The 222,501-nt window shown below is 64.8% G+C and carries 216 protein-coding genes, 1 tRNA gene and 2 pseudogenes (2 of these 219 cut by a window edge); 107 read left to right on the top strand and 112 right to left on the bottom strand.

What is annotated here, in order from left to right:
• Together FIV02_RS13215 and FIV02_RS13210 are read right to left on the bottom strand one after the other, a co-directional pair.
• Positions 1-275, bottom strand: partial view of a universal stress protein gene (locus FIV02_RS13215; RefSeq protein ID WP_152488868.1) — the 5' portion only. It extends 634 nt beyond the left edge of the window; the window shows 275 of its 909 coding nt (coding positions 1-275); its start codon is at positions 273-275; its stop codon lies beyond the left edge, outside the window.
• 67 nt (positions 276-342) lie between these two features.
• A complete protein-coding gene (locus FIV02_RS13210) occupies positions 343-1,149 on the bottom strand; it encodes a tetratricopeptide repeat protein (RefSeq protein WP_152488867.1) in 807 nt (268 codons plus the stop codon).
• Positions 1,150-1,300: 151 nt separating this feature from the next.
• Between FIV02_RS13210 and FIV02_RS13205 the strand changes: the two genes are divergently transcribed.
• From FIV02_RS13205 to FIV02_RS13195, 3 genes are all read left to right on the top strand, one after another.
• Positions 1,301-1,675 carry a tol-pal system YbgF family protein gene (locus FIV02_RS13205; RefSeq protein WP_152488866.1) on the top strand — a complete coding sequence of 125 codons (375 nt, stop codon included), beginning with the start codon at positions 1,301-1,303 and terminating at the stop codon, positions 1,673-1,675.
• Positions 1,676-1,748: 73 nt separating this feature from the next.
• Complete coding sequence (locus FIV02_RS13200; RefSeq protein WP_152488865.1) at positions 1,749-2,171, top strand: DUF4124 domain-containing protein; 423 nt, start codon at positions 1,749-1,751, stop codon at positions 2,169-2,171.
• A 59-nt stretch (positions 2,172-2,230) separates the two neighbouring features.
• Positions 2,231-2,587 (top strand): PilZ domain-containing protein, encoded by a 357-nt coding sequence (locus tag FIV02_RS13195; RefSeq protein WP_037048051.1) that lies wholly within the window; start codon positions 2,231-2,233, stop codon positions 2,585-2,587.
• Positions 2,588-2,599: 12 nt separating this feature from the next.
• On the opposite strand, the gene FIV02_RS13190 is transcribed toward FIV02_RS13195, so the two are convergent.
• Entirely contained in the window at positions 2,600-3,403 is an 804-nt protein-coding gene (locus FIV02_RS13190) for a SirB1 family protein (RefSeq protein WP_152488864.1), read from the bottom strand.
• A 100-nt stretch (positions 3,404-3,503) separates the two neighbouring features.
• On the opposite strand from FIV02_RS13190, the gene FIV02_RS13185 reads away from it, so the two are divergent.
• Positions 3,504-4,526, top strand: coding sequence for a Glu/Leu/Phe/Val dehydrogenase dimerization domain-containing protein (locus FIV02_RS13185; RefSeq protein ID WP_152488863.1), 1,023 nt, complete (start codon positions 3,504-3,506; stop codon positions 4,524-4,526).
• On the opposite strand, the gene FIV02_RS13180 is transcribed toward FIV02_RS13185, so the two are convergent.
• Together FIV02_RS13180 and FIV02_RS13175 are read right to left on the bottom strand one after the other, a co-directional pair.
• Complete coding sequence (locus FIV02_RS13180) at positions 4,523-5,404, bottom strand: DMT family transporter (RefSeq protein WP_152488862.1); 882 nt, start codon at positions 5,402-5,404, stop codon at positions 4,523-4,525. The genes FIV02_RS13185 and FIV02_RS13180 overlap by 4 nt on opposite strands.
• 279 nt (positions 5,405-5,683) lie before the next feature.
• The gene (locus FIV02_RS13175) at positions 5,684-6,088 is read right to left on the bottom strand and encodes a DUF488 domain-containing protein (RefSeq protein WP_152488861.1); all 405 of its coding nucleotides are present in this window, start codon (positions 6,086-6,088) and stop codon (positions 5,684-5,686) included.
• A gap of 80 nt (positions 6,089-6,168) precedes the next feature.
• Between FIV02_RS13175 and FIV02_RS13170 the strand changes: the two genes are divergently transcribed.
• Positions 6,169-6,411 (top strand): hypothetical protein, encoded by a 243-nt coding sequence (locus FIV02_RS13170; RefSeq protein ID WP_037048040.1) that lies wholly within the window; start codon positions 6,169-6,171, stop codon positions 6,409-6,411.
• Between the two features lie 45 nt (positions 6,412-6,456).
• Here the strand turns inward: FIV02_RS13170 and FIV02_RS13165 are convergent, their stop codons facing one another.
• Positions 6,457-6,720 carry a YebG family protein gene (locus FIV02_RS13165; RefSeq protein WP_037048038.1) on the bottom strand — a complete coding sequence of 88 codons (264 nt, stop codon included), beginning with the start codon at positions 6,718-6,720 and terminating at the stop codon, positions 6,457-6,459.
• 108 nt (positions 6,721-6,828) lie between these two features.
• Positions 6,829-7,803: an MBL fold metallo-hydrolase gene (locus FIV02_RS13160; protein ID WP_152488860.1), complete on the bottom strand. Its 975-nt coding sequence runs from the start codon at positions 7,801-7,803 to the stop codon at positions 6,829-6,831.
• 222 nt (positions 7,804-8,025) lie between these two features.
• Here FIV02_RS13160 and FIV02_RS13155 point away from each other — a divergent pair, with 222 nt between their 5' ends.
• A complete protein-coding gene (locus tag FIV02_RS13155) occupies positions 8,026-8,520 on the top strand; it encodes a phosphate-starvation-inducible protein PsiE (RefSeq protein ID WP_037048030.1) in 495 nt (164 codons plus the stop codon).
• A 10-nt stretch (positions 8,521-8,530) separates the two neighbouring features.
• Here the strand turns inward: FIV02_RS13155 and FIV02_RS13150 are convergent, their stop codons facing one another.
• The 3 genes from FIV02_RS13150 to FIV02_RS13140 form a co-directional block, all read right to left on the bottom strand.
• A complete protein-coding gene (locus FIV02_RS13150; protein ID WP_152488859.1) occupies positions 8,531-11,158 on the bottom strand; it encodes a DEAD/DEAH box helicase in 2,628 nt (875 codons plus the stop codon).
• 116 nt (positions 11,159-11,274) lie between these two features.
• Positions 11,275-12,270 carry a GlxA family transcriptional regulator gene (locus tag FIV02_RS13145; RefSeq protein ID WP_172979218.1) on the bottom strand — a complete coding sequence of 332 codons (996 nt, stop codon included), beginning with the start codon at positions 12,268-12,270 and terminating at the stop codon, positions 11,275-11,277.
• Between the two features lie 112 nt (positions 12,271-12,382).
• The gene (locus tag FIV02_RS13140) at positions 12,383-13,261 is read right to left on the bottom strand and encodes a helix-turn-helix domain-containing protein (protein WP_152488858.1); all 879 of its coding nucleotides are present in this window, start codon (positions 13,259-13,261) and stop codon (positions 12,383-12,385) included.
• A gap of 233 nt (positions 13,262-13,494) precedes the next feature.
• Here FIV02_RS13140 and bglX point away from each other — a divergent pair, with 233 nt between their 5' ends.
• The 4 genes from bglX (at position 13,495) to FIV02_RS13120 (ending at position 20,909) form a co-directional block, all read left to right on the top strand.
• The gene (gene bglX, locus FIV02_RS13135; RefSeq protein WP_371923157.1) at positions 13,495-15,789 is read left to right on the top strand and encodes a beta-glucosidase BglX; all 2,295 of its coding nucleotides are present in this window, start codon (positions 13,495-13,497) and stop codon (positions 15,787-15,789) included.
• A 260-nt stretch (positions 15,790-16,049) separates the two neighbouring features.
• Positions 16,050-17,585: a glucan biosynthesis protein G gene (locus tag FIV02_RS13130; RefSeq protein ID WP_152490124.1), complete on the top strand. Its 1,536-nt coding sequence runs from the start codon at positions 16,050-16,052 to the stop codon at positions 17,583-17,585.
• Complete coding sequence (gene mdoH, locus FIV02_RS13125; RefSeq protein WP_152488856.1) at positions 17,578-20,124, top strand: glucans biosynthesis glucosyltransferase MdoH; 2,547 nt, start codon at positions 17,578-17,580, stop codon at positions 20,122-20,124. Before FIV02_RS13130 ends, mdoH begins: the two co-directional genes overlap by 8 nt.
• 254 nt (positions 20,125-20,378) lie before the next feature.
• A complete protein-coding gene (locus FIV02_RS13120; RefSeq protein ID WP_152488855.1) occupies positions 20,379-20,909 on the top strand; it encodes a cytochrome b in 531 nt (176 codons plus the stop codon).
• Positions 20,910-21,146: 237 nt separating this feature from the next.
• Here FIV02_RS13120 and FIV02_RS13115 read toward each other — a convergent pair whose 3' ends face one another.
• From FIV02_RS13115 to FIV02_RS13105, 3 genes are all read right to left on the bottom strand, one after another.
• Positions 21,147-22,334 (bottom strand): MFS transporter, encoded by a 1,188-nt coding sequence (locus FIV02_RS13115; protein WP_152488854.1) that lies wholly within the window; start codon positions 22,332-22,334, stop codon positions 21,147-21,149.
• A 107-nt stretch (positions 22,335-22,441) separates the two neighbouring features.
• Positions 22,442-23,341 carry a LysR family transcriptional regulator gene (locus FIV02_RS13110; protein ID WP_152488853.1) on the bottom strand — a complete coding sequence of 300 codons (900 nt, stop codon included), beginning with the start codon at positions 23,339-23,341 and terminating at the stop codon, positions 22,442-22,444.
• 52 nt (positions 23,342-23,393) lie between these two features.
• Positions 23,394-25,280, bottom strand: coding sequence for a DEAD/DEAH box helicase (locus FIV02_RS13105; protein WP_152488852.1), 1,887 nt, complete (start codon positions 25,278-25,280; stop codon positions 23,394-23,396).
• Positions 25,281-25,429: 149 nt separating this feature from the next.
• Between FIV02_RS13105 and FIV02_RS13100 the strand changes: the two genes are divergently transcribed.
• Positions 25,430-26,323: a DMT family transporter gene (locus FIV02_RS13100; protein ID WP_037048004.1), complete on the top strand. Its 894-nt coding sequence runs from the start codon at positions 25,430-25,432 to the stop codon at positions 26,321-26,323.
• Here FIV02_RS13100 and mnmC read toward each other — a convergent pair.
• Positions 26,320-28,281, bottom strand: coding sequence for a bifunctional tRNA (5-methylaminomethyl-2-thiouridine)(34)-methyltransferase MnmD/FAD-dependent 5-carboxymethylaminomethyl-2-thiouridine(34) oxidoreductase MnmC (gene mnmC, locus FIV02_RS13095; protein WP_152488851.1), 1,962 nt, complete (start codon positions 28,279-28,281; stop codon positions 26,320-26,322). The genes FIV02_RS13100 and mnmC overlap by 4 nt on opposite strands.
• A 145-nt stretch (positions 28,282-28,426) precedes the next feature.
• Here mnmC and pap point away from each other — a divergent pair, with 145 nt between their 5' ends.
• The 7 genes from pap (at position 28,427) to FIV02_RS13060 (ending at position 37,410) form a co-directional block, all read left to right on the top strand.
• Entirely contained in the window at positions 28,427-29,914 is a 1,488-nt protein-coding gene (gene pap, locus FIV02_RS13090) for a polyphosphate:AMP phosphotransferase (protein WP_047592526.1), read from the top strand.
• A gap of 799 nt (positions 29,915-30,713) precedes the next feature.
• Positions 30,714-31,901, top strand: a complete 1,188-nt coding sequence (locus FIV02_RS13085) for a thiolase family protein (protein ID WP_152488850.1) — start codon at positions 30,714-30,716, stop codon at positions 31,899-31,901.
• Between the two features lie 147 nt (positions 31,902-32,048).
• Positions 32,049-32,669, top strand: a complete 621-nt coding sequence (locus FIV02_RS13080; protein WP_037047994.1) for a LysE family translocator — start codon at positions 32,049-32,051, stop codon at positions 32,667-32,669.
• 63 nt (positions 32,670-32,732) lie between these two features.
• Positions 32,733-33,656, top strand: a complete 924-nt coding sequence (locus FIV02_RS13075) for a LysR family transcriptional regulator (protein ID WP_152488849.1) — start codon at positions 32,733-32,735, stop codon at positions 33,654-33,656.
• The gene (locus tag FIV02_RS13070) at positions 33,653-34,543 is read left to right on the top strand and encodes a LysR family transcriptional regulator (RefSeq protein ID WP_152488848.1); all 891 of its coding nucleotides are present in this window, start codon (positions 33,653-33,655) and stop codon (positions 34,541-34,543) included. Before FIV02_RS13075 ends, FIV02_RS13070 begins: the two co-directional genes overlap by 4 nt.
• 144 nt (positions 34,544-34,687) lie before the next feature.
• On the top strand, positions 34,688-35,314 hold the full coding sequence (locus tag FIV02_RS13065; RefSeq protein WP_152488847.1) for a glutathione S-transferase family protein: 627 nt from the start codon (positions 34,688-34,690) through the stop codon (positions 35,312-35,314).
• 50 nt (positions 35,315-35,364) lie between these two features.
• Positions 35,365-37,410 carry a pyridoxamine 5'-phosphate oxidase family protein gene (locus FIV02_RS13060; RefSeq protein ID WP_152488846.1) on the top strand — a complete coding sequence of 682 codons (2,046 nt, stop codon included), beginning with the start codon at positions 35,365-35,367 and terminating at the stop codon, positions 37,408-37,410.
• Positions 37,411-37,428: 18 nt separating this feature from the next.
• On the opposite strand, the gene FIV02_RS13055 is transcribed toward FIV02_RS13060, so the two are convergent.
• From FIV02_RS13055 to FIV02_RS13040, 6 genes are all read right to left on the bottom strand, one after another.
• Positions 37,429-38,385 carry a diguanylate cyclase domain-containing protein gene (locus FIV02_RS13055; protein WP_256662955.1) on the bottom strand — a complete coding sequence of 319 codons (957 nt, stop codon included), beginning with the start codon at positions 38,383-38,385 and terminating at the stop codon, positions 37,429-37,431.
• Position 38,386: 1 nt separating this feature from the next.
• Positions 38,387-42,787 (bottom strand): CHASE domain-containing protein, encoded by a 4,401-nt coding sequence (locus tag FIV02_RS13050; protein ID WP_152490123.1) that lies wholly within the window; start codon positions 42,785-42,787, stop codon positions 38,387-38,389.
• A gap of 63 nt (positions 42,788-42,850) precedes the next feature.
• The gene (locus FIV02_RS13045) at positions 42,851-44,551 is read right to left on the bottom strand and encodes a bifunctional diguanylate cyclase/phosphodiesterase (protein WP_152488845.1); all 1,701 of its coding nucleotides are present in this window, start codon (positions 44,549-44,551) and stop codon (positions 42,851-42,853) included.
• A gap of 379 nt (positions 44,552-44,930) precedes the next feature.
• On the bottom strand, positions 44,931-45,104 hold the full coding sequence (locus FIV02_RS24825; protein ID WP_167494343.1) for a hypothetical protein: 174 nt from the start codon (positions 45,102-45,104) through the stop codon (positions 44,931-44,933).
• Positions 45,105-45,280: 176 nt separating this feature from the next.
• Positions 45,281-45,343: a hypothetical protein gene (locus tag FIV02_RS25110; protein WP_306085267.1), complete on the bottom strand. Its 63-nt coding sequence runs from the start codon at positions 45,341-45,343 to the stop codon at positions 45,281-45,283.
• 30 nt (positions 45,344-45,373) lie between these two features.
• Complete coding sequence (locus tag FIV02_RS13040) at positions 45,374-46,639, bottom strand: NADH:flavin oxidoreductase/NADH oxidase family protein (protein ID WP_152488844.1); 1,266 nt, start codon at positions 46,637-46,639, stop codon at positions 45,374-45,376.
• A gap of 220 nt (positions 46,640-46,859) precedes the next feature.
• On the opposite strand from FIV02_RS13040, the gene FIV02_RS13035 reads away from it, so the two are divergent.
• Positions 46,860-47,885, top strand: coding sequence for an acetoacetate decarboxylase (ADC) (locus FIV02_RS13035; protein ID WP_152488843.1), 1,026 nt, complete (start codon positions 46,860-46,862; stop codon positions 47,883-47,885).
• A gap of 88 nt (positions 47,886-47,973) precedes the next feature.
• Here FIV02_RS13035 and FIV02_RS13030 read toward each other — a convergent pair whose 3' ends face one another.
• Complete coding sequence (locus FIV02_RS13030; protein ID WP_152488842.1) at positions 47,974-48,411, bottom strand: MerR family transcriptional regulator; 438 nt, start codon at positions 48,409-48,411, stop codon at positions 47,974-47,976.
• A 194-nt stretch (positions 48,412-48,605) separates the two neighbouring features.
• Here FIV02_RS13030 and FIV02_RS13025 point away from each other — a divergent pair, with 194 nt between their 5' ends.
• Entirely contained in the window at positions 48,606-49,355 is a 750-nt protein-coding gene (locus FIV02_RS13025; RefSeq protein WP_172979151.1) for an ABC transporter substrate-binding protein, read from the top strand.
• A gap of 51 nt (positions 49,356-49,406) precedes the next feature.
• Here the strand turns inward: FIV02_RS13025 and FIV02_RS13020 are convergent, their stop codons facing one another.
• The 3 genes from FIV02_RS13020 to FIV02_RS13010 form a co-directional block, all read right to left on the bottom strand.
• Positions 49,407-49,793, bottom strand: a complete 387-nt coding sequence (locus FIV02_RS13020) for a cupin domain-containing protein (protein ID WP_037047959.1) — start codon at positions 49,791-49,793, stop codon at positions 49,407-49,409.
• Between the two features lie 65 nt (positions 49,794-49,858).
• Entirely contained in the window at positions 49,859-50,668 is an 810-nt protein-coding gene (locus FIV02_RS13015; RefSeq protein WP_371923155.1) for an AraC family transcriptional regulator, read from the bottom strand.
• 121 nt (positions 50,669-50,789) lie between these two features.
• Entirely contained in the window at positions 50,790-51,692 is a 903-nt protein-coding gene (locus tag FIV02_RS13010) for a LysR family transcriptional regulator (protein ID WP_037047954.1), read from the bottom strand.
• 101 nt (positions 51,693-51,793) lie between these two features.
• Here FIV02_RS13010 and FIV02_RS13005 point away from each other — a divergent pair, with 101 nt between their 5' ends.
• From FIV02_RS13005 to FIV02_RS12990, 4 genes are all read left to right on the top strand, one after another.
• Positions 51,794-52,237, top strand: a complete 444-nt coding sequence (locus tag FIV02_RS13005; protein WP_134676735.1) for a cupin domain-containing protein — start codon at positions 51,794-51,796, stop codon at positions 52,235-52,237.
• 38 nt (positions 52,238-52,275) lie between these two features.
• A complete protein-coding gene (locus tag FIV02_RS13000; protein ID WP_037047950.1) occupies positions 52,276-53,220 on the top strand; it encodes an alpha/beta hydrolase in 945 nt (314 codons plus the stop codon).
• A gap of 76 nt (positions 53,221-53,296) precedes the next feature.
• Entirely contained in the window at positions 53,297-53,791 is a 495-nt protein-coding gene (locus tag FIV02_RS12995; protein ID WP_152488840.1) for a cupin domain-containing protein, read from the top strand.
• Positions 53,760-54,524: a carboxymuconolactone decarboxylase family protein gene (locus tag FIV02_RS12990; RefSeq protein ID WP_152488839.1), complete on the top strand. Its 765-nt coding sequence runs from the start codon at positions 53,760-53,762 to the stop codon at positions 54,522-54,524. The genes FIV02_RS12995 and FIV02_RS12990 overlap by 32 nt, the downstream gene beginning before the upstream one ends.
• A 31-nt stretch (positions 54,525-54,555) precedes the next feature.
• On the opposite strand, the gene FIV02_RS12985 is transcribed toward FIV02_RS12990, so the two are convergent.
• Positions 54,556-55,236, bottom strand: coding sequence for a phytanoyl-CoA dioxygenase family protein (locus FIV02_RS12985; protein ID WP_152490122.1), 681 nt, complete (start codon positions 55,234-55,236; stop codon positions 54,556-54,558).
• A 155-nt stretch (positions 55,237-55,391) separates the two neighbouring features.
• On the opposite strand from FIV02_RS12985, the gene FIV02_RS12980 reads away from it, so the two are divergent.
• Positions 55,392-55,871: a hypothetical protein gene (locus FIV02_RS12980; RefSeq protein ID WP_037047946.1), complete on the top strand. Its 480-nt coding sequence runs from the start codon at positions 55,392-55,394 to the stop codon at positions 55,869-55,871.
• 12 nt (positions 55,872-55,883) lie between these two features.
• On the opposite strand, the gene FIV02_RS12975 is transcribed toward FIV02_RS12980, so the two are convergent.
• The gene (locus FIV02_RS12975) at positions 55,884-56,363 is read right to left on the bottom strand and encodes a VOC family protein (RefSeq protein ID WP_037047943.1); all 480 of its coding nucleotides are present in this window, start codon (positions 56,361-56,363) and stop codon (positions 55,884-55,886) included.
• Between the two features lie 100 nt (positions 56,364-56,463).
• Positions 56,464-56,916: an Lrp/AsnC family transcriptional regulator gene (locus FIV02_RS12970; RefSeq protein WP_047592563.1), complete on the bottom strand. Its 453-nt coding sequence runs from the start codon at positions 56,914-56,916 to the stop codon at positions 56,464-56,466.
• A gap of 103 nt (positions 56,917-57,019) precedes the next feature.
• On the opposite strand from FIV02_RS12970, the gene FIV02_RS12965 reads away from it, so the two are divergent.
• From FIV02_RS12965 to FIV02_RS12940, 6 genes are all read left to right on the top strand, one after another.
• Entirely contained in the window at positions 57,020-57,628 is a 609-nt protein-coding gene (locus FIV02_RS12965) for a LysE family translocator (protein ID WP_152488838.1), read from the top strand.
• Positions 57,629-57,746: 118 nt separating this feature from the next.
• Positions 57,747-58,049 carry a helix-turn-helix transcriptional regulator gene (locus FIV02_RS12960; protein WP_037047921.1) on the top strand — a complete coding sequence of 101 codons (303 nt, stop codon included), beginning with the start codon at positions 57,747-57,749 and terminating at the stop codon, positions 58,047-58,049.
• Between the two features lie 151 nt (positions 58,050-58,200).
• The gene (locus FIV02_RS12955; RefSeq protein WP_152488837.1) at positions 58,201-59,217 is read left to right on the top strand and encodes a zinc-dependent alcohol dehydrogenase family protein; all 1,017 of its coding nucleotides are present in this window, start codon (positions 58,201-58,203) and stop codon (positions 59,215-59,217) included.
• Entirely contained in the window at positions 59,214-59,546 is a 333-nt protein-coding gene (locus FIV02_RS12950; protein ID WP_037047918.1) for an antibiotic biosynthesis monooxygenase, read from the top strand. The genes FIV02_RS12955 and FIV02_RS12950 overlap by 4 nt, the downstream gene beginning before the upstream one ends.
• A 196-nt stretch (positions 59,547-59,742) precedes the next feature.
• A complete protein-coding gene (pdxY, locus tag FIV02_RS12945) occupies positions 59,743-60,615 on the top strand; it encodes a pyridoxal kinase PdxY (RefSeq protein ID WP_047592586.1) in 873 nt (290 codons plus the stop codon).
• Positions 60,616-60,764: 149 nt separating this feature from the next.
• Positions 60,765-61,070, top strand: coding sequence for a hypothetical protein (locus FIV02_RS12940; protein WP_047592565.1), 306 nt, complete (start codon positions 60,765-60,767; stop codon positions 61,068-61,070).
• Between the two features lie 4 nt (positions 61,071-61,074).
• On the opposite strand, the gene FIV02_RS12935 is transcribed toward FIV02_RS12940, so the two are convergent.
• From FIV02_RS12935 to FIV02_RS12890, 10 genes are all read right to left on the bottom strand, one after another.
• Complete coding sequence (locus tag FIV02_RS12935) at positions 61,075-62,037, bottom strand: spore coat protein U domain-containing protein (RefSeq protein ID WP_152488836.1); 963 nt, start codon at positions 62,035-62,037, stop codon at positions 61,075-61,077.
• Positions 62,034-64,346 carry a fimbria/pilus outer membrane usher protein gene (locus FIV02_RS12930; protein ID WP_256662953.1) on the bottom strand — a complete coding sequence of 771 codons (2,313 nt, stop codon included), beginning with the start codon at positions 64,344-64,346 and terminating at the stop codon, positions 62,034-62,036. The genes FIV02_RS12935 and FIV02_RS12930 overlap by 4 nt, the downstream gene beginning before the upstream one ends.
• A 13-nt stretch (positions 64,347-64,359) precedes the next feature.
• Positions 64,360-65,115, bottom strand: a complete 756-nt coding sequence (locus FIV02_RS12925) for a molecular chaperone (protein WP_152488835.1) — start codon at positions 65,113-65,115, stop codon at positions 64,360-64,362.
• Positions 65,116-65,118: 3 nt separating this feature from the next.
• Complete coding sequence (locus tag FIV02_RS12920) at positions 65,119-65,700, bottom strand: spore coat U domain-containing protein (protein WP_152488834.1); 582 nt, start codon at positions 65,698-65,700, stop codon at positions 65,119-65,121.
• A complete protein-coding gene (locus FIV02_RS12915) occupies positions 65,700-66,200 on the bottom strand; it encodes a spore coat U domain-containing protein (protein ID WP_134676721.1) in 501 nt (166 codons plus the stop codon). Before FIV02_RS12915 ends, FIV02_RS12920 begins: the two co-directional genes overlap by 1 nt.
• 51 nt (positions 66,201-66,251) lie before the next feature.
• Complete coding sequence (locus tag FIV02_RS12910; RefSeq protein WP_134676720.1) at positions 66,252-66,773, bottom strand: spore coat U domain-containing protein; 522 nt, start codon at positions 66,771-66,773, stop codon at positions 66,252-66,254.
• 239 nt (positions 66,774-67,012) lie between these two features.
• Entirely contained in the window at positions 67,013-67,834 is an 822-nt protein-coding gene (locus FIV02_RS12905) for an ABC transporter ATP-binding protein (RefSeq protein ID WP_047592577.1), read from the bottom strand.
• On the bottom strand, positions 67,831-68,895 hold the full coding sequence (locus FIV02_RS12900; protein WP_134676719.1) for an iron chelate uptake ABC transporter family permease subunit: 1,065 nt from the start codon (positions 68,893-68,895) through the stop codon (positions 67,831-67,833). The genes FIV02_RS12905 and FIV02_RS12900 overlap by 4 nt, the downstream gene beginning before the upstream one ends.
• Position 68,896: 1 nt before the next feature.
• Positions 68,897-69,898, bottom strand: coding sequence for an iron ABC transporter permease (locus FIV02_RS12895; protein ID WP_152488833.1), 1,002 nt, complete (start codon positions 69,896-69,898; stop codon positions 68,897-68,899).
• Positions 69,898-70,812, bottom strand: a complete 915-nt coding sequence (locus FIV02_RS12890; protein ID WP_152488832.1) for an ABC transporter substrate-binding protein — start codon at positions 70,810-70,812, stop codon at positions 69,898-69,900. Before FIV02_RS12890 ends, FIV02_RS12895 begins: the two co-directional genes overlap by 1 nt.
• Before the next feature lie 271 nt (positions 70,813-71,083).
• Between FIV02_RS12890 and nfsB the strand changes: the two genes are divergently transcribed.
• On the top strand, positions 71,084-71,734 hold the full coding sequence (gene nfsB / locus FIV02_RS12885) for an oxygen-insensitive NAD(P)H nitroreductase (RefSeq protein WP_152488831.1): 651 nt from the start codon (positions 71,084-71,086) through the stop codon (positions 71,732-71,734).
• Positions 71,735-71,767: 33 nt separating this feature from the next.
• On the opposite strand, the gene FIV02_RS12880 is transcribed toward nfsB, so the two are convergent.
• Positions 71,768-72,163 (bottom strand): RidA family protein, encoded by a 396-nt coding sequence (locus FIV02_RS12880; protein ID WP_037047879.1) that lies wholly within the window; start codon positions 72,161-72,163, stop codon positions 71,768-71,770.
• A 141-nt stretch (positions 72,164-72,304) separates the two neighbouring features.
• Here FIV02_RS12880 and FIV02_RS12875 point away from each other — a divergent pair, with 141 nt between their 5' ends.
• The 4 genes from FIV02_RS12875 to FIV02_RS12860 all read left to right on the top strand — a co-directional run bounded on the left by FIV02_RS12875 (position 72,305) and on the right by FIV02_RS12860 (position 75,397).
• A complete protein-coding gene (locus FIV02_RS12875) occupies positions 72,305-73,225 on the top strand; it encodes a LysR family transcriptional regulator (RefSeq protein ID WP_152488830.1) in 921 nt (306 codons plus the stop codon).
• Between the two features lie 114 nt (positions 73,226-73,339).
• Positions 73,340-73,906 (top strand): TetR/AcrR family transcriptional regulator, encoded by a 567-nt coding sequence (locus FIV02_RS12870; RefSeq protein WP_037047867.1) that lies wholly within the window; start codon positions 73,340-73,342, stop codon positions 73,904-73,906.
• Positions 73,907-73,940: 34 nt separating this feature from the next.
• Positions 73,941-74,420 carry a nuclear transport factor 2 family protein gene (locus FIV02_RS12865; protein WP_047591574.1) on the top strand — a complete coding sequence of 160 codons (480 nt, stop codon included), beginning with the start codon at positions 73,941-73,943 and terminating at the stop codon, positions 74,418-74,420.
• A 65-nt stretch (positions 74,421-74,485) separates the two neighbouring features.
• Positions 74,486-75,397 carry a LysR family transcriptional regulator gene (locus FIV02_RS12860; RefSeq protein ID WP_152488829.1) on the top strand — a complete coding sequence of 304 codons (912 nt, stop codon included), beginning with the start codon at positions 74,486-74,488 and terminating at the stop codon, positions 75,395-75,397.
• A gap of 7 nt (positions 75,398-75,404) precedes the next feature.
• On the opposite strand, the gene FIV02_RS12855 is transcribed toward FIV02_RS12860, so the two are convergent.
• Positions 75,405-75,683, bottom strand: coding sequence for a peptidylprolyl isomerase (locus FIV02_RS12855; protein WP_013715799.1), 279 nt, complete (start codon positions 75,681-75,683; stop codon positions 75,405-75,407).
• Positions 75,684-75,831: 148 nt separating this feature from the next.
• On the opposite strand from FIV02_RS12855, the gene FIV02_RS12850 reads away from it, so the two are divergent.
• Entirely contained in the window at positions 75,832-77,052 is a 1,221-nt protein-coding gene (locus tag FIV02_RS12850; protein WP_172979150.1) for a PilT/PilU family type 4a pilus ATPase, read from the top strand.
• Here the strand turns inward: FIV02_RS12850 and FIV02_RS12845 are convergent.
• The 8 genes from FIV02_RS12845 to FIV02_RS12810 form a co-directional block, all read right to left on the bottom strand.
• The gene (locus FIV02_RS12845) at positions 77,049-77,807 is read right to left on the bottom strand and encodes an ABC transporter substrate-binding protein (protein WP_152488828.1); all 759 of its coding nucleotides are present in this window, start codon (positions 77,805-77,807) and stop codon (positions 77,049-77,051) included. The genes FIV02_RS12850 and FIV02_RS12845 overlap by 4 nt on opposite strands.
• Before the next feature lie 268 nt (positions 77,808-78,075).
• Positions 78,076-80,031, bottom strand: coding sequence for an acetoacetate--CoA ligase (locus FIV02_RS12840; protein WP_152488827.1), 1,956 nt, complete (start codon positions 80,029-80,031; stop codon positions 78,076-78,078).
• Between the two features lie 71 nt (positions 80,032-80,102).
• Positions 80,103-81,002 (bottom strand): hydroxymethylglutaryl-CoA lyase, encoded by a 900-nt coding sequence (locus FIV02_RS12835; protein ID WP_152488826.1) that lies wholly within the window; start codon positions 81,000-81,002, stop codon positions 80,103-80,105.
• A 420-nt stretch (positions 81,003-81,422) separates the two neighbouring features.
• Positions 81,423-83,363, bottom strand: coding sequence for an acetyl/propionyl/methylcrotonyl-CoA carboxylase subunit alpha (locus tag FIV02_RS12830; protein WP_152488825.1), 1,941 nt, complete (start codon positions 83,361-83,363; stop codon positions 81,423-81,425).
• Positions 83,360-84,160, bottom strand: coding sequence for a gamma-carboxygeranoyl-CoA hydratase (locus FIV02_RS12825; protein WP_152488824.1), 801 nt, complete (start codon positions 84,158-84,160; stop codon positions 83,360-83,362). Before FIV02_RS12825 ends, FIV02_RS12830 begins: the two co-directional genes overlap by 4 nt.
• 86 nt (positions 84,161-84,246) lie before the next feature.
• The gene (locus FIV02_RS12820; RefSeq protein WP_037047834.1) at positions 84,247-85,854 is read right to left on the bottom strand and encodes a carboxyl transferase domain-containing protein; all 1,608 of its coding nucleotides are present in this window, start codon (positions 85,852-85,854) and stop codon (positions 84,247-84,249) included.
• A 144-nt stretch (positions 85,855-85,998) separates the two neighbouring features.
• Positions 85,999-87,162 carry an isovaleryl-CoA dehydrogenase gene (locus tag FIV02_RS12815; RefSeq protein WP_037047830.1) on the bottom strand — a complete coding sequence of 388 codons (1,164 nt, stop codon included), beginning with the start codon at positions 87,160-87,162 and terminating at the stop codon, positions 85,999-86,001.
• A 35-nt stretch (positions 87,163-87,197) separates the two neighbouring features.
• Positions 87,198-87,578, bottom strand: a complete 381-nt coding sequence (locus FIV02_RS12810; protein ID WP_037047828.1) for a MerR family DNA-binding transcriptional regulator — start codon at positions 87,576-87,578, stop codon at positions 87,198-87,200.
• A gap of 176 nt (positions 87,579-87,754) precedes the next feature.
• On the opposite strand from FIV02_RS12810, the gene FIV02_RS12805 reads away from it, so the two are divergent.
• From FIV02_RS12805 to FIV02_RS12790, 4 genes are read left to right on the top strand one after another with little or no spacing between them, the layout of a single operon-like run.
• Positions 87,755-89,641, top strand: coding sequence for a sigma-54-dependent Fis family transcriptional regulator (locus FIV02_RS12805; RefSeq protein WP_152488823.1), 1,887 nt, complete (start codon positions 87,755-87,757; stop codon positions 89,639-89,641).
• Between the two features lie 40 nt (positions 89,642-89,681).
• A complete protein-coding gene (locus tag FIV02_RS12800; protein ID WP_152488822.1) occupies positions 89,682-91,397 on the top strand; it encodes an ABC transporter ATP-binding protein in 1,716 nt (571 codons plus the stop codon).
• A gap of 2 nt (positions 91,398-91,399) precedes the next feature.
• Positions 91,400-92,068: a S8 family serine peptidase gene (locus FIV02_RS12795; protein WP_152490119.1), complete on the top strand. Its 669-nt coding sequence runs from the start codon at positions 91,400-91,402 to the stop codon at positions 92,066-92,068.
• Positions 92,065-93,366: an NAD(P)/FAD-dependent oxidoreductase gene (locus FIV02_RS12790; protein ID WP_152488821.1), complete on the top strand. Its 1,302-nt coding sequence runs from the start codon at positions 92,065-92,067 to the stop codon at positions 93,364-93,366. Before FIV02_RS12795 ends, FIV02_RS12790 begins: the two co-directional genes overlap by 4 nt.
• A gap of 15 nt (positions 93,367-93,381) precedes the next feature.
• Here the strand turns inward: FIV02_RS12790 and FIV02_RS12785 are convergent, their stop codons facing one another.
• Positions 93,382-94,875, bottom strand: coding sequence for an aldehyde dehydrogenase (locus FIV02_RS12785; protein WP_152488820.1), 1,494 nt, complete (start codon positions 94,873-94,875; stop codon positions 93,382-93,384).
• A gap of 401 nt (positions 94,876-95,276) precedes the next feature.
• Here FIV02_RS12785 and peaA point away from each other — a divergent pair, with 401 nt between their 5' ends.
• The 10 genes from peaA (at position 95,277) to FIV02_RS12735 (ending at position 107,591) form a co-directional block, all read left to right on the top strand.
• A complete protein-coding gene (gene peaA, locus FIV02_RS12780; RefSeq protein ID WP_152488819.1) occupies positions 95,277-96,842 on the top strand; it encodes a quinohemoprotein amine dehydrogenase subunit alpha in 1,566 nt (521 codons plus the stop codon).
• Positions 96,843-96,917: 75 nt separating this feature from the next.
• On the top strand, positions 96,918-98,348 hold the full coding sequence (peaB, locus tag FIV02_RS12775) for a quinohemoprotein amine dehydrogenase maturation protein (protein ID WP_152488818.1): 1,431 nt from the start codon (positions 96,918-96,920) through the stop codon (positions 98,346-98,348).
• 1 nt (position 98,349) lies between these two features.
• On the top strand, positions 98,350-98,673 hold the full coding sequence (qhpC, locus tag FIV02_RS12770) for a quinohemoprotein amine dehydrogenase subunit gamma (protein ID WP_037047810.1): 324 nt from the start codon (positions 98,350-98,352) through the stop codon (positions 98,671-98,673).
• Between the two features lie 29 nt (positions 98,674-98,702).
• Complete coding sequence (peaD, locus tag FIV02_RS12765; RefSeq protein ID WP_152488817.1) at positions 98,703-99,827, top strand: quinohemoprotein amine dehydrogenase subunit beta; 1,125 nt, start codon at positions 98,703-98,705, stop codon at positions 99,825-99,827.
• Between the two features lie 135 nt (positions 99,828-99,962).
• Entirely contained in the window at positions 99,963-101,645 is a 1,683-nt protein-coding gene (locus FIV02_RS12760; protein ID WP_152488816.1) for an AMP-binding protein, read from the top strand.
• Positions 101,646-101,717: 72 nt separating this feature from the next.
• On the top strand, positions 101,718-102,740 hold the full coding sequence (locus FIV02_RS12755) for an AraC family transcriptional regulator (protein ID WP_152490118.1): 1,023 nt from the start codon (positions 101,718-101,720) through the stop codon (positions 102,738-102,740).
• A gap of 112 nt (positions 102,741-102,852) precedes the next feature.
• A complete protein-coding gene (locus FIV02_RS12750) occupies positions 102,853-104,472 on the top strand; it encodes an AMP-binding protein (protein WP_152488815.1) in 1,620 nt (539 codons plus the stop codon).
• 18 nt (positions 104,473-104,490) lie between these two features.
• The gene (locus FIV02_RS12745; RefSeq protein ID WP_152488814.1) at positions 104,491-105,258 is read left to right on the top strand and encodes a 3-hydroxyacyl-CoA dehydrogenase; all 768 of its coding nucleotides are present in this window, start codon (positions 104,491-104,493) and stop codon (positions 105,256-105,258) included.
• Positions 105,259-105,268: 10 nt separating this feature from the next.
• On the top strand, positions 105,269-106,453 hold the full coding sequence (locus FIV02_RS12740; protein ID WP_152488813.1) for an acetyl-CoA C-acyltransferase: 1,185 nt from the start codon (positions 105,269-105,271) through the stop codon (positions 106,451-106,453).
• 10 nt (positions 106,454-106,463) lie between these two features.
• Positions 106,464-107,591, top strand: coding sequence for an acyl-CoA dehydrogenase family protein (locus FIV02_RS12735; protein ID WP_037047784.1), 1,128 nt, complete (start codon positions 106,464-106,466; stop codon positions 107,589-107,591).
• An 89-nt stretch (positions 107,592-107,680) separates the two neighbouring features.
• On the opposite strand, the gene FIV02_RS12730 is transcribed toward FIV02_RS12735, so the two are convergent.
• Positions 107,681-109,765, bottom strand: coding sequence for a TonB-dependent receptor (locus tag FIV02_RS12730; RefSeq protein ID WP_152488812.1), 2,085 nt, complete (start codon positions 109,763-109,765; stop codon positions 107,681-107,683).
• 192 nt (positions 109,766-109,957) lie between these two features.
• Here FIV02_RS12730 and FIV02_RS12725 point away from each other — a divergent pair, with 192 nt between their 5' ends.
• The 4 genes from FIV02_RS12725 (at position 109,958) to FIV02_RS12710 (ending at position 114,656) form a co-directional block, all read left to right on the top strand.
• Positions 109,958-111,079 carry a gluconokinase, GntK/IdnK-type gene (locus FIV02_RS12725; RefSeq protein WP_152488811.1) on the top strand — a complete coding sequence of 374 codons (1,122 nt, stop codon included), beginning with the start codon at positions 109,958-109,960 and terminating at the stop codon, positions 111,077-111,079.
• 49 nt (positions 111,080-111,128) lie between these two features.
• Positions 111,129-112,406 (top strand): TRAP transporter large permease, encoded by a 1,278-nt coding sequence (locus FIV02_RS12720; protein WP_152488810.1) that lies wholly within the window; start codon positions 111,129-111,131, stop codon positions 112,404-112,406.
• 57 nt (positions 112,407-112,463) lie between these two features.
• Positions 112,464-113,477, top strand: coding sequence for a TRAP transporter substrate-binding protein (locus FIV02_RS12715; protein WP_037047775.1), 1,014 nt, complete (start codon positions 112,464-112,466; stop codon positions 113,475-113,477).
• A 159-nt stretch (positions 113,478-113,636) separates the two neighbouring features.
• On the top strand, positions 113,637-114,656 hold the full coding sequence (locus FIV02_RS12710; RefSeq protein WP_037047772.1) for a LacI family DNA-binding transcriptional regulator: 1,020 nt from the start codon (positions 113,637-113,639) through the stop codon (positions 114,654-114,656).
• Positions 114,657-114,661: 5 nt separating this feature from the next.
• Here the strand turns inward: FIV02_RS12710 and FIV02_RS12705 are convergent, their stop codons facing one another.
• Together FIV02_RS12705 and FIV02_RS12700 are read right to left on the bottom strand one after the other, a co-directional pair.
• A complete protein-coding gene (locus tag FIV02_RS12705; RefSeq protein WP_152488809.1) occupies positions 114,662-115,693 on the bottom strand; it encodes a lipase secretion chaperone in 1,032 nt (343 codons plus the stop codon).
• 84 nt (positions 115,694-115,777) lie between these two features.
• Positions 115,778-116,731: a triacylglycerol lipase gene (locus tag FIV02_RS12700; RefSeq protein ID WP_134676691.1), complete on the bottom strand. Its 954-nt coding sequence runs from the start codon at positions 116,729-116,731 to the stop codon at positions 115,778-115,780.
• Between the two features lie 497 nt (positions 116,732-117,228).
• On the opposite strand from FIV02_RS12700, the gene FIV02_RS12695 reads away from it, so the two are divergent.
• Complete coding sequence (locus tag FIV02_RS12695) at positions 117,229-117,537, top strand: class I SAM-dependent methyltransferase (protein WP_152488808.1); 309 nt, start codon at positions 117,229-117,231, stop codon at positions 117,535-117,537.
• A gap of 69 nt (positions 117,538-117,606) precedes the next feature.
• Here FIV02_RS12695 and greB read toward each other — a convergent pair whose 3' ends face one another.
• From greB to FIV02_RS12680, 3 genes are read right to left on the bottom strand one after another with little or no spacing between them, the layout of a single operon-like run.
• Entirely contained in the window at positions 117,607-118,104 is a 498-nt protein-coding gene (greB, locus tag FIV02_RS12690) for a transcription elongation factor GreB (protein ID WP_152488807.1), read from the bottom strand.
• Between the two features lie 54 nt (positions 118,105-118,158).
• A complete protein-coding gene (locus FIV02_RS12685; protein WP_152488806.1) occupies positions 118,159-120,663 on the bottom strand; it encodes an ABC transporter permease in 2,505 nt (834 codons plus the stop codon).
• Positions 120,663-121,346, bottom strand: coding sequence for an ABC transporter ATP-binding protein (locus FIV02_RS12680; protein WP_152488805.1), 684 nt, complete (start codon positions 121,344-121,346; stop codon positions 120,663-120,665). The genes FIV02_RS12685 and FIV02_RS12680 overlap by 1 nt, the downstream gene beginning before the upstream one ends.
• Before the next feature lie 11 nt (positions 121,347-121,357).
• Here FIV02_RS12680 and FIV02_RS12675 point away from each other — a divergent pair, with 11 nt between their 5' ends.
• The 3 genes from FIV02_RS12675 (at position 121,358) to FIV02_RS12665 (ending at position 123,361) form a co-directional block, all read left to right on the top strand.
• Positions 121,358-121,963: an arylesterase gene (locus FIV02_RS12675; RefSeq protein ID WP_037047754.1), complete on the top strand. Its 606-nt coding sequence runs from the start codon at positions 121,358-121,360 to the stop codon at positions 121,961-121,963.
• An 89-nt stretch (positions 121,964-122,052) separates the two neighbouring features.
• Positions 122,053-122,334 (top strand): hypothetical protein, encoded by a 282-nt coding sequence (locus FIV02_RS12670; RefSeq protein ID WP_037047753.1) that lies wholly within the window; start codon positions 122,053-122,055, stop codon positions 122,332-122,334.
• A gap of 70 nt (positions 122,335-122,404) precedes the next feature.
• Positions 122,405-123,361: a L,D-transpeptidase family protein gene (locus FIV02_RS12665; protein ID WP_152488804.1), complete on the top strand. Its 957-nt coding sequence runs from the start codon at positions 122,405-122,407 to the stop codon at positions 123,359-123,361.
• 127 nt (positions 123,362-123,488) lie between these two features.
• Here the strand turns inward: FIV02_RS12665 and oprI are convergent, their stop codons facing one another.
• A complete protein-coding gene (gene oprI, locus FIV02_RS12660; RefSeq protein ID WP_037003984.1) occupies positions 123,489-123,740 on the bottom strand; it encodes an outer membrane lipoprotei OprI in 252 nt (83 codons plus the stop codon).
• 270 nt (positions 123,741-124,010) lie between these two features.
• On the opposite strand from oprI, the gene FIV02_RS12655 reads away from it, so the two are divergent.
• Together FIV02_RS12655 and FIV02_RS12650 are read left to right on the top strand one after the other, a co-directional pair.
• A complete protein-coding gene (locus tag FIV02_RS12655; protein WP_152488803.1) occupies positions 124,011-125,384 on the top strand; it encodes a GntP family permease in 1,374 nt (457 codons plus the stop codon).
• A gap of 131 nt (positions 125,385-125,515) precedes the next feature.
• On the top strand, positions 125,516-125,794 hold the full coding sequence (locus tag FIV02_RS12650; protein ID WP_037047751.1) for a GNAT family N-acetyltransferase: 279 nt from the start codon (positions 125,516-125,518) through the stop codon (positions 125,792-125,794).
• Positions 125,795-125,856: 62 nt separating this feature from the next.
• Here the strand turns inward: FIV02_RS12650 and FIV02_RS12645 are convergent, their stop codons facing one another.
• Positions 125,857-126,933 (bottom strand): 3-deoxy-7-phosphoheptulonate synthase, encoded by a 1,077-nt coding sequence (locus FIV02_RS12645; protein WP_037047749.1) that lies wholly within the window; start codon positions 126,931-126,933, stop codon positions 125,857-125,859.
• A gap of 214 nt (positions 126,934-127,147) precedes the next feature.
• Positions 127,148-127,561, bottom strand: a complete 414-nt coding sequence (locus FIV02_RS12640) for a PilZ domain-containing protein (protein ID WP_037047747.1) — start codon at positions 127,559-127,561, stop codon at positions 127,148-127,150.
• Between FIV02_RS12640 and FIV02_RS12635 the strand changes: the two genes are divergently transcribed.
• From FIV02_RS12635 to cysB, 5 genes are all read left to right on the top strand, one after another.
• Positions 127,560-127,946, top strand: coding sequence for a thioredoxin (locus tag FIV02_RS12635; RefSeq protein WP_037047746.1), 387 nt, complete (start codon positions 127,560-127,562; stop codon positions 127,944-127,946). The two genes, FIV02_RS12640 and FIV02_RS12635, sit on opposite strands and share 2 nt — an antisense overlap.
• The gene (locus tag FIV02_RS12630) at positions 127,946-128,902 is read left to right on the top strand and encodes a putative 2-dehydropantoate 2-reductase (RefSeq protein ID WP_150609803.1); all 957 of its coding nucleotides are present in this window, start codon (positions 127,946-127,948) and stop codon (positions 128,900-128,902) included. The genes FIV02_RS12635 and FIV02_RS12630 overlap by 1 nt, the downstream gene beginning before the upstream one ends.
• A 4-nt stretch (positions 128,903-128,906) precedes the next feature.
• Positions 128,907-129,812, top strand: a complete 906-nt coding sequence (locus FIV02_RS12625) for a 5'-nucleotidase (protein WP_134677883.1) — start codon at positions 128,907-128,909, stop codon at positions 129,810-129,812.
• A gap of 121 nt (positions 129,813-129,933) precedes the next feature.
• Positions 129,934-130,434 (top strand): universal stress protein, encoded by a 501-nt coding sequence (locus tag FIV02_RS12620; RefSeq protein WP_037047740.1) that lies wholly within the window; start codon positions 129,934-129,936, stop codon positions 130,432-130,434.
• A gap of 107 nt (positions 130,435-130,541) precedes the next feature.
• On the top strand, positions 130,542-131,516 hold the full coding sequence (cysB, locus tag FIV02_RS12615) for an HTH-type transcriptional regulator CysB (RefSeq protein WP_037047738.1): 975 nt from the start codon (positions 130,542-130,544) through the stop codon (positions 131,514-131,516).
• A gap of 63 nt (positions 131,517-131,579) precedes the next feature.
• Here cysB and FIV02_RS12610 read toward each other — a convergent pair whose 3' ends face one another.
• Positions 131,580-132,200: a phosphoadenosine phosphosulfate reductase family protein gene (locus tag FIV02_RS12610; RefSeq protein WP_037047737.1), complete on the bottom strand. Its 621-nt coding sequence runs from the start codon at positions 132,198-132,200 to the stop codon at positions 131,580-131,582.
• Positions 132,201-132,376: 176 nt separating this feature from the next.
• Here FIV02_RS12610 and thrH point away from each other — a divergent pair, with 176 nt between their 5' ends.
• Positions 132,377-132,994 (top strand): bifunctional phosphoserine phosphatase/homoserine phosphotransferase ThrH, encoded by a 618-nt coding sequence (gene thrH / locus FIV02_RS12605; RefSeq protein WP_037047735.1) that lies wholly within the window; start codon positions 132,377-132,379, stop codon positions 132,992-132,994.
• Positions 132,995-133,069: 75 nt separating this feature from the next.
• Here thrH and pabB read toward each other — a convergent pair whose 3' ends face one another.
• Positions 133,070-134,413 carry an aminodeoxychorismate synthase component I gene (gene pabB, locus FIV02_RS12600; protein WP_152488802.1) on the bottom strand — a complete coding sequence of 448 codons (1,344 nt, stop codon included), beginning with the start codon at positions 134,411-134,413 and terminating at the stop codon, positions 133,070-133,072.
• A gap of 165 nt (positions 134,414-134,578) precedes the next feature.
• On the opposite strand from pabB, the gene FIV02_RS12595 reads away from it, so the two are divergent.
• The 7 genes from FIV02_RS12595 (at position 134,579) to FIV02_RS12565 (ending at position 145,323) form a co-directional block, all read left to right on the top strand.
• Positions 134,579-137,293, top strand: a complete 2,715-nt coding sequence (locus tag FIV02_RS12595) for a LuxR C-terminal-related transcriptional regulator (protein WP_152488801.1) — start codon at positions 134,579-134,581, stop codon at positions 137,291-137,293.
• Entirely contained in the window at positions 137,290-140,013 is a 2,724-nt protein-coding gene (locus FIV02_RS12590; RefSeq protein ID WP_037047729.1) for a LuxR C-terminal-related transcriptional regulator, read from the top strand. The genes FIV02_RS12595 and FIV02_RS12590 overlap by 4 nt, the downstream gene beginning before the upstream one ends.
• Before the next feature lie 234 nt (positions 140,014-140,247).
• Positions 140,248-140,670: a DUF6160 family protein gene (locus tag FIV02_RS12585; RefSeq protein ID WP_152488800.1), complete on the top strand. Its 423-nt coding sequence runs from the start codon at positions 140,248-140,250 to the stop codon at positions 140,668-140,670.
• An 84-nt stretch (positions 140,671-140,754) separates the two neighbouring features.
• Positions 140,755-141,516 (top strand): C39 family peptidase, encoded by a 762-nt coding sequence (locus tag FIV02_RS12580; RefSeq protein ID WP_037047722.1) that lies wholly within the window; start codon positions 140,755-140,757, stop codon positions 141,514-141,516.
• Between the two features lie 38 nt (positions 141,517-141,554).
• Positions 141,555-142,559 carry a transporter gene (locus FIV02_RS12575; RefSeq protein WP_152488799.1) on the top strand — a complete coding sequence of 335 codons (1,005 nt, stop codon included), beginning with the start codon at positions 141,555-141,557 and terminating at the stop codon, positions 142,557-142,559.
• An 18-nt stretch (positions 142,560-142,577) separates the two neighbouring features.
• Positions 142,578-144,167, top strand: a complete 1,590-nt coding sequence (locus FIV02_RS12570) for an outer membrane protein transport protein (RefSeq protein ID WP_152488798.1) — start codon at positions 142,578-142,580, stop codon at positions 144,165-144,167.
• Positions 144,168-144,171: 4 nt separating this feature from the next.
• Complete coding sequence (locus tag FIV02_RS12565; protein ID WP_152488797.1) at positions 144,172-145,323, top strand: MalM family protein; 1,152 nt, start codon at positions 144,172-144,174, stop codon at positions 145,321-145,323.
• A gap of 75 nt (positions 145,324-145,398) precedes the next feature.
• On the opposite strand, the gene FIV02_RS12560 is transcribed toward FIV02_RS12565, so the two are convergent.
• From FIV02_RS12560 to FIV02_RS12550, 3 genes are read right to left on the bottom strand one after another with little or no spacing between them, the layout of a single operon-like run.
• Positions 145,399-146,385 carry an alpha-L-glutamate ligase-like protein gene (locus FIV02_RS12560; protein ID WP_037047711.1) on the bottom strand — a complete coding sequence of 329 codons (987 nt, stop codon included), beginning with the start codon at positions 146,383-146,385 and terminating at the stop codon, positions 145,399-145,401.
• Positions 146,386-146,389: 4 nt separating this feature from the next.
• Positions 146,390-147,916, bottom strand: a complete 1,527-nt coding sequence (locus FIV02_RS12555) for an inactive transglutaminase family protein (RefSeq protein ID WP_037047708.1) — start codon at positions 147,914-147,916, stop codon at positions 146,390-146,392.
• A 5-nt stretch (positions 147,917-147,921) separates the two neighbouring features.
• Positions 147,922-148,458 carry an ATP-dependent zinc protease gene (locus FIV02_RS12550; protein WP_037047706.1) on the bottom strand — a complete coding sequence of 179 codons (537 nt, stop codon included), beginning with the start codon at positions 148,456-148,458 and terminating at the stop codon, positions 147,922-147,924.
• A 304-nt stretch (positions 148,459-148,762) separates the two neighbouring features.
• Here FIV02_RS12550 and FIV02_RS12545 point away from each other — a divergent pair, with 304 nt between their 5' ends.
• The 5 genes from FIV02_RS12545 (at position 148,763) to prpF (ending at position 155,548) form a co-directional block, all read left to right on the top strand.
• The gene (locus tag FIV02_RS12545) at positions 148,763-149,500 is read left to right on the top strand and encodes a GntR family transcriptional regulator (RefSeq protein WP_152488796.1); all 738 of its coding nucleotides are present in this window, start codon (positions 148,763-148,765) and stop codon (positions 149,498-149,500) included.
• Positions 149,497-150,384, top strand: coding sequence for a methylisocitrate lyase (gene prpB, locus FIV02_RS12540; protein WP_037047702.1), 888 nt, complete (start codon positions 149,497-149,499; stop codon positions 150,382-150,384). Before FIV02_RS12545 ends, prpB begins: the two co-directional genes overlap by 4 nt.
• 30 nt (positions 150,385-150,414) lie before the next feature.
• Entirely contained in the window at positions 150,415-151,572 is a 1,158-nt protein-coding gene (gene prpC / locus FIV02_RS12535) for a 2-methylcitrate synthase (protein ID WP_037047700.1), read from the top strand.
• 14 nt (positions 151,573-151,586) lie between these two features.
• A complete protein-coding gene (gene acnD, locus FIV02_RS12530) occupies positions 151,587-154,196 on the top strand; it encodes a Fe/S-dependent 2-methylisocitrate dehydratase AcnD (RefSeq protein WP_172979217.1) in 2,610 nt (869 codons plus the stop codon).
• A gap of 164 nt (positions 154,197-154,360) precedes the next feature.
• Positions 154,361-155,548 carry a 2-methylaconitate cis-trans isomerase PrpF gene (gene prpF, locus FIV02_RS12525; protein WP_152488794.1) on the top strand — a complete coding sequence of 396 codons (1,188 nt, stop codon included), beginning with the start codon at positions 154,361-154,363 and terminating at the stop codon, positions 155,546-155,548.
• Positions 155,549-155,553: 5 nt separating this feature from the next.
• Here the strand turns inward: prpF and FIV02_RS12520 are convergent, their stop codons facing one another.
• From FIV02_RS12520 to FIV02_RS25290, 3 genes are all read right to left on the bottom strand, one after another.
• On the bottom strand, positions 155,554-156,183 hold the full coding sequence (locus FIV02_RS12520) for a LysE family translocator (protein WP_152488793.1): 630 nt from the start codon (positions 156,181-156,183) through the stop codon (positions 155,554-155,556).
• Positions 156,184-156,200: 17 nt separating this feature from the next.
• Positions 156,201-157,019: a pyruvate, water dikinase regulatory protein gene (locus FIV02_RS12515; RefSeq protein WP_037047682.1), complete on the bottom strand. Its 819-nt coding sequence runs from the start codon at positions 157,017-157,019 to the stop codon at positions 156,201-156,203.
• A gap of 86 nt (positions 157,020-157,105) precedes the next feature.
• Complete coding sequence (locus tag FIV02_RS25290; RefSeq protein WP_371923154.1) at positions 157,106-157,321, bottom strand: hypothetical protein; 216 nt, start codon at positions 157,319-157,321, stop codon at positions 157,106-157,108.
• On the opposite strand from FIV02_RS25290, the gene ppsA reads away from it, so the two are divergent.
• From ppsA to FIV02_RS12475, 8 genes are all read left to right on the top strand, one after another.
• Positions 157,268-159,640: a phosphoenolpyruvate synthase gene (ppsA, locus tag FIV02_RS12510; protein ID WP_037047680.1), complete on the top strand. Its 2,373-nt coding sequence runs from the start codon at positions 157,268-157,270 to the stop codon at positions 159,638-159,640. The two genes, FIV02_RS25290 and ppsA, sit on opposite strands and share 54 nt — an antisense overlap.
• A 206-nt stretch (positions 159,641-159,846) precedes the next feature.
• Complete coding sequence (locus FIV02_RS12505; RefSeq protein WP_152488792.1) at positions 159,847-160,836, top strand: alpha/beta fold hydrolase; 990 nt, start codon at positions 159,847-159,849, stop codon at positions 160,834-160,836.
• A 204-nt stretch (positions 160,837-161,040) separates the two neighbouring features.
• Positions 161,041-161,529 carry a ribonuclease E activity regulator RraA gene (rraA, locus tag FIV02_RS12500; RefSeq protein WP_152488791.1) on the top strand — a complete coding sequence of 163 codons (489 nt, stop codon included), beginning with the start codon at positions 161,041-161,043 and terminating at the stop codon, positions 161,527-161,529.
• Positions 161,530-161,534: 5 nt separating this feature from the next.
• Positions 161,535-162,521 (top strand): zinc transporter ZntB, encoded by a 987-nt coding sequence (locus tag FIV02_RS12495; protein WP_152488790.1) that lies wholly within the window; start codon positions 161,535-161,537, stop codon positions 162,519-162,521.
• A 49-nt stretch (positions 162,522-162,570) separates the two neighbouring features.
• Positions 162,571-162,822, top strand: coding sequence for a CrfX protein (locus FIV02_RS12490; protein ID WP_371923282.1), 252 nt, complete (start codon positions 162,571-162,573; stop codon positions 162,820-162,822).
• Position 162,823: 1 nt separating this feature from the next.
• Entirely contained in the window at positions 162,824-163,648 is an 825-nt protein-coding gene (locus FIV02_RS12485) for a mechanosensitive ion channel domain-containing protein (RefSeq protein WP_037047666.1), read from the top strand.
• Between the two features lie 83 nt (positions 163,649-163,731).
• A complete protein-coding gene (sigX, locus tag FIV02_RS12480; protein ID WP_152488789.1) occupies positions 163,732-164,322 on the top strand; it encodes an RNA polymerase sigma factor SigX in 591 nt (196 codons plus the stop codon).
• Positions 164,323-164,430: 108 nt separating this feature from the next.
• On the top strand, positions 164,431-165,408 hold the full coding sequence (locus FIV02_RS12475) for an OmpA family protein (protein ID WP_152488788.1): 978 nt from the start codon (positions 164,431-164,433) through the stop codon (positions 165,406-165,408).
• A gap of 57 nt (positions 165,409-165,465) precedes the next feature.
• Here the strand turns inward: FIV02_RS12475 and cobA are convergent, their stop codons facing one another.
• The 9 genes and pseudogenes from cobA to FIV02_RS12430 all read right to left on the bottom strand — a co-directional run bounded on the left by cobA (position 165,466) and on the right by FIV02_RS12430 (position 176,032).
• Positions 165,466-166,209: a uroporphyrinogen-III C-methyltransferase gene (gene cobA, locus FIV02_RS12470; RefSeq protein ID WP_152488787.1), complete on the bottom strand. Its 744-nt coding sequence runs from the start codon at positions 166,207-166,209 to the stop codon at positions 165,466-165,468.
• 10 nt (positions 166,210-166,219) lie between these two features.
• Entirely contained in the window at positions 166,220-168,931 is a 2,712-nt protein-coding gene (locus FIV02_RS12465) for a nitrate reductase (protein WP_152488786.1), read from the bottom strand.
• A gap of 91 nt (positions 168,932-169,022) precedes the next feature.
• Positions 169,023-170,228: pseudogene (locus FIV02_RS12460) on the bottom strand (NAD(P)/FAD-dependent oxidoreductase); the annotation flags it as partial.
• Positions 170,229-170,904: 676 nt separating this feature from the next.
• Positions 170,905-171,351: a thioesterase family protein gene (locus FIV02_RS12455; protein WP_037047655.1), complete on the bottom strand. Its 447-nt coding sequence runs from the start codon at positions 171,349-171,351 to the stop codon at positions 170,905-170,907.
• A 48-nt stretch (positions 171,352-171,399) separates the two neighbouring features.
• Positions 171,400-172,089, bottom strand: coding sequence for a polysaccharide lyase family 7 protein (locus tag FIV02_RS12450; RefSeq protein ID WP_047585695.1), 690 nt, complete (start codon positions 172,087-172,089; stop codon positions 171,400-171,402).
• Positions 172,090-172,186: 97 nt separating this feature from the next.
• A complete protein-coding gene (locus tag FIV02_RS12445) occupies positions 172,187-172,981 on the bottom strand; it encodes an ABC transporter ATP-binding protein (protein ID WP_037047650.1) in 795 nt (264 codons plus the stop codon).
• A 15-nt stretch (positions 172,982-172,996) separates the two neighbouring features.
• Complete coding sequence (locus tag FIV02_RS12440; RefSeq protein ID WP_152488784.1) at positions 172,997-173,989, bottom strand: ABC transporter permease; 993 nt, start codon at positions 173,987-173,989, stop codon at positions 172,997-172,999.
• Between the two features lie 52 nt (positions 173,990-174,041).
• The gene (locus FIV02_RS12435; RefSeq protein ID WP_047585689.1) at positions 174,042-175,403 is read right to left on the bottom strand and encodes a CmpA/NrtA family ABC transporter substrate-binding protein; all 1,362 of its coding nucleotides are present in this window, start codon (positions 175,401-175,403) and stop codon (positions 174,042-174,044) included.
• Between the two features lie 314 nt (positions 175,404-175,717).
• The gene (locus FIV02_RS12430; protein ID WP_037047631.1) at positions 175,718-176,032 is read right to left on the bottom strand and encodes a hypothetical protein; all 315 of its coding nucleotides are present in this window, start codon (positions 176,030-176,032) and stop codon (positions 175,718-175,720) included.
• Positions 176,033-176,184: 152 nt separating this feature from the next.
• Here FIV02_RS12430 and FIV02_RS12425 point away from each other — a divergent pair, with 152 nt between their 5' ends.
• On the top strand, positions 176,185-176,577 hold the full coding sequence (locus FIV02_RS12425) for a hypothetical protein (RefSeq protein ID WP_037047628.1): 393 nt from the start codon (positions 176,185-176,187) through the stop codon (positions 176,575-176,577).
• Positions 176,578-176,664: 87 nt separating this feature from the next.
• On the opposite strand, the gene FIV02_RS12420 is transcribed toward FIV02_RS12425, so the two are convergent.
• Positions 176,665-177,354, bottom strand: a complete 690-nt coding sequence (locus FIV02_RS12420; RefSeq protein ID WP_037047625.1) for a crotonase/enoyl-CoA hydratase family protein — start codon at positions 177,352-177,354, stop codon at positions 176,665-176,667.
• Positions 177,355-177,539: 185 nt separating this feature from the next.
• Between FIV02_RS12420 and FIV02_RS12415 the strand changes: the two genes are divergently transcribed.
• The 3 genes from FIV02_RS12415 (at position 177,540) to FIV02_RS12405 (ending at position 178,815) form a co-directional block, all read left to right on the top strand.
• Positions 177,540-177,758 (top strand): hypothetical protein, encoded by a 219-nt coding sequence (locus FIV02_RS12415; protein ID WP_037047623.1) that lies wholly within the window; start codon positions 177,540-177,542, stop codon positions 177,756-177,758.
• A 92-nt stretch (positions 177,759-177,850) separates the two neighbouring features.
• Positions 177,851-177,940 (top strand) — tRNA-Ser (locus tag FIV02_RS12410).
• Positions 177,941-178,104: 164 nt separating this feature from the next.
• Positions 178,105-178,815 carry a PIN domain-containing protein gene (locus tag FIV02_RS12405; RefSeq protein ID WP_256662950.1) on the top strand — a complete coding sequence of 237 codons (711 nt, stop codon included), beginning with the start codon at positions 178,105-178,107 and terminating at the stop codon, positions 178,813-178,815.
• Here the strand turns inward: FIV02_RS12405 and FIV02_RS12400 are convergent.
• From FIV02_RS12400 to FIV02_RS12340, 15 genes and pseudogenes are all read right to left on the bottom strand, one after another.
• Positions 178,798-179,787, bottom strand: a complete 990-nt coding sequence (locus tag FIV02_RS12400) for a tyrosine-type recombinase/integrase (protein ID WP_152488783.1) — start codon at positions 179,785-179,787, stop codon at positions 178,798-178,800. The two genes, FIV02_RS12405 and FIV02_RS12400, sit on opposite strands and share 18 nt — an antisense overlap.
• Positions 179,787-181,064 (bottom strand): hypothetical protein, encoded by a 1,278-nt coding sequence (locus FIV02_RS12395; protein ID WP_152488782.1) that lies wholly within the window; start codon positions 181,062-181,064, stop codon positions 179,787-179,789. Before FIV02_RS12395 ends, FIV02_RS12400 begins: the two co-directional genes overlap by 1 nt.
• Positions 181,065-181,193: 129 nt before the next feature.
• Positions 181,194-182,492, bottom strand: a complete 1,299-nt coding sequence (locus FIV02_RS12390) for a zonular occludens toxin domain-containing protein (protein WP_152488781.1) — start codon at positions 182,490-182,492, stop codon at positions 181,194-181,196.
• 2 nt (positions 182,493-182,494) lie between these two features.
• Positions 182,495-182,851, bottom strand: a complete 357-nt coding sequence (locus FIV02_RS12385; protein WP_152488780.1) for a DUF2523 family protein — start codon at positions 182,849-182,851, stop codon at positions 182,495-182,497.
• Between the two features lie 2 nt (positions 182,852-182,853).
• Positions 182,854-184,416, bottom strand: coding sequence for a hypothetical protein (locus FIV02_RS12380; RefSeq protein ID WP_152488779.1), 1,563 nt, complete (start codon positions 184,414-184,416; stop codon positions 182,854-182,856).
• A gap of 149 nt (positions 184,417-184,565) precedes the next feature.
• Entirely contained in the window at positions 184,566-184,823 is a 258-nt protein-coding gene (locus tag FIV02_RS12375; RefSeq protein ID WP_152488778.1) for a major coat protein, read from the bottom strand.
• Between the two features lie 5 nt (positions 184,824-184,828).
• On the bottom strand, positions 184,829-185,077 hold the full coding sequence (locus FIV02_RS12370; protein ID WP_152488777.1) for a hypothetical protein: 249 nt from the start codon (positions 185,075-185,077) through the stop codon (positions 184,829-184,831).
• A gap of 13 nt (positions 185,078-185,090) precedes the next feature.
• On the bottom strand, positions 185,091-185,270 hold the full coding sequence (locus FIV02_RS12365) for a hypothetical protein (protein ID WP_047589682.1): 180 nt from the start codon (positions 185,268-185,270) through the stop codon (positions 185,091-185,093).
• A 15-nt stretch (positions 185,271-185,285) separates the two neighbouring features.
• Complete coding sequence (locus FIV02_RS12360) at positions 185,286-185,654, bottom strand: hypothetical protein (protein ID WP_152488776.1); 369 nt, start codon at positions 185,652-185,654, stop codon at positions 185,286-185,288.
• Positions 185,655-186,017: 363 nt separating this feature from the next.
• On the bottom strand, positions 186,018-186,335 hold the full coding sequence (locus tag FIV02_RS12355; protein ID WP_256662949.1) for a hypothetical protein: 318 nt from the start codon (positions 186,333-186,335) through the stop codon (positions 186,018-186,020).
• Positions 186,335-186,976, bottom strand: a complete 642-nt coding sequence (locus tag FIV02_RS12350) for a DNA cytosine methyltransferase (protein WP_152488775.1) — start codon at positions 186,974-186,976, stop codon at positions 186,335-186,337. Before FIV02_RS12350 ends, FIV02_RS12355 begins: the two co-directional genes overlap by 1 nt.
• 4 nt (positions 186,977-186,980) lie before the next feature.
• Positions 186,981-187,280: a DUF5447 family protein gene (locus FIV02_RS24980; RefSeq protein WP_256662948.1), complete on the bottom strand. Its 300-nt coding sequence runs from the start codon at positions 187,278-187,280 to the stop codon at positions 186,981-186,983.
• Positions 187,281-187,359: 79 nt separating this feature from the next.
• Positions 187,360-187,404: pseudogene (locus tag FIV02_RS24975) on the bottom strand (hypothetical protein); the annotation flags it as partial.
• 29 nt (positions 187,405-187,433) lie between these two features.
• Complete coding sequence (locus FIV02_RS24820) at positions 187,434-187,583, bottom strand: hypothetical protein (RefSeq protein WP_172979149.1); 150 nt, start codon at positions 187,581-187,583, stop codon at positions 187,434-187,436.
• Positions 187,580-187,795, bottom strand: coding sequence for a DNA-binding protein (locus tag FIV02_RS12340; RefSeq protein WP_152488773.1), 216 nt, complete (start codon positions 187,793-187,795; stop codon positions 187,580-187,582). Before FIV02_RS12340 ends, FIV02_RS24820 begins: the two co-directional genes overlap by 4 nt.
• Before the next feature lie 127 nt (positions 187,796-187,922).
• Between FIV02_RS12340 and FIV02_RS12335 the strand changes: the two genes are divergently transcribed.
• From FIV02_RS12335 to FIV02_RS12320, 4 genes are all read left to right on the top strand, one after another.
• A complete protein-coding gene (locus FIV02_RS12335; RefSeq protein WP_152488772.1) occupies positions 187,923-188,198 on the top strand; it encodes a helix-turn-helix transcriptional regulator in 276 nt (91 codons plus the stop codon).
• A gap of 84 nt (positions 188,199-188,282) precedes the next feature.
• The gene (locus tag FIV02_RS12330; protein ID WP_152488771.1) at positions 188,283-189,575 is read left to right on the top strand and encodes a hypothetical protein; all 1,293 of its coding nucleotides are present in this window, start codon (positions 188,283-188,285) and stop codon (positions 189,573-189,575) included.
• Positions 189,576-189,605: 30 nt separating this feature from the next.
• Entirely contained in the window at positions 189,606-190,361 is a 756-nt protein-coding gene (locus tag FIV02_RS12325; RefSeq protein WP_152488770.1) for a hypothetical protein, read from the top strand.
• 54 nt (positions 190,362-190,415) lie between these two features.
• Positions 190,416-191,354, top strand: coding sequence for a hypothetical protein (locus FIV02_RS12320; protein WP_152488769.1), 939 nt, complete (start codon positions 190,416-190,418; stop codon positions 191,352-191,354).
• A gap of 113 nt (positions 191,355-191,467) precedes the next feature.
• On the opposite strand, the gene FIV02_RS12315 is transcribed toward FIV02_RS12320, so the two are convergent.
• The 3 genes from FIV02_RS12315 to FIV02_RS12305 all read right to left on the bottom strand — a co-directional run bounded on the left by FIV02_RS12315 (position 191,468) and on the right by FIV02_RS12305 (position 192,580).
• Entirely contained in the window at positions 191,468-191,944 is a 477-nt protein-coding gene (locus tag FIV02_RS12315) for a hypothetical protein (protein WP_152488768.1), read from the bottom strand.
• Between the two features lie 64 nt (positions 191,945-192,008).
• Positions 192,009-192,347 (bottom strand): type II toxin-antitoxin system RelE/ParE family toxin, encoded by a 339-nt coding sequence (locus FIV02_RS12310; RefSeq protein WP_152488767.1) that lies wholly within the window; start codon positions 192,345-192,347, stop codon positions 192,009-192,011.
• On the bottom strand, positions 192,344-192,580 hold the full coding sequence (locus FIV02_RS12305; RefSeq protein WP_152488766.1) for a type II toxin-antitoxin system ParD family antitoxin: 237 nt from the start codon (positions 192,578-192,580) through the stop codon (positions 192,344-192,346). The genes FIV02_RS12310 and FIV02_RS12305 overlap by 4 nt, the downstream gene beginning before the upstream one ends.
• A 439-nt stretch (positions 192,581-193,019) precedes the next feature.
• On the opposite strand from FIV02_RS12305, the gene FIV02_RS12300 reads away from it, so the two are divergent.
• The 3 genes from FIV02_RS12300 (at position 193,020) to efp (ending at position 195,083) form a co-directional block, all read left to right on the top strand.
• On the top strand, positions 193,020-193,226 hold the full coding sequence (locus FIV02_RS12300) for a hypothetical protein (RefSeq protein WP_037047610.1): 207 nt from the start codon (positions 193,020-193,022) through the stop codon (positions 193,224-193,226).
• Between the two features lie 104 nt (positions 193,227-193,330).
• Complete coding sequence (gene earP / locus FIV02_RS12295) at positions 193,331-194,473, top strand: elongation factor P maturation arginine rhamnosyltransferase EarP (RefSeq protein ID WP_152488765.1); 1,143 nt, start codon at positions 193,331-193,333, stop codon at positions 194,471-194,473.
• Between the two features lie 34 nt (positions 194,474-194,507).
• On the top strand, positions 194,508-195,083 hold the full coding sequence (gene efp, locus FIV02_RS12290; protein ID WP_037047597.1) for an elongation factor P: 576 nt from the start codon (positions 194,508-194,510) through the stop codon (positions 195,081-195,083).
• Between the two features lie 72 nt (positions 195,084-195,155).
• Here efp and FIV02_RS12285 read toward each other — a convergent pair whose 3' ends face one another.
• Positions 195,156-196,118, bottom strand: coding sequence for a LysR family transcriptional regulator (locus FIV02_RS12285; protein ID WP_152488764.1), 963 nt, complete (start codon positions 196,116-196,118; stop codon positions 195,156-195,158).
• A 101-nt stretch (positions 196,119-196,219) separates the two neighbouring features.
• Between FIV02_RS12285 and FIV02_RS12280 the strand changes: the two genes are divergently transcribed.
• Positions 196,220-196,984 carry a sulfite exporter TauE/SafE family protein gene (locus tag FIV02_RS12280; protein ID WP_152488763.1) on the top strand — a complete coding sequence of 255 codons (765 nt, stop codon included), beginning with the start codon at positions 196,220-196,222 and terminating at the stop codon, positions 196,982-196,984.
• Here FIV02_RS12280 and FIV02_RS12275 read toward each other — a convergent pair.
• Complete coding sequence (locus tag FIV02_RS12275; protein ID WP_152488762.1) at positions 196,979-197,833, bottom strand: LysR family transcriptional regulator; 855 nt, start codon at positions 197,831-197,833, stop codon at positions 196,979-196,981. The genes FIV02_RS12280 and FIV02_RS12275 overlap by 6 nt on opposite strands.
• A 97-nt stretch (positions 197,834-197,930) precedes the next feature.
• On the opposite strand from FIV02_RS12275, the gene FIV02_RS12270 reads away from it, so the two are divergent.
• From FIV02_RS12270 to FIV02_RS12255, 4 genes are read left to right on the top strand one after another with little or no spacing between them, the layout of a single operon-like run.
• Entirely contained in the window at positions 197,931-198,155 is a 225-nt protein-coding gene (locus tag FIV02_RS12270) for a DUF1127 domain-containing protein (protein WP_037047589.1), read from the top strand.
• Positions 198,156-198,178: 23 nt separating this feature from the next.
• Positions 198,179-199,111, top strand: coding sequence for a DMT family transporter (locus FIV02_RS12265; RefSeq protein WP_152488761.1), 933 nt, complete (start codon positions 198,179-198,181; stop codon positions 199,109-199,111).
• Between the two features lie 17 nt (positions 199,112-199,128).
• Entirely contained in the window at positions 199,129-199,575 is a 447-nt protein-coding gene (locus FIV02_RS12260; protein ID WP_152488760.1) for a DUF3291 domain-containing protein, read from the top strand.
• Positions 199,576-199,589: 14 nt separating this feature from the next.
• On the top strand, positions 199,590-200,783 hold the full coding sequence (locus tag FIV02_RS12255) for a winged helix-turn-helix domain-containing protein (protein WP_152488759.1): 1,194 nt from the start codon (positions 199,590-199,592) through the stop codon (positions 200,781-200,783).
• Here FIV02_RS12255 and FIV02_RS12250 read toward each other — a convergent pair.
• The 8 genes from FIV02_RS12250 to FIV02_RS12215 form a co-directional block, all read right to left on the bottom strand.
• A complete protein-coding gene (locus FIV02_RS12250) occupies positions 200,780-201,160 on the bottom strand; it encodes a lysozyme inhibitor LprI family protein (RefSeq protein ID WP_150609727.1) in 381 nt (126 codons plus the stop codon). The two genes, FIV02_RS12255 and FIV02_RS12250, sit on opposite strands and share 4 nt — an antisense overlap.
• Positions 201,161-201,214: 54 nt before the next feature.
• A complete protein-coding gene (locus FIV02_RS12245; protein WP_037047580.1) occupies positions 201,215-201,970 on the bottom strand; it encodes a M48 family metallopeptidase in 756 nt (251 codons plus the stop codon).
• Positions 201,971-202,141: 171 nt separating this feature from the next.
• Positions 202,142-203,488 (bottom strand): class II 3-deoxy-7-phosphoheptulonate synthase, encoded by a 1,347-nt coding sequence (locus FIV02_RS12240; protein WP_037047578.1) that lies wholly within the window; start codon positions 203,486-203,488, stop codon positions 202,142-202,144.
• 84 nt (positions 203,489-203,572) lie between these two features.
• Positions 203,573-205,366: an amidohydrolase family protein gene (locus FIV02_RS12235; RefSeq protein ID WP_152488758.1), complete on the bottom strand. Its 1,794-nt coding sequence runs from the start codon at positions 205,364-205,366 to the stop codon at positions 203,573-203,575.
• Complete coding sequence (locus FIV02_RS12230) at positions 205,363-206,103, bottom strand: sulfite exporter TauE/SafE family protein (RefSeq protein WP_047585701.1); 741 nt, start codon at positions 206,101-206,103, stop codon at positions 205,363-205,365. Before FIV02_RS12230 ends, FIV02_RS12235 begins: the two co-directional genes overlap by 4 nt.
• Positions 206,103-206,885 (bottom strand): SDR family NAD(P)-dependent oxidoreductase, encoded by a 783-nt coding sequence (locus FIV02_RS12225; protein ID WP_152488757.1) that lies wholly within the window; start codon positions 206,883-206,885, stop codon positions 206,103-206,105. The genes FIV02_RS12230 and FIV02_RS12225 overlap by 1 nt, the downstream gene beginning before the upstream one ends.
• A complete protein-coding gene (locus FIV02_RS12220) occupies positions 206,885-207,823 on the bottom strand; it encodes a bile acid:sodium symporter family protein (RefSeq protein WP_152488756.1) in 939 nt (312 codons plus the stop codon). Before FIV02_RS12220 ends, FIV02_RS12225 begins: the two co-directional genes overlap by 1 nt.
• Complete coding sequence (locus FIV02_RS12215; RefSeq protein ID WP_152488755.1) at positions 207,820-209,148, bottom strand: NAD(P)/FAD-dependent oxidoreductase; 1,329 nt, start codon at positions 209,146-209,148, stop codon at positions 207,820-207,822. The genes FIV02_RS12220 and FIV02_RS12215 overlap by 4 nt, the downstream gene beginning before the upstream one ends.
• 136 nt (positions 209,149-209,284) lie before the next feature.
• Here FIV02_RS12215 and FIV02_RS12210 point away from each other — a divergent pair, with 136 nt between their 5' ends.
• Entirely contained in the window at positions 209,285-210,064 is a 780-nt protein-coding gene (locus FIV02_RS12210; RefSeq protein WP_047585649.1) for a spermidine synthase, read from the top strand.
• 289 nt (positions 210,065-210,353) lie between these two features.
• On the top strand, positions 210,354-212,033 hold the full coding sequence (locus FIV02_RS12205; RefSeq protein ID WP_152488754.1) for a DEAD/DEAH box helicase: 1,680 nt from the start codon (positions 210,354-210,356) through the stop codon (positions 212,031-212,033).
• A gap of 93 nt (positions 212,034-212,126) precedes the next feature.
• On the opposite strand, the gene FIV02_RS12200 is transcribed toward FIV02_RS12205, so the two are convergent.
• The 3 genes from FIV02_RS12200 to FIV02_RS12190 all read right to left on the bottom strand — a co-directional run bounded on the left by FIV02_RS12200 (position 212,127) and on the right by FIV02_RS12190 (position 214,801).
• A complete protein-coding gene (locus FIV02_RS12200; protein ID WP_152488753.1) occupies positions 212,127-212,528 on the bottom strand; it encodes a transcriptional regulator in 402 nt (133 codons plus the stop codon).
• Positions 212,529-212,661: 133 nt separating this feature from the next.
• Complete coding sequence (locus tag FIV02_RS12195; RefSeq protein ID WP_152488752.1) at positions 212,662-213,159, bottom strand: DUF934 domain-containing protein; 498 nt, start codon at positions 213,157-213,159, stop codon at positions 212,662-212,664.
• A complete protein-coding gene (locus FIV02_RS12190) occupies positions 213,143-214,801 on the bottom strand; it encodes a nitrite/sulfite reductase (protein ID WP_152488751.1) in 1,659 nt (552 codons plus the stop codon). Before FIV02_RS12190 ends, FIV02_RS12195 begins: the two co-directional genes overlap by 17 nt.
• 448 nt (positions 214,802-215,249) lie before the next feature.
• Here FIV02_RS12190 and FIV02_RS12185 point away from each other — a divergent pair, with 448 nt between their 5' ends.
• The gene (locus tag FIV02_RS12185; protein ID WP_256663127.1) at positions 215,250-216,296 is read left to right on the top strand and encodes an ABC transporter substrate-binding protein; all 1,047 of its coding nucleotides are present in this window, start codon (positions 215,250-215,252) and stop codon (positions 216,294-216,296) included.
• Here the strand turns inward: FIV02_RS12185 and FIV02_RS12180 are convergent, their stop codons facing one another.
• Complete coding sequence (locus FIV02_RS12180) at positions 216,297-216,524, bottom strand: DUF2970 domain-containing protein (protein WP_134677922.1); 228 nt, start codon at positions 216,522-216,524, stop codon at positions 216,297-216,299.
• A 118-nt stretch (positions 216,525-216,642) separates the two neighbouring features.
• Between FIV02_RS12180 and FIV02_RS12175 the strand changes: the two genes are divergently transcribed.
• Positions 216,643-217,470 carry a nuclear transport factor 2 family protein gene (locus FIV02_RS12175; RefSeq protein WP_134677923.1) on the top strand — a complete coding sequence of 276 codons (828 nt, stop codon included), beginning with the start codon at positions 216,643-216,645 and terminating at the stop codon, positions 217,468-217,470.
• A 130-nt stretch (positions 217,471-217,600) separates the two neighbouring features.
• On the opposite strand, the gene FIV02_RS12170 is transcribed toward FIV02_RS12175, so the two are convergent.
• From FIV02_RS12170 to FIV02_RS12150, 5 genes are all read right to left on the bottom strand, one after another.
• Positions 217,601-218,563 (bottom strand): hypothetical protein, encoded by a 963-nt coding sequence (locus FIV02_RS12170; RefSeq protein WP_256663120.1) that lies wholly within the window; start codon positions 218,561-218,563, stop codon positions 217,601-217,603.
• 190 nt (positions 218,564-218,753) lie between these two features.
• Entirely contained in the window at positions 218,754-219,701 is a 948-nt protein-coding gene (locus FIV02_RS12165; RefSeq protein ID WP_152488750.1) for a DUF6708 domain-containing protein, read from the bottom strand.
• Positions 219,701-219,937 (bottom strand): hypothetical protein, encoded by a 237-nt coding sequence (locus FIV02_RS12160; protein ID WP_152488749.1) that lies wholly within the window; start codon positions 219,935-219,937, stop codon positions 219,701-219,703. Before FIV02_RS12160 ends, FIV02_RS12165 begins: the two co-directional genes overlap by 1 nt.
• Positions 219,938-219,949: 12 nt before the next feature.
• On the bottom strand, positions 219,950-220,930 hold the full coding sequence (locus FIV02_RS12155) for a hypothetical protein (protein ID WP_152488748.1): 981 nt from the start codon (positions 220,928-220,930) through the stop codon (positions 219,950-219,952).
• Positions 220,930-222,501, bottom strand: partial view of a toxin VasX gene (locus FIV02_RS12150; RefSeq protein ID WP_152488747.1) — the final stretch only. 1,683 nt of this gene lie beyond the right edge of the window; only the last 1,572 of its 3,255 coding nucleotides appear in the window; its start codon lies beyond the right edge, outside the window; it ends in the stop codon at positions 220,930-220,932. The genes FIV02_RS12155 and FIV02_RS12150 overlap by 1 nt, the downstream gene beginning before the upstream one ends.

Below are 222,501 nucleotides of genomic sequence, written 5' to 3'. Positions count from 1 at the left end.
TTGCTCCAGCGCACGTCCACCTCGATCTTGAGGCCTTCCTGGCTCAGGTGGGCGACGCTGGCCAGCAGGTCGGCATGGCGCTGCTGCACGAGGGTGTCGCGGATGCGCTGGAACAGGTGGCCGTCGAGCAGGCCGCCGTCGAGTTTCGGGTGGTAGTCGACCTGCAGCAGGTGCAACTCGGCCCCGGTCTGCCGGGCCAGCTCGGCGGCGCGCAGCAGGGCGGGCTGTTCTGCGTGTTCGGTGTCGATGACGACCAGCAGTCTTTGCAGTTTCATGGCAGCGTCCTCGGCCTGGGTGTCCTGACATTACAGACCCTGGCGCGGCGAACGGCATTGATGTGGGTCAGCGCGCGCCCGGATTCAGGGCCAGGTCGAGGTGGCGGGCGGCCTTGGCGTTCAGCTCGCCTTCGGGGAACTGCACCAGCAGGCGACGCAGGTAGGCGATGGCCTTGTCCCGGTTGGCGGCCGGGTTGTCCGGCGCCATGTGCATCAGGGCCAGCTGGTACAGCGCCTTTTCCTTGATGTCGGCGGGGACGTGCGGGTCCGCCAGGCCCAGCATGTAGAGTTGCTCGGCCTCGTCGACCCGGCCCTTGAGCACGGCGCGGCGCGACAACAGGGTCATGTCCGGATCGAGGCTGGGCTTGTACAGGTCGAGGTTCTGGCTGGGCTGCCAGTGCGCCAGCAGCTCGCGCGATGTCTGGTGGATAGGCGCGTCCTCGCGCTGGCGGATCGTCTCGATACGCTGCTCGGCGCGATTGGCCGCCTGGCTGGCGGGAAATTCGTTGAGCACCCGGTAGAAGTAATTGAGGGCCTTGGCGTCGTCGCGCTGCTCGTTGAAGCGGTTCATGTAGATCAGACCGATCTGGTACAGGGCGATGGCGCGTACCTCGTCACTCAGCTGGCGGTCACGGTAGCCCTCCAGATAGAGTGCCTCGGCCTTGTCGCTATGGGCGTCGCGAATGGCCAGGGCGCTGTAGGTCAGCAGGTCGCCTTCGTCCTCGATGGCCGCCGTCATGCGCTTGGTCTTCAGGGCCTTGTACTCGACCACCTCGTTGGTGGTGACCTGGGCGATGAACAGCGGGGTGGTCGGTGCGCAGGCACTCAGCAGGCAGGCGCCGACGGCGAGGGAAATCAGGCGAACGAACAGCATGCAGGCTCCTTGGCCGGAACGGGCCGATGTCGCGCAGTCTAGTCAGGGCGCTGGGTAGCGCCAAGGCGATGGCGGTAAAACCCATCGGAGGTTTGTCGCTGTTCAGTTTTTCCGGCGCCTGTCGATACACTGCACATCGGAGGAATTACCCATGCGAACCCTGATCATCCTGGCCGTGGCGCTGCTGGCCGCCGGCTGCACCCGTGTATCGCTCGACCACCACCTGAACAACGCCTACCGCGCGTACCACGAGGGTGACTGCTCGCGCGTCGAACTCGAACTGTCACAGGCCGAGCGCAAGAGTCGTTCGCGCACCTACCTGCAGCCGGAAATCTCCCTGCTGCGCGGGCAGTGCCTGGAGCGCGAGAGCCTGTTCGTCGACGCGGCACAGACCTACCAGTTCATCATCGGCCGCTACCCGGCCAGCGAGTATGCCTACCGTGCCCGTGCACGCCTGCAGACGCTCGAGCAGCTTGGCCACTACCATCCGGCCGCGACCGCCAAGGCCAGCCCGGCTGCGCTGTGAGCCATCGGTCGCGGGTCATTTCGTCGAGCTGCCGCGCGGTATAAGCTGGCGCATGTACCTCTGGAGGATGGCCATGCGCCGCTTGTTGTTGATCGCTGCTCTGCTACCGGCCCTGGCCACGGCGGAGATCTATCGCTGGACCGATGAGCAGGGCCAGGTGCACTTCGGCCAGCGCCCCGTCGCGGGCGCCGAGAGGGTCGAGGTGAAGCCGCAGGTCGTTGAGCGCGACGCGCAGACGCGCGAGCGTGAGGCGCGCAGCCAGCGCTTCTACGACGCCCGGCGCGACGAGCAGCAGCAGGCTGCCGCCGCAGCGGCCAACCAGCGCCAGGAACGGGCCAGTGAATGCCGTGATTTACAGCGCCGCCTGGCACAGATCCCGGAAGGTTTCTCGTACTACCGCACCGATGCCAACGGCGAGCGCATTTACTACAGTGATGAAGAGACGGATACCGCTCGTCGCAAGCTACGTGATCGCATCGCCGAACGTTGCGGCTAGGACTGGCCTAGTGGCCGGGGGCGGGCCATACTCAAGACCCTTTGTAGCGATTCGCCACCATGCGCAGCCAGCGTCGAATCGAACGCCATCAGTTGCCCTATTACCTGAAGGTGTTCAATCGCATCACCGACAAGCCGATGGGCTCCATCGGCAATGTCTCCCTGGACGGCCTGATGCTGATCAGCCAGCTGCCGCTGCTGGTGGGTGCGCGCTTCGACATGCGCCTGAAGATTCCCGGTCAGCAAGGTGTGCGCTTCATCGACGTCTCTGCCACCTGCCAGTGGTGCCGCGAGGATGTCACGCCGGGCTGCTATGACTCCGGCTTCGCGCTGGTCGCGCCCCCCGCCGAATATGTCGAGATGATCGAGGCGCTACGCTACTACTTCAGCTTCCATGGTCTGCCGGCATCGGCCTGAACATCACTCGTTTCAGTGCACCGCAGGTGCTCTCTGCAGATTGCGCAGGCGCTGACTCAGCTGCAGGCGCAGGCCTTCCTCCTCACAGAACAGCAGGGCACGCTCCAGGTCGTAGCGCTCGCCCTGCGGGCAATCGAGCTGCTGGTAGACGTCCGCACGGGCCAGGTGGTCGGCGAGGTTCGGCGGGCCGAGCTGGAGCACGCGCTCGGCATCCTTCAGCGCGGCCATGGGCTCGTCATGCTGCAGGTGCAGCTGCCGCAGGTTGCGTGACAGGCGCTGCAGCATGGCCGCTGCATCGGCGGTCTGCAGGTGCACGGCGCTGAGCTCCACCCCCGCGCCCTGTTGACGATACAGCTGCTCGCGACAGTCACGGGTGTACAGGCGGCGGCCGCCACAGGGGTCGAGCAGGTGGTCGGCGCCTGGCACGCGCAGCATGAAATGGCCGGGAAAATTCACCCCTTGCAGCGGAATGTCCAGGCGTCGTGCCAGCTCCAGGGCGATCAGCGCCAGCGACAGTGGCTGGCCACGGCGGCGGCGCAGCACCTCGTGGAGCAGGGCATGGCGTGGGCGTGTCACGCTTTCGTCGTCTTCCTGGTAGTCGAGTTCGGCGAGTCGGCGCAGCAGCGGCTGGGCCAGCTCGCGCGCGGGCAGGGCCGGCAGTCCGGCGCTGACCTGCAGCTGCAGTGCGTGCAGGTCGGCGAGCAGGTTCACCGGCTGCAACTGTTCGTCATGTTCGGCGGCGATCCACAGCGCTGCCTCGAACAGGGCAGGCGGGTCGCGTTGCAGGCACTGCAGACAGGCTTGGCGTGGGCTCATCGCATTCTCCGGTGGCTTCTGCTCTTGTAGCCCCTGGTCGAACGCTCGTCCAGTTGCCCTCACCTATACTGTGGCCTGAAGTCAGACCGGGAGCTCGCCCATGTTCAGCATGATGGAAGCCGCCCGCCTCGAGGCCCTGCATCTGGCTGACGATCCCGTCAGTGGCCTCAAGGCCGTTATCGCCATTCACAGTACCCGACTCGGGCCGGCGCTCGGTGGCTGCCGCTACCTGGCCTATCCCGACGAGCAGAGCGCCATCCGCGACGCCATCCGCCTGGCTCAGGGCATGAGCTACAAGGCGGCGCTGGCCGGCATCGACCACGGTGGCGGCAAGGCGGTGCTCATCCGCCCGGCGCACCTGGACAGCCGGGCCGCGCTGTTCGAAGCCTTCGGGCGCTTCATCGAAACGCTGAACGGACGTTACATCACCGCCGTCGACAGTGGCACCTCCAGCGCCGACATGGATTGCATCGCCCTGCATACCCGGCATGCAACCAGCACTTCCAGTGCGGGCGACCCGTCGCCGCATACGGCACTGGGCGTGTTCGCCGGTATCCGCGCCACTGCCCAGGCACGGTTGGGCGGGGATGATCTGGAAGGGTTGCGCATCGCCGTGCAGGGGCTGGGTAATGTCGGTTTCGCCCTGGCCGAGGCGTTGCATGCGGCGGGGGCCGAGCTGCTGGTCAGCGACCTCGACGCCGGGCGTGTGCAGCTGGCTGTCGAGCAGCTCGGTGCCCAGCCGATCGCCAGCGAAGCCTTGCTGACCACGCCCTGCGACATCCTCGCGCCCTGTGGCCTTGGCGGTGTGCTGAGCCGGCAGAGCGTCGCTCACCTGCGCTGCGCTGCGGTCGCCGGGGCGGCCAACAATCAGCTGGCCAGCCCGGAGATCGCCGACGAGCTGGAGGCTCGCGGCATCCTCTATGCGCCGGATTACGTGCTCAATGCCGGTGGCCTGATCTACGTGGCGTTACGTCACCGCGGCGAGGGGTTGCCGGCCATCACCGCCCACCTGGCGCGGATCAGCCAGCGCCTGACCGACATCTACGCCCACGCTCAGGCGGAGAAGCGCTCGCCCGCCAGAGTCGCCGACCGGTTGGCCGAGCACCTGCTGTACGAACGCTAGCATTCGCTCGCCTGGCCGCGCTGCGGGGCCAGGCGGAAGACCAGCGTCAGGCCCAGCAGGATCGCGGCCATGCCGACCAGGGCATGTGCCGAGAGCCGGTTGCCCAGCAGCAGATAGTCGAGCACGCCGGTGGTGACCGGCACCAGATAGAACAGGCTGGTGACGTTGACCAGGTTGCCGGCCTGGATCAGGCGGTACAGCAGCAACTGCGCGCCCACCGAGATCACCAGCCCCATCCACAGCAGTGGCAGCAACAGCCCGACATCGTACTCCACGCGCCAGTCCTGGCTCGGCAACAGCAGCAGGCTGGCCAGCAGGCACAGGCCGTACTGCAGCGGCAGTGCGTGCATGGGGCTCTGCCGCAGGTTCTTCTGGGCGATGCTGCCCAGGGTGATGCAGAGCAGGGCGCCGAGGGCGAACAGCATGCCGCTGACCGGCAGTGCGCTGTACAGCAGGCTGTCGCTGACGACGATCGCCAGGCCGCCGAGGGCCGTCAGCAGACCCAGCACGCGCAGCGGGGAGGCGTGCCGTTCCAGCAGCATCAGGGTCAGGATGGGTTGCACGCCCAGTACCGTGGCCAGTACGCCAGGCGTGATGCCCTCGGCCAGGGCCAGCATGTAGCAGATGCTGTAGCCGCCGATCATCAGCAGCCCGGCCCTGGCGGTCGAGCAGCGCAGGCCGCGTTGCGGCAACCAGATGCCGGAATGGCTGGCGAGCAACGCCAGGGCCGCGCAGGCCAGGGCGAAGCGCAGGACGAGAAAGGCGAACGGGGACGCATGGTCCAGGCCGAGGCGGGCAAATATGGCGCCGGCAGACCAGAGCAGCACGAACAAGGCTGTCGCGCCGTAGCTGGACAGAAGGGTCGAAGGGAAACGCATGATGGAACACCTGTCGATAAATCCGCGTGAGCTCCGTGCGCACGGGCGCAGCTCGGCAAGGCCGATAGGGCGGAGCGGGAAGGTGCGGGGTGAGCCCGCTTAGACGGCTGCCGGCGGAGGGGGAGTGCCGGCGTGACAGGCAGGTGGCGGCGCACAGCCATCGGCAGCGGCGCGGTAGGCGGCGCTGGCGAGATCGTTCGGGCGATGCGCGAGCAGGGTCATGGAAATGGGGCGACTCGGTTGTTGAGGTCCTGAGGCTAGCCTGAGCGGTCGGCGTGGTCAACCCGCATCGAACTCGCCCTGGTAGCACACTGCCGAACTCGGCGTGTCGCGTCGCAGCAGCTCCTCCTCGAGGAACTCCGCCAGCACGCGTGCGTTGTTGTGCACCTCATCGCGTGCGGCGTAGAGCAGCGTCAGGGTGCCGCCTGCCGCCCAGTGCAGCAGGCGCTGCCAATGCTCGGGGTGGCAGGCCAGTTCGTGGCGGTAGGCTGCGCGAAAGTCGGCGAAGGCATGGGCGCGATGGCCAAAGCCCTTGCGCAGGGCGGTCGATGGCGCGACATCGGGCAGCCAGGCGTCGCACGCCAGGACGTCCTTCGCCAGGCCTCTCGGCCACAGGCGGTCGACCAGCACACGCTGCCCGTCGCAGGTTTCGGCTTCCAGGTACACCCGTTTGCAGCGGATCATCGAACCGGCTCCTTGCCTGCGGCAACGCTGCACTTGGCGTCGTGCGCGTGCTCGTTTAGCGTGGGGGAGGAGGAATCACCATGGACTATTTCATCATCGTCGTCACTACTGCGGCCGGCCTGTACTTTCACTGGTGGCTGTTTCGCCGCATTCGTCAGTGGAGTGACCGCGACCTGGCACTTTCCTTCGCCGAGGGAGACGAGCCCAAGCGTCAGTACATGCTGGAGCAACTGGCCCGTGCCCGGCACGAGGGCATCAGCCGCCGTGAACTGCCTGCCTGGCTGGAGCAGGCTGCGACGCAGTATCGGCCAGGCAGCGCATGACCCCGAGGCCTCGGCCGTCGAGTACGGCGAGGCCTGCCGGGCTGGTCATTCGCTGGCGGCTTCGGCCTCGAGTTCGTCGAGCGCATCCGGCTGGTTCTTGAAGGCCTTGGCGAACACGTCGCGGTTCTTGGCCATGAAAATGCCGATTTCCTCGCCTTGCTCCTCGTTCAGCGACGGCACTGCCTTGTGCAGCACCTCGGTCAGGCGCTCGGCCAGTTCGAGCATCTTGTCGTAACGATCGGCTTCGGCCTTATCCATGAACAAGCGCTCCGGGTCGCGACTGCTGCGGTACACCACTTCGACGGCCATTCATCACCTCATCTGCCTTCATGCGTGTCTATCGGTAACTGTTTATTTGTACAGTGATCGAAGCATAAAGAACTCGCTGCCGTTTTGCCAGCAGCGAGTGCCAGGAATTCAGCGGTCGCTACGGATCGGGCTGAATTCGGCGGGTACCCAGGCATAGCCCTGGGTGTCCTTGCGTACGTGGCCGAGGCCGGGGAAGGGCAGGTGCGCGCCGGCCACCCAGAGCTTGTCCCTGGCTGCTTCGGCGAGGAGGCGCTGGCGGGATTCCAGGGCCTTGGCGCTGTCGACGTCGAACTCGATGACCACCTCCGGCCTGGCGAACTGCACGGCATGGTTGTGCACGATGTCGCCCCATACCAGCAGGCTCTGCCCGCCCGACTGGAACAGGTAGGACGTGTGTCCTGGGGTATGGCCGGGGCTGGCCACCAGGCTGACGCCGGGCAGCAGCTCGCCCTGCGCCTCGTAGGGCTTGAGCTTGTTCAGCCTGGCGTAGGGCGCAACGGCCTGCTGCGCCAGCTTGAACATGCCCTGCATGCCTTCGGGGGCCTTGGCCATGGTCGCCTCGTCGAGCCAGAAGTCGGCTTCCGCCTGGGGTACTTCCACGGTCGCGTTGGGGTAGGCCGGGCTGCCGTCGGCGTTGACCAGGCCGCAGGCATGGTCCGGATGCAGGTGGGTGAGCAGCACGGTATCGACCTGTTCCGGCTGGTAGCCGGACGCCTTGAGGTTGTTCTGCACCACGCCCAGCGTAGGGCCGAAGCACTGGGCGGCGCCGGTGTCGACCAGCACCAGATTGTCACCGGTATTGATCAGGTAGGCGTTGACCGCGGTCTGCACGCCTTTCTCGGATGCGACGAACATGCGCGCCAGCAACGACTGCAGGTCCTTGTCGTCGATGCCCTTGAGCAGGCTGGCCGGCAGGTCGGTGTAGCCGTCGTACAGGGCCGTGACCTCGAAGTCCCCGAGCGCCATGCGGTAGTAGCCCGGCACCTGGGTCTTCTGTGGTGCCGGTGCGGCTGCCTGCAACGGCAGGCTGACCAGGGCGATCATGGCGGATGACAAGGCGGTGCTCAGCGAGAAAAGACGCATGGGGAGATCCTTCGTTGAGTGGGGATGCCGCAGTGTGCGATGCCGGAGGCCGTCTTGGCGAGCCTGTCCTGTGCTTTCAGCGTCGAGGCGCCTGCTCCGGCTAGGCCTTGCGTCACATCGCCGCATCATCCTCGCGTGGGTCTTTTTCCTGCATGATGGTGGCCTGTGAATGCCCACGGTGGGTGTTCGGGACGTCGTGCCGGTTTGCTGGGGAGTTGAAGGATGAATTGGGCTGAGCGCTTGCGCGAACACATGCACGGTCTGGCGGAGTCGCTGGGCAACCTGCTGATGGAGGCGTTCCATTATCTGGCGCTGTTCGCCATCGGGGCGATCACCGCCTGGGCCGGGGTGATGGCCTTCATCGGCATGCTGGAGAAGGGCCACATCACGGTCGATGACATCCTGCTGCTGTTCATCTACCTGGAGCTGGCGGCCATGGTGGGGATCTACTTCAAGACCAACCACATGCCGATCCGCTTCATGATCTACGTGGCGATCACCGCGCTGACGCGCCTGATGATCTCCGACATCTCCCACACCCACAAACCAAGCTGGGGCGTGGTGATGGTGTCCGGGGCGATCCTCCTGCTGGCACTGGCGATTCTGGTGGTGCGCTATGCCTCGTCGCGCTTCCCTGCGGCTGCTGGCCCGGTGCCGCGTGGCAAGGTGCGCAACCGCGAGGATGCCGAAGCGGAGCGCGACGATGCGGCCGACTGAGGCGCATCCGCTATTGCAGCGGGGCGAACAGGGCGGCCAGGTCCGCCTCGTCCAGCTGCCACTGTCCCTGGCCACCGCTGCCTAGCACGCCCTCGGCCAGGCTGGCCTTGGCTTGCTGCAGGTGCTGGATCTTCTCCTCGACGCTGCCACGGGCGATCAGCTTGTAGACGAACACCGGCTTGTCCTGGCCGATGCGGTAGGCGCGGTCGCTGGCCTGGGCTTCGGCGGCAGGGTTCCACCAGGGATCGAAATGGATCACGGTGTCCGCTGCGGTGAGGTTCAGGCCGCTGCCGCCGGCCTTGAGGCTGATCAGGAACACCGGGAATTCGCCGGCCTGGAAGCGTTGCACTGGTGTGCGTCGGTCCTGGGTGCTGCCGGTCAGCTTGGCGTAGGCGATCTTGCGTGCCTGCAGCTCCTGCTCGATCAGCGCCAGCATCGAGGTGAACTGCGAGAACAGCAGCACACGGCGGCCTTCTTCGACCAGCTCCACGAGCATGTCCAGCAGGGCGCTGAGCTTGCCCGAGTCGGCGGCGCTCAGGTCGCTCGCGTCGTCGCCGAGCAGGCGCAGGTCACAGCAGCTCTGGCGCAGGCGCAACAGGGCTTCGAGGATGACGATATGGCTGCGTGCCAGGCCCTGGCGGGCAATCTCGTCGCGCACCTTCTGGTCCATGGCCAGGCGCAGGGTTTCGTAGCGGTCGCGCTGCAGCTGGGTCATCTCGACCCACTGGATGATCTCGGTCTTCGGCGGCAGCTCGCTGGCCACCTGCTCCTTGGTGCGGCGCAGGAGGAAGGGGCGGATGCGCCCGCCCAGGTGTGCCAGGCGCTGGGCATCGCCACGCTTCTCGATGGGCGTGCGGTAGTCGCGGGTGAAGGCCTTGGCGTCGCCCAGCCAGCCGGGCATGAGGAAGTGGAACAGCGACCACAGCTCACCCAGGTGATTCTCCAGCGGCGTGCCGGTCAGGCACAGGCGCAGGTCGGCCTGTACCTGCGCAGCGGCAGTGGCGGCCTTGCTGCGGGGGTTCTTGATGTTCTGCGCCTCGTCGAGAATCAGCAGGCGATAAGACTGCTGGTTCAGCGCCTTGAGGTCGCGCGGCAGCAGGGCGTAGGTGGTGAGGATCAGGTCGTGCGCGGCGATCTCCTCGAACAGCGCCTTGCGCTTGTTGCCGTGCAGGGCGAGCACGCGCAACTGCGGGGTGAAGCGGGCCGCCTCGTCCTGCCAGTTGGGGATCAGGCTGGTGGGCATGACGATCAGCGCGGGCTTGTCGAGGCGTCCGGCCTGCTTTTCGCAGAGCACATGGGCCAGTGTCTGCAGGGTCTTGCCCAGGCCCATGTCATCGGCCAGCACACCGCCCACGCGCAGTTCGGCGAGGGTCTGCATCCAGTTCAGTCCCTCTAGCTGATAGGCGCGCAGTTCGGCCTGCAGGCCCGCAGGCGCGGCCACTTCTCTGACCTGCAGTCGTTGCAGGCGCTGGGCGAAGCCGCGCAGCTCGTCACCGCCTTGCCAGTTCAGCGTCGGACCCTGCGCCAGCTCCGCCAGGCGTGCGGCATCGGCACGGCCCAGGCGCAGCGGCAGGTGATCCTCGCCCGGATCGCGGAAATACAGCTCACCCAGCGTCGCCAGCAGCGGCTTGAGGCGGGCGAATGGCAGGGCGATGCGCTTGCCGCCCTGGGGCAGGTTGACCAGCAGGCGATCCTCGTCGGAACGCTGGGCCAGCGCTTCGGGCGTCAGCAGCCAGGGCGTGCGGCGAATCGCCTGCAGGAGGATCGGCAGCAGGCTCAGGCGCTGACCTTCCACCTCGATGCCGAGCTCCAGGTCGAACCAGTTCTGCTGCGGGTCTTCCTCGACTTCGGCGTACCAGTCCTCGACTTCCGCCAGGTTGTACTGGAAGTCCGGGCGCATGTGGATCTGCCAGCCTTCGGCGCGCAGTTGCGGCAACTGGTTCTGCACGAAGCCGAGCCAGTCGCGCTCGCCCTCCAGCTCGAACGGCTCGCCGGCATCGGCTGGCAGGGCGTCGCTCTGCCGCAGGGCGACCTGCAGGCCAAGCTGTTCCAGACGCTTGCGCAGCCGCGCCTCGGCGTTCGCATCGCGGATGACGCGCAGGTTCAGGTCGGCCTGGAGGCGCTTGACCAGGTCCTTGGCCGGTTTGCCGAAAGTCAGATGCCCGGCGTAGTCGAAGGCCAGTGCGGCGCGGTGCTGGGTCTGTTCCAGCATGCGCCCCTTGCGTGCATCGAAGTGCACGCGCACATGGCTGCCCAGGGTCAGCACCGGGACGGGGCTGATGCCCTCCAGGCGCTGTTCGGCGACTTCCTTGCTCGGCACGATCAGCTCGGACAGGTCTGCGCCGCTCTTCTGCACGGCTTCCAGGGTGAGCAGGGCGGCGACCACGTGCTTGCAGTTGAAGCCGACCGGGCAGCTGCAGTGCCCGGTCACGCTCCACTTGCGCCCGTAGGGGTGCAGGGTGATGCGCTGCTGGTAGGTCTGGCCGGAGCCCCGGCAGTTCGCCAGGAGGCTGTGATCCCTGAGGCTGAGCAGCTTGCTGCGCTTTTCCTCGGCGTAGGCGATGCCCCGGCGCAGGTCGCCGGCGCCGAACTCGGAACGCCAGTCTTCCTGGCGCAGATGATGGATGTCGAGGGGCATCAGAACAGCCCCACAGTGGCGAAGGTTTGACGCATGAGCCAGCCGCGTGAATGCAAAGGGACCGATTTTCGCACAGGCGCGGGTGCTTGCGCAGGCACCCATGGTCGGTTCGCGCGTTACTTCCTGGCCTTGACGCAGCCGTGGCGCTGCTCCTTCGACGGCGGATAGCCGAAGAATGAGGCGTAGCACTTGCTGAAGTGGCTGGGTGAGACGAAGCCGCAGGCGAGACCGACATCCACGATCGGCAGCTCGGAGTGCTGCAGCAGGCGGCGGCTCTCGGTGATGCGCAGTTCCATGTAGTAGCGCAGGGGCGTGGTGCCGAGCTGCTCCTGGAACAGCCGTTCGATCTGGCGCGGCGAGCGGCCGGCGTACTGGGCGAGCTGGGCCACCGTCAGCGGCTCCTCGATGTTGCTCGCCATCAGGTTGATCACTTCACGCAGGGGTTCGCTCATCTTCTCGTGCAGCGCCGGCCGCGCGCGGCGGTAGCGGGATTCCTCGAACGCGAGGATATCCACCACGGCGTCGGCCAGGTGACGGCCGTACAGCTGGTTGATCCACTCCAGCACCATGTTGAAGGCGCCGGTCGGGCTGGCGGCGGTGAGCCGGTCACGGTCGACGATGTAGCTTTCGCTGGTGACCTGGCTGTCCTTGGCGATTTCCGCCAGGGCGGCGCGGTGTTCCGGGTGAATGGTGCAGCGGTAGCCGTCGAGCTGGCCGGCGCGGGCCAGGAACCAGGCGCCGTTCCACAGCCCGGACAGGGCGATGCCCTTGTGTTGCGCCTGTTTCAGCAGTTGCCCCAGTTCCGGCATGTCGCGCAGCGCGGTGCGCAGGCCGCCGCATACCACCAGCAGGTCCAGCTCCGCCAGGCCTTCGCCGCTGGCACGTGCATCGGGGCAGATGACCAGGCCCAGATCGCTGGTCACCGAACCGCCGTCGAGGCTGAAGGTCCGCGTGGCGAAGGCCTGGCTCTGGATCAGGTTGGCGGTGATCAGGGTATCGAGCGCCTGGGTGAAGGCGGGCAGGGAGAAGTGCTCGAGCAGGATGAAGCCGACGCAGGAGGTCTGGATCGTTTCGCGCTTGTCGCCCACGAAACGCACGTTCTGGCCCTGCATCGCCTCGCTGAACTGTCGTCTGGTTACCAATCGCGACCTCGTCGTGCACCCGCGCAGGCACCACCGGCGTGCCTGTCTGTCCGGTGCCGCACTATAACCTGCGTTGGCCGGATCAGGTTGGCTCGAACGCCTGGCGATAGCGGCTGGGGGTGTCCCCCAGCGCCTGGCGGAAACGATTGCTGAAATGGCTGGCGCTGGCAAAGCCGCAGGTCATGGCCACCTGCGCCAGGCTCTGGCGGGTGTGGCGCAGCAGATGGCAGGCCAGCGCCATGCGCCTGGCCAGCACGTAGCGGTGCGGCGGCAGGCCGAAGCTGCTCTGGAACATGCGGGCGAAATGGTATTCGGAGAGGCTGCAGAGGCTGGCCAGGATATCCAGCGACAGCGGCTCGGCCAGGTGCTGCTCGATGTAGTCGCGCACGCGCCGGCGCACTGCCGGTGCCAGGCCGCCCTTCAGGCGCAGGCCCTGGCGCAGGCCGACCTGGTTGAGCAGGGCATGGTCGAGCAGCTCATGCGCCAGGCTGCTGGCCAGCAGGCGCTCGCCGGGCTCCTGCCAGTCGAGTCGGCAGAGCTGGCGAAAGCGCCCGGCCTGCTCGGCGTCCTCGAGGAAGGTCGCCTCTTCCAGCTGCAGGCTGCGCGGCTCACGGTCGAGCAGGGCGACAGCGCCGAGGGCAAACTGCTCCTGCTCGATATAGAGGTGGGCGAGCTGGATTTCGCCGTTGATGATCCAGGCCGACTGGTGCTCGGCGGGCAGGATGCACAGGCGGTCCGGCGCGCCGCAGTTGCCTGGTTGCTCGCGGCGGAAGGTGCCGGTGCCACCGGCCAGGTAGCAGGACAGCGTGTGATGGCTGGGGGCGAGGTAGTCGCGTGCATCGTGGGCGTTGCTCCAGTGCGCCACCGCCAGGCCGTCACCCAGCTCGGCAATGGCATGCAGCTGCGCATGCGGCGAGCGGCTCATGCTCTGGAATACCTGCAGGTTGTCGAATGTCGCCATCAGCTTCTCCCGGATGCCGCCATGCTACACCGGCCATCCGATAACGCCAGTCGCGGCGAGAAAAATGCGCAAGTTCGTGCAAGTGGCGGCGGTGCATCCCGGATTGCGACTGTCTGGCTGCTCGCGTGAAGTACGGGCCGAGGTTTTTTGCGCGTGGCTGCGGCGGCGCAGGGCGAGTCGGAGTATCGTGGCGAGCACTCGAACAATGATTCGCATCCCGGATGCCCTTCTCGATGACTGACCTGCGCTCGTTCGCCCTCGCTTCCCTGTTGATCACCCCCGGCCTGCTGGCCGCCGCCCCCTCCATCGATGACAAACCCGCCTTCATCGCCGACCTGGTCAGCCGCATGACCCTGGAAGAGAAGGTCGGTCAACTGCGCCTGATCAGCATCGGCGGCGACATGCCGCGCGAGCGCATCCGCGAGGAGATGGCGGCCGGGCGCATCGGCGCTACCTTCAACTCGGTGGTGCGCCCGGAGAACCGGCCCATGCAGGAGGCGGCGCTGCGCAGCCGCCTGGGAATTCCGGTGTTCTTCGCCTACGACATCATCCACGGCCATCGCACCACCTTTCCCATCGGCCTGGGCCTGGCGTCGAGCTGGGACATCCCGGCCATCGAGAACAGCGCCCGGGTCGCGGCGTTCGAGGCCAGTGCCGACGGCCTCGACATGACCTTCGCGCCGACCGTCGATATCTCCCGTGATCCCCGCTGGGGGCGTACCTCGGAGGGCTTCGGCGAGGACCCCTATCTGGTCTCGCGCATTGCCGCCGCCATGGTGCGTGGCTATCAGGGCAGCGACCCCAGCGATCCGCAGCGCATCATGGCCAGCGTCAAGCACTTCGCCCTGTATGGCGCGGTGGAGGGCGGGCGCGACTACAACGTGGTCGACATGAGCCCGATGCGCATGTATCAGGATTACCTGCCGCCGTACCGGGCGGCCATCGATGCCGGTGCCGGCGGGGTGATGGTCGCGCTCAACGCCATCAACGGCGTTCCCGCTTCGGCCAACAGCTGGTTGCTGCGCGACCTGCTGCGCCGCGACTGGGGGTTCAAGGGCGTGGCGTTGAGCGACCACGGGGCGATCACCGAGCTGCTGCGCCATGGCGTGGCCAGCGATGGCCGCGAGGCGGCGCGTCTGGCGATCAGCGCCGGTGTGGGCATGAGCATGGCCGACACTCTCTACGACCAGGAATTGCCGGGCCTGGTGCGCAGCGGCGCGGTGCCGCAGCGCGTGCTGGACGAGGCGGTCAGCCATGTCCTGGCCACCAAGTACGACCTTGGCCTGTTCCACGACCCGTTCCGCCGTATCGGTCGCGCCGGGGATGACCCGGCCGACGTCAATGCCGAGAGCCGCCTGCACCGTGCCGATGCGCGGGCGATGGCGCGCGATGCCCTGGTGCTGCTGGAAAACCATGGCGACACCCTGCCGCTGAAGAAGACGCAGACCGTGGCCCTGATCGGCCCGCTGGCCGACTCGCCGGTGGACATGCTCGGCAGCTGGTCGGCGGTGGGCGTCGCCGAGCAGGCGGTGACCCTGCGCAAGGGCATGCAGGCGGCGCTGCAGGGCCGGGGCAAGCTGCTGTTCGCCCAGGGCGCCAACGTCACTGACGATGCCCATGTGATCGACTACCTCAACCAGCTCAACTGGGACCGCCCGGAAGTCGTGCAGGACAAGCGCACGCCGCAGGCGATGCTGGAGGAGGCGGTCAGGGTCGCGCGCCAGGCGGACGTGATTGTCGCCGCGGTCGGCGAGGCGCGTGGTATGTCCCACGAGTCGTCGAGCCGCACTCGCCTGGACCTGCCCGACAGCCAGCAGGCCTTGCTGCGCGCCCTCAAGGCCACCGGCAAGCCGCTGGTGCTGGTGCTGATGAACGGCCGCCCCCTGGCACTGACCTGGGAGAAGGACAATGCCGACGCCATGCTGGAAACCTGGTACAGCGGCATCGAGGGCGGCCATGCCATCGCCGATGTGCTGTTCGGCGAGCACAACCCGGCGGGCAAGCTGCCGATCACCTTCCCGCGTTCGGTCGGGCAGATCCCCAGCTACTACAACCATCTGCGCCTGGGTCGTCCGTACACCCCCGGCACGCCTGGCAACTACACCTCGCAGTACTTCGAGGAGCCCAATGGCCCGCTCTATCCATTCGGCTACGGCCTGAGCTACAGCGACTTCCAGCTCTCGGCGCCGAAACTCTCGGCACCGCGCATGACGCCGGATGAGCGGATTCGCGTCAGCGTGACCCTGAAGAACGCCGGACCGCGTGCCGGCGCGACCGTCGTGCAGCTGTATCTGCATGACGAGGCCGCCTCGGTGATCCGCCCGGTGAAGGAACTCAAGGATTTTCGCAGGGTCAAGCTTGAGGCAGGCGAGACTCGCGAGCTGAGTTTCGAGATCGACGAAAGCATGCTGCGTTTCTTCGATGCCAGCCTGCGTCATGTCAGCGAGCCGGGTGCCTTCCGTGTCCAGCTGGGGCTGGATTCGCAAAGCGTGCAGGAGGCGCGTTTCGAACTGTTGCCACGCCAGTGAGGGGGTGGCCCTAGGAGGCAGAAAATATACTCGCGCGACCACCTGTGCCGGACTTCACGATCTGGTAATAATGCGCAGAAAGAATCCGCGCATGCGCAGGCACCACCGTCCGGTCGGTCGTCCGCATCGCGCTCGCGCTGTCGCTGTCCCATTCGCCTGTTTTCAACTCTCCGTAGCGGTCGCCCCCGGGCTGGCCGCTGCCTGTCAGTACGTGTTGCCCTGGAGGCTGTGTGTCGATGAGTCGTTGTTCTGGAGCCCGTATGGGCAAGGCCGGCAAGCTGGCCCTCTGTGTGCTCCCTCTGTTGTTCGCAGCCCAGAGCTGGGCATTCGAGTTGGACGATGTGGCGGTCAAGGCCAAGGCCCTGGCGGCCGAGAAGTACAGCGCGCCGCAGAGCAATCTGCCGGCATCCCTGCGCGACCTGCCGTTCGCCGGCTATCAGAAGGTGCGCTTCCGTGAAGACAAGGCCTACTGGCGCGACGGCAAGACGCCGTTCCAGCTGTACTTCTTCCACCAGGGCATGCATTTCGACCTGCCGGTGAAGATCAACGAAGTGACCGCCGAGGGCACGCGCGAAATCAAGTACGACCCGGCGATGTTCGACTTCGGCGACCTCGACCTGAAAGCGGAGGACCTCAAGGATCTCGGTTTCGCCGGTTTCAAGGTGATCCACGAGCTGAACGAGGCGGGCCGTCAGGATGAAGTGATGAGCGTGCTGGGCGCCAGCTACTTCCGCATCGTCGGCAAGGGCCAGGTGTTCGGCCTGTCCGCACGCGGGCTGGCCATCGACACCGCGCTGCCGTCGGGCGAGGAGTTCCCGCGGTTCACCGAGTTCTGGATCGAGAAGCCGCAGTCCGACCGCGGCACCTTGCTGTTCTATGCGCTGCTCGACTCGCCGCGTGCCACCGGTGCCTACCGCATGGAGATCGACCCGGGCCGCGACAGCGTGCTCGACGTGCAGGCCAAGGTCTACCTGCGCGAACCGGTGGAGAAACTCGGCATCGCGCCGCTGACCAGCATGTACCTGTTCGGCGCCAATCAGCCTTCGCCCCGTCACAACTATCGCCCCGAACTGCATGATTCCGACGGCCTGGCCATCCACGCCGGCAATGACGAGTGGCTCTGGCGCCCGCTGAACAACCCGCAGCGCCTCAACGTCAGCAGCTACCGCATCGACAACCCGCGTGGTTTCGGCCTGATGCAGCGCAACCGCGATTTCGGCCAGTACCAGGACCTCGACGACCGCTACGAGCTGCGCCCGAGTGGCTGGGTGGAAACCGTCGGTGACTGGGGCACCGGCCATGTCGAGCTGGTGGAAATTCCCACGCCGGACGAGACCAACGACAACATCGTCGCCCTCTGGCGCCCCGACAACCAGCCCGCCGTAGGCGAGGCGCTGGACGTCCACTACCGCCTGCACTTCAGCCGGAACGACGCCAAGCTGCATGACCCGCAGCTGGCCATGGTCACCCAGACCCGCCTGTCCGAGGGTGACGTGAAGCAGGCCAACCTGATTCGTCAGCCCGATGGCAGCACCGCCCTGGTGGTGGACTTCGCCGGCCCGGTGCTGGCCGAGCTCGCGGCGGACGCGGCCATCGAGCCGCAGGTCAGTGTCGATGGCAATGCCGAAATCGTGGAGAAGAACCTGCGGTACAACCCGGTGAGCAAAGGCTGGCGCCTGACCCTGCGCATCCTGGTCAAGGACCCGGCACAACCGGTGGAAATGCGTGCTGCCCTGGTCCAGGACGGCAAACCCCTGTCGGAAACCTGGAGCTACCAGCTGCCTGCCCATGAATAACTCCCTCGACGATACGCTGATCCAGGATTACCTGGAGGAACTGCCGCTCGACCCGCAGCGGCAGGAGGAACTGGCTCACCGCCTGGAGGAGGGCGGTGACCTGGCCACCCTGCACCATGCGCTGCAGATGCCGGAGGCGGCCAGCAGCGAGCCCCAGGAGGAAACGCGCGAGCTGCTCGAGTCGGTCCCGGCGCGCCTGGAGATGGGCTGGCCGGACGCACTCGAACGCGGTTGCCGCCTCGTCGAGGATCACCAGGGGCGGCCGACCATCGAGTCGACCCCGCCGATCAGGCGCACGCGCATCGTGCCGGAGCCCTGGCAGACCAACATCCTCGACCGTGGCTGGCGACGCCTGAAGGGCGAGAAGCCGACGCCACGCCCGCGTACCCGCGAGACCGAGGATTTCGCCGAGGCGCGCTGGCGGCAGGTCGCGTCGATGCGCCGTGCTGCCCTGTTGCTGCTGATGGTGGCGCAGACGGTGGTCGCCACCTGGTACATGAAATCGGTGCTGCCGTACCAGGGCTGGTCGCTGGTCGACCTGGGCCTGGTCTTCGAGCAGCCGCTGCGCGAGTCGGCGCGACAGATCCTGCCGTACGTAGTGCAGACCAGCATCCTGGCGCTGTTCGCACTGCTGTTCTGCTGGGTCTCGATGGGCTTCTGGACGGCCCTGATGGGCTTCTTCCAGCTGCTGCGCGGGCGTGATCGCTACAGCATCTCGGCCACTGCCTGCGGCAACGAGCCGATCTCGCCGAAGGCGCGCACCGCGCTGGTCATGCCGATCGCCAACGAGCACGTGCCACGGGTGTTCGCCGGCCTGCGTGCGACCTTCGAGTCGCTGAAGGCCACCGGGCAGCTGGAGCATTTCGATTTCTTCGTGCTCAGCGACAGCAACGACCCGGATATCTGCGTCGCCGAACAGCAGGCCTGGATGGAGCTGTGCCGCGAAGTGGAAGGCTTCGGGCGCATCTTCTATCGCCGACGGCGGCGCCGGGTGAAGCGCAAGAGCGGCAATATCGACGACTTCTGCCGGCGCTGGGGCAGCAACTACCGCTACATGGTGGTGCTCGACGCCGACAGCGTGATGAGCGGCGACTGCCTGACCAGCCTGGTCCGCCTGATGGAGGCCAACCCCGGCGCCGGGATCATCCAGACCGCGCCCAAGGCGTCCGGCATGGACACCCTCTACGCGCGCCTGCAACAGTTCGCCACCAGCGTGTACGGGCCGCTGTTCACCGCCGGGCTCAACTTCTGGCAGCTGGGTGAGTCGCACTACTGGGGCCACAACGCGATCATCCGCGTCAAACCCTTCATCGAGCACTGCGCCCTGGCGCCCTTGCCGGGCACCGGTGCATTCGCCGGGGCGATTCTCTCCCACGACTTCGTCGAGGCGGCGCTGATGCGCCGTGCCGGCTGGGGCGTGTGGATCGCCTACGACCTGCCGGGCAGCTACGAGGAGTTGCCGCCGAACCTGCTCGACGAGCTCAAGCGCGACCGGCGCTGGTGCCACGGTAACCTGATGAACTTCCGTCTGTTCCTGGTACGCGGGATGCACGCGGTGCATCGCGTGGTGTTTCTCACCGGGGTCATGTCCTATCTGTCGGCACCGCTGTGGCTGCTGTTCCTGGCGTTGTCCACCTGCCTGCTGGCGATCCACACGCTGATGGTGCCGGAGTACTTCCTGCAGCCCAACCAGCTGTATCCGCTGTGGCCAAGGTGGCAGCCGGAGGAGGCGGTGGCGCTGTTCTCTGCGACCATGACGCTGTTGTTCCTGCCCAAGCTGCTCAGCGTGCTGCTGATCTGGATCCAGGGCGCCGAAGCCTACGGCGGGCGCCTGCGCGTGCTGCTGTCGATGCTGCTGGAGGCTGGCTGTTCGGTGCTGCTGGCACCGGTGCGCATGCTGTTCCACAGCCTGTTCGTCACCGCAGCCTTCCTCGGCTGGTCAGTGCAGTGGAACTCGCCGCAGCGCGTGGACGATTCCACGCCCTGGAGCGAGGCCTTGCGCCGTCATGGCTCGCAGGTGCTGCTGGGGATCGCCTGGACAGGGCTGGTCGGCTGGCTCAATCCGGACTTCCTCTGGTGGCTGGCGCCGATCGTGGTGTCGCTGATCCTCTCGCCGCTGGTGTCGGTGCTGACCAGCCGCACCGCGCCCGGTCTGGCTACGCGGCGCAGCAAGCTGTTCCTCATCCCGGAGGAGCACGAAGTGCCGCGCGAACTGAGCAACACCGCCGAGTACGAGCGCCTGAACAGCGCGCGTGCGCTGCGCCAGGGCTTCCTGCGGGCGGTGGTCGACCCGCTCTACAACGCCCTGGTCTGCGCCATGGCGCGTGCGCGCCATGCCAAGGTGGTGCCTGCCGCCGAAGCCTTGCGTGACGAGCGGATCGAGGAAATCCTCGCGGCCGGCCCGCAAGGGCATGTCGAGGCCACGCGCTGGCGCCTGCTCAACGACCCCGACGGCATGGCGCGCCTGCATGCGCGAATCTGGCAGGAGCCGCAGCAGCACAGCTGGCGTGAGGCCCGCGACCGCTTGCGCGACGCCTGAGCAATCGACCCTGTGTCGCAGGTTCGCCTGCGACACACTTGCTTACAGCCAGGTTTTCCCATTGCTACCTGCCTCAGTGCACCATGGCGTCCTGCGATGACATGGGCCCTGAGACAGAGCCTTGGCCACCTATCTGGTGAAAACAAGATGGCATGTTGCTGCTCCTCCATCGCAATTGCCGGGCTGTTTCGCTGCGTGCACAGGAGGAGCCGTGCGTGGCGACGCCATTCACCTGACCTGATAGGAACCTGAATATGTCGAGCCTCAATGATTCTGCGCAGCGTTACGGCGTTGTGTCTCGTGTTTTGCACTGGGCCATGGCGGCGCTGCTGCTGTGGCAATTTCTCACTGTATTGGCGCCGGAAGACAGTGCTCTGGAGACGCTGACCGGCGGCACGCACAAGTCCGTCGGCCTGCTGCTGATGGTGCTGGTGGTCATCCGCCTGGCCTGGGCACTGTACAACCGGGGGCGTCGTCCTGCCGCGTTGAGCCGAGCGGCCAGCCTGGGTCATCGGGTCCTCTATGCACTGATGCTGGTGATTCCGTTGTTGGCGCTGATGCGCCAGTACGGTTCCGGGCGGGCCTTCGAGGCATTCGGCATGACCATCATGTCCGGCTTCGAGGGTGGCAAGATCGAGTGGATGATCGCCCCGGCCAGCCTGTTGCACGGCAACCTCGGCCAGCTGTTGCTGGTGCTGATCATCGGGCATGTGGTCATGGCATTCGTCCACCGTCGCCAGGGCGATGTGGATGTGCTCGGGCGCATGCTGGGGCGTTCGTCCTGAGCGCTATGGCGAATGTCTTACACGCCGAAGCGGTAACCGCTGCTGTTGTCGCTTCGGTCAGATCCTTAATCTACACACATCCCCTGCAGCGACGGATCGCTGAGGATCACGGATGATGACCAGGCCACGATGGCTACCGACAGGATGTCGGATGGTTGGGAAGAAACCCGCTTCGGCGGGTTTTTTGTTGCCTGCGCAAAAGCCAGGCCGCTCGCTGGCGCGGGCGGCATCTGGCGTTCAGGGCTCGCGGCTGACGAACAGCAGCAGCCCGAGCAGTGGCAACCCTGCCCCCAGCAGCGCCGCACCCTGCCAGCCGAACTGCTCGTAGATCGGGCTGGCCAGCGCCGAGCCGATGGCCCCGCCGATGAAGATACTGGTCATGTACAGGGCGTTGAGGCGGGCGCGGCTCTGCGGCTCGAGGGCGTAGATGCTGCGCTGGCCGAGCACCATGCTCATCTGCACGGCGAAGTCGAGGACGATGGCGGTCGCCACCAGGCCGACCCAGCCCAGGCCGTCGCTCAGCAGATCGGGGACGAAGGCCAGCGGCGCCAGCAGCAGTGCGACCAGGCTGGCGCGGTAGGTATGCCCGGCATCGGCCAGGTGCCCGGCGATCGGCGCTGCCACCGCGCCGATGGCGCCGGCCAGGGCGAACAGGGCGATGTCCTGCTGGCTCAGCCCCAGGTGACGGGCCAGCTCCAGCGGTGCCGCCGTCCAGAACAGGCTGAAGCTGGCGAACATCAGGCCCTGGTACAGCGCCCGGCGACGCAGGATCGGGTAGCGGCGCAACAGTTGCACGAGCGAGGCCAGCAACTGGCCGTAGCTGGCGCGGTGAGCGGGCGCATGGCGCGGAATGGTGGTGGCGATCACCAGGCTGATCAGCAGCATCAGGCTGGCGGCCATCAGGTACACCGCGCGCCAGCCGAACTCGCCGGCCACCAGGCTGGCCAGCGGCCTGGCCAGCAGGATGCCCAGCAGCAGGCCGCTCATGATGTTGCCGACCACGCGGCCGCGGCTGGCCTCCGGCGCCAGGTTGGCCGCCAGCGGGATCAGCATCTGCACCGACACCGAGCTCAGGCCGATCAGCAGCGCCAGGCCGAGGAACAGGCCGGGCTGGCTGGCGAACGCGGCCGCCAGCAGGCAGAGCAGGGCGGCGGCGGTGGTGATCAGCATCAGCCGGCGGCTTTCCAGCAGGTCGGCCAGCGGCACCAGGAACAGCAGGCCGAGGGCATAGCCGATCTGCGTCAGCGAGACGATCAGGCTGGCCCGCTCGGCGTCGAGGCCGACATCCGGGGCGATCAGCTCGATGATCGGTTGTGCGTAGTAGAGGTTGGCGACGATGGCGCCGCAGCACAGGGCGAACAACAGCACCAGTGTCTGCGGCAGGGATGGTGACTCGCGTGTGAGCGAGGAGGTCTGGCTGGTCATGCGCTGTTCTCGGTGGCAATGGGCGGCAGGCGCAAGAGTAGGGGGCCGGCTGGCTACGGAGAATCCACCGTCCGAGCAACAGTGCGTTGCGTGTCGTGCAACGCCGCTCAGCCCTGCAGCAGGCCTTGCAGGAATGCACTGAAGGCGGCGATCCGCCTGGAGCCCCGATGGTTCGGCAGGTACAGCAGGTGGATGGTGCCTTCGTGAGGCCCGGGTGCCACTTCGTAGTCCGGTAGCAGGCGCTGCAGCTGCCCCTGGGCCACGTCGTCGCGCACCAGCCAGTCCGACAGCAGCGCCACGCCCTGACCCGTCAGGGCCGCCTGGCGCAGGATATCGGCGTTGTTGCTGCGCAGGCGCCCCGTGACCGGCACCTGCAAGGTCGCGCCGTCCTGCTCGAAGCGCCAGTAGTGCGCCGGGCTGCCGTAGTCGTATTGCAGGCAGGCGTGCGCCTGGAGCGCGCTCGGATGCGCGATCGGCGGGGTGCGCGCCAGGTACTCCGGGCTCGCCACCAGCCAGCGGCGGAAGCGCCCAACCTGCTGGCTGATCACGTCATCGCTGACGATGGATGATCCCAGGCGCAGGGCCAGGTCGATGCGTTCGCTGAGCAGATCGACCACCTCGTCGGTCACGCGCAGGGTCAGCTCCAGTCGCGGGTGGCGCTCGAGCAGCTCGCCCAGGTGCGGCGCGATCAGGCGGCGGGCGAATTCCACCGGCACGCTCACCGCCAGGCGACCGCGTACCTCGTCGTCCTTGTCGGCCACCGCGGCGTCGGCCTCGTCGAGGGCGTCGAGTATGGCCAGGGCGCGTTCGAAGTAGTCCCGCCCGGCTTCACTGACGCTGACCTGGCGTGTGTTGCGGTTGAGCAGCACGCAGCCCAGCTCCTGCTCCAGCGCGTTGACCGCGCGGGTCACCGACGAGGTGGCCAGCCCCAGCTGCCGTGCAGCAGCGGAAAAACCGCCGCAGCGAACGGTGGTGACGAAGGTGCGCAGCGCCAGCAGCTTGTCCATCGAGTGCCCCGGTTGAGAATGTCCGCTGCGCAGCTTGCGCGATTGCCAGGCACTAAGCCAGGCATTGTGTGGCGCCCTGCGCCTTGCGCGTGTACCACAGCACCCGGCTGACGCCACGGGTGATGGCCACGTAGGCCAGGCGCCGGGCCTCGTCCTGCATGGCCTGGTCGTAACTGCCGGTGAAGAAGCCGCACTGGGCGTAGAGGGCATTGCGCAGCGGGTGTTTCTCCACGGGCAGGCAGTCGTCGAGGATGATCGCCACCTCGGCCTGCAGGCCCTTGGCGCGGTGGATGGTCAGCGCTCTCACCGGCAAGGCCTTGTCGAGCTGCGCCCGGACCTGCTGCAGCGGCTCGTTGCGGCGGCTGAGCAGCAGCACGGCGGTGCGGTCGGCGCCGGGGCGGCTGGCGACATGCGCGCACTGCGCACGGATTTCGTCGAGCAGGCGCGGCAGGCCGTTGCTCAGCTCGAAGCGCTGGATCAGCTTCACACCGTGGTCGCCCGGCTGCATGGCCTTGGCCGCGACGCAGGTCTTGGCCTGCTTGCTGCGGACCTCGGCGAGCACTTTCTCGGCGTCGCGCAGCACCGGCTCGATGCTGCGGTAGTTGGTGCCCATCAGCAGGGTGGTGCTCTTGCCACGGCCACGGCTGGGGAAGTGCCGGTCGAAATCGATGAACAGCTCCGGCGAGCTGCCGCGCCAGCCGTAGATCGACTGCCAGTCATCGCCGATGGCCATCAGGCTGATGCGCTCGCCGGCGCTGTGCAGGCGGCGATGCACGGCCTGCAGCCACAGCACGATCTGCGGCGAGATGTCCTGGAATTCGTCGATCAGCAGGTGGCCCAGGGCGAGCAGGGCCGGCCCCGGCTTGCCGGCATCGGCACGTTGCAGGCGCTCGCTGAGTTGCGCGAAGGCGCCGTTGAAGCTGATCAGCCCCTGGCTGTGCAACAGGGCGGTGAAATGCTCCTGGAAGCGCTGCATGGCCTCGATGAAGTCACGTTCGCGCGCCGCGCATTGCAGTGTCTTCACGTCCAGGTGGTCGAGGCGGATACCCAGGCTCGCGGCGAAGTCGATCTGCCCGTACAGCAGTTCGAACAGGGGCAGGGCGGCGAATTCGCCGGGCAGCTTGCAGGCGTCCAGTGGCGCCTTGGCGGTTCTGCCCTGCGTCTCCTGTGGCGCGGGTAGCTTGAGCAGGCGATGACTGAGGAGGCGAAAGCGCGCGTCCTCGGCATAGGTACTCTGGTAGGCCTGCTTGAGCAGGCGCTGCTGGGCCGGGTGCAAGCGTGCGCCAGTCAGCGGGTTGTCCGGCTCCGCGGCGGGTTCGTCGAGCTGCTCGAACCAGCGGGGGCTGCCCAGTTGCTCCTTGGCCAGCGCCGCCATGGCAGCATGAAAGGTACGCACGCACTGGCGGGCATCCTGTCCGTACTGCCAGAAGTCGAGCAGGCGCTGCAGGCGCTCGCGCAGTTCGCTGCACGAGGCGTTGGTGAAGGAGATCACCGTCAGCCGCTGCGGGTCGATCTGCAGGTGGCAGAGCATGAACACCACGCGCAGCACCAGGGTGCTCGACTTGCCCGAGCCGGCGCCGGCGAAGATGCGCGTCAGCGGGGCGCGGCACAGAATCATCGCCCACTGTTCGTCCGACGGTGCGCCGATCAGCCCGGCGCCGACGGCCTGGGCCACCCGCTCGCGCATGGCCTGCACCTGCGCCTCTTCGATCTTCAGGCGGGTGGCAGGGTAGATGCCGGCCGGGCCAGGCTTGCTCCTGGCCGCCTTGCCGCTGCTGCTCTTCTTGCCTCCGCTGGCTTTCTTGCGCGCTTGCTTGCGTGCCGGCTTGCGCGGTTGTGCGGCCTCACGCTCGGCGCGCAGGTAGGCGGTGGTGCGGGGGAAGTAGCGGGCGAGGGCGCTGGACAGCAACTGTTTGTAGCGGGCGACGGCAGAGAACATGCAGTGAGAACGACTTGTCTGGCAAAAGCCGCATGATAAAGCCTTGGGCGCGATAGCAGGCAGTGATGGCGCAGCGATAAATGCGCAACTTTGTGCAAGCACGAGGCCAGCGCTGCTTCCAGACTGTACGCAGTCTTGGGAGAAACTCGATGAACCTGTCGCTCTACCTGCTTACCGTACTGATCTGGGGCACCACCTGGATCGCCATCAAACTCCAGGTCGGCGAGGTGGCGCTTGCCGCCTCCATCGCCTACCGCTTCGCCCTGGCCTCGCTGGTGCTGTTCGTCATGCTCTGGCTCAGCGGGCGCCTGCAGCCGCTGGATCGCCGCGCCCAGGGGATCTGCGTGGTGCAGGGGCTGTGCCTGTTCTGCCTCAACTTCCTGTGCTTCTACACCGCCAGTCAGTGGATTCCCAGTGGCCTGATCGCGGTGATCTTCTCCACCGCGACCCTGTGGAATGCGATCAATGCGCGGCTGTTCTTCAAGCAGCGCATCGCCAGCAACGTGTTGCTGGGTGGCGCCCTTGGCCTGGGCGGGCTGGGGCTGCTGTTCTGGCCCGAACTGGCCGGCCACCAGGCGACCCGGGAAAGCCTGCTGGGCATCGGCCTGGCGCTGTGCGGCACGCTGTTCTTCTCGGCCGGCAACATGCTCTCCAGCCTGCAGCAGAAGGCCGGTCTCAAGCCGCTGACCACCAACGCCTGGGGCATGCTCTACGGCGCCTTGATGCTGGTGCTGATCTGCCTGGTCAGCGGCACGCCGTTCGCGTTCGACTGGAGTCTGCGTTACGTCGGTTCGCTGCTGTACCTGGCGATTCCCGGATCGGTGATCGGTTTCACCGCCTACCTGACCCTGGTCGGGCGCATGGGGCCGGAGCGTGCGGCCTACTGCACCGTGCTGTTTCCGGTGGTGGCGCTGAACATCTCGGTGTTCGCCGAAGGCTACCAGTGGACGGCCCCGGCGCTGCTCGGCCTGGGCCTGGTGATGCTGGGCAACGTGCTGGTGTTTCGCAAACCCCGGCCGGTGCTGGCGCAGGCCCGCGCCTAGGTGCCGCGAATCAGCTTGCGCAGCATGAAGCGATTGGGGTGGCTGGCCTCGGCCACTTCGCGCGGCACCGGCAAGGGCTCGCCGTTCAGCCAGGCGGCGATCAGCTCGCCTGACAGCGGCGCCGTGATCAGCCCGCGCGAGCCATGGCCGCTGTTGATGTACAGGCCGGGCAGCCAGGGGCAGGGTGCGTCCGGTACCTGGCGGGCGTCCCTGGCCAGCACGGCATAGGCCTCGGCGAAGGCCGACTGCTCGGCCAGTGGCCCGACCAGCGGCAGGTAGTCCGGGCTGGTGCAGCGGAAGGCGGCGCGGCCATGCAGCGTGGCGGGATCGAGCGCCGGCGCACCCAGGCGCTGGCTGAGGTCCGTGGAGATCTCCTCCAGCAGCGCCAGGTTGCCGGCGTGTTCGGCAACGCTGGGCGTGAGGTCGTCACTGTGAAAGTCGAAGCTGGCGCCGAGGGTGTGTTCCCCCTCTCGCGGCGGGGCGACATAGCCTTCGGCGCAGACCACCGTGCGCAGCGCGCGGCTGGCGTCGCTGGCCGGCAGGCGGCTGATCTGCCCGCGAATGCGCTTGAGCGGCAGGTTCGCGGCAGGCAGCAGGCGGCCGATCTCGGCAGCGCAGGCCAGCACTACGACAGGCGCCTCGGCCAGCACGCCGCTGGCCCCGCTGACCTGCCAGCGGTCAGCCTGGCGCTGCAGGCCCAGCGCCTCGCGGTAGGTCTGCAGGCTGATCAGCGGGTGCTGCACCAGGTGCCGGCACAGCGCCGGCGGGTGCACCCAGCCAGCATCGGGGTAGAACAGACCACCGGCGGGCAGGGCGACAGCGGCGCGCTGCTCGGCTTCGGCCTGGCTCAACGGCTGCAGCAGGTCGGCGGGGAAGGCGGCGGCCAGTTTGCCTTGGCGTTCGCTTTCCTTGGCGTCGAAGGCCAGCTGCAGCACGCCGCAGGCATCCCAGTCCTGGCCGCGCTGCAGGCGTTCGAGCAGGCGCCGGGTGTAGCCGAAACCGGCGACGATCAGGCGCGACAGCGATGTACCATGGGCCGAGAGCTTGAGGTAGAGCACGCCCTGCGGATTGCCCGAGGCCTCGCGGGCGACGTCGTCCTGGCGTTCCAGCAGGGTTACCCGCCAGCCGCGCGCAGCCAGGCTGGATGCCGTGGCGCAGCCGGCCAGGCCGGCGCCGATGACCACAGCATGGCGTTCGGCGCTGGGCGGCTCGGGGCGGGCGAACCAGGGTGCGACGGCCTGGCGGTGGGTGTGCTGGAAAGGCCCGGCGAGCATCTCGCGCTTGTGGCCGAAACCCTTGACGCGAACCATGGCGAAGCCGGCTTCGATCAGCCCGCGGCGGACGAAACCCGCACTGGTGAAGGTGGCCAGGGTGGCGCCGGGGGCGGACAGCCGGGCCAGTTCGGCGAACAGCTCCGGCGTCCACATCTCCGGGTTCTTCGCCGGGGCGAAGCCATCGAGGAACCAGGCGTCGACCTGTGCGTCGAGCTGCGGCAGGCAGTCGAGCACGTCACCGATCATCAGCGTCAGCACCACGCGGCCGCCGTCGAGCAGCAGGCGCTGGAAACCCGGATGAATCGCCCGGTACTGCGCCAGCAGCGGCGTGGCGAAGGGCGCCAGTTCCGGCCACAGGGCCAGGGCGCGCTGCAGGTCGGTGGCGCTCAGCGGGAATTTCTCGACGCTGACGAAATGCAGGCGGGCATCGGCCGGCGCGTGTTCGGCGAAGGCCTGCCAGGCGCAGAGAAAGTTCAGCCCGGTGCCGAAGCCGGTCTCGCCGATCACCAGGCTGCCGCCGGCCGGCAGGGCCTGGCAGCGCTCGCTGATACGGTTGTGGGCGAGGAACACGTGACGGGTTTCCTCCAGGCCATTGGCGCGGGAGAAGTACACGTCGCCATAGCTGCGTGACAGTGGCTGGCCGTGTTCGTCCCAGTCGAGCTGGGCGTTGTGCAGATCGGGCATGACGGGGTTCCGGGCAGAGCAGGCGGCGATTCTACCCGTTGTGCAGGGTGTTTTCCCGGCCCAGGTCAAGTCGCGGTACTTCGGCGTCAGGCAAAGTCGCGGCCTATCCGTTAGGCTGTCATGACCATTCCAGGGAGGTCACTGCATGTTCGAATCCGCCGAAATCGGCCGCACCATCGACAAGGCCACGTTCGAGGCCGAAGAGCCGGCGTTGCGCGAGGCGTTGCTGGAAGCGCAGTACGAGCTGAAGCAGCAGGCGCGCTTTCCGGTGATCGTGCTGATCAACGGTGTCGAAGGGGCCGGCAAGGGCGAGACGGTCAAGCTGCTCAACGAGTGGATGGATCCACGGCTGATCCAGGTCAGCACCTTCGATCTGCAGACCGACGAGGAGCTGGCGCGTCCGCCGGCCTGGCGCTACTGGCGTCAGCTTCCGCCCAAGGGGCGCATGGGCGTGTTCTTCGGCAACTGGTACAGCCAGATGCTGCAGGGGCGGGTGCACGGGCGTTTCAAGGATGCCGTGCTGGATCAGGCCATCGACGGTGCCGAGCGCCTGGAGCGCATGCTCTGCGACGAGGGTGCGCTGATCTTCAAGTTCTGGTTTCACCTGTCCAAGAAACAGATGAAATCGCGCCTCGAAGCGCTCAGGGACGATCCGCTGCACAGCTGGCGCATCAGCCCGCTGGACTGGCAGCAGTCGAAGACCTACGACAAGTTCGTGCGCTACGGCGAGCGCATCCTGCGTCGCACCAGCCGCGACTACGCGCCCTGGTACGTGGTCGAGGGCGTCGACCACTACTACCGCAGCCTGACCGTCGGACGCATCCTCCTCGAAGGCCTGCAGGCGGCATTGGCCAGCCCGCAGGGGACGAAGTTGCAGCCGCACGCCGCGCCGCTGATCTCCAGCCTGGACAATCGCGGCCTGCTGGCCAGCCTGGACATGACCCAGGCGCTCGGCAAGGACGACTACAAGGAACAGCTGGCCACCGAGCAGGCGCGTCTGTCCGGCCTGATGCGCGACAAGCGCATGCGCAAGCACGCCTTGCTCGCGGTGTTCGAAGGCAACGACGCGGCGGGTAAGGGGGGCGCGATTCGCCGGGTCACCGGCGCCCTGGACCCGCGCCAGTACCGCATCGTGCCGGTGGCCGCACCGACCGAGGAGGAGCGTGCGCAACCCTATCTGTGGCGGTTCTGGCGGCACATCCCGGCGCGCGGGCACTTCACCATCTTCGACCGCAGCTGGTACGGCCGCGTGCTGGTGGAGCGGGTCGAGGGCTTCTGCAGCGAAGGCGACTGGCTGCGCGCCTACGGCGAGATCAACGACTTCGAGGAAGAGCTGACCAGCGCCGGGGTGATCCTGGTGAAGTTCTGGCTGGCCATCGACCAGCAGACGCAGTTGCAGCGCTTCAAGGAGCGCGAGCAGATCCCCTTCAAGCGCTTCAAGATCACTGAGGAAGACTGGCGCAACCGCGACAAATGGGATGACTACGCCGATGCGGTGGGCGACATGGTCGACCGCACCAGCACCGAGATCGCCCCCTGGACGCTGATCGAGGCCAACGACAAGCGCTTCGCCCGGGTCAAGGTCCTGCGCACGCTCAATGAGGCCATCGAGGCGGCTTTCGCCAGGGACTGATGCCTGTCGCGGCTAAAGCCCCTCCCACGGTTTCCGTGCGCATCGGCAGGCGCGCTGCGCATGGGCCGGAATGGTGGGGCGTCTGTAGGTGCGCATCGGCGGGAACGGCGGAGTGTCTGTAGGAGCGGCTTCAGCCGCGACGCTCTTGATCGTCACGGGCGGCAGCTGTGCTGCGGCCTGGTGAGGGTATTGGGCGGCCTTCGCTGCAGGCTCAGGCTCTATCGCGGCTAAAGCCGCTCCTACGGGATCGTGCGCATCGTCCGGAACGGTGGGGCGTCTGTAGGTACGCATCGGCAGGAACGGCGGAGTGTCTGTGGGAGCGGCTTCAGCCGCGATGCTCTTGATCGTCACGGACGGCAGCTGTGACGCGTCCTGGTGAGGGCTTTGGGCGGCCTTCGCTGCCGGCTCAGGCTCTATCGCGGCTAAAGCCGCTCCTACGGGTTGGTGTGTATCGGCCGGGACGGTGGAGCTTCTGTAGGTGCACATCGGCAGGAACGGCGGAGTGTCTGTGGGAGCGGCTTCAGCCGCGATGCTCTTGATCGTCATGGACGCCATCTGGGCGACGGGGCCTGGCGATGCTTTGATCGACCCGAATAGCGCTCGAGCTAGGAAACCTGGCGATGCGCTTGAACAGCGCAACCACCATCCGGGCTGGCCAGTCCCGGGCCATGCTTTCGGTCGAGCGGGCCTCGCCCCTGGTCCCATCGACCCGTATACGCCAGATCAATGATGGTCGCTTCCCGGCAGTAGCTGGATTTATCTTCAGTGCATTCGCCATCCAATAACAACGAGGTGCGTCATGCGTGAAGTGGTGATCGTCGACAGCGTACGGACTGGCCTGGCCAAGTCCTTCCGCGGCAAGTTCAATATGACCCGGCCGGACGACATGGCCGCCCATTGCGTCGATGCCCTGCTGGTGCGCAACGGCATCGACCCGAAACTGGTCGATGACTGCATCGTCGGGGCGGGCTCCAACGAGGGTGCGCAGGGCATGAACATCGGTCGCAACGTCGCGGCACTCTCGCACCTGGGCAACCCGGTGGCGGGCATGACGCTCAACCGCTTCTGCTCCTCCGGCCTGCAGGCCATCGCCATCGCCGCCAACCAGGTGGCGTCCGGCTGCAGCGAGATCATCGTCGCCGGTGGCGTCGAGTCCATCACCATGACCCTGAAAAGCATGAATATGGACAACCTGTTCAATCCGCTGCTGCAGCAGGACAACCCCGGCATCTACTACCCCATGGGCAAGACCGCCGAGATCGTGGCCAGCCGTTATGGCGTGACCCGCGAGGCGCAGGACGCCTATGCCCTGCAGAGCCAGCAGCGCACCGCGCGTGCCCAGGCTGCGGGCCTGTACGCCGACGAGATCGTGCCGATGGCGGTGAAGTACCAGGTCGAAGACAAGGCCACGGGCGAGAAGCGGATCGTCGACGGCGTGGTCGAGGCGGATGACTGCAACCGCCCGGACACCACCCTGGAATCCCTGGCCAAGCTGCAACCGGCGTTCGATCCGGCCGGCAGCGTGACGGCCGGCAACGCTTCGCAGCTCTCCGATGGCGCCTCCATGACCCTGGTGATGAGCCTGGACAAGGCCCTGGAGCTGGGCCTCACGCCCAAGGCGTACTTCCGTGGCTTCACCGTTGCCGGTTGCGAGCCGGACGAGATGGGCATCGGCCCGGTGTATTCGGTACCCAAGCTGCTCGCGGCCAAGGGCCTGAGCGTGGCCGACATCGACCTGTGGGAGCTGAACGAGGCCTTCGCTTCGCAGTGCCTGTACTGCCGCGACACCCTGGGCATCGACAACGACAAGTACAACGTCAATGGCGGCTCCATCTCCATCGGCCATCCCTTTGGCATGACCGGCTCGCGCCAGGTCGGCCACCTGGTGCGTGAACTGCAACGGCGTGAGCTGCGCTACGGCATCGTCACCATGTGCGTCGGCGGTGGCATGGGTGCCAGCGGGCTGTTCGAGGCGTATCGCGGCTGACGAGGCGCTGTTCGGCGCCCGTGTCGCCACGGGCGTCGGAACCGCTGGACAAGGCGTGCCCTCGGCGCCTGCCGCGTCGGCTTATTTTTTCCTGCCTGCGCTGCCTATAATCGGCCTCCGTCAGCCCCAGCCTGCGAGTCGCCGTCGATGCCCTTTGCCGAGAACCTGATCGCCTTCACCCTGGCAGCCAGCCTGCTGACTCTCACGCCGGGCATCGACACGGCGCTGGTGCTGCGCACGGCTGCCGTCGAGGGGCGACAGCAGGCCTTGCGCGCCGCCCTCGGTATCAATGCCGGCTGCCTGCTCTGGGGCGCGGCGGTGGCCTTCGGGCTGGGCGCGCTGCTGGCCGTCTCCGAGTTCGCGTACAACCTCCTCAAGTACTGCGGCGCAGCTTATCTGGCCTGGCTCGGGCTGAACATGCTGGTGCGCCCGCGCACCTCGCTGGCAGCAGCGCAGGCCACCGGCACCCCCGGCGCCAACTGGTTCCTGCGCGGTCTGCTGGGTAATGTGCTCAACCCCAAGGTGGGCATCTTCTACGTGTCCTTCCTGCCGCAGTTCATTCCGCACGGGCAGCCGCTGATTGCCTGGACCTTCGCCCTGGTGGGCATCCACGTGGCGCTCAGCCTGGTCTGGGCGCTGCTGCTGATCGGCGCGACCCGGCCGCTCGGCCACTGGCTGCGCCGTGAGCAGGTGATCAAGTGGATGGATCGCGGCACCGGCCTGGTGTTCGTGCTGTTCGCTGCACGTCTGGCCCTGAGCCGGCGCTGAGTCCTGCCTCGGCGGCGGCATGCTTTACTCTGTGCCGGCACAACAGACGACCAGGCGGTGACGATGGATCGGTTTCAGGAAATGAGGGTGCTGCTGGCGGTGACCGAAGCCGAGAGCTTCGCCGGTGGCGCCAAGCTGCTGGGCATCTCGCCGCCCAGCGTGACCCGTGCCGTGGCGGCACTGGAGGCACGCCTGGGCACGCTGTTGCTGGCCCGCAGCACGCGCAGCCTGCGCCTGACCGAGGCCGGCCAGCGGTATGTCGAGGACTGCCGGCGCATCCTGCTCGAACTGGAGGAGGCCGAAGAGCTGGCAGCCGGTGGCAGCGTGCGGCCGCGTGGCCGGCTGACGGTGACGGCACCGGTGATGTTCGGCGAGCTGTTCCTGATTCCACGCATCGCCCAGTACCTCGATCTGTACCCGGAGGTGGAGATCAACGCGCTGCTGGTCGACCGCGTGGTGAACATGATGGAGGAGGGCATCGACATCGCCGTGCGCATCGGCTCGTTGCCCGAGGGCGATCACCCGGCACTGCAGGTCGGGCAGGTGCGCCAGGTGCTGTGCGCGTCTCCGGCGTTCCTCGATCGTGTCGGGCGGCCACGCCATCCGGATGAGCTGCGCAGCGCGCCCATCGTCATGCCCAGTGGCAGCGGGCTGCTCAGTCACTGGCAGTTCAGCGCTGCGGACGGCGCCTTCGGTTTCACCCCCACACCGCGTTTCACCGTCAACTCCAACCAGGCGGCGATCAGTGCGGCGCGCCTGGGCTGGGGCTACACCCGTGTGCTGTCCTACCAGGTTGCGGCGGCGGTGGCCCGTGGCGAGGTCGAACTGGTGCTGGAAGCCTTCGAGCCGCCTGCGCTGCCGGTGCACATCATTCATCAGGGCGGTCGCCAGGTCTCGGCCAAGGTGCGAGCCTTCGTCGACCACTGCGCGGCGAGCTTCCGTGCCGACCCGGCCTTGCGGGCGGCCGGCCAGCCACCCGCGGCATGAACCCGTACCGTGAGATGCAGGTGTTTCTCGCCGTCGTTCAGGCGGGAAGCCTGGCCGCTGCCGCGCGGCAGTTGCAGCTGTCGCCGGCCAGCGTGATGCGCAGCATCGCCGCGCTGGAGCGGCGCCTGGACAGCAGGCTGCTGCTGCGTGGGCCGCGTGGCGTCAGCCCGAGCGCGGCCGGTGAGGGTTTCGCCGAGCGTTGCGAGGGCATTCTCCAGCGCGTGGCAGAGGCCGAGCGCTCCGTCTCGGGGCTGCACGCGAACCCGGCCGGGCATCTGCAGGTGGCGCTGCCGTTGCTGATGATCCATCAGGTGCTGACGCCCATCGCTCTGGGTTATCTGGCCGCGTTTCCTGACGTCAGCCTGACCACCCTGGCGCGTGAAGAGCTGCCACGGCTGGTGGAAGAGGGCGTCGACCTGGCGCTGGTGGTCGGCCACCTGCCCAGCTCGTCCGGCTTCGCCGTGCCGCTGGGCCAGGTGCGGCCGCTGGTCTGCGCGGCGCCGGACTACCTGCAGCGCCGGGGCCGGCCGGACACTCCGCAGGCCTTGCACGCGCATCGCATCATCGCCACGTCCTCGACGGGGCATGTCGCCGACTGGCGCTTCGCCAACCAGCAGACGAAGCTTGTGCCGCGCCTGGTCTGCAATACCGCGCAGGGGGCAATTCGGGCGGCGGTTGCCGGTTTCGGCCTGACGCGCTGCCTCAGCTACGAGGTCGATCAGGAGTTGCGCAGTGGTCAGCTGCAGACGGTGCTGGACGACTTCGCCGCCGCGCCCCTGCCGGTGCAGCTGTACTACCGCGAAGGGCGGCGGGCTGCCGCGCGGGTGCGCAGTTTTCTCGATTTCGTGGTGCCGCGCCTGCGTGCCCACCCGGCATTCCGGGGCTGATCGACTGCTTGATTGCAGAAAGTGAAATAGTGGATTGCCTTGGATGGGGATTCTTTTAATCGATGGTTGAGGTGAACATGGCCCCATCGTCGCGAAGGCAAGTCGTCTCGCGGTGACCTTAGCCAACCCCAAGGAGTCATCGCCATGTCCCGTCCCGCTATCAAACTGTACAACTTTCCCCGTTCCGGCCATGCCCACCGCGCCGAGCTGATGCTCTCGCTGCTGCAACTGCCGACCGAGCTGATCTTCGTCGATCTGGCCAAGGGCGAGCACAAGACGCCAGAGTTCCTCGCGCTCAACCCCTTTGGCCAGGTGCCGGTGATCGATGACGGCGGCACCATCATCAGCGATTCCAACGCCATTCTCCTGTACCTGGCCACGCGTTATGGCAATGACGACTGGCTGCCCAAGGAGCCTGCCGCCGCCGCCCGCGTGCAGCGCTGGTTGTCGGTGGCAGCCGGCCAGGTGGCCTTCGGCCCGGCTGCCGCGCGCCTGGTGACGGTGTTCGGTTACGCCTTCAACAGCGAAGAGGTGATCAATCGCGCCCATGCCCTGTTCAAGATCATGGAAGGCGAGTTGAGCGACACCCCGTTCCTCACCGGTGACAAGCCGAGCATCGCCGACGTCGCCAACTACTCCTACATCGCTCACGCGCCGGAAGGCAACGTGTCGCTGGAGCCCTACCCGAACATCCGTGCCTGGCTGGCGCGCATCGAGGCGCTGCCGGGTTTCGTGCCCATGCCGCGTACCGCCGCCGGTCTGCAGGCCTGATTCACGCCCGCTGCCGGGTCACCGGCAGCACCTCTGAAGGAGGGCGCAACATGCAACAGTTCCCCAGTCACCGGCACTCGCCCTGGCATGCAGGTGAAAGGCAACTGCAGGAGAAGGTGGGCGTCGCCGAGCGCATGGAAGTGCTCGGGCAGAAGGTGATTCGCGACTACATGCCGGATCAGCATCGCGAGTTCTATCACCAGTTGCCCTTCATGATCGCCGCCGCCGTCGATGGCTCGGGCCAGCCCTGGGCGACCCTGATCGAGGGCGAGGAGGGCTTTGTCACCTCGCCCGATCCACGCAGCCTGTCGTTCGATCTCGACGCCATGGCGCTCGATCCACTCGACCCGGCCACCGCCGGCCTCGCTGCCGGCGAGGCCATCGGCCTGCTCGGCATCGAGCTGCACACGCGGCGGCGCAACCGTATCAACGGGCATATCCAGCGTGCCTCGGCGCAGCGCCTGGAGATCGGCGTGGAGCATTCCTTCGGCAACTGCCCGCAGTACATCCAGCTGCGCCACTATCAGCGGGTGCCCGAGGGGCGGGCCGGCGAGCGCCTGGATGCGCACGAGCTGGATGCGCGCAGCGCCGCGATGATCGCCAGCGCCGATACCTTCTTCGTGGCCAGTTACGTCGAACACGACGATGGCCGGCGCTCGGTGGACGTTTCGCACCGTGGCGGGCGCGCCGGTTTCGTGCGCGTGCAGGGCAATCGCCTGACCATCCCGGACTACGCCGGCAACCTGCACTTCAACACCCTGGGCAACCTCAGCGTCAACCCGCGGGCCGGTCTGCTGTTCGTCGACTTCAGCAGCGGTGACGTGCTGCAGCTGGCCGGGCGTGCCGAGATCATTCTCGACAGCCCGCTGATCAGGCTGTTCGAGGGTGCCGAACGGCTGTGGACCTTCGATGTCGAGCAGGTGGTCCTGCGTCCTGCGGCGGCGTCGCTGCGCTGGGCGTTCGAAGCCTACGCACCGACCAGCCTGATGACCGGCACCTGGGCACAGGCCGACGCACGGCTGCGCGAGCGCGAGCGGCGCAACGCCTGGCAGCGCTGGCGCGTAAGCAGCGTGCAGCAGGAGAGCGCCGATATCCGCTCACTGGTGCTGAAACCTGAACTGGGCGATGCGCCACGTTTTGCCGCGGGCCAGCATCTGCCGATCCGGATCACCCGCGCCGATGGGCAGCAGCTGCTGCGCACCTACAGCCTGTCCAGCGCGCCATCGGATGCTCACCTGCGTATCAGCGTCAAGGCGCAGGGCCAGGTTTCCAGGCACCTGCACGAGCAGGTCCGGGTCGGCAACCTGCTCGAGGTACGGCCACCGCTGGGCAGTTTCACCCTCGATAGCGACAGCCCCCGTCCCGTGGTACTGATCGGTGCCGGTGTCGGCATCACGCCACTGCTGTCGATGCTGCGCGAGCAGGTGGCGCTGGGGCAGGGCAAGCGCATCCATCTCTTCCAGGGCGCACGTTGCCTGCGCGACCTGCCGTTCCAGGCCGAACTGCGTGAACTGCAGCAACGTGCCAAGGGGCTGTTGCACGTTCACCGCGCATTGAGTGCGCCTGAGGCCGGTGCCGAGCTGGGACGTGACTACGAACAGCAGGGGCGGATCGATCTGCAGCAGATCAAGCACGCGCTGTCGTTCGATGACTACGACTTCTACCTGTGCGGGCCGGCGGCGTTCACTCAGACGATCTACGACGGCTTGCGCGACCTCAACGTGGCCGATGAGCGCATCTATGCCGAGGCGTTCGGCCCCTCGACGCTGACACGCCGCCAGGCCGGGGCGGCCAGTGAAGCGGCCCAGCCGCCTGCGGCGAGCGAGCCGGTGCCGGTGTACTTCACCGCCTCGGCCAAGGAGGCCCGCTGGACACCGGGCAGCGGCAGCCTGCTGGAACTGGCGGAGAGCCGCGGGTTGACGCCTGAGTTCAGTTGCCGTGGCGGTTCCTGCGGTACCTGCAAGACGCGGCTGGTCAGCGGTGCGGTGCACTACCCGAATCCGCCGGCACAGTTGCCGGAGGGCGATAGTGTGTTGATCTGCTGCGCGGTGCCGGCTGCCAGCGAAGAGCGCCAGAGCCTGGTGCTGGACCTCTGAGCGAGGCCCGGGCGCCTGTCAGGCCTCGCTGCTCATTCTCACGGGCGAAGTGTAGGTCTGGCCGCAGATGCGATCGCGTCCCTCGGCCTTGGCCCTGTACAGCTGCTCGTCGGCCCAGTTCAGGTGCTGCTCCACGCTGGCGCCAGCGTTCGGCGGCAGGGTCGCGCTGCCGATGGACAGGGTCAGGACCGTGGCCACGTCCGAACTGCGGTGTTCGATGGCCAGGCGCTTGATGGCTTCCTGCAGGCGTTCGGCTACCTGGCGCGCGCCGGCTTCGTCGGTATCCGGCAGCAGGGCGGCGAATTCCTCGCCGCCGAAGCGCGCGACGAGGTCATAGGGACGGTTCAGGGTGTTGGCCAGCGCCTGGGCGACGTCACGCAGGCACTGGTCGCCGCGCAGGTGCCCGTACTGGTCGTTGTAGCGCTTGAAGTAGTCGACATCGATCATCAGCAGCGACAGCGGCTTCTGCTCGCGCTGGGCCTGCGCTCTGGCCGCGTCGAAGCGCTCGTCGAAGCCACGGCGGTTGAGAATGCTGGTCAGGCCGTCGATCAGGGCCATCTGACGCAGGTAGTCGCTCTGCAGTTTCAGGCGCAGGTGGTTGATCACGCGAGCGCGGACCACCAGCGCGTTGAAGGGCTTGCGGATGTAATCCACCGCGCCGAGCTCGAAGCCCGTGGCTTCATCGTCCTCATGGCTCTTGCCGGTGACGAAGATGATCGGGATCTCGCTGGTTTCGGGGTTGGCCTTGAGGCGCCGACAGACTTCGTAGCCGTCCATGCCGGGCATGACCACGTCGAGCAGGATCAGGTCAGGGCGCAGTTCACGGCTGATGGTCAGTGCCTGTTCGCCATGGGTGGCCATGAAGACATCGCACTCGGGACGAAACAGCTCGTGCAGAACCCGGATGTTGATTGGCTGGTCATCGACCACCAGCAGTTTTGGGCGTCCATGGAAAAATGGTTTCAGGCGCTCCAAATCAATCCCCTATGGCAGAGTGCTGTAAATCTTGAAGCAATCGCTTGGCTCGCTCGAAGTCAAGGGAGGTCACGGCCTGACGCAGCGCATCGAACAGGCTGTCGAGATGTTGCGGTGCATGGGCAGCGAGTGCCTGCACGGTCTCCAGCGCTGCAAGGTTGCCCGTATCAAGTTGTACCTTAAGCGCTTCCACCTCCTGCGTCCACAATCCAGTGGTCGCAGGCGGTGCAGGGCTGGCCGGCTCTGTGGGGATGGCGAACATCGCCTGCAGACGGGCGTGACTCTCCTGCAGCGACTGCTTGAGCTCGCTCAGCCAGTCATCGTCGCCATAGGCGCTGTCCGGGGTCTGGGCGAAACGCCGTTCCAGCTCGGCGAATCGGGCGGACAGCTCCATGGCGCCCATGGTGCCGGAAGTGCCCTTGAGGGTATGCAAGTCCTTGAGCATGGCCGGCAGATCACGTGCCTGCCGGTGCGCCTCCAGTTGCGTCAGCTGCTTGTTCAGTTCGTCCGGGAGCAGGACCAGCATCGAGCGCAGCAGGTTCAGGTTGCCGCCGAAGCGCTTGAGGATGGCTTCGGCACCTTCCACTTTGCCCGGCGGCTGCGGGTCGCTCGCGGCAGCGTCGTCGAGGCCGCACCAGGTGCGGATCACGGCGACCAGCTTTTCGATGTCGATGGGCTTGCCCACATGGTCGTTCATCCCGGCCGCGAGGCAGGAGTCGCGGTCGCTGTTCGACGCGTTGGCGGTCATGGCGATGATGGGTTGCGTCGGCTGACCCGACTGCTGGCGGATGCGCCGTGTCGCTTCCAGCCCGTCGATATCGGGCATCTGGATGTCCATGAGAATGGCGTCGAATGGCGGTTCGCTGCCCAGCGCCAGTTCGACGCCCTGCAGACCACCTTCCGCCAGGCTGACCTCGGCACCTTCGCCGATCAGCAGTTCGCGCGCCACCTGACGGTTGAGGGCGTTGTCCTCGACCACCAGCAGGCGCAGGCCCTGCAGGCGCTGGCCCAGCTTGTAGCCCGGAACGGGCAGGGCGCGACTGTCGCCGTGACGTGCGCTGAGGATGCTGGCGATCAGCTGGCGTGGGGTCACCGGTTTGGTGAGGAAGCCGGCGAACGGGGCGTCGGCCTCGCTGTAGCGATCGGCCAGGACCTCGCGGCCATGGGCGGTGATCATGATCACCGTGGGCGGTGTGCGCTCGTTCTGCCCCTGTGCCCGCAGGCGTTGGGCCGCTTCCAGGCCGTCCATCCCCGGCATGCGCCAGTCCATCAGCACGATGTCGTAGGGCGGCTCGGCCCGCTGCACCTGGTCCAGCGCCTCCTGGCCGCCGACCGCAGTGTCGGCCAGCCAGCCCAGGCTGTGCGCCGTCTGCTGCAACAATTGCCGGGCCAGCGCGTTGTCATCGACGATCAGCAGGCGCAGGCTCTCCGACCGGTCTGCCGGCTCGGCCAGCAGATTCGCCTGCGCGCCGATGCCAAGCTCGATCTCGAACCAGAAGCGGCTGCCTTCACCCTGGCGGCTCTCCACCTGCAGCTCGCCGCCCATCAATTCCACCAGGCGCTTGCAGATCACCAGGCCCAGCCCTGTGCCGCCGTAGCGCCGGGTGGTCGATGCCTCGGCCTGGGTGAAGCCGTCGAAGATACGCTGCAGCTGCGCCTCGCTGATGCCGATGCCGGTGTCGCTGACGGCGATCCGCAGGCGCACCTGGTGCGGCGAACACGCCACCTGATGCAGGCTGACGACCACCTGGCCGGATTCGGTGAACTTCAGCGCATTGCCGGACAGGTTGATCAGCACCTGCTGCAGGCGCAGGCTGTCGCCGCAGAGCACGTCCGGCAGCGAGGTGTCGACATCGAACATCACCTCGATGTCCTTGTCGCCCTGATTGCCGGCCAGTACCACCGCCAGGTCGCTGAGCATGGGCTCCAGCTCGAAGTCGTGGAGGTCCAGCTGCAGCTTGCCGGCCTCGATCTTCGAGTAATCGAGAATGTCGTTGAGCAGGCCCAGCAGCGAGTGAGCCGCTCCCTGGGCCTTGAGGATGTAGTCGAGCTGGCGCGGGTTGAGCTCGGTCGCCTGAACCAGCTGCAGCATACCCAGTACGGCATTCATGGGCGTGCGAATCTCGTGGCTCATGTTGGCCAGGAAGGCGCTTTTCGCCGCGCTCGCCGCATCGGCCTGCTCCTTGGCGCGGCGCAGGTGTGATTCGAGCTGCAGCTGGGCGGTGATGTCGCGGTTGATACCCGTCACCTTCGCCGGCCGGCCCATGGCGTCGTACTCGACGTTGGCGCCGGCCTGGATATGCAACACCTGGCCATCGGGCCTGACGATGCGGAACACCACGTCGAAGGTCGAAACCCGGGCGAGGGCCTCCTGCAGGCTGGCCTCCACGGCGGCGCGATCCTCCGGGTGGATGCGTGCCTGCCAGTGCCCGTAGCTGAGGCCTTGCTCGCGCTGCGACAGTGGGTAGTCGTAGAGCTCGAACATCCGCTCGTTCCACTGCAGCTGGCCATCGCCCGGGGTCCAGGACCAGATGCCCAGCTCGGCCACCTCGGCCGCCATGGCCATCTGGTCTCGCGCGGCGAGCGCTTCGCGGCGCAGCCGCTGTTCTTCGGACAGGTCGAGCGCGATGCCCAGGTAGCCGGTCAGCTGTCCGCTGGTGTCGCGCATGGCGGTCACCATCAGCGTCACGGCAAGCCTGGAACCGTCCTTGCGGATATAGGACCACTCGCGGCTCTCCGCGCCCTCCAGCTCCGACTTGTGCACGAAGACGCGAAAACCGCTGATCGGCTGGCCGTATTCCTCGCTCAGCTCGCGGCTGCGCGCCTCCACCTCTTCGGGCAGGTGGAACACCGCCGGCTTCTGCTTGCCGATCATCTCCTCGGCGCTGTAGCCCAGCAGGCGTTCCGCGCCGCGATTGAACACGCGGATGGTGCCTTCCAGGTCGGTGGCGATGATCGACACCTCGGAGGCCGACTCCAGTACGTTGTTCAGCAGCAGGTTGAGTTCGCGCAGCTCCTGGGTGCGCTTGCCCACCTGTTCTTCGAGGCTGGCGTTGAGTTCGAGAATGCGTGCCTCGGCGGCTTTCTGCGCCGAGATGTCGCGCACGGTCTTCGACAGGCCGGTCAATACGCCACTGGCATCGATCAGCGGGGAGATCGAAGCGGAAACGTCTACCAGGCTGCCGTCCTTGCGATGCCGCTGCGTATCGAAGTTGCCGATCGGCTTGCTGGCCGCAACGTTGGCGAGGATGCTTCGTTCTTCCTGAAAAAGGGCTTCGGGCACGATCAGTTCGATCAGCGTATGGCCGATGGCCTCCTGCGCGGTGTAGCCGAAGATCCGTTCTGCGCCGTGGTTCCAGCTGATCACCGTGCCATCGAGTGACTGACCGATGATGCCGTCGCTGGAGCTTTCCACGATGGCGGCGGAGCGTGCCTGTTCGGCAAGGATCTGCCGATGGCGCTGGCGATTGACCAGCAGCACGCCGGCGAGGGTCGCCAGCAGCAGGCTGACCAGGCTGCCGACCAGCATCACCAGGCGCGGCGAGGCCTGGTGCAACCTGGCGACGAAACCGGGGTGGGCCAGCAGTTCAACCTGCCAGTCGCGCCCGTAGATATGCCGTGATACCGCATGCCGAGCAATGACGGGGGCATCGTCGCTGGCTTCGCTGGCGTAGAAATCGACGACATGCGCGGCGTCGGTGACGTCGCTCAGTTGCAACTGCAAGCCGTCGTTGCTCAGTTTCAGGCCTTGCAGGACCTCTTCGGTCAGCAGCGGGGCGTAGCTCCAGCCGATGCCCTTGGCCATGCGCTCCTCGACGCTGTCCGGGGTGACGGCACCGCGATAGATCGGCAGCAGGATAAGGAAGGATTGCAGGGGATTGCCGGTCGCCTGCACCAGGGTGATGGGCCCGGTGATACGCACCTCGCCGCTGGTCAGTGCGGCGAGCGCTGCGCTGCGGCGGTTGTTTTCCGAGGCGATGTCCAGGCCGACGGCGGGGAGATTCTGCTCGACCGGCTCGATGTACTGGATGATGAAGCGCTCGCCATCGTGTGGCGTCAGCTGGCGAATCTCGAAACCGGGCCTGTCGTCGGCACGGGCCTGGGCGATGAAGCGCTCCTGTTCCGCTGCCGGCACCCGCCGGATGAAGCCGAAACCACGGGCGCCGGGAAACTCGCGGTCGACGTCGCGCGTCTTGCTGTAGCTGAGGAAGCGCTTGCGGGTGATGCCGCCGTCACCGCTGGCCAGCACGGCTCCGCGCGCCCCGCGCAGGCCGTACTGATAGAGCTCGATGCGCTTGGTAACGACATCTGCGGCGCGCTCCGTGGCTTTGGCGAGTTCATCCCGGGCCTGTTTTTCGTTGGCCTGATGCACCCAACCGGCCACCAGCGCGGTAGCGGCCATGCCCGTTGCGAAAGTCAGCAGGACGATCAGTCTCAATGTGGTTTCTTCTTTTCTGCGAGGTGATCAGTTGCGTTCGAGTGCCGGCAGCAGATCCAGGCTCTTGCGCAGTTGCTCGAAGGGCATGGGGCGGCAGTAGAAATAGCCCTGCATCAACTTGCAGCCCAGTGCGAGCAGTTGCTGCGACTGTTCGCTGCACTCCACGCCCTCGGCGACCAGCTCCAGGTCCAGTGCCTGGCCCATGCGTACGATGGCCTCGATGATCGCAGCATCGCTACGATCCGTCAGCATGTCGCGCACGAAACTCTGATCGATTTTCAGCACATCGATCGGCAGGCGCTTGAGGTAGGACAGGCTCGAATAGCCGGTGCCGAAGTCGTCGATGGCGATGCGCACGCCCATGTGCTTGAGCTCGTCGAGCAGGGCTCGGGTCTGGTCCATATCGCGCGCCAGCACCCCTTCGGTGATCTCCAGTTCCAGCAGTTCCGCTGGCAGGCCGGTGTCGTTGAGCACCTCCTTGATCATGTCGAGGAAGGACTCCTCGCGGAACTGCACCACCGAGATGTTGACCCCGACGCACAGGCGCTTGCCCTGGTCGAGCAGCAGCTTGGCGTCGTGGCAGGCCTGGTGGAGGACCTGCTTGCCCATCGGTACGATCAGGCCGGTTTCTTCCGCCAGCGGGATGAACTCGGCAGGGGAGACCAGTTCGCCGTCGGCTCGGCGCCAGCGGATCAGCGCCTCCATGCCGCAACTCTGCTGACGGCTGACATCGAAGCGAAGCTGGTAGAAGACTTCGAAGACCCCCGACTCCAGCGCGCTGCGCATGTGGCTTTCGAGCAGGTGGCGGGCTCTGGCATCGCTCTCGATGCTCTGGGAGAAGAAGCGATAGCGGTTGCGACCCTCCTGCTTGGCCTGATACATCGCGGCATCGGCCTGGCGATAGAGGGATTCGAGGTCGTCGCCGTCATCCGGGAACACGCTCACGCCGATGCAGGCGGACAGGTCGAAGCGACTGCCGGCGATGTTCATCGGCATCGCGATGACTTCCAGCAAACGCTCCACGTAGTCGCTGATCACCTCCGAGCGCTGGATATCGGTCACCAGGATGACGAACTCATCACCGCCCTGGCGGCTGACGGTGTCGAGGTTGCGTGATACCTCGGTCAGGCGTGCGCTGACCTCCTTGAGAATCAGGTCGCCCGTCGAGTGGCCCAGGGTGTCGTTGATGCCCTTGAAGTTGTCCAGATCCAGCAACAGCAGTGCAAGACGGCTGCCGCTGCGCCGCGCTTTCTGCAGCATCTGCTCGGCGCGGTCACGCAGCAGCATGCGATTGGGCAGGTTGGTCAGCGCATCGAAGTAGGCCAGCCGCTTGGCTTCCGTCCGCAGGTTGAGGTGCGCACGGACATGGGCGCGCACCACGGGAATGCTCAGCGGTTTCTGGATGAAGTCGATGGCGCCTTGCTCCAGCGCCGCCACTTCATTCTCCGTCTGGGTGTGTGCGGTGACGAACAGGATGGCGGCATCGCAGAGCTTGGCGTCGGCCTTGATCAGGCGGCACAGCTCGAAACCGCTCATGCCGGGCATCTCGATATCCAGCAGGATCACGTCTGGCCGACAGAACCGTGCGATCTCCAGCGCCATGCGCCCATCATGGGCGATATGCACCTGTGCCAACTCGTTGACCGCCGCTTGCAGGATCTGCAGGTCGCTGGACTGGTCATCGACGATGAGAATGACGGGAGATGGGTCGAACCTGTTTTCAGACATGCCATAGCTCCGGAACTCCGCTTTCCTGAGGGTGAGACTAGACCAGTTCATGACATGTGCAGGCCGTTTGCGCCGTGGTTCATGGCAGATAGTCAGCCGGTGCAGGGAGGGCCCGACGCTGGCGGTGCCGCGGCGGATTGGCTGCTGCGTGGCAACTGCGAGATTCAGGGCGTTTGGCGTCGGATTGGCCAGGTTTTGGCGAGGGGCGACGCGCCCGGACAAGAGGGCTGCGCTGGGGGCGGAAATCGGATGGGCGGTCGTGCCGTGGGTGGCTGTTACCTGGCGCGGTAGGGCCCGAGGTGTCGGTTCAGGGCCGACAAGGGCGCTGCGAAGCGGGAAGGCTGCCGCCGTTTTTCACGAAAACGGCAGCAGTCTCGGATCATCCTTGTGGCTGTGCCTCTTCCAGCGATCTGCGGTAGGCATCGGCTTCGTCCTGCGAGGGGAAGATACCGACCAGCTCTCCATTCTGGATCACATCCCAGACCACGGCTCCCATGGCGCGGGCTTCACGGGAAAGATGTTCGCTGTCACGCTCGTGCACGATCACGTTCATGCTTGTCTCCTCGAAATACGGATGCGGCGAAATGTCGCATTCCGTTTATACGCTTCGTTAGCAAGCTAATTAAACCGTCGATCTGGCAAAGGACTGTTGCACCCATGCAACGAGCGAAATGGACTTTTCGTTGTCGTGGGGCACTCGGCGCCGGCGCGTGGCCGTGGCATGCGGGGTCAGGCACGCCCGTATTGCTGGCGATATTGCGCGGGCGTCAAGCCGGTCAGCGCCTTGAACAGGCGCCGCAGATTGGTCGCGCTGCTGATACCTCAGAATGGCGAAGTGCTGACGTTCTGATCCCGGCCTGCTGCGCGCTGCGTCATCCAGCGCCGGTACTGGCGAGTCCGGAAGATGTCCTTCACCTGCTGCGTCAGCAGCGCCCACAGCGGCGACACGCCGGGCTGGCTGTCCCGGCCCTGGCTGAGCTTGTGCAGCTGGTATTTCACCACTGCCATGTTCGCCAGCGAGGCCAGCACCTTGTTCTTCCAGGTGATCGGCGGCAGTTGCGGGGCGCTGCTCAGGCCGCGTTGCCAGTCGCGCGGCAGGTTCGGCTCGATGGCCAGCGCGGTGCCGATGCCGACCATCTCGATGCCACTGGCCAGCACGTCCTGGGCGATCGGTGCGCGACGGATGCCGCCGGTGACCATGATCGGCATGCGCGCCACCGCGCGAATCTCGCGGGCGAATTCGAGGAAGTAGGCCTCACGCGCCAGGGTGCGCCCATCGCGCGCCTGGCCCTGCATGGCCGGGGCCTCGTAGCTGCCGCCGGACAGTTCGACCAGGTCCACATCCAGCTCGTTGAGCAGGCGCACCACTTGCTGTGCGTCGTCGGCACTGAAGCCGCCGCGCTGGAAGTCCGCCGAGTTGAGCTTGACCGCCACGGCGAAGCCGGGTGAGACCACGCCGCGCACTGCCTTGACGATCTCCAGCAGCAGGCGTGCGCGGTTTTCCAGCGAGCCGCCCCACTGGTCGCTGCGCTGGTTGGTCAGGGGCGACAGGAACTGGTTGAGCAGGTAGCCATGGGCGGCGTGAACTTCCACCCCGGTGAAACCCGCCTGTTCAGCCAGGCGCGCGGTGCGGGCGAAGCGCTCGATCACGTCCTCGATCATCGCCTCGGTCATCGCCTGTGGCGTGGCGAAGCGCTTCGACAGGTTGCCCAGTTCCAGCGGCACCGCCGACGGCGCCCAGGTCGCTTGGCCCAGGTTGGCCTGCATCTGCCGGCCAGGGTGATTGATCTGCAGCCAGAACTGCGCCCCCTTGGCGCGGCCAATGCGGGCCCAGCGCTGGAAACGGGCCAACTGCTGCTCATCCTCCAGCACCACGCCGCCCGGCCCGGTCATGGCGCGCCTGTCGACCATCACGTTGCCGCTGATCAGCAGGCCGCTGCCGCCCTCTGCCCAGGCCTCATACAGGCGCAGCAGCGGTTCGGACGGCGCGTGGTCGGCGTCCGCCATGTTTTCTTCCATCGCCGCCTTGGCGATGCGGTTGGGAAGGGTCGAGCCATTGGGCAGGGTGAGACTGTCGAACAGATTCATGGGGGGCATCCTCGGCTGAGCGTGAGGTGACCTTAACTTTAAAGTTCACTTTAATGTCAATGGCCCATTTCATCCCGGAACAGTATTTTTGCAACCCTGAAAAAACAGCCTTCGAGCCGCTTGACCTTAAAGTTCTGTTTAACCTTAGGGTTGCCGCGTCTGCCCCGGAGACCGCTCCGATGGCAGGGGACTTATCGATTCCTCAACGCGGATAACGACGATGAAGCAGTTTGCCGAGCTTACACAACGCCTGAAACGCCAGCGCATTGCGCTGCTGACGGGGATGGTTCTCCATGCCGTCGCCATGCCCCTGTGGGCGCAGGATGCCAGCGTGCCCAGCGCTACGGTCGACATCGCCGGGCACACCGTGCCGGTGGTGGCGGGCGGGCTCTACGATCGCTTTCACTCCAACCCGCCGCTGTCGGTCATCGCGGCCGAGGCGCCAGATGTCGACCTCAGCTGGTTTCGCGGGCTGGAGAAAACCCGGGTGGACATCGGCTTCGAGTCCTACTCGCCCAATTTCTACTACCGCAACAGCCGCGTGACGGCGGTGTTCACCGCCGATCTGCAGCGCTTGCGCGAGCTGATGCCGGCCGAGGTGCTGGCACAGGTGCAGCCGTTGCAGGTCTGGCCGGGCAGGGGGCTGGTGGCGTTCACCGCCTACGCCTATCACTACTGCGATAACGACAGCTACAACGAGGTTGCGCTGTCCATCGTCACCAGCAAGCCCGGGCATTCCAGCCTGGGGCCCATCAGCCTGGCCGGCCAGGCGATGTCCAGGGACTTCTGGGGCTATGTGCTCAAGCTGCCGGTCAACACCGAACTGGCGCGGGTACGCGGGGTGGTCGGCTACAACCTGCCGAAGTGGCTGACGCCCATCGACTATCGCGAGACCGACAAGAGCCTGATCTTCGAAATTGCCGACAGTGCGACCGGCCAGCCGGACGTGGTCTTCGAAGCGCAGAAGCTCGACGCGCCCTCCAGCGAGCCGGAGCTGGTGACCAACAGCTTCACCAATATCGGTCACGACGGCGAGCTGGCTTACGGCTATGCGGTTTCCCGGCAGCTGAGCCATGCCTCCAGCTCGGATGCGGCGGCAGTGAAACTGACGCTCAGCCAGGGCAGCCTGTCGGCCTACATTCAGTCGTTGCAGCTGGGCAGGATGCTGAAGTACGAGTACGTGCCGGACTTCCAGAGCGCGCTCTATGCACCTGAGCCGCTGGCGCGAATGCTCGCCCAGGAGTGATCAGGCGCCGTCGGTAGCGGCCGTTCTGCCGGGTGTAGGGGGTGGCCGGCTCGTCAGCACAGGCCGCGCTGGCGAGTCGGCTGCCTACCTACCTCTTCACACGTTTGCCCGGCGCGTTCATCTCCCCCAGATTCATCTTCGACAGCACCCGCTTGGCGTTGGCTGCGCAGTCCAGGTCACCGGGTTTGCTCTCGATCTCATGGATCAGCGCGAGCAGGTGCGTCTTGCTCTGAGCGAGCCGCTGCTCCAGCGCTTCGATGTCGCGGACCTTGCCCTGCAGGGTGTCGAGCAGCTTGCCATGCTCCCATTGCGACAGGTCCTGCGGCAGCAGGCTGCGCAGCTCGTCGAGGCTGAAGCCGGCCTGCTGGGCGGTGGTGATCAGGTTGAGCACCAGCACGGCTTCTTCCGGGTAGCTGCGATAGCCGTTCGCCTGACGCTCCACCAGCTTGAGCAGGCCGATGCTCTCGTAGAAGCGGATACGCGAGGCTGCAAGCCCCGTGCGCGTCGCCAGTTCACCAATCTTCATCTCTGTCCCGCCACTCTGAAAGGTCGTCGATTAAGCCTAACTTTAACCTTCAGGTTTGGCCATGAGCGACCTCGGGCGCATGCAGGTTTGGCGAAATGTGCCCGGCAGGGTGCAATGCTTCGCGTCTATGCTTGTCTGACTTTTCAATCCGGCAAGTCTCCGGCTCGCGACAACTTTTTCACCAGGCAGACCATTTGAAGCGTTCGATACTCACCGCAGCCCTGTTGTGTCTGCTCCTGAGCCCGCTGGCCCGTGCGGATGCGTATCGAGTGATCACCGAAGAGTGGGCACCCTACAACTATCGGGAAAATGGCCGGCTCACGGGCATGGCCACGGAGATCGTGCGGGCGATCATGGCGTTGACCGGTGATGACTTCGAGATCGCCCTGCTGCCCAGTATGCGCACCACGCGCACGCTGCAGAGCCAACCGCACACGATCATGTATTCGCTGTTTCGCACCCGCGAGCGCGAGCCGCTGTACAAGTGGGTGGGGCCTATCCTCGAAGAGTCCATCCATCCCTATCAACGGGCCGATACGGCACAGCCGATAGACACCCTGGAGCAACTGCTGCAGGCGCCACGTGTCACCACCCGGCATGCCGGCCTGGTTCCCGATGTGTTGCAGTCGCTGGGGTTCACCAACCTGGACAAGAGTGCGGCCGAGAGCTATCAGCTCTACCGCATGCTGCTGGCGGGCCGCACCGAGGTGATAGCGGGGGACACCGATGCCGGCGTGGCGTACTACTGCCGGCAACTGAACATCGCCACCGATGCGCTGCGGCAGATACCCGTCGAGCTGTATCGCTCGTCGTTGTACATCGCGTTCAGCCGGGACAGCGACGATGCCCTGGTCAGCGCCTGGGCCAACGCCCTGGAGCAGCTGCGCCTGTCGGGAGAACTCGCACGCATCCAGAGGCGCTACGAGCAGATGCCGGGGCGCTAGAGCCAGGGCGCAGAGCCAGCCAGGGGCTCTGCGCGGGGTGGTGGGCTCGCTTCAGATCCAGCGATCGTTCTGCGCCGTGCGCTCGCCACCTTCTTCGCCGGTGTTGAGCACGCCACGGGGTTCGATGAGCATCATCTTCACCTCCTGCGCGGCGTAGGGCTTGTGCTCGACGCCGCGGGGCACCACGTAGAGTTCGCCGGCTTGCAGCAGCACGTGGCCATCGCGAAAGTCGATGCGCAGCTGGCCTTCGAGGACGAAGAAGGCTTCGTCGGTGTCGGCATGCGAGTGCCAGATGAAGTCACCTTCGATGCGGACCACCTTGAACTGGTAGTCGTTCATCTCGGCGACCACTCTGGGCGACCAGTGCTCGTCGATCAGCGCCAGCTTCTGCTGCAGGTTGATCGCTTGGGTGGCCGGGGTAGGGGATTGCTGGGTCATGCGGGGGCTCCTCGTTCTGGTTGTCACCAGCCTAGCGAGGCGCCGCGGAGGCTTCTTGTACGATCCTACAGCTTGAGCATGCCGAGCCAGCGTGCCGGTGACAGGCCGAAGGCGCGGATGAAGTGGCGTGTCATGTGGCTCTGGTCGAAGAAGCCGGCGATCAGTGCGGCATCGGCCAGTGCCACGCCGGCATGCATCAGCGCGCGGCAATGGTCGAGGCGGCGCAGGGTGACGTAGCGGTAGGGGCTGGTACCGAACAGGGCGCGGAAGTCCCGTGACAGGCTCCAGCGATCCCGGCCGCTGGCGTGTTCCAGGTCGTCCAGGGCGATGTTCGTGTCGAGGTGGGCATGGATGTAGGCACGGGCGCGCTCCGCTGCGACGTAGTCGAAGGCGCGGCGGCCGCGACGCTGGCCGGCCACGGCTTGCAGCGCGTGGGCCAGGTCATAGATGGCGTCGTCTTCCTCCAGCGTTTCGAACGCATGGTCCATGGTCTGCAGGAAGGACTCGCTGGCGTGGCGCAGGCGGATGTCGTCGGAGAGGCCGCCGGCGATGAAGGGCAGAGGCCGACCACCGAGCACCTGCTGGATCAGCACCGGGTCGATGTAGAGCATGCGGTAGCGAAAGCCTTCGTCGGTGCCGGCCATGCCGTCGTGCACCTCGTCGGGGTGCAGCACCAGCGTGCCGCCAGGCAGGCTGTGGCGCATGGCGCGGCGATAGCGAAAGCTCTGCACGCCGGACAGCGTGCGGCCGATGGCGTAGGTGTCGTGGCGGTGCGGATCGTAGCCGTGGCCGCTGAAATACGCCTCGATGCGCTCGATCCTTCCCGGCATCTGGCTATGCCGTACCCAGTCACGTTCAGCACTGCGTCGACTCACGGAAGAGACTCCTGGCCATCGATGCGATGGCGGTTGACCCGCCACATGTTAAGGCAATGGCGTGCGAGAAGGCGATCCGTCGCCACGCTCGGCCTGCCTGCCGAGCATGCGGAACGTCTCGTCAACCTGGCGCCTGCCAGTCGCGCAGTGCATCCAGCACCACGCGGAAGGCGGCTGTCTGCTGGCGCCGGCTCGGGTAGTACAGGTGATAGCCAGGGAAGCTGTCGGACCATGCCCCGAGTACTTCGGTCAGCGCTCCGCTGTCCAGATAGGGCCGTACCTGGGTATCCGGTAGCTGCGCCAGGCCGACGCCGGCCAGGCAAGCATCGAGGATCTGCAGCACGCTGTTCATGATCAGCGGGCCGCCGACACGTACGCGGAATTCGTTCTCGCCGCTGCCGAACTCCCAGGAGTAGAGGCCGCCGTGCGTGGGCAGGCGCAGGTTGATGCAGCGATGCGCGGTCAGCTCCTCCGGCCGTCGCGGGGTACCGTACCGCGCCAGATAGCCCGGGGTGGCCACGGTGACCATGCGCATCTCGGGACCGATGGGAACGGCGATCATGTCCGCGTCGATGATCCCGCCCAGGCGTATGCCGGCATCGAAGCGTTCGGCAACGATGTCGGTGAGCCCGTAGTCGGTGATCAACTCCACCACCACGTCCGGGTAGGTCTCCAGCAGCGTCGCCAGCTTGGGCCAGACGACGTGGCGGGCAGCGAACTCGTCGGCGGTGATGCGCACCGTACCGGAAGGGTGCTGGCGCAGGTCGGAGATGGCGCTCAGGTGCGCGTCGATGCGCTCGAGCAGCGGCGCGATCTCGAGCAGCAGCTTCTCTCCCGCTTCGGTGCGCGTGACGCTGCGGGTCGTGCGCGTCAGCAGGCGCACCCCAAGGCGCTCCTCCAGGCCGCGTATGGTCTGGCTGACTGCCGAAGGCGAGACGCCGAGGCGCGCGGCGGCGCGGGTGAAGTTGCGCTCCCGTGCCACCGCGATGAAAACCACCAGATCATCCATGCCGCTCGTGAACATTGTTAAGTGCTGCTTCATGCCGAGTTAATTATTTTGCGTATACACGAATCAATCTGCCGTCGCTACCTTTGTCTCCTCGAGCAACGAATGAGGTGACCGACATGAGTGACAGCGATCTGGCCAGTGCCGACATGCAGGTTCACCGCGCAGGGTCGAGCCAGGCCATCGTCGGCCCGGCCGAGTGGTTCACCGGGCGTGTGCGCATCGACCGCATCTTCAACGCGCCGGCTCCTGCGCGGGTTGGCGTCGCGGTGGTCAATTTCGAACCGGGTGCGCGGACCAACTGGCATACCCATCCGCTGGGTCAGGTGCTGCTGGTGACCGATGGCGTGGGCTGGACGCAGTGCGAGGGTGGGCCGAAGACCGAGATTCGCCCCGGCGACCTGATCTGGTGCAACTGCGGCCGCCGCCACTGGCACGGTGCAACCGACAGCAGCGCCATGCAGCACATCGCGATCAACGAGTCGCTCGATGGCAAGCCGGTCGACTGGCTGGCGCCGGTGACGGACGCCGAGTTCCTCGCCGGCCCGGTGAAAAAGGACTGAGCCGCCGTCATTCCCTTCCCCTCAAACAGGAGCCTCTCATGGGCAACTACATTTTCGCGTTGAGCGAGCAGGTGCGTCGCCAGCCGGTCAGCTATCGCAATCGCTTCGGCATCGAGCTGGCCGGCGACCTCTACCTGCCCGCTGACTTCCACAGTCGTGACGACTGGCCGGCGCTGATCATCGGCGCGCCTTATGGCGGGGTGAAGGAGCAGGGGCCGGGCGTGTACGCCAACGAGCTGGCCCAGCGCGGTTTCGTGGCACTGACCTTCGATGCCTCGCACAATGGTGAATCCGGCGGTTCGCCGCGGCGTCTGTCGTCGCCTGAGCTGTTCGTCGAGGATTTCCACGCGGGTGTCGACTTTCTCGGCAACCAGGCTGGCATCGCACGTGATGCCATCGGCGTGATCGGCATCTGTGGCTCCGGTGGCTTCGGCCTCAGCGCCGCGCAGGTCGACCCGCGCATCAAGGCCGTGGCCACCGTAAGTCTGTACGACATCTCGCGCCTGCATGCCGAGGGCTTTGCCGGCAGTCTGGACGAAGCCGCACGCAGGGCGACGCTGCAGGCCCTGGCCGAGCAGCGCTGGAGCGAGTTCGCCAGCGGGCGGGCGACGCTGGGCGAGCGCGGAGCACCGTTGCAGATCGATGCCGATACACACCCGATAGGCCGCGAGTTCGGCGAATTCTATTCACGGCCACGCGGCTATCACGCCAATTCCAGCACCCAGTTCACCCAGACCTCGGCACAGGGCTTCATGAACTTCCCGCTGCTGGACAAGCTGCAGTGGATCTCGCCACGGCCGCTGCTGCTGATCGTCGGCGAGCATGCCCATTCGCGCTTCTACAGCGAGGACATCTACGCCGCTGCCAGCGAGCCGAAGACGCTGCAGGTGGTGCCCGGCAGCAATCACGTCGACCTGTACGACCGTACCGATGTGATTCCTTTCGACCAGCTGCAGGCGTTCTTCCACGACGCCCTGCAATGACCAGCAGCCGGCTGACGGGGAGCCCGCCGGCGGACAGGGGTTGCACCGCCCGTCAACTCAAGGAGATGTGATCAGCATGAACAAGCGGATTTTCACCGCGGCGCTTTGCGTCGCGGTCCTGCAGACCGGCCCAGCCCGCGCTACAGATACGGGCGGGGGCGAGCAGCAGATCGTGCGTGCCGGCACTCAGGCCTCGATCGCCGGCCCGGAGCGGTTCTTTACCGGCCGTGCGCGGATCGACCCGATCTGGCCGGCCGATGAGCACATCAACACCTCCGGTGCGCTGGTTACCTTCGAGCCTGGCGCACGTTCGGCCTGGCATACCCATCCCGCCGGTCAGCGTCTGCTGGTTACTTCCGGCGTCGGCCTGACCCAGGAATGGGGCAAGCCGGTCCGGGTAATCCGCCCCGGCGACGTGGTCTGGTGTCCGCCGGGCGTCAAGCACTGGCACGGCGCGGCTCCGGACGCGGCGATGACCCATATGGCGATCACCGCGACCCTGGACGGCAAGAACGTCAACTGGCTGGAGAAAGTGAGCGATGAGCAGTATGGCCAAACGCATCAGGACTAGGTCGGGCCTCGCCATCGCTGCACTCGGCGTCGTTCTGGGCCTCGGCGAACCGGCGCGCAGCGCCATCGCCGAGGAGAACCCGGAGCAACCTGCCAGCAGCCATGCAACCCTCGACGCACGTCAGCAGGCCATCGTGCCGATCGCTGCGTTCGCTGCCGCCGGTGATATCGCGAGGCTCAACGGCGCCCTCGAACAGGGGCTCGACCTCGGCATGAGCATCAGCGACGCCCGCGAGGTGCTGGTACAACTCTACGCCTATGCGGGTTTTCCGCGCAGTCTCAATGCGCTGTCCGAGCTGATGAGGGTCGTCGAGGCACGCAAAGCCAGGGGCATCGAAGATGCGCCCGGGCGCGAGCCCAGTCAGCCCGTGCCCAAGGGCGATGCGCTGCTGGCTGCCGGCACGGCCAACCAGACCAGGCTGGCCGGAGCCGTGGTCGAGGGGCCGTTGTTCGACTTCGCCCCGGTAGCCAACGAGTACCTGCGCGCTCACCTGTTCGGTGCCATCTTCGAACGCGACAACCTCGACTGGCAGAGCCGTGAACTGGCAACCCTGAGCATGCTCGCGGCACTGCCCGGCGCCGAGGCGCAACTGCAGGCGCACATGCGCATGAGCATGAACATCGGTGTCAGTGCCGCACAGTTACGGCAGCTGAGCGAGGTGCTGGGGGAGCGCGTCACCGCCGAAGCTGCCGAGCGCGCCCAGCAGGCGCTGCAGCGCCAGCTGAGCCCGTAACAGGTTTCGGCCCGGCTGGCCTTCGCACAGGCTAGCCGGCGCTCGGCAGGTGATCCGCAGGATCGAAGCGCTCGCCGGTGTCCAGGCGAATTCCGCGCAGGTGCCGGGTGTGCAGGTACGAGGCATGCAGGGCCTCGGCGAAGTAGCTGATCAGGAGCGAGCGGCGACGTGCGCCGCTCGGGTTCAGGCTGCCCGCGTGAACCAGGTCGACATCGAACAGCAGGATGTCACCGGCCGACCCGCAGAGCTGCACGGCGAGGGATTCGTCATTGCTGTCGAATGGCGGCGCTCCCGGGTGCGTCCGATGGCTGCCGGGCACGATGCGGGTGGCGCCGTTGTCCTGGCCGTAGTCGTCGAGGTACACCAGGGCATTGGCGATGTCGCCCGGGCGTTGCTGTGACAGATCGCGATGCAGTTGCTGATGGCCGCCGCCTGCCAGGGGTTCGCGGCCTTCCACCTGGGCGATGAAGAAACGCTCGCCAATCAACGCACTCACCCCCGCCAGAAGCAGCGGCAGGCGGCAGATGGCCAGGACCTGCGCATCATCGTCGAGCTGCGCGTGGCGCCAGTCCGCACCTCGCGGCACGGGCCACTGATCCGAAGGTCTGACACGGGCATCGAACAGGCCGCGCAGCGCGTCCAGCCCATCCGCCGGCACGGCCTGGCGCAGCAGCACGTAGCCGTCCCGATGCAGGCGTTCATGGTCGATCATGGCGTTGTCCTTCTCCTCGATGGCGGTCACGGGCCGCTCCCGCCGCGATCCTGCAACGGCAAATTCACCCACAGCCCGTGAGCAAGACTGCATACAATGCGCGCCTGATCATTTCGAGCCATGCACATGGCTGCCCCGAACGAGGAATACGCCCCATGGCCTCCCCAGACAAGCAGAAGAAACGCGCCCAGCGGGCCAAGGCCAAGGCCAAGCAGAACCGCATGGGCAAGCCGAAGAGTCACCCCATCCATCCGTTGCTGGCCAACGCGCAGATCGATGAGCCGTTCGATGATGTGGAGATCGACCTGAGCACCTTCGACTTCGCCGACATCAAGGAAAACGGTTTCGACCCGGCGCATTTCGACGACCTGTTCCAGGCGATGGCAGCGGCCGAGGGCATCAGCCTGCTCGCACTGTGCCTGGTGTTCCTGCAATACCCGGTGCTGGAACTGGTGGTTGCCGAAGAGGCGCAGGATGATGCGACCGATTTCATGATGGGCCTGCTGATCGCCTATCGTGCAGCTTTCCACGACGAAGACGAAGAGGCCGCCGTGACCTGGATCGGCAGCGACGCCTTCCAGGCTGCCTACAACGACGCCTCGACTATCCTGCAGCGGAAGAACGCGCGCGGCTGATGTAGCCATCGTTCAGCCTTGCAACGCGGCCTCTATCCTGGCGATGTCGATCTTGCTCATGGTCATCATCGCCTCGAAGGCACGCCGGGCCGCCGCACGGTCCGGGCTGCCGATGGCGGCCGTGAGGATGCGCGGGGTGATCTGCCAGGATATCCCCCACCTGTCCTTGCACCAGCCGCACTCGCTGGCCTGGCCGCCGTTGTCGATGATCGCCTGCCACAGGCGATCGGTTTCGGCCTGATCGTCGGTCGCCACCTGGAACGAGAAGGCCTCGTTGTGGCGGAACAGCGGGCCGCCGTTGAGTCCCAGGCAGGGTATACCCATGACGTCGAACCTCACCGTCAGCACATCGCCCTGCTGGCCGGAGGGGTAGTCGCCGGGGGCGTGGTGCACGGCCAGCACGGCGCTGTCGGGAAAGGTCTCGGCATAGAAGGTGGCTGCCTCCAGCGCGTCGCGGTCGTACCAGAGGCAGATGGTGTTCTTGCTGTTCATCCTGAATGTCCACGGTTGCAGCATGGACTCCAGAGTCTAGACGCGCGGCTGCCGGCGGCCCTGTAGATGGCGCATGATCCAGCGCGTTGCGCAAGCCGCGTCAGGAGCGGGTGCTCTTGCTGCTGTCCATCACGATATGGCTGGTGATGGACGAGACATGGGGCAGGGTGCCCAGCACGTTGGTGTGGAAGTCCTTGTAGGCGCCGATGTCGGCCACCTCGACGCGTAGCAGGTATTCAACCGCGCCGGTGATGGTGTGGCACTCCACGACCTCGGGCGCCTCGGCAATGGCCCGTTCGAACGCTTCGAGGCTGGCCTTGGTGTGCTTGGACAGCCCCACCGTGAGATAGACCACGCAGCCGATGCCGAGTCGCGACCTGTCGATCACCGCCTTGTAGCCGGTGATCACGCCGCTGCGCTCCAGTTCCTGCACGCGTCTCAGGCAGGCGGAGGGCGACAGCCCCACCTGCTCGGCCAGCTTCACGTTGGTCTGGCGGGCGTCTCTGGAAAGCTCGTGCAATATACGTTGGTCTATTCGATCGATAGTGGTCATATCTTGTGTTTCGTTCGCTATGGCATCAATGAATTGCAATCGAGTTGCGCGCTAAAGGCAATAAAATTGTGCAATCGAAACCCAGGTGGACATGACCCAGCCAATGACCGATACCAGCGTGCTTCTCTCGTTTCTGCTCTTCTGCGTGGTGATGACCGGCACGCCAGGCCCGAACAATGCGATGGTCCTGCTGGCCGGTGCGCGTGTCGGGGTATGGCGTGCGATGCCGCTGGTGGCGGGCATTTCCGTCGGCGTCGGCCTGCTCCTGGCCGCATTGGGGCTGGGCCTCGGCACGCTGCTGTCGGCCATACCCGGCTTCGATGTGGCGCTGCGTGTCGTCGGCGCAGCCTACATCCTCTGGCTTGCCTGGAAGATCGCCAGCAGTGGCCCGTTGCAGGTTCGTGATGACGACACCGCACCCATGGGGTTCTTCGGCGGAGTGGCATTCCAGTGGGTCAATCCCAAGGCCTGGGCCGTGACCATCAGCGGCGTGGCGACTTACGTGCCAGCTGAGCATCACGCTCAGAACGTCCTCCTCGCGGCCGTGATCCTGCTGTTGGTCTCCGTGCCGTGCGTCGGCATCTGGGCCGTTGGCGGCGCGACGTTTCGCCGTCTGCTGATGCACCCCCGCTATGCGTTGCTGTTCAACCTGAGCATGGCGTTGGTGCTGCTCGTGGCCACGCTGCCGGCGCTCGTGCAGAGCATTCGTTGAAGCACCAGACCACTGCAGGCGTTCGGAAGGGGCATGCAGGCAGAGACCTCAGGGCATGTGCCCGACGGGCGGCTGAATGCTGAATTGACATATCGGTAAATCTCGATATTATCGCGGCATGGACCTGATCAGCATATTCAAAGCCCTGTCGAACCCTACGCGCCTCGAGATCCTCAGAAGGTTGAAGGATCCCGAGAAGGGCTTTCCTCCGCAGGATGAAGGGGACGTGCACACGGTGGGTGTCTGCGTCAGCAGCATCCAGGAAGGTGTCGGTCTGTCGCAGTCGACGGTGTCCGATTACCTGGCGACGCTGCAGCGAGCGGGGCTGGTGGAGGTCCGTCGTGTCGGGCAGTGGACCTACTACAAACGCAACGAAGCGAACATCAGTGCGCTTGCCGAGTTCCTTGGCAAGGAGCTGTAATCTTTTGATCTGTTATATCGATATTTCTCGATATCCCTTTTTCGCGAAGTGAGGGTTGAAGATGGCCTGAGAGCAGGAAATTCCGCGAATTTTTTTGTGTTTATATATCGAAAAATCCCGATATCCCTTTTTATCGAAGCGAGGAAATACCATGAAAGCGTTGGTTCTCAACTCATTTGGCGGCCCGCAAGCCTTCGAGCTGCGCGACGTACCCAAGCCAGTGGCGCAGGCAGGGCAGGTCCTGGTGCGGGTGTATGCAACGTCCATCAATCCGCTGGATTTCCAGGTCCGGCGCGGTGATTACGCCGATCTGGTGCCATTGCCGGGCATTACCGGGCATGACGTCTCCGGTGTAGTCGAGGCGGTCGGGCCGGGCGTGACGAGCTTCGCGCCGGGCGACGAGGTCTGGTACACGCCACAGATCTTCGACGGTCCGGGAAGCTATGCCGAGTACCACGTCGCCGCCGAAGGCATTGTCGGCAAGAAACCGGCGGCACTGAGTCACCTCGAGGCCGCCAGCCTCACCCTGGTCGGCGGCACGGCCTGGGAAGCGCTGGTGGTGCGTGCGGCGCTGAGGGTGGACGAGCGCATCCTCGTGCATGGCGGTGCCGGTGGCGTCGGCCATGTGGCGATCCAGCTGGCAAAGGCCATGGGCGCCAGGGTGTTCACCACCGTGCGCGAGGCGAACGTCGAGTTCGCCAGAGGGATGGGGGCCGACGTGGTCATCGACTACGAGAAAGAGGACTACGTTGACGCCATCCTGCGGGAAACCAATGGCCAGGGCGTCGATGTGATCCTCGACACCATCGGCGGCGACACGCTGTCGCGCAGCCCCGATGCGCTCGCGCAACTGGGGCGCGTGGTCTCGATCGTGGACATTGCTCAGCCGCAGAACGTCATCCAGGCCTGGGGCAAGAACGCCAGCTATCACTTCGTCTTCACCCGGCAGAACCGCGGCAAGCTCGATGAGCTCCGTGCCCTGGTGGAGCGTGGCCAGTTGCGGCCACATGTTGGCGCCGTCTATTCGCTTGCGGACGTTCCACGTGCCCATGCGCTGCTGCAGAGCCCCAACAATGGCCTGCGCGGCAAGATCGCTATTGCCATCGAGCCCTCGCTGCTCTCGTCAGCGCACTCGACCGCTCAAGCCACCCCGGAGGCAACCCCATGATTCACGAGATTGCGCTGCTGCCCATTCACCGCGAGCGTATCGAGCCGTTCAAGCGCGCCTTCGCCGATGTCGAGTACCTGCTCCGGCGTGCCGAGGGTTATGCCGGCCACATGCTGGCGCAAGGCATCGAGACGCCGGAGGTGTTCAACCTCATCGTGCGCTGGCGTTCACTCGAGGATCACGCGCCGGGCTTCGAGGCGAGTGAGGATCACCGCCTCTTCATGGCGGGGCTGGAGGCGTACTTTGCGCAAGAGCCGCAGGTCTATCACGTCGAGGCGGTCATGCCCGGTGAGTCTCCGGCGCCAGGGGCATTCACGTTCGCTGAGTGAGTCGTCGTGGCGCATGCTGGCCTCGCGCCTCGATCCGGCAGTCGGTTGCCTCCTGCTTCACGGCTGCCGGATCGCTGGGCATGGCCAGGCGCAGCGAACCGAAGAAGAGCGCGAGGGCGTCAGTGGTGGTGCGGGCGCGTGACTTGGCGAATAATCGCGGCCACTCCATCGTCGTCGAGCCATTGTCGGAATGTCCATGAGCACCACCTTGCCGCCCCTCGTTCTGTCGATCCAGTCGCATGTGGCCTGGGGCCATGTCGGTAACGCCGCTGCGGTCTTCCCCTTGCAGCGACTGGGCTTCGAAGTGCTGCCGATCCATACCGTGCAGTTCTCCAACCACACCGGTTATGGCCAGTTTCGCGGCCAGGTATTCGGTGCCGAACATATCCGCGACGTGCTGCTGGGATTGCGTGAACGTGGCGTGCTGCCGCGTCTGGCGGCCGTGCTTTCCGGTTATCTGGGGGATGCCGATAGCGGGCGGGTGATTCTCGAGGCGGTGGGGGAGATTCGCCAGCACAACCCGGCGCTGCGTTACCTGTGCGACCCGGTGATGGGCGATGTCGGGCGCGGTGTGTTCGTCAATCCGGCGATTCCCGACTTTCTGCGGGATCAGGCCATTCCCTGCGCCACTATCATCACCCCCAACCAGTTCGAGTTCGAGCTGCTGACCGGCAGCCAGCCGGCCAGCCTGCAGGAGGCCGTCAAGGTCGCCAGACAGTTGCGCGGACGCGGGCCGGATGTGGTGATCGTCACCAGTCTGGCGACCGCGGACATCCCCGAGGACGAGCTTGGCACCCTGGCGGTGAACGGCGAGGGCGCCTGGCTGGTGACGACACCGCGACTGGCGCTGCACCCCTTGCCCAACGGCATGGGCGATGTGTTCTCCGCCACCTTGCTGGGTCGCCTGCTGGCGGGTCAGGCCCTGCCGCAGGCGCTGGAGCTGGCGACCGCGACGCTCTACGCGCTGGTCGAGCGAACGGCGCAGGGGGCGCGCGACCTGCCGCTGGTCGCGGCGCAGGAGCAGATCGTCGAGCCGGCCCGTGCTTTCCTGGCCAGGCGCTTGCCCTGAACGGGCGTTCGTCGGAATCGGCGTGATCTCAAAGTGATATCGCGGTAATCTGGCCCTGTTTTCGGTCGCGCCTCGAAGCCGTGACCGTTTCTACGGATGGATTTTGACCTTCAACTCCAGCAGGCCACCATCACAGTAGAAGCGTTGTCATGCCGTACCGCCGACTTGTTGCCTCCCTCCTGGCCGTGGCTCTGTGCCTCGTCGCCAATCAGTCTCTCGCTGAGCAGATCAGCGGGCAGCTGCACATCAGTCTCACCATTCTCAAACGCTGCGAAGTATCCGCCGAGCGTGACCAGCAGGCCGTTCGCGTGCTCGGCAACGGTTGCGAGCAGGCCGCGTACCAGCTGCAGGACGGACGCGGGCGAGCGCTGCCGCTGAAGCCCGATGCAGGGGCGGCGTCGGTCTCCACGCAGTCCGTCGCGGATGCCGGCTCGACGCTCGTGGTCTACTGGTAACGCCTCAGTAGTTGATGATCAGCAGCACGTTGTCGGTGTACACGCCGACCGGCGCGTTGGCCTGTGACGGGTCGAGAATCGCCTGGTAGGTGAACGTCTGCGAATCGCCCGTGCCACTGGCGCTCAGTGGCGAGCTGCTGTTCCAGATCAGGCTGCTGCCGTTGTGATAGAGGTTGTAGCGCAGGTAGTCGCTGCCGTTTCTCAGCCGTCGCCAGGGGGCCAGGTAGTTCTGCCCGTCATCGAAGGTCAGCGTGTAGCCCTCGGTGCTGGTGCAGGTCACCGCGAAGGTACGTTGCTGGGCGGAAAACTGGCTGATCAGCGCATTGGCGCCGAAGTCCACGGCAGGCAGCGTATCGATGCGACAGGCCTTGGTCACGACCAGGGTGATGGTCAGCGTCGCCAGGGAGCCGCTGCCCCAGTTGGTGGGGGCGCCGCAGATGGGCAGGCAGCTCTGGGTCAGTCCGGGGCTGCGGCTCCAGGAGCAGAGGTTGAGCGCACCGACGGTGCAGATGGCCCAGTCCCAGCGCAGGGTGATCGTGGCGGTGTAGGTGCCAGCCGGCACATTGGGCCCGGGGTTGGTGCGAAAGTACAGGCCGATGGCGCTGGAGCTGCCGCCCAGTGCGACCAGGTTGATGGCGTCGAGCTGCTGGGGCTGGCCGGCTACCAGCGTCTGGCTGTAGCCGGAGTCGCGGTAGATCGAGAAGGGTATCTGGTTGCCCTGGCCGTCCTGCAGGGCCAGGGTCCCGGCATTCTGCAGCGTGACCCTGACATAGGCGGCGGCCAGTACCTGGAGCACGCCGGGGCAGGAGAGACCCGCACCGGCCGCGGCCTGCTGCTGGGTGGTGCGCAGGCTCAGTGAGTTGCTGCTGCCGAGGCTCACCGACGCCGCATAGATGCCACAGGCATGGGCCGGGGCGCCGAGCAGGAGGCTGCAGAGCGTCAGCGCGAGGGCCAGCCAGCGGGTCATGGCCGGGCACCGTCGTACTGGCAGGGGAGCGGGCCGACCAGGGTAATTTCCACGGCGTCGTCATCCAGGGTGAAGCGGCTGCTGCAAGTCCTGCCATCGGCCAGGCGTACGTCGAGGCGGTTGTCCTTGGCCAGACCTTCGAAGTACAGCAGCCCGTCCCAGCCGATGTAGCTGCGCTGGCCGCTGGGCTGATGCGTCACCTGGCTGCCTCGCGGCAGCGGGCGACCCTGGCCGTCGACCAGCTGGATGCTGGCGGAGAGGGTCATCACCATGGCGAAGTTGAGCAGGGCGCCGCTGCCCTGGTGAACCGCGATGCGCTTCTGGGTTTCGCTCAGGTGCAGGTTGCTGGGCATGTCCAGCAGGTCGACTTCGTACTGTCCGGGGTAGTAGGACGGCACCCAGGGCACCAGCAGATAACCCGCTCTGTCGGTGCGGCCGAGCAACTGATGCTCGTAGTGCACCGGCACGCCTGACTGGCCTTCGGTGCTGACCAGGACGAAGGCGTCGTCGATGCGGTTGCTGGCGAACAGCTGTCCCTGCATCGCCACCAGGGAGCCGCTGACGCCGCCCCATTGCGTGGTCTGGCCGTCGTTGCTGTAGACCCCCGCCTGCACTTGCGCATGGCGCGAGCGCCAGGTCAGATCGGCCTGGCGGAAGTCGCTGTCACCCTCGGCCACGCCCAGGTTCCAGCCCAGGCCACCGTCGCTGGGCGCGTTACGACTGTAGTTGGCGCGCACGCTCTGCTTGCCGTTACTGTCCCGCTCCACGCCCGTGGTCAGGCTGGAGTAGAGGTCGAAGGGCACGACCAGCTGGGCCTGGATGGCGTGCGTCGCATCGTCCAGCTGGCGGTTGAAGGAGAGGTAGAGGCTGCTGTTGCCCCACAGGCTGCGCGACCACGACAGGTTGATCAGGCGGGTCCGCTGGCCACTCTGTTCTTCGCTGGCGAAGTAGCCGATACCGAACGAGCCGAACCCTTCCGGGCTGAAGCTGAAGGTCAGCTGATCCTGCAGCTTGCTCAGCGGGCCGCCCGCGAGGTCGCTGTCCAGCGCCTGGGCGACGCTGAGGTCGGCATAGTCGGCGGTGCGCTGAATGCGCTGGGCGGTGACGCCGAAGCGGCGCCCGTAGTAGCTGTAGCCGAGGCTGTACTGCTGGCCGTTGCCGATGCCAGCGCTGTGGCTGATGGAACTGGTCAGGGTACCGAGCAGGCCGAGCCCGACGGTGGCGCCGATGCCGGCCTGCCTGAGCCCGGCGCCATTCTCGCCGTGCGCCTCCAGGGTGAGGCTGTCGCTCAGGCCGTAGCGCAGGCTGCCGCTGCCGACGAGACGGCCGTAGGCGAAATCCTCCACGCCATAGTTGCGGCGCAGCTTGCCCAGCGACAGGGAGAAGTCGGAGAGGCCCTCGCGCAGCAGGCTGTCGGTCACGTAGAAGGGGACGGTCGTCGATACCTGGCGGCCCAGCACATCGGTGGTGACCAGGGTCGCGGTGCCGGCGCCGCTGATATAGGGCACGGTGTTGAGGGTGAAGGGGCCAGGGCGCAGGTCCTGCTGGCTGACGCGGGCGTCGTCGATGAACAGGTCCACCGTGCTGGGCACCGTGGCATCGCCGTCGAAGCGGGGCAGGGGGTAGGTGATCAGGTCCGGACGCAGGGCAAACTCGCGCGACAGCTGCACGCCACCGAGGCGGACCGCGCTGTTCCAGGTCAGCGCACCGGTGATCAGGTCGCCGCCGCTCAGGCTGAGCATGCGTTGCTGGTCGTTGAAGCGCCAGGTGGTGTCGTAGCGGGTGTAGCCGTCGCGGTAGCCTGGGCCGGAGAAACTGTGGCGGTACACGCCGGTGTTGGAAATCATGCCGAAGCCATCGAAGACGCGTTGCTCCAGCCAGGTATTGGCATAGTGGCCGGCGTTCTCGGTGTGGCTGTAGTAGAGGTCGTAGTTGAACAGCGCGCCGAAGGCACTTTGCGCCGGCATCGGTTCGCTCAGGCTGCTGGGACCGAAGCGCTGGTGTGGCAGCCATTCGCTGGGCAGGGTCAGCAGCAGGCGCTGGCTTTCCTGCTGATAGTCGCTGTGCAGCGCGTCGATCCGGTCCAGGGCGACCCAGGGCGGCGGCTCGGGGGGCAGGCGGACGCCGGCGGCGAGCAGATCCTCGCGCTGGACGAACAGCCGGCCCTGATGTTCTCTCACTTCCGTTACCTTGCCGCTGGGCAGTTCATTGACGATCAGTTCCAGATACAGCACCTGAGCCTGGGCCAGTTGCTCGGCGTCATCGGCATGGGCCGTGCATATGCAGAGCACGGCTGCCAGTAACAGCAACAGGGGCAGTGAGCTACTCAGTGGCCAGTACCTGCGCTTGGCGACTCTCGTTGATGCGCGCCTGTATGCGCCCGCTGCGAACCCCGCGCGGCATCGGCCAGCGCATCCTGGCGCCGGGCAGGACGTAGCCGAGCAGTCCTTCGGCGACGGGCTGGGGGCCGTTGGCGCGCAGCAGTTCCACCTGCGACAGCCTGGCTGGTGCGGGGCCGACGTTGTGCAGGTGGAGGAAGGTTCCGGCGCGTTCCTCGACGAAGCGGTAGCGCAGGTCCGGCGCCAGTGGCTGACCCTGGTCGGGTGCTTCGCGCAAGCCGTCATCCAGATAGGCTCCGGGGCCGACCACGACCAGCGGCACGGAGTAGCGCATCTGGAACTGCACGCCCAGCTGCGACGGATTCGCCCTGGGCGGCAGCACCTCGTCGACCAGTACCCGGTAGGTGCGCAGGGTGCCGGGCGGCGGCGGTTGCAGGTTGACCAGCCTGACCAGCTGGCGCTTGCCCGGTTGCACGGTGGCCATCGGCGGGCTGCCGACCACCTGCTTCTGTTGGCTCAGGCGGTCTGCGAAGGCTTCCTGCTCCCAGGTCATCACCCTGACCTGCAGGTCCACCGGCTCCAGGCCACGGTTCTCCAGCCACAGTGCGGCTGACTTCTGACGATCCGCCTCGATCATCGGGTTGATGGGCCAGATGAGTATGGAGGTGGCCGCCTGCACGGCGACGCTGAGCATCGCTGTCGCCAGCAGGCAGCCGAGCAGCAGGGCGCGCGTGCACATGGCTCAGTAGCTCACGGTAACGGTGACGGTATCGGTGTAGAGGCCGGCCGAGGGCATCGGGCTGACGCTGAACAGGCGGGCGTACACCGGATAGGTCTGGCTGCCGCCGCCACTGGGGAAGTTGATGCTCATGCGCGTGCCTCCGTTGCTGTCGTCGCCCCAGATGATGCTGCGGGCGGCATCCTGATAGAGCTGGTAGCGCAGGCGCTCGCTGCCCAGGGCGAGGTAGCGGCCCAGGCCGACGCTGCTGGCGTTGAGCCCGGCATTGAGCGAGACGCTGACCGAGGTGCCGGGAGAGCACTGCAGGACGATGGAGCCGTTGCCCGGCGTGCTGGCGATGTCCAGGTTGCCTGGCAGGCTGCTGACCTGGCCGAACGACAGGTTGCCGAACGAGGTGGCGTCGCTGGCGTCGCTGGCGCCGCTGCCAAGCAGGCAGCCCGCCACGATTTCCGCGCGCAGCTGGAAGCTCTGGCTGACGATCTGATCGTTGACCCCGGTATCGCCGAGGACCGGCACCACGGGTGCAGCCAGCAGGGTCAGGCAGGCGAGGCCGGCTGTCGTGGGCGCAAGGGCTCGGCACGGCATCACCAGCTCACCGTGATGGTCAGGGTGTCGCTGTAGTTGCCCGGCAGCGGCGCGCCCTGGGCCGGTACCCGGGCATAGACCGGCAGCCACTGGTCCTGGCCGTTGCCCATGGCGCTGACGCCAGTCGTATCGTCCCAGACCGTGGCGTGGTCGGCGCTGGTGTAGAGGTTGTAGCTCACCACGTCGGCGCCAGGCCCCGCCATCTGCCGGTTGCTGGTGGTGCCGCTGTGGCCGGCGTTGATCAGCACGCGGTAGGGAATGTTCTGCTGGCAGTTGATGCGCAGGGCACCTGCTCCAGGCTGGCCCACGCGCTCGATGAGGTTGTCGAGCCTGAGGTGGGTACCGAAATCCAGGGTGCCGAAGCTGACCCCGGAACCGCTGTCGCCGCCTGCCTGGCAGGCCGGCAGTACCTCCACGCTGAGGCCGACCGTGGCGGTCTTGTCGACCGCAGGCAGAACGCCCGGGGTCAGCAGGAGTAGCAGGGCGATCAGGCGGTGCATGGCGATTCTTCCTTGGTAGGCGTGACGTCCTCTTGCACGGGCCGTGAGGGATTACCAGGCGATGGTCACCTGCACGGTGTCGGTGTAGGTGCCGGCGACGGGCGTGGTCTGCGCGGGTACGCGGCCGTAGACGACCACTTCTTCGTCATTGCCGGTACCGGTGCCGGAAAGCACGTTGCCGGTGGCGCCGCCATCGCCCCAGGACTGCGTGCGACCGGCATCCTGATAGAGGTTGTAGTCGATGAGGACGCCGCCGCTGTTCATGCGTCGCTGTCCGCCGCTGGCGTTCTGCCCGGCGTTCAGCGCAATGGTGTAGGGCGTGTTCTGCGTGCACTGCAGGCCGAACGAGCTGCCGCCGGAGTTGCCGAGGGAGCGTCCGTCGATCAGGTTGTTGAGGTCGTTGTAGTCACCGAATGACAGCGAGCCGAAGGTGTTGCCGCTGCCACTGGCACTGCCGTTGGTGACCGTACAGCCACTGCCGATGGTGATCTGGATGTTCAGTTGACCTTGCAACTCGCCGGCCGAGAATGCCGGTGCGGAGAAGAAGAAGAGGGTCAGTACGGCGCTTCTCATGACGCACTTCATCGCTCGAGTCCCTTCCAAACGGAGTTGCTTGGACCATAGTTCAAGCTCGTCTGAGGCTCAAAGACGGCCCGCCCCGTCCGGTTGGCGCAGGCAACGAATATTGCGAATAAATGACTGATTGGTCAGGAGAATTTGTCCGTGTAAGTAATAACCGGAATGACGAATCGGTGATTGCTTACAGGGTTTTCAGAGTGCAGCGTCCGGACCGGATTGCCCGGCCTGGCGCTTTACAACCGGCTCACCCCGGCAATCACCGGGGTACCGCTCAGCGGGTCGCTCAGCAGTGTGCAACGCACGCCGTACAGGCGTTCCACCAGCTGCGGCGTGACGATGTCGTTCGGGCTGCCGCTGGCAACGATCCGCCCCTGGTGCATGGCGATCAGGTGATCGGCGTAGCGGCAGGCGCTGGAGAGGTCATGCACCACCATGACGATGGTCTTGCCGGCGGCGGCCAACTCGCGGATCAGCTCGAACACCTCGATCTGATGGCCCAGGTCGAGCGCCGAGGTGGGCTCGTCGAGCAGCAGCAGCGGCGTAGTCTGCGCGATGGCCATGGCCAGCCAGGCACGCTGGCGCTGGCCCCCGGACATGGACTCCAGGGGGCGATCGGCCAGTTCGACCAGGTCCGCCGCCGCCAGCGCGGCGTCGACGATCGCCTGATCCTCCTCGCTCCACTGGCGCAGCAGGCTCTGGTGCGGCTGACGGCCGAAGCGGATCAGCTCGCTGACGGTCAAGCCATCCGGCGCGCTGGCATCCTGGGGCAGCAGGGCCAGCCGCCGTGCGACCTCGCGCGAGGGCAGGCTGCCGATGGCCTTGCCGTCGAGCAGCACGCTGCCGGCGCTGGGCTTGTGCAGGCGGGCCAGGCCGGCAAGCAGGGTGGACTTGCCGCAGCCGTTGGGGCCGACGATGGCGCTGACCTGGCCGCTGGGGATCGTCAGGTTGAGCGTGTCGATGATCAGGCTCTGGGCATAGCCCATGCTCAGTTCACGGGCTTCCAGGCTCACGTCCGTCGGTCTGGCGTCGGCGAGCAGGGAGGAAAGGTGGGTCATGTCGAACTCCGTGAGGGCTGACGCAGCAGAATCCACAGCAGGTAGGGGCCGCCGACCACGGCGGCGATGATGCCCACCGGAATCTCGATGGGGGCCAGCAGGGTGCGGCCGACCCAGTCGGCGAGGATCATCATCAGTGCGCCGCACAGCGCGGCATTGAGCACCGGCACGCCATGCCGGCGGCCCAGGTGACGCGCCATCTCCGGCGCCGCCAGGGCGATCAGGCCGACCGGGCCGACGACGGCAACGGCCAGGGCCGTGAGCCAGACGCAGAGGATCAGGGTGAGCAGGCGCATCAGCTGCAGGCGCACGCCGAGGCCGATGGCGACGCTGTCGGAAAAGCGCATCAGGCTCAGCGCGTTGATCAGCAGCTTGGCCAGGGGCAGGCCGAGCGCCAGACCGATGCCGAGCAGCAGCACCGAGTCGGCCGGGCGCGCATTGAGGCTGCCGACGGTCCAGGGGTAGGCCGCGTTGGCCGCGTCCATGTCGCTGCGCGCCAGCATGAGGTTGGTCAGTGCGCCGAACAGCGCGCCGATGGCGATACCGACGACGATGAAGCGGTAGCCACGTGCGCCGCCGCCTGCGGCCAGGGCGAAGGTCAGCACGGCGGCGGTGGCGGCCCCGCTCAGGGCCAGCGCCGAGGGGGCAAGGCTGGTCGGCACCGCCACGATGGAGGCGACCGCGAAGGCGGTGGCGCCGTTGTCGATGCCGATCACCCCCGGCGTGGCGAGGCGGTTGCGCGCCAGGGTCTGCAGCAGGCAGCCGGCGGCCCCGAGGGCGGCACCACTGAGCAGGCCGGCGACGAGGCGCGGCAGGCGCAGCTCCTGGATCAGGAACACCTGCAACGGCTCACCCTGGCCAAAGGCGGCCTGCAGTGCCTTCCAGGGTGTGAGGGCGTCGTCGCCACTGGCCAGGAGCCAGGTACTGACGGCGACCAGCAGGGCCCCCAGAATCAGGCCGACCGCCAGGCTGCGTCGATGCAGCAGCAGGCTGCATTCGCCCAGGCGTAGCAGGGAGTGGCCGCTGGGGGCGAGGCGGGGGCGTGCGGATAGATGCTTCATGTCACAAGGTCGGCAGGCGATGGTTGCGCACCACGGCGATCAGGATCGGTGCACCGACGAAGGCGCTCACCACCCCCACCGGCAGTTCGTAAGGCTGCACCAGCAGGCGCGAGATGACGTCGGCCAGGAGCAGGACGCAAGGCCCCAGCAACATGCTCAGCGCCAGCGTGCGACGGATGTCGGAGCCGACCAGGCGCCGCGCGATGTAGGGCACGATCAGGCCGATGAAAGCGATGGGGCCGGCTGCTGCCGTTGCCGTACCCACCAGGATCGCCACGGCCAGCAGCGTGCCCAGGCGGGTCAGTTGCGGGTGGTGGCCAAGGCCGCTGGCGATGCGTTCACCGAGGGCCAGTGCCGCCAGTGGACGGACGACGATCAGTGCCAGCAACACGCCGGCGAGCAGCCCGGGCATGCTCCACTCGAGCGTGTCGAGGGGGCGTCCGGCGAGGGCGCCGATGACCCAGAAGCGCATCTCGTCGGCGGTGCGCTGATCCCACAACAGCAACAGGCTGCTGAGTGCGCCGAGCATGCCGGAGAAGGCGGCGCCGGCCAGCACCAGGCGCACCGGGTCATCGCCCACACCGCGCAGACGGGTGACCAGCAGCACCAGCAGGCAACCCAGCAACGCGCCGAGCATGGCGACGCCCAGATGCAGGCTGGCGGCGGAGGCGCCAAGGTTGATGGCCAGCACCACGGCGAAGGAGGCGCCGGCACTGACGCCCAGCAGGCCCGGTTCGGCCAGTGGATTGCGGGTCACGGCCTGGAGCAGCACCCCGGCCGCGCCGAGGGCGACGCCCACCAGCAGAGCCAGCTCCGTGCGCACCCAGCGCAGCTCGAAGACGATGAAGCGGGCGTCGTCATCCTGGCCGCCCAGCAGCGCATGGAAACTGGGCAGGATGCCGATGTCACCGGCCCCGAGCAGCAGGCTGGCGCCACATAAAAGCAAAAGGCACAGGGCAGCGAAGCCCAGTGCCTTGGCAACGGTCAGGCGTGAGGCGGGCATCAGTCGAGCAGTGCCTTCTCCACGTCATCGAGCACCTGCTGGGCCGCCAGGTAGCCGGAGCTGCTGCTCCAGATCTGCCCATCCACGGTCATCACCTGATCCTCGGCGACGGCTTTCAGGCGCGTGAAGGCCGGCTGCTTGCGGGCATCGTCCAGGGCCTTGCGGCCGTCGGGGTTGAGCGTGGCGAGGAAGATCCAGTCGGCATTGATGCGCGACAGGTTTTCCAGGCTGAGCACGTCGCTGTGTGGCTTCTTCTCCTGGGCGGCCGCCAGCGCGTTGGGGCGCAGGCCGAGGTCGGCGAGCAGCTGACCGACGAACAGGTGGCTGGACATGATCACCGGCCCCTGCGGGTTCCAGCGCACCACGCTGATCGCCTGGCCCTGCGGCAGGCGCTGGCGCAGGGCAGCGCTGCGCGCGTCGATTTCGGCGATGCGTTGCTGGCCTTGCTGCGCCTTGTCGAGCGCCTGGGCGTAGGTCGCGTAGGTGATGCGCCAGTCCTCGAAGCTGTTGCCCTTGGGCACCACGGTCGGGGCCATCAGGCTCAGCTTGGCGTACAGCTCGGGCGACAGTTCGCTCGAGGCCAGGACCAGGTCGGGCTGCAGGCGCAGGATCGCCTCCAGGTTGGGTTCGCGCACGCTGCCCACCAGGGTGATCGCGCCGGCCTTGGCCTTCAGATAGTCCGGCACGTCGTTGCCACCCCGGCTGGCCAGCGTGCCGACGGGTTGCACGCCCAGCGACAAGGCGGCATCCAGCGCGCTATCGCCCAGTGCGACCACGCGCTGCGGCGTGCCGCTGAGTGTCAGCGGGCCATTGGCGCTGTCCAGCGTGCGTTCGCTGGCTTGCAGGGGAAGGTTGAACAGCAGCGTGGCGGCGAACGCCAGCGCAGTGCGTTGCACGAAAGAGGGGATGGACATGCAGGACTCCAGGCCGAAAGGGCTGCGATGACGCCGCCCCATACAGGATCGAAAGCAAGCTATCTTTTACCCTCAAGCGTAATGAAAATCCATTGCGTTTACGAAGTTTTTACAAGGGCATTGCTCAAGCTCCGCCTGTGACAGGTGTCTGCAGGGTGGTCATTTTCATTTCTGCTTTGAAACTCCTAGCGCGTTCATCGGCTTCTTTCATGCATTCGAATGCTGCAGACTAACGCGCATTTCCTTCCCTCCATCGATCAGGAGAGTGTTCATGAGCCCCGTTTCCTTCGCCCGCCAGCGCTACACCACCAAGGCTTACGATGCCAGTCGCCAGGTGGATCAGGCGATCATCGACGAGCTGCTCGAACTGCTGCGCCTGGCCCCGTCGTCGGTCAATTCGCAGCCGTGGCACTTCGTCGTGGCCAGTACCGCCGAGGGCAAGGCGCGCCTGGCCAAGGGCGCCCAGGATGGCTTCGCCTACAACCAGCCGAAGATCCTCAACGCTTCGCACGTGATCCTGGTCTGCGCGCGTCGCGACATCGACGAAGCCTACCTGGCCGACGTGCTGCAACAGGAAGCCGACGATGGCCGCTTCCGTGACGATGCGGCGCGCACCGGCCAGCACAACACGCGCAGCAGCTACGTCGAACTGCATCGCGGCCTTGGCGACATGCCGCACTGGACGGAGAAGCAGGCCTACCTGGCACTGGGCACCCTGCTGCTGGGCGCGGCTGCCAAGGGGGTGGATGCCACGCCGATGGAGGGCATCGACCGGGCGGCGCTGGACGAGGAACTGGGCCTGGCTGCCCAGGGGCTGAGCAGTGTCGTCGCCGTGGCCCTGGGATACCACAGCGACGGCGACTTCAATGCGGCGCTGCCGAAGTCGCGCCTGCCGGCCGAGCGCGTCTTCACTCACCTCTGAGCACACGGCCCCTGCACAGGGGCCGCGTCGCCATCATTCCGGCAGCTTGGCGATCACCTTGATCTCGAAGTCGAAGCCGGCCAGCCAGGTCACGCCGATGGCCGTCGCGGTCGAGTAGGGGGCTTCGCCCCAGTATTCGGCCGCGACCTCCCAGATGGTCTCGAAGCGCGAATGCGGGTCGACCATGAAGATGGTGGTGTCCACCACATCGTCGAAGCTGCTGCCCGCCGCAGCAAGAATCGCATTGAGGTTGCTGAAGGCCAGGCGCACCTGCTCTTCGAGAACCGGTTCCGGCGAGCCGTCCTTGCGACTGCCGACCTGGCCGGAGACGAACAGGAATCCATTGGAGCGCACCGCCGGCGAGTAGCGGTGAAGTTCATAGAGCGCATGGCGATCGGCCGGGAAGACCACGTCACGTTTGGGGTTCATTGCACACCTCCATCTGGGCTGCACTGCAGCCGTTGTTAACGATGGAGCCACTGTAAGAAGACGCCTGGCCTGGATAAACGCGCAACTCTGGTCATGACTGTTTGTAGAATCCAAACAATCAACAGTCGAGAGAGACGCGAGATGGACCGTTTCGATGCGATGCAGGCGTTCGCGCGCGTGGTCGAGACCGGCAGCTTCACCAAGGCTGCCAGCACCCTGCACATGAGCAAGACCAGCGTGACCCAGCTCGTCCAGCAACTCGAGGCGCGCCTGCGCGTGCGTCTGCTCAACCGCACCACGCGCAAGGTCAATGTCACCGCCGACGGCGCGGCCTATTACGAACGCGTGGTGCGCCTGCTGGCCGATGTCGACGACGCCGAGACCAGTCTGTCCAGCGCGGCGATGGCGCCCCGTGGACGCCTGCGGGTCGACGTGCCCAGCCCCTTTGCGCGGATGCTGCTGATTCCGGCCCTGCCGGCGTTCTACGCGCGCTATCCGGAGATTCAGCTGACCCTGGGGGTGAGCGACCGCATCGTCGACATCATTGGCGAGAACGTCGATTGCGTGGTGCGTGGCGGCGAGATCACCGACCAGTCACTGATCGCCCGCCACGTGGGCGACCTGCAGCTGGGCATCTACGCCACGCCAGGCTATCTGCAGCGCAGCGGAACGCCGGGCCACCCGCGCGAGCTGGAAGAGGCGGGGCACAGTACCGTGGGTTTTCTCTGGTCGCGGACCGGCAGGGCCTTGCCCTACGCCATGCAGCGGGGCGATGAGCGCATCGAGGCGCAAGGTCGGCCGCTGCTGACCGTCGATGATGGCAATGCCTATCTCGCGGCCGGCCTGGCTGGGCTGGGCATGCTCTGGCTGCCGCATTACATGGCCGCGCCGCACCTGGCCAGCGGCGAGCTGGTGCGCCTGTTCGAGGACTGGCAAATGGCGCCGATGCCGATGTACCTGGCATTCGCGCCGAACCGCCACGTCAGCGCCAAGCTGCGGGTGTTCATCGACTGGGTGGTGGCGCTGATGGCCGAGCATACCCCGCTGTCGGTGCATCGCTGAGCCGAGGGGGCGTCGTTCCCGAGGCTGACGAGCGGGCAGCAAAGAATTGTCTTGACCGCAGAGAATGATCGTTCTACCTTGCTGAGAACGATCATTCTCTGCGGTGCCTGAACCATGCTCGAAGATGCTTCCATCCAGCAGCGCCTGCTGCAGACCACCGAAAGCCTGATCTACGCCGGAGGCATCAACGCCACCGGCATGGATGCCATCGTCAAGGCCTCGGGGGTGGCGCGCAAAAGCATCTATCGCCTGTATCCGACCAAGGAAGCCCTGGTGGCGGCGGCGCTGCGTGCCCGTGACGAGCGCTGGATGCGCTGGTTCATCGATGGCACGTCCAGCGGCGAGCCGCGTGCGCGGCTGCTGGCGATCTTCCCGCTGCTGCGCAGTTGGTTCGAGTCAGCGGATTTTCGCGGCTGCGCGTTCATCAATGCGGCTGGCGAGACCGGCGATCCGAGCAGCGAGATTCGCGCCGTGGCGCGGCTGCACAAGCAGCGCCTGCTCGGCTACCTGAACGAAATCACCGCCGCCTGTGGCCTGGCCGACGCTGCCGGCGTGGCCAGGCAACTGCTGTTGTTGATCGACGGCGCTACCGCCGTTGCCATGGTCACCGGCCAGGCCGATGCCGCCGACTGTGCCGGCCAGACCGCGTCGATGCTGTTGCAGACCCCGAATGCCCAGTGATGGGCGCCATTCCCTGAAAGCAAGAGGTGCCGTTATGTCGTCCAATGATGAAATCCGTCCGCCGCTACCGCCGTTCACCCGCGAGAGCGCCATCGAGAAGGTCCGTCTCGCCGAGGATGGCTGGAACAGCCGGGATGCGGCCAAGGTCGCCAAGGCCTACAGCCTGGATACGCGCTGGCGCAACCGCGCCGAGTTCGTCGACGGGCGCGGCCAGGCGCAGGCCTTCCTCGAACGCAAATGGGCCAAGGAGCTGGAGTACCGTCTGATCAAGGAGCTCTGGGCGTTCACCGACAACCGCATCGCCGTGCGCTATGCCTACGAGTGGCGTGACGACTCGGGCAACTGGTTCCGCTCCTACGGCAACGAGAACTGGGAGTTCGGCGCTGACGGCCTGATGGTCAATCGCTACGCCTGCATCAATGACCTGCCGATCACCGAGGCCGAGCGCAAGTTCCGCTGGCCACAGGGGCGCCGTCCGGATGATCATCCGGGTCTGTCCGAACTGGGGCTCTGAACGGCTCGCAGGCACGGGACTTGCTGCTTGAATGCGTCGATGACCCCGAACTCCAAGGATGCCGAATGAATCGCAACGATCTGCGCCGTGTCGACCTGAACCTGCTGGTGATCTTCGAGACCCTGATGTTCGAGAAGAACCTGACGCGGGCTGCGGAGAAGCTGTTCCTCGGCCAGCCGGCAGTCAGTGCGGCGCTGGCGCGCCTGCGCGACCTGTTCGACGACCCGCTGCTGGTGCGCAACGGCCGGGGTTTCGAGCCGACGGCGCGGGCCCTGGCGATTCTCCGGGAGTTGCAGCCGGCGATGGACACCATCTCGGGCGCGGTGAGCCGTGCCCGGGAGTTCAACCCGGCGACCAATCGCGACACCTTCCGCATCGGTCTGTCGGACGATGCCGAGTTCGGACTGTTTCCGGCGCTGCTCAATCAGCTCCGCGAGGAGGCGCCTGAGGTGGTGATCGTGGTGCGGCGGGTCAACTTCCTGCTGATGTCGTCGATGTTGGCGTCGGGGGAGATCTCCGTCGGCGTCAGCTACACCACCGAGCTGCCGGCCAATGCCAAGCGCCGCAAGCTGCGCGAGATGCGCGTCAAGGTGCTGCGCGGCGATGAGCGGCCAGGGCCGCTGACGCTGGACGAGTACTGCGCCCGGCCGCATGCGCTGGTGTCGTTCTCGGGCGACCTGTGCGGCAACATCGACAACGATCTGGCGCGCCTCGACCGTTCGCGGCGCGTGGTGCTGGCGGTGCCGCAGTTCAGTGGCTTGCGCTCGATCATCGCAGGAACGGAAATGCTCGCCACGGTGCCGGATTTCGCGGCGGCAGCCCTGATCGAAGGCACCAGCCTGCGCGCGGATGACCCGCCATTCGAGCTGGTCAACTCGGACCTGTCCATGGTCTGGAGCGGGGTGACCGACAACGATCCGGCCGAGCGCTGGATCAGGAGCAAGATCGTCGAGTACATGGGCGAGCCGGGCGCCTGAGCGGGGCTCAGTCGCGGTAGAACACCTGGATCAGGTGATAGCCGAACTGGGTCTTCACCGGGCCGTGCACCTCGCGCAGGGGCTTCTTGAAAATCACCTGGTCCACCGCGCGGACCATCTGTCCGGGACGGACTTCGCCCAGGTCGCCACCTTTCTTGCCGGACGGGCAGGTGGAGTGCTTGCGCGCCAGCACATCGAAGGCTTCGCCGGCGGCGATGCGCTTCTTCAGGGCCGCCGCTTCCGCTTCGGTCTTGACCAGGATGTGGCGGGCCATTGCCTTTGCCATTGATGGGCTCCTCAATTCTGTCAGCGCGCTATTGTGCCAGCATTCGCTGCGCCAGCAGAATGACGTCAATTTTATGGGTCGTGCGTTGTCCGCACTGCAGGTAATCATGGCCTATGGTATTTCAATCGCTGCTGACGGAAGCGCCGCCATGGATCTCCCTGCAATGCTGAAAGTCCTGTCCACGCAGGACGGTTCCGACCTCTATCTCTCCACCGGCGCGCCGCCCTGTGCCAAGTTCAATGGCGTGCTCAAGGCGCTCAGCCAGGAGCCGCTGAAGGCGGGGGACGTGGCCGCCATCGCGGATTCGGTCATGGATAGCGCGCAGCGCGAGGAGTTCGAGCGCGAACTGGAAATGAACCTGGCGATCTCGCTGGCCGGGGTCGGTCGTTTCCGCATCAACATCTTCAAGCAGCGCAACGAGGTGTCCATCGTCGCGCGCAACATCAAGATGGAGATTCCACGCTTCGAAGACCTCAAGCTGCCCGAGGTCCTGCTCAGCACGGTGATGGAGAAGCGCGGCCTGGTGTTGTTCGTTGGCGGCACCGGTTCGGGCAAGTCGACCTCGCTGGCGGCGCTGATCGATTACCGCAACCGCAACAGCGGTGGCCATATCATCACCATCGAAGACCCGGTGGAGTACGTGCATCGGCACAAGAAATCGATCATCAACCAGCGCGAGGTGGGCGTGGATACACGCAGCTTCCATGCAGCGCTGAAGAACACCCTGCGCCAGGCGCCGGACGTGATCCTGATCGGCGAGATCCGCGACCGCGAGACCATGGAGCACGCACTGGCCTTCGCCGACACCGGGCACCTGGCGATTTCCACCCTGCATGCCAACAACGCCAACCAGGCGCTGGACCGCATCATCAACTTCTTCCCTGAGGAGCGTCGCCCGCAGTTGCTCAATGACCTGGGCAACAACCTCAAGGCTTTTGTTTCCCAGCGCCTGGTCAAGACCATTGACGGCAAGCGCCGCGCGGCGGTGGAGGTGATGCTGGGGACGCCGACGGTGCGTGACCTGATCAAGCGCAACGAATTCTCCGAGCTCAAGGAGATCATGGAGAAGTCGAAGAACCTCGGCATGCAGACCTTCGACCAGGCGTTGATCGACCTGGTGCACGACGGCGCCATCGACGAGGAGGAGGCGGTGAAGAACGCCGACTCGGCGAACAACGTGCGCCTGAAGCTCAAGCTCTACCGCGACAACCCGGCCAATGCCAAGCCCGCGCCCGTCGCAGCGGCTCCGGTGGCGGCACCGGCTGCAGCGCCGAAGGTTGCCGAGGCGGGCGACTGGGGGCTGGAACTGAAGCTGGAGGACATCGAGGAAGAGCAGCCGCCGGAGGATCCGGGGCGCCAGGGTATCTAGGGCTTGGGCCAGAGCATTGGGCGGTAGGCCTGGCGTAACCGCTGGCTGACGCCGTCGTGGTCGAGCTGGGCGATGGCGTCGCGCAGCTGCGTCACCAGCTGGCGGTCGCAGTCGAGCGAGCAGGCCAGGTAGAGGTCGGTGCTTACCAGGGGTGGGCTCATGCGCAGCTCGTGCCGGCGCGCCGCCGATTTGTGCCAGATGTACAGCGCCTCGTCGATGCCGGTGAACCAGGCATCGATGCGCCGCAGTTCGAGCAGGCGGGCCGGGTTCTCGCCAAGCCGGATCTGCACAATCTGCTGCTCCGCGAAGCCCTCGCGGCGCAGCGTCTCCACCTGTGCAGTGCCCAGCCCGACACCGATGCGCTGGTAGCGCCGGCGCGCCTCGGCGAAGCTGGCCACTGGCTCGTCGAGGCTGAAGAAGGCGCGCTCGAGCAGCATGATCGGGGCTATCCAGGTGTAGCGCGCCTCACGCTGCGGGGTTCGTGACAGCGGGATGATCAGCAGGTCCTTGCCCTTGCTCACGGTGGCCTGCGCCCGCAACCAGGGCTCGGCGATGATTTCGGTCAGGCGACCGCTGCGGGCGGCGGCGGCCAGCACCACATCACCGACCATGCCGTTGCCGCCTTCATAGTCGTGAAAGGTCAGCGGCGGGGCGTCGGGCAGGTACAGCTTCACCGGCCCTGCTGCCGCTGCACAGACGGCAACGCTCAACGTCAGGACAAACAGCAGGTGTTTGAAATGAGGCACGGTGAACATCCTGTTGTTCAGTGGAGAAACAATAGACGCAAGCGGCTATTACCCTGGGGTCCGTGAGTCTCCGTGACTGGCAGGTGGTGCGGCCGGGCAGGTGCTCGTCGGGAAAATGGCGTCATTATAATGAACAAATATGCCTGAAGGCTAATTGCCATTACTCGGTGCGCTTGCCTGTGTTGCGCGAAGGCTCTGGCACGGGGATTTGCCGGCATTTTCCCGGTTCGGCTGGCGTGTTCGCGCCGTGCTGCTCGTTGCAGACTGATGCGGGATTTCAGTTCTGCAGCTGCGCCAGATCGCGATACAGCTCCAGTGCCTGGGGGTTGGCCAGCGCATCGGTGTTCTTCACCGGCCGCCCATGAACGACATTGCGCACGGCCAGTTCGACGATCTTGCCGCTGATGGTGCGGGGAATGTCAGCGACCTGAACGATTCGCGCCGGTACGTGGCGTGGTGTGGTGTTGGCGCGGATCACCTGGCGAATCTCGTCGCGCAGGGCGTCGTCCAGGGTCGCGCCATCGCGCAGGCGCACGAACAGCACGACGCGCACATCGCCATCCCACTCCTGGCCGATGGCGATGGACTCCAGCACGCTCGGTACCTTTTCCACCTGGCGGTAGATTTCCGCGGTGCCGATGCGCACCCCGCCGGGGTTGAGCACGGCATCGGAGCGACCGTGGATGATCAGGCCGCCGTGCGCGGTCTCCTCGGCGTAGTCGCCGTGCGCCCAGACGCCGGGGAAGGTGGTGAAGTAGGCCGAGCGGAATCTTTCACCATCGGCATCGTTCCAGAAACCGAGCGGCATCGATGGAAAGTGCCGGGCGCAGACCAGCTCGCCCTTGGCGCCATGCAGCGGTCGGGCGTCCTCGTCCCATACCTGCACGTCCATGCCCAGGCCCTTGCACTGCAGTTCGCCGCGCCATACCGGCAGGGTCGGGTTGCCCAGGGCGAAGCAGGAGACGATGTCGGTGCCACCGGAGATCGAGGACAGGCAGACATCGCGCTTCACATCGCGATAGACGTAGTCGAAGCTCTCGTGCGCCAGCGGCGAGCCGGTGGACAGCAGGGTCCTGAGTGTCGTCAGGCGATGGCTTTCCCGTGGTTTGACGCCGGCCTTCTCCAGCGCGGCGATGAACTTGGCGCTGCTGCCGAACACGGAGATGCCCTCGGCGTCGATCAGGTCGATCAGGCGGGTGGGCTCGGGGTGCAGCGGCGATCCGTCGTAGAGCACCAGGGTGGCGCCCAGTGCCAGGCCGGATACCAGCCAGTTCCACATCATCCAGCCGCAGGTGGTGTAGTAGAACAGGGTGTCGTCGGCGCCCAGGTCGGTATGCAGGCCCAGTTCCTTGAGGTGTTGCAGCAGCGTGCCACCGACGCCATGGACGATGCACTTGGGCACACCGGTGGTACCGCTGGAGTAGAGGATGTACAGCGGCTGGGAGAAGGCGAGCGGGACGAACTGCGGCGCGCCGCCGGGCTGGTAGAAGTCCTGCCACAGGCTGATCTGCGCGGATGACCTGTAATCCTCGGGGCTGGCCTGCAGGCGCGTGTACGGCACGATCAGCAGCTGCTCCAGGCTGGGCAGTCGCTCCAGGATCTCGCCCAGCTTGGTGGTCAGGTCCAGATCCTTGCCGGCATAACGGTAGCCGGCAGCGGCGATCAGCACCTTGGGTTCGATCTGGCCGAAGCGGTCGATCACGCCCTGGGTGCCGAAGTCGGGTGAGCAGCTTGACCAAATGGCGCCCAGGCTGGCACTGGCCAGCATGCCCACCACCGTTTGCCAGGTATTGGGCATGAACGCCGCCACCCGGTCGCCGACACCGACGCCTGCATCGCGCAGGCTGCGTTGCAGGCCGGCGACATGCGCGGCCAGTTGCGCGTAGCTGAGCTGCTCGCGACGACCGTCCTCAGCCACGGCCACCAGCGCCGGGTGGCCGTCGCGACGGCGCAGCAGGTGTTCGGCGAAGTTCAGGGTGGCGCCGGGAAACCACTGCGCATCCGGCATTGCCGGGCCTTCGTGCAACACGCACTCGGCGCGGGCGTGCCAGCGCACGTCGAAGACATCGGCGATGGCCTGCCAGAACGCCTCGCGCTGCGCGACGCTCCAGGCGTGCAGGGCGGGGTAGTCGGCCAGCTGCAGGGCATGGCGGTGGTTGACGAAGTGGCGCAGGGCTTCCATGCGGCTGGCCGCGACACGTTCGGCGCAGGGTCTCCACAGAGGTTGCGGCATGATGAGTCCTCGTGGTCGTCGTGCTCAGCCTTCAGCTTAGCTCGACCACCGGGCCTCATCGTCTCCCGGCGCTAGTGACTCAGGCGCGCGCGTGCCACGCGTGAACCGTTGGCCTTGCCCAGTACCTGGCAGATGCGCTGGCCAGCGGCGATCAACCTGTCCATGTCCACGCCGGTGTCGATGCCCAGGCCCTGCAGCAGGTAGAGCACATCCTCGCTGGCGACGTTGCCGGTGGCGCCCTTGGCGTAGGGGCAGCCGCCGAGCCCGGCGACCGAGCTGTCGAACACGCTGATGCCTTCGAGCAGGCTGGCGTAGATGTTGGCCAGGGCCTGACCGTAGGTGTCATGGAAGTGCCCGGCCAGCCGCTCACGCGGAACGTCGCGGCTGACCACGTCGAGCAGCGCGCGGGTCTTGCCGGCGGTGCCGGTGCCGATGGTATCGCCCAGCGAAACCTCGTAGCAGCCCATGGCATGAAGCTCGCGTGCCACTGCGGCAACCTGTTGCGGGGCGACGTCGCCGTCGTAGGGGCAGCCCAGCACGCAGGAGACGTAGCCACGCACGCGCACCTTGGCGGCCTTGGCCGCCTCCAGCAGCGGCACGAAGCGCTGCAGGCTGTCGGCGATGGAGCAGTTGATGTTCTTCTGCGAGAAGGCTTCGCTGGCTGCGGCGAACACCGCCACTTCCTCCACCTTCGCCTCCAGCGCGGCCTCGAAGCCCTTGAGGTTGGGGGTGAGCGCCGCGTAGGTGATGCGTGGCCGGCGCTGGATGCCGCTGAACACCTCGGCGGAGCCGGCCATCTGCGGCACCCATTTGGGCGAGACGAAGCTGCCGACTTCGATGTAGCGCAGGCCGGCGGCGCTCAGGTCATCGACCAGGCGCACCTTGTCGGCGACGCTGATCGGCTGTTTCTCGTTCTGCAGGCCGTCGCGCGGGCCGACTTCGACCAGGCGCACGGAGTGGGGCAGGTTCATCGGGTTTCCTCGTCGGTATCCGGTTGTGACGCATGGGGTGGACATCGCCTTTCATGTCCGCCTCGATGCGGGTGGGTGCCCTGATGGTGGATCGATACAGCGTGATCCACCCTGCGGTTCGCGTTCAATCCGCGCGTAGGGTGGACATCGCTCTTCATGTCCACCTCGATGCGGGTGAGTGCCCTGATGGGGGATCGATACAGCGTGATCCACCCTGCGGTTCGCGTTCAATCCGCGCGTAGGGTGGACATCGCTCTTCATGTCCACCTCGATGCGGGTGAGTGCCTTTATGGTGGATCGATACAGCGTGATCCACCCTACGGTTCGCGTTCAATCCGTGCGTAGGGTGGACATCGCTTTTCATGTCCACCTCGATGCGGGTTGATGCCCTGATGGGGGATCGATACAGCGTGATCCACCCTACGACTCAAGTTCCACCAGCACTGTGCCTTCGCTGACCATTTCCCCTTCGCAGCAATACAGCGCCTTGACCGTGCCAGCCTCGGGCGCGCGGATGCTGTGTTCCATCTTCATCGCCTCCAGCACCACCAGGGCGGTGCCGGCCTCGACCGCCTGACCGGCCTCGACCAGTACACGGACGATGCTGCCGTTCATGGGCGCGCCCAGGCCGCCGTGCTGGGCATGGCTGGCCTCGGCCGCTGCGATGGGGTCGAAGCGGGTGATGGCGTGCAACTCGCCGTGCCATTGCAGGTAGAGGGTATCGCCACGGCGCATGCAGCGCAGGCGCTGGCGCGTGCCCTCGATATCCGCCTGCAGCGTATCGTCACCGAAATGTGCCTGGTTGCCGGCGCGCACCTTGCGGTTTGTGCCCTGGCAGCTCAGGTGCAGGTCGACTTCTGCCGCACCGGCGCTGCGCCAGCCACTGCGCGTGGCCCAGGGTGAGTGGCTGTCGTCGGCACGCTGCAGGGCCGCCTCGGTCTGCACCCAGGCGTCGGCGGCGAGCTGCCAGAAGCGCTCCGGCAGTTCGCCGGGGCTGGGCAGCAGCTGCTGCTGGTGGCGGGGGATGAAGCCGGTATCCAGTTCGCAGGCGGCGAACGCCGGATGGGAGAGGATGCGGCGCAGGAATGCGAGGTTGGTCCTGACGCCACCGACCAGGGTTTCGTCGAGCATGGCCAGCAGGCGCAGGCGTGCCTGTTCGCGGTCCTCGCCCCAGGCGATCAGCTTGCCCAGCATGGGATCGTAGAAGGGCGAAACGCTGTCGCCCTCGGCCACGCCGCTGTCGAAGCGGCGACCATCGCCGGCCGCGCCTTCGCGGTAGAGCGCCAGGGTGCCGGTGGCCGGCAGGAAGTCATGCTCCGGGTCTTCGGCATACAAGCGCACCTCGATGGCGTGGCCGTTCAGCGGCACCTGTTGCTGGCTGATCGGCAGTGGCTCACCACGGGCGACACGAATCTGCCAGGCCACCAGGTCGAGGCCGGTGATGGCCTCGGTGACCGGGTGCTCGACCTGCAGACGCGTGTTCATTTCCATGAAGAAGAAGTCGCCGCGCTCGTCGAGCAGGAATTCCACCGTACCCGCACCGACATAGCCGATGGCCTGTGCGGCCTTGACCGCTGCCTCGCCCATGGCACGGCGCAATTCGGTGCTCAGGCCGGGGGCGGGGGCTTCCTCGACCACCTTCTGATGGCGCCGCTGGATCGAGCAGTCGCGTTCGTTGAGATACAGGCAGTTGCCATGTCGGTCGGCGAAGACCTGGATCTCCACATGGCGGGGTTTGAGCACGTACTTCTCCACCAGCATGCGCGAATCGCCGAAGGCCGACTGCGCCTCGCGCTGGGCAGATGCCAGGGTTTCGCCCAGTTGCGCCTCCGCCTCGGCGACCTTCATGCCCTTGCCGCCGCCGCCGGCAGCCGCCTTGAGCAGCACCGGGTAGCCGATGCGTGCGGCGGCCTCGCGGAAGGTCTCGAGGTCCTGCTTGTCGCCATGGTAGCCGGGCACCAGCGGCACGCCGGCCGCTTCCATCAGCGACTTGGCGGCCGACTTGCTGCCCATCGCCTCGATGGCCGAGGCGGGCGGGCCGAGAAAGACCAACCCGGCCTGCTCGATGGCCTGGGCAAAACCGGCGTTCTCCGAGAGGAAGCCATAGCCGGGGTGGATGGCCTGGGCACCGCTGGCCTTGGCGGCGGCGATGATCCGGTCGATCAGCAGGTAGCTGTCGGCGGGCTTGGCGCCGCCGAGATCGACCGCCATGTCGGCTTCCCGGACATGCCGTGCCTCGGCGTCGATGGCGCTGTGCACGGCCACGGTGCGGATGCCCATGGCCTTGGCCGTGCGCATCACCCGACAGGCGATCTCGCCCCGGTTGGCGACCAGCAGGGTATCGATGTGGGTGGGCTTCATGCTTGCGGCTCCTGCCAGGCGGGCGTGCGTTTTTCCAGGAAGGCTCGGAGTCCTTCCTGGCCCTCGGGGCTGATGCGGATCCGGGCGATGGCATTCTCGGTGTAGCGACGCAGGGCCGGAGTCAGCTCACCGCTGGCCACTTCGCGCAGCAGGTCCTTGCTGGCGCGCATGGCCTGCGGGCTGTTCAGCAGCAGGTTGGCGACCCAGGCGTCGACCTGCGACTCCAGTTCATCAGCGGGGTAGCACTCGGCGAGCAGGCCCAGTTCGCGGGCGCGCTTGCCGTCGAAGCGCTCGGCAGTCAGGGCATAGCGCCTGGCCGCGCGTTCGCCGATGGCCTGCACCACGAACGGGCTGATCACCGCCGGGGCCAGGCCGATGCGCACTTCTGAGAGGGAGAACAGCGCGTCCTCGCTGCCGATGGCCAGGTCGCAGCAACTGGTCAGGCCCACCGCGCCGCCGAACGCCGCCCCCTGCACCACGGCGAGGGTGGGAATCTTCAGTGCGGCGAGGTTGTACATCAGCTCTGCCAGCTCGCGGGCGTCATTCAGGTTGGCGTTGTAGTCGAGCTCGGCCGCTTGCTGCATCCAGGCCAGGTCGGCGCCGGCCGAGAAGTGCTTGCCGCGGCCACGCAGGAGGAGGAAGCGCAGGCTCTTGTCTTCGCCCACGGCATCGAGGGCGAGGATCAGCTCGCGAATCATCTCGGCGTTGAAGGCGTTGTTCTTTTCCGCCCGGTTCAGCCACAGGGTGGCAAAGCCGCGTGTATCGGTTTCAAGCTGTACGGTGGTGAAGTCGGTCATATCTCGTCGCTCTCAGATCTGCGGTGTAGGAGCCGGCTTGCCGGCGATGCTGCTGATCGCCCGCAAGCGGGCTCCTACCGGCTGCTTTACATGCGGAACACGCCGAAACGGGTCGGCTCGATCGGCGCATTGAGGCTGGCAGACAGCGCCAGGGCGAGCACGTCGCGGGTCTGTGCCGGGTCGATCACGCCGTCATCCCACAGCCGGGCACTGGAGTAGAAGGCGTGCGCCTGGTGCTCGTACTGCTCGACGATGGGCTGCTTCAGGCGCTGTTCCTCGTCATCGCCGAAAGGCTGCCCGGCGCGTTGCGCCTGTTCGCGCTTGACCTGCACCAGCACGCCTGCGGCCTGTTGCGCGCCCATCACGCCGATGCGTGCGTTGGGCCACATCCACAGGAAGCGTGGGTCGTAGGCGCGGCCGCACATGCCGTAGTTGCCGGCGCCGAAGCTGCCGCCGATGATCACGGTGAACTTCGGCACCTGGGCACAGGCCACGGCGGTGACCAGCTTGGCGCCATGCTTGGCGATGCCGCCTTCCTCGTACTTCTTGCCCACCATGAAGCCGGTGATGTTCTGCAGGAACAGCAGCGGGATACCGCGCTGGCAGGCCAGCTCGACGAAGTGCGCGCCTTTCTGCGCCGATTCGGCGAAGAGAATGCCGTTGTTCGCCAGGATCGCCACCGGGTAGCCGTTGATGCGGGCGAAGCCGCACACCAGCGTGGTGCCGAACAGCGCCTTGAACTCATCCAGCTGCGAGTCGTCGACGATACGGGCGATGACTTCGCGCACGTCGAACGGCTGCTTGGCATCGGCTGGAATCACCCCGTACAGCTCCTCGGCCGCATGGCGAGGGGCGATGGGCGCACGGCTGTCCAACTGGCCGAGCTTGCGCCAGTTCAGGTTGGCGATGCTGCGCCGGGCCAGGGCCAGGGCATGTTCGTCGTCCTCGGCATAGTGGTCGGCCACGCCGCTGGTCTTGCAATGCACGTCGGCGCCGCCCAGTTCCTCGGCGCTGACCACCTCACCGGTGGCGGCCTTCACCAGTGGCGGGCCGGCGAGGAAGATGGTGGCCTGCTCGCGAACCATGATGGTCTCGTCGCTCATCGCCGGCACATAGGCGCCGCCAGCGGTGCAGGAGCCCATCACGACCGCGATTTGAGGAATCCCCATTGCGCTCATGTTGGCCTGGTTGAAGAAGATGCGGCCGAAGTGCTCGCGATCCGGGAATACCTCGTCCTGGCGCGGCAGGTTGGCGCCGCCGGAGTCCACCAGGTAGATGCACGGCAGGCGGTTCTCGCGGGCGATGGCCTGGGCGCGCAGGTGCTTCTTCACCGTCAGCGGGTAGTAGGAGCCGCCTTTCACCGTGGCGTCGTTGGCCACGATCATGCATTCCACGCCCTCTACACGGCCGATGCCGGCGATCACCCCGGCTGCCGGCACGTCCTCGCCGTAGACGTCATGGGCGGCGAGCTGGCCGATCTCGAGGAAGGGCGAGCCTGCATCGAGCAGGCGGTTGATGCGTTCGCGCGGCAGCAGCTTGCCGCGCGCGGTATGGCGCTCCTGCGCCTTGGTTCCGCCGCCCTGCTGAACGCGGGCGAGCAGGGCGCGCAGGTCGTCCACCTGGGCGAGCATGGCGGCCTGGTTGGCGGCGAACTCCGGCGAACGGGTGTTGATCTGGGTGTGCAGGATGGCCATTGGCGCACTCCGAATTGCAGGCTTTAGCTCCCCTCTCCCGTTCACGGGAGAGGGGCTGGGGGAGAGGGTGGTGCTAGCACCTCCGGCCCTCTCCCTAACCCTCTCCCACAAGTGGGAGAGGGGACTGTCCGCGCTGTTTGAGGGTTATTTTGTTTCGTTGAACAGCTCGCGGCCGATCAGCATGCGGCGGATTTCGCTGGTGCCGGCGCCGATCTCGTAGAGCTTGGCGTCACGCAGCAGGCGGCCGGCCGGGTACTCGTTGGTGTAGCCGTTGCCGCCGAGCAGCTGGATGGTGTCCAGCGCCATCCTGGTGGCCATCTCGGCGGTGTAGAGGATCACCGCGGCGGCGTCCTTGCGTGATTCCTCGCCACGGTCACAGGCGCGGGCGACGTTGTACAGGTACGACTTGGAGGCGTTCATGCCGGCGTACATGTCGGCCAGCTTGCCCTGCACCAGCTGGAATTCGCCGATCGACTGCTTGAACTGCTGGCGCTCGTGCACGTAGGGCAGCACCACGTCCATGCAGGCGCTCATGATCCCGGTCGGCCCGCCGGAGAGCACGGTACGTTCGTAGTCCAGGCCGCTCATCAGCACGCGCACGCCACCGCCCTCGGCGCCGAGCACGTTCTCCTCCGGCACTTCGCAGTCCTCGAACAGCAGCTCGCAGGTGTTGGAACCGCGCATGCCCAGCTTGTCCAGTTTCTGGTGACGGGAGAAGCCCTTGAAGTCGCGCTCGACGATGAACGCGGTCATGCCGCGCGAGCCGGCGTTGACGTCGGTCTTGGCGTAGATCACGTAAGTGTGGGCATCCGGACCGTTGGTGATCCACATCTTGTTGCCGTTGAGCACGTAGCGGTCGCCGCGCTTCTCGGCGCGCAGCTTCATCGACACCACGTCGGAGCCGGCATTGGGCTCGCTCATGGCCAGGGCGCCGACATGTTCGCCGGAGCACAGGCCGGGCAAGTACTTGAGCTTCTGCTCGTGGCTGCCGTTCTTGTGGATCTGGTTGACGCACAGGTTGGAGTGCGCGCCGTAGGACAGGCCGACGGAGGCCGATGCACGGCTGATCTCTTCCATCGCCACGACGTGGGCCAGGTAACCCATGTTGGTGCCGCCGTACTGCTCGTCGACGGTCATGCCGAGCAGGCCCATGTCGCCGAACTTGCGCCACATGTCCATGGGGAACTCGTTGTCGCGGTCGATCTGTGCGGCGCGCGGGGCCAGCTCCACCTGGGCGAAGTGGTGCACGGCATCGCGCAGCATGTCGATGGTCTCGCCGAGGCCGAAATTCAGGGTTGGGTAGCTCATGGTTCCACCTGTGTCTTGTACTTGTTGAAAGGGGATCAGCTGTTCGTCTCGGCGAGTGCCGCCAGACAGCGTTCCTCCGCGGTATCCAGTTCGAGCTGCATCTGCTGGATGTCGAGCAGCTGCTGCTCGAGCTGGGCGCGGCGGGCGGCGATCTTGTTCATGAAGGTTTCCAGCTGCTTGCGGTTGCCGCCGCTGGGGTCGTAGAGATCGATCAGTTCCTTGCACTCGGCCAGCGAGAAACCGATGCGCTTGCCCCGCAGGATCAGCTTCAGGGCGACCAGGTCCTTGGGCGAGTAGATGCGCTCCTGGCCACGCCGCTCGGGACTGAGCATGCCTTGCTCTTCATAAAAGCGGATGGCGCGGGTGGTGACGTCCAGCTCGCGGGCCAGATCGGAGATCGAAAAAGTCGTGGGCATGGGGTTGTCTCGTTTACCTTTACGTTAACGTAAGCTTGTGCGAATCTTCCTGTCAACACCCCCGAGGGGCCCGAGAGTGGCATCACTTGTGCTTGCCAGGGCAGGCACCCTTTACGGGCTCGAGTCCTGGGTGTAGACCTTTACCGGTGCACGAGGCTGCCGAGTTGGAGCGAGATATGGCGCAGAGCTTCCAGACAGACCCACTCAAGGATTCACGACAGGCTCGCCTGCGCCTGGTCGCCGACGGCCAGCTTCCGCCAGGCGTACTGCGCGAAGAGATCGACGCGTCGTGGCGGCGCAGCCTGGGCCATGGGCTCGATTGCCTGGAGGGCGAGCGCAGCGATTTCTTCCACGACCTGCGCTTGCTGCTCGACGACAATCGCATGCTCATCGATGCCGCGACTCCGGAGATGGAGTACCTGGTGACGCAGCAGGGGCGCGGTGGCCTGGTGATACTGGGTGATGCCCAGGCCAATGTCCTGGCCATCGAAGGCCCTGACGACTACCTCAAGCAACCGGGGCTGCGTGACCTGCGTCCCGGCAGTTGCTGGAGCGAAACCCTGTGTGGCACCAACGCCATCGGCACGGCCGTCGTCGAGGGCCGGCCGACGCTGATCAACTGCGGCGAGCATTACCTCGATCGCCTGAGCCCTTTCTCCTGCACCTCGGTGCCGTTGCGTGACCCCCAGGGACGGATCGTCGGCGTTCTTGACGTGACCCGCGAAGGCATCATGGCGCAACCCCAGGACAGCCTGACCATGCTGATGCTGGCGGCTGGCAACATCGAAAGCCGGCTGTTCGGCCTGTGCTATCCGGACCATCTGGTACTGGCCTTCCACAGCCGCCCGCAATACCTCGGCAGCGCCTGGCATGGACTGTTGGCACTGAGCCTGGATGGCGAGGTCCTCGCTGCCAACGAGCGGGCGTGCGAGTTGCTCCAGCTGTCGCGTGAGACGCTCACCGGGCGTCGCGCCAGCGAGCTGATCGGCGAGCGCTCGCCGCAGTTCATCGCGCGCCTGCTCCAGGGTGGCATCAGCAGCGTGCAGACCGCCAAGGGCGAGTTCTTCTTTCGCACGTTGCAGGTTCCCCGACCTGCCAGCCCGGGTACGGGAGTACCGCCGCGTACCCGCCCGGGTGCCGTTGCCCGAGCGCTGGAAGACCTGGCCGGGCAGGACACCCGTTACGCACGAGCCTTGCGCATGGCGCGCCAGGGCCTGGCCAGCGACTTGCCCGTGCTGTTGCTGGGCGAGACCGGTACCGGCAAGGAGGTGGTGGCCCGTGCCCTGCACCAGTCGGGGCGGCGGGCGGACAAACCCTTCGTCGCGGTGAACTGCGCCGCGATCCCCGAGGGGCTGATCGAATCCGAACTGTTCGGTTACCGCGAGGGCGCCTTCACCGGCTCGCGCCGTGGCGGCATGGTCGGGCGCCTGATGCAGGCCCAGGGCGGCACGCTGTTTCTCGATGAGATCGGTGACATGCCGCTGGCCTTGCAGGCGCGTCTGCTGCGCGTCCTGCAGGAACGCAAGGTCGCGCCGCTGGGCGCAGCCGAAGAACAGGACATCGACGTGGCGCTGATCTGCGCGACCCACCATGACCTCAAACGCCTGGTGCTGGAAAAACACTTCCGCGAAGACCTCTACTACCGTATCAACGGTGTCAGCCTGCGCCTGCCGGCCCTGCGCGAGCGAAGCGACCTGGAACAGATGGTGGCGAGCGTGCTGCACAGGCATGGAGCCGCTCATGTGACCCTGGACAGGCCGCTGGCCGAGCTGCTCGGCAGCTACGACTGGCCGGGCAACATCCGCCAGCTGGAAATGGTCCTGCGCGCGGCGCTGGCGATGCGCGAGGAGGGCGAAACGGTCATCGGCCTGGATCACCTCACGGACAGCCTGCTTGATGAACTGACCGGCAGTTGCCGGCAGAGTGGCAGCATCCGCGAGAACGAGATGGAGCTGATCCGCACCAGCCTGGAGCGCCACCAGGGCAATGTCTCCGCCGCGGCCGATGCCCTGGGCATCAGCCGGGCGACCCTGTATCGCAAGCTCAAGCAGATGGGCAAATGATGGCTCACCCCCTTGCTGCGGGTGCTGTAGCGGGGCGGCCATGTCCAGATTGCTGACCCGGCTGGTCGATACCCATGACCCCGAACTGTTGCGCCGATCGCTGGCCTGGCTGTTCGGCTTCGTCAGGCCGCACCGGCGTGCCATCGCGGCCTTGCTCGGGCTGTCGCTGTGCGCCTCGCTGCTGGTGCTGGCGCAGCCGTGGCTGACCAAGAGCCTGATCGACGACGGCTTGCTGGCCAGGGATTTCCCGCGCCTGCTGCAGGTGGCGCTGGCCATGGTAGCGGTCGGCATCCTCGGTACCCTGTTGTCCGGTATCAATCGTTACCTGCATACAGGTTTGTCCGGGCGCATCCTGTTCGCTCTGCGCGATGACCTGTATCGCCACCTGCAGCAGCTGTCGCCGGCCTTCTACGGGCGCAAGCGGCTGGGCGACATCCTTTCGCGGCTCGATGGCGACGTGGCGGAAATCCAGCGTTTTGCCGTGGACTCGCTGTTCTCCGCCGTCTCCAGCGTCATCGGCCTGCTCGGCGCGGTGGCGTTGATGCTGGTCCTGTCCTGGCAGCTGTCGTTGCTGCTGGCGCTGCTGATCCCCCTCGAGGTTCTCTGGTTGCGCTGGATGCGGCGCAAGGTCGAGCGCGAGGTGCGCAGCCTGCGCGAGCGCTCGGCGGATGTCTCGTCGTTCCTGGTCGAGACCCTGCCGGCGATGAAGTTCATCCAGGCCAGCGCTGCCGAGCAGCGTGAGTCCGCGCGCCTGGAGGGGCTGGGCCAGGGCTACATGCGCCAGTTGCTCAAGGTGCAGGTGACGGAGTTCTTCACCCACGCGTTGCCCGGCACCCTGACCTCGTTGTCACGCGCCTGCGCCTTTCTGATCGGTGGCTACTGGGTCATCCAGGGCACCTGGCAGGTGGGAGCGCTGATTGCGTTCTCCACCTACCTGGGGATGGCCGTCGGGCCGGTGCAGAGCCTGCTGGGCCTGTATGTGGCCTTGCAGCGCATGACCGTCAGCCTCGGCCGGGTCATGGAACTGCAGCAGGAGCCGGTCAGCGTGCGCCAGCCCGCGGCGCCGTCACCCCTTGCCGAGGTGGGCGGGGAACTGCGCCTGGAGGACGTGCACTTCAGCCATGAGCAGCGCAGCGGTGCAGTGTTGAGGGGCGTCGACCTGGTGATCCCGGCGGGGCTCAAGGTGGCGATCAGCGGCGCGTCCGGGGTGGGCAAGTCGACCCTGATCGATCTGCTGCAGCGTTTCTATGATCCTGACCAGGGCCGGGTGCTGCTCGATGGTATCGACCTGCGCGAGTTGGACCTGTTCGCCCTGCGCCGCAGTATCGCGGTGGTCAGCCAGGATATCGTGCTGTTTCGCGGCACCCTGGCAGAAAACCTTTCCTACAGCGCACCGAGCGCCAGCCGCGAAGCGCTGCAACGGGTCGCCCGGCTGGCGCGCCTGGACGAGCTGATCGCCAGCCTGCCACAGGGCCTGGACAGTCCGCTGGGCGAGCGTGGCCAGCAGCTCTCCGGCGGCCAGCGGCAGCGCATCGCCATTGCCCGTGCGCTGCTGCAGGAGCCGCGCATCCTGGTGCTCGACGAGGCCACCTCGGCGGTGGACGAGGCCACCGAGCGCGAGGTGATCGCCGCCATCGATCAGCTCTTCGCCGGGCGCACGCGCATCCTGATCAGCCACCGGCCATCGACACTGCGCGAGGCCGACCTCAGCCTGTGTCTGCAGCAGGGCCGGCTGCAGCGCCTGGAACCGGCATGAGCATGGACAGCACGCTGCGCATCGGCTTCGTCGACAGTGGATTCGCCCCGCATCAGGCCACCCGCGTCAGCCATGCCCGGCGCTTCTGGCTGCAGCACGAGGTGCTGGAGCAGGGCGAGCCCCTGCCCGATGCCCTGGGGCATGGCACTGCGGTGCTCGATGCGCTGTCCTCACCGGCAGAGCGGGCTTGCATCTATAGCGCTCAGGTGTTCGCCGGGCACTGGCAGACCAGTCCGCTGCAGATCGCGGCGGCCCTGTACTGGCTGCTGGAGCAGGACGTGCGCCTGATCAACCTGAGCCTGGGCCTGCGCAGTGACCGCCCGGTGCTGCGCGAGACCTGTGCCGAACTGCAGGCCGCCGGCGTGATCCTCTGCGCCGCCAGCCCGGCTCAGGGCGAGCCGGTCTACCCGGCCAGCTATCCCGGGGTCATCCGTATCAGTGGCGACGCTCGTTGTCAGGCCGGACAGTGGTCCTGGCTGAACAGCGCCCAGGCCGATTTCGGCGCCCAGGTCCGCGGTTCTTCGGGACTGGCCGGGGCCAGCCTGGCTTGCGCGGCGCTCAGCGGGCAGATCGCCGGCTACCTGGCGCAGCATCGCCGCGCCGATCGGCAGGCGGTGCACGACTGGCTGCGCCATGAGGCGGCGCATGTCGGCCCGGAGCGGCGCCGGTGAACGCGCCACGGATCGCGGTGCTCGGCGCAGGGCCCGCCGGTTGCGCGGTGGCGCTGGGCTTGCAGCGCCTGGGCTACCGGGTCTGGGTGATCAGCGAGTGGCGTCGTTTCGCTGCGGTGGAAGGGGTGTCCGCACGGGTGCTGGAGGGGTTGCGTCAGGTCGGCCTGCACCAGGCGCTGGCCAGTGCGGCGCCGCCGACGCCGCGTCGGGTACGCTGGAGCGGTGTGGACCAGTTGCTCAACGACGAGCGCCTGCTGGATCGCCCGCTGTTCGACGCGGCCCTGCGCCGCGACCTGGCGGACGCCGGTGTCGAGCTGCTGCAGGGGCGGATACGCCAGCTCGGGCAACAGGGCAAGCAGCAACGGATCGTGCTGGAGGATGGCCGGTCGCTGCTGGCGGACTTCCTGGTGGAAGCCCGGGGACGTCAGGCACCGCTGGGCGAAGGGCGCCTGCGTGGGCCGGAGACCCTCAGTCTGCTCAGCAGCTGGCAGGCTGAGCCGGGCCGTGCAGGTTCGGCCGTCGAGAGCCTGGCAGATGGCTGGTCCTGGATGGCGGCGCTGGCCGATGGCCGTTGCTACTGGCAGATCACCCTGGACGCCGCTGCCGCCGAACTGCCCCCGCGCGACGAACTGCCAGCCTATTGTGCGGCGCGGCGCCAGGCATCGGCGCTGGTTCGGGCCTTGTTCGGCGATTCGGCCAACGCCGCTGCGCCGGTGCATGCGCGCAGCAGCACGGCGATTCTGCCCCGGCAGGTGGTGGGGCCGGGCTGGATTCGCGTTGGCGATGCGGCGATGGCGGTCGATCCGTTATCGGGCAACGGCGTGTTCCAGTCGCTGTCCTCGGCGTTGCAGGCCCCGGCGGTGATCAACACCCTGCTGCAGCACCCCGAACGCACGCAACTGGCCTGCCGCTTTCACCAGCAGCGCATCGAGCATCTGTTCATGCGTTTCGCCCGGACCGGGCGTGACTTCTATACGGCGGAGCCACGCTGGGCCGATGCTGCGTTCTGGCGCGCGCGGCGTGGCTGGCCGGACGCACAGCCACTGCATGTCGACGCCGATATCGCCCGGCTGCAGGTGGCGAGCATGCCGGTGCTCAACGATGGCCTGATCGATGAGGCCGAGGTGGTGCTGACGGCCGATCAGCCGCTGGGGATCTGGCACATCGACGGCGTGGCACTGGCGCCCATCGTGCGCAGCCTGCAGGCGGGGCGCCTGGAGGCTGCGCTGGCCGCTCTGGCACCCGCATCGCGGCGGACTGTCCAGGGCTGGCTGCTGCAGCAGGGCTACCGGCCCTGATCGGGCCGGACCATGTCACAGCTTGATCAGCACCGATTTCAGCTCGGTGTAGTGGTCGATGGCGGCTGCGCCCATTTCCCGGCCGACGCCGGAGAGCTTGTAGCCGCCGAACGGCAGGGCCGGATCGAGCGCGCTGTGGCAGTTGACCCAGACCGAGCCGGACTTGATGCGCGGAATCATCCGGTGCACCGAGGCCAGGTCGTTGGACCAGATGCTGGCGCCGAGGCCGTAGGGGTTGTCGTTGGCCAGGCGCACGACCTCGTCGATGTCCTCGAACGGCATGGCGACCAGCACCGGGCCGAAGATCTCCTCCTGCACCAGGCGATGCTGCTGGTCGACGTCGACGATCACCGTCGGCTTGACGAAGTAGCCTGGGCCGAAGCCCTCGCCACCACAGGCGATGGTGGCACCCAGTTCGCGGCCGAGGTCGATGTAGCCGGTGACGCGCTCCTGCTGCCTGGCGGAGATCAGCGGGCCCATCTGCACGCTGGGGTCGAGGCCGTTGCCCAGTTTCATGCCGTTGGCGATGCCGGCGATGTCGGCAACCACATTGTCGAAGTGCTTGCGGTGCACGTACAGGCGCGAGCCGGCGCAGCACACCTGGCCCTGGTTGAAGAATATCGCGCTGGCAGCGCCGGCCGCGGCCTCGGCGAGGTTGGCGTCGGGCATGACGATGGTCGGTGACTTGCCGCCCAGTTCCAGGGTCACACGGGTCATGTTGTCCATGGCGGCCTTGCCGATCTGCTTGCCCACTTCGGTCGAACCGGTGAAAGTCAGCTTGTCCACACCCGGATGGCGGGTGAGGGCGACGCCGGCATTGAGGCCGGTGCCGGTGACCACGTTGAACACCCCGGCCGGGTAGCCGGCCTCAAGCACCAGCTCGGCCAGCTTGAGAGCGGTCAGCGGCGTTTCATCGGCAGGCTTGAGCACCAGGGTGCAGCCGGTGGCCAGTGCCGGGCCGAGCTTCCAGCAGGCCAGCAGCAGGGGGAAGTTCCAGGCGACGATAGCGCCCACCACGCCGACGGCTTCGCGGCGGATGAAACCATGGAAGTCCTCGCCCGGCATCAGCGGCAGCGAGGGCTCGACCGTGCTGCCTTCGATCTTGGTGGCCCAGCCGGCCATGTAACGGAGGAAGTCGATGGCCAGTTGCACGTCCATGACCTGAGCCACGGCGGCGCTCTTGCCGTTGTTCAGGCACTCCAGCTCGGCCAGCTGCTGCGCATCGCGCTCCATCAGCTCGGCCAGGCGCCACAGCAGGTTCTGTCGATCGCGCGGGCGCATGCGGCTCCAGGCCGAGTCATCGAAAGCCCGGCGGGCGGCGCGGACGGCGCGGTCGACGTCGTCGGTACTGGCCGAGGGCACCTGACCGATGACCTCGCCGCTGGCCGGGTTGCGAAAGTCCAGGGTGGCCCCGCTGATGGCGTCGCACCATTCGGCGCCGATCAGCATCTGCAGCTTGCGGTTGAGGAAGGCATGGGTCTGGGGCAGGACGGGCAGGTCGGCAAACATTGGGGGTACCTCTGCTTATTGGAGTCGCGATGACCTTTCGCAACCCTCGTGCCAATGCTCGATCTGCGAGGTAAGAGATTGATATGGAAAGAAAAGGTTCGGAGATTCGTGCTCTGTCGCAGCAGCCCGCTGTTGCAGATTGAGACGGCCTGAGACGGGCCTGGGACGGCCTCGGCGTCCCGCATCGGAGAAGCCTGGGTGCGTTCGTCTCAAGCTGGAACAGCCTGTCGCGAATTTAGACGCCGCAGGCTCGATCCCGTCGGCCAGAAAACCCTCGTTTTACCGCTAAGTCCTTGCTGCGAATGCATTTGTCCCTGTGTGGCACGCAATGTGTATTTGCTCTGGCCAGGCGCACCTGCTCGGGGTGCGGATCATAAGAACAACACCGTGGAGGTCTGACCTTGAAGACGACTCGACTCCGGCAGCATGCGGGCATCCTGGCTCTGGCCATGACCTCGCTGATGCTCGCCCAGGCCCAGGCAGCGCAGGAGGGGCAAGCCCTCCTCGAGTCCAAATGCGTGGGCTGCCATATTCCCGAAGGCGGCGACGCCATCAGTCGTATCAGCCACCAGCGCAAGACCCCCGAGGGCTGGCTGATGAGCATCGCGCGCATGCAGCTGATGCATGGCCTGAACATCGCCGATGACGAGCGCCGCACCCTGGTCAAGTACCTGGCCGACAAGCAGGGCCTGGCCCCGGATGAAACCGAGGGGGTGCGCTACGCCATGGAGCGTCGCCTGAACACGGTCGAGACGTTCGACGAGCAGTTGAGCCAGACCTGTGGCCGTTGCCACTCCGGGGCCCGTGTCGCCCTGCAGCGCCGGCCGGCCAAGGAGTGGGAGCATCTGGTCCACTTCCATCTGGGGCAGTGGCCGTCGCTCGAGTACCAGGCGCAGGCCCGTGACCGCGACTGGCTCGATCTCGCCCTCGCGGAGATGGTGCCGGAGCTGGCCAAGCGCTACCCGCTGGACAGCCAGGCCTGGTCCGAATGGCAGAAGGCCAGACCCGAGGCCAAGGTGTTGCTGGGCCAATGGGCGTTCAGTGGGCACATGCTGGCCAAGGGTGATGTGCGGGGCGTAATGACGGTGAGCGCCGACACGGGTGACACCTTCAAGGTCGAGGTCAACGGCCAGTACGCCGATGGCACGCCCTTCGTCGGTGGCGGTTCGGCCATTCTCTACAACGGCTACGAATGGCGCGGCAACGTGAAGATCGGTGACACCCGCATGCGCCAGGTCTTCGCGGCCCTGAACGGCGAGATGAAAGGGCGCATGTTCGATGCCGAGCATGACGAGCGTGGTCTGGACTTCAGTGCCGCCCAGCAAGGCCAGGCCAGGTTGCTGGCCGTGCAGCCGGCTTATGTCAGGGCCGGTAGCGAAGTCGAGCTGACCCTGGTGGGCAGCGGCTTGCAGGGCCGCGCGCAGCTCGGTGCGGGCCTCGAGGTGGTGAAGGTACTCGAGGCCACCCCGACGCAGGTGCGGTTGCGGGTCAAGGCCGCAGCCACGGCTGCGCCGGGCCGTCGCAGCGTCGTACTGGGCGATCTCGGGGGCGTCGACCTGGCGGTGTACAAGGACATCGCCGAAGTGAAAGTGGTACCCGCGTTCTCCATCGCCCGTGTGGGCGAGAACGGTGGTTCGACGCCCAAGGTGCAGGGCCGCTTCGAGGCCGAGGCCTGGGGCAGGGATGACGAAGGTCAGCCCTACCGGATCGGCTACCTGCCGGCCAAGTGGTCGGTACAGCCCTTCGATGAGCGCGCCAGGGAAGACGAGGACGTGAAGTTCGCCGGGCAGATGCAGAAGGACGGCGTGTTCGTCCCTGGCGCTGCTGGTCCCAACCCGCAGCGCAAGATGATGACCAACAACGCCGGCAACCTGAAGGTGATCGCCGAGCTGGAGGAGGGTGGCCAGAAGGGTGAAGGCCAGCTGATCGTCACCGTACAGCGTTGGAACAACCCGCCGCTGCCCTGAGGGGCAATGGCTCGGGCGGGGCCACGCCCTGCCCGGATTCGCAACGACGATTGGGAAAACTTCCGGGAGGTCGCCATGGGCGCAATCTTGAATCTGGTCGAGCGCAACCTGCACGAAGTGCGAGTGGATGCCGACCGCATGCTGTTCCACATTCCGAGCAGTTCGCTGTTCGCCGCCGATGACGTGACGGGCGGCATCATCGACGCGCTGCGTCAGCAGAGCTGCTCGTCCGAAGACCTGGTGCGGCGTCTGGCCGACCGTTTCGCCGGGCAGGCCATCGATGAAACGCTGCGCGAGCTGATCGCGCTGGAAGTGGTCAGCGACGGCTCGCCACTGACGCCGGAAATCGGCATCGCCAGGGTCGAACGCACGGCGCTGAACACCGTAGTGCTGAACGTCAACACCGGCTGCAACCTGAGCTGCACCTACTGCTACAAGGAAGACCTGGACAAGCCCTCGGCCGGCAAGAAGATGCAGGCGCAGACCGCCGAGGCCTCGGTGGAGATGCTGCTCAAGGAGTCGCCGGACGAGCAGCGCTACAGCGTGGTGTTCTTCGGCGGCGAGCCGCTCTCCAACCGGGCACTGATCGAGCACATGGTGGACTACTGCGAGCGGCGCTTCGCCGAGGCGGGCAAGCAGGTGGAGTTCATCATGACCACCAATGCCACATTGCTCACCGAAGAGATCATCGACTACCTCAATGCCCATCGCTTCGGGTTGTCGATCAGCATCGACGGGCCGAAGACGGTGCACGATCGCAACCGCATCACCGTGGGCGGGCAGGGCACCTACGACGTGGTGCGGCGCAAGGTCGACCTGCTGCTGTCGCGCTATCGCAGCCGTCCGGTTGGGGCGCGGGTGACCCTGACGCGCGGCATCACCGATGTCGAGACCATCTGGAACCACCTGTTCAACGAACTGGGTTTCGCCGAAGTCGGCTTCGCGCCGGTCACCTCAGGAGACATGGCCGACTACAACCTGACCGCTGAGGAACTGGTCGAGGTCTTCGCCAACATGAAGGCCCTCGGCCGGCGCTACCTGGACGCGGCGCTGGAACACCGCAACATCGGCTTCTCCAACCTGCACCAGCTGATCACCGACATCCATGAAGGGCACAAGAAGGCGCTGCCCTGCGGCGCCGGCCTGAAGATGCTGGCGGTGGACCACAAGGGCGAGCTGAACCTCTGCCACCGTTTCACCGGTTCCAGCATGCCGACCTTCGGCAATGTGCACAGCGGCGTGAAGCAGGTCGAGCTCAACGACTTCCTGTCCCAGCGCCTGGATCGCTCGGGCACCGGCTGCGACAGCTGCCGCATTCGCAACCTGTGCTCCGGGGGCTGTTATCACGAGAGCTACGCCCGCTACGGCGACCCGACTCACCCGACCTATCACTACTGCGAGCTGATGCGCGACTGGGTGGACTTCGGCATCGAGGTCTACAGCCGCATCATGGCCGTCAACCCGGCCTTCATCAGCAGTTACATCTCTCCGCGGAAGGCGTACTGACATGAAACATCTGAAGCCGCTCAACAACAAAGCACAACTGCTCGAACAAGCTGCAGCCGAAGATCGTATCGAAGAGGTGGTGGCCATGAGCGCCGTCGCCGGCTGCACCGCCACCACCGATCCGGGCTGGGAGGTAGACGCCTTCGGCGGTGTGAGCTCCCTCTGTCAGCCGATGGAGGCCGACCTCTACGGATGCTCCGACCCTTGCTGGTGGCCGGCCCAGGTGCCCGACATGATGAGCACCTATCAGGACTGGAACGCCACTGCCCAGGATTCGTCGCAGGACTGGCGCAACCTCAACACCGTATTCCCGAAAGACAAATGACCGGCGCGCAGAACAAGAGGGGACAGCGTATGAAACTCCAAACCATCGCCAGCCTGGCGACCGTCGTCGCCGGGCTCGCCCTGGGCAGTCATGCCAATGCTGCGGCGCAGGCCGGCCCGGCGCTGAAGGTCGGTCAGGAATACCTGATCGCCACCAACTATCCGAACAACCTGCATGTGGTCGATCTGGCCAGCGACAGCCTGTACAAGACGTGCCAGCTCCCCGATGCGTTCGGCCCCGGTACCGCGATGATGGCGCCGGACAACAGGACGGCGTACTTGCTCAACAACCACTACGGTGACCTCTACGGCATCAATCTGGACGATTGTCGCACGGTGTTCCACGCCCGGCTGTCGCGCAGCCCGGGGGAAAAGGTGCGCTCGATGTTCTCCTTCGCCCTCAGCCCGGATGGCAAGGAGCTGTACACCACGGTCAACCCGACGCAGATGATGAGCGATCACTATGTGGTCAAGCCGCCGCGTCTGGAGGTGTTCGATACCGCCGCCGGGCTCGATGCCCAGCCGCTGCGCAGCTTCCCGATGCCGCGCCAGGTGTACCTGATGCGCGCCGCCGATGACGGTTCGCTGTTCGTCGCCGGGCCGGACATCTACAAGATGGACGTGCACACCGGCCAGTACGAGGTGGCGGTGCCCCTGCGCAACTGGCAGCGGCCACTCTACAGTGCACCGGACGTGCTGTACTTCTGGCCGCACCAGACCGCGATGCACGATTTCTCGATGCTCTACACGGCAGCCCGCTTCCAGGATGACACGCAGGACCTGGCGAGCGCCGACTACCGCTACGGCTACCTGAGCATTGACCTGAAGACCGGCAAGGCGGTCGTGGAGGATTTCGCCTCGCTGACCGAGCTGTACTTCACCGGCCTGCGCTCGCCCAAGGATGCCAACCAGATGTTCGGCGTACTCAACCGCCTGGCCAAGTACGACATCAAGGAACAGAAGCTGATCAAGGCTGCCAACCTGGAGCACACCTACTACTGCATCGCCTTCAACACCGAGGGTAGCAAGCTGTACCTGGCCGGCACCTTCAACGACATCGCGGTGTTCGACCCGGATACGCTGGAGAAGATCAAGAACATCAAGCTGCCAGGTGGTGATATGGCGATCACCACCACTCAGGTATTTACTCGATAAGGTTGCTCGCAGTGGCGAAGGTCGCATACCCATGCGACCTTCCGCTGTGATAATCGACAGGTTCCGCGGCCCGTGCCCCAACGGTTGGCCGCCTGTTCAGCGACGATCCCATTACAAAGACAAGAAGGGAAAGCCATGAATCACCCGAGTTACACCCGCGGGCGGCAGGACAAGGACTTGCTCGCCATGACCATCGGCGCGGCGTTCGACGCCACGGTCGCCCGGTTCCCCGAGCGTGAGGCGCTGGTCGTGCGCCATCAGGGCCTGCGTTACAGCTGGCGAGAGCTGGCCGAGGTGGTCGAACGCCATGCCCGCGCCTTGCTCGCCCTCGGCATCGAGAGCGGCGACCGCCTGGGGATCTGGGCACCGAACTGCGCCGAGTGGTGCATCACCCAGTTCGCCAGCGCCAAGATCGGCGCCATCCTGGTCAACATCAATCCCGCCTATCGCAGCAGCGAGCTGGAGTACGCGCTGAAGCAGTCCGGCTGTCGCTGGGTGATCTGCGCCGATGCCTTCAAGACCTCCGACTACCATGCGATGTTGCTCGGCCTGGTGCCGGAGCTGGCGGACGCCGAGCCGGGCCGGCTGCAGTGCGAGCGCCTGCCGGAATTGCGTGGCGTGGTCAGCCTGGCGGCCAATCCGCCCGCCGCGTTCCTGTCCTGGGCCAGCCTGCAGGCAAGCGCCGCTTCGGTCCCTGTCGAGGCGCTGGCCGAGCGCCAGGCCAGCCTGCAGTTCGATGACCCGATCAACATCCAGTACACCTCCGGCACCACCGGCTTCCCCAAGGGTGCCACGCTGAGTCACTACAACATCCTCAACAACGGTTACATGGTGGGCGAGAGCCTCGGCCTCACCGAGCACGACCGCCTGGTGATCCCGGTGCCGCTGTACCACTGCTTCGGCATGGTGATGGGCAACCTGGGCTGCGTGACCCATGGCTCGACCATGATCTACCCGAGCGATGCCTTCGATCCGCTGACTACCCTGCAGACCGTGGCCGAGGAAAAGGCCACTGCCCTGTATGGCGTGCCGACTATGTTCATCGCCGAGCTGGACCATCCGCGGCGCGGCGAATTCGACCTGTCCAGCCTGCGCACCGGCATCATGGCCGGCGCGACCTGTCCGATCGAGGTGATGCGCCGGGTCATCAGGGAAATGCACATGAGCGAGGTGCAGATCGCCTACGGCATGACCGAGACCAGCCCGGTATCGCTGCAGACGGGCCCCGAGGACGAGCTGGAGCTGCGCGTGACCACCGTCGGCCGCACCCAGCCCCAGCTGGAGAGCAAGATCGTCGACAGCGACGGCAGGATAGTGCCGCGCGGTACCATCGGCGAGCTGTGCACGCGCGGCTACAGCGTGATGCTCGGTTACTGGAACAACCCGCAGGCCACGGCCGATGCCATCGACCCCGGGCGCTGGATGCACACCGGTGACCTGGCGTCGATGGACGACAATGGCTACGTCTGCATCGTCGGGCGCAGCAAGGACATGATCATCCGCGGCGGCGAGAACATCTATCCGCGCGAGCTCGAGGAGTTCTTCTTCACCCACCCGGCGGTGGCCGACGTGCAGGTGATCGGCATCCCCTGCGAGCGCTACGGCGAGGAGATCGTCGCCTGGGTCATGCTGCACCCCGGCCATGAACTCGGCGAGGAACAGCTGCGTGCCTGGGCCCGGGAGCGCATCGCGCACTTCAAGGTCCCGCGTCACTTCCACTTCGTGGACGGCTTCCCGATGACGGTCACCGGCAAGATCCAGAAATTCCGCATGCGCGAGATCAGCATCGAGCGCCTGGTCCAGGTACAGAGCGGCTGAGTGACGGTGGCGATTGCCAGCGCGGTGTTGCCCTGCGACAGTGGCGGCTCGTCAGGCGTTGCAGGGAAAGACATGACGGCCATCGTCACCGAGAAAGGCACCATCTCCGTCCAGCTGGTGGCCGAGGCACTGCTCGAGTGGCGCCGCCGCGGCCTGTCGGAGGCGCCGTTGCTGGCGCAAGCCGGCATCACACCGGGGCAGCTGCTGCGACCCTATGCGCGGGTCTCGGCGTCGGCCTACGCCCAGCTGTGGCGGGCCATCGCCCTGGCCATGGACGACGAGTTCTTCGGCATGAATGCACGGCGCATGAAGTCTGGCAGCTTTGCCTTCATGGCCCGCACGGCGCTGCGCGAGGCCGACCTGGGCAGTGCGCTGGAGAGCATGCTGGGCTTTCTCGGCCTGATCTTCGATGGCCTGCGGCCGCGCCTGGAGCGTCAGGGCAGCCTGGCGCAGATCGTCCTCGACGACTCTGGCGAAGTGCCGGGGCGGGCATTCTCCAGCTTCACCCTGTGGCTGATGCTGCACGGCCTGGCCTGCTGGCTGGTGGGGCGGCGCATCGCCATTCTCAGCGTCGAGCTGCGCTGCGCCATGCCGGATTACTGCGGTGATTACCGGGTGATGTTCAGCGACAACCTGCGCTTCGGGCGCGCCAGCAATCGCCTGCTGTTCAACGCCGACTGCCTGGACTTGCCGCTGCGTCGCAGCGAGCGCGAGCTGCGCCGCTTTCTCGCCGGTGCGCCGGGCAACATCCTGGTGCGCTATCGCGACCCGCAGAGCCTCGGCGCACGCATCAAGGCCTACCTGCGCAGCCTCAACGCCGGGCGCTGGCCCGATCTCGACGCCCTGTCCGGGCACTTCTACATGGCGCCTTCGACCCTGCGCCGCAAGCTGGCTCAGGAAGGCCAGTCCTACCAGGGGCTCAAGGACCAGGTGCGTCGCGACCTGGCCATCGCGCGCCTGGACGAGGGCGCCAGCCACTTCGCCGAGCTGGCCTACGAGCTGGGGTTCGCCGACACCAGCGCCTTCTACAAGGCCTTCAAGAAGTGGACCGGCACCACCCCGGGACAGTACCGCGCCCTGGAGGGCGTGGACTGAGCGGCGCTGTCAAAAACGCTCGCTTCGATCGACCTGTTTCGACATTGCCGCCTTGCGGCCCCTGGCGCGACCATCGTGGCACTCCAACAACAAGAACACCGGAGGCTACCCGATGCGCGACTACTTCACCGCTGCCCGCGAGTTCGATTACGCCAGTGCCGCTTCCAGCACCCTGGCAGGCGACCTCGACGCCCTGAATGCCTGTGTCGAATGCTGCGACCGCCATGCCCAGCCAGGGCGCGTCGCGCTGCTTTGGGAGGGGCGCAACGGCGAGCGCGCCGAGTGGACCTTCGCCGCCCTCAAGGAGGCCGCGTCGCGTTTTGCCAACCTGCTCCAGGCCCGTGGCGTGGGCCCCGGCGATTGTGTCTCGGGCATGCTGCCGCGCACGCCGGAACTGCTGATCACCATCCTCGGGACCTGGCGCGCGGGCGCGGTTTACCAGCCGCTGTTCACCGCCTTCGGGCCCAAGGCCATCGAACACCGTGTGCGCAGCGCCGGCAGCAAGCTGGTCGTCACCGACCTGGCCAATCGCGCCAAGTTCGACGAGGTGCCGGACGCGCCGCCGGTGCTGACGGTGGGTGACGATTTCCAGGCCGAGCTGGAGCGCCAGCCGGAACACTTCGAAGCGGTCATGCGCAAGGCGTCCGATCCCTTCCTGCTGATGTTCACCTCCGGCACCACCGGCCTGGCGAAACCGCTGGCGGTGCCGCTGAAGGCCATCGTCGCCTTCGTCAGCTACATGCGCGAGGCGGTCGACCTGCGCGCCGAGGACCGCTTCTGGAACCTGGCCGACCCAGGCTGGGCCTACGGCCTTTACTACGCGGTGACCGGGCCGTTGGCGATGGGCCATGCCACGCTCTTCTACGAAGGCGGTTTCAGCGTCGAAAGTACCTGCCGGATCATCCGCGACTACGGCATCAGCAACCTGGCCGGCTCGCCCACCGCCTACCGCCTGCTGCTGGCGGGCAAGGGTGAGGTGGAAGCTGCGATCAAGGGGCAGCTACGCGCCGTCAGCAGCGCTGGCGAGCCGCTGACCCCGGAGGTGATCCGCTGGTTCGCCGAGGGGCTCGGCTGCGTCATCCACGACCACTACGGGCAGACCGAGCTGGGCATGGTGCTGTGCAACCACCACGCGCTGCAGCACCCGGTGCGCCTGGGCGCCGCCGGGTTCGCCATGCCCGGCCACCGTGTCGTGGTGCTGGACGAGCAGCAGCGCGAACTGGCGGTCGGCCAGCCCGGCATCCTCGCCCTGGACATGCCGCGTTCGCCGCTGTTCTGGTTCCCCGGTTATCAGGGCCTGGAAACCCGCGCCTTCGTCGGCGACTACTATCTGAGTGGTGACACCGTCGAACTCAATGCGGATGGCAGCATCAGTTTCGTCGGCCGCGCCGATGACGTGATCACCACCTCCGGCTACCGCGTCGGCCCCTTCGATGTGGAGAGCGCGCTGATCGAACACCCGGCGGTGATAGAGGCCGCCGTGGTCGGCAAGCCCGACCCTGAGCGCACCGAGCTGGTCAAGGCCTTCGTCGTGCTGCATGCCGGCCATGCCGCCGACGCCGCACTGGCCGAGGGGTTGCAGCAGTACGTGCGCCAGCGCCTGTCCGCCCATGCCTATCCGCGCGAGATCGAGTTCGTCGCGGAGCTACCCAAGACCCCGAGCGGCAAGATCCAGCGCTTCCTGTTGCGCAACCAGGAGATCGCCAAGGCCCAGGAGGCCGCCGCTCACTGATTCGAAGGAGTAAAGAACGTGCGTATCGAGAATTCCGTTTTCCTGGTGACCGGCGGCAGCTCCGGTCTGGGCCTGGCCACCGCCCGCGAACTGCTGGAGCAGGGCGGCAAGGTGGTGCTGGTGGACATCAACGCCGAGGCCGGCGCCGCGCGTGCCGAGGAACTGGGCAGCAACGCCCGCTTCGTGAAAGCGGACATCACCCGCGAGGAGGATGCCCGCGCTGCGGTGAACGCCGCTGCGGAAGCCTTCGGTGGCCTGCAGGGTCTGGTCAACTGCGCCGGGGTCGCGCCTGCGGAGAAGGTCATCGGCCGCAATGGCGTGCATGGTCTGGAGAGCTTCGCCCGCACGGTCAACGTCAACCTGGTCGGCAGCTTCAACATGCTGCGCCTGGCCGCCGAGTGCATGGCCCAGGGCCAGGCCAATGCCGATGGCGAGCGTGGCGTGATCATCAACACGGCCTCGGTCGCGGCCTTCGATGGGCAGATCGGCCAGGCTGCGTATGCGGCCTCGAAGGGCGGCGTGGTCGGCATGACCCTGCCGATTGCCCGCGAACTGGCTCGCCACGGCATCCGCGTAATGTGCGTCGCGCCCGGCATCTTCGAAACCCCGATGATGGCCGGCATGCCCCAGGAGGTCCGCGATGCCCTCGGCGCCGCCGTACCGTTCCCGCCGCGCCTTGGCCGGCCGGCAGAGTACGCGGCACTGGTGCGCCATATCGTCGAGAACGCCATGCTCAACGGCGAGGTGATCCGCCTCGACGGCGCCATACGCATGGCCGCGAAGTGAGGAGACCGTCATGAACAAGGATTCCATCGTCATCGTCAGTGCCGCCCGTACCGCCATGGGTGGCTTCCTGGGGGACTTCAGGGAGATGAGTGCGGCCCAGCTCGGCGCCGCTGCCAACATCGCGGCTCTGGAGCGGGCCGGTATCGCCGGCGACGCCGTCGACGAGGTGATCATGGGCTGCGTGCTGCAGGCCGGCCAGGGCCAGGCGCCGGCGCGTCAGGCCGCACTGGGGGCCGGGCTGCCACAGTCGGTAGTCTGCTCGACGGTGAACAAGATGTGCGGCTCCGGGATGAAGGCCGTGATGCTGGGCCATGACTTGCTGCGGGCCGGCAGCGCCGACGTGGTACTGGCCGGTGGCATGGAGAGCATGTCCAACGCGCCCTACCTGCTGGAGCGCGCGCGTGGCGGCTATCGCATGGGGCACGGCAAGGTGCTCGACCACATGTTCCTCGATGGCCTGGAGGATGCCTACGACAAGGGGCGTCTGATGGGCACCTTCGCCGAAGACTGCGCCCAGGCCTACGGCTTCACCCGTGAGCAGCAGGATGCCTTCGCCATCGCCTCGCTGACCCGTGCGCAGAAGGCCATGCGCGAGGGCCGTTTCGCCGCCGAGATCGTCCCGGTACAGGCCCGCTGCGGTCGCGAGTGGATGACCGTCAGCGAGGACGAGCAGCCGCCCAAGGCGCGCATGGACAAGATTCCCGGCCTCAAGCCGGCGTTCCGCGAGGGCGGCACGGTGACGGCGGCCAACGCCAGCTCCATCTCCGATGGCGCCGCGGCGCTGCTGCTGATGCGCCTGGAAGAGGCGGAGAAGCGGGGCCTGCAACCGCTGGCGCGGATCGCCGGGCATGCCTCCTTCGCCCATGCGCCGAACCTGTTCACCACCGCACCCGTCGGCTCGATCCAGCGCCTGCTGGCGCGCACGGGCTGGAGCCTGGGCGAGGTGGACCTGTTCGAGGTCAACGAAGCCTTCGCCGTGGTGCCCATGGTGGCGATGCGCGACCTCGACATCCCCCACGACAAGCTCAACGTCCACGGTGGCGCCTGCGCCCTGGGTCACCCCATCGGCGCTTCCGGCGCGCGCGTGCTGGTGACGCTGCTCAATGCGCTGGGGCAATACGACCTCAAGCGCGGCGTGGCTTCCCTGTGCATCGGTGGCGGCGAGGCCACGGCGGTGGCTGTCGAGCGCCTGTAAGGAGAACGAGATGATTCCGAACGAAGATGAAATCCTCATCCGTGACATGGCTCGCCAGTTCTCCCAGGAGCGCCTGAAGCCCTTTGCCGCCGACTGGGACCGCGAGCATCGCTTCCCCGCGGAGGCCATCGCCGAGATGGGGCAGCTCGGCTTCATGGGCATGCTGGTGCCGCAGCAATGGGGTGGCGCCGAGACCGGCCACCTGGCCTACGCCATGGCGCTGGAGGAGGTGGCCGCCGGTGACGGTGCCTGCTCGACCATCATGAGCGTGCACAACTCGGTGGGCTGCATGCCGATTCTCAAGTACGGCAGCGAGGAGCAGAAACAGCGCTTTCTCCGCCCGCTGGCCGAAGGCAGCATGCTCGGCGCCTTCGCCCTGACCGAGCCTCAGGCCGGGTCCGATGCCAGCGACCTGCGCACCCGCGCGCGGCGCGACGGCGATCATTACCTGCTCAGCGGCGCCAAGCAGTTCATCACCTCCGGCAACCAGGCCGGCATGGTCATCGTCTTCGCCGTCACCGATGCCCAGGCGGGCAAGCGGGGCATCAGCGCCTTCATCGTGCCGACCGATACCCCGGGGTTCTCGGTGGTGCGGGTGGAGGACAAGCTTGGCCAGCATGCCTCCGACACCTGCCAGATTCAGCTCGACGAAGTGCGCATTCCGGCGAGCCTGCGCCTGGGCGAGGAGGGCGAGGGCTACCGTATCGCCCTGGCCAATCTGGAAGGCGGGCGCATCGGTATCGCCGCGCAGTCGGTGGGCATGGCCCGTGCCGCATTCGAGGCGGCGCGGGACTACGCTCACGAGCGGGTGACCTTCGGCAAGCCGATCATCGAGCACCAGGCGGTGGCCTTCCGCCTCGCCGACATGGCCACGCAGATCGCCGTGGCGCGGCAGATGGTGCATCACGCCGCCAGCCTGCGCGAGGCGGGTCAGCCATGCCTGACCGAGGCGTCGATGGCCAAGCTGTTCGCCTCGGAAATGGCCGAGAAGGTCTGTTCGGCGGCGATCCAGACGCTGGGCGGCTATGGCTACCTGAAGGACTTCCCGGTCGAACGCATCTACCGCGACGTGCGCGTCTGCCAGATCTACGAAGGCACCAGCGACGTGCAGCGAATGGTGATCGCGCGCAGCCTCTGACTGATGGTTTGTTCATTGTAGGAGCCGGCTTGCCGGCGATGCTTTTGAAGTAATGATCGCCGGCAAGCCGGCTCCTACGAAGGCAGCGTTCAATCGAACCGGTACTGCACGCCCGCGCCGACATACCAGGCGCGCTCCGGGCCGGGCTCGTAGTAGCGACCGTTGCCGTCACCGACGATCACCGAACCGATGTAGTCGCGGTCCAGCAGGTTGTCGATGCGCAGGACCTGGTTGAAGGTCAGTGCGCCGACCCTCTGCTCGAAGCGCGCCTGCCAGTTGAACAGCGCGTAGCTTGGCGCGCTCCTGGCGCTGTTGCTGTCCTCGACGTACAGCTCGCTGCGGTACATCGCCTCGATGGCCGTGCTGACGCCTGCCGCCGGTTGCCAGTTCAGCTCGCCATACAGGCTGTGCGCGGGAATGCCCGGCAGGTGATTGCCCGCGTCGATCATCCGGCCGTTGCTGCTGAACGCCTGGCTGTAGGTGGCGTCGATCCGGGTATAGGCGAGGTGGGCGCGCAGGCTCTCGCTCAGACGGCTCTCCAGCGCCAGCTCGATGCCGCGCCGGCGGGTCTGCGCCGCGTTCTGGAAGCGCGAGCGACCACCGCTGGCCGACGCCACCACCAGTTCGTCGTCGGTATCGATCTGGAACAGCGCCAGCTGCAGGAGGGTGCCGGCGGCCAGGCGCGCCTTCAGGCCGACTTCGATCTGCTCGCTGGTGGCCGGTTTCAGGTCGAAGCCGAAACCGCCGTTGGCGCCGGAATAGGACAGCTCGTTGAGCGTCGGCGTCTCCAGTCCCTGGCCCCAGCTGGCATAGACACTCAGTGCCGGCAGCAGGGCGTAGCTGGCGCCCAGGGTCGGCGTCAGCTCGCGGTAGGTGACCGAGCCGCTGTCGTCGCCGTTGCCGAGGAAGCGGTCGTCCACCTCGAATTCGACCTGGTTGTGGCGCAGGCCCGCCTGCAGATCCAGCTTGCCCAGCTGCCAGGCGGCCTGGACGTAGGGCGACAGGCTGGTCACCCGGTTGCGCTCGTCGCGGCGCAAGGCGCCTTTGACACCGAGCGTGCTGCCGCTGAAGTTCTCGTAGCCCTGGCGATCGTCGCGGGATTGGTCGTAGTCCAACCCGGCGGTGAGGGTGAGCAGACTGCCGCCCAGGTCGAAGGGCTGAATCCAGCGGTTGCCGATGCCGTGAAAGCGCCGCTCGAAGTCGATCACGCCGCCGGAGTGGGTGGGGTTGCCCTGTACCGCAGGCGGAATCGACTGGTACTGAATCACCCGGCGCGTACCGCTGTACAGCGTGCTCTGCCAGGTACCGGCGGCGAAGCTGCGCTCATAGTTGAGGGCCAGCTGGCGGTGGTCGACGCTCTTGCGCGTATCGAACAGCAGGGCACTGGGCGCTGCCGTGCGGCGGTCACTCTGCACCTGCGCCCAGGTCAGGCCTTGCGGGTCCTGGGTGTCGTTCTGGTCCAGCTCGCTGACACTCAGGCTGAGCGTGCTGAGGTCGTCGGGGTGGAGGGTCAGCTTGGCGAAGGTCTTGTCGAGGATGGCGCCGCTGTGGTCGCGGTAGCCGTCGGTCTCGAAGTGCGAGCGGTTGATGATGAAGCCGGCCTGTGCGTTACCGCCTTCGGCAGCCAGGCGCGTGCGGCGGGTGCCGTAGGCGGCCTGGGAGGTGTCGGCGGAGACCCTGGGCGCACCCTGGCCGTCACGCGAGAACAGCTGGATCACCCCGCCGGAGTTGCTGTCGTAGACACTGGCGAAGGGCCCGCGCAGGACCTCGATGCGCTCCAGAGTGTCGAGGTCGAAGGTGGCCGCCTGGCCCTGGCCATCGGGGTTGGACAGCGGCACGCCGTCGGCCAGCAGCTTGATGCCACGGATGCCGAACGCGGCGCGGGCGCCGAAGCCGCGCGAGGAAATCTGCAGGTCCTGCGCATGGTTCTGGCGGTTCTGAACCACCAGGCCGGGCACGCTGCCCAGTGCCTCCGAGAGATTGACGCCGGGCTTGCCCAGCGTGGCCTGCTCGGCGTCGATGCGGTTGACGGAGAAGGGCAGCCGCCAGCCGCTGGCCTGGTAGCGGCTACCGGTGACGACCAGGGGCTCGGCCTGGTAGCGGGTGTCTTCGGCCTGCGCGGCCAGTGGCAGGAACAGCGTGGGCAGCCACAGGCGAGGGCTTGGCCGGTGCATGAGCGAAAGGTCTCCCAGGAAGCAGGTGGATGATCTTGGCTTGGTCGATCAGTGGCGACCAGTGACAAGCCGCAGGCGGCGGCAGAAATGCTCTACGAAATGTTGCCGGGGAGGGTTGTCGGATGTTTTGGATAGCGCTAACATCCGGCGCAAACAATGAGCGGCCCACATCGATGGTGCCCTGGAGTTTCCATGCAACAGCAGCCTTCCGTACGGCCTGCCCACACCGCCCTGGTGGTCATGGGCGTCAGTGGCTCCGGCAAGAGCGATATCAGCCAGGCGGTCGCCACCGCGCTGGGCTGGCGCCATATCGAGGCCGATCATTTCCATCCTGCCGAGAACGTCGCGCGCATGCGCGCCGGTATCCCGCTGAGCGACGCTGACCGCCGCCAGTGGCTGGATGCCCTGTGCGAGCAGATGCAGGCGGCGCAGGCCGCAGGCGAGGGCTTCGTGCTGGCCTGCTCGGCGCTCAAGGGCGCCTATCGCGAGCGTCTGCGCGGCGCGGTGGCGGGGTTGCAGTTCGCGCACCTGCATATCGATCACGCCACCGCCTTGCAGCGCGTGGGCGCACGGCCCGGGCATTTCATGCCGACATCGCTGGTCGACAGCCAGTTCGCCACCCTCGAATCGCCCGCTGACGAGCCGCTGGTGCAGGTGCTGGATGCCCGGCAGTCGCGGCAGGCGCTGGTCGAACAGATCACCGCATGGGTGCGGCGCGACCTGCCGGAGACTGACGCAGGTGACGCCGCCGGCATTCTCGAGACTGAGATTGATAGCGCTAACCAAGAGGCGCAGCTGGGCGCCGAACCCATCTATGAAGGACGTGTGGCACGCCTCTTCGATCGCCTGACCGACGGCCTGATGGCCGCACTGATGGCGTTCATGGTGGTGGCGGTGTTCGCCAACGTGGTGTTGCGCTACGTGTTCGGCACCGGTTGGCCGGGTGCGGAAGAACTGTCGCGTCTGGCGTTCGTCTGGCTGGTGTTTGTCGGCGTGGCCTCGAGCATGCGCCGCGGCGAGCTGATGACCTTCCGCATGATTCGCGACCGCTTCCCCGTACTGGCGCAGCGCCTGCTGGACTCGCTCAGCTGGATCCTGGTGGCCGGCGCCAGCCTGCTCTCGGCCTGGGGCGCCTGGAACCAGGTGCAGTTCGGCTGGGGCAACGTCAGCACAGTGGTCGGCTACCCGGTGGTGCTGGCCATGTTCCCGGTGCTGGCGAGCATGCTGGTGCTGGCGATCCTGGCGTTCGTGCAACTGATCAACCTCTGGCGCCGCATCCCCGAGCGCTCGCTGAACCGGGCGCTGGCCGAATGATGCCGGGCCCACTCCAACAAGACGGGCAGTGCCCAACGAGGATGCGCCGATGACTGTCGCAGTGTTTCTTTCCTCCCTGCTGGGGTTCATGGCGTTCGGCATGCCCATTGCCTTCGCCCTGATCCTCACGGCGGCAGTGCTGATGTGGTACCTGGATTTCTGGGACGTGCAGCTGCTGGCGCAGAACCTGCTGGCGGGTGCCGACAGCTTCCCGCTGCTGGCCGTGCCGTTCTTCATCCTGGCCGGCGAGCTGATGAACGCGGGCGGCATCTCGCGGCGCATCATCGCCATGGCCCAGGCCTATTTCGGGCACCTGCGCGGTGGCCTCGGCTATGTCGCCATCGCCGCGGCGGTACTGCTGGCCAGCATGTCCGGTTCGGCGTTGGCCGACACCGCCGCGCTGGCGACGCTGCTGCTGCCGATGATGCGCCAGCGTGGCTATCCGCTGCACTCGTCGGCGGGCCTGGTCGCGGCGGGCGGCATCATCGCGCCGATCATTCCGCCGTCGATGCCGTTCGTGATCTATGGCGTGGTCACCAACACCTCCATCAGCCAGCTGTTCATGGCCGGCCTGGTGCCGGGGCTGATCATGGGCGGCGGCCTGATCGTCGCCTGGACCCTGATCGCCCGCGGTTTCACCGAGCCGACACCGGAGAAGGCCAGCGCGGCCGAGCGTCGTCGCGTGCTGGTCGACGGCGCGGCTGCGCTGATGCTGCCGGTGATCATCGTCGGCGGCCTGCGTTTCGGCATCTTCACGCCCACCGAGGCGGCGGTGGTCGCGGCGGTCTATGCGCTGGCGGTTTCCACCTTGCTGTACCGCGAACTGGACTGGGCAGGGCTGATGGAAACCCTGACGCGCGCCAGTCGCACCACGGCGTCGGTGATGTTCCTCTGCGCTGCGGCAACGGTATCGGCCTACATGATCACCCTGGCGCAGCTGCCCGACGAGATCGGCGCCATGCTCGGGCCGCTGGCCGAACACCCGCGTCTGCTGATGCTGGCGATCATGCTGCTGATGATCGCGGTGGGCATGGTCCTCGACCTGACGCCGACCATCCTGATCCTGGCACCGGTGCTGGCGCCGATCGCGATCAAGGCCGGGGTCGATCCGGTGTACTTCGGCGTGATGTTCGTGCTGATCGGCTCGATTGGCCTGATCACCCCGCCGGTCGGCACCGTGCTCAACGTGGTCGGCGGCATCGGCAAGTTGCGCATGGAGATCCTGGTGCGCGGCGTGCTGCCGTTCTTCCTGATCTACCTAGGCATCGTCGCCTTGCTGGTGGCGTTCCCGGCTGTCGTCACCGTGCCGCTGGCCTGGTTGCGCTGAGTTGACCCACCGGCACTGGCACGCCGGTTTCATTCACAACAATAAGAGGTAGTCCCGATGAAACGTCCACTGCTCGCCGTCCTCACCGCTGCCATGCTGTGCAGCCCGCTGGCCAGCCTGAGCGCGCATGCCGATGACGTGCGCTCGCGCATGATCCGCTTCGGCTATGGCCTCAACGAGAACAGCAACCAGGGCCGCGCGGCCAAGCTGTTCGCCGAGGAGGTGGCCAAGGCCTCCGAGGGCAAGCTCAAGGTGCGCACCTTCGGTGCCGCCAGCCTGGGCTCCGACGACCAGATGCAGAGCGCGCTGATCGGTGGCGCGCAGGAGATGATGGTCGGCTCCACCGCGACCCTGGTGGGCATCACCCGGGAAATGGCGGTCTGGGATACGCCGTTCCTGTTCAGCAGCGCCGAGCAGGCCGATGCCGTGCTCGACGGGCCGGTCGGCCGCCAGGTGATGGACAAGCTGGAGGAAAAGGGGCTGGTCGGCCTGGTCTACTGGGAGAACGGCTTCCGCAACCTGACCAACAACACCCGAGCAATCAACCGCCTGGAAGACTTCTCCGGCGTCAAGCTGCGGGTCATGCCCAATCCGGTGTTCCTCGAAACCTTCAAGCTGATGGGCGCCAATGCCGTGCCGCTGCCGTTCTCCGAGCTGTTCACCGCACTGGAGACCAAGGCCGTCGACGGTCAGGAAAACCCGTTCAATACCATTCTCTCCTCGAAGTTCTATGAAGTGCAGAAGTACCTGACCGTGACCAATCACGTGTACAGCCCGTGGATCGTCACCGTGTCCAAGCGCTGGTGGGACGGCCTGTCGCAGACCGAGCAGCAGATCCTGCTGGAGGCGGCGCAGAAAGCCCGCGATTTCGAGCGCCAGGACACCCGCGAGGAGGCCGCCCGTGCACTGGCGCAGCTGAAGGACAAGGGCATGCAGATCAACGAAGTGGCCCCCGCCGAGGTGCAGCGCATGCGTGAGCAGGCTGCCCCGGCGATCGCCAAGGTGGTCGATACGGTGGGGCAGCAACTGTTCGATCAGGTCCAGGCCGAGGTCGACAAGGCTGCACGGTAAGAGCCGGCCCGTGCACGACTGACGGGCCGACTCGAGGTTTCGCGGGGCACGCAGGTGGCAACGCTCCTTGCATGGTGGCGTTGCCCCGGGCGGCGTGTCCCGCGCTTTATTCATCGGCAGGGCTGGTAGAATTGCCCGCTGATCATCAATGGAGGCGCTATGAGCCAACGCCGTCGCCGCTCTGCAGAACGTGTCACCCTGTCCGATGTCGCCAAGGCCGCGGGGTGTTCGCTGATGTCCGCGTCGCGCGCGCTCTCGCAGCCGGGGCGGGTGTCCGACGCGTTGCGCGAGCAGGTGATGCGTGCGGCCCAGGCGCTCGGGTACGTGCCCAACCCGGCGGCGCGGGCATTGGCCAGTTCGCGGTCGAACCTGGTGGCGGTGGTGATTCCCTCGCTGTCGAACTCGGTGTTCGTCGATACCGTCGAGGCGATCCAGCGGGTGCTGATGCCCGCCGGCTTCGAGATGATGATCGGCGTCAGCCATTACCGGGTCGAGGAGGACGAACGCCTGCTGCGCTCCTACCTGGCGCACCAGCCGGCCGGCCTGCTGGTGACCGGATTCGAGCGCAGTGACGCGGCCCGCGAGATTCTCGGTGCCAGTACCTGTCCGCTGGTAACGCTGATGGAACTGAGCGAGGAGCCGGAGGACTACTGCGTCGGCTTCTCCCAGATCGAGGCCGGCGCGGCGATGACCCGTGCCCTGGTGCAGCGCGGCTATCGGCATATCGCCTTCGCCGCCGCGCAGCTCGACCCGCGCACCTTGCAGCGTGCCGAAGGGTACCGCCAGGTGATGCGCTATCTGCAGCGTCACGACCCGGCACTGGAGCTGCTGACGCCGGAGCTGTCGTCCATCGGCCTGGGTGCCGAGCTGCTCGATCGCCTGCTGGCGCAACAGCCGCAGATCGATGCGGTGTTCTTCAACAACGACGACCTGGCCATGGGGGCCTTGTTTCGTGCGCGTCAGCTGGGCCTGGACGTGCCGGGACGGTTGGCCATCGCCGGTTTCAACGACCTGCCGGCAGCGGCCTGGATGCACCCGGCGCTGAGCACCGTGCGCACCACCCGTGGGCAGATCGGCGAGCTGGCGGCGAACATGCTGCTGGCGCTGATGCGTGGCGAGACGCCCGAGCAGCACTGCGTCGACGTCGGCTTCGAGCTGGTCATGCGCGACAGCGCCTGACGCGATTACTGGCCCTTGTTCGCGGCGGCCAGTTGCTCGGCCGCTTCCAGGCGCAGGCGCTCACGTTCGTCGAAGCGTTCCGTTGCCAGCGCGTCGATGGCGGCGCGCTTGTCAGCGCTGCTGAGCCCCGGGTTGGCTTCGATCTGCGCCTTGGCGGCAAGATAGGCCTCCAGGCGCCTTTGCCAGTTCTGTCTCTGACCGTCCAGCGTCTCCAGGCGGGCAGTGGCCTCGGCTCCGACCAGTTGCTGGCGCATCTGGCGAATCTGCGCCGCGCTGGCGCCCTGCGCCTGCAGACGCGCGGTGTTCTGGCGCAGCTCCTGTTGCAGTTGCGGCAGCACGGCGTCCTGCAGCGCTTCGGGCAACGATGCCCGCAGCCTGTCGATGGCGGCGCCTTTCTCATCGACGCTCATGCCGGCGTCGTGCTGGATGGCCAGGCGTTCCAGGGTGAAACGGTTGTAGCCTTCCTCGCGGCCGAAGAAGGCCTGGTGGGTTTCGTCATCGAAAAGCCGTGCCCGCAGGGCCTGTACCGCGCTTTCGCGTTGGCGCAGCGCATCGAGGTTGGCCATCTGCGGCAGGTCACGCTCCAGCAGCACCAGCTCGCGCTTGTAGTTCAGGTACTGGTCCAGCAATGCCTGGGCACGGGCGCGCGCAGGCTCCTGCAGCTGTGCGTCGATGTAGCCGCGCAGGCGTGACACGCTGGCGTCCAGGCTCTCTTCGCCGATGCTGGCGAGAAAGTAGTCGAAGATGCGGCGGATATCCTCGCTGACGATCAGGTTGCCGGCGGCATCGACGCGAAAACTGCCGTCGACCTCGGTGCCGACGAAGGAGCCGGGCAGGGCCAGGCTCGCGGTTTTTTCGGGGGCGGGTGGGGATACGGCGAGGGTGTCCGCCGACGTCGCTGGCGCAGCGATCTGCGGCGCGGCAGGCGCCGTGCTGGCTGCGCTGGGCGAGGGGCCCTGGTGTGCGGGTTGCAGGTAGAACATCAGCGCCAGGCTGGCGCCAATCAGCAGCGGCAGGGCATAGAGGATTTTCTTCACATGTGACTCGACGCGTCAGGGAGGGGGTGTGCCATGGGCATCGATGTCGCGATGCCCATGGCTCGGGTGGAGCACTTGGTCAGCCTAGAGCCCGGCGTTCTTCAGGCGGTTGGCGTGCTGGCGGTAGACGGTGACCGGGTCGGTCTCGAACAGGCTGGTCAGCCCCAGGGTCTGGTTGACCTCGTCGAGGTGGTTCATCCGGTAGTTGTCGCGGATCACCTGGCCCATGCGGGAGCTGCAACGGCCCACCAGGCCATCGTTGGCTTCGCTGCCGAAGGTCAACGAGGAGGCGCCCATCAGCAGGTCGCTGGGGTCGAGCAGGTTGGTCAGCGGGCTGGTGCCGCTCCAGGAGTAGTAGCGCACGCCATTGACGCTGTAGGCGCCTTCGCCACAGGCGCTGGTGGGCAGGCCCTGCGGGAACTTGGCGTTGAAGCGCGCGGCGCCTTCGCTGTTGAGCGACTCCAGCGAGCCGAGTGCATTCTGCGGCGTGGTGCTGGAGCTGCCGGAAAGGAAGTTGATCAGCGTGCCCAGGCCGTTGACGATGCCGGCCAGCAGAGGGGTGGCCACCGGCCCGGCAGGCCCGTCGCTGATGCCCTTGAGGAAGTCGGCGGCGGCGGAGCCCTTGTGTGGCGCGCCGACGCTGGTGACCGAGGCAACCAGGTCCGGACGCACTGCGGCGACGTAGCGAGTGGTCGGCCCGCCGTGGCTGTGGCCGATCAGGTTGACCTTGCCTTTGCCGCTGATGGCGACGATCTCCTCGACCTGCTGCAGCAGCTGTTCGCCGCGCGCTTCGGAGGTGTCCAGCTGGCTGACCTCGGTGACGTACACACTGGCACCGTCACGCCGCAGGGCAGCCGGGATGCCGTACCAGTAGTCGATGCCGAGGATGCTGTCGAAGCCGAGCATGCCGTGGCCGAGGACGATGGGGTACTTGGTCTGGGTATAGCCGGAGGAACCGAACCAGAATGCCTGGGTCTGGCCGCTGGCGAGCAGGCCGGCACCGAGGCAGAGGGCGAGCAGGGTTTTATTGTTCTTCATGGGCGCTCTCGTGGTTTGTTGGGCAGTCAAGTGCTTCCTGCAAGCGGATCGCGCCCATCCCGTGGCGCGTACGGCGCAAGAAAGATGGCAGGAAACATGCCAGTGCCGTCGATTGGCGCGGGACGCCTCTATTCCGGTCGTTCGCTGCAGATCGCCACATACCTCGGGTGCATTTCGCTGTTACGGGTCGACACGTCCAGGCGAGGAAATGCTGTGGGCTGGCAGCGTGCGGAGGGCTGCAACGGCGCCGCGAAGACGGGTGGAGGCGCTGTCGAACGCCGGGATGCCCTCTCGGCCAATCGAAGGTTGGGGTCGGGCTCAGAAGCGCCTTGACAGTTCGTCGTGGGCTTCTCTAGGATTCGCCCTGCGCCGATTTAAACAGCTACTTGCGGGGCGCCTCAGGGTGTTGTCATCGACACCTGAAATTCCGCTAAAGCGCTGGTTCGGTGTCGCCTCTCACCGCTGCCCAGCGGGATTCTCGAGGCGGAGACTCGACCATGATCTGTCCCCAACCCCTTATTCGCCTGGCGCCCATCACTTCGGGCCTGCTGCTGCGCAATCCGCGCGTGCTGCTTGGCGGCAGCCATCAACCCACCTTGTTGCGTTATCTCGAAGGCTGGCCCAAGCGCTGGTCGGGGCCGCGTGCGTTTCGCATCCAGTTCGTGCAGAACGGTGAGTCGCTGAGCCGTTTCGCCCGCGACAGCTTCGATCTGGCCGTGATCCAGGCACCCAGCGCCGAGCAGCTCGAACAGACCGTTGGCGAACTGGTGCGGGTGGCGCGTCAGGGTCTGATCACCCGGCGCTAGCAACGACTCTTCGTTATTCGAGGCCGCCGATGGCCCCTGCGGTAGGGGCGCTGGTCGCGTCCCGTCGATTCACGGATAGTCGATCTCGACGATGTAGCAGGTCTTCTCGCCGCCCGGGCTGTGCACCCGAACCTCGGCATCCAGCGGTTTGCCCACCAGGGCGCGCGCCAGTGGCGAGTCGATGCTGATCTGGCCCTGCTTGAGGTCGAACTCGTCCGGGCCGACGATGCGGTAGCGCGACTGTTCGCCGTCCTCGTCCTCGATGGTCACCCAGGCGCCGAAGTACACCTTGTTCGGGTCCGAGGGCCTGTCGCTGACGACCTTGAGCTTCTCCAGACGCTTGGTGAGGAAGCGCACGCGACTGTCGATCTCGCGCAGCATCTTCTTGCCGTAGGTGTACTCGGCGTTCTCCGAACGGTCGCCCTGCGCGGCCGCCTCGCTGACCGACTGGGTCACCTGTGGCCGGCGCACATGCCACAGCTCGTGCAGTTCGGCGCGCATGCGCGCTTCGCCTTCCGGGGTGATCAGGGGCGTACCGGCGGGGCGAGGGGGGCGATAGCGGCTCATGGTGGCTCTGTGGGCTGGAGGGGGCGCCAGTCTAGCAAACCCCTCCGGCGCTGCTCAGCCTTCGCGCAGCACGCTGAGCGGGCTGGCGTTGAGGGCGCGGCGGGTTCCCAGTACCCCGGCCAGGCCGATCAGCAGGGCGCCGATCAGCGGCAGCAGAAGCAGCCAGGGGTGCGGTTGCCAGCTCATGTCGAAGGCATAGCGATAGAGCAGGAAGCTCACCAGCTCGCAGCCCAGCGCGGCAAGCAGGCCGGCGGCGGCGCCGAGCAGACCGAACTCCGCGCGCCGGGCGCTGACCAGCAGGCGGCGCTCGGCGCCCAGCGCCCGCAGCAGCGCACCCTGGCGGATGCGCTCGTCCAGCGTCGCCTGCAGCCCCGCCAGCAGCACGGTGAGGCCGGCAGCGAGAACGAACAGCAGCACGTATTCGATGGCCAGGGTGACCTGCGCCAGGATGCTGCGCAGCTGCGCCAGCAGGGCGTCCACCTGCAGCAGGGTGACGCTGGGGAAGGCGCGGCTCAGGGCGATCAGCTCGGCATCGTGGCCGGGCGGCAGGTAGAAGCTGGTCAGGTAGGTGGCGGGCAGGTCCTGCAGGGTCTGTGGCTCGAAGATCATGTAGAAGTTGGGCTGGAAGCTGTCCCAGTCCACCTGGCGCAGGCTGCTTACCTGGGCCTCGCGCTCGATGCCGCCGACGTTGAAGCGCAGGCGGTCGCCCAGCTTCAGTTGCAGGCTTTCGGCCAGTTCGGCCTCGACGGATACGCCGGGCAGTTCGCTGGCATGGGCGGCGCCCCACCAGCTGCCGGCGGCGATCAGGTTGTCGGCGGGCAACTGCTCGGCCCAGGTCAGGCTCAGGTCGCGCTGGATGGCGCGTTCGCCGCGGCTCTCCTTGGTCACCAGTTGCCGCACCGGCTCATCGTTGATCATGATCAGCCGGCCCGGCACCACGGGGTACAGCGGGGCGGGGTGCGGCGACAGCTCGGCCAGGCGGGCGGCGAAGGCATCGCGCTCGGCAGGCAGCACGTTGAGGGCGAAGTGATTGGGCGCATCCTCGGGCAGCTGGTCCTGCCAGGTATCGAGCAGCTCGCCACGCAGCAGGGCGATCAGCGCCATGGCCAGCAGGATCAGGCCGAAGGCCAGCGACTGACCGGCGGCGGCCAGCGGGTGGCGCAACAGCTGGCCCAGGCCCAGGCGCCAGGGCAGGGCGGCTTTCTGCAGGAGCCGACGCAGGCTCTGCAAGCCCAGCAGAAGCAGGCCGCCGAGCAGCGCGGCAGCGAGCATGCCACCGCCCAGCAGGGCGAGGGTCAGGCGCAGGTCCAGGCTCAGTCGCCACATGATCAGGCCCAGCGCCACCAGTGCCGCGCCATAGACCAGCCAGGAGCTGGCCGGTACCGGCAGCATGTCGCGGCGCAGCACGCGCAGCGGCGGCACGCGACCCAGCGCTGCCAGTGGCGGCAGGGCGAAGCCGGCCAGCGCCACCAGGCCGGTGGCCATGCCCGCCAGTGCCGGCCAGATATCGGCGGGTGGCAGGTCGGCGGGAATCAGCCCGCGCAGCAGGTGGAACAGAATGTACTGGCCAGCCCAGCCGAGCAGGGCGCCCAGCACGCAGGCGATCAGCCCGAGCAAGGCGAGCTGCAGGGTGAAGAGGGTCAGCGCTTCGCGTCGCGACAGGCCGAGGCAACGTAGCAGCGCACTGGCATCGAAGCGTCGCGCGGCAAAGCGTGCTGCCGACAGTGCCACGGCCACGCCGGCGAGCAGCACGGCGGCGAGGCTGGCCAGGTTCAGGTAGCGCTCGGCGCGGCCCAGCGCACCGCCAACCTGGCGGTTGCCGTCGCGCGGGTCGTCCAGGCGCTGGTTCGGTTGCAGGCCCGCTCCGACGGCCTGGCGGTAGGCGGCCAGGGCCTCGGCATCGCCGCGCCAGAGCTCGCGAAAGCGCACGCGGCTGCCCGGTTGAACCACCTCGGTGGCGGCGAGATCGTCGAGATTGATCAGCACGCGCGGCGTCAGGCTGTAGAAGTCGCCAGCGGTGTCCGGGTCGTAGGTGAGCACGCGGCTCAGGCGCAGGCTCTTGGCGCCGATCTCGATCTCGTCGCCGACCTTCAGGTTCAGCGCCACCATCAGACGAGCTTCGGCCCAGGCCTCTCCAGGTCCTGGCCCGGAACCCACTTCTTCCGCCGCATAAGGCTCGGGCGCACTGCGCAGCTCGCCGCGCAACGGGTAGCCCGCGCTGGCGGCCTTGACGCTGGCCAGCTGGATGCCGTCCTGAGCGGCGACCACGCTGGAGAACTCCACCGCACGCGCATGCTCGAGACCCAGTTCGAGGCCGGCATCGATCTGCGTCTGATCCGCCGGTGTGCTCCCGCTCAGGCGCAGGTCGGCGGCGAGGAACTCGCTGGCGCGCAGCAGCATGGCGTCGTTCAGGCGTGCACTGAAGTAGCCGATGGCGCTGCTGGCCGCCACCGCGACGAGCAGGGCGAAGAACAGCACGCGCAACTCGCCGGCACGGGCGTCACGCAGCAGCTGGCGGGCAGCGAGCGAAAGCAGGCGGACAGCGGGGACGCGATTCATCAGGGCTCCACGCGGTCGATCAGGTGCCCGGCCTCCAGGCGGATCAGGCGCTGGCAGCGATGCGCCAGGCGCTCGTCATGGGTGACCAGCACCAGCGTGGTGCCACGCTCCTGGTTGAGCTGGAACAGCAGGTCGCTGATGCGTTCACCCGTGTGGCTGTCGAGGTTGCCGGTCGGCTCGTCGGCGAACAGCACGTCCGGATCGGCGGCAAAGGCGCGGGCAATGGCGACGCGCTGCTGTTCGCCGCCGGACAGCTGCCGCGGGTAATGGGTCAGGCGTTGCCCCAGACCGACACGTTCGAGCAGGGCGCGTGCGCGCGAGCGGGCATCGGCGTGGCCTTCGAGCTCCAGCGGCAACATCACGTTTTCCAGGGCGTTGAGGCTGTCGAGCAACTGAAAGGACTGGAAGACGAAACCGACATGCTCGGCGCGCAGGCGGGCGCGCTGGTCTTCGTCGAGTTCGCCGAGGTTCTTGCCGGCCAGCAGCACGGCGCCGCCGCTGGGCAGATCGAGACCGGCCAGCAGGCCGAGCAGGGTGGATTTCCCTGAGCCGGAGCTGCCGACGATGGCCAGGCTGTCACCCTTTGCCAGGTCGAGATCGAGGTCGTGGAGGATCGTCAGCTCGCCTTCCGTGCTGCTGACCACTTTGCTAAGGTTCCGCGCAGCGAGAATGCTCGAAGTCATGGAGATTCCAAATGCGTGCATGGTGGCTCAGTGGTGCCTTGGCCCTGATGTTCTGGGCTCAGGGAGCGGTTGCAGGCACCCTGCTTGTGGTCGGCGATAGTATCAGCGCCGCTTTTGGCCTGGATAGCCGCCAGGGATGGGTCGCCCTGCTGGAAAAACGCCTCGAACAGGAGGGCTTCGAGCACTCGGTGGTCAATGCCTCGATCAGTGGCGACACCAGCGCAGGCGGCGCCGCACGGCTCTCTGCGCTGCTTGCGGAGCATCAGCCGGCGCTGGTCATCATCGAGCTGGGTGGCAACGATGGCCTGCGCGGCCAGCCGCCTGCGCAATTGCAACAGAATCTTGCGTCGATGGTCGAGAAGTCGCGGCAGGCAGGGGCCAAGGTGCTGTTGCTGGGCATGCGCCTGCCGCCGAATTACGGGGTGCGCTATACCACGGCCTTCGCCCAGGTCTATGCCGATGTGGCGGCGCAGGAGCAGGTCGACCTGGTGCCGTTCTTTCTCGAGGGGGTCGGTGGTGTGCCGGGGATGATGCAGGCCGATGGCATCCACCCGGGCGAGCCTGCGCAGGCGCTGTTGCTGGACAACGTCTGGCCCAGTCTCGAGCCACTGCTGTGAGCCTGGCCCACGCCTGAACCGAGTGCGGGCCGAGGCTTTTCCGGCTCGTGCCTTTCGGCTAATGTGGCCGACCTTCCACGGAGCTCCAGATGCCGCGTCCCGCCTGGTCCTTGTATGCCTACCACCTGATCGAGCCAGACGAACAGCTGGACCTGTTCGCCTGTCGCGAGGTGCGCGTGCATCTGGTGGCCCGGCAACTGCGCCTGGGCGGCCATGCCGATCGCACGCTCTGTGGTGGGCTGCTTCCGGCGCAGCCGCGCTGGCACCAGCTGGACAAGGCCTGGCTGCGTGATCGGCGTCTGTGCCCGGATTGCCGTGCGACCTTCGAGGCGCAGCGGCAGGGGCTGTGCTCCAACTGGGCGGATGGCTGACGTCTGCCCGGCTGTCGAATGGCGGTGTACAATCGCCGCAACATCACTCAACTCTTCAAGGACATCCCGGATGTTGTCGCGCTTCTCTGCGGTCAACCGCTGTCTGACTCTGCTCGCGCTGTGCTCCAGTGCAACCGTTCAGGCGCTCGAATTTCCCTTGCCAGCGCCTGGTGAGGACGTGGTCGGCCAGGTGCAGGTGATCAAGGCCAAGTACGAAGACACCTTTGCAGATCTGGGAACCGCCAACGACCTGGGCTATCTGGAAATGGTCGCGGCCAACCCGGGCGTCGACCCCTGGTTGCCGGGTGAGGGCGCCGAAGTCATTCTGCCGACCCGTTACGTGCTGCCGTCCGGGCCGCGCGAAGGCATCGTGATCAACCTGGCCGAATACCGCCTGTACTACTTCCCGAAGGGGCAGGACGTCGTGCACACCTTCCCCCTGGGTATCGGTCGTGAAGGCTGGGGCTCGCCGCTGGGGGCCGGTCGCGTGACCGTGAAGACGCCGAACCCGGCCTGGTACCCGCCCAAATCGATTCGCGAGGAGCACGCGGCCGAAGGCGACTACCTGCCGACCGTGGTACCGCCAGGTCCGGACAACCCGCTGGGCCCGTACAAGCTGACGCTGTCGTTCCCCGGTTACCTGATCCATGGCTCGAACAAGAAGTTCGGTATCGGCATGCGTGTCAGCCATGGCTGCTTCCGCATGCTCAACCACAATGTCCTGGAACTTGCCGCGATGGTGCCGGTGGGCACGCCGGTGCGCATCGTCAACGAGCCCTACAAGTTCGGCGTGAGTGACGGCAAGGTGTACCTGGAAGCGCATGCGCCCCTGGACGACGAGGGCAATGCCTCCGTCGTCGACAAGCACACGGCAGTGATCAACGCGCTGCTCAAGCGTGACGAACTCAGTGGCCTGCGCCTGGACTGGGAGATGGTGCGCGAAGTGGTCGCCGCCGAAGATGGCATGCCGGTGCCCATCGCCGCGCAGGTCGACAACGCGGTAGCCAGCAATTCGACGTCACTCTGATTCGTTGCTGACCGAGCCCGCCCGCATTCGTGCCGGCGGGCTTTTCATTGCCTGTGGGGCGGGTTTCGCGGCAATAAAAAAGCCGGCCCAGTGAACTGGGCCGGCTTTCGAAAAACCGAGTCGCGAATTACTTGCGGCTGGCTTTTTCCAGCATGCGCAGAGCGCGCTCGTTGGCTTCGTCAGCGGTCTGCTGAGCTTTCTGAGCGGCAGCCATGGCTTCATCAGCCTTGCGGTAGGCTTCGTCGGCACGGGCTTGGGCGCGAGCAGCTGCGTCTTCGGTAGCAGTCAGACGAGCTTCGGTTTCTTTGGACATGCTGCTGCAACCGGTAGCCAGAACTGCGGCCAGAGCCAGAGCAGAGAATTTCAGAACGTTGTTCATCGTGTTCCCCTTGAGGTGGAGTTTTCCATAAAAAGCAATTTCCCAACTGCGGGAAATTAGCCGGCCTACATACTACCTATTACTTTTAGTAAGTAAACGGAGCTGGAGCAAGAGTTGCACTTTTTTTTTCCGGTATGTGAGGCTGAAAGCTAGAAAGTATGGGGGTTGCTTAAAAAACAGCCAGTTTTGCCGCAGTGGCGGCACAGGGCCTGTACGAACTGTTATAACTGTCTCGGCTTCAGAACTAAAACAATAAAGTGGGGTATGCAGATGCTGGGGAATTTGGGGCTGTTACTGGGCTTGGCGCTACTTATCTTCATGGCGCTGCGCGGGGTGAACATCTTTATCGCGGCGCTGTCGTGTTCGATCCTGGTCGCGCTGAGCAACGACGTGGCGGTGCCCAGGGCCCTGCTCGAGCATTTCCCGTTCGGCCCACTGGGGGCGTTCACCTTCGCCGGCAAGTTCTTCGTGCTGTTTCTCTGCGGCGCCATCTTCGGCAAGGTGATGGCAGCGAGTCAGGCGGCCAGCAGCATCGCCCAGGCGATCACTCAGGGACTGGGCACGCAGCGCACGCTCTGGGTAGCGATGCTGGTGTGTGCGGTGCTGACCTACGGTGGCGTCGTCGTGTTCGTGGTGATCTTCACCATGTATCCGCTGGGTATCACCCTGATGCGTGAGGCCAACCTGCCCAAGCGTCTGTTCTGCGCGGCCATCGCCCTGGGGGCCGGGACCTTCACCATGACGGCGCTGCCTGGCTCGCCGTCCATCCATAACGTGATCGCCGCCAGTGCCCTGGGCACCGACCTGTTCGCGGGGGCGTGGATCGGCCTGTTCGCCTCGCTGGTGATGATCGGCCTGGGGATGGCCTACCTGCAGCGCGAGTGGCGCCTGGCCCGTGAACGCGGCGAGGGCTTCGAGGCCAATGCCCAGGACGAGCGTATGCAGCAGTTGGCGGGCGTGCCGGGCAGCGGGCCGCATTGGGCTGTCGCGCTGGTGCCGATCGTCGTGGTGCTGGGGGTGATTCTGCTGCCGCGCCTGCTCGCGCTCTCCGGCCTGGCGACTGCTGGCGAGGGCGCGTTCGCCCGGCTGCTGGCATTCAGTCTGTCGCAGCCGATCCTCTGGCCCAGCCTGGCCCTGGTGATCGCCACGGGCGTGGCGGTGCTGCTGTTTCCCGCATTGCGTCGCAATACCCTGGGCCTGCTGGGGCAGGGCGCCGACGACGCGATCATGCCGCTCCTCAATACGGCTGCGGTGATCGGCTTTGGCGGTGTGGTCACGCAGACGGCGGGCTTCGCGCAGTTCGCCCAGTGGGTGCTGGCGGTGGAACTGCCGCCGCTGTTGTCCGTGTTCGCCTCCGTCAGCGTGGTCTCGGGCATCGTCGGTTCGTCCTCCGGCGGCCTGCAGATATTCATGCAGACGCTGGCGCCGCGCTACCTGGAAATGGGCGTGGAGCCCGAAGTGCTGCACCGTATCGCCACTATCACCGCCGGCGGGCTGGACTCGCTGCCGCACTGTGGCGCGGTGATCGCCATGCTGATGATCATGGGCCTGACCCACAAGCAGGCCTACAAGGACATCTTCGTCATCACGGTGCTGATTCCGGTGCTGGCCGCGCTGCTCTGCATCGGGCTGCTGAGCCTCTGATTGGCGGGTTTGGCCTGTGTTAGACTTGTCAGCTTGCAGTCGTTCAGGCAGGAATCGCATTTGCGCTTTTGCCGAAGCGCCGGTATGAAGTAAAGATGTGTCGCGAGTGTTTCGCGGCTAGAGGAGAGAAGATGAGCGAAGGGTTGTCCATTCACCATGACCAGGCGAGTCATCAGTTCGTGACCACCGTCGAGGGTGATCGTGCCTATCTGGCCTATATGGATCTGGGCAAGCAGACGCTGGACATCTATCGAACCTTCGTACCCAACGCACTGCGCGGCCGCGGTATCGCTGCGGCACTGACCGAACATGCCCTGCGCTACGCCGAAGGCCAGGGTTACACGGTGATTCCGTCCTGTTCTTACGTCGAGCGCTACATGGAGCGTCGTCAACGCCATCAGGCCAGTTGAGCGCGCAGCGTCGATAGCAAAACGCCGGGCATTGCCCGGCGTTTTCGTTACTGCTGTCGCGATCAGCCGCGCTGACGCTTGGGCAGCACATCCTTGAGCTTGGCGTGCATGCTGCGCAGGGTCTTCTCGGTGGTGTCCCAGTCGATGCAGGCATCGGTGATGGAAACCCCGTACTTGAGATCGTCCAGGTTCTTCGGAATCGACTGGTTGCCCCAGCCCAGGTGACTTTCCACCATCAGGCCGACGATGGACTGGTTGCCTTCGAGAATCTGGTTGGCCACGTTCTCCAGCACCAGCGGTTGCAGAGCCGGGTCCTTGTTGGAGTTGGCATGGCTGCAGTCGACCATGATGTTCGGGCGGATGCCGGCTTTTGTCAGTTCCTGCTCACAAATGGCGACGCTGACCGAATCGTAGTTCGGCTTGCCGTTGCCGCCACGCAGCACGACGTGACCGTAGGCGTTGCCCTTGGTGGTGACGATGGATACGCCGCCTTCCTGGTTGATGCCGAGGAAACGGTGCGGGCTGGAGACCGACTGCAGGGCGTTGATCGCCACGGTCAGGCCGCCGTCGGTACCGTTCTTGAAACCGACTGCCGAGGACAGGCCCGAAGCCATTTCCCGGTGCGTCTGCGATTCGGTGGTGCGGGCGCCGATGGCCGACCAGCTGATCAGGTCCTGCAGGTACTGCGGCGAGATCGGGTCGAGCGCTTCGGTGGCGGTGGGCAGGCCCATCTCGGCCAGGTCACGCAGCAGCTGGCGGCCGATGTGCAGGCCGTCCTGAATCTTGAACGAGTCGTCCAGGTAGGGGTCGTTGATCAGGCCTTTCCAGCCGACCGTGGTGCGTGGCTTCTCGAAGTACACGCGCATGACCAGGAACAGGCTGTCGGACAGTTCGGCGGCCAGCACCTTGAGGCGCTCGGCATATTCGTGAGCTGCCTTGATATCGTGGATGGAGCAGGGGCCGACTACCACGAACAGGCGATGATCCTTGCCATCGAGAATGTCGCGTACCACCTGGCGACCATGGGATACGGTCTGCAGGGCGGCATCGGTCAGGGGAATCTCGCGTTTCAGCTGATCGGGGGTGATCAGGGTTTCGTTGGAAGCGACGTTGAGGTCGTCGATCGGTAAATCAGCCATCGTGCTACTCATCGGGTCAGGTCGTCGGGTCACGGGTGCCGGCCGCCAGGGGTCCCCTGAGGCGGTGCACAGCTAGTTTGTGCAGGGGGAGCCGAACCTTAGCGCGTACGCGGCTGCGCGACAATGGGCGATGAGTTCAATGAGCGTCATAGAGGCGGCGTATCGCTGCGAGAGGGTGTTGCGCTTCCTGCGTGTCCGGGAGGGCGGAGCGCCATCAGGCGAGGTAGGGGAATTCGGCGGCGTGCTTGGCGATCCAGTCCTGGGCGCACTGCTCGATGGCGACGGCGTGGCCCGATTCCTGTTCCAGTTGCTGTCGGTAGTGCTGGATATGGCACACCTGTTCGACCATGCGTGCGCGAAACAGGGTGTCTTCGTCGATGAAGGCGATGCCTACCAGGTAGCCGTTCTCCAGGCGCCGGCACCAGGCCACGACGCCAGGGTAGCGCGCCAGCTCGCCGAGCAGGGGAATGCGCAGCTCGACCGATGTCCCGCGACGAAAGCCGCGCGTCGAGTTGCATGCCACCCCGCCCAGACTGATATTGTTCAACCGCTGCCTGGGTATGCAGGCCTTCTTGCGCAACACCAGTTCCACCGGCATGTCGCTTGGATGACGCAGAAACTTACGCATGAACACCGACCTCGAATGCAGGCAAACTGATATCAGTGAATTCAGTATAGCGACGCAACTGGAACTGACCGACCTGGATGCGGACCGCCGCCTGCTCGATCTTTCCGGTACGTCGCTTGTCGTGTTCACAAGCACGGGCTGTGCCAGTTGCCGCTGGGCGCGTCAGGTGCTGCCTGGCCTGGGCTTGCCGATCGAGCGTCTGTGCTGGATCGATGCGGGGCATAACGCCGGATTGGTGACGCGCTACGAGGTTTTTCACCTGCCGGCGCTGTTTCTGGTTCGCGATGGCCATTTCTTTGGCGCGTTGCGCGCCCGTCTCACTCATTCCGATCTGATCACCGCCATGGACGAGGCTCTGCGTCGTCCGGCTGAGGAGCTACCTTGATGTCTCAAACCCCTGCACCGCGCATCGGCGTCATTGGCACGGGGGCCATCGGCGGCTTCTACGGGCTGCTGCTGGCCAAGGCCGGACATGACGTGCATTTCCTGCTGCGCAGCGAATATGCCGCGGTGGCCGAACAGGGCTTGCGCCTGAACAGCAGCGTGCATGGCGCGCTGACCCTGGCGCCGGCGCAGGCCTACCGGCGAATCGAAGACATGCCGCCTTGCGACTGGCTGCTGGTGGGGGCGAAGACCACGGCCAACGCCGAGCTGGCTCCGCTCATTGCCAGGGCTGCCGCTCCTGGCGCCAGGGTCGTGCTGTTGCAGAACGGCCTGGCGGTGGAGGACGAGTTGCGTCCACTGCTGCCGGACGGCCTGCACCTGCTCGGCGGCCTCTGCTACATCTGTGTCCATCGCAGTGCGCCTGGCGTGATCGAGCATCAGGCGCTGGGCGCGATCAACCTGGCGTACCACTCCGGGCCGGCAGGTGACGAGGCGTCGCGTCTGGAGCTGGTGGAAGAGGGAGCGAACCTGCTGCGCAGCGCCGGGTTGGACTCGACGCCGATGCGTGACCTGACCCAGACGCGCTGGCAGAAGCTGGTGTGGAACGTGCCCTACAACGGTCTTTCCGTGCTGCTCGATGCCGACACGCGGCGCCTGATGGGTAACCCCGACAGCCGCGCCTTGATCGGCGACATCATGCAGGAGGTGGTGCAGGCTGCGCAGGCACTTGGCCACGGCATGCCGGAGCAGTACGCAAGCAAGCTGCTGGCCGCTACCGAGCGGATGCCCGACTACCTGCCGAGCATGTACCACGACTTCGCCCAGGGCCGCCCGGCAGAGCTGCATGCCATCTATGAAGCACCCCTGGCGGCGGCCGACGCCGCTGGTGTCGACATGCCCAAGGTGCGCGCGCTGTATCAGGCGCTGCGTTTCATCCAGGCGCGCGGGGAGGCCTGAGCATATGGGCAAGGGGTTGGGCGACAAGCTGGTGCTGGCGATTTCCTCGCGGGCATTGTTCGATCTGAGCGAGAGTCACCAGATCTATGAAAGCGAGGGAGTGGAAGCCTACCGCCGTTATCAGATCGAGCACGAGGACGAGGTCCTGATGCCGGGTGACGCCTTCCCCCTGGTGGAGAAACTACTGGGCCTCAATCAGCGTCTCAGCGAGCAGCGCGTCGAGGTGATCCTGGTGTCGCGCAACAGTGCCGACACGGGGCTGCGCGCCTTCAACTCGATCCAGCACTACGGCCTCGGCATCTCGCGCGCGGCGTTCGTCGGCGGGCGCAGTCCCGACCCTTACCTGGCAGCCTTTGGCTGCCATCTGTTTCTCTCCACCCATGCCGATGACGTGCGCAATGCGCTCAAGGCCGGCTTCGGTGCCGCCACGCTGCTCTCGGGTGGCACGCGGCGGGCGAACAGCAACGAGCTGCGCATCGCCTTCGACGGCGACGCCGTGCTGTTCTCCGATGACTCCGAGCGCGTCTACCAGAGCGGTGGCCTGCATGCGTTCCAGAGCCACGAGCGCGAGGCGGCGCGGCAGGCGCTGCCTGGGGGGCCGTTCAAGCCGTTTCTCGCGGCGCTGCACAGCCTGCAGCAGGAGTTTCCCGAGACGGACTGCCCGATTCGCACCGCACTGGTGACCGCACGCTCGGCGCCGGCGCATGAGCGGGTGATCCGCACCTTGCGCGAATGGAACATCCGCCTGGACGAGTCCTTCTTCCTCGGCGGGCTGGACAAGTCGGCGGTGCTCGAGGCGTTCGCGGCCGACGTGTTCTTCGATGACCAGACCGGGCACTGCGAGAAGGCCCGCCAGGTAGTGGCCACGGGGCACGTGCCGCACGGGGTGAGCAACGAGTCGCAGCCTTGAATCTGGTGGCCGCTGCCACCTTGCATATAGCCATTCGTCCTAAATAACGCCGCCGACCTTGCTTTGTCTGATGCGCTGCTAAGCTCAAACAAGGGCCTGCGTCTGCAGTCAAGGAGGCCGCGTGATTCGCTCGATACTCTATGCCACCGATCTGGGGCTTTATGCCTCCTACGTCTTGCAGCACGCCCTGGCGGTGAGCCGCAGTTTCAAGGCCGATCTCTATGTCGTCCATGCCGTCGAACCCATGGGGCTGTTCGCCGAGTCCGTGCTGCAGACCTATCTGGATGAAGACACCCTGGACGAGTTGCGCCGCAACGGCCTCGGCACGGTCATGGCCAGCATCGAGCAGCGTGTGCTGGAGGGCTTTCGGGATGAGCTGGGGGACGGGCTTCAGGACCTGCATCTGATTCGCGCGGTGCGAGTGCTGCAGGGCGATCCGCCAACGGTGATTCTCGAGGAGGCGCAGAAACTTGGGGTGGATCTGCTGGTCGTAGGCAGTCACAGCCATGGCGCGGATCTCGCGGTGCCGCTGGGGCGTACGGCCGCGCGCATCGTGCAGCTGTCGGAGGCACCGGTGTACCTGGTGCCCATGTTGCAGCATCGCGGACATGGTGACTTGTAGGAGGGTGTAACTAATAAAAAGATCTATGCTGATGTATTAGACCAATAATATGGTTATATAAGGCGTTGACAGGCTGCTGGCCTGCCTTACTGCTCTGAGGGAAATCTATGAAGCTTCAGCAACTGCGCTACATCTGGGAAGTCGCGCACCACGACCTCAACGTATCGGCTACCGCTCAAAGCCTTTACACCTCGCAACCAGGGATCAGCAAGCAGATTCGCTTGCTCGAGGATGAGCTGGGCGTGGAAGTCTTCGCCCGCAGTGGCAAGCACCTGACCCGTGTCACCCCCGCCGGAGAGCGGATCATCACCACCGCAGGAGAGATTCTGCGCAAGGTCGAAAGCATCAAGCAGATCGCCCAGGAATTCTCCAACGAGAAGAAGGGCACCCTGTCCATCGCCACCACGCACACCCAGGCGCGCTACGCCTTGCCGCCGGTGATCAGTGCCTTCATCAAGCAGTACCCGGACGTCTCGTTGCACATGCACCAGGGCACGCCGACGCAGATCGCCGAGATGGCCGCCGATGGCAGCGTCGACTTCGCCATCGCCACCGAGGGTCTGGAGCTGTTCAACGACCTGATCATGATGCCGTGCTACCGCTGGAATCGCTGCGTGGTGGTGCCGCAGGGGCATCCTCTGGCCAAGCTGCCGAAGCTGACGCTCGAAGCGCTCGCCGAGCATCCCATCGTGACCTATGTGTTCGGTTTCACCGGGCGCTCGAAGCTGGACGAGGCCTTCAGTCACCGTGGCCTGACGCCCAAGGTGGTGTTCACCGCAGCCGACGCCGACGTGATCAAGACCTACGTACGCCTCAACCTGGGCGTGGGCATCGTGGCCAAGATGGCCGTCGACAGCAAACTCGATCAGGACCTGGTGGTGCTGGACGCCGACGAGCTGTTCGAGCCCAGCGTGACCAAGATCGGTTTCCGTCGGGGCACCTTCCTGCGTGGCTTCATGTGCGATTTCATCGAGAAGTTCGCCCCGCACCTCAGCCGTGAGATGCTGGCCAAGGCGGTGCAGTGCCACAACAAGTCCGAACTCGAAGAGCTGTTCGAGGGCGTGAAGCTACCGGTGCACTGAACCTGCGATTCAAACGAAACATGGCGCCCTGGGGCGCCATGTTTCGTTTCAGCTACCTGCCACTCAGTGGCTGAGGTGCAGGCCGCACTCGCGGTTGTCCTCGCCCTTGGTCGGGTCGAAGTAGTCGAACTCGTTCGGCAGGTCATGGGCGACCAGGTACTGGTACAGGTCCTTGGAGGTCCAGTGCAGCAGCGGCGCGACCTTGATCAGGCCGTCCGGGTTGATGCTCACCGGGTCCATCTGCGCGCGGACGGCGGTGTCGGTGGCACGCAGGGCGGTGAACCAGACGCTGGGCGCCGTTTCGCGCAGGGCGCGGGCGAAGGGCTCGAGCTTCACCTCTTCGGTGAACGCCGCGTGACGCGGATCGTCCAGCGCCGGGACAGGGCCGTCGATGGCCTCGCGGTGAGCGCGCGAGCGCTTGGGCAGGTAGGTGATCAGGTTGAGGTTGAGCTTGCGGGCCACCTCGTCAGCGAAACGGTAGGTCGCTTCGGTGTTGTAGCCGCTGTCCATCCAGACCACCGGAATGTCCGGCTTGACCTGGCTGACCATGTGCAGGATCACCGCTTCGAACGGGCGGAAGTTGGTGGTGCAGATGGCGGGTTTGCCCAGCCCGATGGCCCACTGAACCAGCTTTTCAGGCTGGTTGCCGAATTCGGCATTGAGCGCGTCCAGGTCGAGTTCCATGCTGAGGACTCCAGATCGTGTGCGTGAGGGCGCGATCTTAACAAAGGCTGGTTATGCTTCTAAATAACAAGCTACTTCTATGACCTTTCATGCAGTTATAAGCCGCGCGAATTGCGTGACCACCGCCCACTCGTTAGAGTGCCGGCTCCCTTTTTGGCTCAACCGAGGAGTGTCCTGTGGAAATCGCGTGTCTCGACCTGGAAGGTGTACTGGTCCCGGAAATCTGGATCGCCTTTGCGGAAAAAACCGGCATCGAGTCGCTCAAGGCGACCACCCGCGACATTCCCGACTACGACGTGCTGATGCAGCAGCGCCTGCGCATCCTCGACGAGCATGGCCTGAAACTGAAGGACATCCAGGACGTGATCGCCACGCTCGAGCCGCTGGAAGGCGCCGTGGAGTTCGTCGACTGGCTGCGTGAGCGTTTCCAGGTGGTGATTCTCTCCGACACCTTCTACGAGTTCTCTCAGCCGCTGATGCGTCAGCTCGGCTTTCCGACCCTGCTGTGCCATCGCCTGATCACCGACGAGAATGATCGCGTTGTCAGCTACCAGCTGCGTCAGAAGGATCCCAAGCGCCAGTCGGTCATCGCCTTCAAGAGCCTGTACTATCGCGTGATCGCCGCTGGCGATTCGTACAACGACACCACCATGCTCAGCGAAGCCCACGCCGGCATCCTGTTCCATGCCCCGGACAACGTGATCCGCGAGTTCCCGCAGTTCCCGGCGGTGCACAGCTATGCCGACCTCAAGCAGGAATTCCTCAAGGCGTCGAATCGCACGCTGAGCCTGTGACCGCCCAACTGCTGTCGTGAAAACGCCGCGATTTCCCTGAGGAGTCGCGGCGTTTTTCTTGCGGCTCGCGTTGAGCTACAGGCGTTCCAATGTTTCCAGCAGGACCTTCACCTTGGTCACCGACTCCTGGTACTCGGCCTGCCAGGCCGAGTCGGCGACGATGCCACCGCCGCCCCAGCAACTGACCTTGCCATCCTTGACCAGCAGGCTGCGGATGGCGATGGAGCTGTCCATTTCGCCGCGCACGTCCAGGTACAGCAACGAGCCGCAGTAGAGGCCGCGCCGGCTGGGCTCCAGTTCGTCGATGATCTGCATGGCGCGGATCTTCGGGGCCCCGGTGATCGAACCGCCGGGAAAGCTGCCGGCGATCAGGTCCAGTGCGTCCTTGCCGGGCGCCAGCTCGGCGGTCACGCAACTGACCAGGTGGTGCACGTTGGGGTAGCTCTCCAGGGCGAACAGTTCAGGCACCTTCACCGAGCCGATGCGGCAACTGCGGCCGAGGTCATTGCGCAGCAGGTCGACGATCATCAGGTTCTCGGCGCGATCCTTGCGGCTGGCCAGCAGCTCCTCGGCCTGGGCCAGGTCGTCCACGGCATCGACGCCGCGACGGCGGGTGCCCTTGATCGGACGGGTTTCCACCTGGCCCTCGCTGACCTTGAGGAAGCGCTCCGGCGAGAGGCTGAGGATGGCGTTGCCATCGCCCAGGTTCTGGAAGCCCGAGAACGGCGTCGGGCAGGCCTGGCGCAGCGCCAGGTAGGCCGCCCATGGGTCGCCTTCGCAGGGGGCCTGAAAGCGCTGGGCGAAGTTCACCTGGTAGCAGTCGCCAGCCAGGATGTACTGCTGGATGCGCTCGATCGCCTGGCGGTAATGGTCCTCGTCGATGTCGGCCTGGAACGGCTGGGACAGCCGGAAGCTCGCCTGGTCCTCGCGGCTCGGGGCCTCGAACAGTGCCAGCAGACGCTGCCGTTCGGCCTGCGGCAGTGCGGGGTGGAACAGCAGCTGGCTGGTGCCGAGCTGGTGATCGCTGATCAGTGCCCAGGCATACAGGCCGAAGCGCGCATCCTGCAGGGCGAGGTCATCGACGCTGTGTGCGGGCAGCGCTTCCAGGCGCCGACCGAAGTCGTAGGACAGGTAGCCGATCAAGCCGCCGACGAATGGCAGCTCCATCGCGCTCGGCGCCTCGGCGTTGCCGAGGCTGTGCAACGCGCCACGCAGGCGTTGCAGAAAAGCGTTGGCCGATTCGTCGTGCGCGGGCGCCAGTTCTGCCAATGGCCATGCGCTCATAAGGTCATAGCGTCCTCGCTTGGCACTCGGGCGTCCGGCGTCCAGCAATACGGCGCCGGGGGCCTGGCGGATGCGCTGGAAATAGTCGCCAGGGTCCGTCCGGTAGGGAAGAGGGTGCAGAGAACAGCTGGGCATGCGGGCAGTCGGGAATTGGCTGAAAGGGCGATTGTAGTCTGCCGCTAACATTCATCCTAGAGCTTCTGCCGGGTTTACTCCGGCGCACAGGGCTGATTAGTATTGAGCGCTTGCAGAACGTTGAACCGTTGTACCAGAACAATAATTAATGAAGGGATCCTGGCTATGGATGAAGTCATAGGTCCAGCCGCTGGAAGCCTGCAGCGTTCGAAACTTTCGCCGCCCCAGGCCTCCACCGAGTATCTGCTAAGACCCCAGGTGGAGGCTGCGCTGTCAGCCCATCCCCATGCCCGCCTCGTGCTTTTTTCCGCGCCTGCCGGCTTCGGCAAGACCACTGCCCTGATGGTGCTGGCCGAGCGACACCGCGAGGCTGGTGGTGCCGTGGCCTGGGTATCGCTGAGCGCCGATGATGACGACCCCGTGCGCTTCTTCCAGCAACTGATCGACGCGCTGGGGCGTGCCTTGCCGGGCCTGGGCGAGGATGCGCTGGGCTATCTGCGCAATACCATGCGCGTGCCGGTCGAGGCCGTCATGGAGAGCCTGCTGGCGGAAATGGCGCAGCGCAGCGAGCCGCTGCTGCTGGTGCTCGATGACCTGCACCTGCTCCAGGACCCGGAGCTGCTCGCCGCTCTCAACCGCCTGGCCAAGCTGGCGCCGGCGAGCTTCACCCTGGCCATCGGCAGTCGTTCGCAGCCGGCCCTGAGCCTGGCCACCCTGCGTGCCAAGGGCATGCTGCTGGAGTTCGGTGCCGACGAGCTGCGCCTCAACCCCGAGGAAGTGCGCAGCTATCTCGAGCGCAGCGGCCTGCAACTGGAGCCTGACGCACTCAAGGCCCTGTACAGCCACACCGAGGGCTGGATGGTGGGCGTGCACCTGGCCAGCCTGTGGCTCAGGCACCATCCGCAGCCCGCACAGCGGATGGCGGAGCTGGGCGCCGACCAGACGGCGGTAGGCGACTACCTGCTGCGCTCGGTGTTCGAACAGTTGCCGCAGGCGCGGCAGGAGCAATTGCTGGCGCTGGGTATCGCCCAGCAGCTCAGCGGTGATCTGGCCAACGCCTTGTGCGGGCGTCAGGATGGCCAGCAACTGCTGGAGGAACTGGAAGCCATGCAGCTGTTCCTCCTGCCGCTGGACCGTGAGCGGCAGTGGTACCGCTTCCACAACCTGTTCGCCGAATTTCTCCGCGCGCGTCTCAAGGAGCGCGATCCCGAACGCTTCAAACAGCTGCATTTCAACGCCAGCCTGTGGTTCACCAACCACCACATGCAGAACCTGGCCATCGAGCACGCCTGCCTCGCCGAGGATGCCGAGATGCTCGCGGCGTTGCTCGACGGCTGCGGCCTGGAGTTGATCAACCGTGGGCAGTTGAACCTGATCTACAAATGGCGCCAGCACGTACCGGACGACATCGCCCTGCGTTTCCCGGTGCTGGTGCTCGCCGATGTCTGGGTGCGGGCTGCCGAGCTGGGTTTGAACGAAGCCAATCGCATGCTCGACGAGCTGCTCGAGCGCTGGGGCGAGTCGCGCAGCAGCGGGCCGCTCAGCGACAAGTTGCTCGCGACCCTGGCGATCAAGGCGGTGATTGCCCTGCAGAAGGACGACCTGGATACCTGCGTCAGCCTGGCGCGTCGCATCGAGGCGCAGCTTGGTCAGCACACCGCCTTCCTCGAGGTGGCGATACTCACCGTCGGCGCGCTGGCCAACGTCATGCTTGGCCAGGCGGAGCAGGCGCGCAAGCTGCTGGCGCTGGCGCAGCAGCGCAACCACTTCCTCGAAGGCCGCTACCTGGACATGCAGCTGGCCAACGTGGAAATCCTGCTGTGTCTGGAACAGGGGCGGGTCAAGCAGGCGCAGCTGCTGTTCGACCAGTTGCGGGCGCGGATGATGCCCTGGTTCGGCGAGCGCTCGCGTGCGCTGGTTTTGCCGACCATCAGCGAATGCCTGATCGCCTACCAGCAGGGGCGCCTGGACGGCCTGCAGGATCGACTGCGCTGGGCGCTGGCGACCGTCGACGTGATCAACCCCATCGATCTCTACGCCCAGGCCATGCTCTGCCTGGCGCGGTTGCAACGTCTGCAGGATGCGCCCAAGGAGGCCAGCGCGACGCTGGTGCTGATGCAGAACCTGGCCGCGCGCAACAACTCCTGGCGCTTCTACGTGCAGGCGGTCGCCGACGAGATCGCGCTGACCCTGCAGGAACCGACGGCCGACCGCAGCAAGCGCGCCGAGCAGCGCCTGAAGTCGGTCGACTGGAACAAGCTGGCCGCGCACTACACCCAGCGCAGTTTCAATCCGGTGCTCTGGGCGCTCGGCCTCAGCCGCATTCGCCTGCAGCAGGCACGCGGACACTTCAGCGAGGCCCTGCACGAGATCACCCAGTTGCGCAGCCAGTTGCAGAACGGCTGGCACGGTCTGCACCGCCTGCGCCTGGATCTGCTGGCGGCCCTGAGCTACCAGCGGCTCGGCTATCAGGAGCGTGCGCAGAGCCTGCTGGTGCAGTGCCTGATCGGCGCCGAACGGGAAGAGGCGCGCAGCCTGTTCATCGAGGAGGGCGAGGCGATTCGCCAACTGCTCCAGCAGCTGGAGGCGGCCGAGCGCCAGCCAGCGCTGCAGGCCTTCATTCGCAGCCTGCTGTCCGCCTGGCCCGGGCAGGCGTCACGCCAGGCGCTGGACACGCTGGAGGAGGGGCTGACCGAGCGTGAACGCGAGGTGGTCTGTCTGGCGGCCAAGGGCATGTCCAACGAGGAGATAGGTCAGCAGCTGTCCCTGGCCCTGGGGACGGTCAAATGGCACCTGCACAACATCTACGAAAAACTCAAGGTGCGTAACCGCACTCAAGCCATCCGCCGTGCTCGCGAGCTGAGTCTACTGGAATCATGAATAGCCATAATCCCGTGTGCCAGGTCAGTGTGCCGTTGCTGCGCACCAAGCTTTATCCGGTTCATGCCGAGGGCGCACTGCTGCTGGAGCGCTCGGCACTGCTCGAGCGTCTGCTGGAGGCGCGCGAGCAGCGTCTGATCGTCCTCAGCGCTCCTGCCGGGTTCGGCAAGAGCACCGTGCTGAGCCAGCTGCGCGGTCGTCTGCAGCAGAACGGCGCGAGGGTCGCGTGGCTGTCCTGCGATGAAAGCGACAGTGAACCGGCGAGGTTCCTGCAGTATCTCGTGGCCGCCGTGCAGGCCGCCTGTCCCGGATTCGGCGGCAGCGCCTCGGCGTTGTTGCAGGGCGAGATCAGCTGGCCGCTGGAAGCGGTCATCGATGCCTTTCTCGATGACCTGAAGGCGCTGCGGGAAAACCTCTACCTGATGCTCGACGACTTCCACCGCATTCGTCATCCATCCCTTGGCCAGGGCTCGCGCTACCTGATCGAGCGCCTGCCCAGGCATGTGCGGCTGGTGGTCAGCACGCGCTATCAACCCCGTTTTCTCGAAGAGCCGCCATCGCTTGGCGCCTGGGCGTTCTGGCTCAAGGCGGAAGACCTGCGCCTGACCCGTGCAGAAACCGCCGCGTATTTCCGCGACATCAAGCGCCTTGCTCTGGAGGAGAGTGAACTCAACCAGCTGTACGCCCGCACCGAAGGCTGGATCACCGCGCTGCATCTGGCGGCACTGGCCTTGCCACGGCAACGTGATCGGGCAGCCTTTCTTGCCGGACTGTCGGGCGCCGAGCGCAACATCGCCGATTACCTGGCCGAGGACGTCGTCGCCAGCCTGCCGGAACCCGTGCAGCTGTTTCTCGACCAGACCTCGGTGCTCGACGAGTTCAACGCGCCACTGTGCAATGCCCTGACGGGCCGCCAGGACGGCGCCGAGATGCTCCGTCGCCTGCAGGGCGAGCAGCTGTTCGTGATCCCGCTGGACGAGCAGGGCGAATGGTTCCGCTATCACCACCTGTTCGCCGAGTTCCTGCAGGGGCGCCTGGCCAAGCGCGGCGATCCCGCGCACCTGCTGCATGCGGCTGCGCGTTGGTGCGAAGGGCGTGACCTGGCCGACAAGTCGATCAAGTACGCCCTGCGCGCCCGTGACTACGGCTTTGCCGCCGAGCTGCTGGAGCGCCAGGGCGCGCGCCTGATCGCCGGCAACCGGGTCTACGGCATCCTCGCCATTCTCAAGGACATTCCCCCGGTGGTGATCGCCGAGCAGCCGGTGTTCCAGATCTTCTATGCCTGGCAGCTGGCCTTCGAGCAGAAGTTCGCCGAATCCGAAGCGTTGATCGAGGAGGTCAGCACGCGCCTGACTCAGGGCCGCGGCAAGGGCATGCACTTTGGTCTGATCGAGCTGCTGGCGGCTGCCCAGGTGCTCAAGGCGCTGGTGCTGCTGTATCAGGACAAGCTCGAAGCCTGCCTCAAGGTCGCCGGCCACTGGCTGGCCCTGGTGCCGCAGAACCAGCCGGTGTTCCGCGCCAGCCTGGCCTGCGTGCAGGCGGCGGCATTCGCGCTGCTGGGCGAGTTCGGTGAGGCGGCCAAGGCGATTGCCGTGGCCCGCGAGAATCTGCGTCAGTGCGAGAGCGAGTACCTGCACGTGATGGCCAGCCTGATCGAGGCGCTGATCTGCAAGGAATATGGCGAGCTGGAGCGCGGCCGGGCCCTCGCCGAAACCGCACGCGCCCGCGTGGAGCAGGTGTTCGGCCGCCGCAGTCGGGTCGGTGGTCCGCTGGGACTGGCCTATGCCGATCTGCTGTACGAGCAGGACCGGCATGGCGCGATACTCGCCGAATTGCCGCTGGCCACGACCTGGCGCGACGTGGCGACACCGGTGGAGCTGATCAGTCGTGGCAAGCTGGTCATGGCACGGGCACGCTTCTTCGCAGGGGCTGCCGAGCAGGGCCTGGAAGAGCTGGACGAATGGCTGGCGGGCTTGCAGGGGCCGGGCTATGAACGGGTGTTCGCCATCGGCATGGGCTGCAAGGTGCAGTTTCTCCTGTGGCTGCGCCGGCCCAACGAGGCGCAGCGCATCTATCTGCAGCTGGAGCGCCACCTGGCGGCGCTGCCCATCGAGCGTTACGGCGACGCGCACACCGCGCTGGCACTGAGTCAGGCGCGCCTGGCATTGAGCGACCGGCGCGTAGACAAGGCACAAGCCAGCCTGGAGGCCTGCCTGGCCAAACAGGGGGCCGAGCATCAGCGTGACCGGCGCTTGCGCCTGAGCTTGTTACTTTCTGTGGCGTACTGGCGCAAAGGTAACAGCGACAAGGCCTTCACCCTGCTGCGCGCGACCCTGGAAGAAGCCTGGCAGTGCGGCTACCGCCGCCTGTTCCAGGACGACGCCATCTGGTTGCTGCCGCTCTGGGAAGCCTGGCACGAGGCCGAGCCGAAGCCGGCGGCGGCCTGGCAGGGCGTGGCCGAGATGCTTCGCGAGCAGTGTCGCCGGCTGTCTATCGACCCTGAAAGTTTCGAGGAAAATCAGGATGTTAGCCACCGCGAGCGGGAGATCCTGCGGCTCGTGGCCGCCGGCCTTTCCAATCGCGACATCGCCCAGGCGGTGCACCTGTCCGAGGCCACCATCAAATGGCATCTGCACAACCTGTTTTCCAAGTTGGGGGTACGCAGTCGTACCCAGGCGGTGCTCAAGGGCAAGAGCCTGGGATTGCTCAGTGAGGCATGAAGGGAATTGAGGAACGTCCTACCTGCTCCATCCCTTGGATGGGCTGGCAGGGGCGGGGTGGGTTAGTAGCTTGTAGCCATCTCGGAGCGCCATGCGCTGCGTGAATCCAAACCTGGCGTACCTAGGGAAGCCGCGACAGGTCTGGTGATCGGCATGAGCCGATCAGGCTGCTCGTGACAGGACGTCACCGGCAGAGCCCGGGGACCCCCCATTTGAACTGTGGAGATAACAACAATGATGACCCTGAAAAAACTCGCTCTTGCCGCCGCCGTCATGGCTGTTCCGTTCATGGCCCAGGCCGACCTGAAAGCGCTGGATGACTCCGACCTGGCCGGCGTCACCGGTCAGGCTGGTATCAGCATCGCCGGTAACTTCGATGCCACCATCGGCTCGATTGTCTACACCGATACCGAAACCGGTGTCAGCGACGGCAGCAACAGCCTGAGCCTGAACACCGTCACCCTGTCCGGCTTCAACATCGACGAAGCCAACCCGCTGACCATCGATGTGGTCGACAACAAGCTGGAAATCGGCCTGCCGGGCATCAACGGCGGTGTCGCTGTGGACGCCGTGAAGATCGGCAACGGCACCATTGGTGGCGTCGCCATCAACGGTCTCGACATGGCCGGCTCCACCGTCAAGATCTGGGGTCATTGATCCTCGCTTGAGCTGATCCGCAGGAGCTCTGCCGCTGTTCGCGGCCGGGCTCCTGTCTCGTTGTATGCAGTCGCGGATTGACCAATGATCGAAATTCTCGTGGGCAGCCTGATCGGTTTGTACGGTTTCACCGAGGCTGTCGACACCAAGCCGCAGCCAGCCGGGACGGTGAACATCACTCAGCCGCTGCTGCCCAATGGCCCGCTGCGCGAGTCGGTGGTGCTGGAGCCGATGAGTCAGTTGCAGTTTCGCAACGTGATTCGCCAGGCCTACGACTACAGCTGCGGCTCCGCGGCCCTGACCACGCTGCTCGACTACTTCCTGGGGCGCAACCTGGAAGAGCGCCAGGTGATGGAGGGGCTGCTGCATTTCGGCGAGGCGGAAAAGATCGTCGAGCGGCGCGGTTTTTCGTTGCTCGACATGAAGCGCTTCGTCACCGCCCTGGGCTACAAGAGCGGCGGTTTCCGGGCTGCGTTCGATGACCTTGCGCAGCTCGAACACCCGGCCATCGTGCCGATCGAGTACGCCGGCTTCAAACATTTCGTGGTGGTGCGCGATGTCTACAACGACCACGTGTTCATCGCCGACCCGGCGCTGGGCAACATCAGCTTCACCCGCGTGCGTTTCGAGGAGATATGGGATCAGAACGTCCTGTTCGTGATCTTTCCCAGTGGCAACGAGCCGGCCAACGCCATGGCGCTGACCGACCGTGACCTGCGCATCATCGATGACCGCACCATCAGCATGCTGGCTTTCCGCGAGTTTCCGCAGATGGCCAAGTTCACCACGAATCAGGCCGACCGCTTAGGGTCGGGAGGCGACATCCAGTACATTCGCCGCAAGTGATTCACCCGGCATAACAATAACGATCTGGGGATAGCGTCATGGGAGTTTGGGGGTACGCATGGCTGGCCATGCTGGCGCTTGCTGCAGCACAACCGGTCCTGGCCGAGGAGGCCACGGTCGACGATGCGCGTGATGCGCTGACCAAGAAGGATGATGACGCCGACAGCGCCAAGGCGCTGGAAGAGGTGTTCCAGGCCGCCGAGAAGAGCTACACGCTGCTCAAGAAGGGCGAGCGTACGCTGACCTACGGCTTCGACTACTCGTTGTTGCGCGATACGCAGATCCAGACCGTGCGCACCGGGCAGAACGTCTACAGCGTGATCGGCCAGAGCGAGGCGCAGCACACCTTCACCAACTCCTTCACCTTCGACTACGGCGTCTGGGACAACCTCACCTTCAGCATGCGTGTGCCGTTCCTGGCCAAGTACGACACCGAACGCGACCTCAGCACCTACAGCCTCGGCGACGTCTCCGCCAGCCTGCGCTGGCAACCCTGGTCGTCCGAGCGCGGCCGGCCGGTCACCACCCTGTTCGCCACCCTTGGCCTGCCGACCGGGGACAGCCCCTACGACGTCAGCCTCGACGATGGCCTGGCCACCGGCAACGGCTACTACAGCCTGGGCGTCGGTGCCAACATGTCCTACGTGATCGACCCGGTGGTGCTGTTCGGTTCGCTGGGTTACACCTACAACCTGCCGATCCGCGATGCCGACCAGGTGCGTGGCGGCCGCCTGCTGGAAGAGGTCGAGCCCGGCTCCAGCCTGTCGCTGAGCATGGGCTTCGCCTACGCACTGTCCTACGACGTCTCGCTGGCGACATCGCTGCAGATGGCGCACAACCTGGCGCCGACGTTCAAGTTCAGCGACGTCACGCTGGAAGGGAACGAACAGACCAGTGCGGTGATGAACTTCTCGCTGGGCCTGCGCACCGCGCCGAACACCATCGTCAACGTCAATGCCGGTTTCGGCATGACCGAAGATTCGCCCGATGTCCTGCTCGGGATCTCCATGCCCCTTGATATCAAGGGCCTCAAGGCCGAGTAAGCAGCGAGCGAACCGGATATGAATCATCTTGCCAAGCTGCAGGCGCTGCTGCTGGTCGGGTTGGTCGCAGCTTGCGTCCTGCCCGCACAGGCGCAGTTGGCCAACAACCTGACCATCGGCAACCCCAAGGCCATGGCCATGGGCAACGCCGTGACCGCCGACTCCACCGGCATCGATGCCGTGCACTACAACCCGGCCGCCCTGAGCAAGCTCAAGGGGCGGCAGACGACGGTCAAGCTGCTCAGCGGGGTGATGGACATTCGCGCCAAGTTCGAGGCCCGCGAAGGCTATGGCTTCATGGGCTACGACGACGACCCGTTCAAGAACTCCAGCAGCCGCACGCTGACGCCTACCATGTACCTGCCCGGCGTCGGCGGGATGACCGAGCTGCCGCTCCTGGTGGCGCCGCTGGCGGGGTTGTCGATCAACCCGCCAGGCTCGAAGTTCACCTTCGCCACCAATGTCTACGCACCCATGGCGCTGGGCTATTCACGAGACTCGGACGACGATCCGGGCCGTTTCCAGGGGCGCCAGGTGTCGTTGCAGCGCATCACCTACTTCTCGCCGTCGCTGGCCTACCAGGTCAACGACGAGCTGTCCCTGGGCTTGTCCATCGGCTTCTCTCACCAGGCGGTGGCGCTCAACCAGGACTTCCGCAACCCCGGCATGCTCACCGGCCTGACCCGCATTCTCAACGAAGCGCTGTGCCTGCCAGGCCTGGGCGACATCGTCGGATCGATCATCAACGTCTGCAGTGGCAAGATCGGCCCGTTCGACTCGTTGGCCAATCTCGATCTCGACCTCGAACAGAGCCTGTCGCCGACCTACAACCTGGGCATTCTCTGGGAGCCGACCGACTGGTTCGCCTGGGGGGCGACCTACCAGAGCGAGGCGCGGATGAACCTCAAGGGTAAGTACCGCATCGACTACAGCGAGGACTGGGCGGGCTTCTGGTCGGGCCTGCAAGGCTCGCTGTTTGGCCAGATCCTCAGCCCGATCTTCCCTTATGGGGTCGACCAGGAGTCTGGCAACGCGTCCTTGAAACTGACCTATCCGGACGCCTTCAGCACCGGTATCAAGGTACGCCCCTTCGACAAGTGGCAGTTCAACCTGGACCTGCGCTGGGTTGGCTATAGCGACTGGAACAACTTCGAGATCGAGTTCGACCGCGAGCTGGATCTGCTGCGCATCGCCAAGACCTTCGGCGGCGGTAACGCCACCAGTCGCAGCATCATTCTCGACCGTGGCTATCGTGACACCTGGAGCTGGGGCGTCGGTGTGCAGTACGACGTCAATGATCGCCTGGCCTTGCGCGCCGGCTACGAGTACCGCCCCTCGGCCATTCCCGAGAACAAGGCCGACGTGCTGGCGCCGGTCGGCGATGCCGATCTTTACGGCCTGGGTCTGGGGTACCGCTGGGACAAGGACAGCACCATCGATATCGGCTTCAACTACTTCGTTTCCAAGCAGAACATTCCGGCGGGCAGCAGTTGCAACGTCAGCTGCGAAGGCCTGGACAACCTGGTCTACAACCCCTACGCCGGGCTCAACGTGGAAACCACGGTCAAGGCCTACATCTTCTCCATGACCTATACCTCGAGGTTCTGAGACCATGCGCAGGCTCGCGTTCGCTCTGCTGCTCCTGCCCGTCGCCTGGCAGGCCGATGCCAGCAGCCGTTATCTGACCTGGGTCGACGAGCAGGGCCGGGTGCACAACACCTTCGTCGATACACGCTTCGCCGAGCAGCAACGTCAGGCGAGGCTGCATGCGGAAAAAAGCGACCAGGCCCGTCTGGGCGAGGGGGGCGCCTGGCCGGGAAGTGCGCCGAGCACCGGGGAGAGCAAGCGCCGCTATTTCACCTGGGTCGATGGCAATGGCCAGCTGCAGAACAGCTTCTATGCCGGTGCACAGGTCGCTGGCGCGTCCGGGAACGACCACGTGCTGGCCAGTGGCGAGCGGGCAGGGGACTACATCGATTCGGAGGTGCTGGAAGGTCGTGGTTTCTCCCGGGGTACCTCCGACAGCCCTTACTACACCTGGGTCGACGAGCAGGGGCGCATGCACAACTCGTCCGTCCCGACGCGCTCTGGCCGGTCCGAGGCCGAGGCGCCCTCCAGCGTTCGTTACAGCGAAGGCCGGCAGATCGAGTTCGAACGCGGCAAGCCGGCGCTACCCATGCTCGACGGGCAACCGACCGCCGCCATGCAGGCGTTGCTCGCCGGCAGCCAGTCGCGTGGTGACGGGCTGTACAGTGAATTGTCGACACGCTGCTGTGGCCAGTTGCGCGACAGCGAATTCACCGTGCTTTCGGCCGAAGAGCCGCGTTACGAGGAGCTGGACCGCTTCTCGCCGAGCTTCGATTTTCCCATGGGACGCAGCTACTACGCGGCCGTGAAATTGCCGGCATCACGGCGCAGCTATGGCTTGCGGGTGCGCAGTTTCGCCAATCGCCAGGTGGTCTATCCGTCACTGCTGTTTCTCGATGAAGCCAAGCAGCCGACCCGGCTGGTCAGCGATGCGGTGTATCAGCTGCACCCGGAAACCTGGTACCGCTACGCCTTCATCGAGGGTACGGTGCAGGTGCGTGCCGAACGCGGCGAGCGCTACGTGCTGCTGATCACCACCGACGAGGACCGCAGCCTGCAGACGCTCGACAACAAGCCGTTCAAGCGCCCCTTGCAGGCGCTGGCGGTGGATGAGGCGGGCATGCAGCGCCATGCGCATGCCGATGAAGGGGCCTTCGAGCTGGCGATCATGCGCTAGGGGGCGATGTGGATAGGGAGGCCCGCCATGCGCGGGCGGGCAGCAGCCTCCCTGCAAGGCAGGGAGGCTTGGGCGTCAGACTTCCTTGCTGACGACGTGGCCGAACAAGCCCTGGGAGAAGCGTACGCGTTCCTCGGCGTCTTCCTGCAGACCCTTGGCTTTCAGCTCTTCCAGATGGGCCTCCACCGCGTGGGCGCGATGGGTCAGGCCGCAGTCGTTGGCGATCTGGATGTTCAGGCCCGGGCGGGCGTTGAGTTCGAGGATCAACGGCCCCTTGTCCTGGTCCAGGACCATGTCCACGCCGATGTAGCCCAGGCCGCAGAGCTCGTAGCAGCCGGCGGCGAGCTTCATGAAGCCATCCCAGTTCGGCAGTTGCACGCCATCCACCGCGTTGGTGGTGTCCGGGTGCTTGCTGATCTTGTTGTTCAGCCAGGTGCCGCGCAGGGTGACGCCGGTGGCCAGGTCGACACCGACGCCGATGGCGCCCTGGTGCAGGTTGGCCTTGCCGCTGGACTGCCGTGTTGGCAGGCGCAGCATCGCCATCACCGGGTAGCCCATCAGCACGATGATACGGATATCCGGTACGCCCTCGTAGCTGATGCTCTTGAAGATGGTGTCCGGGGTCACGCGGTACTCGATCAGTGCGCGATCACGGTGGCCACCGAGCGAGTACAGCCCGGAGAGGATGCTGGAAATCTGCTGCTCCAGCTCCTCATGGCTGACGATCTTGCCGGAGACGGTCTTGAAGCGATCCTCGAAGCGGTCCGCGATCACCATGATGCCGTCACCGCCAGCGCCCTGCGCCGGCTTGATGACGAAGTCGTTGCGCCCGGCGATGATCTGGTCGAGCTTGTCGATGCCTTTCTCGGTATCGATGATGCCGTACAGCTCCGGTACATCGATACCGGCCTCGATGGCGCGTTCCTTGGTGATGATCTTGTCGTCGACGATGGGGTACAGGTGCCGTTTGTTGTACTTCAGCACGTAGTCCGCATTGCGTCGGTTGATGCCCATGATGCCTTTGGCTTCAAGGGCCTTCCACGTCTTGATCAGGCCGAACATGGTCTTAGTCCTTGAGGAAGGCTTTGAAACGGAACAGTTCGGTCAGGCGGTAGCCGCGGTAACGACCCATCGCCAGCATGAAGCCCACCAGGATCAGCAGGATCGCCGGGAAGGTGAACACGAAGTACACCAGCTCCGGAACCATCATCAGCAGGTGTGCGACGGTGGCGGCGAACAGGGTACCGATGGCGACCTTGAAGGCATGGCCGCCGCCGCGCTCTTCCCAGGTGATCGACAGGCGTTCGATGGTCATGGTCAGGATCACCATCGGGAACAGGGCGACGGACAGGCCGCGCTCCAGGCCCAGCTTGTGGCTGAACAGGCTGATGGCCGCGATCAGCACCACCACGAAGGTCAGCACCACCGACAGGCGTGGCAGCATCTGCAGCTTCAGGTGTTCCAGGTAGGAGCGCAACGACAGGCCGAGCGCCGTGATCACGGTGAACAGGAAGATGCCGAAGCCCAGCTGGGTTTCGCGGAAGGCCAGGGCGATCAGCACCGGGGTAAAGGTCCCCAGGGTCTGCAGGCCACCCAGGTTGCGCAGGATGAGGATCACCAGTACGCCGATCGGGATCATGACCATGATCATGAAGGTCTGCTGGGTCTGCAGGGGCAGGCCGTACAGCGAGTACTCGAGGAAGCTGGCGTCGGTGTTCTCGTCGGTCAGCTTGGCCAGGCGGATGGCATTCATCTCGCTGTTGTTCAGGCTGAAGCTGACCTGGGCCTGACGACCCCCTTCGAGGTTGACCAGCTCTTCGTCACCGATCCACCAGACCAGGCGATCGGCGGGCAGGCCCTGCTCGCCGGATTCGGGATTGAAGTACAGCCATTTTTGGCCATTGAAGCTGCGCAGCCACAGCTCGGGCGACTGGGCGACCTCGGCCTGCAGGCGAATGGTGTGCACGCGTTCCATCGGCACGTGAGCGATGGACAGCAGCAGCTCGACGACCTTGGCCTTGTTGACGGTGGACGCGTCGCCGCCGAGCAGCAGCTTGACGTTGTCGTCGTTGGCGTTGTTGACGCGCTTGATGGTCTCGCTGATGAAGGTCTCGACATCCGCGGAATGCTGGCGGATCGGTGCGAGCAGGGCTTCTGCGGCGATCTTTTCCGGGCCCTCCACGGCAATGCTGTCACGGAAGATCGGCCCCTTGGCAGGCGCCTGCTCGCCGCTGTAACGCTTGGTCAGCACCAGGCGGTAGTAGAGGGTCTGCTTGCCGTTGGCGCGACGGGCCGACCAGGTGACGCGGCGATTGCCGTCGACACGGTTGACGCTGACGCCATAGTTGTTGGAGATGAAACTCTCGTTGAGGCTCACGTAATCCTGGTTCAGCGGCGGTACGAACATCTGCAGCTTGACCGGCTCACGCGGGCTGGCCTGAAACTCGACCTTGGCGTCGATGTTCCACAGATCGTCGGTCTCGTCCTCGGTCACCGGGATGCCGAGAATGAAGATTTGGTATGCCGTAATCAGAACGCCCAGGGTCACCAGCAGGGTGATCAGGACTTTCAGATGCAGGTTCAGAGAGCGCATGGGAATTACTCGCCAGGGGTTGCGTCATCGGTGCAGCCGGGTTTTCCAGCTGCATATTTTAGGCTTGGATCGACCATGGCACCGAAATGCTTGAGGGCTTCGGAGCCGATCAGAAGCGGGTATTGGAATGCACTTCGGTCGGTCAAGTTCACTTCAATTGTGCGCAGGGCCTGCCCCATGCACAGTTCAAGGTCGATTACAGGGCGCGCGGTGTAGGTCTTGCCCTCGTCCGGATCGTAGTCGCCGGCACGGCGTTTGATCTTGCTGATGCGCGCCAGAGGGCGCTCGATCGTGCGCTCGTGGGTGTCGTCGATGGCCAGCACGAAACGCACCCAGGTTTCCCCGTCGCGTTTGAAACGTTCGATGTCTCGGGCGCTGAGCGAGGCGGTCTTGGCGCCGGTGTCGAGCTTGGCTGCCACCTGGAGGTCGAGCTCTTCGATGTAGATGTATTCGTTCAGGCCATAGACGGACTTGCCCATGGCCAGAGCAGGGCAGGACAGGGTCAACAGGCAGAGCAGCAAGGAGAAGGGTTTCAGTCTCATGAGTCCTTGAGAGGTCTTGCCAGGAGAGGGTGATGAACAGCGCCTGGAGGCATCCTGCCAGACAGCTGTCCGCCATGAAGTCTAGCAGGCGAGGCAGCGGACGCTGGCCGGGCTTGAGTTCGGCGAATTCTAGCATGGGGATTTTCCATGCTGACAGACGCTTATGTAGCTTTCTGCAAGTAAGGTGGCGCTTTTCAGACCTGGCCGAGTTGAAAATATTGTCGACAATACTTTGGTCTGCTTTGACTGGTTCGGCTTTTAAGCGTAGTTTTGCGCCTATCGAAATGCTCTGGTGTCGACAATCATGCTGCTCGAATCGAATGAACTGGTCACGCCTCAGGCGGATTCGGAAACACTTTCCGAGCATGTCTTTCGCTTGATCCAGGCGGCCATCGTCAAGGGCGAGATCGCTCCTGGCAGCAAGATCTCCGAGCCGGAGCTGGCGCGTACCTATGGCATCAGTCGCGGCCCGTTGCGTGAGGCGATTCACCGCCTGGAGGGGCAGAAGCTGCTGGTGCGCGTCCCGCACGTGGGCGCACGGGTCGTATCGCTGAGCCATGCCGAGCTGATCGAGCTGTACGAGATCCGCGAATCGCTGGAAGGCATGGCCTGCCGCCTGGCCGCCGAGCGCATGACGCAGACGGAAATCGACGAGCTGCGCCGGGTGCTGGAACTGCACGAGCAGGACGCCGCTTTCAAGGCGGGGGTCGGCTACTACCAGCAGGAAGGCGACTTCGACTTCCACTACCGGATCATCCAGGGCAGCGGCAATCGTACCCTGGCCAAGCTGCTCTGCGACGAGCTGTATCAGCTGGTGCGCATGTATCGCCTGCAGTTTTCCGCGACGCCCAACCGGCCGCGCCAGGCGTTCGCCGAGCATCACCGCATTCTCGATGCCATCGCCGACCGTGACGGCGAACTGGCCGAACTGCTGATGCGCCGTCATATCGGCGCTTCCAAGCGCAACATCGAGCGCCACTACGTTGCCCAGAACGGGCAGGGCGCGCTCACCACTCCATCCAAGACCCGAGGTGATTCATGACTCAGCTTTCCGCCGGCCAGCGTTTCCGCCAGGCCCTCGCCATCGAGAGTCCGCTGCAGGTAATCGGTGCGATCAACGCCAACCACGCGCTGCTGGCCAAGCGCGCGGGCTTTCGCGCCATTTATCTGTCTGGCGGTGGTGTGGCAGCCGGCTCCCTCGGTTTGCCGGACCTGGGCATCAACACTTTGGATGACGTGCTGACCGACGTGCGGCGCATCACCGATGTCTGCGACCTGCCGCTGCTGGTGGACATCGACACCGGCTTCGGTCCCAGTGCCTTCAACATCGAGCGCACCATCAAGAACCTGATCAAGGCCGGTGCCGCCGCGGCGCACATCGAGGACCAGGTCGGCGCCAAGCGCTGCGGTCACCGTCCGGGCAAGGAAATCGTCTCCTGCGAAGAAATGGTCGACCGCGTGCGTGCTGCCGCCGATGCCAGGACCGACCCCGATTTCTTCCTCATCGCCCGCACCGACGCCATCCAGGCCGAAGGCGTGGACGCGGCCATCGAACGCTGCCAGGCCTACGTCGAGGCCGGTGCCGACGGCATCTTCGCCGAGGCAGCGTATGACCTGCCGACCTACAAGCGTTTCGTCGATGCGCTGAACGTGCCGGTACTGGCCAACATCACCGAGTTCGGTGCCACGCCGCTGTTCACCCGCGACGAACTGGCCTCGGTCGGCGTCGCCATCCAGCTCTATCCGCTGTCCGCCTTCCGCGCGGCGAACAAGGCGGCCGAGAGTGTCTACACCTCGATTCGCCAGAACGGCCACCAGAAGGACGTGATCGAGCTGATGCAGACCCGTGCCGAGCTCTATGACCGTATCGGCTACCACGCCTTCGAGCAGAAGCTCGATGCGCTGTTCGCCGCCGGCAAGAAATAAAGACAAGAACAAAGATTCGAGGAGATAACCATGAGTGCTACTGAAACCACCCCTGGCTTCAAACCGAAGAAGTCCGTCGCCCTGAGCGGCACCGCCGCCGGCAACACCGCGCTGTGCACCGTTGGCCGTACCGGTAACGACCTGCATTACCGTGGCTATGACGTGCTCGATTTCGCCAATCGCTGCGAGTTCGAGGAAATCGCCCACCTGCTGGTCCACGGCAAGTTGCCGAATGTCGCTGAGCTGGCCGGATACAAGGCCAAGCTCAAGGCGCTGCGTGGCCTGCCGGCCGGGGTCAAGGCCGCGCTGGAGCAGCTGCCGCCGTCCGCCCATCCGATGGACGTGATGCGTACCGCGGTGTCCGTGCTCGGTTGCCTGGCGCCGGAGAAGGACGATCACAACCATCCGGGTGCCCGCGACATTGCCGACAAGCTTATGGCCTCGCTGGGTTCGGCGCTGCTGTACTGGTACCACTACAGCCACAACGGCAAGCGTATCGAGGTGGACACCGACGATGACTCCATCGGCGGCCACTTCCTCCATCTGCTGCACGGCGAGAAACCGCGCGAGTCCTGGGTGCGTGCCATGCACACCTCGCTCAACCTGTACGCCGAGCACGAGTTCAATGCCTCGACCTTCACCTCGCGGGTGATCGCCGGCACCGGCTCGGACCTGTTCTCCTGCATCGCCGGTTCCATCGGTGCGCTGCGCGGGCCGAAGCACGGCGGCGCCAACGAAGTGGCCTTCGAAGTGCAGAAGCGCTACGACAGCCCGGACGAAGCCGAGGCCGACATCCGTGCCCGGGTCGAGCGCAAGGAGGTGGTGATCGGCTTCGGTCACCCGGTCTATACCGTCAGCGACCCGCGCAACAAGGTGATCAAGGAAGTGGCTCGCGAGCTCTCGGTGGAGCAGGGCAACAGCAAGATGTACGACATCGCCGAGCGCCTGGAGAGCGTGATGTGGGACATCAAGAAGATGTTCCCCAACCTCGACTGGTTCAGCGCCGTCAGCTACCACATGATGGGTGTGCCCACCGCGATGTTCACCCCGCTGTTCGTCATCGCCCGCACCGCCGGCTGGTCCGCGCACGTCATCGAGCAGCGCATCGACGGCAAGATCATCCGCCCGAGCGCCAACTACACAGGCCCCGAAGACCTGAAGTTCGTGCCGCTCAAGGATCGTAAATAATCATGACCGACACCGTGAATAGCCAATACCGCAAGCGCTTGCCCGGTACCGCGCTGGATTACTTCGACGCCCGTGAGGCGGTCGAGGCGATCCAGGCCGGCGCCTGGAGCAAGCTGCCCTACACCTCGCGCGTGCTCGCCGAGCAGCTGGTACGTCGCTGCGCGCCGCAGGACCTGACGGCGTCGCTGGAGCAACTGGTCTATCGCCGGCGCGACCTGGACTTCCCCTGGTATCCGGCGCGCGTGGTGTGCCACGACATCCTGGGGCAGACCGCGCTGGTCGACCTGGCCGGCCTGCGCGATGCCATCGCCGACAAGGGCGGCGATCCGGCCAAGGTCAACCCGGTGGTGCCGACGCAGCTGATCGTCGACCACTCCCTGGCCGTGGAGGCCGCGGGGTTCGATCCGGATGCGTTCGAGAAGAACCGCGCCATCGAGGACCGCCGCAACGAGGATCGCTTCCACTTCATCGACTGGACCAAGACCGCGTTCAAGAACGTCGACGTGATCCCGGCCGGCAACGGCATCATGCACCAGATCAACCTGGAGAAGATGAGCCCGGTGATCCAGGCACGTGGCGGCATCGCGTTCCCCGACACCTGCGTCGGCACCGACTCGCACACGCCGCACGTCGATGCGCTGGGCGTGATCGCCATCGGCGTCGGCGGCCTGGAGGCCGAGACCGTGATGCTTGGCCATCCGTCGATGATGCGCCTGCCTGATATCGTCGGCGTCGAGCTGACCGGCAAGCGTCAGCCGGGCATCACCGCCACCGATATCGTCCTGGCCCTGACCGAATTCCTGCGCAAGGAGCGCGTGGTGGGTGCCTACGTCGAGTTCTTCGGCGAAGGGGCCGACAGCCTGTCCATCGGCGACCGCGCGACGATCTCCAACATGTGCCCGGAATACGGCGCCACGGCCTCGATGTTCTACATCGACGAGCAGACCGTCGACTACCTCAAGCTCACCGGTCGCGAGCCGGAGCAGGTGGCGCTGGTCGAGCACTACGCCAGGACCCTGGGGCTGTGGAGCGATGCGCTGACAAGCGCGGAGTACGAGCGGGTACTGCGTTTCGATCTGGGCAGCGTGGTGCGCAACATGGCGGGGCCGTCCAACCCGCATCGACGCCTGCCGACCTCGGCCCTGGCCGAGCGCGGCATCGCCGATGAAGCCAAGCTGCAGTCCGGCAAGGGCGAGGAAGCCGAGGGGCTGATGCCCGACGGCGCGGTGATCATCGCGGCCATCACCAGTTGCACCAACACCTCCAACCCGCGCAACGTCGTCGCGGCCGGTCTGGTGGCGAAGAAGGCCAATGCCCTGGGGCTGGTACGCAAGCCCTGGGTGAAGACCTCGTTCGCGCCAGGCTCGAAGGTCGCCAGGCTGTATCTGGAAGAGGCCGGCCTGCTGCCGGAGCTGGAGAAGCTCGGCTTCGGCATCGTCGCCTACGCCTGCACCACCTGCAACGGCATGTCCGGTGCGCTCGATCCGCAGATCCAGAAGGAGATCATCGACCGCGACCTGTACGCCACCGCCGTGCTCTCGGGCAACCGCAACTTCGACGGGCGCATCCATCCCTATGCCAAGCAGGCCTTCCTCGCTTCGCCGCCGCTGGTGGTGGCCTACGCCATCGCCGGCACCGTGCGCTTCGATATCGAGCAGGACGCGCTGGGTACCGATGCCAACGGCAATCCGGTCACCCTGAAGGACCTCTGGCCGAGCGACGAGGAGATCGACGCCATCGTCGCCGCCAGCGTGAAGCCGGAGCAGTTCCGCCAGATCTACATTCCGATGTTCGACCTCGGTAGCGTGCAGGAGGCGGAAAGCCCGCTGTACGACTGGCGACCGATGTCCACCTACATCCGCCGTCCGCCGTACTGGGAAGGCGCGCTGGCCGGCGAGCGCACGCTCAAGGGCATGCGTCCGCTGGCGATCCTGCCGGACAACATCACCACCGATCACCTGTCGCCGTCCAACGCCATCCTGGCGGACTCGGCGGCGGGCGAGTACCTGGCGAAGATGGGCCTGCCGGAGGAGGACTTCAACTCCTACGCCACCCACCGTGGCGATCACCTGACCGCGCAGCGTGCCACCTTCGCCAACCCGCAGTTGGTCAACGAGATGGTCGTGGTCGACGGGCAGGTCAAGAAGGGCTCGCTAGCCCGCGTGGAGCCGGAAGGCAAGGTCATGCGCATGTGGGAGGCGATCGAAACCTACATGAACCGCAAGCAGAACCTGATCATCGTTGCCGGTGCCGACTACGGCCAGGGCAGTTCGCGCGACTGGGCGGCCAAGGGCGTGCGTCTGGCTGGCGTGGAAGTGATCGTCGCCGAAGGCTTCGAACGCATCCACCGTACCAACCTGGTGGGCATGGGCGTGCTGCCGGTGGAGTTCAAACCGGGTACCACGCGCCTGACCCTGGGCCTGGACGGCACCGAGACCTACGACATCGAAGGCGAGATCTCGCCGCGTTGCGAGCTGACCCTGGTGGTCAATCGCCATGACGGTGAAGTGCTCAAGGTACCGGTGACTTGCCGCCTGGATACCGCTGCCGATGTCAGCGTGTACAAGGCTGGTGGTGTGCTGCAGCGCTTCGCCAAGGACTTCCTCGAAGGCGCGGTGGCCTGACCTCGCTGGGTGGATCACGCCTCATTCATCTACCGTGGAATCCGCCACGGTGGATGGAAAGCGCCATCCACCCTGCGCCTGGCACGTAGCCCGGATGTAATCCGGGCATGGCCAAATCTGCTTGCCCCGGGTTGCATCCGGGCCACTTTTTCAGGACTGCACTCATGGCTCATCTGCCGCAAGTGAAAATCCCCGCTACCTACATCCGTGGCGGTACCAGCAAGGGCGTGTTCTTTCGCCAGCAGGATCTGCCCGAGCGCTGCCAGGTGCCGGGCGAGGCGCGTGACCGGTTGTTCATGCGCGTCATCGGCAGTCCTGATCCCTATTCGGCGCATATCGATGGCATGGGCGGTGCGACCTCGTCCACGTCGAAATGCGTGATTCTGTCGGCCAGCAGTCAGCCGGAGCACGATGTCGATTACCTCTATGGCCAGGTCTCCATCGACAAGGCCTTCGTCGACTGGAGCGGCAACTGCGGCAACCTGTCCACGGCAGCGGGGGCGTTCGCCATTCATGCCGGCCTCGTGGACCCGGCGCGGATTCCGCAGAACGGCACCTGCGTGGTGCGCATCTGGCAGGCCAACATTCACAAGACCATCATCGCCCATGTGCCGATCAGCAACGGCCAGGTGCAGGAAACCGGCGATTTCGAGCTGGATGGCGTGACCTTTCCGGCGGCGGAGATCGTGCTGGAGTTCCTCGACCCGTCCGACGATGGCGAGGAGGGGGGCTCGATGTTCCCCACCGGCAACCTCGTCGACGACCTCGAGGTGCCTGGCATCGGCACCTTCAAAGCGACCCTGATCAGCGCCGGCATCCCCACGGTGTTCGTCAATGCCGAGGACATCGGCTACCAGGGCACCGAGCTGCGCGAGGCCATCAATGGCGACCCGGCGCAGCTGGCGCGTTTCGAGCAGATCCGCATCGCCGGTGCGCTGCGCATGGGGCTGATCGCGACTGCCGAGGAGGCTGCGACCCGTCAGCACACGCCGAAGATCGCCTTCGTCAGCCCGCCCAAGGATTACCGCACCTCCAGCGGCAAGCAGGTGCAGGCCGGCGAGATCGACCTGCTGGTGCGTGCGCTGTCGATGGGCAAGCTGCACCACGCCATGATGGGCACCTGTGCGGTGGCCATCGGCACGGCGGCGGCGGTGCCGGGCACCCTGGTCAACCTGGCCGCCGGTGGTGGTGAGCGTGAAGCGGTGCGTTTCGGCCATCCGTCCGGCACCTTGCGCGTCGGTGCCGAGGCCCGGCAGGTCGAGGGTCAGTGGGCGGTGACCAAGGCGGTGATGAGCCGCAGTGCGCGCATCCTGATGGAAGGCTGGGTACGGGTGCCGGGCGACAGCTTCTGAGTCGCTCAGTGCTGGCTGGTACCCAGCAACAGGCCGCCGGCGCTGACGAAGAAGGCGCCGGTGGTGCGGTTCAGGTTGCGCACGCCACGGGCACTGCGAATCAGGCGGCGGATCTGCAGGCCGAACAGTGCATAGAGCAGCGAAGCGGCGTACTCCGCCAGCAGATAGGTCGTGCCCAGGTAGAGAAACTGCTCGGCGGCAGGCTGATCGGGGCGGATGAACTGCGGGAAGATCGCCGCGAACAACAGAATGGCCTTGGGGTTGCTGATGCCGATGAGGAATTCCTGGCGCGTCGCCAGCCACAGGGTGCGCCTGGGTTGCGTCAGACCTTGCTGTTCGTCCAGGGCGAAGGCGCGGCTGCGCCAGGCGCTGACACCCAGGTAGAGCAGGTAGGCGGCGCCGACCCACTTGATCGCGGTGAACAGCTGTTCGGAGGCCATCAGCATGGCGCCGAGGCCGACCGCCGAAATGAGCAGGAAGAAAGCGAATGCGATGACCCGCCCGGTGGTCGCCAGTACGGCGGTCGTCACGCCATGGCGGATACCGTTGTTCATCGCACAGAAGTTGTTGGGCCCCGGGGTAATGGCGATCAGCAGGGCGATCGGGGCGAACAGCACGGCATCGTTGAGCGTCATGGCGGGCTCGCGGCAGGTTATTTGAGACGGCGTTCCACGCCTTTTTCCACCAGGATCTTGGCGGAAATCTCTTCCACGGAGAAGTGCGTGGAGTTGATGAAGGCGATGTTCTCGCGGCGGAACAGGCTCTCCACCTCGCGCACCTCGAACTCGCACTGCGCATAGCTGGCGTAGCGGCTGTTGGGTTTGCGCTCGTGGCGGATGGCGGTGAGGCGATCCGGGTCGATGGTCAGGCCGAACAGCTTGTCGCGGTACTTCTTCAGCGACTCGGGCAGCTGCAGGCGCTCCATGTCGTCTTCCGTCAGCGGATAGTTGGCGGCGCGGATGCCGTACTGCATGGCCATGTACAGGCAGGTGGGCGTTTTGCCGCAGCGTGACACGCCGACCAGAATCAGGTCGGCCTTGTCGTAATAGTGGGTGCGGGCGCCATCGTCGTTGTCCAGGGCGAAGTTCACCGCCTCGATGCGCTCCATGTAGTTGGAGTTCTGGCCGATGGAGTGCGACTTGCCGACGGAATAGGAGGAGTGCGAACTCAACTCCTGCTCCAGCGGCGAGAGGAAGGTGGAGAAGATGTCGATCATGAAACCATTCGCGGTATCGAGGATCGCACGAATGTCACGGTTGACGATGGTGTCGAAGATGATCGGACGCATGCCGTCTCTTTCGGCAGCGGCATCGATTTGTTGTACCATGGCGCGCGCTTTTTCGACGCTGTCGATATAAGGGCGGGTCAGTTTGGTGAACTGAATGTTCTCGAACTGCGCGAGCAGGCTCTGGCCCAGGGTTTCGGCCGTGATGCCGGTGCCGTCGGAGATGAAGAAAGCGGTTCGTTTCATTTGCGCCAAAGGCCTTAAGCTGAGTTCGATTCTTGGCTATGATAGGCCGCGTTTTTCGCCGGCCCCATGGGGTCTGGCATTGTTACTTATTCAAGGGCAAGGCCACAATCTTGCGGCAACCTGTCGCCGGAGCGTCCAGCCCCCCGAGAATTTGCGTGAAGGCTGCCAGCTGGAGCCCTGCAGGGCCGAAGTGCAGCGGGCTTCACGCGAGTTCTGAGCTTTTCCAACATTCTAGTGGAGAGATCACCTTGGTAGAGTACGTAGTTTCCCTCGATAAGCTCGGCGTCCACGATGTAGAGCATGTGGGGGGCAAAAACGCATCCCTCGGCGAGATGATCAGTAATCTGGCGGGTGCCGGCGTCTCGGTTCCCGGTGGTTTCGCCACGACCGCCCAGGCCTATCGCGATTTCCTCGAGCAGAGCGGCCTGAACGAGCGCATCCACGCCGCACTGGATGCCCTGGACGTCGATGACGTCAACGCCCTGGCCAAGACCGGCGCAGAAATCCGCCAATGGGTGATGGACGCCGAATTCCCGGCTCGTCTCGATGCCGAGATCCGCGAAGCCTTCGCCGCCATGAGCGCCGGCAACGACAACATGGCGGTCGCCGTGCGTTCCTCCGCTACCGCCGAAGACCTGCCGGACGCGTCCTTCGCCGGCCAGCAGGAGACCTTCCTCAACATCCGTGGCGTGGACAACGTGATCCGCGCCGCCAAGGAGGTGTTCGCCTCCCTGTTCAACGACCGCGCCATCGCCTACCGCGTGCACCAGGGCTTCGACCACAAGCTGGTCGCCCTGTCCGCCGGCGTGCAGCGCATGGTGCGTTCGGAAACCGGCACCGCCGGCGTGATGTTCACCCTCGACACCGAGTCCGGCTTCCGTGACGTGGTGTTCATCACCGGCGCCTACGGCCTCGGCGAGACCGTGGTCCAGGGTGCGGTCAACCCCGACGAGTTCTACGTGCACAAGCCGACCCTGGAAGCCGGTCGCCCGGCGATCCTGCGTCGCAACCTGGGCAGCAAGGCGATCAAGATGGTCTATGGCGACGAAGCCAAGGCCGGCCGCTCGGTCAAGACCGTGGAAGTCGATCGCGCCGAGCGCGCCCGTTTCTGCATCAGCGATGCCGAGGTCAGCGAGCTGGCCAAGCAGGCCCTGATCATCGAGAAGCACTACGGCCGCCCGATGGACATCGAGTGGGCCAAGGACGGTGACGACGGCAAGCTGTACATCGTGCAGGCTCGTCCGGAAACCGTGAAGAGCCGTTCCAGCGCCACCGTGATGGAGCGCTACCTGCTGAAAGAGAAGGGCACCGTGCTGGTGGAAGGTCGCGCCATCGGTCAGCGCATCGGCGCCGGCAAGGTCCGCGTGATCCACGACGTTTCCGAGATGGACAAGGTCCAGCCGGGCGACGTGCTGGTCTCCGACATGACCGATCCGGACTGGGAGCCGGTGATGAAGCGCGCCAGCGCCATCGTCACCAACCGTGGCGGGCGTACCTGCCACGCGGCGATCATCGCCCGTGAGCTGGGCATTCCGGCCGTGGTTGGCTGCGGCAACGCGACCAGCGTGCTGAAGGACGGCCAGGGCGTCACCGTTTCCTGCGCCGAAGGCGACACCGGTTTCATCTTCGAAGGCGAACTGGGCTTCGATATTCGCAAGAACTCGGTCGACGCCATGCCGGACCTGCCGTTCAAGATCATGATGAACGTCGGCAACCCGGACCGTGCCTTCGACTTCGCCCAGCTGCCCAACGAGGGCGTGGGCCTGGCCCGCCTGGAATTCATCATCAACCGCATGATCGGCGTGCACCCGAAAGCGCTGCTGAACTTCGCCGGCCTGCCGCCGGAGATCAAGGACAGCGTCGAGAAGCGCATCGCCGGCTACGGCGACCCGGTCGACTTCTACGTCGAGAAGCTGGTCGAGGGCATCAGCACCCTGGCCGCCGCGTTCTGGCCGAAGAAGGTCATCGTGCGCCTGTCGGACTTCAAGTCCAACGAATACGCCAACCTGATCGGCGGCAAGCTGTACGAGCCGGAAGAAGAGAACCCGATGCTCGGCTTCCGTGGTGCCTCGCGCTACATCAGCGAGTCGTTCCGCGACTGCTTCGAGCTGGAGTGCCGCGCGCTGAAGAAAGTGCGCAACGAGATGGGCCTGACCAACGTCGAGATCATGGTGCCGTTCGTGCGTACCCTCGGCGAAGCCAGCCAGGTGGTCGAGCTGCTGGCCAGCAATGGTCTGTCCCGTGGTCAGGATGGCCTGAAGGTCATCATGATGTGCGAGCTGCCGTCCAACGCCCTGCTGGCCGATGAGTTCCTCGAGTTCTTCGATGGTTTCTCCATCGGTTCCAACGACCTCACCCAGCTGACCCTGGGCCTGGATCGTGACTCCGGCATCGTCGCGCACCTGTTCGATGAACGTAACCCGGCGGTGAAGAAGCTGCTGGCCAACGCCATTGCCGCCTGCAACAAGGCGGGCAAGTACATCGGCATCTGCGGTCAGGGCCCGTCGGACCACCCGGACCTGGCGCGCTGGCTGATGGAGCAGGGCATCGAGAGCGTGTCGCTGAACCCGGATTCGGTACTCGACACCTGGTTCTTCCTGGCCGAGGCCCAACCGGCCTAAGCGTCGCGATCGACCGAAGAAGGGCGGGTTGATCCCGCCCTTTTTTTGCTTTCAGGCCGTCGAAAGTGGTCGTGCAGACGCTCCCGACGGTTTTCGTTGCCTGTCATCCGAGCAGGCAGCCCCCTGGTCCGTCGCTGACGGCGACATGAATTGCTTTCGGCAGTTCTTTCGCATGCCGTTCAGCGCCATTGTGGTCTCCGTGGTCCATGCAGAGCAGTAGTGAGCTTTTCCCGGTATCTCTGATCAGCGCCGAGTTGCGTGGCGACCTCAGTGAGGACATCTACCTTCTCAAGCCCAACAACAGCCCGGACCCGAGTGTCGAGCTGGCGCTCACGCGTCTCGGGCCGGCCCGCCACGAGGATGGCCGTGGGGTGCCCGTGGTGCTGCTGCATGGCAGCTTCTCCAATCGACGCTTCTGGTACTCGCCCAAGGGCATCGGCCTGGGTGCGCACCTGGCCCGGGCCGGTTTCGATGTATGGATCGCCGAAATGCGTGGTCATGGTCTGTCGCCGCGCAACGAGTGCTACCGCAGCAACAGCGTGGCCCAGTACGTGCGTTACGACCTGCCGGCCATCGCCGACTTCATCTTCGAGCAGAGCGGCCAGGTGCCGCACTGGATCGGTCACTCGCTGGGCGGGGTGATCCTGGCCGCCGCCTTGGGCGGTGGCTATCTCGACGAGACACGGGCGCGCTCGGCAGCACTGTTCGGCAGTCAGATCAGCCGCATCTACTGGCCGCTTAAGATCCCGCCGGTGGAGTGGGGCAGCCGCCTGTTGTTGCGCGCGTTTCCCTACCTGTCCGGGCGGCGTCTCAAGCGTGGTCCCGAGGACGAGCCCGTCGGGCTGGCATTGGAGACCCTGCGCTGGTTACGCCTGTTCGGGCGTTTCGCCGACGACGAGCGGGACTGGTGGGCCGGGCTTGCCGAGGTGCGCCTGCCGCTGCTCGCGGTGAGTGCCGCCGGCGACCACCAGGACCCGGCCTGGGCCTGTCGCAAGCTGCTCGAGCAGTGTTCGGCGGCGGACTCTGAGTTTCTCCTGCTGGGCAAGACGGCTGGCTTCTCCAGCGATTTCGGCCATATCGAGATGCTGGTCAGCAAGGAGGCGCAGCGCGAGGTCTGGCCGCTCGCCGAATACTGGTTGCAGCACCTGCGGTTGCCCGATGGCTTCGCCGAGCGAGGCGCCAGCCAGGACGCTTGAGGGGTTGCGGGCGTTTCTTCGTGGCGCGCTTGACGCTAATATGTGACGCATCAGGCGCAGCCGGTCATTTTCAGGATTTGTTGCCAGTCACTCGTTCGCTGGGCGCAGCCGCATTGCGCTGAATTGTCCCGGCGAGCGCGGGTCAATGAAGGTGACCCCGGCGCCAGCCGCCCTTGCTTATCCAATGTCGAAAGGAGTTCTGTCATGCACTACGTCACCCCCGATCTGTGCGATGCGTACCCGGAGCTGGTTCAGGTGGTCGAGCCGATGTTCGCCAACTATGGCGGCCGCGATTCCTTTGGTGGCCAGATCGTCACGATCAAGTGCCACGAAGACAACTCCCTGGTGAAGGAGCAGGTCGACCTGCCCGGTCAGGGCAAGGTACTGGTGGTGGACGGTGGCGGCTCCCTGCGCCGTGCGCTGCTCGGCGACATGCTCGCCGAGAAGGCGGCCAAGAACGGCTGGGAAGGCATCGTGGTGTATGGCTGCATCCGTGACGTCGACGTGATCGCGCAGACCGATCTCGGCGTGCAGGCGCTGGCCAGCCACCCGATGAAGACCGACAAGCGCGGTATCGGCGACCTCAACGTGGCAGTGACCTTCGGTGGCGTCACCTTCAAGCCGGGTGAGTACCTGTACGCCGACAACAACGGCGTCATCGTGTCGCCGCAAGCCCTGACCATGCCGGAGTGAGTGCGATGCCGGGGCCGACTGCCGCGCTGCTGCATGCCTTCGTGCTCGACGGGCAGGGCGGTGCGCGCAGCATCGAACGCAGCCAGCTGGACAGCCTGCAACTGGCCGAGCAGGAAAGCCTCTGGCTGCACTGGGATCGTAGCCAGGAGCAGGCGCAGCGCTGGCTGCGCGAGAGCAGCGGGCTGGACGAATTCAGCTGCGACCTGCTGCTGGAGGAGAACACCAGGCCGCGCCTGCTGCCCTTGCCGGACCATGAGCTGCTGGTGTTTCTGCGGGGGATCAACCGCAACCCAGGGGCCGAGCCGGAGGACATGGTCTCGGTGCGCATCTTCGCCGATGCCAGGCGCATCATCTCCCTGCGTCTGCGCCCGCTGCTGGCGACCGACGCGCTGATCGCCGATCTGCAGGCCGGCAAGGGCCCCAGAACCTCCTCCGAGCTGCTGCTGGAGCTGGCGCGCCACCTGACCAGTCGCGTCGACGACCTGGTGACCGAGCTGAGCGAGCAACTCGATGACGAGGAAGACCGTCTCGACGAAGACGAATGCTACCGCCCGGATCACGGCCTGATGCTGCAGGTGCGCCGACGCGCTGCCAGCCTGCGCCGGTTCCTGGCGCCGCAGCGTGACCTGTATGCGCAGCTGGCACGCAACAAGCAGCCGTGGTTCGTCGAGGACGACGATGACTACTGGAACGAGCTCAACAACAGGCTGACGCGTTACCTGGAGGAGCTGGAGCTGATTCGTGAGCGGGTCGGCCTGGTGCTCGAGGCGGAAAGCAGTCGGCTTGGCGAGCGCATGAATCGGATCATGTACCGCTTTACGGTGATTACCGGCCTGTTCCTGCCGCTGAGCTTCCTGACCGGGCTGCTGGGCATCAACGTCGGCGGCATTCCGGGGGCTGATAATCCCACCGGTTTCTTCGTCGCCTGCGGCCTGATGCTGCTGCTGGCGGTGGGGCAGTTGTTGCTTTTCCGCCGCTGGCGCTGGCTGTGATGTGTGACTCATTGCCCGGCCATGACGTCTAGCCGTGACATCCCGTGAGGTGCGCATGCACGATCCATTTGAAGAATCTCTACGCGATTTGCTCAAGTCCTCGCCGTCCAGCCATGACGACGATGCCTGTCTGCACCGGGTTCTCAAGACCGCCAACCGACAAGTCGGTGCGGGCGATCTGTTCAGCCTGATGGGGCACTGGGCACAGGCCTTGATGATCGCCTTGAACAACGGTTCGGCGCATGTGGCGCCGGTTTCGCGCCGTACCCAATCCTCTGCTGCTGCTGATAAGGCTGATTGAAATGGAACTCGACCCCTGGACCCAAAGCCTGATTTCCGCGATGACCGCACTCTGGACCAAGGTTGCCGGCTTCATTCCCAACCTGTTCGTTGCGCTGGTGCTGGTGCTGCTCGGCTTCGTCGTCGCCAAGCTGCTTGATACTCTGCTGTCCAAGCTACTGGGCAAGGTCGGCCTTGATCGCCTGATGACCGGCACCGGCCTGACCAAGATGCTGGCCCGCGTGGGCATTCACGCCTCGGTGTCGACCCTGATCGGTAAGATCGTCTACTGGTTCGTGCTGCTGATCTTCCTGGTCTCGGCCGCGGAGTCCCTCGGCCTGCAGCGGGTTTCCGCCACGCTCGACGTGCTGGCGCTCTATCTGCCCAAGGTGTTCGGTGCCGCACTGGTGCTGCTCGCCGGCGTGCTGCTGGCACAACTGGTCAGCAGCCTGGTGCGTGGCGCCGCAGAAGGCGTGGGTCTGGAGTACGCGCACGGTCTTGGCCGCGTGGCCCAGGGCCTGGTGATCATCATCAGCATCTCCGTGGCCATCGGTCAGCTGGAAGTCAAGACCGATCTGCTCAACAACGTCATCGCCATCGTCCTGATTTCCGTCGGGCTGGCGGTTGCACTGGCCCTGGGCCTGGGCAGTCGGGATATCGCCAGCCAGATCCTGGCAGGCATTTATGTGCGCGAGTTGTACCAGGTCGGGCAACAAGTGCAGGTGGGTGATGTCGAAGGACAGATCGAAGAGATCGGCACGGTGAAAACCACCTTGCTCACCGACAGCGGTGAGCTGGTATCCGTCGCGAATCGAGTGATGCTCGAGCAACGCGTGAACAGTCGCTGACGCCAATCTGTTATTTTATGTAGCTGCCCGGCAAGGTGTGACCTGTCGGGCACTTTTCGTCCTGACCGTCGGCCCGACCCGTTTTGAACAAAGCTCAGCCACTGCCCAAGCGCTACGACCCCCGCGAGCTCACCGATGAAGAGCTGGTGACGCGCGCCCACGACGAGCTGTTTCACATCACGCGTGCTTACGAAGAGCTGATGCGTCGCTACCAGCGCACGTTATTCAATGTGTGCGCACGTTATTTAGGGAACGAAAGGGACGCTGATGATGTCTGTCAGGAAGTCATGCTTAAAGTGCTCTATGGCCTGAAGAACTTCGAAGGCAAATCCAAGTTCAAGACCTGGCTGTACAGCATTACCTACAACGAGTGCATTACGCAGTATCGAAAAGAGCGGCGTAAGCGTCGATTGATTGACGCCTTAAGTTTGGATCCACTTGAAGAAGCGTCCGACGAAAAGACTCCCAAGGTCGAGGAGCGAGGCGGTCTGGACCGCTGGCTGGTCCATGTCAATCCGATCGACCGAGAGATTCTCGTGTTGCGTTTTGTTGCAGAACTCGAGTTTCAAGAGATTGCAGACATCATGCACATGGGCTTGAGCGCGACGAAGATGCGCTACAAGCGAGCATTGGATCGGTTGCGGGATAAATTTTCGGAAACTTCCGAAACTTAGTTCAGCTTTCCGACCACTAAGGGGATGGCGAGACCTGATAAAATCGCCGCCAAGTTGCCGACTGATTTACCTGGCAACTGACTAACCACCAAGATGGGGATTTAACGGATGAAAGTAAAAAACACCTTGGGCGTTGTGATTGGCTCTATCGTTGCCGCAACTTCCTTCGGCGCGCTGGCGCAAGGCCAAGGCGCTGTCGAGGTGGAGGGTTTCGTCAATCGCTACTTCGCCGACTCTCAGCGTGACTTCGCTCACGACGAAGGCAACCTGTTCGGCGGCAGCATCGGCTACTACCTGACCGACGAAGTCGAGCTGGCACTGTCCTATGGCGAGTACCACGACCTGCGTGGCGAAGGTTCTGCCGGTAGCAAGAACATCAAGGGCAACCTGACCGACCTGAAGGCCATCTACCACTTCGGCCAGCCGACTGCCGGTCTGCGTCCGTACGTGTCTGCCGGTTTCGGTCATCAGAGCATCGGCGACGCCAACGGCAGTGGTCGTAACCACTCCACCCTGGCTATCGCAGGCGCTGGCGCCAAGTACTACTTCACCGAGATGTTCTATGCCCGCGCTGGCGTGGACGCTCTGTACAACATCGACCAGGGCGACACCGAGTGGCAAGCCGGCGTCGGTGTGGGTCTGAACTTCGGTGGTGGCAGCAAGCCGGCTCCGGCTCCGGTCGTCGCCGCTGTCGAGCCGACTCCCGAGCCTGCTCCGGAACCGGCCATGGAAACCGTTCGTGTCGAGCTGGACGTCAAGTTCGACTTCGACAAGGACCGCGTGAAAGAAGAAAGCTACGGTGACATCAAGAACCTGGCTGACTTCATGAACCAGTACCCGCAGACCACCACCACCGTTGAAGGTCACACCGACTCCGTCGGTAGCGATGCTTACAACCAGGGTCTGTCCGAGCGTCGTGCCAACGCCGTGCGTAACGTGCTGGTCAACCAGTACGGTGTGGACGGTGAGCGCGTGAACGCTGTTGGCTACGGCGAGACTCGCCCGGTTGCCGACAACGCCAGCGACTCCGGCCGCGCCATCAACCGTCGCGTTGAAGCCGAAGTGGAAGCCCAGATCAAGCAGTAATGCATCTGGCGCTCTGAGAAAACCCGGCTTCGGCCGGGTTTTTCTTTTTCTGCGCGCTCATCCGTGCGCCAGCTGCGCAAGATCCAGCGTGGCACGTTGCTGCACGACCTCGCCGATGACCAGGATCGCCGGGCTCTTCAGGGCGAAAGCTGTGGCATCGTCGAGCATGCTGGCGAGGCGGCTACGGCATTCGCGCTGCTGAGGTAGCGAGGCACTCTCGATCATCGCCACCGGCATCTCGCCCGGCATGCCACCGGCGAGCAGCCCCGCGCGGATGTCCGCCAGTTTCGCCACGCCCATGTAGATCACCAGCGTCGTGCCGCTCTGCGCCAGCGCGGCCCAGTTCAATGCGCTGTCGTCCTGGGTGTGGGCGGTCAGCAGGGTCACGCCACGGGCCGTGCCACGCAGGGTCAGGGGGATGCCGCAACTGGTCGCGCCTGCCAGGCCGGCGGTGATGCCATTGACGATCTCCACCTCGATGCCTCGTGCGGCCAGCCAGTCCGCTTCTTCGCTGCCGCGGCCGAAGATGCACGGGTCGCCACCTTTCAGGCGTACCACGCATTTGCCCTGGCGGGCGTAGCGCAGCATCAGGCGGTGAATGAAGGCCTGTGGCGTGGAGCGGCATCCGCCACGCTTGCCCACCGGGATGATGCGCGCTGCGTGGCTGTGCTCGAGCACGGCCGGGTTGACCAGATCGTCGATCAGGACGATCTCGGCCTGCCGCAGTGCCTTGACCGCCTTGAGGGTGAGCAGCTCCGGGTCACCGGGGCCTGCGCCTACCAGCCAGACTTTTGCACTCATGTCAGGTTCCTCACAGGGTTTGCGCGACTGGCCGGGTGGCCAGCAGGCGCTTGATTTCGGGGACGCAGGAGCCGCAGCTGGTGCCGCAACCGAGCGTCTGTTTCAGCTCGGCCAGGTCGAGCCCCTTGGCAATGCCGGCGCGGACCTTGGCCTCGCTGACGTTCAGGCAATTGCACAGGACCTTGCTGGGCGCTGCGCCGGCGTTGCCGGGTGGCGCCGACAGGGGGGCGAGCAGCCAGCGCTGTTGGTCGCCTGTGAGTCGTCCGTCCTGCCACACGCTGCGTAGCCACTGGCCGGCGAGGGTTTCGCCGGCCAGCCGGAAACCGCTGATTCGGCCGTCGTCCAGGCGTACGCGCTTGCTGATGGACCGGCTCGGGTCGTCATAGGCCAGGATCGGTCCGCTGCTGAGCTGCAGCAGCTGATCGATCCGCTCGAGCAGCTCCGAGGCAGGAGGCTCGGCACTGGCTGCACGGATCAGCAGTGCCGGTCGTTCGCGGCCGGTCGGTACCAGGCTGGCGTAGGCGAACGCCTCGAACAGCGGGCGCAGGGCCTGCAAGCGGCTCTGTACCTCGCCCTCGACCAATGCGACGAGGCGCCAGGGCAGGTCGGCCTTGCTGACTTCGACGCTGGCATGCTTGAGCTCGGGCTGCCTGGACAGCGGATCGACGGCGGGCAGGGTCAGTGCGTTGCTCCCCAGTCCCTTGAGAAAGCGCTTGCCCCAGTGCATGGGCAGCCAGGCCTGGCCAGGTCGCAGGGCATCGTCTGCCTGCACCGGCAGGATCAGGCTGCCGCGGCGGCTGCTCAGTGTGATCAGGTCGCCGTCCTGCAGCTGGCGGCGCTGCAGATCCTCGGGGTGCAGGCTCAGTGTCGCGGCTTCGACATGGCCGAACAGGCGGGAGGCCGTGCTGGTGCGGCTCATGCCGTGCCACTGGTCGCGCAGGCGCCCGCTATTGAGGATCAGCGGGTAGTCGGGGGTGCAGGGCTCCTGGGGCGCCAGGTAGGGATCGGCATGGAAGCGGGCGCGGCCGGAGTCGTGCGGGAAGCGGCCATCTGTGTAGAGGCGCGTGGTGCCTTGATCAGCGCCGGGTGGAAATGGCCACTGCTGCGGGCCCAGTTCGTCCAGGCGTGCGTAGCTCAGCCCGGACAGGTCGAGGTCGCGCCCTCGGGTCAGGGATTTGTACTCCTCGAACAAGGCCTCGGCACTGCTGAAGTCGAACAGGCTGGGGCGTTCGGGGTGCAGGCGCTTCTCCAGGCGGCGGGCGAAGTCGCAGGTGATCGACCAGTCGGCGCGAGCCTGGCCCGGGGCCGGCACGGCAGGGCGTACATGGCTGACGCGGCGCTCGGAATTGGTCACCGTGCCTTCCTTCTCGCCCCAGCTGGCGGCGGGCAGCAGCAGGTCGGCATGCTCGCAGGTCTCGGTGTGGCGAAAGGCTTCCTGGACCACCACGAACGGGCAGGCGGCCAGGGCCTCGTGCACCCTGTGCTGATTGGGCAGCGACTGGGCCGGGTTGGTGCAGGCGATCCACAGCGCCTTGATGCGCCCGGCATGCAGCGCATCGAACAGCTCGATGGCAGGCAGGCCCGCAGTGCTCGGCAGCTGTTCGATGCCCCAGTAGGCGGCCACTTCGGCACGGTGCTCGGGGTTGGCCGCATCGCGGTGTCCCGGCAGCAGATTGCTCAGGCTGCCGGTCTCACGGCCGCCCATGGCATTCGGCTGGCCGGTGAGGGAGAAGGGCCCGGCACCGGCCTTGCCGATCTGCCCGGTGGCCAGGTGCAGGTTGATCAGTGCGCTGTTCTTGGCACTGCCGGCGCTGGACTGGTTCAGCCCCATGCACCACAGCGAGAGGAAGCTCGGCGACTGACCGATCCAGCGCGCGCAGGTGAGCAGGTCGGCGCGGCTGATCTGGCAGAGCTCCGCGACCCTGGCCGGCGGATAGTCGCGTACATGTCGCTCCAGGGCGGCGAAGCCCTCGGTATGCGCGTCGATGAAGTGCCGATCGATCCAGCCTTCCTGCAGCAGCACATGGAGGATGCCGTGAAACAGCGCGACGTCGCTGCCCGGCTGCAGCGCCAGGTGCAGGTCGGCCAGCTCGCAGGTCTCGGTACGCCGGGGGTCGACGACGATGATCTTCATCTGTGGGCGTCTGGCCTTGGCCTCCTCCAGGCGACGGAACAGCACGGGATGGGCGTAGGCCATGTTGGACCCGGCGATCAGCAGGCAGTCGCTCTGCTCGATGTCGCTGTAGGAGCAGGGCGGCGCATCGCTGCCGAGGCTGCGCTTGTAGCCGACGACGGCAGAACTCATGCACAGGCGCGAGTTGGAGTCGATGTTGTGGGTGCCGACCACCGCGCGGGCCAGCTTGTTGAAGGCGTAGTAGTCCTCGGTGAGCAGCTGCCCGGATATGTAGAACGCGACGCTGTCGGGGCCGTGCTGGCGGATGGTCTCGGCGAATACCGTGGCGGCATGATCCAGCGCGCTGTCCCAGTCCGTGCGCGAGCGTGCCAGGCTCTTGCCCAGACGCAGCTCGGGGTAGAGTGCGCGGGCATCGAGGTCGCCGGTCAGGTGCAGGGTCGAGCCCTTGCTGCACAGCCGACCGTGGTTGGCAGGATGCTCCGGATCACCGCTGACGCCGAGAATCCGTGCGCCGTCGTGTTCGATCAGTACCCCGCAGCCGACGCCGCAATAGCAGCAGGTGGAGGCGGTGACATGATGGCTGGTCATTGCTGACACTCCTTGCGGGCGGCCGCCGGGCCGCTCAGGCGCATTGTCTGGTGGGCTCGCGGGTCTGGCTGTGGGCGGACTGGCTGCGTGTCGCGAGTTCACCGAACATCAGTGCGTCGCGGAGCTCGCCGATGTGGCGTTTCTCGTGGATCAGCCGGAGATACCAGGCGCTATCGGCGGTGTCGCCGTACAGGCAGGCACCGACCAGCAGGTCATCCTCGATCACCAGTTTCTTGTAGATACCGTTGAGCGGGTCGCGGAGCGTGATGCTTTCGGTGCCTGGCGCGCCCATGAAGTCGCCGGCCGAGAACAGCTCGATGCCGGTGACCTTGAGCCGGGTGGCTGTCACGGAGCCCGGGTAGCGCGCGAAACCCAGCTGTGCCAGGTGATTGGCGCAGACCCTGGCCTGTTCGTAGAGCGGTGCCACCAGGCCATAGGCGACACCGCGATGAGCGGCGCATTCGCCGATGGCGTAGATGCGCGGGTCGTAGGTCTGCAGCGTGTCGTCGACGACGATGCCGCGATTGCAGGCAAGGCCGGCGCTCTGCGCCAGTTCGATGTTGGGGCGGATACCGGCAGCCATCACCACCAGGTCGGCGGGGATTTCCTGACCATCCGCGAGCTTCACGGCGCGTACACGGCCGGCGCCGTTGTCCAGCAGCTCGGCGGTCTGCCTGCCCAGCAGCAGATTCAGCCCCCGCGCCTGCAGCGACGCCTGCAGCAGCGCTGCGGCGCTTCGATCCAGCTGACGATCCAGCAGCCATTCGCCGATGTGCACCACGCTCGTTTGCATGCCGCGCAGTTTGAGGCCATTGGCGGCCTCGAGGCCGAGCAGGCCGCCACCGATGACCACGGCATGTCGATGGGTCCTGGCGGTGTCCATCATCATGCGTGCATCGGCCATGTCGCGGTAACCGATGACCCCGTCGAGCCGGTTGCCGGGGATCGGCAGGATGAACGGGCTGGAGCCGGTGGCGATCAACAGGCGGTCGTAGGGCGCCTGGCTGCCGTCATCGGCCACTACCCGGCGTGCCTGGCGATCGATCTTCACCACCTTGCGCCCCAGTTGCAGGCGGACGCCGTTCTTCGCATACCAGTCGAGGTCGTTGAGAATGATGTCTTCGAAGCCCTGCTCGCCCGCCAGCACCGGCGACAGCAGGATGCGGTTGTAGTTGGGCCGAGGTTCGGCGCCGAACACGGTGATGTCATACAGCCCCGGCGCCAGCTTGAGCAGCTCCTCGAGGGTGCGTACACCTGCCATGCCGTTGCCGATCATCACCAGCTTGAGTCTTTCCACGCCGGTTCTCCCGAATGCGCCATCACGTAACGCTGGCTGCCCACCGGGCGTGCCAGGGTAAGCAACTTGCCGGGAGCTGTTTGCCGCTCGCCGGACTCGGAAGGTTGCCGCCAGGAATGACAGGCAACAAAAAAGGCGTCCCGCTAGTTACCTAGCGAGGACGCCTTTGTCCAAGTCCCGAGTCTCCGGGAAGTGCGGCGCTCTTCGTTGAGCGTCGCGCTTTGATCAAGTTGTGCAGTCAGTAATGCAGCGCTTGTGCCAAGTCGCCCGAGCCGCTGCTGTCGGGCGTTTCAGGGCAGAGTGGTGGCTCGCCTCGTGGCGCGGGTGCACTGTTTCAACGCCGGATGCGCTGATCTGGTGCGCGGCGCCGTTGGCTTCAGCGAATCGATTCGACCTGGCGCGCCGGACTTGCCAGTGCTGCGACGACTCCGCAGAACGCACTCGCCGATGCCGAGGTGGCGTGCGTGGGCAGAGGCAGTGCGAGCAGGGACCAGGCCGAGAGGCTGGCGATCAGAGCCGTGCGTTGAGCGCGCTTGCGTATGGCTGGCATTGCGGTTCCTCCCAAGGTCAGCCTGGCATGCTGCCGATTCGTCGATGAACCTGGCATGACAGGCTGTTTATCGTTATGCCCTAAGGCGTAGCAGAGGATTCAGCAACTGTCACGCCAACAGGTCAGTTATCCGACCACGCGATTGACCTTGGGGAACTTGGCGCCGAATTCCTGCGGCATCTGCACGACCTTCGACTGACGGTAATCGAAGAACACGAAGCCGGACTTGGCCATGGCCACCAGCGTGCCGTCGGCAGGGCGGGTGATGCGAAAGGTGATATCGCCGCCGTACTTGTTGAAGTCCATGACGCCCACTTCGAACAGCAACTGGTCGCGTGCATGCGCCTCGGCGCGGTAGGTCGTCGCCAGGTCGGTGACGATGATGCCCACGCCATTGCCGTCGCTCTCGCGGATGCCGAATTCGAACAGGAAGCGTGCACGGGCCTCGGAAATCATCGAGATCATCGAGTCGTTGCCCAGGTGGTTGGCGCCGTTGATGTCGGTAACGCGAACGGTGAGATGGGTGCTGTAGCAGTACTGGTCTTCGGGAAAATCGAGGGTCAGGCGCGCCATGATCGTGTCACTGTCGGGGAAAGTGGTGATTGTAAGCGCCTGGCCAGCTCATCGGTGCAAGCTGTTGAGGTGGTAGAAGGTCACACGACCGCCTTCGCTGTCCGGCCCCGAGTTGTCCTGGATATAGGCGCCTGCCTTGAAGTAGAGGTACTGGGTGTCCCAGCTGCTGCTCAACTGGCGGTAGTAGGAGCCAGCATCGCCGTCCGTGCTGGACACGCTGATGCCGATGCGCCCGCTGGGGGTGACGCGTAGGTCGTAGCCAAAGCGCTCGCCGAGCTGCACGTTCTCGGCCAGCAGGATGTTCTTCACTTCACTGTCGCCCGGCCGGGCGCGCAGCAGCAGTTCGATGCGGCCGACACCGCGAAGGTAGTGATACTGCAGCTTGAGCAGCGGATCGTTCTGGCTGCCGGGTACGTCCGTGCTGTGGATCTGTCCGATCACCACCTTGTTGCGACTGGGCACCTGGTCGACCTGCAGCACCGCGCTCAGGTAGCTGTCAGAACTGGCGTGCAGCCAGTTGTCGAGGCTGCCGTCACGCAGGGTCTCGCGCAGCTCGCTGCGCGGGTAGCGGGCATCGGCCGTGCGTGAGCCGGTCACCGGTACCCAGAAGGTCACGCTGCCGTCGGCGTTGCGCCGGAAGTAGCGGCTCTCGTAAGCATTGTTCAGGCGCTCGGTACTGATGGTGGTCGGCGTCGGGTCGGTGGGAATCGACAGGTTCCAGGTGGTGAGATCTAGCACGGGACTCTCTGCTCGTCGGTTGAAGGCACTTCTTCGTCCCCCTCACGGGCCAGAGGTTCAACCGCGCCGACCCTCGAGCCGGCGCGGCAGAGCCACGTCAGGCCGCAGGGCGCTGCTGACGCTGGTAGAGGAATTCCAGCACCGCGGCCCGGTAGGCGTGGTACTGGCTGTCGTGCGCCAGCGCCATGCGCTGCCGAGGCCGCTCGAGATCGACCTGGAGGATTTCACCGACGGTGGCCGCCGGGCCGTTGCTCATCATCACGATACGGTCGGACAGCAGCACGGCTTCGTCCACGTCGTGGGTGATCATGATCACCGTGTTGCCCAGTTCGGCGTGAATCTCCATCAGCGAATCCTGCAGGTGCGCGCGGGTGAGGGCGTCGAGCGCTCCGAACGGCTCGTCCATCAGCAGCACCTTGGGCTGCATGGCCAGGGCGCGCGCAATGCCGATGCGCTGCTTCATGCCGCCGGATATCTCGCCGGGGCGTTTGTCGCGCGCGTGCGTCATGTGCACCAGGGCCAGGTTGTGTTCGATCCAGTCACGCATTTCCGCGCGTGTCTTCTGCCTGCGAAACACCTGGCGTACGGCCAGTTCGACGTTCTCGTAACAGGTCAGCCAGGGCAGCAGGCTGTGGTTCTGGAATACCACGGCGCGCTCGGGACCGGGTTCGTTGACTTCCCGGCCATCGAGGATGATGCCGCCGGCCGTGGCCTGATGAAGCCCGGCGACGATGTTCAATACGGTGGACTTGCCACAACCTGAATGGCCGATCAGCGAGACGAACTCGCCCTTGGCGATCTTCAGATTGACGTTCTGCAGGGCACGGAACAGGCCTTTATCGGTGGGGAAATCGATGCCGACATTGGTCAGTTCGAGGTGGGCGTGGCTCATGGCGGTTCTCCTGGGTCAGCGCAGTACGGCGTTCTTGTCCCAGCTGAACAGGCGCTGGAGCAGAAGCATCAGACGGTCGAGGGCAAAGCCGATCAGGCCGATGACGATCACCGCCACCATGATCCGCCCGAGTGAATTGGAACTGCCGTTCTGGAACTCGTCCCAGATGAATTTGCCCAGCCCCGGGTTCTGCGCGAGCATCTCGGCGGCGATCAGCACCATCCAGCCAGTGGCGAGCGACAGGCGCAGACCGGTGAAGATCATCGGCAGCGCCGCTGGCAGAACGATGCGCCGCACATGGCTGAGCGGCGACAGGCGCAGCACCTTGCTGACGTTGTTGAGGTCCTTGTCGATGCCGGCCACGCCCACCGTGGTGTTGATCACCGTCGGCCACAGGCAGCACAGCGCCACGGTGAAGGCCGAGGTCAGGAACGACTTGGCGAACAGCGGATCGTCACTGACATACAAGGCGCTGACCAGCATGGTCACCAACGGCAGCCAGGCCAGTGGCGATACCGGCTTGAACACCTGGATCAGTGGGTTGAGCGCGCTGTACAGCGATTTGCTGAGGCCGCAGACGATGCCCAGGGGGATGGCCACCAGCGAGGCGATGACGAACCCGGCCGCCACGGTATAGAGACTGGTGAAGATCTGCTGGATGAAGGTCGGCTTGCCGGTGTAGGGGCGGATCTTCACCTCGGCGGCCGGATTGCTGGCCAGCAGCCTGGCGTTGCGCTCGTCCTGGCGCTGGTAGAACGCGGCGGCCTTCTCCTGTTCGCGCTGATGGGCGGCGATCAGCCCGGAGAACTGCTCGCTGACCTGCAACGGGCCGGGAAACTGGCCCAGGCTGGTCTGGATGTGATTGGCCAGCCCCTGCCAGCACAGCAGGAACAGAGCGATGCCCAGTGCCGGCAGGATCAGGCTGCTGGCCAGGCGCTTGAGCAAGGCGCTGTGACGCGCCGTCTTGAGGGTCTGCTGAATCGGAGTGGCGACGTTCGGGTTGCTCATCGTCCTGTCCTCGGGTCGGTTGAGGCCGCGACCAGGCGCGGCCGCTGGTGGCTTAGAGCGTGCGGTCGCCTTTCAGGCCGATGCTGAACTGCTGCAGGTAGGCGTTGGGCTGATGGCCGTCGTAGACCACGCCGTCGATGGTGTCGGCCAGCGGTTCACGGAAGCCATCTTCATCGGCCGGTGGGAAATCGCTGGCCTGCGCGTGGCCTTCGGCGACCAGCTCGGCGGCGGCCTGGCGATAGATCTCCGGGAGGAACACGCGCTTGGCCGTTTGCACGTACCAGTCGTCCGGCTTGGCGTCGGCAATCTGTCCCCAGCGACGCATCTGCGTCAGGTACCAGATGGCGTCGGAGTAGTAGGGGTAGGTGGCGTGGTAGCGGAAGAACACGTTGAAGTCGGGAACCTCGCGCTTGTCGCCTTTCTCGAACTCGAAGGTGCCGGTCATCGAGTTGGCGATGACCTTGGCATCGGCGCCGACGTACTCCGGACGCGAGAGAATCTCCACCGCCTCGGCGCGATTGGCGTTGTCGTCCGCATCCAGCCATTTGCCGGCGCGGATCAGCGCCTTGATCAGGCGCTTGTGAGTCTCCGGGTTGGCTTGCGCCCAGCTGCGCGAGACGCCGAAGACCTTCTCCGACATGTTCCTGCGAATCGCGTAGTCGGCCACCACCGGCACGCCGATACCCTTGAACACGGCTGCCTGGTTCCAGGGCTCACCGACGCTGTAACCGCTGATGGTGCCGGCTTCGAGTGTCGCCGGCATCTGCGGCGGCGGCGTCACCGAGAGCAGTGCCTGGGCATCGATCTGGCCGCTGATGTCGCCCTTGTTCGGGGCGTAGTAACCGGGGTTGATACCGCCAGCCGCGAGCCAGTAGCGCAACTCGTAGTTGTGCGTCGACACCGGGAAAACCATGCCCAGATTGAAGGGCTTGCCGGCAGCGGCGTACTGCTCGATCACCGGCTTGAGCGCGTCGGCCTTGATCGGATGCACGGGTTTGCCATCGGCCATTGGCACCTGTGGCTTCATCGCCTGCCAGACCTCGTTGGAAACCGTGATGGCATTGCCATTGAGGTCCATGGTGAAGGCCGTGACCACATCCGCCTTGGTGCCGAAGCCGATGGTGGCCCCCAGTGGCTGGCCGGAGAGCATGTGCGCGCCGTCCAGTTCACCGTCGATCACCCGGTCCAGCAACACCTTCCAGTTGGCCTGCGCCTCGAGCGTGACATACAGCCCTTCGTCCTCGAAGTAGCCCTTTTCATAGGCAATGGCCAGCGGCGCCATGTCGGTGAGCTTGATGAACCCCAGTTTCAGTTCAGCTTTCTCCGGTTCGGCGGCGTGCAGCAACGGCGCGCTCAGCAGACCCAGGGCAAGACCCAGCGAAGACAGGCGGCGGGGCGATAGGCGATGGAGCATGGCATTTCCTCGACTGACAGAAACGAAAAAAGACGTCGCAGACAACCTGCTGCCGATGGCAACGAGGAGTCTTTGACGTCTTTGTCGGTGTGCCCGAATCGCCGCCGTTGGCGATCTGGAGCGTGGTCAGGGTTTCCTTAGCAAGGCCTTTGCCAGCTTTCGTCGTGGCTGCCCTGGGATACGGATAAATCCATATCTTTCAAGGACCTGGCTCTTCAGTGGCGGCTCCGTCAAGGTGTTCGATCCTGCTGCGGACTGCCCAAAGACTGTGCAGCAGGATGATCGCTGGCCGATTTCGGAGCGTGGCGCGCGCCTCAGTGACAGGATTGCTGTTGTTTCAGTTCGACGAAGTCACGCAGCCAGTGCAGTACCTCGACGGCCTCCCAGCGGGCGGGGTCGAAGAGCGCATAGGCAAGGCCCTGGTAACCGACCACATCGAGCTGGCGGTGATAGCCGGCACGTTGCAGCAGGGCTTCGATTTCGGCGAAGCAGGTATTGAAGTGCTGACGATTGAAGGGCGTGCGGTTCTCCGTGACGATGCCTTCGAGCAACAGCTCATCGACCATGTCGCGTACGCGTTCCAGCGGCATGCGGTTCACTCGGTGTTTCAGCTGTAGTACGTCCAGCATGGTGGCGCTCCTGTGCAGTCGATCGTTTACCTGCCCAATAGGGTAATCGAAAAATACTGTACAAATAAACAGTATTGGGTGATAGTGGCCTCATTCCGGCGACGACAACCTGCTCACTCTGCGAAGCGAGCACCTTGCAAGGGGTATTGGCAATGCAACAGATGCTGATGACGATTGTGCTATTGGTCCTGCTGAGCGGATGCGCCCAACCTCAGGTCGAACGGCCTCAGGCCAATGGCGCTTACCTGGTCATAGAGGGCGAGCAGGCCTGGGCGGTGCTGGTGTCCAATGGCCGCCGGGTCGAAGAGGCGGGCAGGGTGCTGGATGTGGTGCGTCTGCCGAGCCCCCACTCCAATATCGCGGCCAGTTACGTCATCGAAACCCCCAACTGCGGCAAGCTGCAGTGGTTGACTGAGCGGCACGGCATGGCGGAAGGCGACACGACCTTGCTGCCGGCAGCGTTCAACGAGCAGTTGAGCAATCCTGACTGCGTGCTGGCGCAGGGCTTGAGCCGCGCCTGGACCGCACTGGATTACTCCAGCTGAGCAGGGCGCCTCGATCAGGGCACAAAAAAACGCCGCGACTATAGAAGTCGCGGCGTTTTCTTTTGCAGCATGAGTCCTTCGTGGGGACTACATCAGGTGTTGCTTGTCCATTTCGATGGCGGCATCGAGCGTTTCCAGCAAGGCCTTGCGCACCTTCAGCTTGGTGTTCTTGTGCGCGGTCATGTTGATCTTCTTCATCTGCTGGGCTGCGGCCTGAGCGGTAGCCAGCAGCTGCTCGCCGGGCACGACCTTGTCCAGGAAGCCGGCATCGACTGCACCTGCCGGGTCGAACATTTCGCCATTGATCACCGAGCGGTGGAATGCCGACTTGCGCAGGCGATCACGTGCCAGTTCGATGCCGACATGGTGCATGGTCATGCCGATCTGCACTTCGTTCAGGCCAATGTTGAACGGGCCTTCGACACCGATGCGGTAATCGGCAGACAGCAGGATGAACGCGCCTTTGGCCACAGCGTGGCCTGGGCAGGCGACGATGATCGGGTAGGGGTGAGCGAGCATGCGCCGCGCCAGCGTGGAACCTGCCGCCACCAGGTTGACGGCGTTCTGCGGGCCGGAGGTCATCACCTTCAGGTCGTAGCCGCCGGAGAGGATGCCTGGCTGGCCTGTGATGATGACGATGGCGCGATCCTGTTCCGCACGGTCGAGTGCGGCATTGAAGGCAGCGATCACGTCAGGGGAGATGGCGTTCACCTTGCCATTGCTCAGGGTCAGGGTGGCGATGCCATCTTCGAGTTGATAGCTGATCAGGTCGCTCATGGCAGTTTTCCTTGTTGGCGCCGCGGGGCTGAATGTGGGCAGAAGGTACTCAGCCGAACCGCTCTGGTAAAGCGCTGTGACTGACCGGCTGGTCAGTGTTTCTGCCTATCGCGGCGATGCCGAATGGCAATTGGTCGTGCATGGAGGCTGACATTTAAGGTAGGCCGCATATCCGAGGAGCGCCCATGAACAGCCTTTACTCCACCCTCTATCTGATTGCCGTGCTCGGCTTGCTGCTGGCAGCCGTAGTGCTCAGCGACAGCCTCTATCTGCGCAGCCCGTCCGGCGTTCTGATGCTGTTCGGCATTGGGCTGTTCCTATCCCTCGGTTTTCTGCTGTTTGGCCACATCCGTTTCGACGAAACACCCTCCGGCGAGCCCGAGGAAAACCGCTTGCGCTCTTAAGCGCATGAATCCTTTAAAAAAATTTGCCATTCGTAAAACATTCGACTACATTAGCGCACCTCGACGGGCTACACGCCAAAACGTCGAGATCCGGTGAAGTGTCCGAGTGGTTGAAGGAGCACGCCTGGAAAGTGTGTATACGGGAAACCGTATCAAGAGTTCGAATCTCTTCTTCACCGCCACTTTCGCAATACCTAAAGCCCTGAAAGCTGAGAAGTTTTCGGGGCTTTTTGCTTTCTGGCTTTCGGCAGGTGTCGAAAAAGTGTCGAAATGCCAGCTTTCTATCTTTCAGACGTGCCGCTTCTTGTTTCAGAATGCCAACTCCATGGACGTGAGGTGGATCAGGATGCGGGTCAATTACGTATTTATCGACTACGAGAATGTGCAGGCTACCTCGCTACGCTTGCTGCAGCCGGAGCATTTCAAGCTGCGTGTTTTTCTCGGGCCAAATAATTCGAAGCTGCCCACTGACCTTGTGACTGCAATCCATCGGCTTCATGACCGAGCTGAGTACATCCAGATGGATACGCCAGGCGCTAACGCCTTGGATTTCCACATCACGTACTACCTAGGTGTTTTGTCCGCAGCGGATCCAGGGGGTTACTACCACATAATCTCCAAAGACAAAGGCTTTGATCCGCTGATCAAACATCTGAAATCGAAGGGACTGACGGTTGTTAGATCAGAGAGCATCGAGCAAATGCCTTGCTTCGCTGCGACTCTTGCTACGCCTAACCCGTCTCAGAAGGCCGCTACGCCTAATCCACCAAAACCTGCGCCTAGCCAGCCTAAAAAGCCTGAGCCGGTAAAGGCCTCGCCATCAAAGGCGGCGGATAGAAACCAAGATGCTCTTATCAAGCTGGTGGTCGCAGATCTGATCGCCAGGAAGGCTTCAAAGCCACGAACGATAAAAACGTTGATGAACACCATTCATTCCAAGCTCGGCAAAGAGCGCGCTCTTAGTGAGATAGAGCAGATCTACAAGGTCTTGCGTCAGCGAGGCCTGGTGAAAGAGGCTGGTGCGAAGGTGTCTTACGCATTACCGAGTGGGAAATAACGGATTGAGCGTCAAAGCATCCTGCAAATGGTCTGGCGACAGGTGCGCATAGCGCATGGTCATCGCCAGCGACGTATGCCCCAGGATCTTCTGTAGCGTCAGGATGTTCCCGCCCCGCATGACGAAGTGACTGGCGAAGGTGTGCCGCAGCACGTGCGTGGCCTGGCCGGCCGGGAGCTTGATCGAGGTCTTTTCCAGCACGCGGCTGAAAGTCAGCATGCAGTTGGTGAACAGGCCGTGGCGCTTGAAGTAGAGATGTAGAGCCTTCTCTAGCGCTTTATCGATCGGAATCGACCGGGTTCGCTTCGACTTGGTGTTGGCAAAGGTCACCATGCCGTTTCGCACTCGCTCAGGTGTCAGCGCCTGGGCTTCTCCCCAGCGGGCACCCGTACTCAGACAGACGCGAGCGATCAGGCCGATACCCGGACTGGTGGTGCGATCATCGAGAGCATCGAGCAGCTCGGCTATCTGGCAGGTCGAGAGAAACGAGATAGGGCGTTCCTGCAGGCGTAGCGGGCGGACGTTGGCCAACGGGTTCGGGTAGTCGATATCGCCCAGGCGGTGCAGCTCGTTGAAGAGTGCTTTCAGGTAGCCGAGCCGGTTGTTCAGCGTCTTGCCCTGGATGCCTGCCTTGATCAGTGCGCTTCGGGTTTCACAGAAGGCGTTGCCGGTCAGGTTGATCGCTATCGGATCGCCCAGATCCTTGGCCAGATTCTGTAGGGTGCGGAGTATCGCAGCGCCGTCAGCCAGGGCATGGCCGTGCAGCTCGTGATAGCGGGTGCAGAGTTCGGAGAGGCGGCGACGATCTTTCGGCTTGGGTGTCCAGGCAGGCGACTCGATGCACTTGGCCCGGCAGGTGGCTTCGAAGCGCTGGGCGTCACTCTTGGTCTTGAAGGTCTTGCGGAAGCGCCGGCCCTTGATGGGTTCTACATCGACTTTCCAGCGACCGTCAGGCAGTTGCTCGATAGCCATCAGACAGCCCGACCCCACCTGACATGCCGTTCTTCGAGGATGCCCTTGATGTGCTTGTACAGCCCGTCTTCATCCATGCCCTTGGCGGCATAGTGATCGCGGATCACCGGCCAGCACTCCCAATCCTTGAGCCGGTAGAAAGCCTTTCTAGCGCCCACTCGCTCCCGTGCCAGCAGGCTGACGAAGTTTCCCAGGAATAGCTCGACGTTCTTCCCCGAGAAGCCGCGAGACGTCTTGTACTGGCGCTTGTACTCGGTTTCATCGACCAGGGAATCCACCGGCAGATCCACGCGCACGTCTTCGCGGATCAGCGTCCAGATGGGTTCGAAATAGCCAGGGCGAGCCAGCAACTTGAACTGGCGCAGGCCATAGCGCCACAGGCCGTCCAAGTGCGGGGCGAAGGCGGCATAGCTGTCGGTCTGGATGGTCGAACCGGTCTGCAGGTCGAACGATCCCGAGGCGAATTGCTGGATGATCGAGTGGTGGTAACGCAGCTCGACACGCCAGACGTCTTGCTCCGGGTTGTAGTTGTCCGGGTCGGTTTCATCGAAGCTGTCGCGACGTCTCCAGACGCCTTCCCAGTAGTCGAGTTTGTCGATGGCCCGGGCCTGTTCGGTCTTGTTGTAGATCCCGAGCTGGACGCCTCCCGCTGAGCCGAACAGGTAGGACTGGCCCTTGCCGTAGGTGGCCGACTCCAGCGTCCATTGAATTTCCTTGATGCCAGAAATGTCACGGGCAGCGCGTGCGCGGCAGTGCATGCGGGCGACCAGATCGGCGGGCGGTTGCCAGCCCTGGAGGTCTAGCGCGAGGTGGACTGCGCATTGGTTGCGCTCGACGTTGGTGAGCACGTGGCTGGCGTAGTAGTCCAGGCGCTCTTGTAGGCGCTCAGGTGAGAAGGTATCGATGGCATGCGGTGACACTTCGATTTTCAGGTGTGGGCCGATGTTCTCGATTTTGGCGTTGAAGTTCTTCACCAGCAGGATAAAGCCCAGGTCTGCGTTCTGGAGCTTGTACTGGTAGCCAGAATCCTTGCTGACGCGACCCGAGTGCCAGCGCTGGCCAGCGAAATCAACGATGGTCCCTGGCTTGTCGAACAGACACATGATTCCCGGACGGATAAGGCCACGATACAACTGGCGGACGGTATCGACGCTGCAGGCCAGGATTCGGACGTTGGACAGGTCGGTTATGCGGGCTGACTGATGGTCAAAGAACAGGCGTCCGGTTGGCGTTTCCTTGAACTCACGGTTCACACGGAGTTGGTCTTTAACTGCCATTTTCTAATGCTCCAAATAGTGCCGAATTGACACGTTTAACCTTGGTTTATCTGACGTGCTACAGGGACGTCAGCGGCGTGCGCGCGCCGCTCGCTCCCTCTGAACTAAACCGCTCGCTCGCGGCGCGCTTCACCGCCACGGCCTGGCCGCGTATTCGCTGTTAGGCACGATGTTGACGCGCATGCCGTTGGAGGCTGATTGGGGCGGGCTAGAGGCGTGACTGGCCGGCACAGCAGATAGCCCGCTGGGCTGGGGCGGCGTGGTTCCGTCTCGCTGCTGGGATTTGCCAGGACATAGCGCGGTGGCGATGTAGCCCATGGGGTGGCTGATGTGGACGACGCAGGGGCCGAGGATGCGCACCAGATAGCCGAGGTTGCGTAGCTCACTCAGCGACTGCCTCAGTACGTTGCCGTCAGCATCGATCACGTCGAACTGCCCCAGCTCGCGACGCTGGTCGTCCTGGCCAACGACCATGACGGCTCGCACGGCAAAGGTACGCGGGGCGAACGGGTGGTTCAGCTCACCAGCCAGGACATCAGGCGGCTGATTAACCAGATCATTAGCAGCAGGAGAAACAGACGCAGCACGAGGTGCTTGAGCAGCCACAGCAGGGCGGTCAGGAACTGCCTCACCAGCGGCAGTTCCACGACTAGCGACGCCAACGCCATCAGTAAGGACGGAAGCGCCGCCACCAAGGAACATGTAGCCAATAGAGCCGGCCAGCAGTGCCAGTAGAAAAAGAATCCGAGGCGACTTGAGCATACTTTTCCCCGCCCGGGTGTCCTGGGTCTTTCCCGTGGCGGTGGATTTGTAGAGGCGGAATGTGGCGGGTTTGATGCGCTTGTATTCGACGATGGTGCCGTCTGCGGGTGGTCGATTGAGTTGGGCATCATGCTGAGCCTCCTTGTAGCGGCCACCGATACCGAGAACCGCCATGTTGACGTGCTTGTACGCCATCTCGCTGGTCATGCGGATGTCGTCGCGGATGTACTGGATGTTCGGGGTGGTCAGGACGATGTCCCAGTTCCAGTGGCGGTGGCGGGTCCAGCCATCGAGCCAGCCCATGGGCCGATCTGCTTCAGCTGCGGCCTCGGAGCCACCAGGGAAGTCGAAGCGCTCCAGGTCGCGCTCACGCCAGGATTTCGGGAAGACCAGTTGGGTTTCGTCAAAGATGATGAACGCGCCCCGCGGTGCCCATTGGAACCAGGTGCGCATGCGCTCCATGTCCTCGAGCTTTTCGAGGTCGAGGTTGATGATGTCGACACTGTCGGGAAGCTCGGGCATTTCCAGTAGCACGCGCTCCAGGGTGAAGCCGCGTACGTTGGTGATGATCAGCCGGCCTTCTTGCAGGGCAGGTATGGCGTCGTCCTGGATGGCCCCGGAGGTCTTGTAGGAGCCGTTGGCTCCATGGTGGATTTTGATCGACATGGTCAGCGCCCTATGAACGGAACGAACTTGAGGGCGAAGCGTGTCGAGAGCGCCGAGAACAGGATGTTCAGGGCCTGAGGCACGCCGAAGAATTCCAGTGTTGCGGCTGTCTGAGAGGGGATGCCGGAATAGCGCTGGCGGACGTACTGCGTCACGCCGATATCGGTGACGATGTCCTGTGCAGCCTCATAGGCTACTTCCAGGGCGAGCAGTTGCACCTGAATCCAGGAGTAGACCGCCGCCTTGGTGAGGACAACCAAGCCCTCTTTGATCAGGTCGTAGATCCCGCTGGACAGGAAATCCCAAACGAACTGGAAGAAGTCGAGTATCTGGTCGAGAAAGCCGGAGAGCCATTCCATCGTCAGTTCCTCAATACGATATAGGCGGCGATCACTGCGGCACCGAGCAGCAGTGCATAGCGCAGCCAGGACAGGGGATCGGAGAAGTCAGCGATGCACAGGCGATAGGTCGCACCGTGGCTGAGGTTGATGGAGTCACACGGCAGTGAGCCGCCGCCTTCACTCAGGTTGAGTTCGAACACGCCACTGAACAGGGCGCCGTACTGGCTCAACTGCTGGTCCAGTTCTGCGCGAGCGTCGGCGATGCGCTGATCCCACTCGGTCAGGGCTTCATCAAAGCTGCCTTGCTCACCTTGTGACAGGCCCTTGGACGGGCCGGCAGGGCCTTCGCTTTCGTCACCTTCACCGTCGCCGTTACCGTCACCATTGCCGGTACCGGAGCCGTCCTTGATGCCGCCCGAGCTGCTGCAATTGGGGCCGGTGCACTGGGAGCTTTCCGAGGTAGTGTTGCCGTTGGCGTCCTTGGTGGTGTGGCTGACGTTGGTGGTCACTTGGCTGGAGCAGGAACCCACCCCGGAGCAAACCACCTTGGTTTGGGTATCGGTCTTGGTGGTCGTGGTTGAACCATCGGCGTTCTGCTTAGTTTCGACCTTGGTGTCGGTCATGGTTCCGGTCGAGCTGGGGTTCGTCCCGTAGCAGTGGAACGGTCCGTTGTTGACGCTTCCGCAGTTGGTGTAGTCGCCGGGTTTGGAGGTGTAGTTGGATGACGAGCAGACCATCCGACCTTCGCCGTCAGGCACGTACACGCAAGGTTCTTTTTCGTTGACGATGGGGGCGTCTGGTGGAAGGCATTCCTCGCCTTCCGGACACACGTCGCCAGGATCAACAGGAGGGGGAGCGAAAACAGGCGGTTCACCGTCTGCAACCGCGCCAGTGAAGTTCAGCGCTACACGGCAACGAACAGGGGCGGGGCCAAGGCTGATGGCGCCCACCTTCTTAGGCGCAGGCGCCTTGCAGTGGCTGTAATCGATGACGGTTGCCACACAGCCTTGCTCCACAATCGGTGGCGGAGGTGATGGATTGCCATTGTCATCGACGGCAATGATGGCGGTGGTGAAACGGGTGGATTCGGAGAAGTGCTTACACTGAGAGGGCTTGTCCGCGTCGTAGAAGGGAACGCATTCGCCCTCAGCGTTCTTGATCTTGGGGATCGTGGCTCCACCAATGACCTCTTCGCCGCACTTCTCTCCGTTGGGTTCTTGAGGGGCTAAGCATTCGCCGGTTTGACTGTCGTACGTAGTGCCAGGCAGACAAGAGTCACCCTTACGGATAACAGTCATGTCGCCAATAACAACGCCATTAGAAGATAGGCGCGCCTGACAAGTTACTCGCGTCGCGCTAACGAACGTAACACCGGCGTATGTATATGACTCGTAGTGATCACTTCTAGGGTAATGAGACTCGCAGGCAGAAACAGCAGAGTCATAACGCTTGCCATCAGGCGCGGTGTAGCGCTCCCAATAGTAAACCTCGGCCTTAGCGGAACAAGAATAAAGAAGAGCACCGCAAATAAATAACGCAAAGCCGAGATACATGTTGTAGCGGTAAAACTTACAGCGATCCATATCAAATCCCGCCAAAGAAAACCCCGCCGAGGCGGGGTTTGTTGCGTCGGCACCGGACGTGCAGGTCGGTCAGAAGAACTCACCAACCCGGAAGCCGGTGATGAAGGCACCGGCGACGAAGGCGCCGAGCATGACCGACCAGAGCACGCTTACACCTTGCGGATCAGGCTGTAGATGATGCCGGCCACCGCCAGGACGACGATCACCGGGATCGCCAGGTTGGCGATGCTCCAGGCATCGTCTTGAGCCGCCGTCATGGCAGTCTCGACGGCGGTGGTGTCCAGCGCCGCGAAGGCCGGGACAGTGGCGAGGGAAACCGCAGCACCGATGCAGGCGTTGCGAGCGTGGCGACGAGCGCGACCGAAGGCGGAAGCGCCGTTTTGCAGCTGGGTTTGCAGTTGTTTCATGGGTGTTACCTCATGCGTCGAAGGATTGATGCGACCATTCCACCGGAAAGGCCGATGACAAAAACCATCAGCGTTCCGCCAAAACCTATGCCGAACGCCTCTGGCGAAAATCCCCCCGAGACCAGGATGTCCACATATCCGGCAGCCTCAGGCGGGATCATGTAGGCCTGCTGCCAACCAAGCTGCGTGCACGACAACGAGTTGTCGGGGTTGGTGACCCATTGCATGCAGACCTGGACGGCAGCGACCGACATTCACAGCCCCCTGTTACTCGGCCAAGCTGGGGTCTTGAACGACCTCAGCCATGTCGAGGCAGTCAGGGCACAGGGTCTGGTGGGGCGCCTGGGTCAGATCGGGCAGCAGGTCGGGCTGTGGGGACGGCTGGTTGTAGAGCTGGCCCATGGGCTGCCCGCAGCAATCACACGTCACGCGATCAACGATCAGCACGGCGGCGCCCTCCGGTCAGGCCTTGGCCGCGTCCGGCTGGGTGCCGGTCGGCTTGGGCTGTTGTTGGGCGCTCTGCTGGGGAGCGGGCTTGCCTGCCTGGGCAGGCTTGGCCGACTCGACGTGCAGGACGATGAACTTGCCGGCGTTCTTGGAGCCGCGTTCGATCTCGGCGGTTACGCGGATGGTCTCCAGTACATCGAAGCCCTGGCAGGCCGCCCACACTTCGTCCAAAGCGTCTTCAGCGACGTTCATGGACATGAGCGAAACGCCGAGGTCTTTTTCACCGTCGGGTTCGTCACCGAAGAACAGCTTGACCAGTTTCACGTTGTCGAACTGGACGCGCTCAGCGCTGATGAATGCCAATTCCATAGTGGTGCGTGCCATGTTGTGTTTCCTCGTTTAAGTTGCGCGTTATTGCGCGGTTTCACCTTCTGCGGGCCGAGCTAGTCCAGGCAGAGGAACTTGCTTAGTTCTTCGCTGCCAGGAATTACGCGGGCTGCAACGGGTTTGTGAGCCTAGTTATACGCCACTGAAAAACTAAAAGGAGCACTTAAAAAACAATTAACTTGTGTCAAAAAGTACTGGTACGAATAGAGCCGTAATGGCACTTTTAAATAAATTATCTAACTCGCTCTTATTAGTTGCTCTGGATAGCACCAAGGGCTTTGCCCTTGTCATCCCACTCTTCGCCAGAGGGTCAGAGGGCAGGGGAGAGAAGCGTTCCCCAGCCCTTTGCCCCTAGCGTTGTCAGGGTGGTGGGTGCTCAAGGGTGCGCTCCGCCCGTGCCTCCGTTTGGCCGAACGGTGAAGCGTGTTCGGACAAGCCGGGGGCGCGGCCCTTGATCTGTTCGGGGGCGGTGGCGTTGGTGCTATTGCTGGAGGCGCGGCGTTTGGCCTTGGCGTCCCGGCGGTCCATGTAGATGACATAGCCAAACAGGAACGGCGCGCAGATCAGGGCGATCAGGAGCATGCAGCCGATCAGCAGGTAGACCAGATAGACGAACTGGAGGATGAAGGCCGCCAGCGATTCAATGGCTGCCTCTAGAGCGTTGATCCATTGAGTCATCATGCGATCACCCCCAGCTCCAGGATGGTCTGACGTGGAGCCGCTACCGGAGCTACACCGTTCAGCACGCTGATGACGTGACGGCCCCACTGATCAGCCATGGCGTCCGCGATGCCCTGATAGGTGCGGGAACGGTTCTTCCAGCGGTCCGGGCCGGGGGCCATGTGGTGCACGACAGGGGCACGACCAGCCACGATGTTGGTGGGCTGGAGCCGTGGCAGGTTCTGGAGCCAGAAGTGGGTTTCCTTGCGTTCACCGTGGCCGAACATCCAGGGCTGGACGATCTGGTCCGGCTTGCGAATCTGGCCGGATATGACCGACTTCGGATTTTCCAGCGCCTTGAAGCGGATCGGCGCGGCCAGCAGCGTGCGGACGAAATCCAGGGCGCGAGCCTGACGACCGTCCGCGATCTTCTCGGGGAACCAGCGCGCGCCGGAGGTCGCCAGATCCGTGCAGGGCGGATGGGCAATCAGCAGGTCCCAGCCCCAGTCGAGCACGTCCAGGACGTCGCCCTGGATGTGTTCGCCCTCGGTTTCGGAGGGCATCAGATCGCAGCTGACGGCGTAGAAGCCGACGCGGGTCAGGGCATCGCGGACGCGGCCGGAGAATTCGCAGGCGACGAGGGCGGTTGGCTGTCTCATGCGCTCACCCCACCAGTTCGAACGGTTCGCGCAGCGGCACGAAGGGCGTGGGTTTGCCGGTGTCGCTCACAACGTGCCAGTACTTCGGCGGTCGGTTCGACGGCGTGTGCTTCTCGCAGTACGAGGCCGCTGTCACACAGATCCGCCCATCGACCACACGCCACTGTGCGGGGCGGCACTCGGTGCAGGGTGTGGACGGGGAGGCGGCGGGCTTGGGTGGCTCCCAGTTTCGGTTGAGCCAGCAGACAGAGCAGTCGCAGTTGGCGGGGTGCGGCTGGCGTAGGTACTGGCTGAGACTCTTCATTGGCCGACACCTCGGGCGTTGCCTGGGCGAAGCTGGCTTGCAGGCGGGTGACGATTTCGGCGTTCAGGGAGCGGTTCGCCTGCTTGGCGGTTTGCTCTACCTGGGCGCGGAGGGCTGGCGGCATGCGCAGCTTGAATTGCGGGTCAGTGCGGCTCATTGGTTCACCCCCGTGAACAGCAACACGCGGGTTTTGCCGAGCTTCACACTCTCGACGGCGCCGGTTCTGATCCAGTACGCGACCTGTTCGACGGGAACACCCGCCAGGGCGGCGAAGGCGGCTTGCGTATAGAAGGGAGGATTCATGCCGTCCACTCCTGTTCCAGCAGCCAGGAGCGGAGCAGGGCGCTATTGACCATGCGGCGCTTGCCTAGCTTTACGGTGGGGAGAACGCCTGCATATACCCAGGCACGCGCGGTGCCGTAGGTCAGGCCGTTGCGGTCGGCCCAGGACTCGACGGTTTCCACGTCCTGTTGAGGGCCTATCAGCTTCGAAGGTTCCAGCTCTTCCAGTTCCATGCTCGTTCCGTCACTATTCGTTTCAATGCCAGTTATTCAGCATTGCGTTATCCAAAATGGATCGTGTCGAAACGGATAATGCCATTGTTGATCCATATTGGATATATCATCTATAGATCGAGTGGCTATGATTAAAGAGCGCGTTATAACTATTTTGAAAAGCTCTGGGATTCGGCTTCCCGAGTTGGAGGAGCGCACTGGCATCAGTCGCTACACCTGGAACAACTTGAAGAACACTGCCAGAAAGCGCGAAATCAAGGCAGAGGAGATCGAAGCTATCGTTAAGCTCTTTCCTCAATACGCTTTGTGGGTAGTCAGTGGCGAGGTAGCGCCAGAGGCAGGACAAATAAGCCCCGAATACGATCAAGCCAATTCAAACTTGCCCAATCAAAACGCGGGATAGCGATTACAACGGAAGTAGCTAGGCGCTGGTTCTCTCGAAATTGAAAAGGTTGTTTACCTTCATCAAGGAAGGGAAGGAATAAAAGTGATCTTCTCCAGACGAGCAATTCAGGAACGGCTGAACCTACTGCGACAGCACTTGAAGTCAGACGAAGTAGAAAACTTTGCGAAAAGGCTGAATAAGGTTGGTCGGTCTAGGCTTTCTGCTATGTGGGAAGTGATAATAATTTCCTCATTGCTTCGCACGGGCAGGGTTGATATTGAGCAGGAGCTTTCTAATGGCCGTAGGCCAGATATTCTGTTTGATGACGGAAAAGGTTTGGCTTTTTTTGCAGACATTACCTGTGTTTCTGATGAGGGCTTGGATAAAGAAAATCCGATAGAGTTTTTTAATGAACGCCTTATGGAGACTGTTTCTAAGTTAGGCTTGCCATTAGGCGGGCATGCTGGCCGGGTAGAGTCAAAAAGAGTAACTACGTCTAGAGGTCAGAAGGTTGTACTAAGACTTCCTGCATATTCAGATATTCCAAAATTCATATCGGAACGAATTGAGCCCAAGCTAAAAGCTCCATTGAGGCCGGGCGAAAGATATATAAGAATTTCAATAGATGATGAGCAAGCAGGGCTCTCTCTGATAATTGATACAGTTGGCGGGCAATTTAATTCTTTTGGTTGTACTAGCTATGATCGGCCGTCGATCGTAGATAGGAATCCGTTGTTTAATGCTTTGAGAGCAAAATATAAGCAGTTGAAAGCTGCAGAGGGTATAAAGGGAATTATAGTCTGCGATGGAGACTCAAAGGTGCTATCCAGTAGGAATGCACATAATGTTGAAGATGCATGCTTGGTGTGTAATGAGTTTTTTCGGCAGCATAGCTCTATAGACTTCATTCTCATTATATCTGTAGATGAGAGAAGGAAAAGTCCGTTGGACTTCCGCTCTGTGTATCGGGTTGTGAATGCAAAGATGGCTTCCCGCAATGAATTCTCACAACTGAAAGAAATTGAGAGGATTTTTGATTTGGTCCTAAAAGATTTCCCTAAGCCGCTTAACAGTCCTGTTAACGCCGCGCATCGGGCGCAAGAGTCAGGTTATGGGCTTGGTCATCGAGGAGGGTACAGAATGAGCGGCAGAAAGATTAGACTTAGCTCAAAGGCGGTAATGGAGGTCCTGTCAGGTAGAAAAAGCATTGATGAATTTAATTCCGACTATGAGTGGAATGGTAACTCGCCTGATTTCAGGATTCCGAATCCGTTTGAAAGGAATTTGGATGAGGGACGCTTGCCGGTCAAGGTTACAATAGAAGCCGGTGATGATGATGACTGGATTGAGTTTGAGTTTGGCGATAAGGATGTGGCGATTTCAGAGTTTTACTAGATTTGTATGTAAATGAGGCAAGGAGCCATGATGAAGGCTAATAAGGAAGATATCCCTGATTATATACGCAGCAAGAAAAAGCCCGGTCCATGGCGAATGGTGGCCATCCTGGGCGTGGGTTCCGCGATTACCTGGGGCGTGATCGCACTGTTTGCCAAGCCAATCGTGATCAACGTTGACCAGCTCAAGCAGGCGATCCACGTAGACGGCAAACCCCTGTTCAGCCAGCAACCGGCGCCACAGCCCTACAGCGAGCCGGAAGAGCCTATAAGGCTGCCATCCATTCCTGTCGATCCGCCCGTCCAGGACGTTCAGCCCTACAAGCAGACTCAAGCCGATATCGAATGGGCAGAGAAGAGCAAGGCGATGGCCATCGAGCGCATTCGCAACTCGTTCAATGACAACAACTACACGCCCAAGCAGCCGGCCAACACCTACACACCACCAGCTATCCAGCAGGTTGCAGCCACGCAACGAACAGAGAAGCGCCAAACCAAGCAGACCATCCGTGACCAAACAGCACGCTGGATCAGGAGCTGGAATGGCGGTTCGAAGTACCTGGCTGAATGGGTGGCCATAAACAACTACATCGACGGCAGTAGCGTATGCGCCAACCACCGGCGCGGGTCAATCGACTACCGAGAATGCCGCAAGGCTGCCAAGCAACACTTTCACGAAGAGTGCAAGACCTGGCGCGCCAAATACGATAGTGACCGCAAAGCATATAGTGACCGCATGAAGACACGCTATTGCTCTGCGGCGAGCAGCTTTAATCCAATGGGATAATCCCTGTAATTTACCCTGTTTGTATTTGGCTAGAAAGATGGCTAGGGGATGTTTATGGTAAGGAATGCTGGCGTTATCTCTAAGCTATTTAATAACGGGAAAGTAGAGGCCGCAGGGCGCGGTGGCTTGCTTTGGAATTTGGCAAGGGTTATTGGTGTTCGCAAAGACTCTATAACGGCTTTTGCTAAATTTGTTCTAGTTGTGCTATCGCTAGCCTCGGCTCACTATTCAGGGTTTATGACGCAAGTGCCATTTGAAATGGTGTCCGTTGTGGCTGTTGATTTTTTGTCTGAGTTTATATCTATATTCGTTTTTTATTTTGTTATGAGTTACACGATTTCACGTGTTTTTGCATTCTGTCTTTCGCAGTTTGTGATTTCTTACTTTCACTCAATGACTGCCCTAGTATTCTTCTTGAAAATTCGCTGGCCGGTGTTGTTAAAAAAGAGCGGGGCAAGGATGTACAAGGATACCGTGAGATTTGAAGGTATTATTCATGGGGTGATTCTTGTTTTTGGTGTCTATATTCTATTTGACTTCTGTTATCTTAATGTTGATTACTCCAGGGTTGGTAAAATTGTCTGGATTTTTTCTGCCTTTATCTTGATTGCTTTTCTTATGAAGATAGGTTTTGCGGCCAGAAATCCTAAAGTGGCATGGGGTCGATTACGAGATAAAAGACGAGTGGCTCTTAGGCGGCTGCTATTTAAGTCATTCACTTATTTGCTGGCAGGCTTTGCGTTAGGGCTTTCTTACTATTTGGGCTATTTGAGGTTTGATAAAGTGGTTGATGAGGATTCAGTTTATATAGAGTCCGAAAGGTTTATCGGGATGGCGACCATATTGATGAAGTCCGGAGAGTCATTTTTGCTACTGGATAAGGGTGCTGGCATTGAGACTTTCTATTACATAAATGATAAGTTTTCTGTCAAGTTGGAAGACAGCAAGTCCAATAAAGGTGAGCCGGTAGATAGCGTCAGTCTACAGTGGTGAGCCAGCTTGGAATGTCTTTTTTCTCATACAGTATCCGCCACACATCATCGACGGGTAAGGGAATAGATTTATTTTCTGGTGTTGGCAATAGATCTGCTCCCCTCACCTTAGCTTTATGGGTAAGTACCCCATGAGAATGCGGGGCCGCAATAGAGCACGGTATTGCATGATAGAAACATGCTAACGAAGTAGCCGCCCAAGGCTCCGATAGACCCCAGGGCAAAGCCTTTATCAGCGGTTTGACTGAGCTTGAATTTGGAGTAGATCAGGGTGGCAACTGTGCCAGCTATCGCACCTATCAGCCCTAGGATGTAGTCCACCCCTGGACCATGCAGGCTGACCAGTGACATGTTGATTGCCCTGATCATTACCGTGGTGGCGAATGCCACGGCGAGACCGGCAAGAAAGCCCTTATGAGGCTTGAAGATCAGGCAGAAGACGATGCACGTCAGCGCAGTGAAGTAGCTGTATGACGTGACCCAGGACGGAAGAAATTCGCCACTGCCAAGCAGGAACGCTGCTGTTGCCAGATGGGTAATGCCCAGGGCGACGGGGAAATCGTGCTGCTTCAGTGATCGTCCGTTGATCAATCTGTGATTCCTTCACTCAGTAGTTTTTCAGCGTGCCCCGATTATAGTGGCATAGCCGGATTTACTATGCCGACTCGCTCTCTTCTGAGGTGCTCAGCCATTTTGGCAGATCTCTCATTTCGTGCAGTACACGCCAAACATCGATGTGGGTGTCTTGCTCGACGTAGAACACGAGGTAAGGGTAGCGCTGGAGTGGCCAGGAGCGCAGGCCGGGCAGATCCAGTTCATGGGCGTAGCGAGCAGAACCAGAGGCGGGGTGGCGGCTGATCTGTTTATAGGCTCGCTCCAGAGCGTCGACGAATCCTAGTGCGGCCTTCTCGGCCTGTTCTTCGACGTAGTAGGCAAGGGCGCTGTCTACGTCTCTGTTGGCTAGCTCACGCGGGATGACGGGCTTTTGCTTCATCCTTGAGCGTTCCGCACGCGGGCACGGAGCGATTCGAAGTAGTCAGCGTCGGCAGGGGCAGTGGGAGCGGATGCAGCACCAGCGAGCAGCAGGCCACGCAGATGTTGGCGGTCTTGATCCTTGCGAATCAGTTCGCGGACGTATTCGCTGCTGGTGCCGTAACCGCGCTGGTTTACTTGCTCATCAACGAAGCTTTTGAGAGCGTCAGGCAGGGAGATGTTCATGGTGCTCATTGGGCGTGCCTCTTGCCAAATTTTGCCAAGGATCATAGCGCGGCTTTGGCGGCTGGTGTCGAAAAAGTGTCGAAATCATAGGGCCGAATAGCGACGAATCGAGCAGGCGAGGGGAGCGCAAAACCCGTATTGAGTGGGTTTGACACGGATTGAGACGCTACCGAAACGGGTTCGAATCTCTTCTTCACCGCCACTTTCGCAAAGCCCCTGAGAGAGCAGTCTCTCAGGGGCTTTTGCTTTCTGCTCTCAGATTCTTTGCGTGATCCCGTCGCCAGGCCGCGCGCGGCTATCTTCCTTCGTGAATTCGCTTCCCTCTGCCAGCCCGTGCCAAGTGCCATTGGCAATAGCCATGGTCACTATCGAGAGCACTGATTTCCGCTCGCCAGGGCATCGGCCTACTGTTGGCTCCAACACAGATAGCGTTGAGTTGGAGGTCATCATGCCCCGTATCGATGTGGTTTCCCTGGTTGGTAGCGCCGTGCCTGCCGAGCTTCGTTCCGATGGTCTCATGGCGTGCTGGCTGTTAATGGTTGACGGTCAGCCCAAGGCCGGTCCCTTTGCGTCGCGAGACGCTGCGCTTGCCTGCCAGGCTGTCTGGATGCTCAGCAACATTGCTCGCCCTGAGGGCGACTCGCTTCTGGCCTGATACCGCTTTACCCCGCGCTCGCTCCAGCGCCCCCTTGGCCCGCCTTTGGCGGGCATTTTCTTGTCCGGCAGGTACAATGGCGATCATTTTTCGAGGGGCGCGGCGTGGCCAGGTGGGACATTTTCTGCAACGTGGTGGATAACTACGGTGACATCGGTGTGACCTGGCGGCTGGCCCGGCAACTGGTGGCGGAGCAGGGGCATGCCGTGCGCCTGTGGGTCGACGAGTTGCCTGCCTTCGTGCGCTTGTGTCCAGGCGCCAGCTCCGATGCCGACTGTCAGTACCATGCAGGCGTCGAGGTGCGGCGCTGGTCGCAACCTTTTCCCTCTGTGGAGCCGACGGATGTGGTGATCGAGGCATTCGCCTGCCAGTTGCCGACGACTTATATAGCGGCCATGAGTGGCGACGCCGTGAAGCGACTCTGGTTGAACCTGGAGTACCTCAGTGCCGAGGACTGGGTTGCCGGTTGTCATGCCTTGCTGTCGCCGCAGGCGGGTGGCCTGCAGAAGTTTTTCTTCTTCCCGGGGTTCACGCAGGGCACTGGTGGGCTGCTGCGCGAGACGGATCTGTTGGCTCGTAGGCGGGCGTTTCAGGCCGATCCAATGGCTCAGCAGGCATTTCTTGAGGGCCTTGGGGTAGCGCGTGATCCGGGCGCTCGGCTGGTCTCCCTGTTCGCCTATGAAAATGCCGGGCTGGCCAACTGGCTCGACGCCATGGCGGGCGACTCACGCGCGACCCAGTTGCTGGTGCCGCAGGGCAAGGTGCTCGTGGATCTGCAGCGCTGGCTCGGTGAAACGCAGTTGATACCAGGCGACCAGCGCCGCTGCGGTCGCCTGCATGTGCAGGTGCTGCCTTTCGTGGCGCAGGACGATTACGATCGTCTGTTGTGGTGCTGCGACTTCAATGCCGTGCGCGGCGAAGACTCGTTCGTGCGTGCGCAGTGGGCCGGTCGGCCTCTGCTCTGGCATATCTACCCGCAGGACGAAGACGCACACTGGGACAAGCTGGAGGCTTTCCTGGCGCTGTACTGCGTCGATCTGAGCCCTCGGGCTGCGGCTGCGCAAGCCGAACTCTGGCGGGCATGGAATGCCGGGCGGGGGATGAATGACGCCTGGCCAGAGGCGCTCGAGTGCTGGCCGGAGCTGTCGGAGCATGCCGAGCGCTGGTGCGTCCGACAGGCTGCTCAAGCGGATCTTGCCACGGCGCTGGAACAGTTTTACCGAAATTGGCTATCATACGCGGCCTAGATTTCTGTACCTCCCGCATATTTCGGATATCCGCATGAAAACTGCACAAGAAATGAGAGTCAACAGCGTGGCCCTGATCGATGGCCAGCCGTGGCTGATCCAGAAGGCCGAGTTCACCAAGTCCGGCCGTAACAGCGCCATCGTCAAGATGAAGCTGAAGAATCTGCTCAACGGCTCCAAGACCGAGACCGTCTACAAAGCCGACGACAAGATGGAGCCGGTGATTCTCGAGCGCAAGGAAGTGAACCTGTCCTACATCAGCGGTGAGGACTACGTGTTCATGGATCCGGAGTACAACTCCTACGAACTGCGTGCCGAAGACCTGGAAAGCGTTCTGCCGTTCATCGAAGAAGGCATGAACGATGTCTGCGAAGCCGTGTTCTTCGAAGGCAAGGTGATCTCCGTCGACCTGCCGACCACCATCGTGCGTCAGGTTGTCTACACCGAGAACGCCGCCCGTGGCGACACCTCCGGCAAGGTGATGAAGCCTGCCAAGCTGCGTAACGGTACCGAGATCAAGGTTGCCGAGTTCGTCGATATCGACGACTGGATCGAGATCGATACCCGTGACGGTTCCTACAAGGGCCGCACCCAGGCGCCGCAAGCCTGAGCTTGAGCGTCACCAGAAAACCCGGCCTTCGCGCCGGGTTTTTTTATGGTCTGCGTTCGCCTGGGCAACAGGTCATTGCTGCGGCGCTGCCAGGCTGGCCAGCAGGGCCTGATCCCAGGGGGGCGGAAAGCCGAAGCGCTGCTTGAGGAAGCTCAGCAGCAGACGTGTGCGTGGGCTGGCCTCGCGCTCCAGGCGCAGGGCGTAGATGCTGACCGGCTCCACCGCAGGCAAGCCGTTCTCACAGAACAGGGGAATCAGTTCGCCACGCTGCAGGTGCTCGCTGCTCATCCAGGTCGGCAGATGCGCCACCCCTAGGCCGGCGAGGGCACTGAACAGCAGGGTCTCGGCATTGTTGCTGGTCTGCCGCAGGCGCTTGGGCTTGCATTGCTGCAGCTTGCCGTCGACCTCGAAGCGCCATGCATAGGGCGGTGCCAGGCTGTCCCAGTCGAGGCCGTCGTGCTGCTCCAGTTCCAGCGGGCTGCGTGGGATTCCTCGGCGGCGCAGGTAGTCCGGGCTGGCGCAGACGATACGTGTCATCGAAGCCAGTGGCGTGGCCACCAGGCGGCTGTCGGGCAGTGGTCCGATGCGCACCACGATATCCACTTCACCCAGGTGCTCGCCCTGCAGGTCGATGAAGCTGTCGATCAGGCGCAGCTGTACGTCCAGCCCGGGGTTGGCGCGCAGGAAGTCGGCGATCGCAGGCGCCAGGTGGCGCCGGCCAAAGGGAGAGGGCGCGTCGATGCGAATCAGCCCTTCCGGGGCGCTGCTCAGCGATACCGCCTCGGCGCGGGCCAGATGCAGCTCGGCGAGGATGCGCCTGGCTCGTTCGGCGAACGCCAGGCCGGCCGGGGTGACGCGCACCGCGTGGGTACTGCGGCTGAACAGGCCGCTGCCCAGGGCGCGTTCCAGGGCATCGATTCGCCGGGCGACCGCCGAGGGGGTCAGCGGGTGGCGTCTGGCCGCAGCGGAGAAACTGCCGGTTTCCAGGACGTCGAGAAAGAGCTCCAGCTGGTCGGTCAGGGCATCGGGATTCATGCGGTGTTCTGCTTATGCGTAAATGGCAAAGCCATTTTGCATTCTTGTGCGTTTCCATACTAGCTGCGCCTCTCTAAGATGCGCCCTGGCATGGAGGTGTCATGAGCCTGATCGATCTGTTATTGAATCTTGTCCTGGGCGCTGCTCTGGGAACCGTGGGTGGGCTGTTCGGTATCGGCGGCGGCCTGATCGCCATTCCGGTGCTGGGCGTGCTGTACGGTCTGGATCAGCAGCTGGCTCAGGGCACCGCCCTAGTCATGGTGGTGCCCAACGTGATGCTGGCGATCTGGCGCTACAACCAGCGCAACCGCATCGATTTGCGTCATGCCTTGCTGCTTGGCATCACCAGCCTGGTGTGCGCCTGGCTCGCTTCGCTGTACGCCGTGGAGCTGGATTCGCGCACCATGCGCTGGGCCTTCATCGGTTTCCTGCTCGCCCTGGCCGCTTACAACCTGGTACGTATGATGATGGCGCAGGCGCCGAGCAGCAGCGAGCTGCGTCATCCCTGGGGCTGGTTCGGGGTGCTCGGCGGTGTGTCCGGTGCCATGGGCGGTCTGTTCGGTGTGGGCGGCGCAGTAGTCGCCACGCCGGTGCTGACCAGTGTGTTCGGCACCACGCAGGTGGTGGCGCAGGGGCTGTCCCTGTCCCTGGCGCTGCCCAGTACCGGGGTCACGCTGCTGACGTACGCGCTGCATGAGCACGTCAACTGGTGGATGGGTGTTCCCCTGGCGGTTGGCGGTCTGCTCAGCATCAGTTGGGGCGTGCGTCTGGCCCACTCGCTGCCGGAGCGTCTGCTGCGCAGCCTGTTCTGCGTGTTCCTGCTGATCTGCGCACTGATGCTGGGCCTCGAAGCCAGCGGGTTATAGTCGAAACCCCTCGACGATGTGGTCGGCCAGGCATTCGGTGACGGGGGACTGGCTGCTCTCGTTACGCAGCAGCACGATGCTGGTCAGCGGCAGCAGTGGCAGACCCTCGGCTTCACCGAGGATGCGCAGGTCCGGGGTGATCAGGCTCTGCAGCTGTGCGGTGACGGCCAGGCCCGCGCGCACGACGGCGAACAGCGCCGACAGGCTGGGGCTGGTGTAGGCGATGCGGTAGGGACGCGCCATGGCATCGAGCGCGTTGCAGGCCCACTCCCGGCAGAAGCAGTCGGCATTGAACATCGCCAGGGGCATGGGGTTCTGCTCGTGCGGGCAGAAGCCCTGAGCGACGGCCCAGGCAAAGCGCTCCTGGCGCAGCAGTTGGCCAATTTCCTTGCCCGGCTGACGGGTGACGATGGTCAGGTCGAGGTCCTGGCGCAGCAGCAGCTGACCCGAGGGTTCACAGTGAACCTCGACCTGAACCAGCGGATAGGCCTGGGCGAAGCGCGAAAGAATCTCCGGTAGAAAACGCATGACGTAGTCATCCGGCGTACCTATGCGCACGGAGCCGACCATGTGCGGCTCACGCAGGGTATTGAGAACTTCACCGTGCAGCTTCAGGATACGGCGCGCATAGCCGAGCAACACCTGGCCCTCGGGGGTCAGGCGAACCTGGCGGCCATCGCGCTCGAACAGCGCGCGCTGCACCACGTCTTCCTCCAGCCGCTTCATCTGCATGCTCACTGCCGACTGCGTGCGATTGACCGTCTCGGCGGCGCGTGTGAAGCCGCCGGTGTCGGCAATGGCGACGAAACTGCGCAGCAATTCGGTATCGATACTGGGGGGGAAGGCCATTCATCAATCCTCGAGATGGATTCCATAAGAAACATTCGTTGGATTGATCTTAATCCTGGCTCGACACTGATGCCAACCCCACAGGGAGGGCATCGAGATGAAAGGTCAAAAAGGTTATGCGTTGGCTCAGGCTATCCACTTCGACCGTCTGCCATCGCTGGCAGAAATGTGGCGTGTACTGCGGCGCTGGCGTCAACTGGCTCGAGAGCGTCAGCAACTGGCGCGTCTGGATGGAGCGGCGTTGAAGGACCTCGGTCTGTCCCGGGCCGATGCGTTGCAGGAGGCCGAGCGGCCGTTCTGGGATGACCCGCTGAGAAAGTGAGTCGTGATCATTGGAGTGACTGAATGACCGCTGTACGCAAGGGTGCGGACTTTTTCCTGTTTCAACTGATGCTGCTGCTGTGCGCCATATGGGGCAGCCAACAGGTCGCCATCAAGCTGGCGGCCGAGGACATCGCGCCGATGTTGCAGGTGGCATTGCGCTCGGGCATCGCTGCCGTGCTGGTTGGCATTCTGTTGCTCTGGCAGCGCGGTTGGCGGGGCTGGCTGGGAAGTACCTGGCTGGCAGGGATTCTGGCTGGCGTGCTGTTCGCCCTGGAGTTCTTCTTCATCGCCCTGGGGCTGCGTTACACCTCGGCCTCGCACATGGCGGTGTTTCTCTATACCGCGCCGATTTTCTCGGCGCTGGGATTGCACCTGATGCTGCCCAGCGAGCGCCTGCGCCGCTTGCAGTGGCTGGGCATCGCGCTGTGCTTCGGCGGCGTGGTGATGGCCTTTGGCGTGGGCGGCGACTGGAGCGAGATAGACGCCGACATTCTGCTTGGCGATGCACTCGGGCTCTGTGCAGGCATGGCCTGGGGCGCCACTACCGTGGTCGTGCGCGGCTCGCGCCTGTCCGAGGCGCCGGCGGGGCTCACCCTGTTCTATCAGTTGACGGTGGCCTTCGTCCTGCTGCTCGGCTATGCCCTGGCGATGGTCGATCTCGGGCAGGTGCGCTGGACGCCGCTGGCCATCGGCAGCGTTCTGCTGCAGGGCGTGGTGGTGTCGTTCTTCACCTATCTGGCCTGGTTCTGGCTGTTGCGTCGCTATCTGGCCTCGAACATGGCGGTGTTCTCGTTCATGACGCCACTGTTTGGCGTGACGTTCGGTGTGCTGGTTCTGGATGAACCGCTCACCCTCAACTTCATCATCGGCGCCGCGCTGGTGCTGGCGGGGATCATGCTGGTCAGCAGCGAGCGCTGGCTAAAGCGACGCCTTGCCGGCCTGCGCGGCCAGTAGCGGTCTGGAGGCAGTTCGTGTCCGTTCATCATTTGGCTCAGCTCAACATCGCGGCAATGAAGGCGCCCCTGGAGTCGGCGGAGATGGCGGACTTCGTCGCCAATCTGGAGCGGATCAACACACTGGCCGAGGCGGCGTCGGGCTTCGTCTGGCGACTGCAGGACGAGGCGGGAGATGCCACGGCGATCAGGCCGTTCGGGGATGAGGTGCTGGTAAACATGTCGGTCTGGCAGGACGTCCAGTCGCTCAGCGACTACGTGTACAAATCCGCGCATACCGAGATGCTCAAGCGCCGACGCGAATGGTTCGGGCGCATCGAGCAGGCCCACCAGGTACTGTGGTGGGTGCCGTCGGGGCATCGTCCAGATGTGGTGGAAGCGGCCGAGCGCCTTGCGCACCTGCGCGAGCATGGCGCGACGTCGCATGCCTTCACCTTCCGCCATGCGTTCGCGGCGCCGGCCTGATAGGCTGGCGCGTCATGACTCTCTCACTCTCTCTCGCCGAGGCACGTCGTCTGGCCCTGTCTGCCCAGGGCTTCGGTCGTGTGTCACGTGGCGCCATCGCTCATCGGCAACTGCAGGCGCAGATCGAGCGTCTGGGTGTGCTGCAGATCGACTCGGTCAACGCCGTTGTGCGCTCGCATTACCTGCCGGCGTTTTCCCGCCTTGGCCACTACCAGGCCGAGCACCTCGATGAGCTGGCCTGGGGACGCGCACGGCGTCGGCGTCTGTTCGAGTACTGGGGGCACGAAGCGTCACTGCTGCCACTGGAGCTCTATCCACTGCTGCGCTGGCGCATGCGCCGCGCCGCGGACGGCCAGGGTATCTATGGCCAGCTGGCGAAGTTCGGGGTCGAGCGACGCGACGTGATCGACTCGGTGCTGCAGGCGGTGCGCGAACGCGGCGCACTGGGCGCTGGCAGTCTCAGCACGCGCAGCGAGAAGGCCGGACCCTGGTGGGACTGGAGCGCGGAGAAGACCGCGTTGGAGTGGCTGTTCGCTGCGGGTGAGGTGACAGTGGCCGGGCGTCGTGGCTTCGAGCGCCTGTATGATCTGCCGGAGCGGGTGATCCCCGGCGAGCTGCTCGATCAGGCCGAGCTGGATGAGGATGAAGCGCAGCGTCGTCTTCTGCTGCGCTCCGCCGATGCCCTCGGGGTGGCCAGCGAAAAGGATCTGCGCGACTACTACCGACTGGATGCGGGCGACAGCAAGCGTCGAGTCGCCGAGCTGGTGGAAGAGGGCGCGTTGCTGCCGGTGGCGGTGCAGGGCTGGCAGCAGCCGGGCTATTGCCGCGGCGAGCCGCGCATTCCGCGACGCGTGCGCCACAGTGCACTGCTGTCACCCTTCGACTCGCTGATCTGGGCGCGCGAGCGGACCGAGCGATTGTTCGGTTTTCGCTATCGCCTGGAAATCTACACGCCACAGGCCAAGCGGGTGTATGGCTACTACGTGCTGCCGTTCCTGCATCACGAGCGCCTGCTGGCGCGGGTGGATCTGCGCAGCGAGCGCGCGGCGGGGCGTCTGGCGGTGCATGCCGTGCACCTCGAAGAGGCGGTGCTGAGCGAGGAGGCGCGACAGGCGCTGAGCGATGCGCTGCATGGGCTGGCGCAGTGGCTGGGGCTTGCCGATGTGTGGCTGGCGCCCGGGGTCAGGCAGCAGAGGCTGCTTGGCTAGCCGGCGTGTTCCAGGAGGAATTGCAGTTCGCTGACGCGCTGGATGTTCAGTTCCATGGGGCAGGTGTAGTACATCGGTGAGCCGATGTGCTTGCCTTGCAGGTCGCACTGACCGTTGCGGTAGATCAGCCAGGCCTTCTGCGCCGTTTCCAGTTGCTCGGCGCTCTGCGGGTCATTGGCCTGCAGCTTGAGGAACAGCTGCTGGTAGATGCGGTTCATGTCGCGCTTCGCCACGGCGGATACGCCCTCGGCGCAACCGGCGACGATGGAGTTGTTGATCGCGCCGTTGGCATTCAGGCAGGCCTGATACTGCGCGTCGTAGTCGGCCCAGGCGGTGAGCGGCAACAGCGCCATCACCAGGTATCTCAGCATCGACATGATTGCCTTCCTGAGGTGTCGGGGGCGGCAGGAAGCCGCCCCCGAGTGCCGTGATTACTTGGCGGCCAGACGGTTGCGCATGTTGTTGGCGCGCTCGGTGGAACCCGGGTGCGAGGAGAACATGCTGCTTTCGCCGCCGCTCAGCTTGGCCAGCTTCTCGAACGCGGTGACCAGGCCTTCGCGCGGGATGTTGCGCTCGGTCAGGAAGTCGAAGGAGAAGTTGTCGGCTGCGGTTTCCTGGCTTTGCGAGAACTGGGCGTTGACCAGTTGCTCACCCAGCGCGCCCAGCTCGGAGGACGACAGTGCGGCGAGCGTGGTGTTGCCCGAGGAGGCGGCGGCGTTGCGCGCAGCGGAGGTGGCGTAGGCGGTCTGCATGGCCTTCTTGGTGTGGCCCAAGGCCACGTGGCCCATCTCGTGGCCCAGCACGCCTTCGACTTCGTTGTCGTTCATCGCGTCCATCAGGCCGCTGTACACGCGCACGCAACCGTTGGCCATGGCCCAGGCGTTGACCTCTTCATCGAGGTAGACCTTGTAGTTGACCGGCGTGCCGTTGACCTGGTTGCCGAGGTTGGCGGCGATCTTGTTCAGGCGCTTGCCGTAGGAGGTTTCGGGGCCGGCGATGTTGGCGTTGGCATCCATTTCCGCGCAGGCCTGGTCGGACATGCTTTTGACCTCGGCATCGCTCAGGGTCGCAGCCTGTACGGCCATCAGGCCGGACTGCAGCATGGCGTCGGGGGACATGTTCTGGCAGCCGCTCAGCAGAACGGCGCTGGACAGGGCAAAAGCGGAAAGCGTGGTACGAAGTTGCATGGAGCATCGTCCTTGTTGGGTAGTGATGGCCGCGAGTCCTTCCCGGCAGGGCATAGCAGCTCGGCACCGTCCGGTGCTCGCGTTGGGGTCGGCATTATGCCGCATAACGCACAGAAGAAGTGCGAGCCGGTTCGCGCCCTGGCCAGTGGCTACTAGCCAGGGCGCGTGGCTTCAGCGGCGTACCTGCTTGAGGGTTTCCGCGATCATGAACGCCAGCTCCAGCGACTGGTCGGCATTCATGCGCGGGTCGCAGTGAGTGTGGTAGCGATCGGACAGGCCGTCCTCGGTGATCGGTCGCGAGCCGCCGATGCATTCGGTGACGTTCTGCCCGGTCATTTCGATGTGGATGCCGCCGGCGTGAGTGCCTTCGGCCTGGTGCACGGCGAAGAACTGCCGCACCTCGGCCAGAATCTGCGCGAAGTCACGCGTTTTGTAGCCGCTGCTGGCCTTGATGGTGTTGCCATGCATCGGGTCGGAGCTCCACAGCACCTGGCGGCCTTCGCTCTGCACCTTGCGCAGCAGGCGCGGGAAGTGGGCTTCGACCTTGTCCGCGCCCATGCGCACGATCAGGTTGAGGCGGCCCGGATCGTTCTCCGGGTTGAGGGTATCGATCAGGCGGATCAGTTCATCCGGGTCCATGCTCGGACCGACCTTGACCCCGATGGGGTTCTCGATGCCGCGCATGAACTCGACGTGGGCGCCATCGAGCTGGCGGGTACGATCGCCGATCCACAGCATGTGCGCGGAGCAGTCGTACCAGCGGCCGGTCAGGCTGTCCTTGCGCACGAAGGCCTGCTCGTAGTTCAGCAGCAGCGCTTCGTGGGCGGTGAAGAAGCTGGTCTCGCGCAGTTGCGGTGCGCTGTCCATGCCCACGGCGCGCATGAACGACAGGGTTTCATCGATACGCCCGGCAAGCTGGTGGTACTTCTCCGACAGCGCCGAGTTGGCGATGAAGTCGAGGTTCCACTGGTGCACCTGGTGCAGGTCGGCAAAGCCGCCCTGGGCGAAGGCGCGCAGTAGGTTGAGGCTGGCCGTGGCCTGGTGGTAGGCCTGCAGCAGGCGCTCCGGGTCGGGAACGCGGCTCGTCGCATCGAAGCCGATGCCGTTGACGATGTCGCCACGGTAGGCCGGCAGGGTCACGCCGTCGATGGTTTCGCTGCCGGCAGAACGCGGCTTGGCGAACTGACCCGCCATGCGCCCGACCTTGACCACCGGGCAGCCGGCGGCGAAGGTCATGACGATGGCCATCTGCAGCAGTACCTTGAAGGTGTCGCGAATTTTCGCCGCAGAGAATTCGGCGAAGCTTTCGGCGCAGTCGCCACCCTGCAGCAGGAAGGCACGCCCCTGGGTCACCTCGGCGAACTGGCGGCGCAGCTCGCGTGCTTCGCCCGCGAAGACCAGCGGCGGATAGCCTGCCAGGGTCTGTTCGACACGGGCGAGGTGGCTGGCGTCAGGGTATTCAGGCTGCTGCTGGATGGGCTTGGCCCTCCAGCTTTCGGGGCTCCAGGCGTGCGGCATGCGACATCTCTAACGTTGATCGGGCGGAGGCGCATGGTAACCGATAAGCCCTGCTGCCCGTACGTGTATCGACGGCACCACGGCTCATGACGCCGTGGCAGGCTGCAGATCGTGCGCTGGCGACGTTCGCGGCAGTACCTCGCGCCCCGGCAGGAAGCGTCCATAGTGCCGCGCCGTGCCCAGGTCCTGCGGGTACTCCAGGCCACGGCGATAGGCGATCCGCCCGTTGATCAGCGTCAGCTCGACGGCGGCGTCGTTGCGCTTGACCACGCGCTGCAGGCCCAGCACCTCCATGGGCGCCTCGTGCAGCGCATCGAGGCTGTCGTCGAGGCCCTGCGGATTGATCAACACCAGGTCGGCGCGATCACCGACACGCAGGTAACCGGCATCGACGCCGATGAAGTCGGCCAGCTCGGCGCTGCAGCGGCGTACCGCCTGGCCCAGGGGCATGAAGGGCTCGCCCGCCAGTTCGGCGTCACGCACGTACTTGAGAAAGCGCAGCGGGAAATTGTACTGGGCGATGGAGCGCAGGTGCGCGCCGGAGTCGGCGAAGCCGGGGTGGGTCCAGGGACTGGCCAGCAGCTGGCGCATGATCGCTTCGCGCTGGTTGCCGTAGCAGGTCGTCCACTTCAGCGCTTCGCGGTACTGGCAGGCCAGTTCGAAATAGGCGTCCACCGCGTCCAGTCCGCGAGCCTGGCCCAGTTGCTTGAAGTTCTTGCCTACCAGGCTGGCGTCCGGGCATTCGCTCACCCAGCAGTCGGAGAAGTCGCGGTGCCACAGCCCCTTGGTCAGCACCGCCTTGACCTGCTTCTTGAACAGCGCGCGGAACGCCGGCTCCCGGACCTTGGCATAGAGCTCGTCCGGGTCCTTGATGTCGCGCAGCACTTCGCCGGCGCCGAACTCTTCGAAGGCGTTCACGTTGAGCCCCTCGAGGCGCAGGGTGAAGGGGGCCGGCAGCGTCTGCCAGCGGAAGTGGCCGCGCAGGACCCGGTTCGCCAGCCAGCCGGACAGCCGCGTGAAACGATGCAGCAGCGGCTGCGACTTGAGGTCGAGGGCGGTGAGCATGGTGCATTTCAGCGGCTTCCTGAACCAGCCGTGGGCCTGCCACAGAAAGGCGAAGACGTTGACCTTGGTCACCGCGTTCGGCGCTCCCTGCAGCACCGCGCCGCGCCGCCGCAGCACGGCGAACAGGCGCGAGAATTCCTTCCAGCTGGCGAAGGTGGACGGTAGCGGGCTGGACCAGGCGCGGTCGCCGTCCATCTTGTCCAGGCGGGTGGTCATCACCGACAGGCCGATGCAGCCGGCATCCAGCGCCTCCTCCAGCAGCTGTTCCATGCGTGCGAGTTCGGCTTCGCTCGGCTTCACCCGGCGAGTGGCGCGTTGTAGGCCCATCACCGCCACGCGCAGCTCGGAGTGACCGAGGAAGGAGTTGACGTTCGGCCCCAGTGGCAACTGATCGTAAAAGGCGCGATAGCCCCTGGCGTCACGCCAGGTCTTCTTCTCCTGCAGGATCGGCAGCACGTACTCGCGCGGGACCGCCTCGACACGGGTGAACAGGTCGGAGCAGTCCTCGGCCTCCGCCAGCACCATGCTGATGGAACAGGAGCCAATGGTCACGCTGGTGACGCCATGGCGCACCGACTCCTTCAGCGCCGGCGCCGCGATGACTTCGGCATCGTAGTGCGAGTGGATCTCCAGAAAGCCCGGGGTGACCCAGTGGCCCTCGGCGTCTATCACTTCGCCGCAACCGTCTTCGTCCAGCGGGCTGAGGGCGAGCACATCGATCTTGCCGTCCCTGATGCCGATATGGCGCAATGCGCCGGGGGCGCCGCTGCCGTCGAAGTACAGGCCGTTCTTGATGATGATGTCGTAGCTCATGGCAGTCTCCAGGGCGCCAGCAGCAAGAGGCCGGTGACCAGTAGCAGGAAGTGGATGGCGATGCGGAAGTGCCGCTCATCGACGCGTCGGTGCAGCTGCTCGCCGAGCCACACGCCGAGAGGCAGGAGCGGGGCGTAGCTCAGCACCTGTGGCAGCGCCGGCAACAGGCGGCCGTCGCAGAGAAAGGCCAGGGTGAGCAGGCTGTTGAGGGTGAACCAGACGCTGATCAGCGTGGCGCGCAGGCGCGCCTTGTCCAGCTCGGTGCCGGCCAGGCCGTAGACCAGCAGCGGGCCGCCGGACGCGAACAGGCCGTGGCTGACGCCGGCGCACAGGGTGATGAGGCGGGTGGCCCAGGTCGGGCGCTGCGTCTGCCTGTATGTCCGGCGCAGGCGCCATAGCTCACGCCCTGCGAAGCAGAGGATCAGCGCGCCAAACGCGGTCTTCAGCAACTGGGCGTCCAGGTACGGCAGCAGGCAGTAGCCGAGCAACGTGCCGACGAGCATGCCCGGCAGGATGTTGCCAAGCAGCAGGCGCCGGTCGATCAGGCGCCGATGGCGCTGCACCAGGTAGCCGGTCATGCAGACGTTCAGCGGCACCAGGATCGGCAGCAACTGCTCGATGGGCAGCAGCAGGGCGCCCAGCGAGAGGGCGATGACCACGCTGCCGAAGCCGGTGATCGCCTCCAGGGTGTAGGCCAGCAGAATGAAGGCGCCGAGGGCATAAGGGGCTGCCGTGATCACCTCAGTTCTCCGGCGAAGCGCCGGCTCATCTGCCGGTAGTACAGCGCTGGCGCCAGCCGCCAGAGCAGGCTTGCCAGCCAGCTGCCGCGATCGGGGAAAAGGCGTTCGCGGCGCTGGCGCAGCGCAACGAGGATCGCCTCGGCCATCCACTCGGCGCTGCGCACGTTGCCGATGGTCGAGCGTGCGTGGCGAGCCGGCTGGCCATCTGCACCCAGTGCATTGCGGTCGATGGGGGTATCGAGAAAGCTCGGGTAGACCAGCAGCAGGCCGATGCCGTCGAGGCCGATCTCGGCGCGCAATACCTCGAAGGCCTGGCTCAGCGCGCTTTTCGCTGCACAGTAGCCTGCGCGCCCCAGCACCGGCATCCAGCCGGCCATGGAACCGATGGCCGCGACCTGGCCACGGCTTTCACGCAGCAGGGGCAGGGCGGCCAGGGTCAGTTCCAGCGGTGCGTGATAATCCACGGCCATGACCTTGCGAAATACCGCCGGCGCGGTACGCACCGTGGGCGAGCGGTGGGTGATGCCGGCATTGTTGAACAGCACATCCAGGCGCCCGAAACGTTGGCGGCAGGCCTCCAGCAGGTGCTCATGCAGCGTCGGGTCGGTGATGTCGCCGGGTGCGCCGAGGACGCGCTCGGCGCCCAGCGTGTCGACACGCGCGGCGAGGCCCTGGCTGTCGATATCGGTCAGCAGCAAGGCGTCGCCCCGGGCATGGCAGGCGCGCGCAAGCTGCCAGCCGAGGCCGCTGGCGGCGCCGGTGATCAGAACGACTCGCATCATTTTTCTCCGAGGTTGGCCAGCGGCGTCAGCAGCGCGTCGGGCTGGAGGGGGTGGCGTGACCAGAGCCAGGCCAGACCGAGCCCGGATATCAGGTGCCAGCAACCCCAGAAGGCGGCGATCAACAGCATGCCGCCGGCCTGCGGGAAGAAGGTGAAGATGATCACCAGGCCCAATGCCGAATTCTGGATGCCGACTTCGAGGGTCAACGCGCGTCGATCGGCGGGCGGCAGGCCGCTCAGTCGCGCGCTCAGGTAGCCGGTGCCCAATGCCAGCGCGTTGTGCGCCACCACCAGCCAGAAGAACAGGTGGAAGTGTTGCGTGAACTGCTGCAGGTTGCGGCTGAAGGCCAGTGTCACGAACGCCAGCATCACCAGCAGGGCGATCAGTCGCAGCGGCTTCTCCACCTTCAGTGTCAGTTGCGGGAAACGCCGGCCGACCCACATGCCCGCCAGCAGCGGCACGCCCAGTACCAGCAGAACGAGCAGGAGCAGGCTCAGCGGATCGAGGGCGATCTGCGTCAGGAGCGGGCGCGTGTGCGGGTTGAGCCAGGCGTAGAAGGCGAAGTTGAGTGGCGTCAGGACACTGGCCGCGACGCTGGACACTGCGGTCATGCTTACCGACAGCGCGACGTTGCCACGGGCCATCCAGGTCATGATGTTGGAGAAGCTGCCGCCCGGGCAGGCTGCGATCAGCGTCATGCCCAGGGCCAGCTCCGGCTGGATGGCCAATGCCCAGCAGGCCAGGCAGGTCAGCGCCGGCAGCAACAGGAACTGCGCCAGCAGGCCGATCACCGGCGCCCTGGGGGCTCGGGCAATGCGCCGGAAGTCCTCGGCGCGCAGGTCGAGCGAGACGCCGAACATCATCAGCGCGACGATCAGGTTGATCAGCACCAGGCTGCTGGGGTCGAAAGCGATATTGACCTGCTCCACGTTCATGCCCCCTGTGTCGCGGGTGTGACGTCGCCGGCCAGTTCGCGGCGCAGCGCCGCGCTGTGTTCGGCGATGCGTCTACGATAGCTGTCCTTGTGCACGTAGTAGGCCATGCGCTCCAGTTGCAGGTACTGGTAGCCGCCGTCCAGGCGTTGGCCGGCCTGGGCGCGGATGGTTTGGCGCAGGGCCTGCGCGGCAGGGCTGCCGGCCTGCAGCTGGCGGATGTACAGGGCGACCAGCTCGGCCTGCTCGTCGCGTCCCTGCCAGCCCAGGCCGGAGGCTTCGACCATACCGAGCATGAACAGGTCGTCGTGTTCGGGGTGAAAGACGTTGAGGTACAGCTGTGGCGCGCCAGCATCCTCCGGCCAGTTCAACTCGCTGCGGGCGATGAAGGGATAGTCCAGCCGGTAGCCGGTGGCCATCAGGATCAGGTCGTACTCTGCCTGCTCGCCGCTGGCGAAGGTCACACAGTGGCCGCTCACCGCGCGGATGTCGCCACGGGGGCGGATATCGCCATGGCCGATATGGTGCAGCACCAGCGAGTTCATCACCGGGTGCGATTCGTACAGGCGGTAGTCGGGATCTGGCAGGCCGTACTGCGAGGGTTTGCCCACCAGGGCGCGCACCAGCAGGCCGTCGATCGTCTGCTTGAGGCGGCGCGGCAGCCTGATCGCGCCACCGAAGGTGTCGGTGGGCTTGCCGAGGATGAACTTGGGCAGGAAGTAGTAGCCGCGGCGTACCGACAGGTCCACCGAGGCGGCACGGTGCACGGCGTCCACGGCAATGTCGCAGGCCGAATTGCCGCAGCCGACCACCAGCACGCGCTTGCCGGCGAAGATATCGGCACGCTTGTAGGCGCTCGAGTGCAGCAGCTCACCCTGGAAGTCACCTGGCAGTTGCGCCAGGTTGGGGGTGTGCAGGGTGCCGTTGGCGATCAGCACGCCCTCGAAGTGCCATTCGCGCTGTTCGCCGCCACGCTCGCTGGTCAGTCGCCAGCCCTGTGCGAGGCGCTCCAGTTTCACCACGCGGGTATCGAACTGGTAGTGCTCGTAGAGGCGGAAGTGTCCGGCGTAGTCGCGGAAATAGCGGCGCATCTCACTGTGATGCGGATAGGGCGCGACATTGGCGCGCATGGGGAATTCGCTGAACTCGGTGGTGCCCTTGGAGGAGATCAGGTGGGCCGAGTGGTACATGGTGCTGTGCGGATTGTCGATGTCCCACAGACCGCCGACATCGCTGTGCAGCTCGAAGCCGACGAAGTCGATACCCTGCTTCTTCAGATGCCGGGCCGTGCACAGGCCCATGGGGCCGGCGCCTATGATGGCGTACATGGCGAACCTCGTTATTGTTATGAGTAGCAGCGCAAGTGGTGGAATTATCGCGTGACCTGGGGCGGCTGCTTCAATGACAATTGGCGCCGTTAGCCCGCCTCTTGTGGTACGGGATGTCACTGTTGGAGAGGGAGCCATGCCAGGATTGCCGCCGAGCGAAGAATTGCAGTTGCAGGACGAGGTACTGCTGACCGAGGTGCGTGACGCCTTCGGGGTGATTCGCGTGGTGCAGATTGGTGCCTACCGTTTTCTCGAGTTTGGCGACGCGATCGAGCAGAGCTGCGTATTCGTCGGCGATCCCAGCTGGCTGGAGTACGACTACACCCGCGCCATGCTGCTTGGCGCGCTTTGCCACGACGCGCCGGAGACCGCGCTGTTTCTCGGCCTGGGCGCCGGCAACCTGACCCAGGCGTGCCTGAAGTTCCTGCCGCTGGAGGATGTCGAGGCCATCGAACTGCGCCCCGACGTGCCGCGCCTGGCCATGGAGTTCCTCGGCCTGGACGACGACCCGCGCCTGACCATTCGCATCGGCGACGCCACCGACCTGCTCGCCAGTGCGGAAACCGCTGACCTGATCTTCCTCGACCTCTATACCGACCAGGGGCCTGGCGTCGGGCATCTGGCCTGGCGTTTTCTCGAACAGTGCCAGGCCAAGCTCAATCCCGGCGGCTGGCTGATCATCAACCAGTGGGCCAGCAACGACGGCAAGCCCCTGGGGGCGGCGCTGTTGCGCGGCCTCTACCATCGGCACTACTGGGAATGCCCGGTGAAGGAGGGCAACGTGGTGCTGCTGATCCCGGCCGACCTCGACCAGCGCCTGAACATGGGGCGCCTGCAGGCGCGAGCGGGTGAACTGGCGCCGCGCCTGGGCTATTCGCTGCAACCGCTGATCGAGGCGATGCGTCCGGCTACCTGATGCACCGCTGAGCGGTTCGCTGCCCGAGAAAGCGCAAAAACCAGCACCCGGGTCAGGATTTTCCGGTATAGTGCGCGCCGGCCAAATTTCCGGCCACGTTCAGGTAGTGCAATTCGCCCGGGGCTCGACTCCGGCAGCCAGTCCCGCTGCGGACTATCCTTGACGATTCACTTTCATCACGTTTTCGCAAATCCCCGCCGAACCAGGCTGCCAGGGTGACCCACAAGGTCTTGCACGGCATGCGCAGCTTTGGAACATGGGTCTTTGCGGATGCACTTGAGGCAGACCCATGACCCAGGAAACCGGCGGCTTCGCCGCGCTCGGACTTCATCCCCATATTCTCGCCGCTCTGACCGCCGTCGGTTACGAAGAGCCGTCGCCGATCCAGGCGCAGGCCATTCCGGTGATCCTCGCGGGCCACGACATGATCGGCCAGGCGCAGACCGGTACCGGCAAGACGGCCGCATTCGCACTGCCGCTGCTGTCCAAGATCGACCCGGCCAAGCGTGAGCCGCAGGTCCTGATCCTGGCGCCGACCCGCGAGCTGGCCCTGCAGGTGGCCACCGCCTTCGAAACCTACTCCAAGCAGATGCCGGGCGTGAACGTCGTCGCCGTCTACGGTGGTGCGCCGATGGGCCCGCAGCTCAAGGCCATTCGCCAGGGCGCGCAGATCATCGTCGCCACCCCGGGTCGCCTGGTCGACCACCTGCGTCGTGACGAGAAAGTGCTGTCCACCATTCAGCACCTGGTCCTCGACGAAGCCGACGAGATGCTCAAGCTGGGCTTCATGGACGATCTGGAAATCATCTTCGAAGCCATGCCGGAAAGCCGCCAGAGCGTGCTGTTCTCCGCCACGCTGCCGCACTCGATCCGCGCCATCGCCGAGAAGCACCTGCGCGAGCCGCAGCATATCAAGATCGCGGCCAAGACCCAGACCGTCTCGCGTATCGAGCAGGCGCACCTGATGATCCACGCCGATCAGAAGACCAACGCCGTGCTGCGCCTGCTGGAGGTCGAAGAATTCGACGCGCTGATCGCCTTCGTGCGTACCAAGCAGGCCACCCTGGACCTCGCCGCCGCGCTGGAGGCCAAGGGTTTCAAGGCTGCCGCACTGAACGGCGATATCGCCCAGGCACAGCGTGAGCGCGTGATCGACTCGCTCAAGGATGGTCGCCTGGACATCGTCGTCGCCACCGACGTGGCGGCGCGTGGTATCGACGTACCGCGCATCACCCACGTGTTCAACGTCGACATGCCGTACGACCCGGAGTCCTACGTGCACCGTATCGGCCGTACCGGCCGTGCTGGCCGCGATGGTCGTGCGCTGCTGCTGGTCACGCCGCGTGAGCGTCGCATGCTGCAGGTGATCGAGCGTGTCACCGGGCAGAAGGTCGGCGAGGTCAAACTGCCCAACCCGCAGCAGGTGCTGGATGCCCGCATCAAGAAGCTGACCGCCAGCCTGGCGCCGCTGGTTGCCGATGCCGAGGCCAGCCATGGCGATCTGCTCGACCGTCTGACCGCCGATATCGGCTGCAGCCCGCGTGCCCTGGCGGCCGCGCTGCTGAAGAAGGCCACCAATGGCCAGGCGCTGGACCTGGCCAGTGTCGAACGTGAACAGCCGCTGGTGCCGGGCGTGGGCGCGCCGCGCGAACGCCGCGAGCGCGATACCGATCGCGGTGGCGAGCGTGGCGAATACCGCGAACGTCGTGCGCCGATGCCGCTGGCCGAGGGTCGCGTGCGTTGCCGCACCGCGCTGGGCAACCGTGACGGCATCGCCGCCAAGAACCTGCTGGGCGCGATCCTCAACGAGGGCGGCCTGGCCCGTGAAGCCATCGGTCGTATTCAGATCCGCGAAACCTTCAGCCTGGTCGAACTGCCGGAAGAGGGCCTGGATCGCCTGCTCGGCAAGCTCAAGGACACCCGCGTGGCCGGCAAGGCGCTGAAGCTGCGTCGCTACCGCGAGGACTGATTCGGGACGGGCTTTCAGCCCGGTTTCGAGCGCCATGAAACGCCGCATCCCATTCCGGGATGCGGCGTTTTCGTTTGCGTACCTCGAGTCGGTCTAGCGGCGGGCGGTTTCGCCGCGTGTGGCCTTGGTGGCGAGGCGCTCGAAGACCTCGGGGGTGAAGGCGGCTTCGCCGGCTTCGTCGAGTACTTCTCGCGGATGTTCGCTGCCGGGAATGCTGCTGTCGAGCATGCTCAGCAGCTGTGTGCCGCGCCCGGTCAGGACGAAGTTCTCGCCATTGCCGCCTTCGCTCTCCGGACGCGGCTCGATGAAGCCGTTATCCAGCAGGCGCGCTTCGTAGCGGGTCGCCTGGGCGCGCAGGTGGTCGAGGTCGGCTGTTGCAGCCAGGCCCTGCTCATCGGCCAGGTCTTGCGCGTATTGGCGCGGAGCGAAGGGTTTGCCGGCGCAGTTCTGCGCCTCATGCAGCAGGCGTTCGACCAGATCCCAATTGTGCGTCATGGCGGTGTCTCCTCAAGCGATGGGCTCAATGAGTCCGACTGCGCGGGGAGGTGACGGTTCGAATGGATTGCACGGGCGGTAGCCCGGAAACGAAAACGCCCCGAACCAGTCGGGGCGTTTCTCGTCGGTGCGCTCAGGCGCGGCGGCGGAACAGCGGTTGTGGCTGGTCGGCCGAGGCCTGATAGACCTCGCTGTAGTCCTCGAAGGCTTTCAGCGCATCGACCGGGTCCTTGTCGGCACGCAGGGCGAAGGCATCGAAGCCGACGCGGCGCAGGGCGAACAGCTGGTCGCGGAGGATGTCGCCGATGGCACGCACCTCGCCCTTGTAGCCATAGCGGGTGCGCAGCAGGTAGGCGGTGGAGGAGTGGCGGCCGTCGGTGAAGGCGGGGAAGTTCAGGGCGATGACCTGGAAGTGCGCCAGGTCGTCGGCGATCTCTTCGATTTCCTCGCCGGCCTCCAGCCACACGCCCAGGCCGCCATCGCGGGCTTTCAGCGCATGACCATGCTCGACCCACAGCGCCAGCGGCACGATGACGTCGTCGCAATTGGGGATGGCGTCCAGGGGCACGTCCTTGGCCAGCAGGTGCCAGGTCTCGTCGATGACCTGGTCGTTCTTAATGATTCGCTGCATAGACGCGCTCCTTGAACGGGTCGATACCGATGCGGCGGTAGGTATCGAGGAAGCTTTCTTCTTCGGTGCGTTGTTCGACGTAGACCTTGATGATCTTGTCGACCACGTCCGGCATGTCGTCCTGGGCGAAGGACGGGCCGAGAATCTGCGCCAGGCTGGCATCGCGGCCGGCGTTGCCGCCGAGCGACACCTGGTAGAACTCCTGGCCTTTCTTGTCCACGCCGAGAATGCCGATATGGCCGACATGGTGGTGACCACAGGCGTTCATGCAACCGGAGATGTTCAGGTCGATGTCGCCGATGTCGAACAGGTAGTCGAGATCGTCGAAGCGGCGCTGGATGGCTTCGGCCACCGGGATCGACTTGGCGTTGGCCAGCGAGCAGAAATCGCCGCCGGGGCAGCAGATGATGTCGGTCAGCAGGCCCACGTTCGGCGTGGCGAAACCCTGTTCGCGCAGCTCGCCCCATAGGGTGAACAGCTGACGCTGTTCGACGTCGGCGAGGATGATGTTCTGGTTGTGGCTGTTGCGCACTTCACCGAAGCAGTAGCGATCGGCCAGGTCGGCGATGGCGTCGAGCTGCTTGTCGGTGACGTCGCCCGGTGCCACGCCGGTGGGCTTGAGCGACAGGGTCACGGCCACGTAGCCCGGCTTCTTGTGGGCGAAGGTGTTGCGCTGGCGCCAGCGGGCGAAACCGGGGTGTTCGGCATCTTGCTGGGCGAGCAGGGCGTCTTCGTCTGGCAGGGCCTGATAGGCCGGGTCGACGAAGTGCGCGGCAACGCGTGCGACTTCGGCGTCGGTCAGCGTCATCGGGCCATCCTTCAGGTGCGCCCACTCGGCGTCGACGCGCTCGGCGAAGACTTCGGGGGTCAGCGCCTTGACCAGGATCTTGATGCGCGCCTTGTACTTGTTGTCACGACGGCCATAGCGGTTGTACACGCGCAGGATGGCATCGAGATAGGAAATCAGGTGCTGCCACGGCAGGAACTCGTTGATGAAGCTGCCGACGATCGGGGTACGGCCCAGGCCGCCGCCGACGGATACACGGAAGCCCAGCTCGCCGTCGTCGTTCTTCACCGCTTCCAGGCCGATGTCGTGCACTTCGATGGCCGCGCGGTCGCTGACGGCACCGTTGACGGCAATCTTGAACTTGCGCGGCAGGTGGCTGAACTCGGGGTGGAAGGTCGACCACTGACGGATGATCTCGCACCAGGGGCGCGGATCGACCACTTCATCCTTGGCCACGCCGGCGAACTGGTCGGTGGTGGTGTTGCGGATGCAGTTGCCGCTGGTCTGGATCGCGTGCATCTGCACGGTGGCCAGCTCGGCAAGGATCTCCGGTACGTCTTCCAGCTCCGGCCAGTTGTACTGCACGTTCTGCCGGGTACTGATGTGCGCGTAACCCTTGTCGTAGTCGCGGGCGATGCGCGCCAGTACGCGAACCTGGGCAGACGACAGCAGGCCGTAAGGCACCGCGACACGCAGCATGGGCGCGAAACGCTGGATATACAGGCCATTCTGCAGGCGCAGCGGGCGGAATTCCTCGCCGCTCAGCTCTCCGGCGAGGTAGCGGCGGGTTTGATCGCGGAACTGCTTGACGCGATCCTCGACGATCTGTTGATCGTACTGGTCATATACGTACATGAAGGGTCCTGTTTTCAGGCTACTTACTGCCAATCAGCGCGCACGGCCGCGCACTCCCCGAGGAGCCGGGGCACGATACCAGCTCAGGTTTATGCGTAAAAGTGATGTTTGAATATATAAACCTGACTTTAAGGAATAAGACGAGCCCAGAGCATAACCAGAAGGTTTGAGCGAACCGCAAGGCTGGTCTTAAATGCACTGTGCGGTACCCACAAGCACAAGAAGAGGGGGAGCCATGAGCGAGCACAGCGAAGTCGAGAATGCCGACAGCGTCATCGATGCCTGGGCAATCTTCAGCCTGATCCTGATCGCGGTCGGTACAGCGATCTTCTGGGTCAGCGGACAGTAAGGATCGGGGCCGACACGCATCAGCGGTCGGCCTTTTGCCACTGGAGCCCTATACTGCGCCCCGATGTTTTTCCGGAGGCGCGCTGTGATCAAGTGGATGATGGGGCTATGGCTGGTGCTGTGCGGCGTGCAGGCGCTGGCGCAGGTGCGAGCGCCCTCCGTCGTGTTCCTCAATCCGGGGCATTCCGATGAGCCGTTCTGGCGCGAGTATTCCCGCTACATGCAGGATGCTGCGCAAGACCTCGGCCTCGAGCTGAGAGTGCTCTACGGTGAGCGCGACCCGGCGCGCATGCTGGGCAACGCTCATGAAGTCCTGCGGGGGGATCACCCCGATTACCTGATCTTCACCAACGAACAGTTCCAGGCCCCCGCGCTGTTGCGCCTGCTCGAAGGCAGCAATATCCAGCTGTTCGCCCTGCACAGCACCCTGACTCCGGAGCAGCAGGCGCTGCTCGGCGGCAGCCGCGAGCGCCACGGTAACTGGCTGGGGAGCCTGGTGCCCAATGACGAGGAAGCGGGTTACCTGATGGGGCGGGAACTGATCGCCCTGAGCGAGGGGCGGCCGGCCGAGCTGCTGGCCTTTTCCGGGGTCAAGCAGACGCCGTCTTCCGAATTGCGCCTGGCCGGGCTGCATCGCGCACTGGCCGAGGCGCCGCACGTGCGCCTGGTGCAGGCCGTACATGGTGAATGGCAACAGCAGCGCGCCTACGAGCAGGCGTCCAGCCTGCTGCCTCGTTATCCTGACGTGAGCCTGATCTGGGCCGCCAACGATGAAATGGCCTTCGGCGTCATGCGCGCAGCCGGAGAGTTGGGCAGGGCACTGCGCTATGCCGCCCTGAATAACTCCGAGCGGGCGCTGCAGGCGCGCATCGACGGCCGGATCGAGGTGCTGGCGGCAGGGCACTTTCTTCTTGGCGCCTGCGCGCTGGTGATGCTCAACGATCACGCCAGGGGCTTCGACTTCATCGAGCGTGGTGGCAAGGACCAGGTGGCGCATCTGCTGCGCCTGATCGACCGGGCGCAGGCAAGGACGCTACTCGAGCGCCTGTCTCGCGCCGAGATCGGCATGGATTTCCGGCGCTTCAGCAGCGAGCTGCAGCCGAAACAGCAGCGCTACGACTGTTCGGTTGCCCGCCTGCTGGACTGATCAGCCGACCGCCAGGTGCAGGATCAGCTTCACTGTCGCCAGCAGGATGACGACGAACAGCACGGTGAACAGCACGCCCAGCATGATGAAGTGGCCGGGCTTGCCCCGGCTGAAGTCGCGGCTGCGGTTCTTGCCGCTCTGCACGCCGAGCGCGGCAGCCAGCACGCTCTGCAACATTTCCCGAAACGTCAGCGGTGCCTGTTCGGGGTCTTTCTCCTGATCGTTCATGGTCAGCCTCTCCGTCGCTGCAGCAAGCATAGTCCGCTGCTGGCGAATCGGCACACCGGCCTAGGCTGGCTCGAGCGAATCAGGCAATCTGACAGGGCGCCGACAACCGATACCGACCATGCCCGAGAACCTTTTCCCCGACGATGCCGCGCAGACCGAGCGCACCCGCGAGACTATCCTGCGCTACCACCTGAGCTGGAAGCACCGTGACCTCGAGGCGGTGATGGCCCTGTACCACCCGGACATCGAATACAACGACTTCTATCAGCAGCGCTGCATGCGCCTGGCGGACCTGCGTGAATACGTGGAAAACAACCTGCCGCGCCGTCCGGGCGAGCTGTTGGAGCATGTCGATCGCATCCGTATCGACGGCCATACCGCGTTCATTCAGTACTGCACCAGCTTGCAGGGTGGGGAAGGGCTGGTGTCATTCCGCACGGGCGAGGCCATTACCGTGCGCGACGGCCTGATCTGGCGTATCAACGAATACGCGACCCTGGTGCGTGAGGCGCGCGGAGCGGGTGAGGGTGGTGCTTCGCGGCCCGCGATCAGTCGCCTGGGCCTGTCGACTCGTCAGCTCGGGCAACTGGCGCAGGACCTGCAGGAGTACTTCCAGAGCAGCCAGCCGTTTCTCGACCCCGAGCTGGACCTGCAACAGGTGGCGGCCGCCACCGGCTATAGCCGCAACCAGATTTCCCATTTGCTCAACCAGGTGCTCGGCGAAAGCTTCTACCGCTACGTCAACCGCGCCCGCCTGCAGTACCTGCTCGACGGGTTGCAGACCGGCAGCGACCTCAAGCGCATCGACGAACTGGCCTTTGCGGCGGGCTTCAACTCGCTGTCGGCGTTCTACACCTGCTTCAAGCGGCATACCGGGCTGTCGCCGAAGGCCTATCTGCGAAGCCGTCTGGATGATGCTGCAGTGCAATCCGCCGGTTCAAGCTAGGCGCGGTGAGTAGGGTGAGAGGCGGTTGCTGATGTTCAGAACAGGTTCCATGCCCTGGTTCTGGCGGTGCTTGGCGGCGCTGATCTTAAGCGCGCCCGAGTCCTTGGTTCGATGAGCGTGCGGCTCCGGCTCATAGCTCCAGTGAGCCGCTATTACGCTCCACATCGATCAGACGCTCGGTCGGCCCGTTCGGATCAAGCCGTTCCCGCACCACCTCAGGCCAGTTGGCGCCACTCTGGCGGCTGGCCACTTTGTAGGTGAACTCCTCTATCAGCCCGACGGGATAGAAAAGCATCCCGCCATATAGCTGGAATAAATCCGACAGTTGCAGGTAATTGCGCCCACCCGCCTCCTTGCGGCGTGTCTTCAACTCCCGCCAATGCTGCCCAAGCTTCTCGCTGAATTTGAATTGGATCGCCAGCTGACTTTTGACAAAGGCATCGGACTCGCTGTGATTGCCCCGCTCGTCGAACCAGGGACCGTTGTTCATATAGGCACGCAGGTATTCCCAGAAACACAACTGCATGTCCAGATCCTTGCCCATCGGCACGCCCAGGCTAACCAGTACCTGCCGCTCCGGCCGCTGGTACTGGTGCATCAGCACCTCCAGCGCCGCGCTGCGCGTGGCGCCGGTATAGGGGCCAACCAAACGGAATTCATAGGCCACGGCAGCGATTTCATCCCAGGGGCAGTGGTAGAGAACACCATCCTGTTCTAAATAGACTTCGCGGGTACGGCGGTTGAACAGAATTGGCAAAGGTAAAGGGCGCAATGTTTCCCATAGAAAGGGGAGCACTAGTATAGGAATAGCCGTTAAGAAGGTTCCTATGCTTTCCCAGACCCTTCCATAGTAAATCTCAAGCAACCCCATAAATATAAAAGCCCCCGCCCCTATACCTCCCAATATTCCCGTCAACATCCCACGATACTTTTCTTCTCCCACCTTCAAAGTTAGGTAATGCTCAGTCTGCTCTTCAATATCGAAGAGGTTCATCGGCTGCTGGCCAGTCGGCTGATCGGCCTTCAAGGCGACATAGGGGACGTTACCGGACAATTTGTCGCCCAGGGCTCCCAGTAATTTCTCCCAACTCATGGCATTAACTCAGGTCGATATCCAGGGGCGGCATATACAGCCCCTCGATGGGTTGAAAGATCAGGGGCCGCAGATGCACTTGAGCGGTTTGTCCTCATAGCACGCATTGTCGATTCAGTAGCGTCCAGCTAATCGGAGAAGGGCGGGAGCGGAGGGTAAGTGACTCTCCATTGCTTGGCGAAGACCTGGATCATGTCTCGCTACTGGCATGGGCTAGCTCAGCCTCTCGCCGGGCAATGGCACGCTCCAGTTCCGGGGAGCGTTTGGCCCATTGTTCAGGGGGCAGGGGGGTTGACCATTTCACGGCTTCGGGGGCGGTCAGGTCGGGGAGCTGGGCAAGCTTCTTTCTCTGTAAGTGTTCTAGCAAGATGGTATTGAACAGTAGTCCAAAAAATCCTTCCCACAGGATGGCAAGCAACCAGCCCCGGCTCCTTGCCGCCTCGCGGATGTCATGCAGGTAACTTTCCCAGATGTTCATCCCAGTGTTACGAATGGTAGAACTGTCAGGCACCGCGTCCGGGCCGATTTCCATAAAACTGCGAATGCATTCCCACTGCGCCATGGAGCCAATGCCACCCCCGGTATTGAGCATCATCACCCAACCCGGTTTGTTCTCCGCATAGGCCTCATGCTCCTGACCTTCGAGGGGCAACCAGAGGATCAATGCACCCTGCTTGCTGGCACCGCCGGTATTGAGGCTAAGGGCGCTGGGAGACACAGCATGCACACGCTCCCAGGGCACGAACCAGTAGTTGCCGTCCGGTTCGGTCACGCAGACCTCGCGGCGCTGACGATTGAAGCGCAGTGGGGGCGTCAGTGGTTTGCGCCATTGCTTGATAAACAGATACCAGAGCGTCCCCATCAGTGCTGAGGAAAAGGCAATGAATGCAAGAGTTTCCCAAACTTGTCCCGTTGACGCGAACAACCAAGTAGCCCAAACGAATATGAGATTTCCTAGATTAAGGGTCATCCACCCCCCTCCCATGGCGAAACTACCGATATCCAGATAAACCGAGTTTTTGCGCCAGATGATATTCATCAGATCCTGGGGTGGTTGCCCAGTTGGGATAGGCAAAGGGGCCAGATGCTCCTGCTGGCGGAGAAAGCCGCGTTCGATATCGCCGGCCTGTGCGTTCATCACTGATCCTCGGGGGGCAAGACTGTCCGTTCGACCTCAACGGCGGGGAGGCGGTCGCTGACCAGCGGGCCATCGCTGCTGCCATGCTCGGTAATGCTGGTGCCGCGGATGATATAGCGCATGCCCTGATTGCCACCGACCACCAGTTGGTGGGGGCTGAGGGTGCCGGTCAGCATGGCCAGGGGGCTGTGGTAGATCACCTGCAACTGCCAGTGGCCAGCCATTGCTGGGGGCATGCCGGTTGTCGGTCATGCTGCCGATGACGCAGCCAGCTCAGCCTCCCGCTCGGCAATGGCACGCTCCAGTTCCGGGGAGCGTTTGGCCCACTGCTCGGGTGGCAGGGGCTTTGACCATTCCACTGCTTCGGGAGCGGTGAGGTCGGGGATATTGGCGAGTTTTCGAGTATCGAGTACCGCAAGCCAAGGTATCCCGAAAATGGTCAGACCAAGAAAGGTCATACAGGCTTTCGCAAACTTGCCGTGCCGGAGTTCGTCGACCAATTGCAGTACCACGCCTTTCCACATGCCTAAGTAACCGCCGCGCTGTACGACTTCCTTGGCCTTATCGAGCGAATTTTCAGGTACTGCCTCCGGGCCGACTTCCATAAAGCTGCGAATACATTCCCACTGCGCCATGGACCCCATGCCCCCACCGGTATTGAGCATCATCACCCAGCCCGGTTTGTTCTCCGCATAGGCCTCATGCTCCTGGCCTTCGAGGGGCAGCCAGAGGATCAACTGGCCTTGTTTGCTAGCACCACCCGTGTTGAGGCTGAGGGCGCTAGGGGATACGGCATGCACACGCTCCCAGGGCACGAACCAGTAGTTGCCGTCCGACTCGGTCACGCAGACCTCACGGCGCTGGCGATTGAAGCGCAGTGGGGGCGTCAGTGGTTTGCGCCATTGCTTGATAAAAAAGTACCAAAGCGGCCCCATGATCGCCGCCCCCATCAATGGGACAATACCCAAATAGACCCAAGTTACACCTGGAACGCCAGCAGAGCTTGCTGCGACCCAAACAGAAATCGCAATAAATAAAACTGTTCCCATGTGCAAGGTCATCCACCCCCCCCCCATGGCAAAGCTACCGATATCCAGATAAACCGGGTTCTTGCGCCAGATGATATTCATCAGATCCTGGGGTGGTTGCCCGGTTGGTATCGGCAAAGGGGCCAGATGCTCCTGCTGGCGGAGAAAGCCGCGTTCGACATCGCCGGCCTGTGCGTTCATCACTGATCCTCGGGGGTCAAGACTGTCCGTTCGACCTCAACGGCGGGGAGGCGGTCGCTGACCAGCGGGCCATCGTTGCTGCCATGCTCGGTAATGCTGGTGCCGCGGATGATATAGCGCATGCCCTGATTGCCACCGACCACCAGTTGGCGGGGGTTGAGGGTGCCGGTCAGCATGGCCAGGGGGCTGTGGTAGATCACCTGCAACTGCCAGTGGCCGCCCTCCGGCTGTGCCGGCAGCTTGCCGCTCAGGCGCAAGCCCATGCCCTGGTGGATGGGTAGCCACTGACTTTGCACAGTGGCCAGCCATTGACGAGTGCAGTCAGTAGGCGTGCCAGCGGTGTTGATGGCTGCCAGGCGCAGGTGCAACTGGGTGTGGATTGGGTCGGCACCGGGCAGGTAGAGTTGCAGGCTGTCGGTTTTATTGCCGATGACGATGCTGTGGTCGCTGCCGCCCGAGTGGCGACTGGTCAGCAGCCCTGTGGCTTGCAGCCTGGGCTTGAACAGCAGATTGATCAGGGTTTGCAGCTCGGCGCTGGCCTGTTCGGGGCTGTCGTCCCAGCGGCGTGTATTGCCCCAGCAGCATTGTTCGAGGAACTGCTGCAGTTCGCTGTCCTTGAAGTAGTTCCAGGCCAGGTACATGCCTTCGACGATCAGGATCAGCCAGTTCACCGGCACGATGCGCAGGCTGAACCATTTGATCGCCTCACCAATTGTCCAGCGATTGGTCAGGGCCATATAGGTGGCGTAGCCGCCGAGGCCGGTCTGTGTGGCCATCAGGCCCAGTACGGCGCCATCGTGCCCCAGACGCGCCCAGTGGTTGCCGCTCCAGTAGGCATCCTCTTTCTGCATTTCGGCCGAAAGTTTGGCGAGATCAAAAGCAGCCGCCACGGCGGCAAATGCACCTGTAGTGAATGCAAACAGAGTAACGATAGGTGCTTGATATGCACGATTTATTAGTGGCAGCTCCACCCTAACCGCAATCCGTCCTGTGGCCTCCCAACTCGCTCCAATCACAGCCGATAGCGCAGCGGCCACTTTCAGGCTTTCTGCCTTATGCTCCCAATCACGAACAGCATCCAGCTCCCGCCCCTGGTCGCGCTGTTCAAGCTGCGCCAGGTTGTTCAGATGCAGCAGCAGGGCGGTCAGCGGCAGCACGCCGCCCAGGGTGTTGAGGTTGCGAATGGCGGCAACGTTCGGTTCCAGGCCTCTTTGCAGTTGTCGCCCAGCCTCCAGGCTCCAGTCCCACAGGCGTTGGCCCACGGCGCCACTGAGGCTGAAACCGAGCTGGCCGCTTTTGATCACCACGCCGGAACTCCATCGCACGACCAGCAGCAGGCCTTGCAGCGGCAGAGGGAAGCGCGCGATCAGGTTCGGCGTGTTGGCCGTGCCGTTCAGGTGCTCCAGTTCCAGAGAACCGAATGCAGCCGCCAGGCGGGACATGGCCCGGTTCCAGTCGTTGCCATCGGTGCCGCCCAGTTCACTGAGCCAGGCAAGCTTGCCCTGGCTGACCAGGGAGCCAAGCAGTTGCCCGATGGCGGCCTGGTTCTGGCTGGTCAGCGCCGCCGTGAC

Origin of the sequence: Pseudomonas sp. THAF187a, from assembly GCF_009363395.1 — a bacterium.
Taxonomy (GTDB): domain Bacteria; phylum Pseudomonadota; class Gammaproteobacteria; order Pseudomonadales; family Pseudomonadaceae; genus Aquipseudomonas; species Aquipseudomonas khazarica.
This window is presented reverse-complemented; position numbering and strand designations above follow the sequence as displayed.

Bases quoted from the DNA above. Each gene is read 5' to 3' on its own strand.
- FIV02_RS13210 (WP_152488867.1), bottom strand. From the start codon at position 1,149: ATGCTGTTCGTTCGCCTGATTTCCCTCGCCGTCGGCGCCTGCCTGCTG.
- FIV02_RS13205 (WP_152488866.1), top strand. From the start codon at position 1,301: ATGCGAACCCTGATCATCCTGGCCGTGGCGCTGCTGGCCGCCGGCTGC.
- FIV02_RS13200 (WP_152488865.1), top strand. From the start codon at position 1,749: ATGCGCCGCTTGTTGTTGATCGCTGCTCTGCTACCGGCCCTGGCCACG.
- FIV02_RS13195 (WP_037048051.1), top strand. From the start codon at position 2,231: ATGCGCAGCCAGCGTCGAATCGAACGCCATCAGTTGCCCTATTACCTG.
- FIV02_RS13190 (WP_152488864.1), bottom strand. From the start codon at position 3,403: ATGAGCCCACGCCAAGCCTGTCTGCAGTGCCTGCAACGCGACCCGCCT.
- FIV02_RS13185 (WP_152488863.1), top strand. From the start codon at position 3,504: ATGTTCAGCATGATGGAAGCCGCCCGCCTCGAGGCCCTGCATCTGGCT.
- FIV02_RS13180 (WP_152488862.1), bottom strand. From the start codon at position 5,404: ATGCGTTTCCCTTCGACCCTTCTGTCCAGCTACGGCGCGACAGCCTTG.
- FIV02_RS13175 (WP_152488861.1), bottom strand. From the start codon at position 6,088: ATGATCCGCTGCAAACGGGTGTACCTGGAAGCCGAAACCTGCGACGGG.
- FIV02_RS13170 (WP_037048040.1), top strand. From the start codon at position 6,169: ATGGACTATTTCATCATCGTCGTCACTACTGCGGCCGGCCTGTACTTT.
- FIV02_RS13165 (WP_037048038.1), bottom strand. From the start codon at position 6,720: ATGGCCGTCGAAGTGGTGTACCGCAGCAGTCGCGACCCGGAGCGCTTG.
- FIV02_RS13160 (WP_152488860.1), bottom strand. From the start codon at position 7,803: ATGCGTCTTTTCTCGCTGAGCACCGCCTTGTCATCCGCCATGATCGCC.
- FIV02_RS13155 (WP_037048030.1), top strand. From the start codon at position 8,026: ATGAATTGGGCTGAGCGCTTGCGCGAACACATGCACGGTCTGGCGGAG.
- FIV02_RS13150 (WP_152488859.1), bottom strand. From the start codon at position 11,158: ATGCCCCTCGACATCCATCATCTGCGCCAGGAAGACTGGCGTTCCGAG.
- FIV02_RS13145 (WP_172979218.1), bottom strand. From the start codon at position 12,270: ATGCAGGGCCAGAACGTGCGTTTCGTGGGCGACAAGCGCGAAACGATC.
- FIV02_RS13140 (WP_152488858.1), bottom strand. From the start codon at position 13,261: ATGGCGACATTCGACAACCTGCAGGTATTCCAGAGCATGAGCCGCTCG.
- bglX (WP_371923157.1), top strand. From the start codon at position 13,495: ATGACTGACCTGCGCTCGTTCGCCCTCGCTTCCCTGTTGATCACCCCC.
- FIV02_RS13130 (WP_152490124.1), top strand. From the start codon at position 16,050: ATGGGCAAGGCCGGCAAGCTGGCCCTCTGTGTGCTCCCTCTGTTGTTC.
- mdoH (WP_152488856.1), top strand. From the start codon at position 17,578: ATGAATAACTCCCTCGACGATACGCTGATCCAGGATTACCTGGAGGAA.
- FIV02_RS13120 (WP_152488855.1), top strand. From the start codon at position 20,379: ATGTCGAGCCTCAATGATTCTGCGCAGCGTTACGGCGTTGTGTCTCGT.
- FIV02_RS13115 (WP_152488854.1), bottom strand. From the start codon at position 22,334: ATGACCAGCCAGACCTCCTCGCTCACACGCGAGTCACCATCCCTGCCG.
- FIV02_RS13110 (WP_152488853.1), bottom strand. From the start codon at position 23,341: ATGGACAAGCTGCTGGCGCTGCGCACCTTCGTCACCACCGTTCGCTGC.
- FIV02_RS13105 (WP_152488852.1), bottom strand. From the start codon at position 25,280: ATGTTCTCTGCCGTCGCCCGCTACAAACAGTTGCTGTCCAGCGCCCTC.
- FIV02_RS13100 (WP_037048004.1), top strand. From the start codon at position 25,430: ATGAACCTGTCGCTCTACCTGCTTACCGTACTGATCTGGGGCACCACC.
- mnmC (WP_152488851.1), bottom strand. From the start codon at position 28,281: ATGCCCGATCTGCACAACGCCCAGCTCGACTGGGACGAACACGGCCAG.
- pap (WP_047592526.1), top strand. From the start codon at position 28,427: ATGTTCGAATCCGCCGAAATCGGCCGCACCATCGACAAGGCCACGTTC.
- FIV02_RS13085 (WP_152488850.1), top strand. From the start codon at position 30,714: ATGCGTGAAGTGGTGATCGTCGACAGCGTACGGACTGGCCTGGCCAAG.
- FIV02_RS13080 (WP_037047994.1), top strand. From the start codon at position 32,049: ATGCCCTTTGCCGAGAACCTGATCGCCTTCACCCTGGCAGCCAGCCTG.
- FIV02_RS13075 (WP_152488849.1), top strand. From the start codon at position 32,733: ATGGATCGGTTTCAGGAAATGAGGGTGCTGCTGGCGGTGACCGAAGCC.
- FIV02_RS13070 (WP_152488848.1), top strand. From the start codon at position 33,653: ATGAACCCGTACCGTGAGATGCAGGTGTTTCTCGCCGTCGTTCAGGCG.
- FIV02_RS13065 (WP_152488847.1), top strand. From the start codon at position 34,688: ATGTCCCGTCCCGCTATCAAACTGTACAACTTTCCCCGTTCCGGCCAT.
- FIV02_RS13060 (WP_152488846.1), top strand. From the start codon at position 35,365: ATGCAACAGTTCCCCAGTCACCGGCACTCGCCCTGGCATGCAGGTGAA.
- FIV02_RS13050 (WP_152490123.1), bottom strand. From the start codon at position 42,787: ATGGCCGCTACCGCGCTGGTGGCCGGTTGGGTGCATCAGGCCAACGAA.
- FIV02_RS13045 (WP_152488845.1), bottom strand. From the start codon at position 44,551: ATGTCTGAAAACAGGTTCGACCCATCTCCCGTCATTCTCATCGTCGAT.
- FIV02_RS24825 (WP_167494343.1), bottom strand. From the start codon at position 45,104: ATGAACGTGATCGTGCACGAGCGTGACAGCGAACATCTTTCCCGTGAA.
- FIV02_RS13040 (WP_152488844.1), bottom strand. From the start codon at position 46,639: ATGAATCTGTTCGACAGTCTCACCCTGCCCAATGGCTCGACCCTTCCC.
- FIV02_RS13035 (WP_152488843.1), top strand. From the start codon at position 46,860: ATGAAGCAGTTTGCCGAGCTTACACAACGCCTGAAACGCCAGCGCATT.
- FIV02_RS13030 (WP_152488842.1), bottom strand. From the start codon at position 48,411: ATGAAGATTGGTGAACTGGCGACGCGCACGGGGCTTGCAGCCTCGCGT.
- FIV02_RS13020 (WP_037047959.1), bottom strand. From the start codon at position 49,793: ATGACCCAGCAATCCCCTACCCCGGCCACCCAAGCGATCAACCTGCAG.
- FIV02_RS13010 (WP_037047954.1), bottom strand. From the start codon at position 51,692: ATGTTCACGAGCGGCATGGATGATCTGGTGGTTTTCATCGCGGTGGCA.
- FIV02_RS13005 (WP_134676735.1), top strand. From the start codon at position 51,794: ATGAGTGACAGCGATCTGGCCAGTGCCGACATGCAGGTTCACCGCGCA.
- FIV02_RS13000 (WP_037047950.1), top strand. From the start codon at position 52,276: ATGGGCAACTACATTTTCGCGTTGAGCGAGCAGGTGCGTCGCCAGCCG.
- FIV02_RS12995 (WP_152488840.1), top strand. From the start codon at position 53,297: ATGAACAAGCGGATTTTCACCGCGGCGCTTTGCGTCGCGGTCCTGCAG.
- FIV02_RS12990 (WP_152488839.1), top strand. From the start codon at position 53,760: ATGAGCAGTATGGCCAAACGCATCAGGACTAGGTCGGGCCTCGCCATC.
- FIV02_RS12985 (WP_152490122.1), bottom strand. From the start codon at position 55,236: ATGATCGACCATGAACGCCTGCATCGGGACGGCTACGTGCTGCTGCGC.
- FIV02_RS12980 (WP_037047946.1), top strand. From the start codon at position 55,392: ATGGCCTCCCCAGACAAGCAGAAGAAACGCGCCCAGCGGGCCAAGGCC.
- FIV02_RS12975 (WP_037047943.1), bottom strand. From the start codon at position 56,363: ATGAACAGCAAGAACACCATCTGCCTCTGGTACGACCGCGACGCGCTG.
- FIV02_RS12970 (WP_047592563.1), bottom strand. From the start codon at position 56,916: ATGACCACTATCGATCGAATAGACCAACGTATATTGCACGAGCTTTCC.
- FIV02_RS12965 (WP_152488838.1), top strand. From the start codon at position 57,020: ATGACCGATACCAGCGTGCTTCTCTCGTTTCTGCTCTTCTGCGTGGTG.
- FIV02_RS12960 (WP_037047921.1), top strand. From the start codon at position 57,747: ATGGACCTGATCAGCATATTCAAAGCCCTGTCGAACCCTACGCGCCTC.
- FIV02_RS12955 (WP_152488837.1), top strand. From the start codon at position 58,201: ATGAAAGCGTTGGTTCTCAACTCATTTGGCGGCCCGCAAGCCTTCGAG.
- FIV02_RS12950 (WP_037047918.1), top strand. From the start codon at position 59,214: ATGATTCACGAGATTGCGCTGCTGCCCATTCACCGCGAGCGTATCGAG.
- pdxY (WP_047592586.1), top strand. From the start codon at position 59,743: ATGAGCACCACCTTGCCGCCCCTCGTTCTGTCGATCCAGTCGCATGTG.
- FIV02_RS12940 (WP_047592565.1), top strand. From the start codon at position 60,765: ATGCCGTACCGCCGACTTGTTGCCTCCCTCCTGGCCGTGGCTCTGTGC.
- FIV02_RS12935 (WP_152488836.1), bottom strand. From the start codon at position 62,037: ATGACCCGCTGGCTGGCCCTCGCGCTGACGCTCTGCAGCCTCCTGCTC.
- FIV02_RS12925 (WP_152488835.1), bottom strand. From the start codon at position 65,115: ATGTGCACGCGCGCCCTGCTGCTCGGCTGCCTGCTGGCGACAGCGATG.
- FIV02_RS12920 (WP_152488834.1), bottom strand. From the start codon at position 65,700: ATGCCGTGCCGAGCCCTTGCGCCCACGACAGCCGGCCTCGCCTGCCTG.
- FIV02_RS12915 (WP_134676721.1), bottom strand. From the start codon at position 66,200: ATGCACCGCCTGATCGCCCTGCTACTCCTGCTGACCCCGGGCGTTCTG.
- FIV02_RS12910 (WP_134676720.1), bottom strand. From the start codon at position 66,773: ATGAGAAGCGCCGTACTGACCCTCTTCTTCTTCTCCGCACCGGCATTC.
- FIV02_RS12905 (WP_047592577.1), bottom strand. From the start codon at position 67,834: ATGACCCACCTTTCCTCCCTGCTCGCCGACGCCAGACCGACGGACGTG.
- FIV02_RS12900 (WP_134676719.1), bottom strand. From the start codon at position 68,895: ATGAAGCATCTATCCGCACGCCCCCGCCTCGCCCCCAGCGGCCACTCC.
- FIV02_RS12895 (WP_152488833.1), bottom strand. From the start codon at position 69,898: ATGCCCGCCTCACGCCTGACCGTTGCCAAGGCACTGGGCTTCGCTGCC.
- FIV02_RS12890 (WP_152488832.1), bottom strand. From the start codon at position 70,812: ATGTCCATCCCCTCTTTCGTGCAACGCACTGCGCTGGCGTTCGCCGCC.
- nfsB (WP_152488831.1), top strand. From the start codon at position 71,084: ATGAGCCCCGTTTCCTTCGCCCGCCAGCGCTACACCACCAAGGCTTAC.
- FIV02_RS12880 (WP_037047879.1), bottom strand. From the start codon at position 72,163: ATGAACCCCAAACGTGACGTGGTCTTCCCGGCCGATCGCCATGCGCTC.
- FIV02_RS12875 (WP_152488830.1), top strand. From the start codon at position 72,305: ATGGACCGTTTCGATGCGATGCAGGCGTTCGCGCGCGTGGTCGAGACC.
- FIV02_RS12870 (WP_037047867.1), top strand. From the start codon at position 73,340: ATGCTCGAAGATGCTTCCATCCAGCAGCGCCTGCTGCAGACCACCGAA.
- FIV02_RS12865 (WP_047591574.1), top strand. From the start codon at position 73,941: ATGTCGTCCAATGATGAAATCCGTCCGCCGCTACCGCCGTTCACCCGC.
- FIV02_RS12860 (WP_152488829.1), top strand. From the start codon at position 74,486: ATGAATCGCAACGATCTGCGCCGTGTCGACCTGAACCTGCTGGTGATC.
- FIV02_RS12855 (WP_013715799.1), bottom strand. From the start codon at position 75,683: ATGGCAAAGGCAATGGCCCGCCACATCCTGGTCAAGACCGAAGCGGAA.
- FIV02_RS12850 (WP_172979150.1), top strand. From the start codon at position 75,832: ATGGATCTCCCTGCAATGCTGAAAGTCCTGTCCACGCAGGACGGTTCC.
- FIV02_RS12845 (WP_152488828.1), bottom strand. From the start codon at position 77,807: ATGTTCACCGTGCCTCATTTCAAACACCTGCTGTTTGTCCTGACGTTG.
- FIV02_RS12840 (WP_152488827.1), bottom strand. From the start codon at position 80,031: ATGCCGCAACCTCTGTGGAGACCCTGCGCCGAACGTGTCGCGGCCAGC.
- FIV02_RS12835 (WP_152488826.1), bottom strand. From the start codon at position 81,002: ATGAACCTGCCCCACTCCGTGCGCCTGGTCGAAGTCGGCCCGCGCGAC.
- FIV02_RS12830 (WP_152488825.1), bottom strand. From the start codon at position 83,363: ATGAAGCCCACCCACATCGATACCCTGCTGGTCGCCAACCGGGGCGAG.
- FIV02_RS12825 (WP_152488824.1), bottom strand. From the start codon at position 84,160: ATGACCGACTTCACCACCGTACAGCTTGAAACCGATACACGCGGCTTT.
- FIV02_RS12820 (WP_037047834.1), bottom strand. From the start codon at position 85,854: ATGGCCATCCTGCACACCCAGATCAACACCCGTTCGCCGGAGTTCGCC.
- FIV02_RS12815 (WP_037047830.1), bottom strand. From the start codon at position 87,162: ATGAGCTACCCAACCCTGAATTTCGGCCTCGGCGAGACCATCGACATG.
- FIV02_RS12810 (WP_037047828.1), bottom strand. From the start codon at position 87,578: ATGCCCACGACTTTTTCGATCTCCGATCTGGCCCGCGAGCTGGACGTC.
- FIV02_RS12805 (WP_152488823.1), top strand. From the start codon at position 87,755: ATGGCGCAGAGCTTCCAGACAGACCCACTCAAGGATTCACGACAGGCT.
- FIV02_RS12800 (WP_152488822.1), top strand. From the start codon at position 89,682: ATGTCCAGATTGCTGACCCGGCTGGTCGATACCCATGACCCCGAACTG.
- FIV02_RS12795 (WP_152490119.1), top strand. From the start codon at position 91,400: ATGGACAGCACGCTGCGCATCGGCTTCGTCGACAGTGGATTCGCCCCG.
- FIV02_RS12785 (WP_152488820.1), bottom strand. From the start codon at position 94,875: ATGTTTGCCGACCTGCCCGTCCTGCCCCAGACCCATGCCTTCCTCAAC.
- peaB (WP_152488818.1), top strand. From the start codon at position 96,918: ATGGGCGCAATCTTGAATCTGGTCGAGCGCAACCTGCACGAAGTGCGA.
- qhpC (WP_037047810.1), top strand. From the start codon at position 98,350: ATGAAACATCTGAAGCCGCTCAACAACAAAGCACAACTGCTCGAACAA.
- peaD (WP_152488817.1), top strand. From the start codon at position 98,703: ATGAAACTCCAAACCATCGCCAGCCTGGCGACCGTCGTCGCCGGGCTC.
- FIV02_RS12760 (WP_152488816.1), top strand. From the start codon at position 99,963: ATGAATCACCCGAGTTACACCCGCGGGCGGCAGGACAAGGACTTGCTC.
- FIV02_RS12755 (WP_152490118.1), top strand. From the start codon at position 101,718: ATGACGGCCATCGTCACCGAGAAAGGCACCATCTCCGTCCAGCTGGTG.
- FIV02_RS12750 (WP_152488815.1), top strand. From the start codon at position 102,853: ATGCGCGACTACTTCACCGCTGCCCGCGAGTTCGATTACGCCAGTGCC.
- FIV02_RS12740 (WP_152488813.1), top strand. From the start codon at position 105,269: ATGAACAAGGATTCCATCGTCATCGTCAGTGCCGCCCGTACCGCCATG.
- FIV02_RS12735 (WP_037047784.1), top strand. From the start codon at position 106,464: ATGATTCCGAACGAAGATGAAATCCTCATCCGTGACATGGCTCGCCAG.
- FIV02_RS12730 (WP_152488812.1), bottom strand. From the start codon at position 109,765: ATGCACCGGCCAAGCCCTCGCCTGTGGCTGCCCACGCTGTTCCTGCCA.
- FIV02_RS12725 (WP_152488811.1), top strand. From the start codon at position 109,958: ATGCAACAGCAGCCTTCCGTACGGCCTGCCCACACCGCCCTGGTGGTC.
- FIV02_RS12720 (WP_152488810.1), top strand. From the start codon at position 111,129: ATGACTGTCGCAGTGTTTCTTTCCTCCCTGCTGGGGTTCATGGCGTTC.
- FIV02_RS12715 (WP_037047775.1), top strand. From the start codon at position 112,464: ATGAAACGTCCACTGCTCGCCGTCCTCACCGCTGCCATGCTGTGCAGC.
- FIV02_RS12710 (WP_037047772.1), top strand. From the start codon at position 113,637: ATGAGCCAACGCCGTCGCCGCTCTGCAGAACGTGTCACCCTGTCCGAT.
- FIV02_RS12700 (WP_134676691.1), bottom strand. From the start codon at position 116,731: ATGAAGAACAATAAAACCCTGCTCGCCCTCTGCCTCGGTGCCGGCCTG.
- FIV02_RS12695 (WP_152488808.1), top strand. From the start codon at position 117,229: ATGATCTGTCCCCAACCCCTTATTCGCCTGGCGCCCATCACTTCGGGC.
- greB (WP_152488807.1), bottom strand. From the start codon at position 118,104: ATGAGCCGCTATCGCCCCCCTCGCCCCGCCGGTACGCCCCTGATCACC.
- FIV02_RS12685 (WP_152488806.1), bottom strand. From the start codon at position 120,663: ATGAATCGCGTCCCCGCTGTCCGCCTGCTTTCGCTCGCTGCCCGCCAG.
- FIV02_RS12680 (WP_152488805.1), bottom strand. From the start codon at position 121,346: ATGACTTCGAGCATTCTCGCTGCGCGGAACCTTAGCAAAGTGGTCAGC.
- FIV02_RS12675 (WP_037047754.1), top strand. From the start codon at position 121,358: ATGCGTGCATGGTGGCTCAGTGGTGCCTTGGCCCTGATGTTCTGGGCT.
- FIV02_RS12670 (WP_037047753.1), top strand. From the start codon at position 122,053: ATGCCGCGTCCCGCCTGGTCCTTGTATGCCTACCACCTGATCGAGCCA.
- FIV02_RS12665 (WP_152488804.1), top strand. From the start codon at position 122,405: ATGTTGTCGCGCTTCTCTGCGGTCAACCGCTGTCTGACTCTGCTCGCG.
- oprI (WP_037003984.1), bottom strand. From the start codon at position 123,740: ATGAACAACGTTCTGAAATTCTCTGCTCTGGCTCTGGCCGCAGTTCTG.
- FIV02_RS12655 (WP_152488803.1), top strand. From the start codon at position 124,011: ATGCTGGGGAATTTGGGGCTGTTACTGGGCTTGGCGCTACTTATCTTC.
- FIV02_RS12650 (WP_037047751.1), top strand. From the start codon at position 125,516: ATGAGCGAAGGGTTGTCCATTCACCATGACCAGGCGAGTCATCAGTTC.
- FIV02_RS12645 (WP_037047749.1), bottom strand. From the start codon at position 126,933: ATGGCTGATTTACCGATCGACGACCTCAACGTCGCTTCCAACGAAACC.
- FIV02_RS12635 (WP_037047746.1), top strand. From the start codon at position 127,560: ATGAACACCGACCTCGAATGCAGGCAAACTGATATCAGTGAATTCAGT.
- FIV02_RS12640 (WP_037047747.1), bottom strand. From the start codon at position 127,561: ATGCGTAAGTTTCTGCGTCATCCAAGCGACATGCCGGTGGAACTGGTG.
- FIV02_RS12630 (WP_150609803.1), top strand. From the start codon at position 127,946: ATGTCTCAAACCCCTGCACCGCGCATCGGCGTCATTGGCACGGGGGCC.
- FIV02_RS12625 (WP_134677883.1), top strand. From the start codon at position 128,907: ATGGGCAAGGGGTTGGGCGACAAGCTGGTGCTGGCGATTTCCTCGCGG.
- cysB (WP_037047738.1), top strand. From the start codon at position 130,542: ATGAAGCTTCAGCAACTGCGCTACATCTGGGAAGTCGCGCACCACGAC.
- FIV02_RS12610 (WP_037047737.1), bottom strand. From the start codon at position 132,200: ATGGAACTCGACCTGGACGCGCTCAATGCCGAATTCGGCAACCAGCCT.
- pabB (WP_152488802.1), bottom strand. From the start codon at position 134,413: ATGCCCAGCTGTTCTCTGCACCCTCTTCCCTACCGGACGGACCCTGGC.
- FIV02_RS12595 (WP_152488801.1), top strand. From the start codon at position 134,579: ATGGATGAAGTCATAGGTCCAGCCGCTGGAAGCCTGCAGCGTTCGAAA.
- FIV02_RS12590 (WP_037047729.1), top strand. From the start codon at position 137,290: ATGAATAGCCATAATCCCGTGTGCCAGGTCAGTGTGCCGTTGCTGCGC.
- FIV02_RS12585 (WP_152488800.1), top strand. From the start codon at position 140,248: ATGATGACCCTGAAAAAACTCGCTCTTGCCGCCGCCGTCATGGCTGTT.
- FIV02_RS12580 (WP_037047722.1), top strand. From the start codon at position 140,755: ATGATCGAAATTCTCGTGGGCAGCCTGATCGGTTTGTACGGTTTCACC.
- FIV02_RS12575 (WP_152488799.1), top strand. From the start codon at position 141,555: ATGGGAGTTTGGGGGTACGCATGGCTGGCCATGCTGGCGCTTGCTGCA.
- FIV02_RS12570 (WP_152488798.1), top strand. From the start codon at position 142,578: ATGAATCATCTTGCCAAGCTGCAGGCGCTGCTGCTGGTCGGGTTGGTC.
- FIV02_RS12565 (WP_152488797.1), top strand. From the start codon at position 144,172: ATGCGCAGGCTCGCGTTCGCTCTGCTGCTCCTGCCCGTCGCCTGGCAG.
- FIV02_RS12560 (WP_037047711.1), bottom strand. From the start codon at position 146,385: ATGTTCGGCCTGATCAAGACGTGGAAGGCCCTTGAAGCCAAAGGCATC.
- FIV02_RS12555 (WP_037047708.1), bottom strand. From the start codon at position 147,916: ATGCGCTCTCTGAACCTGCATCTGAAAGTCCTGATCACCCTGCTGGTG.
- FIV02_RS12550 (WP_037047706.1), bottom strand. From the start codon at position 148,458: ATGAGACTGAAACCCTTCTCCTTGCTGCTCTGCCTGTTGACCCTGTCC.
- FIV02_RS12545 (WP_152488796.1), top strand. From the start codon at position 148,763: ATGCTGCTCGAATCGAATGAACTGGTCACGCCTCAGGCGGATTCGGAA.
- prpB (WP_037047702.1), top strand. From the start codon at position 149,497: ATGACTCAGCTTTCCGCCGGCCAGCGTTTCCGCCAGGCCCTCGCCATC.
- prpC (WP_037047700.1), top strand. From the start codon at position 150,415: ATGAGTGCTACTGAAACCACCCCTGGCTTCAAACCGAAGAAGTCCGTC.
- prpF (WP_152488794.1), top strand. From the start codon at position 154,361: ATGGCTCATCTGCCGCAAGTGAAAATCCCCGCTACCTACATCCGTGGC.
- FIV02_RS12520 (WP_152488793.1), bottom strand. From the start codon at position 156,183: ATGACGCTCAACGATGCCGTGCTGTTCGCCCCGATCGCCCTGCTGATC.
- FIV02_RS12515 (WP_037047682.1), bottom strand. From the start codon at position 157,019: ATGAAACGAACCGCTTTCTTCATCTCCGACGGCACCGGCATCACGGCC.
- FIV02_RS25290 (WP_371923154.1), bottom strand. From the start codon at position 157,321: ATGCTCTACATCGTGGACGCCGAGCTTATCGAGGGAAACTACGTACTC.
- FIV02_RS12505 (WP_152488792.1), top strand. From the start codon at position 159,847: ATGCAGAGCAGTAGTGAGCTTTTCCCGGTATCTCTGATCAGCGCCGAG.
- rraA (WP_152488791.1), top strand. From the start codon at position 161,041: ATGCACTACGTCACCCCCGATCTGTGCGATGCGTACCCGGAGCTGGTT.
- FIV02_RS12495 (WP_152488790.1), top strand. From the start codon at position 161,535: ATGCCGGGGCCGACTGCCGCGCTGCTGCATGCCTTCGTGCTCGACGGG.
- FIV02_RS12485 (WP_037047666.1), top strand. From the start codon at position 162,824: ATGGAACTCGACCCCTGGACCCAAAGCCTGATTTCCGCGATGACCGCA.
- FIV02_RS12475 (WP_152488788.1), top strand. From the start codon at position 164,431: ATGAAAGTAAAAAACACCTTGGGCGTTGTGATTGGCTCTATCGTTGCC.
- cobA (WP_152488787.1), bottom strand. From the start codon at position 166,209: ATGAGTGCAAAAGTCTGGCTGGTAGGCGCAGGCCCCGGTGACCCGGAG.
- FIV02_RS12465 (WP_152488786.1), bottom strand. From the start codon at position 168,931: ATGACCAGCCATCATGTCACCGCCTCCACCTGCTGCTATTGCGGCGTC.
- FIV02_RS12455 (WP_037047655.1), bottom strand. From the start codon at position 171,351: ATGGCGCGCCTGACCCTCGATTTTCCCGAAGACCAGTACTGCTACAGC.
- FIV02_RS12445 (WP_037047650.1), bottom strand. From the start codon at position 172,981: ATGAGCCACGCCCACCTCGAACTGACCAATGTCGGCATCGATTTCCCC.
- FIV02_RS12440 (WP_152488784.1), bottom strand. From the start codon at position 173,989: ATGAGCAACCCGAACGTCGCCACTCCGATTCAGCAGACCCTCAAGACG.
- FIV02_RS12435 (WP_047585689.1), bottom strand. From the start codon at position 175,403: ATGCTCCATCGCCTATCGCCCCGCCGCCTGTCTTCGCTGGGTCTTGCC.
- FIV02_RS12430 (WP_037047631.1), bottom strand. From the start codon at position 176,032: ATGCTGGACGTACTACAGCTGAAACACCGAGTGAACCGCATGCCGCTG.
- FIV02_RS12425 (WP_037047628.1), top strand. From the start codon at position 176,185: ATGCAACAGATGCTGATGACGATTGTGCTATTGGTCCTGCTGAGCGGA.
- FIV02_RS12420 (WP_037047625.1), bottom strand. From the start codon at position 177,354: ATGAGCGACCTGATCAGCTATCAACTCGAAGATGGCATCGCCACCCTG.
- FIV02_RS12415 (WP_037047623.1), top strand. From the start codon at position 177,540: ATGAACAGCCTTTACTCCACCCTCTATCTGATTGCCGTGCTCGGCTTG.
- FIV02_RS12405 (WP_256662950.1), top strand. From the start codon at position 178,105: ATGCGGGTCAATTACGTATTTATCGACTACGAGAATGTGCAGGCTACC.
- FIV02_RS12400 (WP_152488783.1), bottom strand. From the start codon at position 179,787: ATGGCTATCGAGCAACTGCCTGACGGTCGCTGGAAAGTCGATGTAGAA.
- FIV02_RS12395 (WP_152488782.1), bottom strand. From the start codon at position 181,064: ATGGCAGTTAAAGACCAACTCCGTGTGAACCGTGAGTTCAAGGAAACG.
- FIV02_RS12390 (WP_152488781.1), bottom strand. From the start codon at position 182,492: ATGTCGATCAAAATCCACCATGGAGCCAACGGCTCCTACAAGACCTCC.
- FIV02_RS12385 (WP_152488780.1), bottom strand. From the start codon at position 182,851: ATGGAATGGCTCTCCGGCTTTCTCGACCAGATACTCGACTTCTTCCAG.
- FIV02_RS12380 (WP_152488779.1), bottom strand. From the start codon at position 184,416: ATGGATCGCTGTAAGTTTTACCGCTACAACATGTATCTCGGCTTTGCG.
- FIV02_RS12375 (WP_152488778.1), bottom strand. From the start codon at position 184,823: ATGAAACAACTGCAAACCCAGCTGCAAAACGGCGCTTCCGCCTTCGGT.
- FIV02_RS12370 (WP_152488777.1), bottom strand. From the start codon at position 185,077: ATGTCGGTCGCTGCCGTCCAGGTCTGCATGCAATGGGTCACCAACCCC.
- FIV02_RS12360 (WP_152488776.1), bottom strand. From the start codon at position 185,654: ATGGCACGCACCACTATGGAATTGGCATTCATCAGCGCTGAGCGCGTC.
- FIV02_RS12355 (WP_256662949.1), bottom strand. From the start codon at position 186,335: ATGACTCAATGGATCAACGCTCTAGAGGCAGCCATTGAATCGCTGGCG.
- FIV02_RS12350 (WP_152488775.1), bottom strand. From the start codon at position 186,976: ATGAGACAGCCAACCGCCCTCGTCGCCTGCGAATTCTCCGGCCGCGTC.
- FIV02_RS24980 (WP_256662948.1), bottom strand. From the start codon at position 187,280: ATGAAGAGTCTCAGCCAGTACCTACGCCAGCCGCACCCCGCCAACTGC.
- FIV02_RS24820 (WP_172979149.1), bottom strand. From the start codon at position 187,583: ATGAATCCTCCCTTCTATACGCAAGCCGCCTTCGCCGCCCTGGCGGGT.
- FIV02_RS12340 (WP_152488773.1), bottom strand. From the start codon at position 187,795: ATGGAACTGGAAGAGCTGGAACCTTCGAAGCTGATAGGCCCTCAACAG.
- FIV02_RS12335 (WP_152488772.1), top strand. From the start codon at position 187,923: ATGATTAAAGAGCGCGTTATAACTATTTTGAAAAGCTCTGGGATTCGG.
- FIV02_RS12325 (WP_152488770.1), top strand. From the start codon at position 189,606: ATGAAGGCTAATAAGGAAGATATCCCTGATTATATACGCAGCAAGAAA.
- FIV02_RS12320 (WP_152488769.1), top strand. From the start codon at position 190,416: ATGGTAAGGAATGCTGGCGTTATCTCTAAGCTATTTAATAACGGGAAA.
- FIV02_RS12310 (WP_152488767.1), bottom strand. From the start codon at position 192,347: ATGAAGCAAAAGCCCGTCATCCCGCGTGAGCTAGCCAACAGAGACGTA.
- FIV02_RS12305 (WP_152488766.1), bottom strand. From the start codon at position 192,580: ATGAGCACCATGAACATCTCCCTGCCTGACGCTCTCAAAAGCTTCGTT.
- FIV02_RS12300 (WP_037047610.1), top strand. From the start codon at position 193,020: ATGCCCCGTATCGATGTGGTTTCCCTGGTTGGTAGCGCCGTGCCTGCC.
- efp (WP_037047597.1), top strand. From the start codon at position 194,508: ATGAAAACTGCACAAGAAATGAGAGTCAACAGCGTGGCCCTGATCGAT.
- FIV02_RS12285 (WP_152488764.1), bottom strand. From the start codon at position 196,118: ATGAATCCCGATGCCCTGACCGACCAGCTGGAGCTCTTTCTCGACGTC.
- FIV02_RS12280 (WP_152488763.1), top strand. From the start codon at position 196,220: ATGAGCCTGATCGATCTGTTATTGAATCTTGTCCTGGGCGCTGCTCTG.
- FIV02_RS12275 (WP_152488762.1), bottom strand. From the start codon at position 197,833: ATGGCCTTCCCCCCCAGTATCGATACCGAATTGCTGCGCAGTTTCGTC.
- FIV02_RS12270 (WP_037047589.1), top strand. From the start codon at position 197,931: ATGAAAGGTCAAAAAGGTTATGCGTTGGCTCAGGCTATCCACTTCGAC.
- FIV02_RS12265 (WP_152488761.1), top strand. From the start codon at position 198,179: ATGACCGCTGTACGCAAGGGTGCGGACTTTTTCCTGTTTCAACTGATG.
- FIV02_RS12255 (WP_152488759.1), top strand. From the start codon at position 199,590: ATGACTCTCTCACTCTCTCTCGCCGAGGCACGTCGTCTGGCCCTGTCT.
- FIV02_RS12250 (WP_150609727.1), bottom strand. From the start codon at position 201,160: ATGTCGATGCTGAGATACCTGGTGATGGCGCTGTTGCCGCTCACCGCC.
- FIV02_RS12245 (WP_037047580.1), bottom strand. From the start codon at position 201,970: ATGCAACTTCGTACCACGCTTTCCGCTTTTGCCCTGTCCAGCGCCGTT.
- FIV02_RS12240 (WP_037047578.1), bottom strand. From the start codon at position 203,488: ATGCCGCACGCCTGGAGCCCCGAAAGCTGGAGGGCCAAGCCCATCCAG.
- FIV02_RS12235 (WP_152488758.1), bottom strand. From the start codon at position 205,366: ATGAGCTACGACATCATCATCAAGAACGGCCTGTACTTCGACGGCAGC.
- FIV02_RS12225 (WP_152488757.1), bottom strand. From the start codon at position 206,885: ATGCGAGTCGTTCTGATCACCGGCGCCGCCAGCGGCCTCGGCTGGCAG.
- FIV02_RS12220 (WP_152488756.1), bottom strand. From the start codon at position 207,823: ATGAACGTGGAGCAGGTCAATATCGCTTTCGACCCCAGCAGCCTGGTG.
- FIV02_RS12215 (WP_152488755.1), bottom strand. From the start codon at position 209,148: ATGTACGCCATCATAGGCGCCGGCCCCATGGGCCTGTGCACGGCCCGG.
- FIV02_RS12210 (WP_047585649.1), top strand. From the start codon at position 209,285: ATGCCAGGATTGCCGCCGAGCGAAGAATTGCAGTTGCAGGACGAGGTA.
- FIV02_RS12205 (WP_152488754.1), top strand. From the start codon at position 210,354: ATGACCCAGGAAACCGGCGGCTTCGCCGCGCTCGGACTTCATCCCCAT.
- FIV02_RS12200 (WP_152488753.1), bottom strand. From the start codon at position 212,528: ATGACGCACAATTGGGATCTGGTCGAACGCCTGCTGCATGAGGCGCAG.
- FIV02_RS12195 (WP_152488752.1), bottom strand. From the start codon at position 213,159: ATGCAGCGAATCATTAAGAACGACCAGGTCATCGACGAGACCTGGCAC.
- FIV02_RS12190 (WP_152488751.1), bottom strand. From the start codon at position 214,801: ATGTACGTATATGACCAGTACGATCAACAGATCGTCGAGGATCGCGTC.
- FIV02_RS12185 (WP_256663127.1), top strand. From the start codon at position 215,250: ATGGGGCTATGGCTGGTGCTGTGCGGCGTGCAGGCGCTGGCGCAGGTG.
- FIV02_RS12180 (WP_134677922.1), bottom strand. From the start codon at position 216,524: ATGAACGATCAGGAGAAAGACCCCGAACAGGCACCGCTGACGTTTCGG.
- FIV02_RS12175 (WP_134677923.1), top strand. From the start codon at position 216,643: ATGCCCGAGAACCTTTTCCCCGACGATGCCGCGCAGACCGAGCGCACC.
- FIV02_RS12170 (WP_256663120.1), bottom strand. From the start codon at position 218,563: ATGAGTTGGGAGAAATTACTGGGAGCCCTGGGCGACAAATTGTCCGGT.
- FIV02_RS12165 (WP_152488750.1), bottom strand. From the start codon at position 219,701: ATGAACGCACAGGCCGGCGATATCGAACGCGGCTTTCTCCGCCAGCAG.
- FIV02_RS12160 (WP_152488749.1), bottom strand. From the start codon at position 219,937: ATGCCCCCAGCAATGGCTGGCCACTGGCAGTTGCAGGTGATCTACCAC.
- FIV02_RS12155 (WP_152488748.1), bottom strand. From the start codon at position 220,930: ATGAACGCACAGGCCGGCGATGTCGAACGCGGCTTTCTCCGCCAGCAG.